This is a genomic window from Arthrobacter sp. CG_A4, from assembly GCF_035985125.1.
GTDB lineage: Bacteria > Actinomycetota > Actinomycetes > Actinomycetales > Micrococcaceae > Arthrobacter.
The window spans coordinates 1-230686 of sequence record NZ_JAXCID010000001.1; the positions used below are offsets into that span (position 1 = coordinate 1).

General features: G+C 65.9%; 187 protein-coding genes, 5 tRNA genes, 1 other RNA gene, 7 pseudogenes and 1 riboswitch (1 of these 201 cut by a window edge). Of the genes and pseudogenes, 74 read left to right on the top strand and 126 right to left on the bottom strand.

All coding sequences use genetic code 11. The annotated features are described in order from the left end of the window. Positions 1 to 237: 237 nt before the first annotated feature. Positions 238 to 631, bottom strand: an RNA gene (gene rnpB, locus RCH07_RS00005) — RNase P RNA component class A. 182 nt (positions 632 to 813) lie between these two features. Here rnpB and RCH07_RS00010 point away from each other — a divergent pair. Then, positions 814 to 1710, top strand: a complete 897-nt coding sequence (locus RCH07_RS00010; RefSeq protein WP_326965418.1) for an alpha/beta hydrolase — start codon at positions 814 to 816, stop codon at positions 1708 to 1710. Between the two features lie 47 nt (positions 1711 to 1757). Continuing rightward, entirely contained in the window at positions 1758 to 2519 is a 762-nt protein-coding gene (locus RCH07_RS00015; RefSeq protein WP_326965419.1) for a YaaA family protein, read from the top strand. Here the strand turns inward: RCH07_RS00015 and RCH07_RS00020 are convergent. Then, positions 2516 to 3253, bottom strand: coding sequence for a zinc ribbon domain-containing protein (locus tag RCH07_RS00020; RefSeq protein WP_326965420.1), 738 nt, complete (start codon positions 3251 to 3253; stop codon positions 2516 to 2518). The two genes, RCH07_RS00015 and RCH07_RS00020, sit on opposite strands and share 4 nt — an antisense overlap. Before the next feature lie 122 nt (positions 3254 to 3375). Continuing rightward, complete coding sequence (locus RCH07_RS00025) at positions 3376 to 4254, bottom strand: Nif3-like dinuclear metal center hexameric protein (protein WP_326965421.1); 879 nt, start codon at positions 4252 to 4254, stop codon at positions 3376 to 3378. Positions 4255 to 4333: 79 nt separating this feature from the next. Here RCH07_RS00025 and msrA point away from each other — a divergent pair, with 79 nt between their 5' ends. The 3 genes from msrA (at position 4334) to epsC (ending at position 6501) form a co-directional block, all read left to right on the top strand. Beyond that, positions 4334 to 4858, top strand: coding sequence for a peptide-methionine (S)-S-oxide reductase MsrA (msrA, locus tag RCH07_RS00030; RefSeq protein ID WP_326965422.1), 525 nt, complete (start codon positions 4334 to 4336; stop codon positions 4856 to 4858). Positions 4859 to 4925: 67 nt separating this feature from the next. After that, entirely contained in the window at positions 4926 to 5861 is a 936-nt protein-coding gene (cysK, locus tag RCH07_RS00035) for a cysteine synthase A (RefSeq protein WP_326965423.1), read from the top strand. 55 nt (positions 5862 to 5916) lie between these two features. Continuing rightward, a complete protein-coding gene (gene epsC, locus RCH07_RS00040) occupies positions 5917 to 6501 on the top strand; it encodes a serine O-acetyltransferase EpsC (RefSeq protein WP_326965424.1) in 585 nt (194 codons plus the stop codon). A 32-nt stretch (positions 6502 to 6533) separates the two neighbouring features. Here epsC and RCH07_RS00045 read toward each other — a convergent pair whose 3' ends face one another. Further along, positions 6534 to 7367 carry an oxidoreductase gene (locus RCH07_RS00045; RefSeq protein ID WP_326965425.1) on the bottom strand — a complete coding sequence of 278 codons (834 nt, stop codon included), beginning with the start codon at positions 7365 to 7367 and terminating at the stop codon, positions 6534 to 6536. Positions 7368 to 7510: 143 nt separating this feature from the next. Then, positions 7511 to 8947 carry an NADP-dependent phosphogluconate dehydrogenase gene (gndA, locus tag RCH07_RS00050; protein WP_326965426.1) on the bottom strand — a complete coding sequence of 479 codons (1437 nt, stop codon included), beginning with the start codon at positions 8945 to 8947 and terminating at the stop codon, positions 7511 to 7513. Between the two features lie 708 nt (positions 8948 to 9655). On the opposite strand from gndA, the gene RCH07_RS00055 reads away from it, so the two are divergent. Together RCH07_RS00055 and RCH07_RS00060 are read left to right on the top strand one after the other, a co-directional pair. Next, positions 9656 to 10384 carry a FadR/GntR family transcriptional regulator gene (locus tag RCH07_RS00055; RefSeq protein WP_326965427.1) on the top strand — a complete coding sequence of 243 codons (729 nt, stop codon included), beginning with the start codon at positions 9656 to 9658 and terminating at the stop codon, positions 10382 to 10384. Between the two features lie 138 nt (positions 10385 to 10522). Then, positions 10523 to 11578 (top strand): D-2-hydroxyacid dehydrogenase, encoded by a 1056-nt coding sequence (locus RCH07_RS00060; RefSeq protein ID WP_326965428.1) that lies wholly within the window; start codon positions 10523 to 10525, stop codon positions 11576 to 11578. Positions 11579 to 11784: 206 nt separating this feature from the next. Here the strand turns inward: RCH07_RS00060 and RCH07_RS00065 are convergent, their stop codons facing one another. Beyond that, on the bottom strand, positions 11785 to 12075 hold the full coding sequence (locus RCH07_RS00065) for a hypothetical protein (protein WP_326965429.1): 291 nt from the start codon (positions 12073 to 12075) through the stop codon (positions 11785 to 11787). A gap of 45 nt (positions 12076 to 12120) precedes the next feature. Next, positions 12121 to 12609, bottom strand: a complete 489-nt coding sequence (locus RCH07_RS00070) for a MarR family winged helix-turn-helix transcriptional regulator (RefSeq protein ID WP_326965430.1) — start codon at positions 12607 to 12609, stop codon at positions 12121 to 12123. Positions 12610 to 12781: 172 nt separating this feature from the next. On the opposite strand from RCH07_RS00070, the gene RCH07_RS00075 reads away from it, so the two are divergent. Beyond that, entirely contained in the window at positions 12782 to 13600 is an 819-nt protein-coding gene (locus RCH07_RS00075) for a bacteriorhodopsin-like (protein WP_326965431.1), read from the top strand. A 133-nt stretch (positions 13601 to 13733) separates the two neighbouring features. Here the strand turns inward: RCH07_RS00075 and RCH07_RS00080 are convergent. The 4 genes from RCH07_RS00080 to RCH07_RS00095 form a co-directional block, all read right to left on the bottom strand. After that, positions 13734 to 13809 (bottom strand) — tRNA-Val (locus RCH07_RS00080). Positions 13810 to 13890: 81 nt separating this feature from the next. Next, positions 13891 to 14811 (bottom strand): NAD-dependent protein deacetylase, encoded by a 921-nt coding sequence (locus tag RCH07_RS00085; protein WP_326965432.1) that lies wholly within the window; start codon positions 14809 to 14811, stop codon positions 13891 to 13893. A gap of 4 nt (positions 14812 to 14815) precedes the next feature. Then, positions 14816 to 15331 carry a peroxiredoxin gene (locus RCH07_RS00090; protein ID WP_442784749.1) on the bottom strand — a complete coding sequence of 172 codons (516 nt, stop codon included), beginning with the start codon at positions 15329 to 15331 and terminating at the stop codon, positions 14816 to 14818. After that, the gene (locus RCH07_RS00095; protein ID WP_326965433.1) at positions 15328 to 15747 is read right to left on the bottom strand and encodes a DUF3052 domain-containing protein; all 420 of its coding nucleotides are present in this window, start codon (positions 15745 to 15747) and stop codon (positions 15328 to 15330) included. The genes RCH07_RS00090 and RCH07_RS00095 overlap by 4 nt, the downstream gene beginning before the upstream one ends. Before the next feature lie 442 nt (positions 15748 to 16189). Here RCH07_RS00095 and aceE point away from each other — a divergent pair, with 442 nt between their 5' ends. The 6 genes from aceE to fabF all read left to right on the top strand — a co-directional run bounded on the left by aceE (position 16190) and on the right by fabF (position 24192). Continuing rightward, on the top strand, positions 16190 to 18940 hold the full coding sequence (gene aceE, locus RCH07_RS00100; protein ID WP_326965434.1) for a pyruvate dehydrogenase (acetyl-transferring), homodimeric type: 2751 nt from the start codon (positions 16190 to 16192) through the stop codon (positions 18938 to 18940). Between the two features lie 166 nt (positions 18941 to 19106). Beyond that, the gene (locus tag RCH07_RS00105) at positions 19107 to 20351 is read left to right on the top strand and encodes a PucR family transcriptional regulator (RefSeq protein WP_326965435.1); all 1245 of its coding nucleotides are present in this window, start codon (positions 19107 to 19109) and stop codon (positions 20349 to 20351) included. A gap of 87 nt (positions 20352 to 20438) precedes the next feature. Further along, entirely contained in the window at positions 20439 to 21368 is a 930-nt protein-coding gene (locus RCH07_RS00110) for an ACP S-malonyltransferase (RefSeq protein ID WP_326965436.1), read from the top strand. Continuing rightward, on the top strand, positions 21365 to 22438 hold the full coding sequence (locus tag RCH07_RS00115) for a beta-ketoacyl-ACP synthase III (RefSeq protein WP_326965437.1): 1074 nt from the start codon (positions 21365 to 21367) through the stop codon (positions 22436 to 22438). Before RCH07_RS00110 ends, RCH07_RS00115 begins: the two co-directional genes overlap by 4 nt. Positions 22439 to 22558: 120 nt before the next feature. Then, positions 22559 to 22804 carry an acyl carrier protein gene (locus RCH07_RS00120; protein WP_326965438.1) on the top strand — a complete coding sequence of 82 codons (246 nt, stop codon included), beginning with the start codon at positions 22559 to 22561 and terminating at the stop codon, positions 22802 to 22804. Between the two features lie 152 nt (positions 22805 to 22956). Next, positions 22957 to 24192, top strand: a complete 1236-nt coding sequence (gene fabF / locus RCH07_RS00125; RefSeq protein WP_326965439.1) for a beta-ketoacyl-ACP synthase II — start codon at positions 22957 to 22959, stop codon at positions 24190 to 24192. Between the two features lie 136 nt (positions 24193 to 24328). On the opposite strand, the gene RCH07_RS00130 is transcribed toward fabF, so the two are convergent. The 17 genes from RCH07_RS00130 to RCH07_RS00210 form a co-directional block, all read right to left on the bottom strand. After that, positions 24329 to 24832 (bottom strand): DUF3145 domain-containing protein, encoded by a 504-nt coding sequence (locus RCH07_RS00130; protein WP_326965440.1) that lies wholly within the window; start codon positions 24830 to 24832, stop codon positions 24329 to 24331. A 302-nt stretch (positions 24833 to 25134) separates the two neighbouring features. Then, the gene (locus RCH07_RS00135; RefSeq protein ID WP_326965441.1) at positions 25135 to 26061 is read right to left on the bottom strand and encodes a tyrosine recombinase XerC; all 927 of its coding nucleotides are present in this window, start codon (positions 26059 to 26061) and stop codon (positions 25135 to 25137) included. 156 nt (positions 26062 to 26217) lie between these two features. Beyond that, positions 26218 to 27405 (bottom strand): DNA-processing protein DprA, encoded by a 1188-nt coding sequence (gene dprA, locus RCH07_RS00140; protein ID WP_326965442.1) that lies wholly within the window; start codon positions 27403 to 27405, stop codon positions 26218 to 26220. 80 nt (positions 27406 to 27485) lie between these two features. Then, positions 27486 to 29027, bottom strand: a complete 1542-nt coding sequence (locus tag RCH07_RS00145) for a YifB family Mg chelatase-like AAA ATPase (protein WP_326965443.1) — start codon at positions 29025 to 29027, stop codon at positions 27486 to 27488. Then, positions 29028 to 29384 carry a YraN family protein gene (locus RCH07_RS00150; RefSeq protein WP_326965444.1) on the bottom strand — a complete coding sequence of 119 codons (357 nt, stop codon included), beginning with the start codon at positions 29382 to 29384 and terminating at the stop codon, positions 29028 to 29030. 122 nt (positions 29385 to 29506) lie between these two features. Then, positions 29507 to 29833 carry a DUF2469 domain-containing protein gene (locus RCH07_RS00155; protein ID WP_326965445.1) on the bottom strand — a complete coding sequence of 109 codons (327 nt, stop codon included), beginning with the start codon at positions 29831 to 29833 and terminating at the stop codon, positions 29507 to 29509. A gap of 106 nt (positions 29834 to 29939) precedes the next feature. Then, complete coding sequence (locus RCH07_RS00160; RefSeq protein WP_326965446.1) at positions 29940 to 30614, bottom strand: ribonuclease HII; 675 nt, start codon at positions 30612 to 30614, stop codon at positions 29940 to 29942. A 13-nt stretch (positions 30615 to 30627) separates the two neighbouring features. Next, complete coding sequence (gene lepB / locus RCH07_RS00165) at positions 30628 to 31494, bottom strand: signal peptidase I (RefSeq protein WP_326965447.1); 867 nt, start codon at positions 31492 to 31494, stop codon at positions 30628 to 30630. Next, positions 31495 to 32178: a signal peptidase I gene (gene lepB / locus RCH07_RS00170; RefSeq protein ID WP_326965448.1), complete on the bottom strand. Its 684-nt coding sequence runs from the start codon at positions 32176 to 32178 to the stop codon at positions 31495 to 31497. A 105-nt stretch (positions 32179 to 32283) separates the two neighbouring features. Continuing rightward, positions 32284 to 32643 (bottom strand): 50S ribosomal protein L19, encoded by a 360-nt coding sequence (rplS, locus tag RCH07_RS00175; RefSeq protein ID WP_307462529.1) that lies wholly within the window; start codon positions 32641 to 32643, stop codon positions 32284 to 32286. 232 nt (positions 32644 to 32875) lie between these two features. Continuing rightward, the gene (gene trmD / locus RCH07_RS00180; RefSeq protein ID WP_326965449.1) at positions 32876 to 33700 is read right to left on the bottom strand and encodes a tRNA (guanosine(37)-N1)-methyltransferase TrmD; all 825 of its coding nucleotides are present in this window, start codon (positions 33698 to 33700) and stop codon (positions 32876 to 32878) included. After that, the gene (rimM, locus tag RCH07_RS00185) at positions 33701 to 34333 is read right to left on the bottom strand and encodes a ribosome maturation factor RimM (protein ID WP_326965450.1); all 633 of its coding nucleotides are present in this window, start codon (positions 34331 to 34333) and stop codon (positions 33701 to 33703) included. A 130-nt stretch (positions 34334 to 34463) separates the two neighbouring features. After that, positions 34464 to 34706 carry an RNA-binding protein gene (locus tag RCH07_RS00190; RefSeq protein WP_326965451.1) on the bottom strand — a complete coding sequence of 81 codons (243 nt, stop codon included), beginning with the start codon at positions 34704 to 34706 and terminating at the stop codon, positions 34464 to 34466. A gap of 1 nt (position 34707) precedes the next feature. Further along, the gene (gene rpsP, locus RCH07_RS00195) at positions 34708 to 35130 is read right to left on the bottom strand and encodes a 30S ribosomal protein S16 (protein ID WP_326965452.1); all 423 of its coding nucleotides are present in this window, start codon (positions 35128 to 35130) and stop codon (positions 34708 to 34710) included. Positions 35131 to 35336: 206 nt separating this feature from the next. Then, positions 35337 to 35774 carry a hypothetical protein gene (locus RCH07_RS00200; RefSeq protein ID WP_326965453.1) on the bottom strand — a complete coding sequence of 146 codons (438 nt, stop codon included), beginning with the start codon at positions 35772 to 35774 and terminating at the stop codon, positions 35337 to 35339. Between the two features lie 250 nt (positions 35775 to 36024). Next, a complete protein-coding gene (locus tag RCH07_RS00205; protein ID WP_326965454.1) occupies positions 36025 to 36900 on the bottom strand; it encodes a VOC family protein in 876 nt (291 codons plus the stop codon). 238 nt (positions 36901 to 37138) lie between these two features. Then, entirely contained in the window at positions 37139 to 37639 is a 501-nt protein-coding gene (locus RCH07_RS00210; protein ID WP_326965455.1) for a GNAT family N-acetyltransferase, read from the bottom strand. Between the two features lie 76 nt (positions 37640 to 37715). Beyond that, positions 37716 to 37823, top strand: a riboswitch (TPP riboswitch). On the opposite strand from RCH07_RS00210, the gene thiC reads away from it, so the two are divergent. Continuing rightward, the gene (gene thiC / locus RCH07_RS00215; RefSeq protein ID WP_326965456.1) at positions 37819 to 39639 is read left to right on the top strand and encodes a phosphomethylpyrimidine synthase ThiC; all 1821 of its coding nucleotides are present in this window, start codon (positions 37819 to 37821) and stop codon (positions 39637 to 39639) included. It overlaps the preceding riboswitch by 5 nt. A gap of 13 nt (positions 39640 to 39652) precedes the next feature. Here thiC and RCH07_RS00220 read toward each other — a convergent pair whose 3' ends face one another. Further along, positions 39653 to 40402, bottom strand: coding sequence for an alpha/beta fold hydrolase (locus RCH07_RS00220; protein ID WP_326965457.1), 750 nt, complete (start codon positions 40400 to 40402; stop codon positions 39653 to 39655). A gap of 58 nt (positions 40403 to 40460) precedes the next feature. Beyond that, positions 40461 to 42047, bottom strand: coding sequence for a signal recognition particle protein (gene ffh, locus RCH07_RS00225; RefSeq protein ID WP_326965458.1), 1587 nt, complete (start codon positions 42045 to 42047; stop codon positions 40461 to 40463). Positions 42048 to 42198: 151 nt separating this feature from the next. Here ffh and RCH07_RS00230 point away from each other — a divergent pair, with 151 nt between their 5' ends. Then, on the top strand, positions 42199 to 43587 hold the full coding sequence (locus RCH07_RS00230) for a glucose-6-phosphate dehydrogenase (RefSeq protein WP_326965459.1): 1389 nt from the start codon (positions 42199 to 42201) through the stop codon (positions 43585 to 43587). 104 nt (positions 43588 to 43691) lie between these two features. On the opposite strand, the gene RCH07_RS00235 is transcribed toward RCH07_RS00230, so the two are convergent. After that, a complete protein-coding gene (locus RCH07_RS00235; protein WP_326965460.1) occupies positions 43692 to 44030 on the bottom strand; it encodes a P-II family nitrogen regulator in 339 nt (112 codons plus the stop codon). Then, the gene (locus RCH07_RS00240) at positions 44027 to 45388 is read right to left on the bottom strand and encodes an ammonium transporter (RefSeq protein WP_326965461.1); all 1362 of its coding nucleotides are present in this window, start codon (positions 45386 to 45388) and stop codon (positions 44027 to 44029) included. Before RCH07_RS00240 ends, RCH07_RS00235 begins: the two co-directional genes overlap by 4 nt. A gap of 250 nt (positions 45389 to 45638) precedes the next feature. Here RCH07_RS00240 and RCH07_RS00245 point away from each other — a divergent pair, with 250 nt between their 5' ends. After that, the gene (locus RCH07_RS00245; protein ID WP_326965462.1) at positions 45639 to 46895 is read left to right on the top strand and encodes an MFS transporter; all 1257 of its coding nucleotides are present in this window, start codon (positions 45639 to 45641) and stop codon (positions 46893 to 46895) included. A 611-nt stretch (positions 46896 to 47506) separates the two neighbouring features. On the opposite strand, the gene RCH07_RS00250 is transcribed toward RCH07_RS00245, so the two are convergent. From RCH07_RS00250 to RCH07_RS00260, 3 genes are all read right to left on the bottom strand, one after another. Beyond that, positions 47507 to 49201, bottom strand: a complete 1695-nt coding sequence (locus tag RCH07_RS00250) for a hypothetical protein (protein WP_326965463.1) — start codon at positions 49199 to 49201, stop codon at positions 47507 to 47509. Between the two features lie 140 nt (positions 49202 to 49341). After that, positions 49342 to 50553 carry a signal recognition particle-docking protein FtsY gene (gene ftsY / locus RCH07_RS00255; RefSeq protein WP_326965464.1) on the bottom strand — a complete coding sequence of 404 codons (1212 nt, stop codon included), beginning with the start codon at positions 50551 to 50553 and terminating at the stop codon, positions 49342 to 49344. A gap of 138 nt (positions 50554 to 50691) precedes the next feature. Then, a complete protein-coding gene (locus RCH07_RS00260) occupies positions 50692 to 54381 on the bottom strand; it encodes a chromosome segregation SMC family protein (RefSeq protein WP_326965652.1) in 3690 nt (1229 codons plus the stop codon). A gap of 271 nt (positions 54382 to 54652) precedes the next feature. Here RCH07_RS00260 and RCH07_RS00265 point away from each other — a divergent pair, with 271 nt between their 5' ends. From RCH07_RS00265 to RCH07_RS00275, 3 genes are read left to right on the top strand one after another with little or no spacing between them, the layout of a single operon-like run. Then, positions 54653 to 55675 carry a 3-oxoacyl-ACP synthase III gene (locus RCH07_RS00265; protein WP_326965465.1) on the top strand — a complete coding sequence of 341 codons (1023 nt, stop codon included), beginning with the start codon at positions 54653 to 54655 and terminating at the stop codon, positions 55673 to 55675. After that, positions 55669 to 58359 (top strand): alpha/beta fold hydrolase, encoded by a 2691-nt coding sequence (locus RCH07_RS00270; protein WP_326965466.1) that lies wholly within the window; start codon positions 55669 to 55671, stop codon positions 58357 to 58359. The genes RCH07_RS00265 and RCH07_RS00270 overlap by 7 nt, the downstream gene beginning before the upstream one ends. Continuing rightward, positions 58356 to 59378 carry an NAD-dependent epimerase/dehydratase family protein gene (locus RCH07_RS00275; protein ID WP_326965467.1) on the top strand — a complete coding sequence of 341 codons (1023 nt, stop codon included), beginning with the start codon at positions 58356 to 58358 and terminating at the stop codon, positions 59376 to 59378. Before RCH07_RS00270 ends, RCH07_RS00275 begins: the two co-directional genes overlap by 4 nt. Here RCH07_RS00275 and mutM read toward each other — a convergent pair. The 5 genes from mutM to coaD form a co-directional block, all read right to left on the bottom strand. Then, entirely contained in the window at positions 59330 to 60295 is a 966-nt protein-coding gene (gene mutM / locus RCH07_RS00280) for a bifunctional DNA-formamidopyrimidine glycosylase/DNA-(apurinic or apyrimidinic site) lyase (protein WP_326965468.1), read from the bottom strand. The two genes, RCH07_RS00275 and mutM, sit on opposite strands and share 49 nt — an antisense overlap. Before the next feature lie 9 nt (positions 60296 to 60304). After that, complete coding sequence (gene rnc / locus RCH07_RS00285; RefSeq protein ID WP_326965469.1) at positions 60305 to 61057, bottom strand: ribonuclease III; 753 nt, start codon at positions 61055 to 61057, stop codon at positions 60305 to 60307. Positions 61058 to 61077: 20 nt separating this feature from the next. Further along, a complete protein-coding gene (rpmF, locus tag RCH07_RS00290) occupies positions 61078 to 61281 on the bottom strand; it encodes a 50S ribosomal protein L32 (protein ID WP_009356569.1) in 204 nt (67 codons plus the stop codon). A gap of 36 nt (positions 61282 to 61317) precedes the next feature. Continuing rightward, entirely contained in the window at positions 61318 to 61842 is a 525-nt protein-coding gene (locus RCH07_RS00295; protein WP_326965653.1) for a YceD family protein, read from the bottom strand. Positions 61843 to 62014: 172 nt separating this feature from the next. Further along, positions 62015 to 62515, bottom strand: coding sequence for a pantetheine-phosphate adenylyltransferase (coaD, locus tag RCH07_RS00300; protein WP_326965470.1), 501 nt, complete (start codon positions 62513 to 62515; stop codon positions 62015 to 62017). A 48-nt stretch (positions 62516 to 62563) separates the two neighbouring features. Here coaD and RCH07_RS00305 point away from each other — a divergent pair, with 48 nt between their 5' ends. The 6 genes from RCH07_RS00305 to RCH07_RS00330 all read left to right on the top strand — a co-directional run bounded on the left by RCH07_RS00305 (position 62564) and on the right by RCH07_RS00330 (position 69649). Beyond that, positions 62564 to 63493, top strand: coding sequence for an SDR family NAD(P)-dependent oxidoreductase (locus RCH07_RS00305; RefSeq protein WP_326965471.1), 930 nt, complete (start codon positions 62564 to 62566; stop codon positions 63491 to 63493). Continuing rightward, positions 63490 to 64698, top strand: coding sequence for an aminotransferase class I/II-fold pyridoxal phosphate-dependent enzyme (locus RCH07_RS00310; RefSeq protein ID WP_326965472.1), 1209 nt, complete (start codon positions 63490 to 63492; stop codon positions 64696 to 64698). The genes RCH07_RS00305 and RCH07_RS00310 overlap by 4 nt, the downstream gene beginning before the upstream one ends. 2 nt (positions 64699 to 64700) lie before the next feature. Next, positions 64701 to 65492 carry a spermidine synthase gene (locus RCH07_RS00315; RefSeq protein ID WP_326965473.1) on the top strand — a complete coding sequence of 264 codons (792 nt, stop codon included), beginning with the start codon at positions 64701 to 64703 and terminating at the stop codon, positions 65490 to 65492. 510 nt (positions 65493 to 66002) lie between these two features. Then, positions 66003 to 67229, top strand: coding sequence for an ATP-binding protein (locus RCH07_RS00320; RefSeq protein ID WP_326965474.1), 1227 nt, complete (start codon positions 66003 to 66005; stop codon positions 67227 to 67229). A gap of 295 nt (positions 67230 to 67524) precedes the next feature. Then, on the top strand, positions 67525 to 67800 hold the full coding sequence (locus tag RCH07_RS00325) for a PhoD-like phosphatase N-terminal domain-containing protein (protein ID WP_326965475.1): 276 nt from the start codon (positions 67525 to 67527) through the stop codon (positions 67798 to 67800). Positions 67801 to 67999: 199 nt separating this feature from the next. Beyond that, a complete protein-coding gene (locus tag RCH07_RS00330; protein ID WP_326965476.1) occupies positions 68000 to 69649 on the top strand; it encodes an HNH endonuclease signature motif containing protein in 1650 nt (549 codons plus the stop codon). Positions 69650 to 69977: 328 nt separating this feature from the next. Here the strand turns inward: RCH07_RS00330 and rsmD are convergent, their stop codons facing one another. The 4 genes from rsmD to RCH07_RS00350 all read right to left on the bottom strand — a co-directional run bounded on the left by rsmD (position 69978) and on the right by RCH07_RS00350 (position 75124). After that, positions 69978 to 70601, bottom strand: a complete 624-nt coding sequence (gene rsmD / locus RCH07_RS00335; RefSeq protein WP_326965477.1) for a 16S rRNA (guanine(966)-N(2))-methyltransferase RsmD — start codon at positions 70599 to 70601, stop codon at positions 69978 to 69980. A 75-nt stretch (positions 70602 to 70676) separates the two neighbouring features. Beyond that, positions 70677 to 73022 carry an ATP-dependent DNA helicase RecG gene (locus tag RCH07_RS00340; protein ID WP_326965478.1) on the bottom strand — a complete coding sequence of 782 codons (2346 nt, stop codon included), beginning with the start codon at positions 73020 to 73022 and terminating at the stop codon, positions 70677 to 70679. Then, positions 73012 to 74052 (bottom strand): DAK2 domain-containing protein, encoded by a 1041-nt coding sequence (locus RCH07_RS00345; protein ID WP_326965654.1) that lies wholly within the window; start codon positions 74050 to 74052, stop codon positions 73012 to 73014. Before RCH07_RS00345 ends, RCH07_RS00340 begins: the two co-directional genes overlap by 11 nt. Positions 74053 to 74074: 22 nt before the next feature. Beyond that, the gene (locus RCH07_RS00350) at positions 74075 to 75124 is read right to left on the bottom strand and encodes a thiamine-phosphate kinase (protein WP_326965479.1); all 1050 of its coding nucleotides are present in this window, start codon (positions 75122 to 75124) and stop codon (positions 74075 to 74077) included. A gap of 175 nt (positions 75125 to 75299) precedes the next feature. On the opposite strand from RCH07_RS00350, the gene RCH07_RS00355 reads away from it, so the two are divergent. After that, positions 75300 to 75827, top strand: a complete 528-nt coding sequence (locus RCH07_RS00355) for a YdcF family protein (RefSeq protein ID WP_326965480.1) — start codon at positions 75300 to 75302, stop codon at positions 75825 to 75827. Positions 75828 to 75860: 33 nt separating this feature from the next. Here RCH07_RS00355 and RCH07_RS00360 read toward each other — a convergent pair whose 3' ends face one another. The 6 genes and pseudogenes from RCH07_RS00360 to RCH07_RS00385 form a co-directional block, all read right to left on the bottom strand. Then, entirely contained in the window at positions 75861 to 77051 is a 1191-nt protein-coding gene (locus tag RCH07_RS00360; protein WP_326965481.1) for a glycosyltransferase family 4 protein, read from the bottom strand. 122 nt (positions 77052 to 77173) lie between these two features. Then, positions 77174 to 78310 carry an LCP family protein gene (locus tag RCH07_RS00365; protein ID WP_326965482.1) on the bottom strand — a complete coding sequence of 379 codons (1137 nt, stop codon included), beginning with the start codon at positions 78308 to 78310 and terminating at the stop codon, positions 77174 to 77176. A 211-nt stretch (positions 78311 to 78521) separates the two neighbouring features. Then, a pseudogene (locus RCH07_RS00370) lies at positions 78522 to 79502 on the bottom strand (transposase); the annotation flags it as partial. Positions 79503 to 79752: 250 nt separating this feature from the next. Next, positions 79753 to 80454, bottom strand: a complete 702-nt coding sequence (locus tag RCH07_RS00375; RefSeq protein ID WP_326965483.1) for an ExeA family protein — start codon at positions 80452 to 80454, stop codon at positions 79753 to 79755. After that, a complete protein-coding gene (locus tag RCH07_RS00380) occupies positions 80451 to 81911 on the bottom strand; it encodes a DDE-type integrase/transposase/recombinase (protein WP_326965484.1) in 1461 nt (486 codons plus the stop codon). Before RCH07_RS00380 ends, RCH07_RS00375 begins: the two co-directional genes overlap by 4 nt. A gap of 882 nt (positions 81912 to 82793) precedes the next feature. Beyond that, positions 82794 to 83180, bottom strand: a pseudogene (locus RCH07_RS00385) (transposase); the annotation flags it as partial. A 920-nt stretch (positions 83181 to 84100) separates the two neighbouring features. On the opposite strand from RCH07_RS00385, the gene wecB reads away from it, so the two are divergent. Further along, entirely contained in the window at positions 84101 to 85243 is a 1143-nt protein-coding gene (gene wecB, locus RCH07_RS00390; protein WP_326965485.1) for a non-hydrolyzing UDP-N-acetylglucosamine 2-epimerase, read from the top strand. Between the two features lie 79 nt (positions 85244 to 85322). Beyond that, a complete protein-coding gene (locus tag RCH07_RS00395; protein ID WP_326965655.1) occupies positions 85323 to 87995 on the top strand; it encodes a heparinase II/III domain-containing protein in 2673 nt (890 codons plus the stop codon). Positions 87996 to 88123: 128 nt separating this feature from the next. On the opposite strand, the gene RCH07_RS00400 is transcribed toward RCH07_RS00395, so the two are convergent. From RCH07_RS00400 to RCH07_RS00430, 7 genes are all read right to left on the bottom strand, one after another. Next, positions 88124 to 92563, bottom strand: coding sequence for a glycosyltransferase (locus RCH07_RS00400; RefSeq protein ID WP_326965486.1), 4440 nt, complete (start codon positions 92561 to 92563; stop codon positions 88124 to 88126). Between the two features lie 29 nt (positions 92564 to 92592). Continuing rightward, entirely contained in the window at positions 92593 to 93840 is a 1248-nt protein-coding gene (gene wecC / locus RCH07_RS00405; protein WP_326965487.1) for a UDP-N-acetyl-D-mannosamine dehydrogenase, read from the bottom strand. A gap of 13 nt (positions 93841 to 93853) precedes the next feature. After that, positions 93854 to 95623, bottom strand: a complete 1770-nt coding sequence (locus tag RCH07_RS00410) for a CgeB family protein (protein WP_326965488.1) — start codon at positions 95621 to 95623, stop codon at positions 93854 to 93856. A gap of 143 nt (positions 95624 to 95766) precedes the next feature. Beyond that, positions 95767 to 96657, bottom strand: a complete 891-nt coding sequence (locus RCH07_RS00415) for an ABC transporter ATP-binding protein (protein ID WP_326965489.1) — start codon at positions 96655 to 96657, stop codon at positions 95767 to 95769. Continuing rightward, positions 96641 to 97537 (bottom strand): ABC transporter permease, encoded by an 897-nt coding sequence (locus tag RCH07_RS00420; RefSeq protein ID WP_326965490.1) that lies wholly within the window; start codon positions 97535 to 97537, stop codon positions 96641 to 96643. The genes RCH07_RS00415 and RCH07_RS00420 overlap by 17 nt, the downstream gene beginning before the upstream one ends. Then, positions 97534 to 99276 (bottom strand): glycosyltransferase family 4 protein, encoded by a 1743-nt coding sequence (locus RCH07_RS00425; RefSeq protein ID WP_326965491.1) that lies wholly within the window; start codon positions 99274 to 99276, stop codon positions 97534 to 97536. Before RCH07_RS00425 ends, RCH07_RS00420 begins: the two co-directional genes overlap by 4 nt. An 83-nt stretch (positions 99277 to 99359) precedes the next feature. Further along, a complete protein-coding gene (locus RCH07_RS00430) occupies positions 99360 to 99545 on the bottom strand; it encodes a hypothetical protein (RefSeq protein ID WP_326965492.1) in 186 nt (61 codons plus the stop codon). 700 nt (positions 99546 to 100245) lie between these two features. Here RCH07_RS00430 and RCH07_RS00435 point away from each other — a divergent pair. Continuing rightward, the gene (locus RCH07_RS00435; protein ID WP_326965493.1) at positions 100246 to 100749 is read left to right on the top strand and encodes a DUF3515 family protein; all 504 of its coding nucleotides are present in this window, start codon (positions 100246 to 100248) and stop codon (positions 100747 to 100749) included. Between the two features lie 3 nt (positions 100750 to 100752). On the opposite strand, the gene RCH07_RS00440 is transcribed toward RCH07_RS00435, so the two are convergent. From RCH07_RS00440 to RCH07_RS00470, 7 genes and pseudogenes are all read right to left on the bottom strand, one after another. Then, a complete protein-coding gene (locus RCH07_RS00440; RefSeq protein ID WP_326965494.1) occupies positions 100753 to 101901 on the bottom strand; it encodes a D-alanine--D-alanine ligase family protein in 1149 nt (382 codons plus the stop codon). A gap of 2 nt (positions 101902 to 101903) precedes the next feature. Beyond that, entirely contained in the window at positions 101904 to 102956 is a 1053-nt protein-coding gene (locus RCH07_RS00445) for an NAD(P)H-dependent glycerol-3-phosphate dehydrogenase (RefSeq protein WP_326965495.1), read from the bottom strand. After that, entirely contained in the window at positions 102953 to 103777 is an 825-nt protein-coding gene (locus RCH07_RS00450) for a lysophospholipid acyltransferase family protein (RefSeq protein WP_326965496.1), read from the bottom strand. Before RCH07_RS00450 ends, RCH07_RS00445 begins: the two co-directional genes overlap by 4 nt. Positions 103778 to 103788: 11 nt before the next feature. Then, the gene (gene murA, locus RCH07_RS00455) at positions 103789 to 105114 is read right to left on the bottom strand and encodes a UDP-N-acetylglucosamine 1-carboxyvinyltransferase (protein WP_326965497.1); all 1326 of its coding nucleotides are present in this window, start codon (positions 105112 to 105114) and stop codon (positions 103789 to 103791) included. A 150-nt stretch (positions 105115 to 105264) separates the two neighbouring features. After that, positions 105265 to 107832: an AMP-binding protein gene (locus RCH07_RS00460; protein ID WP_326965498.1), complete on the bottom strand. Its 2568-nt coding sequence runs from the start codon at positions 107830 to 107832 to the stop codon at positions 105265 to 105267. Between the two features lie 150 nt (positions 107833 to 107982). Beyond that, positions 107983 to 108627 (bottom strand): annotated as a pseudogene (locus RCH07_RS00465) (UDP-N-acetylglucosamine 1-carboxyvinyltransferase); the annotation flags it as partial. Positions 108628 to 108782: 155 nt separating this feature from the next. Then, entirely contained in the window at positions 108783 to 109523 is a 741-nt protein-coding gene (locus RCH07_RS00470; RefSeq protein ID WP_326965499.1) for a DUF6270 domain-containing protein, read from the bottom strand. Between the two features lie 312 nt (positions 109524 to 109835). Here RCH07_RS00470 and RCH07_RS00475 point away from each other — a divergent pair, with 312 nt between their 5' ends. Together RCH07_RS00475 and RCH07_RS00480 are read left to right on the top strand one after the other, a co-directional pair. Then, the gene (locus RCH07_RS00475) at positions 109836 to 110630 is read left to right on the top strand and encodes a hypothetical protein (RefSeq protein WP_326965500.1); all 795 of its coding nucleotides are present in this window, start codon (positions 109836 to 109838) and stop codon (positions 110628 to 110630) included. Positions 110631 to 110791: 161 nt separating this feature from the next. Then, positions 110792 to 112186: an IS1380 family transposase gene (locus RCH07_RS00480; protein ID WP_326965501.1), complete on the top strand. Its 1395-nt coding sequence runs from the start codon at positions 110792 to 110794 to the stop codon at positions 112184 to 112186. A gap of 189 nt (positions 112187 to 112375) precedes the next feature. On the opposite strand, the gene RCH07_RS00485 is transcribed toward RCH07_RS00480, so the two are convergent. Next, positions 112376 to 115213: an outer membrane protein assembly factor BamB family protein gene (locus tag RCH07_RS00485; RefSeq protein ID WP_326965502.1), complete on the bottom strand. Its 2838-nt coding sequence runs from the start codon at positions 115211 to 115213 to the stop codon at positions 112376 to 112378. Between the two features lie 199 nt (positions 115214 to 115412). Beyond that, positions 115413 to 116804 (bottom strand): hypothetical protein, encoded by a 1392-nt coding sequence (locus RCH07_RS00490; protein ID WP_326965503.1) that lies wholly within the window; start codon positions 116802 to 116804, stop codon positions 115413 to 115415. Positions 116805 to 116909: 105 nt separating this feature from the next. Here RCH07_RS00490 and RCH07_RS00495 point away from each other — a divergent pair, with 105 nt between their 5' ends. Continuing rightward, the gene (locus RCH07_RS00495) at positions 116910 to 117083 is read left to right on the top strand and encodes a hypothetical protein (protein ID WP_326965504.1); all 174 of its coding nucleotides are present in this window, start codon (positions 116910 to 116912) and stop codon (positions 117081 to 117083) included. Between the two features lie 255 nt (positions 117084 to 117338). Here RCH07_RS00495 and leuD read toward each other — a convergent pair whose 3' ends face one another. Both leuD and leuC read right to left on the bottom strand, forming a co-directional pair. Beyond that, the gene (gene leuD / locus RCH07_RS00500) at positions 117339 to 117941 is read right to left on the bottom strand and encodes a 3-isopropylmalate dehydratase small subunit (protein ID WP_326965505.1); all 603 of its coding nucleotides are present in this window, start codon (positions 117939 to 117941) and stop codon (positions 117339 to 117341) included. Between the two features lie 12 nt (positions 117942 to 117953). Beyond that, the gene (gene leuC, locus RCH07_RS00505) at positions 117954 to 119408 is read right to left on the bottom strand and encodes a 3-isopropylmalate dehydratase large subunit (RefSeq protein ID WP_326965506.1); all 1455 of its coding nucleotides are present in this window, start codon (positions 119406 to 119408) and stop codon (positions 117954 to 117956) included. Positions 119409 to 119532: 124 nt separating this feature from the next. Between leuC and RCH07_RS00510 the strand changes: the two genes are divergently transcribed. The 3 genes from RCH07_RS00510 to RCH07_RS00520 all read left to right on the top strand — a co-directional run bounded on the left by RCH07_RS00510 (position 119533) and on the right by RCH07_RS00520 (position 122001). Next, the gene (locus RCH07_RS00510; RefSeq protein ID WP_326965507.1) at positions 119533 to 120252 is read left to right on the top strand and encodes an IclR family transcriptional regulator; all 720 of its coding nucleotides are present in this window, start codon (positions 119533 to 119535) and stop codon (positions 120250 to 120252) included. Between the two features lie 113 nt (positions 120253 to 120365). Next, positions 120366 to 121385 carry a serine O-acetyltransferase gene (locus RCH07_RS00515; RefSeq protein ID WP_326965508.1) on the top strand — a complete coding sequence of 340 codons (1020 nt, stop codon included), beginning with the start codon at positions 120366 to 120368 and terminating at the stop codon, positions 121383 to 121385. Between the two features lie 79 nt (positions 121386 to 121464). Beyond that, entirely contained in the window at positions 121465 to 122001 is a 537-nt protein-coding gene (locus RCH07_RS00520) for a DUF1697 domain-containing protein (protein WP_326965509.1), read from the top strand. A gap of 27 nt (positions 122002 to 122028) precedes the next feature. Here the strand turns inward: RCH07_RS00520 and RCH07_RS00525 are convergent, their stop codons facing one another. The 3 genes from RCH07_RS00525 to RCH07_RS19225 all read right to left on the bottom strand — a co-directional run bounded on the left by RCH07_RS00525 (position 122029) and on the right by RCH07_RS19225 (position 125956). Beyond that, the gene (locus RCH07_RS00525; protein WP_326965510.1) at positions 122029 to 124215 is read right to left on the bottom strand and encodes a VCBS repeat-containing protein; all 2187 of its coding nucleotides are present in this window, start codon (positions 124213 to 124215) and stop codon (positions 122029 to 122031) included. An 828-nt stretch (positions 124216 to 125043) separates the two neighbouring features. Further along, on the bottom strand, positions 125044 to 125508 hold the full coding sequence (locus RCH07_RS19220; RefSeq protein WP_442784750.1) for a hypothetical protein: 465 nt from the start codon (positions 125506 to 125508) through the stop codon (positions 125044 to 125046). Further along, positions 125486 to 125956: a hypothetical protein gene (locus RCH07_RS19225; protein ID WP_442784751.1), complete on the bottom strand. Its 471-nt coding sequence runs from the start codon at positions 125954 to 125956 to the stop codon at positions 125486 to 125488. Before RCH07_RS19225 ends, RCH07_RS19220 begins: the two co-directional genes overlap by 23 nt. A 393-nt stretch (positions 125957 to 126349) precedes the next feature. Here RCH07_RS19225 and RCH07_RS00535 point away from each other — a divergent pair. The 4 genes and pseudogenes from RCH07_RS00535 to RCH07_RS00550 form a co-directional block, all read left to right on the top strand. Continuing rightward, positions 126350 to 126559 (top strand): annotated as a pseudogene (locus tag RCH07_RS00535) (IclR family transcriptional regulator domain-containing protein); the annotation flags it as partial. 31 nt (positions 126560 to 126590) lie between these two features. Further along, a pseudogene (locus RCH07_RS00540) lies at positions 126591 to 127132 on the top strand (DUF1697 domain-containing protein). A gap of 68 nt (positions 127133 to 127200) precedes the next feature. Continuing rightward, positions 127201 to 129237 carry a DUF6270 domain-containing protein gene (locus RCH07_RS00545; protein WP_326965511.1) on the top strand — a complete coding sequence of 679 codons (2037 nt, stop codon included), beginning with the start codon at positions 127201 to 127203 and terminating at the stop codon, positions 129235 to 129237. 38 nt (positions 129238 to 129275) lie between these two features. Further along, positions 129276 to 130964 (top strand): heparinase II/III domain-containing protein, encoded by a 1689-nt coding sequence (locus tag RCH07_RS00550; RefSeq protein WP_326965512.1) that lies wholly within the window; start codon positions 129276 to 129278, stop codon positions 130962 to 130964. 261 nt (positions 130965 to 131225) lie between these two features. Here the strand turns inward: RCH07_RS00550 and RCH07_RS00555 are convergent, their stop codons facing one another. The 15 genes and pseudogenes from RCH07_RS00555 to RCH07_RS00620 all read right to left on the bottom strand — a co-directional run bounded on the left by RCH07_RS00555 (position 131226) and on the right by RCH07_RS00620 (position 147232). Beyond that, positions 131226 to 131636, bottom strand: a complete 411-nt coding sequence (locus tag RCH07_RS00555) for a transposase (protein WP_326965513.1) — start codon at positions 131634 to 131636, stop codon at positions 131226 to 131228. A gap of 545 nt (positions 131637 to 132181) precedes the next feature. Next, positions 132182 to 132286: pseudogene (locus tag RCH07_RS19230) on the bottom strand (hypothetical protein); the annotation flags it as partial. Between the two features lie 342 nt (positions 132287 to 132628). Next, complete coding sequence (locus tag RCH07_RS00560) at positions 132629 to 136132, bottom strand: glycosyltransferase (RefSeq protein ID WP_326965514.1); 3504 nt, start codon at positions 136130 to 136132, stop codon at positions 132629 to 132631. After that, on the bottom strand, positions 136129 to 136860 hold the full coding sequence (locus RCH07_RS00565; protein WP_326965515.1) for a hypothetical protein: 732 nt from the start codon (positions 136858 to 136860) through the stop codon (positions 136129 to 136131). The genes RCH07_RS00560 and RCH07_RS00565 overlap by 4 nt, the downstream gene beginning before the upstream one ends. Positions 136861 to 137068: 208 nt before the next feature. Further along, positions 137069 to 138682: a GTPase gene (locus tag RCH07_RS00570; RefSeq protein WP_326965516.1), complete on the bottom strand. Its 1614-nt coding sequence runs from the start codon at positions 138680 to 138682 to the stop codon at positions 137069 to 137071. Beyond that, positions 138679 to 140424: a dynamin family protein gene (locus RCH07_RS00575; protein WP_326965517.1), complete on the bottom strand. Its 1746-nt coding sequence runs from the start codon at positions 140422 to 140424 to the stop codon at positions 138679 to 138681. The genes RCH07_RS00570 and RCH07_RS00575 overlap by 4 nt, the downstream gene beginning before the upstream one ends. Before the next feature lie 124 nt (positions 140425 to 140548). After that, positions 140549 to 140621 (bottom strand) — tRNA-Glu (locus RCH07_RS00580). Between the two features lie 64 nt (positions 140622 to 140685). After that, a tRNA-Gln gene (locus RCH07_RS00585) sits at positions 140686 to 140757 on the bottom strand. Positions 140758 to 141063: 306 nt separating this feature from the next. Continuing rightward, positions 141064 to 141828 carry an HAD family hydrolase gene (locus tag RCH07_RS00590; RefSeq protein ID WP_326965518.1) on the bottom strand — a complete coding sequence of 255 codons (765 nt, stop codon included), beginning with the start codon at positions 141826 to 141828 and terminating at the stop codon, positions 141064 to 141066. Next, positions 141828 to 143372: a glutamate--tRNA ligase gene (gene gltX, locus RCH07_RS00595; RefSeq protein WP_326965519.1), complete on the bottom strand. Its 1545-nt coding sequence runs from the start codon at positions 143370 to 143372 to the stop codon at positions 141828 to 141830. The genes RCH07_RS00590 and gltX overlap by 1 nt, the downstream gene beginning before the upstream one ends. 35 nt (positions 143373 to 143407) lie before the next feature. Then, the gene (locus RCH07_RS00600; protein WP_326965520.1) at positions 143408 to 143641 is read right to left on the bottom strand and encodes a hypothetical protein; all 234 of its coding nucleotides are present in this window, start codon (positions 143639 to 143641) and stop codon (positions 143408 to 143410) included. 22 nt (positions 143642 to 143663) lie between these two features. Then, positions 143664 to 144440 (bottom strand): fumarylacetoacetate hydrolase family protein, encoded by a 777-nt coding sequence (locus RCH07_RS00605; protein ID WP_326965521.1) that lies wholly within the window; start codon positions 144438 to 144440, stop codon positions 143664 to 143666. A gap of 32 nt (positions 144441 to 144472) precedes the next feature. Beyond that, positions 144473 to 145264 carry an MBL fold metallo-hydrolase gene (locus tag RCH07_RS00610; protein WP_326965522.1) on the bottom strand — a complete coding sequence of 264 codons (792 nt, stop codon included), beginning with the start codon at positions 145262 to 145264 and terminating at the stop codon, positions 144473 to 144475. A gap of 63 nt (positions 145265 to 145327) precedes the next feature. Further along, positions 145328 to 146659 (bottom strand): polysaccharide deacetylase family protein, encoded by a 1332-nt coding sequence (locus tag RCH07_RS00615; protein ID WP_326965523.1) that lies wholly within the window; start codon positions 146657 to 146659, stop codon positions 145328 to 145330. A gap of 177 nt (positions 146660 to 146836) precedes the next feature. Then, entirely contained in the window at positions 146837 to 147232 is a 396-nt protein-coding gene (locus RCH07_RS00620) for a MerR family transcriptional regulator (RefSeq protein WP_326965524.1), read from the bottom strand. A 179-nt stretch (positions 147233 to 147411) separates the two neighbouring features. On the opposite strand from RCH07_RS00620, the gene RCH07_RS00625 reads away from it, so the two are divergent. Further along, positions 147412 to 148935, top strand: a complete 1524-nt coding sequence (locus RCH07_RS00625; RefSeq protein WP_326965525.1) for a SulP family inorganic anion transporter — start codon at positions 147412 to 147414, stop codon at positions 148933 to 148935. A gap of 69 nt (positions 148936 to 149004) precedes the next feature. Here the strand turns inward: RCH07_RS00625 and RCH07_RS00630 are convergent, their stop codons facing one another. The 8 genes from RCH07_RS00630 to RCH07_RS00665 form a co-directional block, all read right to left on the bottom strand. Continuing rightward, a complete protein-coding gene (locus tag RCH07_RS00630; protein ID WP_326965526.1) occupies positions 149005 to 150117 on the bottom strand; it encodes a branched-chain amino acid aminotransferase in 1113 nt (370 codons plus the stop codon). Between the two features lie 128 nt (positions 150118 to 150245). After that, complete coding sequence (locus tag RCH07_RS00635) at positions 150246 to 151298, bottom strand: 3-isopropylmalate dehydrogenase (RefSeq protein WP_326965527.1); 1053 nt, start codon at positions 151296 to 151298, stop codon at positions 150246 to 150248. Positions 151299 to 151450: 152 nt separating this feature from the next. Next, positions 151451 to 153010, bottom strand: coding sequence for a methionine--tRNA ligase (gene metG, locus RCH07_RS00640; RefSeq protein WP_326965528.1), 1560 nt, complete (start codon positions 153008 to 153010; stop codon positions 151451 to 151453). Positions 153011 to 153019: 9 nt separating this feature from the next. Continuing rightward, positions 153020 to 153787, bottom strand: coding sequence for an ABC transporter ATP-binding protein (locus RCH07_RS00645; RefSeq protein ID WP_442784752.1), 768 nt, complete (start codon positions 153785 to 153787; stop codon positions 153020 to 153022). Next, on the bottom strand, positions 153784 to 156573 hold the full coding sequence (locus RCH07_RS00650) for an ABC transporter permease (RefSeq protein WP_326965529.1): 2790 nt from the start codon (positions 156571 to 156573) through the stop codon (positions 153784 to 153786). Before RCH07_RS00650 ends, RCH07_RS00645 begins: the two co-directional genes overlap by 4 nt. A 401-nt stretch (positions 156574 to 156974) precedes the next feature. Beyond that, the gene (locus RCH07_RS00655; protein ID WP_326965530.1) at positions 156975 to 157901 is read right to left on the bottom strand and encodes a CPBP family intramembrane glutamic endopeptidase; all 927 of its coding nucleotides are present in this window, start codon (positions 157899 to 157901) and stop codon (positions 156975 to 156977) included. Positions 157902 to 158035: 134 nt separating this feature from the next. Next, a complete protein-coding gene (locus RCH07_RS00660) occupies positions 158036 to 158530 on the bottom strand; it encodes a DUF6326 family protein (protein ID WP_326965531.1) in 495 nt (164 codons plus the stop codon). A 254-nt stretch (positions 158531 to 158784) separates the two neighbouring features. Further along, the gene (locus RCH07_RS00665; RefSeq protein ID WP_326965532.1) at positions 158785 to 159549 is read right to left on the bottom strand and encodes a hypothetical protein; all 765 of its coding nucleotides are present in this window, start codon (positions 159547 to 159549) and stop codon (positions 158785 to 158787) included. A 124-nt stretch (positions 159550 to 159673) separates the two neighbouring features. Here RCH07_RS00665 and RCH07_RS00670 point away from each other — a divergent pair, with 124 nt between their 5' ends. Continuing rightward, on the top strand, positions 159674 to 160348 hold the full coding sequence (locus RCH07_RS00670) for a TetR/AcrR family transcriptional regulator (RefSeq protein ID WP_326965533.1): 675 nt from the start codon (positions 159674 to 159676) through the stop codon (positions 160346 to 160348). On the opposite strand, the pseudogene RCH07_RS00675 reads toward RCH07_RS00670, so the two are convergent. Further along, positions 160349 to 160477 (bottom strand): annotated as a pseudogene (locus RCH07_RS00675) (ATP-binding cassette domain-containing protein); the annotation flags it as partial. Between the two features lie 127 nt (positions 160478 to 160604). On the opposite strand from RCH07_RS00675, the gene RCH07_RS00680 reads away from it, so the two are divergent. Then, positions 160605 to 161588, top strand: coding sequence for an NAD(P)-dependent alcohol dehydrogenase (locus RCH07_RS00680; protein ID WP_326965534.1), 984 nt, complete (start codon positions 160605 to 160607; stop codon positions 161586 to 161588). Between the two features lie 82 nt (positions 161589 to 161670). Here RCH07_RS00680 and serA read toward each other — a convergent pair whose 3' ends face one another. The 4 genes from serA to RCH07_RS00700 form a co-directional block, all read right to left on the bottom strand. Then, the gene (gene serA / locus RCH07_RS00685) at positions 161671 to 163266 is read right to left on the bottom strand and encodes a phosphoglycerate dehydrogenase (RefSeq protein WP_326965535.1); all 1596 of its coding nucleotides are present in this window, start codon (positions 163264 to 163266) and stop codon (positions 161671 to 161673) included. Between the two features lie 142 nt (positions 163267 to 163408). After that, on the bottom strand, positions 163409 to 164434 hold the full coding sequence (gene ilvC, locus RCH07_RS00690) for a ketol-acid reductoisomerase (RefSeq protein WP_326965536.1): 1026 nt from the start codon (positions 164432 to 164434) through the stop codon (positions 163409 to 163411). Between the two features lie 75 nt (positions 164435 to 164509). Further along, a complete protein-coding gene (ilvN, locus tag RCH07_RS00695; RefSeq protein WP_326965537.1) occupies positions 164510 to 165025 on the bottom strand; it encodes an acetolactate synthase small subunit in 516 nt (171 codons plus the stop codon). Between the two features lie 2 nt (positions 165026 to 165027). Then, the gene (locus RCH07_RS00700) at positions 165028 to 166929 is read right to left on the bottom strand and encodes an acetolactate synthase large subunit (protein ID WP_326965538.1); all 1902 of its coding nucleotides are present in this window, start codon (positions 166927 to 166929) and stop codon (positions 165028 to 165030) included. A 14-nt stretch (positions 166930 to 166943) separates the two neighbouring features. On the opposite strand from RCH07_RS00700, the gene RCH07_RS00705 reads away from it, so the two are divergent. Then, positions 166944 to 167195 carry a hypothetical protein gene (locus RCH07_RS00705; protein ID WP_326965539.1) on the top strand — a complete coding sequence of 84 codons (252 nt, stop codon included), beginning with the start codon at positions 166944 to 166946 and terminating at the stop codon, positions 167193 to 167195. 74 nt (positions 167196 to 167269) lie between these two features. Here RCH07_RS00705 and ilvD read toward each other — a convergent pair whose 3' ends face one another. Together ilvD and RCH07_RS00715 are read right to left on the bottom strand one after the other, a co-directional pair. Next, complete coding sequence (gene ilvD / locus RCH07_RS00710) at positions 167270 to 168991, bottom strand: dihydroxy-acid dehydratase (protein ID WP_326965540.1); 1722 nt, start codon at positions 168989 to 168991, stop codon at positions 167270 to 167272. 129 nt (positions 168992 to 169120) lie between these two features. Continuing rightward, complete coding sequence (locus RCH07_RS00715; RefSeq protein WP_326965541.1) at positions 169121 to 170059, bottom strand: LysR family transcriptional regulator; 939 nt, start codon at positions 170057 to 170059, stop codon at positions 169121 to 169123. A gap of 117 nt (positions 170060 to 170176) precedes the next feature. On the opposite strand from RCH07_RS00715, the gene RCH07_RS00720 reads away from it, so the two are divergent. The 3 genes from RCH07_RS00720 (at position 170177) to RCH07_RS00730 (ending at position 172638) form a co-directional block, all read left to right on the top strand. Further along, a complete protein-coding gene (locus RCH07_RS00720) occupies positions 170177 to 171193 on the top strand; it encodes a sunset domain-containing protein (RefSeq protein WP_326965542.1) in 1017 nt (338 codons plus the stop codon). 54 nt (positions 171194 to 171247) lie between these two features. Beyond that, on the top strand, positions 171248 to 172447 hold the full coding sequence (locus tag RCH07_RS00725) for a PQQ-dependent sugar dehydrogenase (RefSeq protein WP_326965543.1): 1200 nt from the start codon (positions 171248 to 171250) through the stop codon (positions 172445 to 172447). Between the two features lie 115 nt (positions 172448 to 172562). Beyond that, positions 172563 to 172638, top strand: a tRNA-Lys gene (locus RCH07_RS00730). A gap of 244 nt (positions 172639 to 172882) precedes the next feature. Here the strand turns inward: RCH07_RS00730 and RCH07_RS00735 are convergent. From RCH07_RS00735 to RCH07_RS00745, 3 genes are all read right to left on the bottom strand, one after another. Next, a complete protein-coding gene (locus tag RCH07_RS00735) occupies positions 172883 to 173083 on the bottom strand; it encodes a hypothetical protein (protein ID WP_326965544.1) in 201 nt (66 codons plus the stop codon). 99 nt (positions 173084 to 173182) lie between these two features. Beyond that, positions 173183 to 173737 (bottom strand): RES family NAD+ phosphorylase, encoded by a 555-nt coding sequence (locus tag RCH07_RS00740; RefSeq protein WP_326965545.1) that lies wholly within the window; start codon positions 173735 to 173737, stop codon positions 173183 to 173185. Continuing rightward, positions 173737 to 174081, bottom strand: a complete 345-nt coding sequence (locus RCH07_RS00745; protein ID WP_326965546.1) for a hypothetical protein — start codon at positions 174079 to 174081, stop codon at positions 173737 to 173739. The genes RCH07_RS00740 and RCH07_RS00745 overlap by 1 nt, the downstream gene beginning before the upstream one ends. A gap of 586 nt (positions 174082 to 174667) precedes the next feature. Here RCH07_RS00745 and RCH07_RS00750 point away from each other — a divergent pair. Next, a complete protein-coding gene (locus RCH07_RS00750) occupies positions 174668 to 174823 on the top strand; it encodes a hypothetical protein (RefSeq protein WP_326965547.1) in 156 nt (51 codons plus the stop codon). A gap of 108 nt (positions 174824 to 174931) precedes the next feature. Here RCH07_RS00750 and RCH07_RS00755 read toward each other — a convergent pair whose 3' ends face one another. Next, positions 174932 to 175864 (bottom strand): EamA family transporter, encoded by a 933-nt coding sequence (locus RCH07_RS00755; RefSeq protein ID WP_326965548.1) that lies wholly within the window; start codon positions 175862 to 175864, stop codon positions 174932 to 174934. Between the two features lie 46 nt (positions 175865 to 175910). Between RCH07_RS00755 and RCH07_RS00760 the strand changes: the two genes are divergently transcribed. Continuing rightward, positions 175911 to 176390 carry a MarR family winged helix-turn-helix transcriptional regulator gene (locus RCH07_RS00760; RefSeq protein ID WP_326965549.1) on the top strand — a complete coding sequence of 160 codons (480 nt, stop codon included), beginning with the start codon at positions 175911 to 175913 and terminating at the stop codon, positions 176388 to 176390. A gap of 548 nt (positions 176391 to 176938) precedes the next feature. Here the strand turns inward: RCH07_RS00760 and RCH07_RS00765 are convergent. From RCH07_RS00765 to RCH07_RS00775, 3 genes are all read right to left on the bottom strand, one after another. Beyond that, the gene (locus RCH07_RS00765) at positions 176939 to 177076 is read right to left on the bottom strand and encodes a hypothetical protein (protein WP_326965550.1); all 138 of its coding nucleotides are present in this window, start codon (positions 177074 to 177076) and stop codon (positions 176939 to 176941) included. A gap of 365 nt (positions 177077 to 177441) precedes the next feature. Then, positions 177442 to 178809, bottom strand: coding sequence for an alpha/beta hydrolase family protein (locus RCH07_RS00770; RefSeq protein ID WP_326965551.1), 1368 nt, complete (start codon positions 178807 to 178809; stop codon positions 177442 to 177444). Positions 178810 to 178991: 182 nt separating this feature from the next. Further along, a complete protein-coding gene (locus tag RCH07_RS00775) occupies positions 178992 to 180662 on the bottom strand; it encodes a phosphodiester glycosidase family protein (RefSeq protein ID WP_326965552.1) in 1671 nt (556 codons plus the stop codon). Between the two features lie 263 nt (positions 180663 to 180925). Between RCH07_RS00775 and RCH07_RS00780 the strand changes: the two genes are divergently transcribed. Further along, positions 180926 to 181603, top strand: a complete 678-nt coding sequence (locus RCH07_RS00780; protein ID WP_326965553.1) for a hypothetical protein — start codon at positions 180926 to 180928, stop codon at positions 181601 to 181603. Between the two features lie 63 nt (positions 181604 to 181666). Here the strand turns inward: RCH07_RS00780 and RCH07_RS00785 are convergent, their stop codons facing one another. Continuing rightward, positions 181667 to 182149 (bottom strand): MarR family winged helix-turn-helix transcriptional regulator, encoded by a 483-nt coding sequence (locus tag RCH07_RS00785; protein ID WP_326965657.1) that lies wholly within the window; start codon positions 182147 to 182149, stop codon positions 181667 to 181669. Between the two features lie 205 nt (positions 182150 to 182354). Here RCH07_RS00785 and RCH07_RS00790 point away from each other — a divergent pair, with 205 nt between their 5' ends. The 9 genes from RCH07_RS00790 to RCH07_RS00830 all read left to right on the top strand — a co-directional run bounded on the left by RCH07_RS00790 (position 182355) and on the right by RCH07_RS00830 (position 195145). Next, positions 182355 to 184577 carry a putative bifunctional diguanylate cyclase/phosphodiesterase gene (locus RCH07_RS00790; protein ID WP_326965554.1) on the top strand — a complete coding sequence of 741 codons (2223 nt, stop codon included), beginning with the start codon at positions 182355 to 182357 and terminating at the stop codon, positions 184575 to 184577. Positions 184578 to 184684: 107 nt separating this feature from the next. Then, positions 184685 to 185158: a thioredoxin-dependent thiol peroxidase gene (gene bcp, locus RCH07_RS00795; protein ID WP_326965555.1), complete on the top strand. Its 474-nt coding sequence runs from the start codon at positions 184685 to 184687 to the stop codon at positions 185156 to 185158. A 62-nt stretch (positions 185159 to 185220) separates the two neighbouring features. Then, a tRNA-Leu gene (locus tag RCH07_RS00800) sits at positions 185221 to 185302 on the top strand. Between the two features lie 292 nt (positions 185303 to 185594). Next, entirely contained in the window at positions 185595 to 186269 is a 675-nt protein-coding gene (locus tag RCH07_RS00805; RefSeq protein WP_326965556.1) for a fasciclin domain-containing protein, read from the top strand. 275 nt (positions 186270 to 186544) lie between these two features. Then, on the top strand, positions 186545 to 188230 hold the full coding sequence (locus RCH07_RS00810) for an ABC transporter substrate-binding protein (RefSeq protein WP_326965557.1): 1686 nt from the start codon (positions 186545 to 186547) through the stop codon (positions 188228 to 188230). 79 nt (positions 188231 to 188309) lie between these two features. Next, positions 188310 to 189815: a malate:quinone oxidoreductase gene (locus RCH07_RS00815; RefSeq protein WP_326965558.1), complete on the top strand. Its 1506-nt coding sequence runs from the start codon at positions 188310 to 188312 to the stop codon at positions 189813 to 189815. Between the two features lie 69 nt (positions 189816 to 189884). Beyond that, on the top strand, positions 189885 to 193184 hold the full coding sequence (locus RCH07_RS00820; RefSeq protein WP_326965559.1) for an efflux RND transporter permease subunit: 3300 nt from the start codon (positions 189885 to 189887) through the stop codon (positions 193182 to 193184). Positions 193185 to 193553: 369 nt separating this feature from the next. After that, complete coding sequence (locus RCH07_RS00825; RefSeq protein WP_326965560.1) at positions 193554 to 194684, top strand: LLM class flavin-dependent oxidoreductase; 1131 nt, start codon at positions 193554 to 193556, stop codon at positions 194682 to 194684. After that, on the top strand, positions 194684 to 195145 hold the full coding sequence (locus RCH07_RS00830; protein WP_326965561.1) for a MarR family winged helix-turn-helix transcriptional regulator: 462 nt from the start codon (positions 194684 to 194686) through the stop codon (positions 195143 to 195145). Before RCH07_RS00825 ends, RCH07_RS00830 begins: the two co-directional genes overlap by 1 nt. Positions 195146 to 195192: 47 nt before the next feature. On the opposite strand, the gene RCH07_RS00835 is transcribed toward RCH07_RS00830, so the two are convergent. Both RCH07_RS00835 and RCH07_RS00840 read right to left on the bottom strand, forming a co-directional pair. After that, positions 195193 to 195999 carry a transglutaminase-like domain-containing protein gene (locus RCH07_RS00835; RefSeq protein ID WP_326965562.1) on the bottom strand — a complete coding sequence of 269 codons (807 nt, stop codon included), beginning with the start codon at positions 195997 to 195999 and terminating at the stop codon, positions 195193 to 195195. 68 nt (positions 196000 to 196067) lie between these two features. Further along, positions 196068 to 196898 carry a hypothetical protein gene (locus tag RCH07_RS00840; protein WP_326965563.1) on the bottom strand — a complete coding sequence of 277 codons (831 nt, stop codon included), beginning with the start codon at positions 196896 to 196898 and terminating at the stop codon, positions 196068 to 196070. Between the two features lie 207 nt (positions 196899 to 197105). Between RCH07_RS00840 and RCH07_RS00845 the strand changes: the two genes are divergently transcribed. Both RCH07_RS00845 and RCH07_RS00850 read left to right on the top strand, forming a co-directional pair. Continuing rightward, positions 197106 to 197759, top strand: a complete 654-nt coding sequence (locus tag RCH07_RS00845) for a DUF1684 domain-containing protein (protein ID WP_326965564.1) — start codon at positions 197106 to 197108, stop codon at positions 197757 to 197759. Between the two features lie 119 nt (positions 197760 to 197878). Further along, the gene (locus tag RCH07_RS00850) at positions 197879 to 198379 is read left to right on the top strand and encodes a GtrA family protein (RefSeq protein ID WP_326965565.1); all 501 of its coding nucleotides are present in this window, start codon (positions 197879 to 197881) and stop codon (positions 198377 to 198379) included. Between the two features lie 79 nt (positions 198380 to 198458). On the opposite strand, the gene RCH07_RS00855 is transcribed toward RCH07_RS00850, so the two are convergent. The 6 genes from RCH07_RS00855 to RCH07_RS00880 form a co-directional block, all read right to left on the bottom strand. Further along, complete coding sequence (locus RCH07_RS00855; protein ID WP_326965566.1) at positions 198459 to 199619, bottom strand: cysteine desulfurase family protein; 1161 nt, start codon at positions 199617 to 199619, stop codon at positions 198459 to 198461. Beyond that, positions 199616 to 200641 (bottom strand): carboxylating nicotinate-nucleotide diphosphorylase, encoded by a 1026-nt coding sequence (gene nadC, locus RCH07_RS00860; protein WP_326965567.1) that lies wholly within the window; start codon positions 200639 to 200641, stop codon positions 199616 to 199618. The genes RCH07_RS00855 and nadC overlap by 4 nt, the downstream gene beginning before the upstream one ends. After that, the gene (gene nadB, locus RCH07_RS00865) at positions 200638 to 202449 is read right to left on the bottom strand and encodes an L-aspartate oxidase (RefSeq protein ID WP_326965568.1); all 1812 of its coding nucleotides are present in this window, start codon (positions 202447 to 202449) and stop codon (positions 200638 to 200640) included. The genes nadC and nadB overlap by 4 nt, the downstream gene beginning before the upstream one ends. Next, positions 202446 to 203759 carry a quinolinate synthase NadA gene (gene nadA, locus RCH07_RS00870; protein ID WP_326965569.1) on the bottom strand — a complete coding sequence of 438 codons (1314 nt, stop codon included), beginning with the start codon at positions 203757 to 203759 and terminating at the stop codon, positions 202446 to 202448. The genes nadB and nadA overlap by 4 nt, the downstream gene beginning before the upstream one ends. Continuing rightward, positions 203756 to 204472, bottom strand: coding sequence for an NUDIX hydrolase (locus RCH07_RS00875; protein ID WP_326965658.1), 717 nt, complete (start codon positions 204470 to 204472; stop codon positions 203756 to 203758). The genes nadA and RCH07_RS00875 overlap by 4 nt, the downstream gene beginning before the upstream one ends. Before the next feature lie 225 nt (positions 204473 to 204697). Continuing rightward, complete coding sequence (locus RCH07_RS00880) at positions 204698 to 205171, bottom strand: Lrp/AsnC family transcriptional regulator (RefSeq protein WP_326965570.1); 474 nt, start codon at positions 205169 to 205171, stop codon at positions 204698 to 204700. Between the two features lie 186 nt (positions 205172 to 205357). On the opposite strand from RCH07_RS00880, the gene RCH07_RS00885 reads away from it, so the two are divergent. The 6 genes from RCH07_RS00885 to RCH07_RS00910 all read left to right on the top strand — a co-directional run bounded on the left by RCH07_RS00885 (position 205358) and on the right by RCH07_RS00910 (position 211007). Next, positions 205358 to 206767 carry an amino acid permease gene (locus tag RCH07_RS00885; protein ID WP_326965571.1) on the top strand — a complete coding sequence of 470 codons (1410 nt, stop codon included), beginning with the start codon at positions 205358 to 205360 and terminating at the stop codon, positions 206765 to 206767. A gap of 121 nt (positions 206768 to 206888) precedes the next feature. Further along, positions 206889 to 207938, top strand: a complete 1050-nt coding sequence (locus tag RCH07_RS00890; protein ID WP_326965572.1) for a thiamine pyrophosphate-dependent enzyme — start codon at positions 206889 to 206891, stop codon at positions 207936 to 207938. Between the two features lie 115 nt (positions 207939 to 208053). Beyond that, positions 208054 to 209037, top strand: coding sequence for an alpha-ketoacid dehydrogenase subunit beta (locus tag RCH07_RS00895; RefSeq protein ID WP_326965659.1), 984 nt, complete (start codon positions 208054 to 208056; stop codon positions 209035 to 209037). Next, positions 209030 to 209359, top strand: coding sequence for a biotin/lipoyl-containing protein (locus tag RCH07_RS00900; protein ID WP_326965573.1), 330 nt, complete (start codon positions 209030 to 209032; stop codon positions 209357 to 209359). Before RCH07_RS00895 ends, RCH07_RS00900 begins: the two co-directional genes overlap by 8 nt. A 17-nt stretch (positions 209360 to 209376) precedes the next feature. Then, complete coding sequence (locus RCH07_RS00905) at positions 209377 to 210204, top strand: alpha/beta fold hydrolase (RefSeq protein ID WP_326965574.1); 828 nt, start codon at positions 209377 to 209379, stop codon at positions 210202 to 210204. Between the two features lie 152 nt (positions 210205 to 210356). After that, positions 210357 to 211007 carry a phosphoribosyltransferase gene (locus RCH07_RS00910; RefSeq protein ID WP_326965660.1) on the top strand — a complete coding sequence of 217 codons (651 nt, stop codon included), beginning with the start codon at positions 210357 to 210359 and terminating at the stop codon, positions 211005 to 211007. Between the two features lie 167 nt (positions 211008 to 211174). Here the strand turns inward: RCH07_RS00910 and RCH07_RS00915 are convergent, their stop codons facing one another. Then, a complete protein-coding gene (locus tag RCH07_RS00915; protein ID WP_326965575.1) occupies positions 211175 to 212530 on the bottom strand; it encodes an MFS transporter in 1356 nt (451 codons plus the stop codon). Positions 212531 to 212829: 299 nt separating this feature from the next. Between RCH07_RS00915 and RCH07_RS00920 the strand changes: the two genes are divergently transcribed. The 6 genes from RCH07_RS00920 (at position 212830) to hpaD (ending at position 219654) form a co-directional block, all read left to right on the top strand. After that, on the top strand, positions 212830 to 213546 hold the full coding sequence (locus RCH07_RS00920) for an IclR family transcriptional regulator (protein ID WP_326965576.1): 717 nt from the start codon (positions 212830 to 212832) through the stop codon (positions 213544 to 213546). Positions 213547 to 213704: 158 nt separating this feature from the next. Beyond that, positions 213705 to 215231, top strand: coding sequence for a fumarylacetoacetate hydrolase family protein (locus RCH07_RS00925; RefSeq protein WP_326965577.1), 1527 nt, complete (start codon positions 213705 to 213707; stop codon positions 215229 to 215231). Continuing rightward, positions 215228 to 215905 carry a GntR family transcriptional regulator gene (locus RCH07_RS00930; protein ID WP_326965578.1) on the top strand — a complete coding sequence of 226 codons (678 nt, stop codon included), beginning with the start codon at positions 215228 to 215230 and terminating at the stop codon, positions 215903 to 215905. Before RCH07_RS00925 ends, RCH07_RS00930 begins: the two co-directional genes overlap by 4 nt. Before the next feature lie 71 nt (positions 215906 to 215976). Then, positions 215977 to 216921 carry a 4-hydroxy-tetrahydrodipicolinate synthase gene (dapA, locus tag RCH07_RS00935; RefSeq protein WP_326965579.1) on the top strand — a complete coding sequence of 315 codons (945 nt, stop codon included), beginning with the start codon at positions 215977 to 215979 and terminating at the stop codon, positions 216919 to 216921. Positions 216922 to 216998: 77 nt separating this feature from the next. After that, entirely contained in the window at positions 216999 to 218504 is a 1506-nt protein-coding gene (hpaE, locus tag RCH07_RS00940) for a 5-carboxymethyl-2-hydroxymuconate semialdehyde dehydrogenase (RefSeq protein ID WP_326965580.1), read from the top strand. Between the two features lie 76 nt (positions 218505 to 218580). Beyond that, positions 218581 to 219654, top strand: coding sequence for a 3,4-dihydroxyphenylacetate 2,3-dioxygenase (hpaD, locus tag RCH07_RS00945; protein WP_326965581.1), 1074 nt, complete (start codon positions 218581 to 218583; stop codon positions 219652 to 219654). An 84-nt stretch (positions 219655 to 219738) separates the two neighbouring features. Here the strand turns inward: hpaD and RCH07_RS00950 are convergent, their stop codons facing one another. From RCH07_RS00950 to RCH07_RS00975, 6 genes are all read right to left on the bottom strand, one after another. Continuing rightward, positions 219739 to 221136, bottom strand: coding sequence for an MFS transporter (locus RCH07_RS00950; protein ID WP_326965582.1), 1398 nt, complete (start codon positions 221134 to 221136; stop codon positions 219739 to 219741). A gap of 110 nt (positions 221137 to 221246) precedes the next feature. Next, positions 221247 to 224357 (bottom strand): SMC family ATPase, encoded by a 3111-nt coding sequence (locus tag RCH07_RS00955; protein WP_326965583.1) that lies wholly within the window; start codon positions 224355 to 224357, stop codon positions 221247 to 221249. After that, entirely contained in the window at positions 224354 to 225553 is a 1200-nt protein-coding gene (locus RCH07_RS00960; RefSeq protein ID WP_326965584.1) for an exonuclease SbcCD subunit D, read from the bottom strand. The genes RCH07_RS00955 and RCH07_RS00960 overlap by 4 nt, the downstream gene beginning before the upstream one ends. Positions 225554 to 225697: 144 nt before the next feature. Next, positions 225698 to 226645, bottom strand: coding sequence for an MIP/aquaporin family protein (locus RCH07_RS00965; RefSeq protein ID WP_326965585.1), 948 nt, complete (start codon positions 226643 to 226645; stop codon positions 225698 to 225700). 801 nt (positions 226646 to 227446) lie between these two features. After that, positions 227447 to 227830, bottom strand: coding sequence for a DUF202 domain-containing protein (locus tag RCH07_RS00970; RefSeq protein WP_326965586.1), 384 nt, complete (start codon positions 227828 to 227830; stop codon positions 227447 to 227449). Continuing rightward, positions 227827 to 228183: a YidH family protein gene (locus tag RCH07_RS00975; RefSeq protein ID WP_326965587.1), complete on the bottom strand. Its 357-nt coding sequence runs from the start codon at positions 228181 to 228183 to the stop codon at positions 227827 to 227829. Before RCH07_RS00975 ends, RCH07_RS00970 begins: the two co-directional genes overlap by 4 nt. Positions 228184 to 228304: 121 nt before the next feature. Here RCH07_RS00975 and RCH07_RS00980 point away from each other — a divergent pair, with 121 nt between their 5' ends. Beyond that, positions 228305 to 229462 (top strand): ADP-ribosylglycohydrolase family protein, encoded by a 1158-nt coding sequence (locus RCH07_RS00980; RefSeq protein ID WP_326965588.1) that lies wholly within the window; start codon positions 228305 to 228307, stop codon positions 229460 to 229462. 24 nt (positions 229463 to 229486) lie between these two features. Here the strand turns inward: RCH07_RS00980 and RCH07_RS00985 are convergent, their stop codons facing one another. After that, entirely contained in the window at positions 229487 to 230053 is a 567-nt protein-coding gene (locus tag RCH07_RS00985; protein WP_326965589.1) for a DUF4395 domain-containing protein, read from the bottom strand. A gap of 102 nt (positions 230054 to 230155) precedes the next feature. Continuing rightward, positions 230156 to 230686, bottom strand: the 3' portion of a protein-coding gene (locus RCH07_RS00990; RefSeq protein ID WP_326965590.1) for an exonuclease domain-containing protein. 489 nt of this gene lie beyond the right edge of the window; the window shows 531 of its 1020 coding nt (coding positions 490-1020); its start codon lies beyond the right edge, outside the window; its stop codon occupies positions 230156 to 230158.

Consider the following 230686-nt stretch of genomic DNA (forward strand, 5'->3'; position numbering starts at 1 on the left):
GTACTCCTTGAAATCAGTGGGGGTGTCCGGTCCCGAGGATGGTTCCTGCCGAGTAGCTCGGACGGGGCCGGTGCTTGTCTGTCAGGAGTACTTCGCCAGCACACCGGCTACGGATGGGTTCCACCGTGTTCGTGACCAATCCGTGACCCCGCGCCCCGGTGCGCGGCCGCATCGCAGAGGGAAGACGGCCTGCCAGGGAGCCATCGGCGCCTCCGTATCTGATGATCTCTGCGTGGATGGATGGGTTGACCGATACGCCGGGTTCTGTGTTCCCGCCCCGTTACCGGTGCGGGAGTAGCGGCCATCCATCTACGAACGCCGTTGCCGACGCCCTCCAGCGGCCTACCCGGACACTCGGGCGAGCAGCCCTCAAACGTGCCCTGTCTGGCCTTGCTCCGGGTGGGGTTTACCTAGCCTTCCCGGTCACCCGGGAAGCTGGTGGTCTCTTACACCACCGTTTCACCCTTACCTGCTCTGCCGCGTGTGCAAGCACCCACGGCATGCAGGCGGTCTATTCTCTGTGGCACTGGCCTGCGGGTTACCCCGAGTGGGCGTTACCCACCACCCTGCCCTGCGGAGCCCGGACGTTCCTCGAGCCACTTGCGTGACGCGCGGCCGCCTGGTCAACCCATCCGCCGTCCATTCTACGGTCCCCCGCAGTCCCGCCCGCACCGCAGAACCCGCTCATCCCGGAACATGGCGCGGACATGGCGCGGACGTGGCGGCGCAGGCATGTGCGCCGGCGTCGGGCGCGCCCATGAAGACGATCCACGTGGCACCGCCGGGGTCCGTGCCGGAGCCTATGATCGTGGCATGGACCAGTCCGCTCTGACCCGGCGCCGCCTGCTGCAGCTGGCAGGTGCAGGCTTGTGCACAGCCGGAACCGCGGCGTGCTCGAACACACCGGCACCCCTCCCCGCCTCGGGACCGCCCACGACGGCGTCTGCCGCACCCCCGGCCCCGGCTCGCCCCGCTGCTCCCCTTTCGGTCACCACCACGACGGGTTCGTTCGTCTCAGCCTTCCGCCCGGGCGTTCCCAGTCACTGGTCGCTGGCCACGCCCGAACTGCCGCCCGGCGGTGTGCAGCCGCGGCTGCCCGTGGCGGTATTCCTGCACGGGCTCGGCGGCAGCCATAGTGATCTGCTGGCGGGCATGGCCGCCGGGGAGGCCCTCCAGCGTCACCTCGACGCCGGCGGCGCGCCGTTCGCCATCGCCGCCGTGGACGGCGGTGACACCTGGTGGCATCCGCGCGCGGACGGAAGCGATGCGCAGTCGATGCTGGTAAAGGAGTTCGTCCCCCTGCTCGGTGGTCAGGGCTTCGACCTCGGCAGGATCGGGCTCTTCGGCTTCTCAATGGGCGGCTTCGGCTCCCTGCTGCTCGCTTCCCAGGGCAGGCTGCCCGGGCTGCGGGCGGTGGCCGCCATGAGCCCTGCAGTCTGGGAACGGTTTGAGGACCGGATCGAGGGCGCCTTCGACAGCGCAGCGGACTTCGCCGCCCACGATGTCTTCGCGCTCCGGCCCAGACTCGCCGCCGTGCCGAAGCGGGTGGACTGCGGCACCGGGGACGAACTCCTCGCTACGGTCCGCGCTTACGTCGGGGGCCTCCCGGGCGACGTCGAGGCCGGCTTCCAGCCCGGCGGCCATGACTATGCCTACTTGCGCTCGATCCTGCCAGCGGTACTGTCCTTCCTGGGCATGCACCTGGCCTGACGCTGCCCCCGAGGATTCGGATTCCGCGCCGCCGGTACCATTGGACAGTGCTGATCCTGCTGCCGCCCTCCGAGGGCAAGACCCCCGCCGTCGGCAGTGACGCCGTCGATTGGGCCACCCTGAGCTTCCCCGGGCTGAACAGCTCCCGGGCGAAAGTGCTGGAGGCGCTCGGTACGGTCAGCGCCCACGAGGACGCCCTGGCGCTGCTGGGCGTCGGCGCCACGCTGCGGGCCGACGTCGAACGCAACACTCGGCTGCACGCTGAACCGGCGGCTCCGGCCCACCAAGTCTATTCCGGGGTGCTCTACGACGCGCTCGACTATAACTCCCTCACCCCGGCGCAGCGGAGGAAAGCGGACGTGTCGGTGCTGGTCGTTTCGGCCCTCTGGGGAGCCATCCGCTTCGCCGACCGGGTGCCTGCCTACCGGCTGTCGATGGCGACGGCGCTGCCCGACGTCGGCCGGCTCGCGGCGTTCTGGAAACCGCAGCTGGACCAGGCCCTCGCGGCCGCCACCGAAGCTGAGCTGCTGGTGGATTGCCGCTCCAGCACCTACGCCGCAGCCTGGACTCCCCCGCCGTCGCAGACCGTCGCCGTGAACGTCTTCACCGAGGTCAACGGTGTGCGCAAGGTGGTCAGCCACTTCGCCAAGCACACCCGCGGGGAACTGGCCCGGCATCTGCTGAGCCGCCGGGGCAAGGCACCGCAGACGCCCACACAACTGCAGAAGGCGGCGGCCGAGAAGTGGACCGCCGAGCTCGTCGAGGGCACACCCAGGAGGCCGCACACCCTCAGCATCATCCTTGCCTAGCCCCACTCGGCGGAGCGGATGAGGATGCAGCCGGAATCCGGGCAGAACACGACGTCGTCCTCGGCCGCGGCCTTGATTTCGGCGAGATCGCCCGGGCTGAGCTGCATGCCGGAGCCTTCGGAGGTTCCGTGGAACAGCCGGGCGGCACCGACGCCGCGCCGCGCCAGGGTCTTTTCGTAGATTGCCAGCAGACCGGCGTCCAGTCCCTCGGCGAACTCGGCACGCTTGCCGCGCACCACCGTAGCCTCCGCGGCGATCTCGGCCAGCTGCTCGTCCAGTTCGGAGCGTATGGAGCCGAAGGAACCTTGGATGTCGTCCACGATCTGCTGCTGCGTGGCCTGGCGTAACCGGAGGGAGTCCAGCCGCTCGAGGACTTCCAGCTCCACATCCTCGAGGTCGGAGCGGCGCTTGTTGAGGGACACGAGGTCGCGCTGCAGGGCGACGAGGTCCTTGGACAGGCCGGTGCCACTGTTGAGCTTTGCCTCGTCACGTTCGATCCGGGAGGCAACCTGCTCGACGTCGGCCTCGGAGCGCTTGAGTTCGAGTTCGGCGTCGTGGACGGCCACCTTCGCGGCACCGAGCTCACCGTTGGCGACACCCAGGGCTGCCTCGAGATCGGTGATCCGGGAGTCACTCTCAAGGCTGCGGCGGCGGTTGGACAGGGATTTGAGCTTGGCATCAAGTCCCTGCAATTCGAGCAACTTCAACTGTTCCGCCGGTGCTGCCTTGGCCACTATTACCTCCGCTTGATCCCTACCGGCCGGAGCCGGACACCTAATCGGCGCTCCCTAGACTCTAGCGCCTAGCGTGCTCCCCAGCCTCGCTGCGCTCACCCGGGGCCCGTCGCACGCCAGGCTTAGCCCGGAGTCAGAATGAAGTCCCACGGATCGCTGTTGGTGTTGCTGACCCGGATCTCGACGTCGTGCCCCTGATCGGCCAGCACATTGCCCAGCGCCCGGGCAGCCGCCGGCAGCCAGAGCCACTCGCTGGCGAAGTGCGACACGTCGATCAGGTACGGCCGGTCATTGACGGCCGCCTCGCGGGCTTCCGACGCCGGATGGTGCCTCAGGTCCGCGGTCAGGTAGACGTCCGCGATGCTGGCCCGGACCGCAGGGAAGAGGGAATCGCCGGCGCCGCCGCACACGGCAACACGCCGCACGAGGCCGTCCCGGTCCCCGGAAACCCGCACGCCCCCGGCAACGGAGGGCAGGATGCCGAAGACTCGGGCGGCGAAGTCGCCCAGGGTGATGACTTCCTCGAGGTCGCCGACCCTTCCGATGCCTTCCTCCGGCAGACCGTTCGCGGCCGGTGTCAGCGGCGCAACGTTCTGCAGGCCCAGCGCATCGGCGAGGACATCCGATACACCGCCGACGGCCGAGTCCCCGTTGGTGTGAACTGTCAGCAGCCCGGTCCCGGACTCGATCAGGCGGTGTACGGCCTTGCCCTTGGCGGTGTTCGCCGCGACCGAGGTGACGCCCCTGAGCAGCAGCGGGTGGTGGGTGATGAGCAGTTCGGCGCCAAACTCGATGGCCTCCTCGATCACCGCCAGGGTCGGATCGACGGCGAAGAGTATCCTGCTCACATCGGCGGAGGGATGGCCCGCCACGAGGCCCACTTCGTCCCATTCCTCGGCCAGGGACTCGGGCCAGAGCTCCTCCACGGCGAGCAGGATCATGCCCAGGGTGGGGGCACCGGACGATTCCCCGGCTGAAACGTCGGTGTTTACAGGTTTCATACCCTCATTTTTACCTTATCGGCCGGCCGGCCCCACCGTCGTCGGGAATCATCGGGGCGTCTTAGACATTGAACAGGGCATGAGAACTTTTGTCCTCGGCGGAGGCTGCTTCTGGTGCCTCGACGCCGTTTACCAGAAAACCAAGGGTGTCAGCTCGGTCGTTTCGGGCTACACCGGCGGCCATGACCGCACCCCCGACTACTACTCCGTGTGCTCCGGAACCACCGGCCATGCCGAGGTGGTGGCGGTGACATTCGACGAGGAGGTTATCCCCGCGGAGGTCATCCTGGACATGTTCTTCGCGCTCCACGACCCCACCACCCTCAACCGGCAGGGCTACGACGTCGGAACTCAGTACCGCTCGTCGATGTTCTACGAGACGACGGAGGAGAAGATCCTTTACGAGGAAGCCATCGGCCGGAACCAGGAGCTGTGGGCGCATCCGATCGTGACCGAGGTGAGCCGGCTGCCGGTATTCCATGAGGCCGAAGAGATCCACCAGGACTTCTATTCCAAGTACCCGGAACAGGGCTACTGTCAGGTGATCATCAACCCCAAACTGGCGAAGGCCCGGAAATATTACTCTCCATGGCTAAACGCTTAGCCAGGGCCTGCGCGCCCTCGTTAGGCTGACCCCAGCAATCCCTCTTGAAAGACAGGCACAGACACACATGGCACGGATCTATGACGATGTTACGCAACTGGTTGGCGGCACTCCGCTGGTCCGGCTCAACCGGCTGACCGAGGGTCTGGATGCCACGGTGGCCGTCAAGCTGGAGTTCTACAACCCGGCCAACAGCGTCAAAGACCGGATCGGCGTCGCCATTGTTGATGCTGCCGAAAAGTCCGGGGCGCTCCAGGCCGGCGGCACCATCGTCGAAGGCACCTCCGGAAACACCGGCATCGCCCTGGCCATGGTCGGCGCGGCGCGCGGCTACAAGGTCATCCTGACCATGCCGGAAACCATGTCCACCGAACGCCGCGTTATGCTCCGCGCCTATGGCGCCGAAATTGTGCTCACCCCCGGCTCCGAAGGCATGCGCGGCGCCGTGGAGAAGGCCCAGGAGATCGTGGCCAACACGGAGAACTCCATCTGGGCCCAGCAGTTCGCCAACGAGGCCAACCCCGAGATCCACCGCCAGACCACAGCTGAGGAAATCTGGTCCGACACGGACGGCAAAGTGGACATCTTCGTCGCCGGCGTGGGCACCGGCGGAACCGTCACCGGCGTCGGGCAGGTCCTGAAGGAGCGCAAGCCGGCCGTCCAGATCATCGCCGTCGAGCCGAAGGACTCCGCCATCCTCAACGGCGGCGCCCCGGGGCCGCACAAAATCCAGGGCCTCGGCGCCAACTTTGTGCCGGAAATTCTGGACACCAACGTCTACGACGAGGTCATTGACGCCACTCTGGAAGACTCGGTCCGCGTGGCCCGCGAGCTGGGCAGCAGGGAAGGCATCCTCGGCGGCATCTCCTCCGGCGCGATCGTCTGGGCTGCCCTCGAGCTCGCCAAGCGCCCGGAGAACGCCGGTAAGCTGATCGTTGCTATTGTGTGCGACTTCGGTGAGCGCTACATCTCCACCGCACTGTTCGACGACATCCGCGGCTGAGTCCGGCCGCCGCCCACAATTCCCCAGACTTCATAGATTTCGTAGAAAGGTCTTTGTGAGCTTCTTCGCAAGACTGAAAGAAGACCTCGACGCCGCCCGGTCGCATGACCCGGCGGCTCGAGGCTCTTTTGAGAACTTCTTTGCCTACTCCGGACTCCACGCAATCTGGTTCCACCGCGTGACGCACCGGCTCTGGCAGAACCCTGCGCTGCGGTTCCCGGCCAGGCTGATCTCGCAGCTGGCCCGGTTCCTCACCGGCATCGAGATCCACCCCGGGGCCACGATCGGCCGCCGCTTCTTCATCGACCACGGCATGGGCGTCGTCATCGGCGAGACCGCCGAGATCGGCGAAGACGTGATGATCTACCACGGAGTCACCCTGGGCGGCCGCTCCCTGGCCAAGGTCAAGCGCCACCCCACCATCGAGGATCGGGTGGTGATCGGCGCCGGCGCCAAGGTCCTGGGCCCCATCACCATTGGCCGGGACAGTGCCATCGGCGCCAATGCCGTCGTGGTCAAGGACGCCCCGGCGGAATCCATCCTCACTGGGGTTCCGGCCACCTGGCGGCACCGCGACGCGCTGCGGGAGACCAAGCCCGCCGTGGACCCCGCCGAATACGAGATCGAATACCGGATCTGACCGGCGCTTCCTGCCGCCGGAACCGGGCCAAGCTAGGCGGGAAACCGCTGGTAGATTTTCCAGATCACGACGTCGAACACGCGGTCCGGCAGCAGGCGCCGCAGCAGCAGGATGGCCCGCGCCCCCTTGCCTACCGGATACCGGGTCTTGGGCTTCGGGGAGGTCGCGGCGTGCACGATCGCGTCGGCAATCACGTCCGGATGGGTGGACATCGCCGAGCCGTCGGTGGAAGCCAGCGCCGCGGCCACGATCTTCGCCTGGTCCATGTAGGGTCCGCGGCCGGACGTGGCCAGCAGGCTTTCCCCGGAGATGGCGCCCCATTCGGTCTGGGTGCCGGCGGGTTCAATGATTGAGACCTCGATGCCGTGCGGCCTGAGCTCCAGCCGCAGGGAATCGCTCAAGCCCTCCACCGCGAATTTCGTGGCGTGGTACCAGGCGCCCAGCGGCTCATACATCTGTCCGCCAATGGAGGACACGTTGATGATCCGCCCCCGGCCCGCCGCCCGCATGGCAGGAAGTGCCAGCTGCGTCATCCGGGCCAGGCCGAACACGTTGACGTCGAACTGGCGCCGGCCTTCGGCCAGTTCCACCTCTTCGAGAGAGCCGTAGGAACCGTAGCCGGCGTTGTTGACCAAGACGTCGATCCGCCCGTGCGCGGCAATGACCGCGCCGACGGCGGCACTCATGGATTCCTCGTCCGTCACATCCAGCGACACGACGTTGACACCATGCGCCTTTAACGGCTCCATCTTGTCGACGCGGCGCGCCCCGGCATAGACCGTGAACCCGTGCGCGGCAAGTTTCTTAGCGGTTTCAAAACCGATCCCGGTGGACGCACCGGTGACGAATGCTACTGGCTGGGACATCGGCTGCACTCCTGGGATGGATTCTCGGGCGGGTTCCGGCACTGGCTCCGGCATGGGGCCCGGCACGGGTCCCGGGATTGGTATACAAACGGCCGGCACTCCCAGCGTAGCGGGGAGCGCCGGCCGGCGTCGTGGGGCTGGAGCTAGTGGGTGTCCACTGCCTCGATCTCGGACTTATCCTCGCCCCAGAGGGTGTGGAAGGTGCCCTCGGCGTCGACACGGCCATAGGTGTGGGCACCGAAGAGGTCACGCTGTCCCTGGATGACTGCCGCGGGCAGGCGCTTGCGGCGCAGGCCGTCGTAGTAGGCCAGCGAGGAGGAGAACACCGGTACCGGAATGCCGAGCTGGACCGCGGTGGAGACCACCCGGCGCCAGGCCGGGAGGACATCGGCGATCGCCTTGGTGAAGGCCGGGGCGAAGAGCAGGTTGGCCGGCTTCTCCGCCGCCGCATAGGCCTTGGTGATCTCCTTGAGCAGCTCGGCGCGGATGATGCAGCCGCCGCGCCACAGCGAGGCGATCTCGTCGAGCTTGAGGTCCCAGCCGTATTCCTTGGCCGCGGAGGTGAGCATGTCCAGTCCCTGGGCGTAGGAGACCAGCTTGGAGGCGTACAGCGCCTGGCGGACGTCCTCGACGAAGCTCTCCGGGATCTCGACGTCGGCCTCGCCGCCGGCCATCAGGTCCTGGGCCAGCTTGCGCTGTTCCGTCTGGGAGGACAGGGCGCGGGCGAAGACCGATTCGGCGATGCCCGACGTCGGGGAACCCAGCTCGAGCGCGGAGATGACCGTCCAGCGGCCGGTGCCCTTCTGCCCGGCGGCATCCACGACGACGTCGACGAACGGCTTGCCGGTCTTCGCGTCCACGTGGCCAAGGACCTCGGCGGAAATCTCGATCAGGAAGGAGGCGAGCTCGCTCTTGTTCCACTCGGTGAAGATCTTCGACTGTTCGGCCGGTTCGATGCCCGCACCGGAGCGCAGCAGGTCGAAGGCTTCGCCGATGACCTGCATGTCGGCGTATTCGATGCCGTTGTGGACCATCTTGACGAAGTGGCCGGCACCGTCGGTGCCGATCCAGGCGCAGCAGGGCTTGCCGTCCACGTGCGCCGCGATCTTTTCCAGCAGCGGTCCGAGGGCGTCGTAGGATTCCCTCGAGCCGCCGGGCATGATCGAGGGGCCGTTGAGTGCACCTTCCTCGCCTCCCGAGACGCCGATGCCGACAAAGTGCAGGTCCTTTTTGGCCAGCGAGGCTTCGCGGCGGCGGGTGTCCTCGTAGTGCGAGTTGCCGGCGTCGATAATGATGTCGCCCGGCTCCAGGAGCGGTTCAAGCTGCTCGATTACGGAGTCGACCGGCTTGCCGGCCTTCACCATGATCAGCACGCGGCGCGGCTTCTCCAGCGAGTCAACGAGTTCCTGGAGTGTTTCCGTGCGGACAAAGTCGCCGTCTTGGCCGTGCTTGGCCAGAAGCGCGTCGGTTTTCTCCACCGACCGGTTGTGCAGGGCAACGGTGAAGCCGTTCCGGGCCAGGTTGCGGGCGAGGTTGGCCCCCATCACCGCAAGGCCGGTGACACCGATGTGTGCTGACATCAAAACTCCAATTCATTTCTGTGCAACGAGTGCAAATCGTCCCGCGCTTTGCTGCGGAACACGCTTCATGGGAACAGTGGCTCTGAATAAACCATATGTATTTCCGCGGGCTACAGGAAAGCGGTGCCCACGCTGCGGAATACGGCCCGTCACAAACAGTCTATGATTCCCGGCACCCTCCCCGCCTGCCAGTGCCGGGTGTGTGGGCCGGTAGGGGCTAGATTCCGGCTGACTTGTGGGCGCGTTTGGCGTTTCCGTCAGCCACCATGTCCCGAAGGATCCGCCGGCCCGCACCCACGAAGCCCCGCCGCGCCGGACGGCAGGCCGGAAACCCTACCTGCGGTGGGACAAAACCAGCGACTACCCCGGGGCCGCATCAACTCGGTGGTCCCGGTCCCCGGGTGCCGACGTTCCAGCCCAATCACTCGCATCCGGAACCGATATTGGCCCCCGGGAACCCCGGAATTGCGCGGGATCCTGCGGGATCCCTGGGGGTGCCGGCTGGCGGGCGTGGAAGTAACTGGGCAGGAGCGTCCTGCCGGAGTCCGGAGCGTCTGCCCCAGCCCGGGACCCCGGCATACCGCGGTGTGGCGCCGTCGTCCGCCGGACCCGCCCTCGACTTCGCATCAGCCCTGCCCCCGTCGGTGTGCCCCGGACCCGGTCCGAAACGGCGGCTCGCTGGATGTCCGCCGCACTATGCTTACGACTATGCCCACCAGCCTCCACCACCGCGCCGTCGAGCACCTCGGCACCCGCATCGTCGCGGGCCAGCTCCCGGCCGGCCACGTCATGCTGGCCGAGCACCTCGAAGTCGAACTTAAAGTCTCCCGCTCGGTGGTCCGCGAGGCAGTACGCGTCCTGCAGTCCCTCGGCCTGGTCGAAACGACCAAGCGGGTGGGCATCCGGGTGCTCCCGGCGAACCGCTGGAACCCCTTTGATTCCCAGGTGATTCGCTGGCGCCTCGCTGGCGAGGGCCGCGGAGCCCAGCTTCGCTCCCTCGCGGAGCTGCGCACCGCCGTCGAGCCCGTGGCCGCCGAACTTGCCGCAGCCAACGCCCCCGAGGAGCTGCGCCGCGAACTGGTTGGGATCTCCCACGCCATGCGTGACGCCGGCCGGGCCGGGGACGTGCCGCTGTTCCTGGAACTGGACATCCACTTCCACTCGTTGCTGCTGACCGGCTCCGGGAACGAAATGTTCGCCAACATGGTGGGACAGATCGCCGAAACACTAACCGGGCGCACCGTGCACGGCCTGATGCCCGACCACCCGCGCGAAACAGCCCTGCAATGGCATGTGGACGTGGCCGAGGCGATTGCCGCCGGGAACGCCGCCGCGGCCCGTGAAGCTTCGGACCGGATCATGCGGGAGACCATCACCGAGATGGAGCCGGAGTGGAAGAACCAACCGAGGGCCTTCGTCGCGGTCCAGCGCCGCTAACTGGTCCAGCACCGTTGGCCGGCCAGCACCGTCAGCCGGTCCGGCGCCGCTGGCCGGACGGCGAACACCAGGCGGGTCGGCACCGCTGGCCGGACGGCGAACACCAGGCGGGTCGGCACCAGTCTCTAGGATGGTTCCATGACCCCAGTTGAGACCGTCGTCGCGATCGCCGTCCCCCTCGAAGCCGAGCACGTTGAGCGTATCCGCGCCGTAGATCCGTCCGTGACGGTGCTCTACGAACCCGGGCTGCTCCCGCCGGAACGCTACCCCGCAGACCATACCGGCGACCCGGCATTCCGCCGCACCCCGGAGCAGGAGGAGCGTTACTGGGAGCTGCTGAACCAGGCGCACGTTCTCTACGGCTTCCCGAACGAGACCCCGGATGGCCTGGCCAGGATCGCCCGCAGCAACCCGCACCTGCGGTGGATCCACGCGATGGCAGCCGGGGCCGGCGGCTCGGTCAAGGCGTCGGGGCTCGACGCCGGAGCCCTCACCGGTCTCAAGATCACCAGCTCCGCGGGCGTGCACGCGCTGCCGCTGGCGGAGTTCTCCGCGCTGGGCATCCTCAACGGCTTCAAGCGAAGCGCCGAACTGGCCCAGGACCAGGCCGCAAAGGTGTGGCCGGAGGTTCGTACGCCCCCGAGGCTTGTCAACGGCTCACATCTGGTCATCACCGGGCTCGGCGAGATCGGGCTCGAGACGGCCCGGATCGCCCGTGCCCTGGGCATGACGGTCAGCGGCACTAAGCGCACGGTGGAGGCGATCGGCGGGATCGAGGCAGTGACGGACAATGCGGGCCTGGCCGGGCTGCTCCCGATGGCGGACGCCGTCGTGAACACCCTGCCCGGGACACCGTCCACGGAAATGCTGTTCAACCGCGAGATCTTCGCAGCGATGAAGCCCGGCACTGTGTTCGTGAACGTTGGCCGCGGCACCGTGGTGGACGAGGAGGCCCTGCTGGAGGCTCTCGGGAACGGCCAGGTGTCCTACGCCTGCCTGGACGTGTTCGCCGTCGAGCCGCTCCCGGCGGACAGCCCGTTGTGGAGCCACCCCAGGGTGATGGTCTCCCCGCACACCTCCGCCCTCAGCACGGAGGAAAACCGCCTCATCGCGGAACGCTTCTGTGGCAACCTTCGGGCCTTCCTCGACGACGACGAACTCCCCCACCTTGTGGACCCGGTCCACTTCTACTAGGACGGCCCGGCCGGGGCCTCCGATTCAGCTATCGATTAGGCCAATTGGCGGCGGCAAACACTCCCCTGAACGTTTCACATTTCCTAACATTCACGGTATATTCATTACAAGCCTTCCACCGCGGCATCCCCCAATAGTCGCGGTGGAAGGCTTTTCCATTGCCTGATTCAGTCCCGGCCGGTATTGCCCGTTCCGGTACGGCCCGGCTACGCCGCGTCGGCTACGGCCTCCCGTAGCCGCCAGCCGCCGCCCAGGCCGTCCCTGATGAGTTCCATGGTGGTCAGGGCCGAGCCCCGGTTCCGCCCCAGCCTCGCCTGGACCTGCCAGACCTCCACATCCACCCGGCTCCGACCCTTGGGCATCCGGCGTTCGGCCTCCCACCAGCTCACCCGCTCAAACCAGCGGACAGGCTCGGCGCCGACCGTCCATTCGCGGCTGCCGCGGACCACCGCCACGGGCCGGCCGTCCGGGTCCGTCCTCACCACCACATGTTCCATGCCCGTCACTGTAGGGCGGGGCTGCGACAGTTTTGATAGAACGGCTCAGCGTATGGCGGGATCAACCTGCACGGCCACAGCTTTAGCCCCTGTGCGCCGCGCCACTTCTTCGGCCACGGTCAGGAGGGCGGCTTCGAACGCTGCTAGTTCTGCCTTTGTGAGGCCCGTGGTGGATGCCGCGATCATCCCGTTGAACTCGGTGTGAATGTCGGCCATCACCGCGTGCCCGTCGACCGTCAACTCAAGGTACAGGCTTCGCCGGTCGTTGGGATGGGCCAGCCGTCCGAGCCACCCGAGATTCACCAGCCGGGTTGAGATCGCCGTGATGGCGCCCGTGGTGAGCTCCATGTGTTCCGCGAGTTGCTTGGGTGTGACGCTGGCGTGCTCGGCAATCCAGAACAGCGCCCGGAGTTCACTGGGCGAGAGGCCGTGGTCGGTGGCGATCTTATCGCGGTTGCGCTCGAGTGCTCGAACGAATCTAGTAGCTGCGTGCGGAAAGCCAACGAGGGCGTGCGTCGTGCGTGGCGTTTCCACTCCTACCGCCCCTCCCGATCGAGGCGCGGTTACCTCGACTGTAAGAGTCTAGTTCAGTTTCCGCTGAGAATTCCCTGAATCATCTAGTAACTTACTCACTAAGTCAACTATACTGCAAGTCCGCCTGAGTTCGTCGAAGACCGCGCTCGGACACCACAACTACGGAGGATCCGTGATTACTGACTCTCTTACACAGGGCCAATACGATACCGTCTACAACTTTCTGTCGCTGGTCATTGCGTCACAGCTGTTCACTGCACTGTTTCTGTTGATCGCATTGCCGCGAATCCTGCCGCGTTACCGGCAGGCGATCACGGTGGCGATCATCGTCTGCGGCATCGCCGCCTACCACTACTTCAGGATCTTCGACTCCTTCCGGGCGTCGTTTGTGACTGACGCCGTGGGCGGCAAGGGTGACTACACGCAGGCAGTCGGCGAATCGTTCAACGAGGGATACCGCTACGTCGACTGGCTGCTGACCGTGCCGCTGCTGCTGTTTGAACTCATTGCAGTCCTTGCGCTTGCGCGATCGGTCCAGAAACGGCTCATCATGCAACTCATCCCCGCTGCCGCGCTCATGATCATCCTCGGCTACCCGGGCGAGATCAGCGGCGACAACGGCATCCGCGGACTCTTCGGATTGCTCTCGACCATCCCGTTCGCGTACATCCTTTACGTGCTGTTCGTGCAGCTCACCAAGTCGCTGGGCATTCAGCCCGTCGCGGTGCGTGGCACCCTCAGCCGGCTGCGCTTCCTGCTCCTCGCGAGTTGGATTGTGTACCCGATCGCTTATCTGCTTCCGCTACTCAACATCGCGGGCTCGGATGCATGGGTGTTCAAGCAGGTCGGCTATTCCGTCGCTGACATTGCGGCGAAGGCGGTCTACGGGCTCATCATCTTCCACGTTGCTCGCATGAAGTCGTTCGAAGACGACCCCGACTTCGCAATGCGCGAAATGTCGAAAGAAGATGCCGTGGCAGTCAGTAAGTAGCCCACGCTCACGGTGGCGTCCCTCTCTCCGGGCTGGGACGCCATCGTTCTATGCCCAGGGTGACAACGTCCCAGGGCAACAACGCAAAACCCCGCCGTGCGGGCCATATGGCCTGCAGCAACGGGGTATTCCTTGGTGGGTCCTACCGGGATCGAACCGATGACATCCACGGTGTAAACGTGGCGCTCTACCAGCTGAGCTAAAGACCCAAACCGCTGTTTCCGCGCCTCCGCGCTTCAACCAACGAACAATGACTGTACCGGATATACCGGGCAGAGCGCCAATCGGGATCAGAGCGAAGGAAGCTCCCCTGCAAGCCAGCTCAGGGATTCGCCGACGCCGGCGTCGAGCTTAATCGTGGCCAGCCCATCCCCGCGGGTCTGGCCCCGGTTGATAATGACCACCGGCTTACCGTGCTTGGCGGCGTGCCGGACGAAGCGCAGGCCGCTCATCACTGTCAGCGAGGACCCCGCGATCAGAAGGGCGTCCGCGTCATCGACCATGGCATAGCAGCGCTCCACCCGGTCCTTGGGGACGTTCTCGCCGAAGTACACGAAGTCCGGTTTGAGGGTACCGCCGCAGGCCGGACATTGGGCCACCACAAAACTCTCGATCAGCCCGGCGTCCTCGACGGTAGCATCGGCGTCCGGAGCGGCCTCGACGGCGCCGGAGGCCAGCGCGCGCTCCAGGAAGCCGGGGTTGAGTTCTTCCAGCACGCCCGCCAGCAGGGTCCTGCTGTAGCGGCGGTGGCAGCCGAGACAGACCACTTGATCGAAGCGGCCGTGCAGATCCACCACGTTGATGCTGCCGGCGTCCTCGTGGAGGCGGTCGACGTTCTGGGTGATGAGTCCGGTGAGCAGGCCGCGGTGTTCCAGCCGCGCGGCGGCGGCATGGCCGCCGTTGGGCTCCGCCCGGCGCAGATGCGACCAGCCGATGTGGTTGCGGGCCCAGTAGCGGCGCCGGTTGTCCGCTTCGCCGATGAACTCCTGATACGTCATGGGCGCCCGGGGTGCGGCACCGGGGCCGCGGTAATCCGGAATGCCGGAGTCCGTGCTGAGGCCGGCGCCGGTGAGCAGGGCAAAGCGCCCGCCGGACAGCACGGCGTGGATGTCCTGCAGTACGCGGAGTTCATCACGGGCTGGCGCGGCGGCCGCGACCGGGGGAAGACTGGCGAAGCCAGTCATGCCGATTCCCGGGCGCCGCTGCCTCATCGGATCAGTTCCCGGCGAGTCCCGCCAGGGCGGCGCGGTATTCGGCGAAATCCCGGGCCCGGCCGCGGGGATTCACCAGCACGAAGCGCACGATGCCCTCGGCGTCGATGATGAACGTCCCCCGCCTGGCCATGCCGCTTTCAGGATCGAACACGCCGTACTGCTCGGCGACCGCGCCGTGCGGCCAGAAGTCGGCGAGGAGGTCGAAGGAGTAGCCTTCCTTCTCCGCATACGCCCGCTGGGCGAACTTGCTGTCCACCGAGATACCCAGCACAGTGGCGCCGGAGTCCTCGAAAAGCGCCAGATTGTCCCGGATCTCACACAGTTCCCCGGTGCAAATGCCGGAAAATGCGAACGGGAAAAACACAAGAACCACGTTGCGGCCCCCGAACTCATAAAGCCTCACGGGCTCGCCGTACTGGTTTACCAGTTCGAAGTCAGGAGCCGGCTCGCCGACGGCGGGCGTGGCGGTGCCGACCGCCTGCTGCACCGCTGTTGCAGCTGCGCCCGCTGGGGTCACTTGTTCTTCCGGGTGACCAGGCGGGTTGCGCTCCAGTCCTTGGAAACGCCCGCAGACGTGGTGTAGTGCAGGCCTGCGGTGGGCGCGGCATCCTGGATGTCCGCCGGAGAAACGTAGCCGACGCGGCCGGATTTCGGCGTCAGCACCCAGACCACACCGCCCTCGGTCAGGGTGGTCAGCGAGTCGACAAGGGTGTCAACCAGATCGCCGTCGCCGGTCCGCCACCAGAGAATGGCGGCGTCGACGACGTCGTGATCATCCTCATCCAGGAGTTCCGAACCCGTGAGATCCTCGATGTCATCACGCAAGTCGAAGTCGACGTCGTCGTCATAACCGAATTCCTGAATCAGATCCCCGGTTTTGAAACCCAGTTTTTCCGCCACATTTACCGAAGTGGCGGCGTCGGCCTCGCTCACGTGTTGCTCCTATGCATAGTGTCTTCAATAGCTCTAGTGATTTCCATTACTCCAAGCCAACACCCTTTGAGCCTGCGCTTCAAGCTGTTGGCTCCGCGATCCGCCATATTCTGCGTCACACAGGTTCTGCGTCACACCGGGCGGCCCGAAGACCGCCGGGCGGTTCTTCCTCACACCACCAGTATGCCCGTGAAATACGACAGTGCCTTCATGCGTCCCGCTACGCATCCTCAAGCTCCCGCGGCTAGAGTGGCAGATGACGACTACGCCCGCCAGGGCGGCCGCCCTGCCGAAACCGGCAGGCATAGTTGTGATTGGACCTTGCCCGGCACACATGACCGGGCTGTTGTAACCGATATGTCGCACACGTCGCGTCCACGCCGGGCAGTTACCCTGCCTGGAGCTGAGGGCGCCGCGGGATGCGCTCAAAGAGAGGTTGGACGTGGCTGCAGGAGATTCCTCCCATATCCTCAGCGGGTTGACTAACCAGCTGCCTGATCGTGATCCGGAAGAGACCGCCGAATGGCTGGAGTCCCTGGATGACCTGATTCAGGAACAGGGCACCGAACGTGCCCAGTACATTATGCGCAGCCTGCTCCAGCGGGCCGGCGCGCAGAGCGTGGGCGTACCGATGGTCACCACCACGGACTACGTCAACACCATCCCCGTGGACCAGGAAGCGCCGTTCCCCGGGGATGAGGACATCGAGCGCAAGTACCGCGCCTGGCTTCGCTGGAACGCTGCCGTTATGGTGCACCGCGCCCAGCGCGCCGATATCGGCGTCGGCGGCCACATCTCCACCTACGCCGGTGCCGCGACCCTCTACGAGGTCGGTTTCAACCACTTCTTCCGCGGCAAGGACCACCCCGGCGGCGGAGACCAGGTCTTCTTCCAGGGCCACGCCTCCCCTGGCATGTACGCCCGCGCGTTCATGGAAGGCCGGCTGTCCGAAGAGGACCTGGACGGTTTCCGGCAGGAGAAGTCCAAGGAGGGCCACGCCCTTTCCTCGTACCCGCACCCGCGCCTGATGCCGGAGTTCTGGGAATTCCCCACCGTCTCGATGGGCATCGGCCCGATGAACGCCATCTACCAGGCGCAGTCCAACCGGTACCTGCACAACCGCAGCATCAAGGACACCAGTGACCAGCAGGTCTGGGCGTTCCTGGGCGACGGCGAAATGGACGAGCCCGAGTCCCGCGGCCTGCTCCAGCTGGCCGCCAATGACAAGCTGGACAACCTCAACTTTGTCATCAACTGCAACCTCCAGCGCCTCGACGGACCTGTCCGCGGCAACGGCAAGATCATGCAGGAACTCGAAGCCTTCTTCCGCGGTGCCGGCTGGAACGTCATCAAGGTGGTCTGGGGCCGGGAGTGGGACAAGCTCCTGGCCAAGGACGAGGACGGTTCGCTGGTCAAGATCATGAACGAGACGGTCGACGGCGACTACCAGACGTACAAGGCCGAGTCCGGCGCGTTCGTCCGCGAGCACTTCTTCGGCCAGACCCCGCAGACCAAGGAAATGGTCCAGGACCTCTCTGATGACGAGATCTGGAACCTCAAGCGCGGCGGCCACGACTACAACAAGGTCTACGCCGCGTACAAGGCCGCCACCGAGTTCAAGGGCAAACCCACGGTCATCCTGGCGCACACGGTCAAGGGCTACGGCCTGGGCACCCACTTCGAGGGCCGCAACGCCACGCACCAGATGAAAAAACTGACCATGGCGGACCTCAAGGCCTTCCGTGACCACCTGCGCATCCCGATCACAGATGAGCAGCTCGACGCCGACCTGTACCGGCCGCCGTACTACCACCCGGGCATGGACTCACCCGAGATCCAGTACCTGATGGGCCGCCGCAAGGAACTCGGCGGCTTCGTCCCCGAGCGCCGCTCCAAGCACAGCGAGATCAGCCTCCCGGATGACAAAGTCTACGAAGTCGCCAACCGGGGCTCCGGCAAGCAGCACGCCGCCACCACCATGGCCTTCGTCCGCCTGCTCAAGGACCTCATGCGGGACAAGGAGTTCGGCCAGCGGATTGTGCCGATCATCCCGGATGAGGCCCGCACCTTCGGGATGGACGCGTTCTTCCCGACCGCGAAGATTTACAACCCCAACGGCCAGAACTACCTCTCCGTGGACCGCGAACTGGTCCTGGCGTACAAGGAGTCCATCTCCGGCCAGATCGTGCATGCCGGCATCAACGAGGCCGGGTCCGTGGCGGCCTTCACCGCCGCGGGAACGTCCTATGCCACCCACGGCGAACCGCTGATCCCGGTCTACGTCTTCTACTCGATGTTCGGGTTCCAGCGCACCGGGGATTCCTTCTGGGCCGCGGCGGACCAGATGACCCGCGGGTTCATCATCGGCGCCACCGCGGGCCGCACCACGCTGACCGGCGAGGGCCTGCAGCACGCGGACGGGCACTCCCCCATCCTGGCCTCCACCAACCCGGCCGTCGTCTCATACGACCCTGCCTACGGCTATGAGATCGGCGTCATCATGCGCGACGGCCTCAACCGGATGTACGGCCCCGGTCCTGCCGACAACGACCCCTCGCGGAACCTGATGTACTACATCACGGTCTACAACGAGCCGATCGTGCAGCCGCCGGCCCCGGCGGAACTCGACGTCGAAGGCATCATCAAGGGCATCTACCTGCTCGCACCGGCCAAGATCGACGGCCCGCGCACGCAGATCCTCGCCTCCGGTGTGTCCGTCCCGTGGGCCCTCGAAGCCCAGCGGGTCCTCGCCGCGGACTGGGGCGTCTCCGCGGACGTCTGGTCCGTGACGTCCTGGACCGAACTGCGCCGCGACGCCATGGCCGCCGAGGAAGACGCCTTCCTCAACCCGGGCCGGCCCGCACGCGTTCCGTTCGTCACCGAACAGCTCGCCGGCGCCACCGGGCCGATCGTGGCCGTCACCGACTACATGAAGGCCGTGCCGGACCAGATCCGCCAGTTCCTCCCGAACGAGTTCGCCTCGCTCGGGGCTGACGGCTTCGGCTTCTCCGACACCCGCGCAGCGGCACGCCGCTTCTTCAAAAACGACATCCACTCAGTGGTGGTCCGTTCCCTGCAGATGCTGGCCCGCCGAGGCGAAGTGGATGCCCAGGCTCCGGCGCAGGCCATCGAGAAGTACCGCCTCCACAACGTCAATGCCGGCACCACCGGCAACGCGGGCGGCGACTCCTAACAGCCCGTCAGTGCAAGAGCGGGCAGTGCAAGAGCGGACGTTCGACGGCGGTCCCCACCGGAGGGTGGGTGCCGCCGTCGGCGTTAACGCGCTGTGATCCCCATCAACCTGCGTTGTAGCCTTTGCACAAATGGGACCTGGACGGCAGGCACCGTATGCTCGATGCATGGCAGAGCCAATCACCACTCCCGCAAAACGCAAGCCCGCCGCGAAGGCCATGTCCCCGGAGAAGACCGATACCCTCAAGAAGCTCCGGGGAAGCGTGGGCCAACTGTCCACCACGACGCTGCGCCAGCTGGAAAAGTCGCTGCCGTGGTACAGCCGGCTGAACTCCGACGAACGCTCCGCGCTGGGCATGGTGGCCCAGAACGGCATCGCGGCCTTCGTCAGCTGGTATGAGCGTCCCAGCTCGCCGTCGTGGATCCTTTCCGACGTCTTCGGCACCGCACCGACCGAACTCACCCGCTCCATCAGCCTGCAGAAAGCCCTCCAGCTCATCCGGATCGTGGTCGAAGTGGTCGAGGACCAGGTGCCCATCATCGCGCCGGAAGCGGACCAGTCCGGCCTGCGCGAAGCGGTGCTGCGCTACTCCCGCGAGGTGGCCTTCGCCGCGGCCGACGTCTACGCACGCGCCGCCGAATCCCGCGGATCCTGGGACACCCGGCTGGAAGCGCTCATTGTAGACGCCATCCTGCGCGGCGAAAACACCGACGCCCTGCGGTCCCGGATCGCCGCCCTGGGCTGGAAGGCACAGGAACGCTTTACCGTGATGGTGGGAAATTCGCCGTCAGAACCGAGTGCCAGCTACGTCAGCGACCTGCGCCGCACAGCCGGGCGCTTCGCCGAGGACGCCCTCGTCGGCATCCAGGGTGACCGGCTCATCCTGATCCTCGGCGGGGTCCATGACCGGGAGACCGCCTACCTCAAGCTGGCCGAACTCTTCGCCCCGGGACCGGTGGTCTACGGCGCTGAGGCCGGCTCCCTGCTGGAGGCCAGCAGTTCCGCCCAGTCAGCCTTCGCGGGTCTGACCGCTGCCCGCGCCTGGCCCGCCGCGCCGCGCCCGGTGGCAGCCGATGACCTCCTGCCCGAACGGGTGATCGCCGGCGACGACGCCGCGCGGCGCTCCCTGGTCAAGAACATCTACCGGCCGCTGCTGGCTGCATCCAACGGACTCGTGGAGACCCTCGGGACCTACCTGGAACTGGGCCATTCGCTCGAGGCAACGGCCAGGGAACTCTTCGTCCACGCGAACACCGTGCGCTACCGGCTCAAGCGGGTCTGCGACGTGACCGGGTGGGATCCGCTCCTGCCCCGGGAGGCCTTCGTCCTTCAGGCAGCCCTGGTGGTGGGCCGGCTCGCTGCCCCGCCGAAGCCTGCCACCGAACGCCAGCCGTCCCGTAACAGCGCCTGATCAGTTGTAGACTTCCTACAAAGTGACCCCGTGAGCTTGGTGCATGAATACACCGATAATCGCGCAGTAATTTGGAAAGCTGGATACGTGCTTGCAATCGTTTGCCCTGGACAGGGCTCCCAGACCCCCGGTTTTCTCGCCCCCTGGCTGGAACTGCCGTCCGTCGCAGGCCACCTGGCCTCCCTCAGCGAAATCGCAGGTATCGACCTCACCGCCCACGGCACCACCTCCGATGAGGAGACCATCAAGGACACGGCCGTTGCGCAGCCCCTGATCGTCGCCGCCGGGCTGATCGCCGCAAGGTCCCTGTTCGACGTCGAACTCGGCACCCTTCCGGTGATCCTCGCCGGCCACTCCGTCGGTGAAGTCACGGCCGCGGCCCTGGCCGGCGTCCTGACCGAAACCGAAGCCATGACGTTCGTCCGCGAACGCGCCAACAGCATGGCCGCCGCGGCTGCGGCCGTCCCCACCGGCATGAGCGCCGTCGTGGGCGGGGACCCGGCCGAGGTCATGGCCGCGATTGAAGCCTGCGGCGCCACCGCGGCGAACGTCAACGGCGCAGGCCAGACCGTCGCCGCCGGAACGCTGGAGCAGCTCAAGGCCCTCACCGAGAACCCGCCGGCGAAGGCCCGGGTGATCCCGCTGAAGGTTGCAGGCGCTTTCCATACCTCACACATGTCCCCCGCTGTCGCGGCGCTGCGGGCCCTCCGGCCCTCGCTGCACCCCCGCACGCCGCAGGTTCCCCTGCTCTCCAACTTCGACGGCGCGGAAGTCACCGACGGTGCCGCCGCCGTCGAGAGCCTGATCGCCCAGGTGTCCCGCCCGGTCCGCTGGGATCTCTGCATGGAAACGCTCGCGAAGCGCGGCGTGGCCGGCCTGATCGAGCTGGCCCCGGCCGGAACGCTGGCCGGCCTGGCCAAGCGCGGCATGCCCGGCGTCAAAACCGTTACCGTCAAGACCCCGGACGACCTGTCCGCCGCCCTGGCCCTATTCGCAGAACTGGAAGGACAGGCATGATCGTGCCCACTTTGAAGCAGTTGCCCCTGCACGAGAACACCCGTGTGATGGGAGTCGGCGCTTACCGGCCCAGCGTGATCGTCACAAATGATGACGTGTGCCAGTGGATCGATTCCTCCGACGAGTGGATCCGCCAGCGCACCGGCATCGTCACCCGGCACCGCGCCCCCGCCGAGGTCAGCGTCATCGACATGGCCGAAGGCGCCGCCCTTGAGGCGCTGCAGAAAGCCGGAATCGAGGCGTCCCAGCTCGGCGCCGTGATCGTCTCCACCGTGACCCACCCCTACGCAACGCCGTCCGCTGCCGCCAGCCTCGCCGACCGCCTCGGCGCGACGCCGGCCCCCGCCTTCGATATCTCCGCCGCCTGCGCCGGCTACTGCTACGGGATCGCCCAGGCCGATTCCCTGGTCCGCTCCGGCGCGGCCAGCTACGTCCTGGTGGTCGGCGCGGAGAAACTCTCCGACGTCATCGACAACACCGAGCGCAGCATCTCCTTCCTGCTCGGCGACGGCGCCGGCGCTGTCGTGATCGGTCCCTCCGACACCCCGGGCATCGGCCCGTCGGTCTGGGGCTCGGACGGCAGCAAGTGGGATGCGATCGGCATGACCAACTCCATGCTGGACCTCCGCGAGCTCGCTACCACCGGCAAGCACGGCGGCGCGCCCGGCGACGACGACGCCGCCGGGACCGGCGCCGCCACCGGCCCCGCCGTCTGGCCGACGCTGCGCCAGGACGGCCAGACCGTGTTCCGCTGGGCCGTCTGGGAGATGGCCAAGGTGGCCCAGCAGGCCCTGGACGTCGCAGGCATCACCGCCGCCGATCTGACGGCCTTCATCCCGCACCAGGCGAACATGCGCATCATCGACGAGATGGCCAAGAAGCTTAAGCTCCCGGAGTCGGTCATCATTGCGCGGGATATCGCTGACGCCGGCAACACCTCCGCCGCTTCCATCCCCCTGGCCACCCACCGCCTGCTGCAGGAAAACCCGCAGCTCAGCGGCGGGCTTGCACTGCAGATCGGCTTCGGGGCCGGACTGGTTTTCGGTGCCCAGGTGATCGTGCTTCCGTAGGCGCCCACCGCTCTCCCGTCTTCACATCCCTTACCAAGCCGAACCCTCGGTTTGCATCATTTCCGCCCGAAGCGGCCGGCACACCGGCAGTCCAGGGCATAACAAGAAAAGGAGCCATCAATGGCTAGCAACGAAGAGATCCTGGCCGGTCTGGCTGAAATCGTCAACGAAGAGACCGGCCTCGCCGCCGAAGCCGTCGAGCTGGACAAGTCCTTCACCGAGGACCTGGACATCGACTCCATCTCGATGATGACGATCGTGGTCAACGCAGAAGAGAAGTTTGGCGTGCGCATCCCGGACGAAGAGGTCAAGAACCTCAAGACCGTCGGCGACGCCGTCAGCTTCATCGCCAGCGCACAGGCCTAGTCTCGGCCCGGGCCGGTCCGGGGCGCAGCTGCACCCCGGACCGCGCCGTTTGCAGGAACCGCACATACAAGACCCCATAGTTTTCCGAACGCAAGCCCCGGCCGCCTTCCCAGGTTTTCGATACGGCGGGCGCACCGACAGAGAGTGATCCCATGACACGCAAAGTAGTCATTACCGGTCTGGGTGCCACCACACCCATTGGCGGCGATGTCCCCACGATGTGGAAAAACGCGCTCAAGGGCGTCTCCGGCGCGCACACCATTGAAGACGACTGGGTGGCCAAGTACGAGCTGCCCGTCCACTTTGCCGCGCGTGCTTCCACTCCGGCCACTGACGTCCTGAGCCGGGTCGAAGCCAAGCGCATGGACCCGTCCACGCAGTTCGCCGTCGTCGCCTCCCGCGAGGCCTGGGCCGACTCCGGCATCACCGACGTCGACCACGACCGGCTGGCCGTGGCGTTCGCAACCGGCATCGGCGGCGTCTGGACCCTCCTGGACGCGTGGGACACCCTGCGCGAGAAGGGCCCCCGCCGGGTCCTGCCCATGACCGTCCCGATGCTGATGCCCAACGGCCCGGCAGCGGCGGTCAGCCTTGACCTGGGCGCCCGCGCGGGCGCCCACACCCCTGTCTCCGCCTGCGCCTCCGGCACCGAGGCGGTCCACGTGGGCCTGGACCTGATCCGCTCCGGCAAGGCCGACGTCGTCGTCTGCGGCGGCGCGGAAGCCGCCATCCACCCGATGCCGATCGCCGCGTTCGCCGCGATGCAGGCGCTCTCGCGCCGTAATGACGATCCGGAGCATGCGTCCAGGCCTTACGACCGTGACCGGGACGGCTTCGTCATGGGTGAAGGCGCCGGCGCCCTCGTCCTTGAAGCCGAGGAACATGCGCTGGCCCGCGGCGCCCGGGTCTACGCCGAGCTGGCCGGCACCTCGGTCACCGCCGACGCCTACCACATCACCGCCCCGGACCCGCAGGGGCTGGGAGCCACCCGCGCGCTGAAGGCTGCCATGTTCGACGGCCGCATCCAGGCCGACGATGTGGTGCACGTCAACGCGCACGCCACCTCGACCCCGGTGGGCGACAAGCCGGAGTACGCGGCCCTCAAGGCTGCCCTGGGCAAGCACGTGGACGACGTGGCAGTCTCGGCCACCAAGTCTCAGATGGGGCACCTGTTGGGCGCCTCCGGTGCGGTGGAAGCCGTGCTGACAGTGCTGGCCGTGTACGAGCGCAAGGCACCGGTCACCATCAACCTGGAGAACCAGGATCCGGAAATCCCGCTCGACGTCGTCACCACCGCCCGCGACCTGCCGTCCGGCAGCATCGTGGCACTGAGCAACTCTTTCGGCTTCGGCGGCCACAACGCCGTCATCGCGGTCCGCAGCAACTAGCTCTCGCGGGGGGCGCGCCTTTGCCGGCGCGCCCCGCCCCGACATGCCAGATGGTCGCAATGTTCCTCCTGAACGTTGCCGCCATCTGGCATCTCTCGTTGCTATGGAGTGTTGTGGCGTTGGACCCGTGCGGCGATTAGCCGACCTGGTGCAGCCAGCGCACTGGGGCGCCTTCCGCTGCGTGCCGGAAAGGCTCGAGTTCCTCGTCCCAGGCTTCGCCGAGGGCAAGTGAAAGCTCGTGGTAAACCGCGGACGGGTCGCCGGCGCCGGACTCGTAGGCGTAGCGGATGCGGTCCTCGGAGACCATGATGTTGCCGTGCACATCCGTGACCGCGTGAAAGATACCAAGCTCCGGCGTGTGGGACCAGCGGCCGCCATCAACGCCCTGGCTGGGCTCTTCAGTGACTTCATAGCGCAGATGCGCCCAGCCGCGGAGTGCGGACGCCAATTGAGCCCCCGTGCCCGGATTTCCGGTCCACGACAACTCGGCCCGGAACATTCCGGGCGCTGCTCGCTGAGCAGTCCACTCAAGATCCGTCCGCTTGTCCACGACAGAACCAATGGCCCACTCAACGTGGGGGCACAGGGCAGTCGGGGCCGAGTGAACGAACAACACACCGCGGGTCAGTGCAACAGACATTCCATCCTCCATAGCTGTAGGTACGTCTTCCCCAACGACCTCTTGCCTGGATGTCTGTCTGTTGCGCGGGTCCGTAGTGATGCGGGTGGTCCTTGCCAGACTATTAAGTTACTGCCCGGTTCCTGGGTGGGACCTGATGCTCAAGAGCTTCAAGCAACACTTGAAAGTTGCCGGACGTAGGTCTTATTCTGCCGTACGCCACCTAATTACGCCAGTGCAATTCGGCGCGTCTTTCCCGGCGCGCCGCGCGGGCTCATGCAGTGGCCCGTTCCGGGCAGCGGGCGCGGCATGAACCGCTGCTTTCAGGCCCTCGGATGGGCCTGCTGGTAGCTTTGGCGGAGCCTGTCAACGGAAACATGCGTGTAGAGCTGGGTGGTGGCCAGGCTGCTGTGGCCGAGGATTTCCTGCACTGCGCGGAGGTCCGCACCGCCGTCGAGCAAGTGCGTGGCGGCGGAGTGCCGCAGCGCGTGCGGCCCGGTGGCGGAGGTATCCCCGAGCGCCGCCAGCAGGCCATAAACCACGCTGCGGACCTGCCGCTGGTCCACGCGTTTCCCGCGGGCCCCGAGGAACAGTGCGGGGCCGGAGCCGTCCGTGGCGAGGGCGGGCCGGCCGCGGCGGAGCCAGTCGTCGACGGCGAGCGCGGCAGGGAGCCCGTAGGGCACGGTCCGTTCCTTGTTGCCCTTGCCGAGAACGCGCAGGGTCCGGCGGTCGGGGTCGAGGTCGTCCACATCCAGACCGGCCAGTTCGCCGACCCGGATGCCGGTGGCGTAGAGAACCTCGACCATGGCCCGGTCACGCAGGGGCAGGGGCCCGCCCCCCGCCGCGGCGGATTCCGCGTCCTCGACGAGCCGACGGATCTGTCCCTGGTGCAGGACTCCGGGCAGGGTCTTTTCCCGCTTCGGCGCCTTCAGCCGCAGAGCGGGGTCAGCGTCGATGAGTTCCTCACGGACGGCCCAGGCCGTGAAGGCCCGGGCGGTGGCGGAGCGGCGGGACAGGGTGGCCCGGGACATGCCCGCTTCACTCTGGGAGCCGAGCCAGCGCCGCAAGGTGCCGAGCTCCAGCCCGGCGAGATCTTCAACACCCTCTGACGCCGCATGGGCCAGCAGGCTGCCGACATCAGAAAGGTAGGCGCGCACGGTATGGGCTGAGCGCCCGCGTTCCGCCTCGAGGTAGCGGCCAAAGCGCTCGGTGGCGGTGGCCAGCGCGGCCGGGATCTTCTGGGTAGACACGCCCCTACTCTCGCAGCAATCGCCCGGCAATCAAGGAGCCCGACGGCGAGCCGCGGGTCTGCCGGCAGCTAGGGCGGCGAGCCCCGGGTCTGCCGGCAGCCGTGGTCCGGCGGAGCCACGGGTCTCAGTCGGCAGCCATGGTCCCGCGGCCGGACCTCAGTCGGCTTTACCGGACCTCTTCCAGGCGCCGCGGTGAGACTCTGCGAGGCCCAGCAATCCGAGCCGGCCAAGGCCGGCCCTGACCGAGTCAGCGCTCAGGCCTGCCACGGCAGTGAGCTTCTCGACGGGGCTGGTGCTCCGCAGTGGAAGGGCATCCAGCAAAATGAGGTCTTCCAGCGTCAGGCCGTCATGGACTTCCACGCGACCAGTCTTGGCCTCAGGCAGCGATTCCCCGCTTGGGGAGGCGAGCTCGGCGATCTCCCCCGCATCGGTGACACAGACCGCTCCGCCGTCGCGGAGCAGGCGATGGCAGCCTGCGGAGTTGGCGCTGTGGACCGACCCCGGCACGGCACCGACGGCCCGGCCCAGAGTTTCGGCGTGGTGGGCCGTGTTGAGCGCACCCGAGCGCCACCGGGCCTCCACGACCACCGTGACGGACGCCAGCGCGGCGATGAGCCTGTTGCGCTGCAGGAACCTGTACCGCGTCGGGGCAGAGCCGGGTGGAACCTCCGCGAGTACGGCTCCCTGGTTCGCGACCGCCCGCAGCAGGTCCTCGTTGCCGGAGGGATAGAACCGGTCCACTCCCCCTGCCATCACAGCGATCGTGGGCACGCCGCCGTTGCCGCCGGCCAGGGCAGCCCGATGCGCATGCGCATCGATTCCATACGCGCCGCCGGAGACGATGGTGAAGCCGCGCTGCGCCAGCGAGTAAGCGAGATCACCGGTCACGGCGGAACCGTAGGAGGTGCTGTCGCGGGAGCCGACCAGGGCAATGGACCTGGCGGCAGGAGGCAGCTCCTGCTCAAGGCCGCGCCACCACAGGCACAGGGGTTCCTGCAGGCCAAGATCCGCCAACTGCCGGGGCCACAGCTCATCCGAGGGGATGATCATGCGCCCGCCGAGCCGTTGCAGGGTGGCCAGGTCCCGTCCTGGCGCCAGATCCGGCACCCGCGGGGCCCAGCGCTTCTGCGCAGTCCCCAGGCCCGTCCAGCCGCCGCCGGAGGTGTTGTCCTCCAGCAGGCGCGACATTTCGCGTTCCAGTTCCGGCCCGGCGGCCAGCTGACCGGTGGCAATTCTCAGCGCATCCTCCGCACCGGCGATCTGCACCAGCGCCAGGCCCGCACTGTCCTGCGGCTCGAAGAGCCGGGATAGAGCCGCCCGCGCGGTCCTTTCGCTCTCTGTCATGATGTGTCCTTTCTTGGGCTGATCGTCCGCAAGGCGTTCGCTCGGCGCAGTTTTTCGGGGATGGTAGGCAACGCCGTCTGCTAGGCGGCCGCGGACGCCTGCCGGAGGTTGAGCGCCTGGCCGACGTCGTCGGCATCGGGCGTGTCCCGCCTGGCCAGGTCCGCAAGCGTCCAGGCCAGCCGCAGTACCCGGTCGTAGCCGCGGGCCGTGAGTACCCCGCGTTCCAATGCGAGATCCAGGATCCGCGTCGTGCGGGCATCGAGCCGCAAGGCACCCCGCAGCAGTCTCCCGGGCACCTGGGAATTCGTCTCCATGCCGAACGGAAGGAGCCGCCCGAGCTGGCGCTCGCGTGCGGACTTGACCCGTCCGGCGATGGTGGCGGTGTCCTCCTCGACGCCGGACTGCCCGAAGTCGGCGAGCGACACGCGCTCCACGTGCAGCTGGATGTCGACCCTGTCCAGCAGCGGTCCGGACAACCGGGCCAAATAGCGGCGCCGCATGGTCGGAGTGCAGATGCAGTCGATGCCCTTTCCCGATGCCTTGCCGCAGGGACAGGGGTTGGCCGCGAGGACCAGCTGGAACCTGGCCGGGTAGGCCGCCGTGCCGGCTGACCGGTGGATAACGAGCTCGCCGCTCTCCAGCGGTTGCCGCAGTGCGTCGAGGACCCGGCGTTCGTACTCGGGAGCCTCATCCAGGAAGAGCACGCCGCGGTGGGCCCGGGAAGCGGCCCCCGGACGTGGCAACCCGGATCCGCCGCCGATGATGGCCGCGGAGGTGGCCGTGTGGTGCGGGTTCTCGTAGGGTGGCCGGCGCAGCAACTGCACGGAGGCCGACGTCAGTGCACAGAGCGAGTGGATCGCGGTCACCTCCATGGCCTCGGTATCGCCGAGATCGGGCAGGAGCCCCGGCAGCCTCTCCGCCAGCATCGTTTTACCCGCTCCCGGCGGCCCCGTCAGCAGGATATGGTGGGCGCCGGCTGCGGCTACTTCCAGGGCCCGCCGGGCATCGGCCTGGCCGGAGACATCACACATATCCGGCGGGCTGAGGGTAACGGCCTGCTCTCCGGTTTCCTCGGGTCCGGGCTCGGGATCGAAGTCGAGCGCCAGCTCCTGCGGATCGGCGCCGAAGTCGAAGGCCAGACGGGCGAGGGTGCTGTAGCCCTGAACCCGTGCGCCGGGCACCAGCCCGGCCTCGGCGGCGTTGGCCTGCGCCACCACCACGTCGGGGAAGCCTGCCCGGACCGCGGCCATGACTGCGGGGAGAATGCCGCGGACCGGGCGGAGCCTGCCGTCCAGACCCAGTTCCGCGATGAAGACCGTGCGCCCGGTGGATCGGACATCGTTAGAGGCCAGCAGCGCAGCCATGGCGATGGCGAGATCAAAGCCGGAGCCACGTTTGGGCAGTGATGCCGGTATGAGGTTGGCCGTGATCTTGCGGCGGCTCAGTGGAATGCCGGAGTTCTGGGCGGCGGAGCGGATCCGTTCCTTGGCCTCGTTGAGCGAGGCGTCCGGCAGGCCCAGGATGATGAATGCCGGGAGGGTCTGGCCGATGTCCGCCTCGACTTCGACGATGTAGCCGTTGAGGCCGACGAGGGCAACGGAGTATGTCCGGCCCAGCGCCACTTATCCCACCCCTTTGAGGTGTTCGACAAAGGGCTCGCCGATGCCGTCGTCGAGCACGGAAATCACGTCAACCCGGCGGAGCGGCATCCGTAACTCGTGGTCGCGGCACCAGGCGGAAGCCAGGCGGTGGAGCCTGGCAAGTTTGTCGACGCCGACAGCCTCGAAGGGGTGTCCGAAGTCGAGGGATTTGCGGGTCTTCACCTCGGCGATGACCAGCGCGTCGCCGTCGAGCGCGACGATGTCTATCTCGCCCTCCCGGCAGCGCCAGTTCCGGTCCACGATCCGCATGCCCTGGGCTTCAAGGTAGCCGGCTGCGAGTTCCTCCCCGCGCCGGCCCAGCACATCCTTAGCTCTCATGGCACCAGCCTGCGGCGCCACGGGAGGGCTGAGAAGAGGATCAGGACGCTATGTGGAAAGCCAACTCAGGGTTGGTGGTGTGGAGGAAGAGTGGGCGGTCCTTCCCCTGCTACCAGCAAGAATCAGTTGCCCAGGTCCTCGACCTTGGGCACAGACAGCTCCTCGCTGCGCGGGAGCTCTTCGACGTTGACGTCTTTGAAGGTGATGACGCGGACGCTCTTGACGAACCGGGCGGAACGGTAGACGTCCCAGACCCAGGCGTCCTGCAGCGTCAGGTCGAAGTACACCTCCCCGTCGGCGCTGCGGGCCTGCAGGTCAACATGGTTGGCCAGGTAGAAACGCCGCTCGGTCTCGACCACGTAGCTGAACAGCCCGACAACGTCCCGGTATTCGCGGTAGAGCTGGAGCTCCATGTCGGTCTCATAGTTTTCAAGGTCCTCGGCACTCATGGTTCCATCTTGCACCATCCGGCGCGGCCTCCGCGCCACCACCGTTCGCGCACGGGCCCTCCGCCCTGCCAGGCCAAGCGGGACCGGGCAGGGATCACGGCGAGACCTAAAGCAGCTGCCAGCTGACCCGGTGGTACGGCGTGGGCCCGGCGGCGCGGAGCGCATCCTTGTGCGCCGCGGTGCCGTAGCCCTTGTTGTCGTCCCAGCCGAAGGCCGGGTATTCGCTATGCAGCCCGCGCATCAGCGCGTCGCGCTCCACCTTCGCCAGCACGGACGCCGCGGCGACACTCAGGCACTGCATGTCCGCCTTGACGAGCGTGTGCACCGGGGCGTCGCAGCCCGCCTCCGCCGGTCCCTCGTGGAACAGCGACGGCTGGGCCTGGGGCGAGAGCCAGTTGTGGCTGCCATCCAGCAGCACCACGTCCGGGGTCACCCCGGCGGCAAGGACGGAGAGCCAGGCACGGGTTCCGGCCAGCCGCAGCGCCCCCACAATCCCCAGTGCATCGATTTCGTTGGCCGAGGCATGCCCTACGGCGGAGGCGACGCTCCAGCTCCGGACCAGCGGCATCAGCCGTTCCCGGTCCGCCACCTTGAGCAGCTTGCTGTCCCGCACATCCGCGAGGAGTTCCTGCCGAGCCAGGTCAATGACGGCGATCCCCACGCTGACCGGACCGGCCAGGGCACCGCGCCCCACCTCGTCGACGCCGGCGAGGAGCCGGGCGCCGCCGCGGAAACGGCGCTCGTAGTCGAGGGTAGGTGCTGCGGACGTCGCGCCGGCCACTACGCGCCGGCCATTACTTGCCGGCCGGGACGGGCACGCCGCGGAAGACGTCCGGGTAGTTGTCCAGCGAGGTGATGCGGTTCAGCGGCCAGGCGATGACGGCGGCCTTGCCTTCGATATCGGCGATATCCACGAAACCGCCATTGCTCTCCATGTGGGCGCGGGAATCGGCGGAGTGGTTCCGGTTGTCCCCCATCACCCAGACCTTGCCGTCGGGTACGACGACGTCGAAGTCGCGTACCTGGGGTACCTCGGCGGGGTTGATGTACTTCTCGGACAGCGGTTCGCCGTTGACCGTGAGCTGGCCACCGCCGTCGCAGCAGGCCACACGGTCGCCGGGCAGCCCGATGACGCGCTTGACGAGGTGCTGCTCCGAGTTGTCCGGCAGCAGGCCGACGAACGTCAGCCCGTTTTGCACCCAGGTGAACGGCCCCACAGGCTTCTCGGCGGCAGGGACCAGCCAGCCCTGCGTGTCACGGAAAACGACGACGTCCCCGTGCTCCAGCGCGAAGGGTTCCGGGACCAGGAGGTTCACGAAGATCCTGTCGTTCACGTCCAGGGTGTTGACCATTGATTCGGACGGGATGTAGAATGCCCGGAACAGAAACGTCTTGATAAGGAAGGACAACACGATGGCGACAATCACCACGGTGGCGATTTCCTTCATCCAGAGGAAGAACGGGCTGTGCCGTTCCCGGGCCTTCGCCCTCCTCGCGCGTCCCGAGGACGCGCCGGCATGCGCCGGCCCGCCGGGCGAGGGCTCCGTCTCTGCCGGGTAGTCAGCTACCCCCGGGTTTTCCGTGGTGGGGATCGCCGAGGAGTTAGCCCGGGGCTGGTCCTGCCCCCGCGGATCGGGAGTCCGGGGTCCGGTCTCGGGCATTTACTGTCCGTTCTTGTTCATCGTTGGAGCGGCGGCCGCGGAGGGCCGCGGCACTGCTGTAAATCTATCAAGCGGCCAGATGATCTGTACCGGACGGCCGATAACCCGGTCCAGCGGAACCATGCCGCCGCCAGGGGCGCCCAGAAGGCTGCGGGAATCGGCCGACATGGAACGGTGGTCACCCATCAGCCAGAGGCGTCCGGCCGGCACAATCACACTGAACTTCAGGTCGCTGGGGTTGTCTCCCCCGTACAGGTACGGTTCCGCCACCTGCTGGCCGTTGACTGTGAGCCGTCCGCCGGCGTCACAACACAGGACGTGGTCGCCGGGGAGCCCGATAACCCGTTTGACGTAGGTGTCCTCACCGCCAGCCAGTCCGAGCCAGTGTCCCAGGCCGGCCAGGGTATCCGGCACGGGCCCCCTGCCGCTGTTCAGCGGGGCGAAGGAACCCCGGCCGTCAAACACGACGATGTCGCCGCGGCGCACCGGCTCAGCCTGGTAGTCAGTGCGGGAAACGAGGATCCTGTCTCCGTCCCGGAAGAGCGGCTCCATCGAGGCGGAGGGGATGAAGTAGACATCCAGCCACAGGGAACGGACCACTCCGCCGATGAGTACGGCCAGCACAACTGCCAGCAACACAAAACGCCAGCCGAGTTTCCTGGGCTGGCGCTTTGTCTGTTCCATGATCCGTATCCCTAGCGCTGTTCTGAACTAAATGGCGCTGTGGCGGAGGCTCCGGCAACGAACCGGCGACGCTCCGTGGACCCGCGGAGGAAGTCCGGAAGGGACTTACTTTTTGGGCTGGAAGTCGCGCTTTTCCTTGATCTTCGCAGCCTTGCCGCGCAGATCACGCATGTAGTACAGCTTGGCGCGGCGCACGTCGCCCTTGGAGACCAGCTCGATCTTGTCGATAATCGGGGAGTGCACCGGGAAGGTACGCTCCACGCCGACGCCGAACGAAACCTTGCGGATGGTGAAGGTCTCACGGAGGCCGTCGCCGTGGCGTCCCAGGACGAAGCCCTGGAAGACCTGGACACGGGAGTTCTTGCCTTCGATGATGTTCACGTGCACCTTGAGGGTGTCACCCGCGCGGAAGACCGGAACATCGGTGCGCAGCGAGGCTGCATCTACGGAATCGAGGATATGCATTGATTCACTCCTGGTGAACGCCACAGGTCCTTCACGTTGGGTCACGGCGGCCAAACCCGGGCGCCTGAAGCAGCCGGAGATTCCCGCCGAAAATTTGTCGATCCGGCTCCCGTCAGGAATTGACGGCGCCGGGGTGCCGGGCTGTTGGTGACGCTCCCCCTGTGGCAGGTTCGCAACCCAGCAGGCACAAGCACCAATTTTGCCACATCCGCGGCCTTCCAGCCAATCCGGGTCAGGCGGATTCCCCGTCAACCTCCGGGCGGCGCCTGAGCCGGCCGTCGACGACGTCGTACCCGAGGTCCGCGAAGGCCGTGCGGTCCGCGCGGGGCAGCGTGCCGGCGTCGAACCCCGCGAGCAGGTCCGGACGGCGCTCGGCGGTGCGCCGGTACTGCTCGTGGCGGCGCCACTGCGCGATCTTGCCATGGTTGCCGCTCAGGAGCACGGCCGGAACGTCGCGGTCCCGCCAGCTGGAGGGTTTGGTGTACACGGGGTACTCCAGCAGCCCGTCCGCATGGGATTCCTCCACGAGGGATTCGGGATTGCCGACGACGCCGGGCAGCAGCCGGCCGATGGCCTCCACCATGGCCAGCACGGCCACTTCGCCGCCGTTGAGGACGTAGTCCCCCAGGCTCACGGGCCGCACGGTGAAGTGGCCGGCGGCCCATTCCAGCACCCGTTCGTCGATGCCCTCGTAACGTCCGCAGGCGAAAACCAGCCGGTCCTCCCCGGCGAGTTCATGGGCCGTGGCCTGGGTGAACCGCTCCCCCGCCGGCGATGGCACAATGAGGACCGGTTTGGCCGCCGCTTTAAGTGTGGCATCGGCCGGCCGGGCTGCGGCCACGGCGGCCAGGGCCTGGGCCCAGGGCTCGGGCTTCATGACCATGCCGGCGCCGCCGCCGTACGGGGTGTCATCCACGCTCCGGTGCCGGTCCGTGGTGAAGTCCCGGAGGTCGTGGACGTTCAGTTCCAGCAGCCCGTCCTGGCGGGCCTTACCGATCAGCGAGAGCGCCAGGGGTGCCAGATAGTCCGGAAAGATGCTGACGACGTCGATCCGCATTTAGGCGGTGTTCCCGGTGCCGGCGCCTTCTTCGGCCGTGCTGCCGTCCGTAGACTTCGCGACGCCCGTTGACTTCGCGGCTCCCGCGGACTTCGCGGCGTCCGCGGACTTGGCGTCGTCGTCGGCGTTGACCTCAAAGAGTCCCGGCGGCGGGGTCACGAGGATGAAGCCTTCTCCGACGTTGACCTCGGGGACGATCTGCTCCACGAAGGGGATCAGGACTTCGGTGCCGTCGTTCCCGGTGACCACGATCAGGTCCTGGACCGGGAGGGTGTTCAGGCCGGAGACCTTGCCCACCACCGTGTCACCGACGCGGACGTCAAGGCCAACGAGTTCGTGCTCGTACCAGCCCTCGTCGTCGTCATCGTCGTCGAGGTCTTCGGTTTCCACAAACAGCTTCGCGCCGCGGACGGTTTCCGCTTCGTTGCGGGTCTCGATCTCCTCGAAGGCGAGCAACAGGATGTCCTTGTTCCAGCGGGCGCTGATGATGGTGAGCGGTCCGGCCGAGGCGGGTTCCACCACGAACCGGGTGCCCGGGACGAAGCGGTCCCCGGGTGCGTCGGTGAGCACCTGGACGGTTACTTCGCCGCGGATGCCGTGGGGCTTGCCGATTCGTGCCACCTGAAGCTGCATCTGTTCCTCTGTTCGGGGTTGGTGATTCCGTGCCGGCCTGTTGCCGGCTGGATGTGCGGGGAAAACAGTCCGGCCCCTTCACCATTATCTGGTGAAGGGGCCGGGCTCAAGACAAGTGGTGCTGGAAGCGTTACCGGCGGCGGTCGGTGTCGACGACGTCGACCCTGACCGGCTCGCCGTCCGCCAGCGCGGCCACCACAGTGCGCAGTGCGCGTGCGGTGCGGCCCTGGCGGCCGATCACCCGTCCGAGGTCGTCCTCATGAACGCGCACCTCGAGGGTGTCCCCGCGGCGGTTGTTCTTTGCACTGACCTTGACATCCTCAGGGCTGTCAACGATCCCGCGGACCAGGTGTTCGAGCGCTTCTGCCAGCAAGTTACTCAGCCTCGGTGGTCTCTGCTGCGGCGTCGGCGGGGGCCTCGGCTGCGTCGTCCTTCTTGGCCTTCTTGGTGATGGCTTCCGGGATGATCACGGAACCCTTTTCCGGGGTAACGAAGGCAGGCTTGGGAGCCTTGGTCTTCAAGGTGCCCTCCTGGCCCGGGAGACCCTTGAACTTCTGCCAGTCACCGGTGATCTTGAGGATCGCGGCAACCTGCTCGGACGGCTGTGCGCCGACGCCGAGCCAGTACTGGGCACGGTCCGCGTCGACCTCGATGTACGAGGGCTCCTCGGTCGGGTGGTACTTGCCGATCTCTTCGATGGCACGGCCGTCACGCTTGGAGCGTGCGTCCATGACGACGATGCGGTAGTACGGTGCGCGCATCTTGCCGAAGCGCTTAAGGCGAATCTTTACGGCCACTTTTGTGGTCACTCCTGTTTCTGAAACGGGGTCGATCCCGGCGTTCTGCACCCGTGGGGCGGGCCATACTAGGGGGTTCTAAAAGGACAAGATCCGGACGCGGAGAGAGGGGCCACGCAGATCAAGTACCCGTCCATTGTGCCAGATCAGCGCGGGGATTTCGACTTGACACCCGCAGCCTCGCCATTTTGCCGCCTTACGGCCTGTCAGGACGTCCAGACATAGAGCCCGGATTTGGTGGCGGGATCGACGCCGGCAGCAAGTTCGGCGAGCTGCCGGACGTAGCGGGCGGCCTGGTCCGCACCGAAGGGCATGTCTTCCTCGGCGGCCCAGCTTTCAGCCACGTCCGCCAGGACGTCACCTTCACCTTCGGTCTCGTAGCTGAGGAGATCGGCGAGGGCCCGGAGCATAGCCGGCGGGACGCCGAGCAGGGAGTCGCTCGCCACATCCACCATCGCGAGCTCGTAGTCGGCACCGGCGGCGTGGACGGCGGTCCCGGCCAGGTCACCCAGCCGCTCGACTTCGAAGTCACTGATGTCCGGGATCCGGACGGACCCCTCCCCGGCGGCACCCCCGCCGTCGAGGGCGGCTGCGCGCTTGAGGGCTTCATCGTGGGTGGCGACAAAGATTTCGGTGAATCCCATGGATCTCGTCCTTATGTTCGGCGGCGCTGGTCCGCTGTTTTCGGCGTCGCTTCAGCCTAGTCGCTCCAGCCCTGCCCCGCCGAGGACTGGACATGCCCAGCGGCGTCGTCGGCGAAAAATGGGCATGTCCTCTCCTCACCCTGAGCAATGGACATACAGCCGCTATGTCCAGTCCCGGCCGCACGCGGTGGACATGTCCCAGAGACAACTGCGGCCGGGGGTAACCGCACTCGGGGTTTCCCGCGGCGGGTCAGCGAACGGCCACGCGGATGCGGTTGCGCCACGGGTCCTCAAAACGCAGTTCGGCGCCGGTGTGGTGGGACTCCACTCCCGCGGTCTTGAGGCGGTCGGCGAGGGCGCCCACATCGTCGCCGGCCGGCACCTCGATCAGCACCTCGCCGAGGCCCAGGGTGTCCCGTCGGGGTCCGGCGCCGCGGCTGTTCCAGACGTTCATGGCCATGTGGTGGTGGTAGCCGCCGGCCGAGACGAACAGCGCCTGCCCATGCCAGCCCGCCGTCTTTTCGAACCCGAGGGTTCCGACGTAGAAGTCCTGGGCTGACTGGACGTCGCCCACCTGCAGGTGGACGTGGCCGATGCCGGCGTCGGCGTTGCGCTGCCCGGCCACGGATTCCTCGGTGAGGAACTCGTCGAGGTAGCGCTGCGGCGGGAGGGCCAGGCTGTCCATGACCACGTTCCTGCCGTCCCAGGACCACGCATCGCGGGGACGGTCCCAGTACAGCTCGATCCCGTTTCCTTCGGGATCGGTGAAATAGAAGGCCTCGCTTACGAGGTGGTCCGCGCTGCCGGTGAAGGACTGGGGCTCGTACTGGGCGGCGGTGGCGACGGTTGCGGCCAGAGAAGGCTGGTCCTCGAACAGCAGCGCAGTGTGGAAGAGGCCGGCTTCGCCGCGGGACGGGACGCTGAGCCCGGGCGCCGGGGCGAGGTGGACCAGCGGCTTCTGCCGGCGTCCGAGGTACAGTCCGCCGTCCTGCTCGGCCACGATGTCCAGGCCGAGGGCGCGCTGGTAGTAGTCCGTCATGAGCAACAGGTCGCCGACCTTGAGCATCACGGTGCCCATGGTGAGTTCGGCGGGAAGAAGATCCCGGGTGCTGGCTGCTGCAGTCATGTGATCGCTCCGGTGCTTAGGCGGCCATCGACCTTCGATGACCTATGACAAGGATAATTACTTGAAGCTTCAATTTATTCCTGGGCCCGCTTCTGTTCCTGGCGGACCGGTTCTCCGCGCAGCACGATGTGCTTGAGCTGGTGCAGCGTGGCCAGGCTACTGCGGGGCCGCCGGCGCGGCGTCCGAGGAGGGTTCCGGCGTTCCGATCCGTGGTGGCCTGCTGGTCATGGCCTAAAGCTTAAAGCCGTATCCGCATCGCGATCCGCCGGCCCAGGGCATCCAGCCCCAGCTTCGCCTCGCGGGTACGCAGTGCCGCCAGCCCCTTCCCTGGCTGGGCAACTTCCTTGAAGCCGCAGCTCGCGTAAAACGGAGCGTTGAACGGAACGTCCGCAAAAGTGCAAAGCGACATCGCCCTATAGCCACGGCCCCTCGCCGCGTCGATGGCCGCCTCAACAAGGGACCGTCCGATCCCGCGCCCGGCAAAGTCGGGATGCACCGAAAGTTGTTCCAAATGCGCCTGGCCGCCGACTTCGTCAACACCGGCGAAACCCACGGGCGGGTTTCCGGCGACCAGCATAAAAAGCGGCTCAATCGGCGTCGCCAGCTCCGGGGCCGGAAGCACGTGGTGCGCTAACTCCGCTGCGAGGAGACGGTCGGCCGCTGCCTCGAGAACCGGCAGCGCCGCGAGGTCTTCCGGCGTCGCCGTCCTGACGCGGGGCAAGGCCCTGGGTTGAGTCACGATGCCACGCTAGCACCGCGGCCTCCCTCGGCGCCGTCACACGCGGCCGGGCGCCGAAGCCCTGTGATAGCTTCGTCTACGACCACACGGGTGCCCTTGCAGGGGCTGAGATCGGGCTGAAGCAGCTTGCGACCGTTGAACCTGTCCGGGTAATGCCGGCGAAGGAAGTGAGTATTTCCGTGAATACGCATTTGACACAGCACAGCCCCGTCCAAAATCAGCCGGGCCAATGTCAGCCCACGGCCCACACCCAGTCGCTGAAATCCCGCTCTCTGGCGTTTACCACGGATGACGGGCACGGCATCCGCGTCCCGGTGACGGAAATCGAGCTGGCGGATTCACCGGGCGGCGTAGCGAATCCGCCGTTCCGGGTGTACCGCACCGCTGGTCCTGGGAGCGATCCGGTCCGGGGGCTGGAGCCGTTTCGCGGCCCCTGGATCGAGGCCAGGGCGGACACCGGACCCTACACCGGCCGGGAACGGACCCTGCTCGACGACGGAAAGTCGGCCGTGCGCCGGGGCGCCGCGTCGGCCGAGTGGCAGGGCACCCGCCCGGTCCCGCGCCGCGCCGTCGACGGCCGGACGGTGACCCAGATGCACTATGCCCGCAACGGCGTCGTCACGCCTGAGATGCGGTTCGTCGCGCTGCGGGAGAACTGCGACGTCGAACTGGTCCGCTCCGAACTGGCGGCGGGGCGCGCCATCATTCCCAGCAACGTCAACCATCCCGAATCCGAGCCGATGATTATCGGCAAAGCCTTCCTGGTGAAGATCAACGCCAACATCGGCAACTCGGCCGTGACCAGCTCCATCGCGGAGGAAGTCGACAAGCTCCAGTGGGCCACGCAGTGGGGTGCGGACACGGTGATGGATCTTTCCACCGGGGACGACATCCACACCACCCGGGAATGGATCATCCGCAACTCTCCCGTGCCCATCGGCACGGTGCCGGTCTACCAGGCGCTGGAGAAGGTCAACGGCGAGGCCAATGCCCTCACGTGGGAGATCTTCCGGGACACCGTGATCGAGCAGTGCGAGCAGGGGGTGGACTACATGACCATCCACGCCGGTGTTTTGCTGCGCTATGTGCCGCTGACGGCCAACCGGGTCACCGGAATTGTCTCCCGCGGCGGCGCGATCATGGCGGGCTGGTGCCTGGCCCACCACCAGGAGAACTTCCTCTACACCCACTTCGGTGAGCTGTGCGAAATCTTTGCCCGCTACGATGTCGCGTTTTCGCTCGGGGACGGGCTGCGGCCGGGGGCGACGGCGGACGCGAACGATGCTGCCCAGTTCGCCGAGCTGGACACCCTGGCCGAGCTCACGCAACGTGCCTGGGAGTATGACGTGCAGGTCATGGTGGAGGGCCCCGGACACGTACCGCTCCACCTCGTCCGGGAAAACGTGGAACGCCAGCAGGCACTCTGCAAGGGCGCCCCCTTCTACACGCTGGGGCCGCTGGTCACCGACATCGCGCCGGGCTACGACCACATCACCTCGGCGATCGGCGCCACGGAGATTGCCCGCTACGGCACCGCGATGCTGTGCTACGTGACACCCAAGGAACACCTCGGACTGCCCAACAAGGACGATGTGAAGACCGGCGTGATCACGTACAAGATCGCGGCCCATGCAGCCGATCTCGCCAAGGGCCACCCCGGCGCCCACGAACGTGACGATGCCCTGTCCAGGGCCCGCTTCGAATTCCGCTGGCGGGACCAGTTCGCGCTGTCGCTGGACCCGGTCACGGCCGAGTCGTTCCACGACGAGACGCTCCCGGCGGAACCGGCCAAGACGGCGCACTTCTGCTCCATGTGCGGGCCGAAGTTCTGTTCGATGCGGATCAGCCAGGACATCCGGGACGAATTCGGCTCAGCGGACTCCCAAGCGGCCCTCGCCGGAATGGCCGCAGGGATGCGGGAGAAGAGCAAAGAGTTCCTGGCCTCCGGCGGCAAGGTCTATTTGCCGGAGCCTTCCGTGGGCGGACCCCCGGCCGTTTAGAACCCCCGGCAGTCTAGGACGCCTGGGCGTGCTGGTGCCGGCTGACCCCGGCGATGAACGCCCGGATGAGCCGGTTTCCCTCTGCAGAGTCCTGGGGCCGGTGCCCGCCCGCCGCGGTGCGGTGCAGGGCACCGGTTTCCCGCAGGTAGCCGGCGATCTCTTCATACAGCGGTTCCCAGCCGCCGGTCAGGACCAGGGTGGGCACGCCGGGGACGATCTGCAGCGGGGCTTCCCAGGGCGGCGCCTGCAGCCGCAGCCGGCGGGCCTCCCGCTGGTCTTCCGGGTCCGGGGAACCAAGCGTTGCCTGCGCCGGAGTGTGGGCCGCGAACACCCGGCGGACGAACTCGCGGTGGAAGTCCTCATCGCTGAGGTGCCGGCGGACCTCGAAAAGCGGCTGCATCAGGGCGCGGTGCGCGGCCGTCGCCGGAAGTTCCGCGGTGAGCGAGAGGCAGGCCGGTTCCACCAGCGTCAATGAGTGCACCAGATCCGGGCGTTCGACGGCGGCCATCATCGCGGAGATGGCACCCTGGGAATGCGCCACCACGTGGCCGCCGGCCTCGCCGCGGCCGTCGTCGGCCAGGGCGCCCAGGACGATGGCGGCGTCGGCGGCGAAGTCCGTTTCCAGCGGCTCGGCGGCGGGGTCATAGCCGTGCCGGCGCAGGAACAGCGCGTCGTAGTTCAGCGCCATTCCATGCTGTTTCGGCCACGCGGCAGCGCCGAAGCTGCCCGCCCCGTGGACGAAGACTACGCGCTGCTTGAACATGGTCCAACCCTATGACACCGGTCCGACGGCGGGCCGCCGACATCTCGGCCGGCAGCGCCTATTTGCTGCCGCCAAGGAACTTGTCAAAGCCCTTCGGAAGGTTCAGCTGGGAGGGATCGAAGTCCGCGCCCTGCTGGCCGAATGCCGCCCCGGTGGGCTGCGCCTTGGGTCCGGCGGCACGCCGGGCCTCGGCATCCTTGGCTTCCTGTGCGGCCTTGGCCGGGTTGCCGGAGCGGGCTTTCTTCTTAGGCGCACTCTTGGCACCCTTGCGGGCGCCGCCGCCGCCCATACCGGGCATCCCCGGCAGACCAGGCATCCCGCCGCCGGCCGCCATCTTCTTCATCATCTTCTGCGCCTGGGCAAAGCGCTCCAGCAGGCCGTTGACCTCGGAGACGTGCACGCCGGAACCGCGGGCAATACGGGCCCTGCGGGAGCCGTTGATGATCTTCGGAGCTACCCGTTCATGCGGCGTCATGGAGCGGACAATGGCCTCGACCCGGTCGATTTCGCGTTCGTCGAACTGTTCGAGCTGCTGCCGGATGTTCTGCGCTCCCGGCATCATCATGAGCATTTTTTTCATGGAGCCCATGTTGCGGATCTGCTGCATCTGGGCGAGGAAATCGTCCAGCGTAAAGTCTTCCTGGTCGGCGAACTTCTGCGCCATCCGGGCCGCTTCGTCCTTGTCCCAGGACTTCTCCGCCTGCTCGATCAGGGTGAGCACGTCACCGAGGTCCAGGATCCGCGAGGCCATGCGGTCCGGGTGGAAGAGCTCAAAGTCGTCCAGGCCCTCGCCGGTGGACGCAAACATCACGGGTTTTCCGGTCACCGACGCGACGGAGAGCGCGGCACCGCCGCGAGCGTCGCCGTCGAGCTTGGAGAGCACGATTCCGGTGAAATTGACGCCTTCATCGAAGGCAAGGGCCGTGTTGACGGCGTCCTGGCCGATCATCGAATCGATCACGAACAGGACCTCGTTCGGGACGATGGCCTGGCGGATCTGGCGGGCCTGCTCCATCATGTCGGCGTCGACGCCGGTACGGCCCGCGGTGTCCACAATCACGACGTCGTGCAGCGTGCGGCGGGCTTCCTCGACACCGGCGCGGGCGACGGACACCGGGTCGCCGGCGGGGTGATCCAGCTCGGTGGAGGTGGCGCCCGGGTGCGGGGCGAACACCGGCACGCCGGCGCGCTGGCCGACGATCTGGAGCTGGGTGACCGCGTTGGGTCGCTGCAGATCGCAGGCGACCAGCATGGGGCTGTGGCCCTGGGCCTTGAGGTATTTCGAGAGCTTGCCGGCGAGGGTGGTCTTACCGGCGCCCTGGAGGCCGGCGAGCATGATGACCGTGGGACCGGTCTTGGCCAGGCGGATCCGGCGGGTTTCACCGCCGAGGATCTCGATGAGTTCCTCGTTGACGATCTTCACGATCTGCTGGCCGGGGTTCAGGGCGGCAGAGACCTCTTCGCCGAGCGCACGCTCGCGCACACGTCCGGTGAATTCGCGGACCACGGGCACGGCAACGTCGGCGTCCAGCAGGGCACGCCGGATCTCGCGGACGGTACCGTCAACGTCCGCCTCGGTCAGGCGGCCCTTGCCACGGAGGTTCTTGAAGGTTGCTGTCAACCGGTCAGAGAGTGAATTGAACACGCGCCGTGCACTTCTTTCAGTGGATCTTCAGATGGCGGCCGGTCCGGCACGCCAGCGTCGCGGCTGATGTTCGCCTGAACGAACCGCCTCGACAACGGGACTCGACTATCTAGGGTACCAAGACGCGCCTTTAAGATGGCATGCTGGCTACGTGACCAGCCAAACACCTGTGAAAACACTGCTCATCCTGGGCGCCTCGGGCGACCTGACCGGCCGGCTGCTGCTCCCCGGGCTGGCCCGGCTCGTGGCCCGCGGGCACACCGAAGGCCTGACGCTGGTCGGCGCCGGATCCGATCCGTGGGCGCCGGAACAGTGGCGGGACCGCGTCGAGGAATCCTTCGCCGACGCCAATTCCCAGGCCGAGGCCTACGGCCGGCGGGAACTGAAGCGGATCCGTGACACCACCAGCTACCACCGGCTGGACGTCACGGCGGACGGGGAGCTGGCAGGGCTGCTGGCGCGGCTTGAGGGTCCCGTGGCGGTCTACTTCGCGCTGCCGCCAAGGATCAGCCAGCTCGCCTGCGAGGCGCTGACGCCGGAGCAGGTCCCGGCGGGGACACGGCTGGTGATGGAGAAACCGTTCGGCTCAGGGGAGGACTCCGCCCGGCACCTCAACACGACCCTGGCCGCGCTGGTCCCGGAGGACCACATCCACCGGGTGGACCACTTCCTGGGCAAGGCGACGGTACTCAATATCCTGGGGCTGCGCTTCGCCAACACCTTCCTGGAAACCGTGTGGAACCGTGAGCACATCGAAAAGGTGGAAATCATCTTCGACGAGGACCTCGCGCTGGAGGGGCGCGCCCGCTACTACGACGGCGCCGGGGCCCTGCGCGACATGATCCAAAGCCACCTGCTGCAGATCATGGCCCTGATGGCGATGGAGCCCCCGGCGTCAGTGGACGAGCGGGATCTACGCGACGCCGTCGCCACCGTGCTGCGGGCCAGCAGCGTCAAGGCGCCCTACGCGAAGAGCACACGCCGTGCCCGCTACACCACCGGATCCAGCGACGGCCGGAAGGTCCCGGACTATGCCAGGGAGGACGGCGTGGACGCGGCCCGGGGCACCGAAACGCTTGCCGAGGTCCAGGTGGGGATCGATAACTGGCGCTGGCAGGGCGTCCCGTTCATCCTGCGCTCCGGCAAGGCGCTGGGCATCAAACGCAAGGAAGCCGTGGTCACCTTCCGGCCGGTGCCGCACCTGCCGCGGGGTTTCACCGGGGTGGACTCCCCCAACCAGCTCAGGATCGGTTTCGGCCCGGACACACTGCAGTTCGACGTCGACGTGAATGGCCCCGGCAACGTCCTGAGCCTGGACCGGGCCACGCTCCAGGCCGAGCTGAGCGCGTCCGAACTGCTGCCGTACGGCGAAGTCCTGGAAGGCGTCCTCACCGGCGATCCGCTGCTCTCCGTCCGGGCCGATACCGCGGAGGACTGCTGGCGGATCCTCGAACCCGTCCTCAAGGCCTGGGCCCTGGGCAGCGTGCCGCTTCAGGAGTACGCTGCCGGGAGCGAGGGGCCGGAGGGCTGGCCGGCCTGACCGCCGTCGTCCTCGCGTCAGGCGGTTGGACGCACAAAAACGGGCCGGTTACCTGTCCAGGTACCCGGCCCGCTTTCTGATCCGGTGCTTGCTCAACGCCTGCGCTAGATGGCGGCCGATCCGCGCTCTCCGGTGCGGACCCGTACCGCCTCGAACACGTCCATCGTCCAGACCTTGCCGTCACCGGCCCGGCCGGTGTTCGAGCAGGAGATGATGACATCCAGGATGTCGTCCGCCTGTTCGTCGGTGGCCAGGACCTCGACCCGGATCTTGGGCAGCAGGTCCACGTTGTACTCGGCGCCGCGGTACACCTCGGTGTAGCCCCGCTGCCGCCCGTAGCCGCTCGCCGCGCTGACAGTGAGGCCCTGCACGCCGTAGGCTTCGAGTCCTTCGCGGATGGCGTCGAGCTTTTCCGGCCGGACGATTGCTGTGATCAGTTTCATGCCCCCACACTTTCCTTGCCTGCTGCTGCGGTCTTCTTGCCGTTGGACGCCGCGTCCACCGGGGCTGCTGCCCCATCGGCGGCGGGCCGACCGGTGATCAGTTCATGCAGCGGCTGGAAGCTTCCGCCATGGCCGCCGACGCCGAACTCGTAGGCCGTCTCAGCGTGCAGGCTGAGGTCCACGCCAACGACTTCCTGCTCCTGGGAGACTCGGAAGCCCATCGTCTTGTGGATGGCCAGGGCGATCACGGCGGTCAGGATTGCCGAGTAGGCGATGGCGATGCCGGCCACTGCGAGCTGGGCCCAGAGCTGGGCGAAGCCACCGCCGTAGAAGAGGCCGCCGCCGGCACCTTCGACCGGGAGGGCGATGAAGCCCAGCGCCACGGTGCCGATGATGCCCGAGACCAGGTGGACACCGACGACGTCGAGCGAGTCATCGAAGCCCCAGCGGAACTTGAGTCCGACGGCGAGTGCGGAGGCTGCGCCTGCGGCGGCTCCGAGGCACAGGGCACCTACCGGGCTGACGTTGGCGCAGGCCGGGGTGATGGCGACGAGGCCGGCAACTACTCCGGAGGCCGCGCCGAGCGAGGTCGGGTGTCCGTCGCGGATGCGTTCGGTGATGAGCCAGCCGAGCATGGCCGCGGCCGGAGCCGCGAGGGTGTTCACCCAGATCAGGCCGCCCTGCTCCGCCGTCGTGGCTGCACCGCCGTTGAAACCGAACCAACCGAACCACAGGATGGCGGCACCCAGCATCACGAACGGGATGTTGTGCGGGCGGTGGTTGGGGTCCTTGCCGAAGCCCTTGCGGTTGCCGATGATCAGCACGAGGATCAGGGCCGCAACACCGGCGTTGATGTGGACTACCGTTCCGCCGGCGAAGTCAATCGCGGGTCCCAGGGCCTTGCCGATGGCACCTTCCGGGCCGAACAGCCCGCCGCCCCAGACCATGTAGGCCAGCGGGCAGTAGACCAGTGTGACCCAGACCGGGACGAACACCGTCCAGGCGCCGAACTTGGCGCGGTCGGCGATCGCGCCGCTGATCAGAGCCACGGTGATGATGGCGAAGGTGGCTGCGTAGCCCACCTTGATGAGTCCGTCGGGGGAGGTGACGCCCTCCAGCCCGAACGTGGCGAAGGGGTTGCCGACAATCTGCATAAAGCCTTCGCCGGAGCTCATCGAGGCGCCCCAGAGCACCCAGACCACACCGACCATGCCGATGGAGATGAAGCTCATCATCATCATGTTCAGTGCTGCCTTGGCGCGTGTCATGCCGCCGTAGAAAAATGCGAGTCCTGGTGTCATGAACAGCACGAGTGCCGCTGCCACCATCAGCCATACATGACCTGCGGTAAGTTCCATGGTGCACGTCCTCACTTGCTTGGATGCGATCCAGATTTGCTCTTGCGGAGTTCTCCGCGTGCCTCTACGCGGTTTGCGTTCTAAGAAGAGTCTGGCTGGGCCGTGTTTCGCCGGCGGAGGATTTAGATTGCCGGGGTGTTACAAGAACCTCCCGGAAGTAAATGGTGCATATCGTCCTTGTTACGGTTATGTTTCACGCTGTTAATCGGGCCGCTTCGCCCAACTCCCCCCACCGCCAGGAAGACCACCCATGAGTAAGACCCCCCAACCCGCCGCCGCCCGGCCCCAGGCGGGCTCCGGTCAACCCGGCAGGGACCGGCTGCCGCGCGACATCAAGGTGATGTTGGTCGCGGCCTTCCTGATCGCCGTCGGGTTCGGCCTGGTGGCGCCGGTGCTCCCCCAGTTCGCCACCACGTTCGGCGTCGGCAATACGGAGGCGGCCATCATCGTGAGCATCTTCGCGTTGATGCGGCTCGTGTTCGCGCCGGCGGGCGGGGCGCTGATCGTGAGGCTCGGGGAACGGCCGGTCTATGTTGCCGGGCTGCTGGTCGTTGCGTTGTCGACGGCGGCCTGCGCCTTCGCGCAGGACTACTGGCAGCTGCTGGTGTTCCGGGGCCTGGGCGGCGCGGGGTCGGTCATGTTTACGGTGGCCTCGATGGCGCTGGTGGTCCGGTTGGCGCCGCCCGAAAGCCGCGGCCGGGTCGCCGGGGCGTACGCCTCGGCTTTCCTGATCGGCAACGTCTGCGGGCCGATTGTGGGCGGGCTGCTCGCGAGCTTCGGCCTGCGCGTGCCGTTCCTGGCCTACGCGGCCGCCCTGGTGCTGGCTGCCATTGTGGTGCAGACCCAGCTCAGCCATGTTCCGGCCGGGTCCCGCCCTGAGGGCGGGACGGCGCCGGCCATGGAACTCCGCGAAGCGCTGCGGGACAGCGCCTACCGCGCGGGACTGTTCTCCAGCTTCGCCAACGGCTGGGCGACGTTCGGGGTGCGGATGGCCACGGTGCCGCTGTTCGCGGTGGCCGCCCTCTCCGCGGGGCCCGAAGCGGCGGGCTATGCGCTGGCCGTGTTCGCCGCGGCGAACGCAGTGGCTCTGACGTTCTCCGGCCGCCTCGCGGACAGGCTGGGCCGGAAGCCGATGATGATTGCCGGCCTGCTGGTGACCGGAACGGCCACGGCGGCCATCGGTTTCACCCACGAACTGCTGTGGTTCCTCGTGGCGACCGCCGTCGCCGGCATCGGCTCCGGCCTGCTCGGACCCGCCCAGCAGGCCGCCATCGCCGACGTGATCGGCAATCAGCGCTCCGGCGGCCGCGTGCTGGCGGTCTTCCAGATGACGGCGGACAGCGGCGCCATTGTGGGGCCGGTGCTGGCCGGGCTGCTGGCGGACCGGCTCGGCTACGGCTGGGCATTCGGCGTCACCGGCGGAATCCTGATCGCGGCGGCCGCGGGCTGGTTCATGGCGCGGGAAACGTTCCAGCGCCCGGCGGTCCACGCGGCTAAGCCCAAGTAGCGGTCATTTTCATTTAGTTCGTCGAGGGGTCAGGCGGCGCCTGGACCTATTCGCGCCGCGGCGGTGTCCTGTCCAGCGGGACATGCCCATTCTTCGCACCCGCGACCGGGCACAATGACACTATGTCCACCCGCTGACCCCGGCGCGGGGCATGTCCCCTCGGGCCGGTATCCAGTCCGCGAGGGACATGCCCATTCTTCGCACCCGGGACTGGGCATATTGACACTATGTCCATCCGCTGGCTCCGGCGCGGTGCATGTCCCGGAGCCCGGCCACCAGTCCGCAGGGGACATGCCCATTCTTCGCACCCGCGACTGGGCACAATGACACTATGTCCACCCGCTGGCCCCGGCGCGGGGCATGTCCCCTCGGGCCGGTATCCAGTCCGCGAGGGACATGCCCATTCTTCGCACCCGCGACTGGGCACAATGACACTATGTCCACCCGCTGGCCCCGGCGCGGGGCATGTCCCAGAGCCCGGCCACCGCGCCCGGACCCCCGACGAACTAACGAAAAGGCCCACCAGCTCGCAGCAGGGGCCGTTCTGAGCGCTCAAAACGGCTCAAAACGGCTCAAAACGGCCACAACTGCGAGTCAGTTCCTTGAGTTGCCTAGTACTTGAAGTTCAGGACGGTGACGGTGCCCGCCGTAAGCTTGAACTTCTGGGTATCCGACCCGTAGGCGAAGCCCGGGACGGTTGCACGCTCGGGGAGGGGGATGGGTTCTGACTTTGCCCCGTCGATTACCGTACTGTCCTCGGCCTTGTAGCTTGGTCCGGAGAGTTGCGTCATGGTTCCGGTCAAGGCCTTTCCTGGGAGCTTGAGACTCACATCGGACTGCGCAGCCTTTTCGGGGTTGTTTTGATTGACGATAGCGACGGTTGTACTACCGTCCGCGTTCTGCAAGGCATAACTGAACGTCAATCCGCCACCTGTGTCATCCAGCTTCAGGTACTTTCCGCCCTCCATCTCGGCGACCATGGAGATGCCGAAGAAGTTTGCCCGGCCGGAAACATTTCCGTCCGGCTTCAGGTACGCCCCGCCGCTGCAGATGGCGGACATGGGGGGCCCGCCCTTGCAGGTCAGCATCGAGCTGTGGAAGCCGATCCGCGTGATCCCCAGCTGCGCGGCATTGAGAGCGTAATCGGCGGTCCAAAGGGCAGAGGCGTGGGTGCGTGACGTTTCATTGGAGCCGGGGCAGGCCGCGATGCCGGTTTCCGGAAGCCAGACTTCCAAGCCCGCATCTTTTCCGGCCTTCAGGGCCGCCTTCTGATAGTCCTCGGCCCGGACGTGCATCAGGGGGTTCATCAGATTCGCCAGGGTCGGGGAGGCCTGGGGGTCCGCTTTTCCGTCGCAACTGTGGAGCGGGTAGTTGTGAAAGGACAGGATCTTCTTCTGCGGGATGTCCGCATCAATGAATGGCTGCCACCACGTCTGGTCGTAAGCGCCGGGGCCCGAGATCGGCACAGCAGGCGCCGCAGCGTTGATTGCTTTCGCGTAGGCCTTGAGCTCCGTGACGTACTGCTCCACGCTGTACCCGCCGGGGCGGACACCGTTGGCGCCGTAGCCGTTGGGCTCGTTGCCGACCGTGATGCTGAGCAGTTTCGCACCGAAGATTTCCGTGGCATGGCGGGCCAGGTCTGCGGCCCGGGCAGCGTCGTAGTGGCCCAGGTCAACGGTGAGGGCAATCTTGGCATCGACGGCGTCCAGCAGCGTGTTCACCCGGGCCAGGTCCGCGGGACCAACGGCCCTGACCGGATGTGCCTTATCTCCCGTGTAGTTGGAAGGGACCGCCTCGTTGGTGGACGTCCAGAAGAAGCGGCGGTCAACGGCGTTGCCTCCGAAGCGGAGCACCGGCTGGTCTGCTTCTTGGAACAGTTTCACCAGGGAGGCGTTGCTGCTGCCGAGGGCCGGATCGGCCAGGTCGGTGGCTTCGAGCGAGATTCCGACCAGGCCCTTGGCCAGAGAGGTGCCCACCAGGTCCTTTGAGACGCTTACCTTGAGTGGCTCAACTGCTTCCAGGGGTGAGCCGGCCGGTGGCCCGGGTTGCTTGTAGTACTGAACTTCCGGCGCGGGAGCTGGCGTCTTCGTCGGCGTGGGTTCAGGCGAAGCCGTGGGGGCGGTCGAGGGAACGCTCGTTGCCTCTGTGGAGCTGCTGGGCCTGAACAGGAACATCAGGGACGCCAACAAGGCGATAGCCGCAATTGCCGAGACGACGACAAGACGCCGCTTGGTTCGCTTCGTTCCCGCGGCTTCCTTGGGCCCTTGTTCGGGGGCGTGTTCGGGTGAGGGGTCTTGGGTGGGCATTCAGTACTTTCTTCAGCTATTGACTGGCATCTTCCCACAGCCTAACCAAGTCCTCAGGAGCCGCAGGACCTGGAGCGCTCAAAACGCCGAACACAACCCCTGCTGCGAGTCAGTGGGGTTGAGGGACTCCCCGCGAGACGTCAGTTCAGCAGCGCGTCGACGAAGCTTTCGGCGTCGAACGGCGCGAGGTCATCCGCGCCCTCGCCGAGGCCGATCAGCTTGACCGGGACGCCGAGGGATTTCTGGATGGCCACCACGATGCCGCCCTTGGCCGTGCCATCCAGCTTGGTCAGGACGATGCCGGTGATGTTCACCACTTCGGCGAAGACACGCGCCTGGTTTAGGCCGTTCTGCCCCGTTGTGGCGTCCAGGACCAGGAGCACCTCGTCCACCTCGGCGAGTTTTTCGATGACCCGCTTGACCTTGCTCAACTCGTCCATCAGGCCCACCTTGTTCTGCAGACGTCCCGCGGTGTCGATCATCACGACGTCGACTTCCTGGTCGATGCCGGCCTGCACCGCTTCATAGGCCACCGACGCCGGGTCCGCACCGTGGACATCGGACTTGACGGTAGGGACACCGACGCGCTGCCCCCAGGTGGCCAGCTGCTCTGCGGCGGCGGCACGGAAAGTGTCGGCGGCACCCAGCAGCACGTCCTTGTCCTCGGCCACCAGCACGCGCGCGAGCTTGCCCACCGTAGTGGTCTTGCCGACGCCGTTAACACCGACCACCAGCACGACGGCGGGCTTGTCACCATGGCGCTCCACCCGCAGGGTGCGGTCCATCGTGGGATCCACGAGCTTGATGAGCTCCTCGCGGAGGAGGGCCTTGACCTGCTCGGGGGAACGCGTGCCCAGGACCTTGACCCGTTCGCGGAGCGCGTCCACAAGCTGCATGGTCGGTTCGGTCCCGAGGTCCGCCAGCAGGAGGGTCTCCTCCACCTCATCCCACACGTTCTCGTCGATGTTGTCCGCGGACAGCAGCGCCAGCAGGCCTTTGCCGAAGATGTTGTTGGATTTTACGAGGCGTTCGCGCAGCCGGGTCAGTCGGCCGGCCACCGGCATCGGAATGTCCACCGGGACGGTTTCGAGGCCTGCGACGTTGTCCGGCACGTCGACGGTTTCGAGCTCGTCCAGCTCGACGCCGGCCGGGGCGTTGCGCCCGGGCGGCGGCGCGGGGCGGTCCTCAACAAGGGTTCCGCCGCCCGCGCCCGGCTGCACCGGATCATTCTCGTCGCGCTTTTCGGGGTAGCTGGTGATGTTCCGCCGGGTCTTCATGAGGACCGGAATAAGCCCGCCGAGGACCACCAGGGCAGCGAGGATGGGCAGGAGAATGGGGAGGATGTCGTTCACTCCCCTAGCTTCTCACAAACGCAGATAACCGGTGCGGGGGCAAAAAAGCCGTGGGCGGCGCGGCCTCAGACCCGGGCGGCGCGGCCTCAGACCCGGGCGGGGCGGCCTCAGACCCGGGCGGCGCGGCCCCAGACCCGCTCAGACCTGGGCGCCGAGCCGCTGGCTGATGACGGTGGAGACGCCGTCGCCGCGCATGGTGACGCCGTAGAGCGCGTCGGCGATCTCCATGGTGCGTTTCTGGTGGGTGATGATAATCAGCTGGCTGGATTCGCGCAGCTCCTCGAAGATGGTGATGAGCCGGCCCAGGTTGGTGTCGTCCAGAGCCGCTTCCACCTCGTCCATGACATAGAACGGGGAGGGCCGGGCCTTGAAGATCGCCACGAGCAGGGCCGCCGCGGTCAGTGAGCGTTCGCCGCCGGAGAGCAGCGAGAGCCGCTTGATTTTCTTGCCGGCGGGCCGGGCCTCGATCTCGATGCCGGTGGTGAGCATGTCGGCGGGGTCCGTCAGGACCAGCCGGCCTTCTCCCCCCGGGAACAACCGGGCAAAAATCCGGACAAACTGGGCGGCGGTGTCCTCGAACGCTTCCGCGAACACCCTCTGCACCCGGTCATCGACTTCCTTGATAATGTCCAGCAGATCTTTCCGGCTGGACTTGAGGTCTTCGAGCTGGGTGCTGAGAAACTGGTGGCGTTCCTCGAGGGCAGCGAATTCCTCAAGTGCCAGGGGATTGACCCGGCCCAGCGCGGACAAATCGCGTTGGGCCCGCTTGAGCCGTTTCTCCTGTTCCTCGCGGACAAAGGGCTTGCCCGCCACGATCTCGCGGCCCTCCTCATCGACCGGGGCGCGCAGGGCGGCCCATTTGTCCGCCGTTTCGCCTGCGGGCAGCGGCACGGTCTGGTCCGGGCCGAAATCGGCGACGAGCTGGTCCGCGGTCAGCCCCAGCTCCTCAACGCTTCTCAGTTCAAGGGCTTCGATCCGCAGTCGCTGCTGTGCGCGGGCAAGCTCGTCGCGGTGCACGGAATCGGTGAGCTCGGCCAGTTCACGGGCGAATGCGTCGTTGCCGCTGCGCACGCCGGCGAGCTCGCGGTCCAGCTGCTCCTTGCGCTCCTCGGCGCCGTCCCGCTCCTGCCGTGCGAGCTCCACGGACACGTCGATGAAGCCGATCACGCGTTCGACGGCGGCAGCGACGGCGGCGGCGCGCCGGCCCTGGAGCCTGCGGCGGCGGGCCCGTTCGGCGGCGTCCTCGCGGGCGCGGCGTTCGGTGGCTGCGGCGCGTTCGAGCGAGGCGGCCCGGTTGCGGGTTGCCGTGAGCTGTTCCTCGGCGCTGCGCAGGGCGAGCCGGGCCTCCATTTCGGCGCCGCGCGCCAGCGAGGCGGCCAGCGCCAGGGCATCGCGGTGCGCGGGGGACGGCTCCTCTTCCGTGGGTGCCTCCTGGGCGGCGGCGAGCCGGGCCGCCACGGCGTCGAGGGATTCCTGTTCGCTGGCGATGTTCGCCTCGGCCCTGGCGAGGGACGCGGCGAGGCGGCCGCTTTCGGCGACGGCGCTGCGCAGCACGGAATTGAGGTGGCCCAGCTGCTCCGCCACGGCGGCCAGCCGGGCGTCCGAATCGTGGAGCTTCTCCAGCGCCGCATCGGCCCGGTCCTGCGCCGCGGCCTTCCGGGCCCGTGCGGCGGACAGGGCGAAGCGGTTGCGCTCCAGCGCGCCGGTCACCGTTCCCAGCTTCCGGGCGGCGTCGTCGACGGCGGCCTGGACTTCCAGGAGCGAGGGCGCCGTCGCGGAACCGCCGCTGACGGTCAGGGCGGTGAACACGTCCCCGGCGCGGGTGACGGCGGTCAGGTCGCGGCGTGCGGAAATCAGCCGCGCCGCGGCGTCCAGATCGTCGACGACGGCGACTCCCGCCAGCAGCCCGGTCAACGGCAGCCCGGCCGTCAGCAGCCCGGTCAACGGCTGCCCGGTCAGCGGCAGCCCGGTCAACGGCAGCCCGCGGGCAGGGCCGCCGGACCCGGAAGGCGTGACCAGGTGCGCGGCCCAGCGGGCGCCGTCCGGAAGTTCACGGCCCGACGCCGGCTGCCCGGACTCACCCGAAGATGCCGTGGCATCGGCCGGCAGCAGCGAGGCGTTAGCCAGCAGCAGCGAGGCGCGGCCGGCGTCGTCGTCCCTCAACCGCCGGACGGCTGCGGCGGCAGCCTCGGCATCGTGGACCACCACGGCGTCAGAGGCGCTGCCGAGGGCAGCGGCGATGGCGGCCTCGAAGCCGGGCTCCACGGTGATCATGGACGCCAGAGAGCCCAGCACGCCCGGGAGCCCGGCAGCGAGCACGTGGCCTGAGCCGTCCTTCCGGTTCAGGCCGAGCTGCAGGGCGTCGCGGCGGGCCACCAGCGCGCCGCGTTCCCGCTCGCCTTCGCGTTCTGACGCCGTCAGGTCATCGATTTCGGCGTTGATCGCGTCGAGGGCAGCGCTGGCGTCCTCGAAGTCTGCGTCGAGGGTTTCCTCGCCGTCCTCGACGCCGGCTACCTGGGCTTCCAGCGCGGTGAACTCGCGTTGGGCCAGCCGCCGGCGCTCCTCCCCTGCTTTCTGCGATTCGCGGAGCCGGCCAATTTCGGCCTGGGCCGACTCGACCCGGGACCGTGCCGCGCCGACCTGCCCGGCAAGCCTGGCCAGGCCTTCGCGCCGGTCCGCGGCAGCGCGGAGCAGGGCAGCGAGCCGCTTGTCCTCGGCGGCGGCGGCGTTTTCGGCGTCCTGCTTCGCGGCCGCCGCCGCGTCCAGGGCAGCTCGGCGGTCCAGGATCTGACGCTCCAGCCCGGCCTGTTCCTCGCGGACCCGGGCGGCCTGCTGGTCGAGCTGATCGGGGTCGCGGCCGGTGTCCGGGGCCGGATCGGCAGCCCCAAGGAGGCGGCGTCGTTCTCCGGCGAGGGAGCCGAGGGACCGCAGCCGCTCGCGCCCCGCTGAGAGCTGATACCAGTTGTCCCTCGCGGCGTTCAGTCTGGGCGTCGCCTCCGCGGCGAGTTGTTCCAGCGCCGCCTGGCGCTGCCGGCCGCCGTCGAGTTCCTGTTCGACGACGGCGCGCCGGGCCTTGAGGCCGGACTCGTCCGCGACGTCCTGCGCCAGGGCCGACTGGAGCAGGACGAGATCGTCGGCGAGGATCCGGGAGCGGGCATCGCGGACCTCGAACTGCACGGTCTGGGCGCGCCGGGCCACCTCTGCCTGCTTGCCCAGCGGGGTCAGCTGCCGCCGGATCTCAGCGGTGAGGTCACCAAGCCGGGCAAGGTTGGCCTGCATGGCTTCAAGTTTGCGGACCGTTTTTTCCTTGCGCCAGCGGTGCTTGAGGATGCCGGCGGCTTCCTCGATAAAGCCGCGCCGGTCCTCGGGAGTGGCGTGCAGGATCTTATCCAGCTGCCCCTGGCCCACAATCACGTGCATTTCGCGGCCCAGGCCGGAGTCGGAAAGGAGTTCCTGGATGTCCAGCAGCCGGCAACTGGCGCCGTTGACCGCGTATTCCGAGCCGCCGGTGCGGAACAGGGTGCGCGCGATGGTAACTTCGCTGTAATCGATCGGCAGGGCGCCGTCGGAATTGTCAATGGTCAGCGAGACATGGGCGCGGCCCAGCGGCGGGCGCCCGGATGTTCCCGCGAAGATGACATCTTCCATTTTGCCGCCGCGGAGGGTCTTGGCCCCCTGCTCGCCCATGACCCAGGCCAGCGCGTCCACCACGTTGGACTTGCCCGACCCGTTGGGGCCCACCACGGCGGTGACGCCGGGCTCGAATTCGAAAGTCGTGGCCGACGCGAACGACTTGAATCCCCGGACGGTCAGGCTCTTGAGGTGCAAAGTGTTTCTGGCCTCCTGCTCGGCGGACTGGGCACACGGTTTCACGGTCGCATAATGTGGACGGACGCGGATGTGGGGGACGGCCCCGGTTACCTATAATCTACTGCGGAGCGGTGACAATTCCGCGCAGAACCCGTGCGGAGCCGTCGCAGCGGCCCCGGCCGGCATGTGCGGGAACAGATCTGCACCGGGCATAGTTAAGCTCTTGGGCTTGTGCTTGACGGTGCGGTCAACCGCCGGAGCACAGTACGGACACGAACAGAGGCTTGACTTGATAGGGAATGCGACATTCCGGCACCGCAACACCGCCTTGCTTTCGGTGAGCAGCGTCGAAGCTCCGAGGATCGTCAGTTCCACGGATTTCGATCACAGGCTGGCTTCGACCCTGCGGCGGCTGAAGTTTCCCCCGAAGCTGCTGGAGCGGGTGGCCGGCGTCACGCACCGGCGCTGGTGGGCCGCCGGGACATCCTTCGACGACGCCGCCATCGAGGCGGGCGCGAAAGCCCTGGCCGACTCCGGCATCGAAGCGTCCCAGGTCGGCTTGCTGATTAACACATCCGTGACGCGGCGCAACCTCGAACCGTCTGTCGCGGTGAAGATCCACCACGGACTCAACCTGCCGTCGTCAGCCATGAACTTTGACGTGGCCAACGCCTGCCTCGGATTCGTCAACGGCATGACCCTGGCGGCCAACATGATCGACTCCGGCCAGATCGAGTACGCGGTGATTGTCAACGGTGAGGATGCCCAGGCAACGCAGGAGGCCACTCTGGCCCGGCTGCAGCGGCCCGAGACCACCCGCGAGGACTTCAACCGCGAGTTCGCCACCCTCACCCTGGGCTCCGGAGCCGCCGCTGCCGTCCTGGGCCCGGCGGACCGGCACCCGGGGGCGCACCGGATCCTCGGCGGGGTGATGCGCGCCGGTACCGAGCACCATGAACTGTGCGTGGGCGGCATCGACGGCATGGCCACCGATACCAAGGGCCTGCTTGACGGCGGCCTGCAGCTGGTGGTGGACGCCTGGCACGAGGCCCAGCCGGAGTGGAACTGGACCTCGATGGACCGCTACGTCACGCACCAGGTGAGTACCACCTACACCCAGGCCATCATCGACGCCATTGATCTGGACCCGGACAAGGTGCCCATCACGTTCCCGCACTGGGGCAATGTGGGCCCGGCCTCCCTCCCCATGACCCTGGCCGCCGAAGCGCAGAGCCTCGGAGCCGGGGACCGCGTGCTGTGCATGGGGGTCGGTTCCGGGCTCAACACCGCCATGGTGGAAATCGTTTGGTAGCCGCGGACTGGCCCGGCGTCGACCCGGAGTGGTCGCGCGAGATAGATGTGGCGTCCACCTCCGCCGCGGATGAGCCCGGAACCGTGCGCCGCTGGCACCTGCTCGACAACGGCGCGCAACTCTCCCGCCGCGGCCTGGCTCCTGCCGGCACCCTGCTGTGCGTGCACGGCAACCCCACCTGGTCCTACCTGTGGCGGACCCTGCTGGCCGCCGGATCCGACCCCGCGCATCCCTGGCGCGTGGTGGCGGTGGACCAGCTGGATATGGGCTTCTCGGAGCGCACCGGCAGATTCCGGCGTCTGGCGGACCGGATCAACGATCTGGGCGACCTCACCGCCGCGCTTGGGCTGGGCGGGCCGGTGGTCACCGTCGGCCACGACTGGGGCGGCGTGATCAGCCTCGGCTGGGCCCTGGCGCATCCGCAGCAGCTGGCCGGAGTGGTGCTGACCAACACCGCCGTCCACCAACCTTCGGGCTCCCGCATCCCGCCGGCGCTGCGGCTTGCCCTGCACCCCGCAGTGCACCGCTGGGGAACGACGACGTCGGACGCCTTCCTGCGCGTGACGCATTCCCTGGCCCACCCTCCGCTGGCCGCGGATGTCCGCAGCGCTTTTATGGCCCCGTACCGGGGCGTCGGCCGCCGCACCGGCGTGGGGAACTTTGTCGCGGACATTCCCGCCGGGGCGTCCCACCCGAGCTTCCCGGCACTGCGCCGCGTCGCCGACGGGCTGCATGGGCTGCGGGTTCCGGCCCTGATGCTCTGGGGACCGCGGGACCCCATCTTTTCGGACCGGTACCTGAAGGACCTCATCAGCCGGCTGCCGTCCGCGGAAGTGCACCGCTTCGAGGGTGCCGGCCACCTGGTCGCGGAAGACCGGGACATCGCCACTCCCGTCTTCGAATGGCTGACCTGGCAGCGCCTGGGCCTGCACCCGGACAGCCGTCCGGCAGGCGCCGCCAACCGCCCGGCCGACGCCCCCGCCCTTTCCGCACCGCCGCTGTGGGCGCCGCTGCCGGAACTCGCGGCAGGGCCCGACTGTGGGGACACCGCCGTCGCCGAAATGGCCGCGGACGGCAGCGTCGCCCGCTCGCTCAGCTGGCAGGAGCTGGAACAGAATATTGCCGCGCTCGCGGCAGGACTGCGGGAAGCCGGCGTCCGGCAGGGCAGCCGGGTGAGCCTGATGGTTCCGCCGGGGGTGGACCTGACCGTGGTCCTCTACGCCTGCCTCCGGCTCGGCGCAGTGGTGGTCGTAGCCGATGCAGGCCTCGGCACCCGCGGCCTGAGCCGCGCTGTCAAGGGCGCCACCCCGGATTTCCTCATCGGCATCGACAAAGCCCTCGCCGCCGCATCGATACTCAACTGGCCCGGACGGCGCATCAGTGTGCGGGACCTGCCGGCCGCCCGCCGCCGGCTCCTCGCCGTCGAGACCTCGCTGGCGGCCCTCGCCGGCCGGGGCGAACTCATCGCGAAGAAATCGCCGCCGCTGCAGGTTCCCGACCCGGACGCCCCCGCCGCCGTGCTTTTCACCTCCGGATCCACCGGCCCCGCCAAGGGCGTGCTCTACACCCACCGGCGGCTGGCAGCGATGAGGGACACCGTGGCCGCGACGCTGGGGATCCGCCCTGGCGCACGCCTGGTGGCGGGTTTCGCGCCCTTCGCCCTGCTGGGACCAGCGCTGGGGGCCGTCTCCGTGACGCCTGCCATGGACGTGACCGCTCCCCGCACCCTGACGGCCCGCGCGCTGGCGGACGCCGCCGCAGCCATCGACGCCACCGTGGTCTTCGCTTCCCCCGCGGCGCTGCGCAACGTCCTCGCGACCCAGGGCGGCCTGAGCCGGGCCGGGCACCAGACCCTGGGGCGGGTGGAGCTGTTGCTCTCCGCTGGCGCGCCCGTCGCCGAAGCCCTCCTCGCAGACGTAGCGCGGCTGCTGCCCCGGGCCGCGCTGCACACCCCGTACGGGATGACCGAGGCGCTGCCAGTCACCGACATCAGCCTCGAACAGATCCGCGCCGCCGGGGCCGACGCCGCCGCCGGAACCATGGCGGGGGCCGGCAATGGCGTGTGCGTGGGCCGGCCGGTGCACGGTGCCCGCGTGGCCGTCATCCCGCTTGCCGCGGACGGCACCGCACCCGGGACCGGCTCGGTCACGGACGCAGTCACGGCGGCGGGAGTGACGGGCGAGATCCTCGTGAGCGCCCCGCACGTGAAGGAAGCCTATGACAGGCTCTGGCTGACCCAGCGCGAGAGCGGCCGCACTGCCGGGTGGCACCGCACCGGCGACGTCGGGCACTTCGACGCCGCCGGGCGGCTCTGGGTGGAAGGACGCCTTGCGCACGTTGTCACCGCGCCAGGCGCTGTGGTGACGCCCGTGGGCGCCGAGCAGGCCATCGAGCGTCTGGACGACGTCGGGCTGGCTGCCGTCGTCGGGGTCGGCCCGTCCGGGACGCAGGCCGTCGTCGCCGTCGTCGAAACCGTACCGCCTGCCCGCCGGGCCGGTCCTGCCCCGGCGCAGCTCGCAGGGCTGGTACGGCACGCGGCCCGGGCGGCAGGCGTCAGCGTCTCCGCCGTGCTGGTTGTCCCCTCCCAGCCCACCGACATCCGCCACAACGCCAAGATCGACCGGACCCGCTTGTCCCGCTGGGCTTCCGCGGTGCTGGCCGGCGGCCGTCCGGGCACGCCGTGAGGGTCCTGGTCACTGGGGCGAGCGGCCTGCTCGGACAGGAGGTGGCGCGGCTGCTGGTGCGCCAAGGCCACGCCGTCACCACCTTCCAGCGCCGTCCCGCGGGCGTGGACGGCGCCGTGGACCTCTGCGGGTCCGTCACGGACCACGACGCCGTCCGTCGCGCCGTGGTGGGCGCCGAGGCCGTCATCCACCTGGCCGCGAAGGTCTCCTTCACCGGGCGCGCCGCGGACTTTCACGAGGTGAACGTCGAAGGCACGCGCCGGCTGCTCCGTGCGGCCCGCGGGGCCGGCGTGCGGGACCTGGTGTTCGTCTCCTCCCCGTCCGTGGCTAACTCCGGGGCCGCCATCGCCGGAGCGGGCGCCGAGCCGGCGGACCCGGCCCGCGCGCACGGCCACTATTCCCGGACCAAGGCCGAGGCCGAACTGCTGGCGCTGGCTGCGGACTCGCCGGAATTCCGGGTCGCGGCGGTGCGCCCGCACATCGTCTGGGGCCCCGGCGACACGCAGCTGGTGGAACGGGTACTGGAACGTGCCGGCCGCGGCCGGCTGCCGCTGCTTGACGCCGGGGCGGCCCTGATCGACACCACCTACGTGGACAACGCCGCCTCGGCTATCGTCGCCGCGCTGCACCGCATGGAGCACATCCACGGCGCGGCGCTCGTCGTCAGCAATGGAGAGCCCCGCCCGGTGGGCGAGCTGCTGGCGGGAATCTGCGCCGCGGGCGGCGTCCCGGCGCCGTCGTGGACGGTGCCGGGCCGGATCGCGCGGGCGGCAGGATCGGTGGTGGAGAGGGTCTGGACCCGGGCCGGCCGGGCAGGGGAACCGCCGATGACCCGATTCCTCGCCGAGCAGCTCTCCACCGCCCACTGGTTCGACCAGCGCGAGACCCGCAGACTCCTCAACTGGGCCCCCGACGTTTCACTTGACCAGGGCCTGGCGAGGCTGGCCGAGCACTACGGGCGCAGGCTCCCCTACCAGCGGCCGTTCCGTGGCCGGGGCTGGCAGACGGGGCAGCTGTAGGAGGAGCGGTTCATGAACTGGTCCCGCCGCAGCGTGCTCACCAGGCCGGCGGCCGCGCACCGCTTGCATTCCTGGCCTTCGCGCCCGTAGGCGTTGAGGGAGCGGTCGAAGTAGCCGGAGGCACCGTTGACGTTGACGTAGAGGGAATCGAAGCTCGTGCCGCCGGCAGCCAGGGCGTCGGTCATGACCTCCCGGGCGGCGTCGAGCACCCGCTCGGCCTCCGCCCTGCGCAGTGTGTCCGTGGGCCGAGCGTAGTGCAGCCGGGCCTTCCAGAGGGCCTCGTCGGCATAGATGTTGCCGATCCCGGAGACCAGCCCCTGGTCCAGCAGGGCCCGTTTGAGCCCGGTCTTCCGGGCGCGGAGCCGGCGGTAGAACCCGTCGAAGGAGAAGTACGGGTCCAGCGGGTCCCGGGCGATGTGCGCGGCTTCCGCGGCGATCAGCGGCAGCGGCGTTTCCGCGAGGCCGCCGGGACCGCCGTCCGCCGTGGGGATCAGGGAGGTCAGGAAAAGTCCGCCGAAGATCCGCTGGTCCACGAACCGGAGCTGTTCCGGCATGCCCTCCGCCGGGCTGAGCCGCAAGCGTACTTTGAGGTGCTTTTCATCCGGAACGCCGGCGTCCTGCATCAGGAGCTGGCCGGACATGCCCAGGTGTGCCATCAGCGCAACGGCGGGCTTCTCCGCTGCCGGTGCGTCGGGATCCCCCGCTTCCGGGTCCGCCAGCGGCAGCCAGAGGAATTTTCCGCGCCGGACCACATCAAGGACACGGGCGCCTTCGAGGTTGCCCGCGAAGTCCTCCGGCCCGAGCGTGTGCCGCCGGACGGAGCGCGGATCCAGCACGTCGACGGCGGTGATGGTCCTGCCCCGTACCCAGCTCACCAGGCCACGGCGGACAACTTCCACCTCGGGCAGTTCGGGCACAGTCCGTGCCTAGCTGCCGGTCTGGGTGGGCAGCGGCCGCGTTTCGGGCGGCTGCGTTCCGGACGGAGCCTTGGCCGCGGCAGCCGGTGCGGAAAGCCTGCGCCAGGCGTCCGCGGCTGCTTCCTGCTCGGCTTCCTTCTTGGAATTTCCCGCGCCGCTGCCGTAGTCGTTGCCGCCGATGCGCAGGATCGCTTCGAACACCCGCGCATGGTCCGGGCCCGAGCCCTCCACGGCGTAGTTGATGGTCCCGAGCTGGCGGCTGGCCGCAAGCTCCTGGATGCTGGTCTTCCAGTCGGTGCCGGCGCCAAGCGCGGCAGCGTCCGCGAGCAGCGGCCCCACCAGCCGCATGACCAGCTGGCGTGCCGTCTCGATGTCGTTGGAAATGTACGTGGCGCCGATCAGCGCCTCCATGGTGTCCGCGAGGATAGAAGCCTTGTTCTTGCCTTCGGTGAGCTTTTCGCCCTGTCCGAGGTAGATGAACTCGCCAAGACCGATGCTGCGGCCGATGCCCGCAAGGGCCCGGGTGCTGACGACGGCGGAGCGGCGCTTCGCCAGATCGCCTTCGGGCAGCATGGGGTTATCCCGGTACAACGCGTCCGTTACGGAAAACCCCAGAATGGAGTCACCCAGGAACTCGAGCCGTTCGTTGGTGGGGATGCCGCCGTTTTCGTAGGCGTACGAACGATGTGTGAGCGCAAGACGAAGCGTCCCGGCGTCAATAGTGACACCGAGACGCTTCAGAAGCTCTTCAGTTGAAGACATCTATTAAGCCAGTTGGCGGATTAGACGTCTGCGACCTTGCGGCCCTTGTATTCAAGGAACAGCGCGGTGCCAGCCGAGTCGGTAACGACCTTTGCCTGGTGCGGCAGGCTGTAGGTAACCTGTCCGTTTTCGACAGTCTTCACCAGGTGGGGGGCAGTTGCCTTCCACTGGGAGCGGCGGGCGCGGGTATTTGAGCGAGACATTTTCCGCTTCGGAACAGCCACGGCTAACTCATTTCTCTCTAGTCCAACACTTACAAATCAGTTTTGCCGGTCAGGCTTAGCCAGGTCGGCTAGGGCAGCCCAGCGAGGATCTACGATCTCGTGGTGATGCCCCGGCTCGTCTTCCAGGCGTACTCCGCATTCGGAGCAAAGGCCCTGGCAGTCTTCCCGGCACACCGGCTGGAACGGCAGCATGGTTACAACTGCGTCCCGCAACACCGGCTCAAGATCGATCAGATCGTGCTCGACTCGACGTTGCTCTTCTTCTTCCTCTTCATCCGAGAACTCAGCGTCCGCGTAGAAGAAAAGTTCTTGCACTTCGACCTCTTGGTCATACGCAAGGGGATCCAGGCATCGGCCGCACTCGCCAGTCACCTGGACGGTTACGGTTCCTGATACCAGAATTCCTTCGTGCACGGCCTCCAGCCGCAGATCCAGCCCAACATCCGAGCCTTCCTGCACGCCGATGAGCGCCACACCCAGATCACGTGGTGCGGGTACATGTTCCGTCAGCGTCCGCATGCTTCCCGGACTGCGTCCGACATCCTTGACGTCGAACGCCAGGGGCGAACTAGCATCTCGTTTAATGAGAACTCCTGTTGAACATGTGACCGACGTATTATCTTAGCCTGAACTTCCGGACGGACCCAAACCAGGACATACCCGCGGTTCACACCGCAAGCAGCCTCAGTTCCTGGCCGTCAACCGGCAGCAGGCCGCCGAGTACCGATCAAGCTTACCCTCTGCCCGGCGGGTCCTGGACCGCCCCGCCCGAACGGAGCCGTTTGAGCACCGACCGGGGAACGAACTCCGAGACATTCCCGCCGAGGGTGAAGACTTCCTTGATCAGCGTGGAGGACAAGTGCAGGTAGTGGCTTTCGGCCGGCAGGAAGACCGTTTCGACGCCGGAAAGCTGGCGGTTCATCGTGGCCATCGGCAGTTCGTAGTCGAAGTCCGAGGAGGAGCGGAGGCCTTTGACGATCGCGGAGACGCCCCGCTTGCGGCAGTACTCCGCCAGCAGTCCCTCCCCCACCGGCTCCACCACGATGCCGCGCAGGGAGGCCAGGGTCTCTCTGGCCATGTCGATCCGTTCCTCGAGGGTGAAACGGTAGTTCTTGGCGTAGTTGGTGGAGACGCCCACGATCACTTCATCGAAGAGGCCCGCAGCCCTGGCGATGACTTCCAGGTGTCCATTGTGGATGGGGTCAAAGGAGCCAGGGCAGATAGCGCGTCTCATGCTCCGAACCTACCGTATCCGCGCCGCCGGCCGGGATAGCATGACTGGATGTCAGCATCGAGCATTCCCTTCACCGTGGCCGGCGGCGTGGTCCTCGTGACCGGCGCCGCCATGGGCATGGGCCGTCTGTACGCCCTCCGCGCGGCCCGCGACGGCGCCGCTACCGTCATTCTCTGGGACGTTGACGCGGCGGGACTGGCGGCGACCGCCGGTGAAGTGACCGCACTGGGGGCGCGCGCCGTCGTCCGCACGGTGGACCTCGCCGACCGCCGGTCCATCGCCGATGCCGCGGCGGAAGCGGCGACGGAGGGTCCGCTGACACTCCTGGTCAACAACGCGGGAATCGTCCGCGGCGCACTGTTCTGGGAGCACAGCCCGGAAAGGGACATCGCCCCGACCATGAATATCAACGCGCTGGCCCCCATGTACGTCACGCATGCGTTCCTGCCGGCCATGATGGCCGACGGCGGCCGGCAGCGCCGGATCCTGAACATCGCGTCCGCCGCGGGCACCGTCTCCAACCCGCGGATGAGCGTCTACGCCGCCTCCAAATGGGCCGTGATCGGCTGGAGCGACTCGCTCCGGCTGGAACTGGAGCAGCAGGGCCAGCATCACCTGAAGGTCACCACGTTCTGCCCCAGCTATATCTCCACCGGCATGTTCGACGGCGCCCGCGGCCCCCTGATGACCCCGCTGATGAGCCCGGATGACGCCGTGGACCGGGCCTGGCGGGCCACAGCCGCCGGGCAGCCCCAACTGATCGCCCCGGCAATGGCGGCCGTCGGCAAGGTCCTGAAGGGAATCCTGCCGGTACGGGCCTGGGACTTCGTGGGCGGAAAGGTGTTCGGCATCTACTCCACCATGGACAAGTTCACGGGGCGCGGTGCCGGCACGGTTGAACCGGGGCGCGGTGCCGGCACAGTTGAACCGGGCCCGGCCACCGGCACGGACACCGCAGATCAGGCGGGCACCCGGTGACCGCTCCGCTCCAGCACCCGTGGCAGCGTGCCGCGACGGGCGCCAACCTGCTCGCCGCGGACGGCAGCCTGGGGGTCACCATCTTCGAGGAAATGACCACCCTCGCGCTGCAATCCGGCGCCATCAACCTCGGCCAGGGCTTCCCGGACGAGGACGGCCCGGCCGAGATCAAGGCGGCCGCGCAGGCCGCCATCGCCGCGGGCCACAACCAGTACGCCCCGGGCAAAGGCATCATTGAACTGCGCGAGGCGATCGCCGTCCACCAGGAGCGGTTCTACGGCCTGACCCCGGACCCGCAGAGCGAAATCATCGTCACCACCGGCGCCACCGAGGCCATCGCCGCTTCGCTGCTGGCCCTCGTGGGCCCCGGCGACGAGGTCCTCACCTTCGAGCCGTTCTACGATTCCTACGGCGCCATCATCGGCCTGTCCGGCGCGCGCCACGTCACCGCGCCGCTGCTGGCACCGGATTTTATGCCCGACCTGGACGCCCTCGAAGCGGCGTTCAGTAACCGCACCAAAGTGGTCCTGGTCAACAACCCGCACAACCCCACCGGAGCGGTGTTCCCCCGGGAGGTACTGGAGCGCGTCGTTGAACTCGCCAACAGGTTCGACGCCGTCATCATCACCGACGAGGTCTACGAGCACCTCATCTTCGGCGTCCGGCACATTCAGATCGCCACCCTGCCCGGAGCGGCCGGGCGGACCCTCACCATCTCCTCGGCCGGAAAAACGTTTTCCTTCACCGGCTGGAAGATCGGCTGGCTCAGCGGCCCGGAGCACCTCGTCGCTGCCGCCCGGACGGTCAAGCAGTTCCTCAGCTACAGTTCGGGCACCCCGTTCCAGGGTGCCATCGCCGTGGGCCTGGGCCTGCCGGACGAGTTCTACGCCGGAATCGCCGGCACGCTCCAGCACAAACGCGACGTCCTCAGCGAGGGCCTCCGCGCGGCCGGACTGGACGTCTTCACGCCGCAGGGTACGTACTTCGTCAACGTCGACACCGCGCCGCTGGGGATCTCGGACTCCGTGGACCTGGCCCGGCGCCTGCCGGCACTGGTGGGCGTCGCGGCAATCCCGGTTCCGGTGTTCTGCCATCCGGAAGGGGCCCAGCGGACCCGCAGCCTGCTGCGCTTCGCGTTCTGCAAGAAGATCGATGTCCTCGAAGAGGCCGCCGAACGGCTCGCGACCCTGCGTGACAGGCTTTAGGGATGCCGGAATCCGCCGCGGCGCCGCGGTTCCTGCGGACCACGGGCCAGCACGCCACGATCGAGCCGGATGAGTTTACCGAGGGCGGCTTTGTGCTCAGCATCGGCGGCGCGGAGCAGTCCCATGTAAACCTCGCGGACCCCTCGGACATCTTTTACGAGTACCTGCGCCGGATCGGCCATGTGGTGGACCTTGCGGCGCCGTGGGGTGAGCCCATCAGTGCCCTCCACCTCGGCGCCGGGGCGCTGACGCTGGCCCGCTACATCCAGGCAACCCGGCCCGGCTCCGTGCAGTACGCCGTGGAACTGGAGCGGGAACTGCTGGACTTTGTGCTGCAGCACCTGCCCCTGCCCGGCGGCACGGAGCTGCGCACGCTGATCGGCGACGCCCGGGAGGCCCTGGCCGGGCTGCCCCCGGAGCTGCGCTTCGACGTCGTAATCCTTGACATCTTTTCCGGCCCGGACGCGCCGGCGCATATTGCCTGCACGGACTTCTACCGCGAGGCCGCGGCGAGGCTGGGTCCGCGCGGGGTGTTGATTGTTAACGTGGGCGACGAACCCGGGCTGACCCTGGTCCGCAGCCAGGTGGCCGCGTTGCGCCGGGCCATGGCGGACGTCGCGGCGTTCGCCGAGTCGGGCATGTTCTCCGGACGGTATCCCGGCAACATCATCCTGACCGGGACGCAGGGGCCGTGGCCAGAGGTGTGGACCGCGGCGCTGACCGCCCGCGGGCCCCACCCGGCCACGGTGCTGTCCGGCGTCGGCCTGGACGTCCTCTCGGACCGGGCAGGCTGAGGACTTATGGTTGCGATTCTCCTGACCGGCATGTCCGGCTCGACGTATTGACGGGCGTGGTCCCTGTCTCTAAGGTGGGCGCAAGAGCGTGGGTCTCGTTCATCGATGATGGGCGACGCTCTGGCAGAAGTGATGCTAACGGTACGTCGCTTGGTTAACGGACGGAATATGCGGCACCTGCCACAGCGTCCACGCAGCTGCCGGCTCGGGGAATCGGCATATCCATCAGTAGCAGCTGTCATCAGCCCGGTGGACTCCGGGAACCCCGCTGACAACCTGGGTAACTGAGTCCCCGTGATACCGGATGTACCTCAAGCTGCGTAGTCCCGACGTCGATTGCGTATCGGTAGCGCTGGCGCCAGCGCCATGAATCTGCGATGTCCCCGGCCAGGCCCGGCACCCCTCTTGAAGGCAGATCTTCGGAGCGGAACGCGGTGCGAGAATCGGGCAACACCGTTAGTAAGTTATGAGCGGTTTATTAAATTTTAATAAACCCCTACTATTCTTGCTATGGACCCTCTCGAAAACCCCTACACCCCAAACGCCGGAGCCAAACCTCCGGTGCTGGTTGGCCGCACCGATGAGCTCGCCTCCTTCAAGCTCCTGCTGGGACGGCTGGCCCGGGGGCGCAGCGAGCAGTCCATGATCATCACAGGGCTCCGCGGTGTCGGGAAGACGGTGCTTCTCGGCGCGTTCCGAAAGGAAGCAATTTCCGCCGAATGGGCTGTGATCGACATTGAGGTCAGCAAGCACAACGACGGGGACTTCAGGCGGCAGCTGGCGGTGGAGTTCCGGAAGGCACTGCTGGAGATTTCACCCCGCGCTAAGTGGACAGACCGCGCCCGGCGGGCAGCCGGTGTCCTGCGGTCTTTCACCGTCTCGGTAGACCCGGAGGGAAAGTTTACGGCCGGCTTTGATGTTGAACCGGTCGAGGGTCAGGCCGACAGCGGCCAGCTAGGCGTTGACCTCACAGATCTGTTCCTGGCCGTGGGCGAGGCGGCGCAGGATCACAAGACCGGACTGGTGCTTCTCTTCGACGAGGTCCAGTTCCTGTCCAAGGTCCAGCTGGAGGCTTTGATCGCGGCGTTGCACAAGACCGTGCAGCGTGAATTGCCGATCACGATGGTCGGGGCTGGTCTGCCACAGATCGTGGAACTGGCAGGAGAGGCAAAGTCCTACTCCGAACGCCTCTTCAAATTCCCGAAGATCGGGATGCTCGACGACGAGGACGCCATCGAGGCCATCACCCGCCCCGCCCTGAACAGCGGCGTGGTGTTCGAAGATGACGCAACCACTCAAGCTGTGCACCTGACCGGCGGCTACCCGTACTTCCTGCAGGAAATGGGGTCCGCCGTGTGGAACCTCGCGGAGGACAACACCATTACCGTCCAGGACGTAATCGATGCTCACCGCTATGTTGAGGAGAAGCTGGACGGCAGCTTCTTCCGGGTCCGGCTTGACCGGACGACGGAGCTGGAGCAGGCATACCTGCGCGCCATGGCCCAGTTGGGGCCAGAACCCCAGCTGGCCAGCGATGTGGCGACCCTCCTGAACCGCACGTCCCAGCAAGTTGGTCCGACGCGGTCGCAGCTGATCGACAAGGGGCTGCTGTACACGCCGAACCACGGATACGCGGCCTTCACCGTGCCGCATTTCGACCGGTTCATGATCCGGGCAGTACCTGAGCTGAGCGTCCCGGAGTTGCGCCAGCGCCGCGGCAGGCACGCAGCGACCTGACGACGGCAAGGTCCATCGCTCCGGGTCTCACGGACTCTAGCCTGATGAGGTACTCCCCAACTGGCCGAATTCCCGGGTGTGACTGTTCGCCGAGGACGGCGGTTAATTTGCAGCTTCTAGTGGCGGTTTGCTGTGCCATTTCGAGACCGGGTTTCTGACCGGTCTGGCCCAGACTTCACGGTCCTCACGGAAGGCTTCGAGGATGCCGTCCTCACGGGATAGCCTGCGGACCAGAGGGGGCCCTGCCAAAGAATCCCGCCAAGGTTCGCAGTGCGTTCACTACGGGTTCACAGTCATGCCCCCGTATAAGGTCCGGGTGAACTGGCAGGTTGCCGCCGACCCGGAATTCCGCACTGTCGTCAAAGCCGGCAGTGAGAGCGCCACCCCCGAGCTGGCCCACTCCGTGCAAGCCGAGGTCGACGGGCTGCCAGAACTCGCCCGCGCGAAAATCGTGCAGGACATCGCGGACGTGGAGCCGCTGTTGCGCGCCGGGTCCACGCACGAGCTGGACACAACCCGGCCGCTCGACCAGACGGTTGGGGCGTTGATCGCCATCGCTGCAAGAAATTGACCGGGCGAATTTAGGGCGCATCTCCGCATGTAGTTCGTGACGGAGTTGGTGTGCTGGAACCATTCCCCAGCACACGCCCAGAAGCCGCTGGCCGCCGCCCGTCAATAGGAGAAAAATCCGGTTCAGGGGCGTTGGTCAGTGCCCGGTTCCTGCCGCAACGCGGCCGCTAATTGTCGGTGCCTCCTTATATTCTGAGTGTATGGATATCAGGACAGCGTGGAGCGCGGAAAGCAGGGAGGCCATGGCGGCCGTCGCGGCGTCCGCCGCTGTGCTTGCCGGCCTCACCGGCGCCGGCGCGGAGCGCTCGGATCCGCCCGCTGCCGGTCCGCGGCGGGACGCTCATCCGCTGCTTGGCGCCGGTGCCCTGCCAGGCGCTGATCCGCTGCGGGATCTGGCCGATAGCTGCCTGGACGGCCTCGCGGAGACGGCCCGGCTGGAAGCCCGGACCGCGGCGCTGAAAGTGCGGCTCGCCGCGGACTACGCCCAGGCCACCCGGGCCCTGGCATCCCCTGCCGCGTCCCCGCAGGAACACACCATGCAGGAGATGGCCCTGACCGCCGAAGTCGCCTGTGTCCTGACTATCAGCGAACGAACCTCTGGTTCGCTCCTGGCCGACTGCCAGGCCCTGACGACGGCGCTGCCGCTGACCCTGGGAGCGTTGCAGGCCGGGACGATCTCCTGGGCCCACGCCCGGATCATCTGCGAGGAAACCAGCACCCTGGACGGGCACGGGGCGGCCGGGCTGGAAGCGCACTTCCTGGACCCCGGCGCCCCAAACCCCGCCCGCGGCTGCCCACCCGGGGAGCTCGTCCCGGGCCGGTTCCGCGCCAAAGCACGCACCTGGCGCGAACGCCACCACCCGGTCAGCATCGAGACCCGCCACAACAAAAGCGCTGCAGACCGGCGGGTCGAATACCTCCCGGACCGGGACGGCATGGCCTGGCTCTCGGCCTACCTCCCCGCCGGCACCGCCGCAGGAATCTGGGACCGGGCCACCGCCGCCGCCCGCGCCCTCCAAAACCCTGACGAGGCCCGCACCCTCACCCAGCTCCGCGCCGACATCACCGCCACCTGGCTCCTCACCAACGGCACCACCTGCGGGGCTACCCTGGGGACGGCCGGCGGCGGCACCGGCACGTGCGGGGGCGTCCCGTCCCCCAGGGCGCAGGTTCTGATCACCGTCCCGTTCCTGTCCCTCCTGGGCGCCACCGACGAACCAGCCGTCCTGGACGGGTACGGGCCGATCCCGCCGTCCATGGCCCGCCGCCTGATCGCCGACGGCGCCGACTCGTTCTACCGGGTCCTGACCGACCCCCGCGACGGCGCACCCCTGGAAATCGGGAGGACCAGCTACCGCCTCACCAAAGCCCAGCGTCAATGGCTCCGGCTCCGCGACGGCAGATGCCTCTTCCCCGGCTGCAACAACCACTCCCTGGACAACGAAGCGGACCACCTCCTGGCCTGGGCCGACGGCGGCACCACCGGGATCGCCAACCTCGGACAAGCATGCCCCCGCCACCACCGCCTCAAACACGGCTCCGCCTGGACACCCACCGGAGCCAGCAAAAACCACCCGCCAGGCTGGACCTCACCCTCAGGACGGGACTACCCCAGCGAACACCAGGACTGGGAACCACCCCACTGGCCCGACCACGCCCTGACAACAAACATGACCACGACCATGACCACGGACACGGGCCCGGACCCGGGAATGCCCCCGGACCCTTTCCCCGACTGGCACCAATTCACGGCCGGGCACCCCTGGGCCGCCGCAGAAACGGACCACCCGGCCTGGCCAGAGCAACTCGAGGACACCTTCCCGGAAGTCCTCATGCTCCAACGTGTCTGATCGACAATTTGCAGGCCGTTCAGGGTCAGTTCAGGCGAATTGGTGGTACGCGAGCACCAGGGTGCGTCACCTAGTTTGGGGGCTGAGTTATTGAAACAGTGCACGGATGCCACCTCGTACCGTTTTGACCGATGATCATTGGATTCTGAGGAACTGATGCCGGACTCGCCCGGCATCAGGGGCGTCCGCACTGCTGGAAGCCAGTTGACCACACGATCGTAAGGTCAAGCGGCGGTCTCGCCACACGCTCGGACGAGCTCGCCCCCACCCGCCGCGGCGTCGTCCTTCGAACCATCACTATCTGGCCCAACGACTGCGGGGACACGCCCTATACGCCGTCGGGATCCTGTGTTTGGTCCGGGTCGGTTTCCGCCGGGCCTTCCTCGACACCCGGCTCGGCGAACCACAGCTTGGTCTCCCCGTACTTCCGTTCCGCAAACCGCTCCATGCCGTCCGGCCAGGACGGTTCGGGGGTCCGGGATGAGCGCTCCACTACGACGACGGCGCCCTCGGCCAGGTGCGGAAGCAGCTTGGCCAGCACCCCGGCCAGCGCTGGTTCGTCCAGGGGGTAAGGCGGGTCGAGGAAGACGAGGTGCCAGCGGATACCCTCCTGGGTCCGCTCTAGGAACGACTCAACCTTGGAGCGGTGCACCGAGACCACCTTGCGGCGGGCCACGGTGTTGACGAGGTCCGCGTTGCGCTGGCAGACCTCGCTGGCCTTGGCATCGAACTCCACGAGGTCCACGGCCATCGCGCCGCGGCTGGCGCTTTCAACGCCGAGGGATCCCGAACCGGCATAGAGATCCAGCACGCGGGCATCGGCAATGACCTCGAAGGCATCAAGCCGGGAGAAGAGCGCCTCCTTGACCCGGTCCGTGGTGGGGCGGGTGAGGGACCCCGGCACGCTGACCAGCGTGGTTCCGCCCGCCGCGCCGGAGATGATACGGCTCACGCGCGGGCCTCCGTCGGTGTGTGGAAAGCCGGTGCGTGGGAAGCCGGTGCGTGGGAAGTCAGTGCGTGGATCCTGCTAGCCGCGTTCAAGGAACGCCTCCTTCTCGGGGTTCAGGTAATCGTCGATCGCCGCGGCGAGTCCGGGGTGGCCCGCCAGCGACGGGTCTGCCGCCACGATCCGCTGGGCGTCCTGCCGGGCGCGGGCAATGATGTCCTCGTGGTCGAGCACCCGCAGGAGCTTCAGCGTGGACCGTCCACCCGACTGCGAGGCACCCAGGATGTCGCCCTCCCGGCGCAGCTTGAGGTCCTCCTGCGAGAGCACAAAGCCATCCGTGGTGGCCGCGACGGCATCGAGCCGGCGTCGGCTGGGATGGCCGGGCTCCAGCGTGGTGACCAGCAGGCAGGTGCCGGGCAGCCCGCCGCGGCCCACCCGGCCGCGGAGCTGGTGGAGCTGCGAGATGCCGAACCGGTCGGCGTCGAGAATCACCATCAGCGTGGCGTTGTGCACGTCCACGCCCACCTCGATCACCGTGGTGGAGACCAGCAGTTTGGTCTGGTTGGCGGTGAACGAGGCCATGGTTCCGGACTTGAGCACCGGGTCCTGCCGGCCGTGCATCGGCGCCACGGGGACCCCGGCCAGAGCGGGTTCGTCCCGTAGCTGTTCGACGACGCTGGTCACCGACGCCAGTTCGCGCGCGGCGTTATCGCCCTCGAGGTCCGCTGCGGACGGCTCGGCCTCGCCGGGGGCGAAGTCGCCGTCGTCGTCGGTGCCGATCTTCGGGCAGACAACGTAGACCTGGTGGCCGGCGTCGATCTCCTCGCGGGAGCGGGTCCAGAGCCGGCCGAGCCAGGCCGGGTGCTCGGCGAGCCCCACCACGTGGGTGGTGATCGGCGCGCGGCCCGCCGGGAGCTCGTCCAGGATGGAGGTTTCGAGGTCGCCGAACACGGTCATGGCCACGGTCCGGGGAATGGGGGTGGCGGTCATGACCAGCAGGTGCGGGGGTTTGCTGGCCTTGGACCGGAGCACATCACGCTGCTCGACGCCGAAGCGGTGCTGTTCGTCGACGACGATCAGGCCCAGGTCGTAGAAGGAGACGTTATCGCTCAGCAGGGCATGCGTGCCGATCACGATTCCGGCCGTCCCGGAAGCAGCGTCAAGCATCGCCTGCTTCCGTGCCGCGGTGGGCATGGAGCCGGTCAGCAGTGTGACCTGGACGGCGTCGGGGCCGAAGCCGCCCAGCATGCCGTCGCGGGAGAGCGGCCCGAGCGTGCGGCGGATCGATTCGTAGTGCTGGGCGGCCAGGACCTCGGTAGGGGCCAGCAGGGCCGCCTGTCCCCCGGCGTCCACCACCTGAAGCATGGCGCGCAGGGCCACGATCGTTTTGCCGGAGCCCACCTCGCCCTGGAGCAGCCGGTTCATGGGCGAGTCCTGGGCGAGTTCTTCGGCGAGGGTCTTGCCGACGGCGGACTGGCCGGCGGTCAGCGTGAACGGCAGCTGCCGGTCGAAAGTCGTCAGCAGGCCGTCCCGCGCCGGGCGGCGGGCCGTGGCCTCCTCGGCCGCGAGCTGGGCGCGCCGCCGGGCGAGGGCGGACTGGAGCACCAGGGCTTCCTGGTAGCGGAAGCGGTCTTGGGCGCACTGCCAGTCCGCGGGGGTCTGCGGGGCGTGGATCAGCCGGTAGGCGTCCGCCACTGGCAGGAACTTCTCCCGGGTGGCGATCGCGGCCGGCAGCGGATCGCCGAGGACCGCCAAGTCCGCGGTTTCCAGGAGGGTGGCGATGACCTTCTGGATGGACCAGCTGGTGAGTTTGGCGGTGGCCGGATAGACCGGGATCGGCATGGCCGCGAGCTTTTCCGGATCCAGCTCCGGGGTCTCGGGGTCCTCGTCGAGGAGCAGGAAGTCGGGGTTTGTCAGCCCCAGCGAGCCGCCGTAGCGCGTGACCTTGCCGGAGAACATGGCGCGCCGGCCGGGCCGGAGTTCTGCTTTGGCCCGGAAGCCGTTGAAGAAGCTCACCTTGAGGGTGCCCGGCAGCCCGGTCCCCGCGGCGCGTGCCGCACCCCCGCTCCCTGTTCCCGGCGCTCCGGCGTCGTCCGAGATGACGACGTCGGTCAGGGAACCGCGGCGGGCGCGCATGGACCGCGTGCTGTTGGAGACCACCCGGGCAATGAGGGTGACCTCCTCATCGAGCGGCACCTCGCTAATGGGGGTCAGCTCCCCGCGGCTGAGGTACCGGCGCGGGAAGTAGTTCAGCAGCCCGCCCACCGTGGTGATGCCGAGGTGCTTCTCGATGACGGCAGCGGAACGCTTGCCGATCCGCCGTTCGAGGCCCAGGCCGAGTTCGGCGTTGGCTAGTTTGGCGTTTTCGAGTTCCGCGTTGTCGAGTTCCGCGTTGTTCACTGCGGCCCTGGGCGGTTCAGCGTTCATGTCCGTCCGGGATCTGGAGTGCAGATTCACGGGCTCTGACGTGGTGGAGCTCGGCGTCCGGCAGGGCGAGCTCGCTTACCGAGATGTCCGAGGGCTCGCCGAGGGAACGGATCAGCGCCACGGCGGGATCGGCGTCGGGTACATGGACGTGGACGCGCCAACGGTAGGCACCTGACTCGTCGACTGCGCGGCCCACCTGGCTCATGATCACCGAGTCGCCCATTTCGTCGAGCCGCTGGCGCATCGTGGCGGCGTCCAGCGGCGAGAGTGTGATGGTGCACATGACTTCCACGCCCTCGTCGCGGGGCATGCCGGCGTGGATGTGCGGGTCCTGGACGTCGTAGCCGTGCAGGCCGTCGAGGAGCTGGTCCTGGAGTTCTTCGCCGAGCACCGCGGAGCGGAGGCAGTCCAGGATCAGCAGCATGCCGACGCCGCCGGCATCCACCACGTGGGCGGCGTGCAGGGCGGCGAGCTGGTCCTCGGTGCGGACCACAGCGTCCAGGGCGGCCTCGACGGCGGCGTCCAGCGCCAGCCCCAGCGTGTGGTTGCTGTCGTCGCCGTCGTGCGCGGAATCGACGGCAGCCGCGGCGCGGGCGGCGGCTTCCATCACCGAGAGCATGGTTCCCGGCACCGGGTCGCTCAGCGCGGACCAGGCCCGGAGCTGGGCCCGGTTCAGCGCGGCGGCCAGCAGCGGCGCGCTCAGCCGGGGGTGGCCGGCGAGCGGCTCGGCGGCGGCGCAGAGGAAGACGGCGAACAGGGTGCCGGAGTTGCCGCGGGCCTGCTCCATCGCCGCCTGGCCGGCGCGCGCCAAAACGGCGCCGACGTCGTTCTTGGCGGCGGTGTCCTGGGGTGCGGTGTCGTGGGCGGCGGAATCCGCGGCTGCGTCGTGGAGGGCGTGGGCCGCGGCGCGGACCGTCAGGTAGAGGTTGGTGCCGGTGTCGCCGTCGGCGACGGGGAAGATGTTGATGGCGTTCAGGCGGTCGCTGTGGTTCCCCAGCGTAATTTCCGCCTTGCCCAACCACCGCTTCATCGCTTGCGCGTTGGCGGCAATCTTAGTCTGCAAAGTGATCCCATCCCCCGGTGTCAGCGGGCCGGCCCGCGATCTTGACGCCCGTGCTGTCCGTTGGCGCAGGGGCTTCTACCGAGCCTAGCGCAGTGAACCCGGGAGGCAGCTGAATGCCTGCGGGGAATGTGGCCAGCAGCCCGTGATCCTCCCCGCCGCCGAGGACCCAGGCCATGGGGTCGGCGCCCAGCAGGTCCGCGGCGGGCAGCAGCGGGACCGCGAGTTCCTTGAGCACCGCGGTGTCCAGGTTGAGCACGGCATGGCTGGCCGCGGCCATCCGGTTGCCGTCCCGGACCAGTCCGTCGGAGATGTCCATCATGGCCGTGGCGCCGGCGTCGCGGGCCTGCGGTCCGGCCGCGAGCGGCGGCTGTGGGCGGCACTGGGTGTCCAGCAGGGCCCGTTGTTCGGTCGTTAGAGCGTGCACGGGGACGGACGACTCCAGCAGGGCCAGGCCGGCGGCGGCGCGGCCGACGGTGCCTGCGAGCGCCAGGGTGTCCCCCGGGCGGGCGCCGGAGCGCAGCACGGGCTCCCTGCCGTCGAGGGTGCCGAGGATGGCCACGCTGACGGCAAGTTCCCGGCCCCGGCCGAGATCCCCGCCGGCTATGGCGCAGTCCGGGGCGCCCAGCTCGCGGATGCCCGCGCTCAGCCCGTCGGCGAAGTCCTCCACCCAGGACACCAGGGTCTGCGGGGGCATGGTCAGGCTCACAACCAGGGAGGTGGCGCGGGCCCCCATGGCGTTGATGTCGCTGAGGTTCTGCGCCGCGGCCTTCCAGCCGACGTCGTAGCCGGACGTCCGGTAGCCGTTGTTCCACGCAAGCCGGAAGTCCTGGTCCTCCACCTGCGTGTCGATGCTGACCACGGTCCGCCCGTCCGGTGCGGCCACAATGGCGGCGTCGTCCCCGGGGCCCAGCAGCAGCGACGGGTTGTGGGCCGCACCGCGGTGCAGGCGCGGGAAAATACGTTCGAGGAGTTCCGACTCGGAGAGCCCGGCAACTGTCGGGGAAGGGGATGTCAGCGGTTCAGGCACAGATTCAAGCACAGCTCTACGCTACCGCGCAGGGCTGACGGCGGCGGGTTGAGGCGCCGGCGACGTCTCGGCCAGCCGCGCGCCGTGCTGGCCATTTTCTCCACGGTGCAGCACCCGTGCGAGACTCATAGGCATGCCCCCGCCGCTGCCCCGCTTGAATCCCTCGGCTGCTCGGATTCTCGCTTGGATGACCGGGGCCGCTGTTCTCTGGCTGATTTTCGCCTTTCAACTCTTTGTCAATGTGGATCCCTTGAGCGTCCACCGGACCGATGCCGTCATCATGCTCGGCGGCGCTGCGGCCGAACGGCTGCCGGTCGCGCAGCGGCTTCAACGTGACTACAACATCCCCGTCCTGGTCCTGTCCCACACGGATACACCCGGGAACATAGCGGCCGATGATGCCTGCAACTCGGCCGCCTTTCCGAGTGCCGAGCTCCTCTGCTTCCGGCCCGATGAGTTCGATACCCGAGGCGAGGCTCGTGCCATCGGCAGAATCGCCGAGGCGAACGGTTGGAAGTCCATCACGGTGGTGACGTCCAGCTATCACGTTTCCAGGGCGCAACGCCTGATGGAGCAATGCACGACGGCGGACGTGCAGATGGTGAACTCCCAGCCCCAGCTGAGCCTGGCGCAGTGGGTGCGGCGTTTTGTGATCGAGACCGGAGGTCTGCTGGACGTGTCCTTCCGGCCGGAATGCGCCGGGAGCGGGCAGTGATGCACCGCAGATCACAAAGGAGCCGAATTACCGCTAGGTGGCCGGCGCTTTGCTCAAGAGTCCTGAAATGAGCGCCATGTATCGCTCTGCCAGCTGCGTGTAGTCAGCGTGTTCCTTGACCCATTGGCGGCTGGTATCGGAACGGACCAGCCGTGAGCGGTCTGCTGCGAGTTCGCGCCAGAGCGCGGCCACGGCCTCCGGCGTGCTGGGCACTATATCGCCGGCGTCCGCATCTTCGATAATGCGCGCGGCCTCACCTTTGACGACGGCCGTGACGTGGCGGCCGACGGCCAGGACCTCATACGTCTTTGACGGAATGGTGGTCTCGAACGACTTCCAGTCATCCCGCAGCGAAACGATGCAAGTGTCCGCCGAGGCATAGCGGTCCATGACGTCCTGGCCGTGCAGCGAAGGATGGAACGTTACGGGAGCTCCAAGCTCAGCTGCCAGTTTTTCCAGAGCAGGGCGCTGGGTGCCATGGCCCACTAGATGCAGGTGCATGGCATCCCCCACCAATGCACTGGCCCGGATTACGACGTCGAGCCGCTGGCTTTCGCCGTGGTTTCCGAGGTAGAGCGCCTCAAACACGTCCCGCTCCGGCTCCGAGGATCCCAGAAACGGAATGGTGTCAACGTGGAGGCCGTTGCTCACGGTTTTGACGTTCTTTAGCCCACGGGCCCGCAGAGTCTCTGCGAAGCCCTCCGTCACCGTGACCACCAGATCCGCACGCTTCTGGACGAACTCGACCGCCATTTCGACCACGCTCTTCACGCGCCCGCGCACCATCCGGGAATCCCGGGCCAGATCCGGCCAGGCATCGCGCATTTCAACGATCAGGGGAACCCCCCGCAGCCGTGCCAGCACATAACCTGCGGCGAGGATCGGCAGGCTGGGGGCCGTGGCGATCACCACGTCCGGCCGGCGCGTCAGGAGACCCAGGGGCACAGACATGGCCGCGGAGAAGCACTGGTCCAGCAGTCTCGCAAGGTGCGAGTTGCCGTGCGGTAGGTACGGTACACGCCGGATCAGCTCGGTGAATTGGCCTTTTTGCCGCCGGAAGGCGCGTCCGGCCAGTTCGGCGGGAAGCTCACGCCGGCCCACGGGGAAATGCGCTACGGGCGTCACCACATCGAATTCCCACCCGGAGGCGCAGAATTCCCTCAGCAGGGCAGTCCACCGGCGCTGGGGCGGGCTGTTTTCCGGCCAGTATGAGTGCGCGAGCAAGGTTACGCGCGTAGCCCGGGCGCATGCCCCATGTGATGATTTCAAATGCTCCCCCAAAGCCAATCCAGTCCGCTACGTCGTAGCGTTCGTCGTCGAACTTTTTACGTAATCGTCGCTAGGGCCTAGCAGCGCCAGCTTGCAATGTTACCTGCTCGTCCACACTCGACGGCCGAACCCTTCCGCGAAGTGCGCTGGCCCGCATCCTGTCCGCACTTGCGCTTATCAGTGAGTCCGGCTCCCTGCAGATAGGAACCGAGGGAATCGTCGGCCAGAGCCTTCCTCAGGCCGTCAATAGCCGCATCGTCGCGAAGGACAATAGACTGGCCATCGTCTGAAGTGCCAATCCCTAGGGTCGGCAGCGTGTAGCTGATCACATCGGCACCCCGGACACCGCGAAGACCGAATGCCAATGCACCGGCTGCAGCGCCGTCCAAAGAACTGTCCACGCTAATGTAGGGCGAGACGGTATCCACAAGGCTGCTGATTTTTCCTGGGTTGGTCAGCGTCTCCGCGGTGAGGAACTTGGTCAAGAGGGCCTTAAGGAAAAGCTGCTGGTTCTTGACGCGCTGATAGTCCCCATCACTGAAGGCCTTGCGTTCACGGACGAAGGCAAGTGCCTCTTCGCCGGTCAGCTGTTGCCTCCCCGCGGGAAATGAGAACTGCTGGGTGTTGAACGCCTGGTGCACGTTGACGTTGACCCCGCCCAGGGCATCGGTCATGGCCTTGAAGCCTTCAAAGTCGACGACGGCCACGTGGTCCAGCCTGGTGCCGAACATCCCCTCCAGGGTCTGTACCACCAACGGAATGCCGCCCAGTGCCATAGCGGTATTCATCTTGGCCTCCCCGTGACCGGGGATCTCCACCCAGGTGTCGCGCATGATGGACATCATGTAGATGTTCTTGTGGTCCGCGGGAATGTGAACCCACATCATGGTGTCCGAGCGCTGGTCTGACGAGCCGCCGGCTTCGGCTGACCCCAACGCTACGGCGCGGCTGTCGCTTCCCAAAAGCAAGATGTTGGTAGCACCCGGCTGCACTTTCGCGGGCCGGCCGGCATCCTCGGGGAACGCCTGTTCAATCTTCTGGGACTTGGAGTTGAAGCTGCTGGCGAGGTTAAAGGCAAAGAAGCCCGCACCGACGGCGACGACGAGAAAGATCGCCACGACGCTGAGGAGCACGTTCCGCGCCGTTCTTCGCTTTTTCGTCCGGGGCCGCTGCGGCTCCTCGTAAGGAGCCAGATTTTCGGCGACGATGACCATGTGCTGAGTTCCCAACGTTTCCCACTAGGTGCGTGGGTCGGTAGCGGTTTGACCGTTCCGCAGGTTTGCGCCGTGACGGCGCGGAGGCCGGGTCTCCTTTCTGGAAGGAGTCCCGGCCTCCTGGCATTTTCGCGAAAGGAAGCCTGGAAGGCCCCTGTGGGGTGTGGTTCGGGTCCTGCAGCTTTGATCGCGGGGCCGCGTCCCCGGGTGTTCAGGCGGTTTGGGTCCGGTAGCTGAAGAGTTTGAGCAGGTTGTGGCAGCCGGCGATCAGGTTCCATTCCCCGGATGCTTTCTCCAGCCCGCGTAAGAGGACATGTTTGCCTTGCCGGGTGTTGATTTGTCCGAAGACCGGTTCGACGATGGCTTTGCGTCGGGCGTAGACGGCCTTGCCCTTCTTGGTTTTCAGTTTCCGGGCCATCCGCTCGGTCGGGGTGGCGTTCGCCGGGATCCTGCCCCTGGGAGATTCCTGGACGGGTTGGTGGTGTTTCATCCGCCGGGTGGAGATGAAGAATTCGGTGCCGCCCCCGGCTTCGAGGTCCCTGATGTGTTCCAGGTTCGCCGCCGAGCAGTACCCGGCATCGGCGCTCCACTTCGAGGGCATGGCCTCCAGTGTGTCCTGCACGTTCTTCACCATCGGGACCAGTTGCTGGACGTCTACCGCGGTGTTGTTCAGTTCGGTGGCAACGATGACCTGGTGATTTTTATCAACGACGGCCTGCCCGTTGTAGCAGTAGTGGTAGGAACCGTCCGCGGTCTTCATGATCCTCGCGTCCGGGTCGGTGAAGTTGCGTTGTGCCGTCGGTTTCGGTACCGCCGCGTCCGCGGCGGCTTCGCCCTTGCCGGAAACATCATCCTCGTCATCGTCCCCGCGGGACCGGGCTTTCTCCTGGGCCTCACGGCGGGCCTTGTCCGCTGCTTCGGCTTCGATGGACGCCCGGGCGGTGGCCATCGCGGCGGCGCGGCGGGCCCGGTTGGCCAGCTCGGCGGGCAGCTCATCCCCGCGTTTGCCCGGCCCGAAGCGGGCATCCTCGTCCGCGTCCACGGTCCTCGCCTCCGCCATCAGGTCACTGACCTCCTCGGCCAGGACCACCTGTTTTTCCGTCAACCGGGCATAGGACATGGCCTTATGCCGGGAGGCGTTGGCCCGGACCTTCGTCCCGTCCAAGGCGACATGGCCCAACGAGACCATGCCCGCGGCCCGGTGTTAGCCGTCGCGTTATTTGACGATGGCGGCGTCGTGGTTGGTGACGATGGGGTGGACGTGGGAACGCCCCGCCGGTGGGTTCCGGCGGGGCGTTGATCGTTATGGTGACGTGGTGGTCGATATCGGTGACGCGGAGTTTATTCGCTGTTCTCGGTGATCGCGGATTGGGCTGCGGAGAGATCGACGATGGCTTTGTTGGCGGCGTAGGTCGCGATCAGGGCGGCGACGGCGAGGTTGTTCACGGCCCTGGGGTAACCTCGGGACGCTTGGTGGATCGCGGCGACGGCGTCGTCGGAAAAGAGGGTGTCGGAGCGGCCAGCGTATTTGAGATGGTGGCGGATGTAGTCGGTGGTGTCTGCTGGGCCGATGCCGGTAATCGCGAATCTGGTGGAAATCCGTTGGTCCAGGGCGGCGAGGACCGCGAGTTTGAGTCGGCGGCGCAGGGTTGGTTGGCCGACGAGCAGCAGTGCGAAGTGGCTGCCGGTGTCCATCTCAGCATCCGCAGGGACTCCAGATCGGTGTTGCCCAGGAGGTGGGCTTCGTCGATCACGACGACGGGGAGGCGGGAGCGTTCGTCCAGTTCCCCGGCGAGCAGGGACGCGGTTTGGTGGGCCAGGACCCCGGAGTAGAACGCTGGCTGCCCGCCGAGGGCTGTGACGATTTGGGACTGGATGCCGCGCATGCCGATCGTGGGGTCCGCGATATAGATGATCTGGTGGCGTGAGGCTTCCAGCTGGGCCAGGGCCGCTCTGACGGCGACGGTCTTGCCGGCACCGACCTCGCCGGTGACCACGCCCATTTGGCGCTGGGCTACGCACCATTGGATCCGTGCGATCGCTTCCCGATGGCTGGGGTGGGGGTGCAGGGCCTGGGCCGGGATGGAACGGCCGAAAGGCATGGTCGTGAAGCCGTAGTGGGATTGCAGGTTCGAGATGCTCATTGGGCTCCTCCAGTCGTTCCGGTCACGCCTGCACTGGCGGCCATTTTCTCGAAGCTGATCGGGGCGCCGGTCAGGGTGGTTTTGTGTCGGGTCTCGATCAGGCGCAGGTAGTCGATGCCGGTGGCTGCGTTCTTCGCCCCGGTGTCTGCGTCCTTAGCGGCGTTGACGGCTTTGGGGTGAACATGGCGGCGGATCTCCTGCAGGACTGCTTCACCGGCAGGGACGCCGTTGGCGGCGGTGACCGCGACGGGGCCGGTGAGATCGAACGGGTCGTAGATCAGCTCGATACGGGTTCCGGCGAGCAGCGGATCGACTTGATAGATGTTGCCCTGCAGTGACACGGTCGCGGTTTTCGTCACTTTCCGGGTAGCGGACCAGCGGAATGCTTCGGCGATTACGTCCGGATCCTGCCGGTCCGGGCGGCGGTGTTCCCAGCCCGCGTCCCACCGGGCCAGTGGCGTCATCCCGGTCGTGGAATGCACTTGCCGGTGGTAGACCATCTGCACCCAGGAGATGAACAACGTGTTCAGCTCTTCCAGCGAGCCGATCGCGCTCCCGGCGGGATCCTCCCCGACGGTTTCTGCCAGGTCGGTGCCCGGGACGGTGAGCTGGACGGGGGTGTCGATGACGGTGATTTCTGTCAGGAACTGGGAAGTGACGGTGTTGAAGAACCGTTCGATCCTGCCCCTGCCCTGGGGCCGGTAAGGTCTGGAATGGATCAGCTTCATGCCCAGCCTCGCGCAGATCCTCGCCAAGGATGCGTCAACAAAAGCGGAGCCGTTATCGACATACACGGATTCGGGAACGCCGTGCGTTTGCAGGGCAGGACGCAGGGCGGCGGAGAGCCTCACGGCGTCTTCGGCGAACGCCCACCGGGCCGCGGTGACCAGGCGTGAATGATCATCGACGAACGCGAACAGGTACGTTTTCCGGCCGCCGATCCGGGGCCCGTGGAGCCCGTCGCCGACCCAGATCTCGTTCGGGTGGGCTGCTTCGAACCGGCCGGTGGCCTGCGGGTTCGTGCCGGTAGGGAGCTCCAAGGTGCGGAAGTGGCGCAGCAGCGTGGTTTCCGAAGGCGCGTCACCGAGGGTTTCCACCATGATCCGACGCACCTGGGCCGCGGTCCGGTTCGGCCGCTCCCGCTTCAGCGTCTCCGCCAGGGCCAGGGTCTGCGCCGGCGTCACGGGACCCATAGCGCGTTCTCTGGGTTTGAGCCCGTCGAAACCGTCCCGTTGCCAGGCCCGGATCCACCGGTCCAGGGTTTCCCTCGAATACCGCACGGGATTCCCGTCCGGGCCCGTGTGTTCCCTCGCGGCCAGGGCCCGGACCAACGGTCCACGCTGTCGGGTCGTCAACGACGGGTCGGCGGACTCACGGACGAGCTGGTAACGGAACAAAGCGGTATTCTCCGCCCGGTCCTTACGGGCCAAGGGCCCGCGCTGCAGTGGCTGCGTCATAACTGGGTCTTCCTTCACAGATCAGGGAGTCATGGCCCCGGCTCTGATCAGCCGGTGCTTCTCCCACCCTGACCGGCCGCCACGACGGGCATAAGGGCCAACTCGTGTTGCTCCCGTCCCTGCCACCACCGGGCGCTAAAGAACCATGGACCGGCCGCATGCCAGTCCACCACGGCGACGGAGAAGCGTTGCGCGAGCACGGATGCGTACGCTGCCACCACGCCCACCGCCCGCCCCGCCAAGGCCGGCACCGGGGCAGGCCATACCCCGGCCGCGTCCGCCCCGTGACAGTGCGCCAAGGCCGTGCATGCCTCAACCACGGCCGCAGCACACGCGGTGAAACCGCGTAACCAGCCACGCACCGTTGACACCGGCCGGCCCAGCAAACCCGCTATCGTGCGGTGACCGGAACCAACAACCTTCGCCTCGATCGCGGCAGCGATCACCGCTGCCGGATCAGCGCGTCGAGCCGCGAATTCCACCCCCAGCAACACATGCGTCCCCGCGCACCCAGTGCAGCGACCACGGCGCGGACGGACCTCCACAACACCCGCTCCAGCGCCGCGACCATGGCGGATCAGCCGCACCCGAGCCCACCCCCACGGAGCCAGCACGCCCGCGCAGCCCGGACACGTCAACCGTCTACCGGCCAGGTCGGACTCGACAGCGGGGGGATCATGACTTACCGTGAGCATCGGCGCGGTCCTAACGCGTCAGAACGGCCCGACGCATGCTTCCAAAAACTGTGCGCCGGGCCGTTCGTCGTATCCAGTCATCGTCAGCTTGACGCCGCCGACGGCACTAAATCAAGACCCGGACCCGGAAACCAGCATCGTCACAGGCAACGACGCCCCCACCGCCAAACAATGCGACGCGCAACACCCGGCACAGTTCCAGGGCCTGAAGGAACACGTTCCCCAGTGCCGCGAGGTGGCGTTCGCGGAACCGTCCGATCGACCGGAAGTCCGGGGCCTGCTGGGCCGACAGCCAACGGAACGCGACCACGTCCGTGCAGGCCCGCTCCAGTTCCCGCGAGGACCGCACCCCCACGCAGTACCCGTACAGCACGATCCGCAGCATCAGCCTCGGATCATACGGCGGCTGGCCCTTCGCCTTGGCATAGGAAGCATAGAACCGGGTCAGATCCAGTTCATCGTCCACAAGCTCGCCAACGAACCGGGCCAGATGGCCCTGGGGCAACCATTCCTCCAGCGACGGCGGGACCAGCATCACCGCATCGGGCTCGAACGCCTTGAAGCGTTTGTTGATCCCGCCGTTGGCATCCATGGGGACATCGGCCGGGAGCTCGACACGCTCCACCAGGGACTCATCGAACAAACCATTCAGGCCAGAAGAACCAGTATCCATACCCCCAATTCTCCCAGCCACCCCTACCAGGCCCCGGCTAATCCTCCGGCGTTTTAAAACCGGCACCCTCATTACTGACCCACGCACCTAGCGGACCAAAATTCCCTGAACAATCATTTCATAGCGGCTTGAATGTCCCGGTTCAAGGCGGCAACTCACGCCGGAGCAGGTCTGGCCGAGCCGTTCAAGACGGCGGCCCTCCAGATGGGTGCATGGCACCCGCGCTGAGCCCCGAGCAGTGACGGCGCCGGTTTCTCGCTAAATCCGGGCGCCAGATTTACATGTGTCTGCGGCTGGAATGCGCGACTCAGGGGCAGTGGTGCAAGAATTGATGCGGACGCCGTGGACGTTCCGACAGCTTGGCTGATGCATGCACAACCGACTTAGCCCGATCAGATGAGGAGGAGCACGTGGTGGACGAATCCCCGAACACCTCCCAGTTGGTCGCCGCTCCGCGCCATCTGCGAAAGCGTATCCTTCATGGCGAGATCCCGGACACTCTACTGGTTCCCGGTGTGGACCCTTTGCCGTTGGAGACGGTCCAAAGTCACGGGGCCAAACGGCCAGTCGGAATCGTATCGGCTCGGGTACAGACGTATGGACGTAAGAGGGCCGTCGCGCTATTGGCCGTGATATTTGTCTCGATCAGCATTCTCGCGCTGGTGATCGCACTGCTTCTCGAGAGTTAGATAGGGCCACGACGCTTTGTTGGAAGTCCTGGTGCACTGAATCGCGTGCCGGGGCCGGCCCCGATTCAGTGATTTGTCGCCTGTTCCCGTAGCATCATTGCCGACGTCCACAAATTTTCGGGAGAAACACCCATGCCCAGCATCATGCCGATATTCGGCACTCGGCCCGAGGCCATCAAGATGGCCCCAATCGTCGCCGCACTGCACGAATCTGAGCTTTTCGACTGTGTCGTGACCGTCACCGGCCAGCACCGAGAGATGCTGGACCAGGTTAATGAGCTTTTCGGAATTGTGCCGGACCACGACCTCAACATCCTGCAGCAGCGGCAGTCGCTATCCGCCATCATGACCCGGACCATCGACGGATTGGACAAGCTTTTCGCCGAGAAGAAACCTGATGCTGTGATCGTGCAGGGTGACACGACGACGTCCACAGCCGGAGCCATTGCTGCTTTTTATCACGGAATCCCGGTGGTACACGTGGAAGCGGGCCTCCGCAGCGGCGATCTCTTCTCTCCGTTCCCCGAAGAGGCCAACCGCAAAATAACGAGCCAAATCGCGAGCCTCCACCTTGCGCCCACGAGTGTCAGCCGTGCCAATCTCCTCGCCGAAGGCATCAATGCAAGCGACATAGTTGTCACCGGCAACTCAGTCATCGATGCTTTGCTGACGACTGTCGGCAAGCAGATCCCCTTCACCGACCCTCAGCTTGAGGAACTCGCAGCCAGCGGCCGGAAAATCCTGCTGGTGACCACTCACCGCCGGGAGAACCAGGGCGATGCCATGCGCGGAGTGGGCCGGGCTCTGGCAAGGATTGCCGACGCCGAACCTAACTTGGTAATCGTCCTACCGGCGCACAAGAACCCCGTGGTACGCGAAGCAGTCTTGCCCGCCCTCGAAGGCAAGCCGAACGTCATCGTCACGGAGCCACTGGCCTATGGTGAATTCACCCGCATGCTCTCGCTGGCCCATATCGTCCTGACGGACTCAGGCGGGGTGCAGGAAGAGGCACCGAGCCTGGGCAAGCCCGTCCTGGTGATGCGGGACAATACCGAACGTCCCGAAGCAGTCGACGCCGGAACCGTGACCCTGATCGGTACTGATGAAGAACGCATTGTGAAGGAAGTCGACCGGCTCCTGCATGACCAGGATCATTTCGATTCGATGGCCAACGCGGTAAATCCCTATGGCGATGGCCGGGCCTCTGAGCGGACGGTCGCCGCAGTTGCGCAGCTGCTAAATGTCGGTAGCAGAATCGACGAGTTCGGGCGCTGACGCACAATACGTCCGGTCAGAACTATGCCTGGCCGGGCATCATGCATCTGGACCCGCGGTAAAGACTGGAGAACTCTTGGTGCCGACTAATTTTGACCTGATGCGGGAAGCCGTGATCCGTCAGCTACCCCGGGCCGCAGATGAAACGGCCCGATCGCGCGCGGAAAAATTCTTCAAGGACGGCAAAATTGTCAGCGCAAGATTCGGAAATCTACCCTTCAACGACGGCGATATTTGGGCGGACGCAACCAAACGCTCCCAGGCGCGCTATGTGCACGGCTTTTTGTTCTTCTCTGACTGGCACGGGACAGTGCTCGGCGATCCCGTCGCGGGCGCCAAGTACGCGGCTTTCGCGCTTCGGGTGGCCCGCAGCTGGGCGGCGAACTACGGTGATGCCAAACGGATCCCCGAGGTGTCGCACCATGATGAGACCACGGCCCAGCGGCTGATCCAGCTGACGTCACTGCTGCTGCGGCTGAAAGATCTCGTTCCCGACGAGGACTACAACTGGCTGGCCGAGCTGGCTTTGGACACCGCGCGCCTGCTCGAATCGGACGATTTTCATGCCACTGGCAACAACCACGGCATGTTCCAGGACCTCTCACTGCTCTATTTTTCGGTTATGTGCGACTACGTCCCGCCCAATGACCGCGAAGGTTTCTTTGCCACCGCGACGGCGCGGTTGTACTCGTATTTTTCGACGTCGTTCACTTCCGACGGTGTCCATGTCGAAAATACCCCGACTTATCACCTTATGGTGTCCAAGCACGTTCACGGTGTCCTGGATATCTTATCCAGGGCGGGGCACCATCACGCTGACTATTACCGGTCGCTGCTGCGGAACGCTGCCGAATACGCGACGCACGCGCTCATGCCGAACGGAATGTACCCGCCGGTCAGCGACACGACGCAGCAGCTGGAGACTAGCGCTGCGCGGCAAAATATCTTCGATAGCAATGAATTTGCATATGCTGCTTCCGCCGGAAAGATTGGCTCGAAGCCCCAACGAAGAACGCTGGTACTGCCAGACTCCGGGTACGCCATCTACCGCAGCTCCTGGGGAAATCCCAACGCCTCGTTTGCATACTTCAGCGCAGCTTACAACGCGAATTACCACAAACACTCCGATGACCTGAGTCTGTTCCTGCGCAGCGACGGCGTCGATCTGCTGTCCGAGGCCGGCGCCTACGGCTACGACTACAAAGATCCTCTGACTAAGTACGGCTACTCGTCCTATGCGCACAATTGCATCGTTGTGGACGGCATCTCCCTGCCTCGTACCGACGAGTCAGCTCACCTCACCACCATGGAGGCCCACGAAGTTCGCGCGGACGGTTACCGGGTCACCGGGCGTACGGGGCGGTTGAGGGACACAACTCATTCCAGAACCGTCGACATCCAAGAGCGGGAAGGCGTTCCCTACCTCGAAGTGTCGGACACTATTGAAAGCCAAGAGGAACATAGCTACGAGCTCCTATGGAATCTCGGGCAGGACGTTGAAGCTGTCGTCCACGGGCAGGGTTTCGAACTGTTCCACGGTGGCCGCAAATTGATGGATCTTCGATTCGATGCGAATGTCCCCACCAAAGTCTCGCTCCATAGGGGCGAGAAACGGCCCAAGCACCTCGGCTGGCGCTTTCCGCGTTTCGGCGAAGCCGTGCCGGCTCCGGTCGTCAAGATCTCGTTCGAAGGCAGTGGCGCTCAGCTCAACACGCAAATCCGATTGTCTGATTTCAGCTACCTCGACCGGGGACTTAAAGTGGAATCGAATGCTTGGCGGCGCAGCAGCGGGAGCGTAGGACTGAACTACCTCTCGGTACCGGCGGGCTCGCACTCAGGCGCGCGAAAACTTGCCGTCGTCTTCACCGCTATTCACCAGCAGGGCGACTTTACTTTCAATTACAAGAAATCCGTTGATACGTCCGGGGTGCACGCCCTGTATATCCTTGACGATTTCGGAGACCAGGGTTCGTATTATTTGTCGGACCACGGCGACAGATCCATCTTCTCCGCGACTCAAGCGCTCATCGGTCAGGAGCTTGACCGACTGGGCCTCACCGCCAAGGATCTCATCACGGCAGGATCGTCCAAAGGCGGGAGCGCAGCCATACTCCATGGCATCGCCGCCGGAGCCGGACGTATCATCGTAGGCGCACCACAAGTCAGAATCGGCTCGTTCCTCCGGGATCCGCACGCCAACATCCTGCGTTTCATGACGGGAGACACCAGCGAGGACTCAGTGAGCGCCCTCGATGAGGTGGTCTTCAATGCCATCGACGACATGCTTGATACAACCCGCCTGTCGATTCTGGTGGGTGAGGCAGACCATCACTACAAGAACCACGTTTTGCCCCTGAAATCCTACGCTGAGACTCAGCTAAAAGACCTGGAACTGACGGTCCTGCCCGGCCTCCCCCATGCTGAAATCGGAGCGGTGTATGGGCAATTCCTGACCGCAAATATCCAGCAGGAGATCTCTGGATCAGGCGAAGAGGCTGTGCCCTACTCCTTCCGGCGTTCCAGCGAGGATCCGGCTGGCCTCTGCCTTGAGGTGCAGTTGCCAGTCGGCTGGGAGCTTGCCTCCCGACTTTTTCGTGGTGTCGAGTCCGTAGCTCGAACACCCTTCGGCAACGACAACAAAGCCAGATGGAGTGCAAAACCTGCCGGCCGGTACCGGGCAAGGGTATTTCTAAGAAACCCCAAAGAGGATGTTGTCCGCTCCTTCACCACGCCGTGGGTGACTCTCCCCTGAGCCCGCCCGACTGGTGGCATCGTTAATTGCAGCCCACGGGCATCAGCAGGCTGAGCTCCGCAGAATTGGCGGCGAGCGGTAGCCATCGCCCCGTACTGCACTAGTGATGTGCAGGACAGGACGCGCAGCTACGCCTCCGGACGTGCAGGGTCGGCCGCGCCTTCACCGAGGATGACACTTGTCAGTGTCGACAGCACATGGCGTGATTCGAACTGGGAGACAACGTAGTCTTGGGCGACCTCCGCAGCATGACCCCATGACGCCTCGTCTAGGGAGCCGACGAATTCGGCCAGTTCGCGCGCATCGGCATGCAACCAACTTGTCGGGTAGATCTGATCCGCGCCCGGCCACGCGAGGCTGGCTGGCAGAGCGCCGGAAGCGGCACCGTCCGGCAGCGTCAAGTGGAAGGATTCAAAGTCGCTGACCGACAGCACCACTCCGATCTTCCGGTACCACGCAGCCATGTCGTCGCCCTGGGCATCAAAGGCAACTGCTCCGACGAGCAGCGGATCAGTTTCGATTCGCCGGTACTGTTCATCGTAGAACAACATTTCTTCGGGGCGATTGGCCATCCACGCGAAATCTTCGGGCCGCTTGCCCTTGATAAACAGACGGTACCGGTCGTCCAGCATCCGGAGCAGCCTCAGTACATCCAAGGCAGTGTCCAAGCGCTTGCGGGCGGGAACGATTCCGACGAACCCAAGATTGAACCTGGCGCCGGCAACCTTGTCCTGCCGCAGTTCCACTGTGGCGACCGAATTTGGGACGACTCGACTTATTTCCCGTGGAACTTTGTGATCGCGAACCGCTACCTCAAGAATGTGCCTTCCGACGAAAACCACTTCATCCACGGCTGCGTACGAAACGTTCTTAACGAAGGGCCGAGAGATTTCCTGGAGGTGAAGTCGTGTCACCAGACGCTGGTGTGAGGATTTGTTCTTCGAGTACCAGACGGCATTGCCGAGCGTCCATTCACAGAAAATGACATCAGCCTGCGCAAGTAGGCGCTGGCTTTCCCCTTCATCGTGTGTGTTGTGATCCGTCCACTTGTCGATCAAGACGCTGTGCCCCAGCGCCTCAAGTTCTGAGATGAGGCCCGTGGCAAATTTTAGGTCGTGCCCGGCAACCAGCACATTCTTGGGCTTGCTAGGGGGCTGCGCCCCCGATGGCTGGTCCATTGGTACAAGTTCCCTGCGAAGACAGAAGTGGTGGTCGGCCTGACAGGCATCGAGGGCTCTTAGCGACGGGCTTCCCGAAACCGCCGAGCCACGACGGCCGAGCCCGACGCCCGGGACGTCCAAGTCATCACTTGATATACCCACCGAACTCCAGGTTCCGAAGCTGGTGGCAGTGAGCATGTCCTCAAATACTGTGCGATCGCAATGTCCCGTTCCCGGGAATCCGATGAACGAGGTCCCCTCCTCTTTCGCCAGCTTGGCTGCGTCGGCGAAATCTGCCACAATCTCCACTGGCAAGTCCCCGGCCCTCCCGCCACTTGTGGAGTAGATCCGAATGGGTTGCACGGTCTGAATCGCGAGTACCGAGGCGATTTCGGGCGTAAGGCTTTCCACAAAAACCGCATAGCCGGGCAGCTCAGGAGCTTCCACGATGAGCCCCGCAGTGCGAAGGACATAAGCCAGACGGTGTCCCGCAGTGTGACCCCTGTGCACATGCCTGTAGGCGAGCCACGCGTCCCTAATGCGCGACGGCTCGTTGTTCATCCATTCGGTGACCAGTAGGTCTATCTCTTCTGACCCCTCGACGACCGGCACAAGGCCATTCATTATGTGTTCAACGCCGATTCCTCTGCCGCTCAGGACTGCCGAGCCGGATGCGGCGACTTCCATGACGCGCCGGGAAAACATCGTGGGCGAGGCTTCTACAGAGTTGACATTTATGTGCACAGGATGGGACTTGTAGGCGTCAACCATTTCAGCGTAGCTCAGCCCTCCCCGCACATATCGGGTCAGGTGGTCTGGGAAGCGGTAGGGGCTCTCCGGATTCAGATGCTGCCTGTCGTAGATAGCCAGGCCGTGGTTCTCTGCAACGTCAAGAACCGTCGCCAATTCCTCGGACCGGACCTTATATCGGTCGCCATAGTAGGAACCGGCGTAGGCGACGGAGTGATCATAGGGGCGGTCGGACGGAACGATGTTATGTAACCGGGGTTGGGCGTAAAAGGGAAGCGAAGCGACCGTTCGCTGCCGGGGACCGGCGTCCGCTTTGTATCTGCGGATACAATCCGAATCTGTCGTGAATACGTGGTCAAAATGAGCGGCCGTTCGGCTGAACCTGTTGAAGTGCACCGGATCTTCCTTATTCCAGAAGATCGTCGGGACACCCACGTTGTTGCAGTGTTCCAGGATGGCTCTCAACGCGGTGAATCGCTCGTCGTCGTAATAGCCGACCTTTTGCTTCCAGGAGCCGTCAATCCCTTCCCAGGCGGACTCCACGAAGAGCGCGTCAAGCGGCTGTGCATCGATTTGCTGTCGCCAAGAATCCGGTCGGAGCTCGACCAGTGACGTTTCGCCGCGCATACCCTCGAGAGTGAATTCGTCGGCGATTATTCCAACGGTCAACTCCGACAGTTTGCGTCCTGCCGCAGGTGCTACGCTGTTGCCCGCCCGGCCGTGCGCTGCGACGGCTTTGCTGCCGGTGGAGCGCCAAGTGCGTTCGTCTATGGCCCAGAGGCGGGCTCGTCTGCCCATCGCGGTTCGCCGCTCGGAGTCCCTGGCCAAAACTGTGATTGCCTCCGCAAGGGAGTTGGGGTTTCCTGCTTCGGAGAGCAAAGCGCGCCCCTGATCGGGTCCTGCAAGGTCGCGCAACGGGGCGAGGTCACTGAGGATCAAGGCCTTGGCGCTGGCCATAGCCTCGAGAGGTTTGAGCGGCGAAACCATCTCAGTAACCGGTAGCCGCCGCCGGGGACAGGGCATGATGTCGAAAAGGCTCACGTAGTTAGGGATTTCTCCAGCCGGGACTCTACCTGTGAACTTCACGTTGTCAGCGATTCCGAGTTCAACGGCCCTCCGTTTCAGCTCGGGCAACTGAACGCCGTCCCCGACAATCACCAAAGTAACGTCCAAGCCCTCGTCCAGGACTAATTTGGCGGCATCCAGGAGATCGTCCAAGCCCTCATAAGCCACAAGGCTACCCGCGTAGCCGACAACGGTTGTGGTCTCCGCCAGTCCAAGCTTCCGACGCAGGGGCTCCAGAGCGGGCATCGGAGAGAACGTATCGGTGTCCACCGAATTAGGCATCAGGCTGATCAAGGATGAGTCGATCCCGCGCCGCACCAATTCGTCCCGCACCTGGCTAGTTATTGCCAGAACGAGATCGGACTCTGTTGCCACCAGGGTTTCGAGTTTGACGGCTAGATTAAAGCGGTCGGTCTCTCGCCAGCCGGGGTTGTTTGACAGCTGCGTGACCTCCCAGAGTCCCCGGACTTCATAGGCAAAGGGGATTCCCAGCCGACGGGCCGCCATGAGTGCCGGCAATGCCGTTACGTAATTCGAGGCAGACTGAATCAGCGACACCCGGTTACGCTGGGCCTCGCGAACGTAGACATCTACGGCCTCGGCCAGATAGTAGTCCAGGCGGTCAACGGTCCAACTTGGTCCAGGGTTGTAGATATGCGTGACACCACTAATTTCACGCTCGAAGCGTTCCTTGGAAGATACTTCAACATCGACCTTCGAATCCCATGGGTACCCCGGGCGTGCCACAACGAGGACGTCTTCGCCGTTGGCATTCAGTCCGGCGACGACACCGCCGGTTCGCGTCGAATAGCCGTTGCTGTTGAAGTGTCCGGTGCTGTGTGCACAGTACATGATCCGGTTGCGCTCCGCAGCGTACCCTGCATTGGGTTGCCGTGGGGAGAGGAACTGCTCCCGGGTCAGCAATTCGCGCTGCCCAAGGATATTTTGCACAAGCGCGAGTTCAGAACCGGCGAGATCCGCGAGGAGTGCAGGGTTCTGCAGAATGAACTCTGCGGGTTCCAGGATCGCTCCCTCGACGAAGTAATCGTGGGAGATCAGCTTCATCGCGGCGGCCTTGGACGGCTGCGCAGCAAACTCACCGAAGAGGTCTTCACGCCTGACAACAGAAACCGTCGAAGCACTGACCGGCTTGACCGCGGCTGACCTGTCCACGGACCCGTCCGACTTCCTGGACGACGATCGTCCCGATCCTGCTCTGGAAGTGGGCTCGGGCGATGCTGGGATGGCCCGGGTCGGCGTCCCCGAGTCTCCAAATGCGCGAGCGAGACTCCGAGCGGGAGCAAGAATTGCCTGCCCTACCCGCAGGCTCTTGGAGGAGCGGAGCGCTTTCAGCGCTGACCTGAGTTTCTTGCGGTCATCGTTCGCCGAGTTCAACTCAGCTTTTGCATTGTCCCGGGCCCTTCGCATGGCGCGGAGATCTTTCTCCAAAACCTCCACCTGACGCCGGCTCCCGGCTTCATGGGACAGAAGTCGCTCATAGTCCTGGATGACACCGTCGATATCCTGCAGATACCTTTTGCGCTTGGCCAATTTGACTGTCGCCACCTGGGCGACTTCATCTGCATACTTCAAGGCTTCACTCCGTGTCCGCGTCGGGCAAATTACTGCCAGATTCCCCGTGTATCGAACACGTGCTTGTCAGCCATGAGCTGCAGGTCCATTTCTCTGAAGTCGTCGTGGTCGACGAGGAGCAGAACGGCGTCGGCCGCAGCCACCGCCGCATCCAGGTCCTGCAGGACTACATTGCTGAGACCTGCAAGCTGCCGCGGGAGCTGATCCACATGCGGTTCCACAACCAGGAGTTCTGCGCCGTCCAGCTTCGCGCTGAGCTTTTCGACAATTGCGACGGCGGGTGACTCGCGGAGGTCATCAATGTTTGCCTTGAACGCCAGCCCCAAGACAGCGATCTTGGGCGCTACTGTCTCCCCCACAGCTTCCTGTACTTTCTTGACGACCCAGTCGGGCTTCGAGTCGTTGGTTTCGCGTGCCTGCCGGATCAGCCTGGCTTCCTCCGGGGCAGCGGCGACAATGAACCAGGGATCGACGGCGATGCAGTGTCCGCCCACGCCGGGGCCCGGCTGCAGGATGTTGACGCGGGGGTGGTGGTTGGCGAGTTTAATGAGTTCCCAGACGTTGATGCCCAGTTTGTCGCTGATGACCGAAAGCTCGTTCGCGAAGGCAATATTGACGTCCCGGTAGGAGTTTTCGACAAGCTTGGCCATCTCCGCTGTGGCTGCATCGGTGACGAGGATCTCGCCCTGGCAGAAGACGGCGTACAAGGCTTTGGCGAGCCGGGCTGCCTCGGGGGTTAGGCCCCCGACGATGCGATCATTGGTGACAAGTTCAATCATGATCCGGCCGGGCAGCACACGCTCCGGGCAGTGAGCTACATGGATGGACGGTTTGCCGTGCGCTCCGTCGAGACTCAAGTCCGGCCGCAGGCTGACGAGGTAGTCACCGAGGAGCTGCGTGGTTCCTGGAGGCGACGTGGACTCAAGAATTACGAGCTCTCCACCCACAAGCTGGGGGGCGATGGCGCGCGCTGCGGCCTTGATGTATGTCACGTCAGCGGTGTGGTCGGTGTTGAAGGGGGTGGGGACGGCCACGATGTATGCCTGCACAGCGGGAGTCTCAGCGGATGCGCTTAGCTTGTGCTGGCTTACGGCGCCGGCTACGTAGGATGCCAGGTCTGGCTCAACAAAGGGAAGTTCACCGCGGTTGACGGACTCGACGGTGTCCGGGTTAACGTCTACACCGATGACGTGGATGCCGTTTCCGGCAAGAATCGCCGCTGTCGGCAGACCGATGTAGCCCAATCCGATGACAGCTACGGTTTCTATAGTATTCAAGGCGAACCCCCACTCAGACAGAGACTTGATCTCTGTAATTTCCAAAAAACTTCAACACACTGCTGGCCATCAACTCGGCACCGCTAATATTCCAGGTGTGGCCTTCAGAGGCACGCTGTTGACAGTAGTTGAACCTATCTGACGCATAAACCACACCGCCGCCAGCACCAACATCACGAAGGAAGCGTGTATCTTCACCGCTGCCCACTGCTGCAAAAGGGCTGCTACGGAAAACGTCCGCGGATCCCATAATTGTGGGTCCCATGACCGTCCGAGTATACCGGTGCTCCCACTCGGAGAAGCGAAGAAGCGTTGCGTTCCGGTCCGCGAGATACATGTAGTGAGCCTGTTTTCCCACGACGTCCGCGGCGGAATACTCCAACGCGTGAAGCTGATCACTGAGGTAGTCCGCGGCGTAGAAGTCGTCGTCGTCCATCTTGGTCAGGACCTGTCCCTCCGCCGCTGACACGCACTTATTCAGGCATTCCCCCAATGAAACGTGAGCTTCCGCTGTCAGCAAGGTCACAGCTGAAACACCGTATTGTTCTTTCAGGTGACTGATCGTTGCGGCGTCCGCTTTGAAGCCATGAGTCAGGAGCACTAACTCTGCGTCCACATCACGCTGGCTTCCGACGGTCTGGAAAACGTGCTCAAGTTGCCAGGGCCGAATCGTTGACACCAGCAGTGATACGGTCGGGCGACGGATTTGATGGGGTAGCTGGGGGGCGACGGCGGCCAGTATTTGGTTGCTGCGAGCCCGGTAAGTATGTTCCCGCCATATCCTCCGCTGGCCCCGGTGCAGTTGGCGCTCGCCCAACTCCGGGTTCCTGTGCAATGCGCGCAAGAGTTGCTCCGCTTCCGTTGCGGTGGTAACGGTGAAGATTTCATCCGGACTGAAGTGCGTTCCGATTGCGGCACTGGGGGTAGTCAGGACGTTCGATCCGGAGGCAATGATCTCGAAAATTCGCCGCGAGCACATGGTGGGCGAATCGACCACCGAATTAACGTTGAGGAACGTCTTGTAAGCCTTGTAGGCCGTGAGCATCTCGGGATAGTCGAGCGAGCCCACAACCCTGTCGGCGAACGGAGGGGGAAACTGGTATCTGGAGTCCCCGCCCATCTGCCGGGAGAAAATTTCCAACCCTGTTTCCATTATGGGCGAAGCGGCCGCGGCGGCCTCTAGCAGGATGTCGAGCTGCTCTCGGCGTTCGGGATATTTCTCGGCGAAGTACATCCCGCCAAAAGCCACGTCCCTCTCGTGCCAGCCGTATTTCGGACGGACCGGGTTATGGATGATTGGTTGGGCAGCAAATGACAGTACGTCCACTCGGTTGTGCCCGAGATCCCTCACATACGCGTCGAGCCGGTTGGCGTCGCTCGTAAACACAAAGTCGAACAACTTGGCCGCAGCGATGAAGTCGTCGTAGTGAGGCGGGTCCTCCTTATTCCAGAAGACCGTCGGAATCCCCTGCTCGCGGCACCAAGACGTCAGTTGAGCCAGTGTTGAGGGAGCAGCGTGTTCCCTGCCGACAATTTTTCCGGTCCACTGCCCCCTGTTTCCATTCCAGGCGGATTCCACGAACAGGAAATCAACCGCACTATCCAACAATTGTTCCAGCCAGGAACCGGGCGACAAAGGCGTACAGGTCCATTCGTTGCCGAAGGCCAGTGCGGAAAAGTCGTCGAGGATTACTGCAGCGCGTGCAGCGGACACGGAGCCGGCGCGGGACGAAGGCACCGCCGATGGCCGGAATGTGAGGCGTTTGTTCTTACCGCGGCCCACCCAGACACCCTCCGCACCCCGTACTGTGTCGAGCTTCCGGTGGCCCGCCTCAAATGCTTCTCGCGCGAGCCAGGTACGGACCTGCCGGGTCCCGCCAGACCTGAAATGCCAAATGAGTCTCCTCAGCGTTGCGACATCCGCCCTCATGCTTTGGACCGCCGAAGTGAGTTGCGGTCACTGACGTCGGCTACTTCGAGGTCGTTAATCATGCGTCGGCGAAGTTTTAGGGCGCCTACCCGATCGCCGTCGGCCAGTCTTTGGGTGAACAACCGGTAGAACTTGACCACATCAGCCGGAGTTCCGTCAGCGAGAAGTTCACCTTGATCGATCCAGATTGCCCTGTTGCACAAGTCAAGAACGGTTGACATGCTGTGGCTCACCAAAAAGACTGTGCCCGCCTGGCCAAGCAGCTCCAGCATGCGTTTGCGCGTTCTGTCCCTAAACTGGGCATCACCGGTGTTCAACGCCTCGTCGATAATGAGTATTTCCGGATCGATCGCTGCGGCGATTGCAAAGCGAAGCCGAGACCCCATGCCCGCGGAGTAGGATTTCATCGGCATATGGATCGCCTCCTCCAAGCCTGACAATTCAACAATCGCAGCATACTTTTCATCGATCTGCTGCCTGGTCATGCCCATGGCCAGGCAACCCAGTATTACGTTCTGGTCGCCGGACAGTCCTGGTATCAAGGCGGCGTTGACGCCAAGCATGACCGGCGTGGACGTCGCATACACTGCGCCCGACGTCGGCGGGATCTGCCCACCTACGACTTTCAGCAAAGTGCTCTTGCCAGAACCATTCCTGCCGATGATGCCCACTGACTCCCCGTGCTCCACGACGAGGGACAACTCTTTCAGGGCGGTGACGCTTACAGCCGTCGTTCTGCCAACGTTCTGCTTGAGTATCTGCCAGGTAGATCCGGCGGGCCCCGCCTCATCCCGGGACCGGGATGTTGTATTATAGGTCATGCTGACTTTGTCGATGACGACTGACGGCGTCCCCTCGACAAATTTCAGCTCAGAGCTCTCGGCCATACGTTTCCTCCCCACGCCAGAACACAATGGTCCCAATGGCCAGGGCCAGGATCGACCAAAGCGCAAGAATCGCCCACGCGCGCCAAGCCCCGGCAGTCCCGTAGAGCAGCGCTTCCCTGGCCAGGTACAGGACGTTGTACAGGGGGTTGTATTCCATGATCGTCTTTGCTATCGGCATGTCATTGAACCTCTCAATTGAGAAGAACAAGCAGGAGGCGTACATCCACAGGCGAAGTGCGTAGGAAATCAGCTGGCTGGCGTCGTTGAAGACCGAGACCACCCTGGCGAGGATCAGTCCGATTCCGAGATTGAAGACGAACTGCAGCATCACCACCGGAATCAACAGCAGCCATCGCCAGGAAATCTCTTCAGAGGGCGGCAAAACGATAACCAGGATGAGCATCGTGATCAAGACCGGGATGTTCGACAGCAGCTCGCGCAGGTTGGCCGCCAGCACAAGGCTCGCGCGGGGAAACTGGAATGCGTGGATAACGTTCTTGTTGGCAGTAACAACGCGGGATGACGACGTGATGGCACGGGTGGACATCTGAAAGAGGAATACGCCGATGATGAGGAAGGCGACGAAGTTCTCAATTCCGCCCCCTGAATTCAGCAGCACCCCCATGATGAGATAGAACATCAGCCCGTTCAGGAGTGGGCCGAGGACGAGCCAGGCCCGGCCCAGCCGGTCTTGCTCGTTGCCAGTCTGCACCCGCGACTGTGCGTCGTAATAGATGAAGTGCCGGTAGTCCCAGAGCGACACCAGGTAGTCGAGAAAAGGCGGCCTGGCACCGACCCGGCGTAGGTCGCGCAGGTTGACTGAAGTGGCGACCGCAGTTGGTATCGGCCCCTGCGGGACTGCCGAAGTATCAGTGCTCAAATTCGAGCCTCCATTAAATGCTCATAGGCGCCAGCCAGGGTTAGCGCGTTCGCTCCCCACGTGCGGCTTTCCAACACGGCCTGTCTCCCTGCCTGGCCCAAGAGGGCTCTTAACTCCTCGGAGTCGAGGAGCCGTTCCAGTTTAGCGGCCAAGTCCCGGGGGTCCTCCGCCGTCGCGATCAGGCCGTTCGCGCCGTCCGTCACAATTTCTTGCAGGGCTGTAAGCCGGCTGGCAACCACGGGCCGCGCGCACGCCAACGCTTCAACCGGTTTGAGTGGTGTTACCGAGCGGGTGACATCAAGGTCCTTGCGCGGGACCACGAAGACATCCAAAGCCTGATGGAAAAGGTGGGCCTTGTCTCGTGGAACGCGCCCCGGAAAGATGATGCGGTCGTCGAACCCGCTTCGCCGGGCCAGTCGCTTCAGGGATGGCAGCGATGCACCATCGCCAACGATCAGCAGACGAAGGTCGGGAATCTTGGGTGCCAAGAATCCGAAGGCGGCGATCAGGTCATCGATTCCCTCGTACGGTACCAGACTGCTGACAGTGCCGATGTAGGTTCCCTGTTCGGGAAGGCCCAGCTCTCGTCTGGCCGTGCGCGCGTCCAGCGGTTCTTCCAGGAACTCCCCGCCAATACCATTCGGCGTGATAATGATTCTGTCCTCTGCAATGCCGGAGGCAACGATGTTCGCCTTCATAGCCTCCCCCAGTGTCACCACGAGGTCCGCCGCAGCCATAACCTCAGCCTCGCGCTGCTGGAACAGTCTGTATTTTTCGCTGTCGCGGGCAGCCTTCCCCCGGGTGGAAGCCCAAGTATCAGCCAACTGGCCACGGACTTCGTAAACCCAGGGGATGTCCAGTGCCTCCGCCACCGCCCGGACCACCATACCGTTGACGAAGTGGGTAGTGGTATGCAGAACGCTCGGCCTGAACTCCAAAGCCACGCTCAGCAGTTCCTCCGCCTGTTGCTGGAGACGAGCATCCAGCGTCGCCGCCAGACGAGCCGGGAGGAGCCGCCGGTAGCGCAGGCCGTCCACAACGTCACTGGAGCCGGCCCGCAGCTTTCCGACCTGCACGGGATAGCCGAGACGCGTGACAGCAAGGATGTCCCACCCAGCCTGCTGCTGGGCCAGCATGATGGAGTGGGAACGCTGAGCGTAGCCACTGGCCGTGTGGGGCAGGGAGTTGGTCAGGAAGTGAAGCACCCTTCCGGGGATGGGAACATATTCGTGCCGGACCAGCGAGGGCGCAGCCCCTTTCAGGACAGCCAGCTCACCCACGAGGCGCGCAAGCTGCCGCCGTCTGTGCCAACGAGAGCCTTCGAGGACGGCCACGGCGCCACTCACGGCGCCGTCGTGCCACTGCCTCCGCGCCTGGGCAGCCTTGAGCCCGCGGGAATGCCGTGCGCCTGCCAAAAGAGCATCCGAAAACTCCGGCAGATTCGCGGCGAGTGCGATGTCGGCGAGCCTCCGCGCCCGTTCGCCGCTGACCTCGTGATCGACGGCGAGCTGGAGCCGGCGGGCCACATCCCGCTCGTCACCGCTCGTGATTGACGCCAGCACTGCCGGAATTGCCGTAGAACTCTCCCCTGCCGCCGCAGAAACAATACGTGCCAGCGGATGGACAAGCGATGCAGGCAAACGTCTGGACAACTGGAGGAACAGCACCATCGGATCGTCGGTGAGGTGCTGCAATGCGGTGTGAGCGGCGAGCCGCACGTTCGTCAGGAATTGGATCATCGAGTGGCTGCAAAACGTATACGACCGTGCCCCGGTTGGCCGGGCATAGCCCAGCCAAGGGCTTCTTCGGGTACCACGATCAGTTACTTTTCTGCCTTTGCGGCCAGGCCGCGGCTCTTCCCGCCAAGAAACCTGAAATACACGAACCCTAGTCCCAGCAGAATCATGACGGTAATAACCTGCACCGACAGCGGACTGCCGGTCACGGAGGCGACGGCGGCATGGATTTCTGCAGTGACAATCGTGGGAGGCGCGGCCGGAGCTGCCACTGCGGCAGGTTCCGTTGTACGTGCCGGTGCTGGGGTCGGAGAAGGTGTCGCCTCGGCTGTTGCGCTTGCCTCTTGGGACGGCTGCTGTGCCGACGGCTGGACGGCCGGAACGACGCCGGGCAGCGGCGCAACCACAGCAGCCGGTACCTGTGGGGCGGGGACAGGCGCACTGGGCACCTCGCCGGCCGGCGGGGATGCGATGAAAGCGGGCGGGATTTCCACCGGAGCCGGGGCGAGCTCGGGGGGCTGTACGGGTGCTGGCTCAACGGGCGGCGGGTCAACCGGCGCGGGATCAACGGGCGCCGGGTCAACCGGCGCGGGATCAACCGGTGTCGGCTCAACTGGAGCCGGAGGCGTTGGAGTAAGGACAACCGTCAAGGGGTCCGGGAGAACAGCGTCGTCAGCGTAGGCTGATGGCGCGGCAACGCCCAGGCTTAGTGCCAGCAGAAGAGCACCCAAGCCAGCGCGTACTGACCTTGTTTTCTGGCTGCACGACTTCATCGACAGACCCTCCCCCACGTACGAGATTGAATAGAATGTGCGCGGTTCTGGCCAAAAGTAACGTTCTCGTCGGCAGCGCCCCAGAGTTGCACGGTTCCGCCAAGTCTACTAGACGGTACAGCGCGGGGTGGCCACAAAAGCATCTGCCGGGGTGGCGGACCCGGCGGTAGGGGCTGTCCGGCGGGGATAGGCTTGACGAATGCACCAGTTCCGCGCCCCGGCTTCCGCACGTCCGCTCCGGCTTCTGGCGGCCGCGGCAGCCGCAGGGCTCGCCCTGAGTGCCTGCGCTCCGGTAGTCGACGTCGCGCCCGCCAAGGACGCGGCGAATGCCGCCTGCGCCCCGATGATGGTGGCCCTGCCGGACGCCATCGGCGAAGCCGGGCTGCGCAAGACCAACAGCCAGGCCACCGCTGCCTGGGGCGAACCGTCCCTTGTGGTGCTGCGCTGCGGCGTGAACGTCCCGGGCCCCACGACGGACCGCTGCGTGAGCGTCAACGGCGTCGACTGGGTCATCAAGGAGGGCAGCCCGGTCTGGACGCTGACCACGTTCGGTCGCGAACCGGCCACCGAGATCCTGATGGACCCGGACAAGATCAGTTCGGCCACCGTGCTGGCCGATCTCGCCGCCGCCGCCGCGAAGGTCCCCGCGACCCGGAACTGCGTGGGCCAGGCGGACCTGCAGAACCTGCCGCCGAGCAAATAGCCCCTAACGCAGGCCGGTCTTGCGGTGCAGCGCCAGGTGGATCAGTTCGTCGATCAGCTCCGCGTAGCCCAGGCCGGAGGCCTTCCACATCTGCGGGTACATGCTCTTGGGCGTGAACCCGGGCATCGTGTTGATCTCGTTGATGATGAGTTCGCCCTCGGGAGTGTAGAAGAAATCGACCCGGCTTAGCCCCTCGGCGCCGACGGCGTCGAACGCGACGGCGGCCAGCTCACGGACCCGGGCGATGGCCTCGTCGGGGAGGTCGGCCGGGCAGCTGAGCGCGGCGGCGTCGTCCTCCACGTATTTGGCGTTAAAGTCGTAGAACTCGTGGCCGCCGCCGGCCACGGAAATCTCCCCCGGCATGGACGTCCGCGGAGCGTCGGTCCCCCGGCCCTCCAGCACGGCGCACTCGATCTCGCGGCCCACAATGCCGGCCTCGATGACCAGCTTCGGATCATGTTCACGGGCCGCCTCGATCGCGGCGTCCAGGTCCAGGAGCGAATCCACCTTGGAGATGCCCATCGAGGAACCAGCCCGGGCCGGCTTGACGAACACCGGGAAGCCGAGCTGGTCCACGCGCTTGCGGACGGTCTCCGGGTCATTGAGCCACTGCCGGTCCGTGACGGCGATGTACGGCCCCACCCGCAGCCCGGCGGACTCAAACACCACCTTCATGAAGTGCTTGTCCATGCCGACGGCGGAGGCCAGCACGCCGGCACCCACGTAACGGGTGTCGGACAGCTCCAGGAAGCCCTGGATGGTGCCGTCCTCGCCGAACGGGCCGTGCAGCAGCGGGAAGACTACGTCCACGGCGCCCAGTTCCTGCGGGACCGCGTTCGGGGAGGCCACGATCAGCTGGTGCTCGCCACCGATTTCGGCCAGCGCCACGGTCTGCGCCGAGGACGCCACCTCGGGCAGCGACGATGCCGAAAGTGACCAGTCGTGGGTGTCGCCGGTGGCCAGCACCCACTGCCCCGTTTTGGCGATCCCGATCGGGATGACCTCGTACTTGGTCTGGTCGATGGCGCCCAGGACGCCGGCCGCTGTCACGCAACTGACGGCGTGTTCGCTGGAGCGGCCGCCGAACAGCACCGCCACGCGGGGCCTTGACTCGCCGGTCCGGCCTGCTGTGGTCACGTTGTCTTCCGCCACGCTCAATAGTCGCCTTCGGGTTTCAGGTTCCGGGACAGCAGCAGCGGCCCCAGTTCGTCGACGGACAGTTTTCCGGCCAGCACCGCGACGACGGCCGCGGTGATGGGCATCTCGACGCCGAGTTTACCGGCAAGTTCGTGGACGGCCTGCGCGGACTTGATGCCCTCGGCCGTCTGCGTCATTTCCGCCGTGACCTGGTCCAGGGTCAGCCCCTTGCCGAGCAGCCGCCCTGCGGTGTGGTTCCGGGACAGCGGGGAGGAACAGGTCGCCACGAGGTCGCCCAGGCCGGCAAGGCCCGCCATCGTCTGGGCCTCGCCGCCGAGGGCGAGCGAAAGTCTTGACGTTTCCGCGAGGCCGCGGGTGATGACCGATGCCTTGGTGTTGTCGCCCATCTGCTTGCCTTCGCAGATGCCGACGGCCAGGGCGATGATGTTCTTCACGATCCCGCCGATTTCGACGCCGACGACGTCCGCGGTGGTGTACGGACGGAAGTACGGGGCGGTGCAGCTGCGCGCAATCCAGCCGGCCGCGGTGGGGTCGGTGCAGGCAACGACGGAAGCGGTGGGCTCTTCGCGGGCGATCTCCATGGCCAAGTTGGGCCCGGAGACCACAGCGACGCGGTTTGCCGGGATGCCCAGCTCTTCGCAGATGACTTCGCTCATCCGCGCGTCGGAATGGAGCTCGAGGCCCTTCATGAGTGAGACGACGAACGCGCCCGGCTCCACCAGGTCCTTCCATTCGCGCAGCTGGGGCCGCAGGGTCTGCGCCGGCACGGCAAGCACCACCAGCTCGGCGCCGGCAAGAACCTCGGCGACGTCTGTGGACGCGGTAATGCTGGGCGGCAGCGGTGTGTCTTTGAGGTACTGCTCGTTGCGGTGCTTGAGGTTGATCTGCTCCACGACTTCGCGGCGGCGGCCCCAGAGTCGGATCTCACGCTCGACGCCGGAAGCGGCGGCGGCGTCGGCGAGGACCTTCGCGAAGGTGGTGCCCCAGGAACCGGCCCCGAGAACGGCCACCCTGGTGGCGGCGTCCGTTCCGCGGATATCCGCCGTCATCTGCCGTCGTCCGCGGGGGTGCCTGTGCCGCCGTCGTCCGCGGAAGTTCCTGAAGATCCGCCAGCGGAACCGCCGGCGGCCCCGCCGCGCTCGATGAAGCGGCCGTGGGGGGACTGTTGGTGTGCCGAGGGGTCCCAGCGCACCAGGGGCGGCTGTCCGCCGCGGAGGGTGGCGAGCAGCTCGGTGATGGCGTCCATGATGACGTTGGTCGCCTCGCCCAGGGTCGCCCCATCCAGCGGCCGTCCCGCGAAGGCGCTGAGGTCCACGGGTTCGCCGACTACCAGGCGCGAGGTCTTTCGCGGGAAGATGTGGAAGCGTTTGGCGTAACGGGGGAAGACCTCGTGGGCTCCCCAGTGGGCGATGGGGACCACCGGGATGCCACTCTCAAGTGCCATCCGGGCGGCGCCGGTGTGGCCCTTCATCGGCCACAGCTCGGGGTCGCGGGTCAGTGTGCCTTCGGGGTAGATGATGATGGCACCGCCCCCGTCCACGACTTCCTTGGCGATCTGCAGCGAGCGGTTCGCCCCCGCCGAGGACCGCTCCACCGGGATCTGCATGGTGTTGCGCAGCACCGTCCCGAGGACCGGAACCTTGAAGAGCCCGGCCTTGGCCAGGAATCGCGGCATCCGCTTCTGGTTGTAGAGCATGTGCGCCACCACCAGCGGGTCGATCTCGGTGCAGTGGTTGGGTGCTGCGATGAAGCCCCCGGCGGGCAGTTTTTCCAGGCCGATCCACTTTTTGGCCATCAGCAAGTTCATGGCGGGCCGGACAATTCCGGCCGCGATGACAAAGGTGATGCGGCTCCTGGCCGTTTCCTTCACTTCGGTCCCCGCTACTTATCTGAGGTGATGTCGAAATCGGCGCCCAGGCCGGCGAGCTTTTCGGTGAAGCGCTCGTAGCCCCGGTTGATGATGTCGATTCCGGTGACCCGAGAAGTTCCGGTGGCGGCCAGGGCCGCGATCAGGTGGCTGAAGCCGCCGCGCAGATCCGGCACGTCGATGTCGGTACCGGTCAGCTGGGTGGGCCCGGAGATCACGGCGGAGTGCAGGAAGTTGCGCTGGCCGAAGCGGCACGGCACGCTGCCGAGGCATTCGCGGTGGACCTGGATGTTGGCGCCCATCCGGAGGAGGGCCTCGGTGAATCCGAAGCGGTTCTCGTAGACGGTCTCGTGGACGATCGATACGCCCTCGGCCTGGGTCAGCGCGACGATCAGCGGCTGCTGCCAGTCGGTCATAAAGCCGGGGTGCACATCCGTTTCGAGGACCAGCGGGTTGAGCTTGCCGCCGCGGTGGTAGAAGCGGATGCCGTCGTCGCCGATGTCCATGCCGCCGCCCACCTTGCGGTAGGTGTTGAGGAAGGTCATCATGTCGCGCTGGGTGGCGCCTTCGACGAAGATGTCGCCGCGGGTGACAAGGGCGGCCGAGGCCCAGGAGGCGGATTCGTTGCGGTCCGAGAGGGCGCGGTGGTTGTAGCCGCCCAGGCTCTGGACGCCTTCGATCCGGATGGTGCGGTCCGTCTGGACGCTGATGATCGCGCCCATCTTCTGCAGCACGGCAATGAGGTCCACGATCTCCGGCTCGGTGGCCGCCCCGGAAAGCTCGGTGATGCCATCGGCGCGGGTGGCGCTCAGCAGGACCTGCTCTGTGGCGCCGACGGACGGGTACGGCAGGGAGATTTTGGCGCCCTTGAGGCCGTGGGGTGCGGAGATGTGAATGCCGCCGGGGCGCTTTTCCACGACGGCGCCGAACTGGCGCAGTACATCCAGGTGGTAGTCGATGGGACGGTCGCCGATCTTACAGCCGCCGAGGTCCGGGATGAAGGCCTCGCCGATCGCATGGATCAAGGGTCCGCACAGCAGGATCGGGATGCGGGAGTCGCCGGCGTGGGCATCGATGGCCGTGTGGGAGGCCGTCTTTGCGTTGCTCGGGTCCAGGGTCAGATCCCCGGTGGCGGGGTCCTTCTCCACAGTGACACCGTGGATCTGGAGCAGGCTGGTGACAACCTCGACGTCCTTGATTTCGGGGACGTTGCGCAGCACGGACGGTTCATTGCCCAGCAGCGCGGCCACCATCGCCTTGGGGACAAGATTCTTGGCCCCCCGCACGGTGACGCGGCCGGTCAGCGGGACGCCTCCGCGGATTGTCAGAACACTACTCATATACCGGTTTCCTCACGACTACTCGCCCCCAAATCCTTACAAAGGCACCTGCTAAGCATAGGAGCTTGCGTTACCGATCTGAAATACGGCGTGCTGACGGCTGGTGTGATCCCCGCCGCCCGCCCCGTCAATCCAAACTGCAACGCGGGGTCACCTACGGCCCATCCCAAGCCGCAGGACGGGCCGTAGGTGACCCCGCGTTGCGGTGGCGGGGCGGGTCCGACGGCGGGTGACCATGCTGATCACGCGCATGCAGACCGCCCAGTATGCCACCCCGGCGGCAAGCGAGGCTGCCACGGCCAGCAGAGGACTGAACGGGGCCAGCAGCGGGTAGACCAGCCAGTGGACCAGGTAAGCGTAGAGGGAGGCGCTGGCCAGCAGTATCGTCACGCGTCGGAGGGCTTTCGGCACGGGAATGCTGGGCAGCCAGATGAGCAGCAGGATTCCGATGAGTAACGTGAATTCACGGTTTGCGTCCTCAAAGAACCCCGGAACGGTCAGGGCCGCGACGGCGGAGACGGCGCAGCGCTGGGCCACGTTCCGGGTCCGTGCAATGGCCCAACCCATCGCGAAGAGCCAAAGCGCCGGCGCCGTGTGCGGCACACCAGGATCGATCACGTCATAGCGTGTCAACAGCCCGGCTCCTGTGAGTGCCAGCGGAAAGAGGAGCGGGAACCGCTTTTCAGCGCGGTCCGCCGAGGGAACCGCGAGCAGGGCAGTCATTCCCACGAGCAGGTAGACAAGTACTTCGACGAACCAGAAGTGCCACTGCGTGGTCACCGTCTCCGGTCCGAGGACGGCGTTCAGGAGCAGGATGTTGGCAGGGCTGTAGTTATCCGTGATCAGATAGGCCACACCGATGAAGGCCACACTGGGCACGACGACTCTGGCCAGGCTGGCCAGCTGCCGCCGAAGGCGCGGGAGCCGCTTCCCGGAAAGCTGGAACCGCGCGAAGTTGTAACCCGCCACCGCCATGAGCACGTGGGCCGCGCCCTGCCACCTGAACAAGCCCACGTGGGTGCTGACGATCAGGATGATGGACACGGCCCTCAACACAATGCCGGTTTCGATCGGAGCGAAGAACCGTCCCAGCCTCCGGACCGGCATTTCCCGCCGGCGAGGTTCCAGGTCGCGGACCGTCGTCACGTGCCAATCCCGCGGGAGATGCCCCAAAACCTGTTCCAGCCTGACGGACGCCGCCACGTAGGACAGGGAGTCCCCGCCGAGCGAGACGAACGTGTCGTCGTCGGCGATGTCAGCGCACTCCAGTGTGTCCGCGAAGATTTTTCGGACATTGTCGGGACCGGCGGCAGTGCCATACCCGGGCGCAGGCTCCGCCGGTTCAGGCCGCGAGAGTGCAAGGACCGCGGGGTAGTCCAGTTTGCCGGTGGCCAGCCTGGGCAGATGTTCGACGGCGTGCACTTCGAGGGCCGCACGCGGCAGCCCGACGCCTTGGGCGAGAACCTTGGCCAGCAGGTGAGGGTCGTGCCCGCCTTCGACGGCGACAACCAGCCCGTCGTCGGTACCGGCGCTGGCCGCGTCCACTCCGAGGTCGGCAAGGAATCTCTCCACCTGCCCGAGGTCAACGCGCAGCCCCACGATCTTGACGAACCTGCTGCGCCGCCCCACCACTTCGAAGACTCCGGCGGGATGCTTCCGGGCGAGGTCACCGGTGCGGAGCTCGCCGATGGTCCGGCCCTTTCCGAGGTCCTCCGGACTCTCTGCGTAGCCGAGCATGACATTTGGGCCGGTGTACACGAGTTCCCCGTGCTCCAGCCCGGGGACCGGGTCGATCCGGAAAGAGCCGCCCGGCACCGCGACGCCGATGGCGCCGGGGACCTCGGCTGCGAGTTCCGGCGGCAGGTAGGCCATCCGGGCGGTGGCCTCCGTCGCGCCATACATAACGAAGAGGTCCCAGCCGCGCCGGCAGCCGAGCTCGGCAAAACGGCGCACCGCGTCGGGGGCGAGCCGGCCCCCGGCCTGGGTCACGTAGCGCAGACCCGGCAGATCCATCTCGGCGAACCCCACCCGCTCCAACAGGTCGAACGTGTACGGGACGGCTGCGAACGACGTCGCACCCGCACGGCGGAACAGGTCCCAGAAACAGGGATCAACAACCGACAGGCCGGTGAGCACCAGCCCTGCCCCGCGGAGCAGGTGACTGTTGATCACGGAAAGCCCGTAACAGTAGGACATCGGCAGGGTGGTGGCCGCGGTGTCGTCCGTGCCTATCCTCAGGTACTGGGCAATGGACTCCGCGTTGGACTGCAGGTTGGCATGCGAGAGGCGCACAAGCTTGGGAGAGCCGGTGGAGCCGGACGTGCTGAGCAGCAGGGCGAGGTCAGGGTGCAGCGCGTGCCGTGTGCCGGGCCTGCGCTCCTCCAGGACGGTCTGACCGTTCACGGACCGTACAAGGACGTCAGGATCGTAGGCCGTTACCAGGGACTCCAAGGCTGCCGGTTTGTCTTCCGGCAGCAGGATCAGCGGGTGCCCGGCTGCCAAGGCCGCCAGGTAGGCGACCAGGGAGTCGACGTCGTTGGCGGCGGTCAGCGCCACGAGACGCCTCCCGGTGCCGAGGCGGAGGGCGAAGGCATCAACGCGATCCGCCAGCTCCCGGTAGGACAGACTGAGGCTCTCGGTGAGAATTGCGGGCCTGTCCCCGTAGCTCGCAAGTTCCGCGGCAAAGGAGACCTGCGCTAAATGAAGGTCCGTGGTCACTCGACCGATGTTATTAGACAAGCCTTACCTAAACAAAATTAGGCTACAGAATGCTTGCGTAATCATTCTGGGTGGGTCTCCTCCCGAACCAGAAGTTTTTGGTGAGTAACCTCCCGAAGAAGAAGGGGTCCCGCCGTCGTCCCGGCTGCAAAGGCTCTGGACGCCTTCGATCCGGATGGTGCGGTCCGTCTGGACGCTGATGATCGCGCCCATCTTCTGCAGCACGGCAATGAGGTCCACGATCTCCGGCTCGGTGGCCGCACCGGAAAGTTCGGTGATGCCATCGGCGCGGGTGGCGCTCAGCAGGACCTGCTCGGTGGCGCCGACGGACGGGTACGGCAGGGAGATTTTGGCGCCCTTGAGGCCGTGGGGTGCGGAGATGTGAATGCCGCCGGGGCGCTTTTCCACGACGGCGCCGAACTGGCGCAGTACATCCAGGTGGTAGTCGATGGGGCGGTCGCCGATCTTGCAGCCGCCGAGGTCCGGGATGAAGGCCTCGCCGATCGCATGGATCAAGGGTCCACACAGCAGGATCGGGATGCGGGAGTCGCCGGCATGTGCATCGATGGCCGTGTGGGAGGCCGTCTTCGCGTTGCTCGGGTCCAGGGTCAGATCCCCGGTGACGGAGTCCTTCTCCACAGTGACACCGTGGATCTGGAGCAGGCTGGTGACAACCTCGACGTCCTTGATTTCGGGGACGTTGCGCAGCACGGACGGTTCATTGCCCAGCAGCGCGGCCACCATCGCTTTGGGGACAAGATTCTTGGCCCCCCGCACGGTGACACGGCCGGTCAGCGGGACGCCTCCGCGGATTGTCAGAACACTACTCGTATACCGGTTTCCTCACGACTACTCGCCCCCAAATCCTTGCAAAGGCACCTGCTAAGCATAGGAGCTTGCGTTACCGATCTGAAATACGGGGCACTCTAGGCCGGGCATACGCGGCGGGCTCAGCCAATGACCGGGGCCCTCGCGGCTTCCCTGACCTGAGCCGCTATCCATTGCCGGGCAGGCTCGCCCAAGTGGTAAGGAGCAACGCCCCAGCGGTGCTGGATCGAGGAATAGGCCAGCTCTTTAGGCATGTCGAGGACCCTGAAACCAAGGCTTCTGATGTGGGCGCAGCATTCACCCAGATAGGCGTTCAATTCAGCTGTCTCCAAGCCTCGGAACCGGTCGACCGGCTCGCCCGCGTCGGTCAGCTCTGCCCAGGGGGTGTTCAGCACGATTGTCTTCTCACGCAGGCCGAGCTCCGTCACAGCGCTGAACAGCCGAGTGGCCGCATTTTCCCAAAGAGTCCAGTGCCGCTCTGAAAGGACATTGATTTGACGCATTCGGCCCTGCACACCGTCCAGCCTCCCGGAACTGACCAGCTCCTGGGAACGCGTCACATAGTTGCCGTCCGGCAGCTGGATCACGCCGAGGCGCTCGTCCGTCAGGTCTATCAGCAGGACATCAATTTCGGCGGCATGCCTGCGCACGAGCTTAAGCATGTTTGACCTGATATCACCGGCGAGCGACCGGTTCTGGAAGGCCGAAGTCAACTCAGCGCCCTCGAGCAGCGTTGTCGGCTTGGAAATGGCACTAATCATGGATTGGCGGGCAACGTAGCTCAGAAGTTTGAAAGCTGAACCAAGGAGGGGAAAGGCATCCCTGGAGACGCAGCTGCCGTAGATCATGAGGTTCTTGTGCATTGTATGAACCTTAACAGAAGCAGTTCCATTTCCCGCCCCCGCAGCCAAGCGCTGGTAATGTCGGCCTCTGGCTTACTGAATACCCTGGGGGAACCTTGAAGTCGTCTTCGCTTTCGCGTAAAACGCTGCGTGGGCTCTTGACCTGCCTTCTCGCTGCCTGCATCACGGCCGGAACAACAGGAGCCAAGAACCACCACTGGAACGCTTCTGCGATGCCCCCGACCCTGTCACCGGGGAGGAGCAGTGCTGGTGGGGCCCGACTTGGGAGCTGAATGACGCCCCTTATCACTACCTTCCCAGATAACCGGCACCATGACAGTCGGATCCACACTCAGCGCCGTCGCGCCCCCGAATGACCTGCGCTGGACGCTCATCACGTACCAATGGCTGCGCAACGGCACGCCTGTCGCGGGGGCCACCTCTGCCACATACCAGCTCACGGATGCCGACATCGGCATGACGATCGGCCTCACGTCCCACGGCGAGGCAGACTTCTACCAGAATGCCAGCGAAACGTTTATGGCCGAAACTCCGGTCAAGGGATACTCTCTGGCTCCAGGCGCTCCCGTGGTGTCCGGTACGGGCCGGGTCGGGTCGGTCCTAACAGTGGCTCCCGGTACTTGGACAAGGGGCACATCGCACTCCTACCGTTGGCTCCGCAACGGCGACGTTATAGCCGGTACCTCCGCGAGCTCCTACAGGCTCACCGAACCGGACCGCGGCCAGCGGATCGCTGTTCGGGTCACAGGAAGCAAGCCCCTGTTCACCTCGTTGACCAAGACAGTTCTGGGTGCCAGATCCGTTGCCCCGTCGTCCGCCAATGTGCACAACCGGACCCTGCCTGCGCTCACCAGCGCTCCGGTCGTTGGTACGGTCCTCCAAGCCACCCCTGGGACATGGTCGCAGCCGGTCCTTAGCTACCGGTATAAGTGGCTACGCGACCGCTCGATTCCGATTTCCGGCGCCACCGGCTCCAGCTACACGGTGACGGCTGCGGATGCGGCTTTCCGCAGCCTGACCGTAAAGGTCTGCGCCGCGAAACGCGGCTGGACTACCGGAACGGGGCTGTCAGCTCCAGTAGGCAGGATGCTGCCCGCCCGCTGGTGACGCCGTCTGGCCGCTGGGTCTCCAGCCTCGGTCACTCTAGCCTCGGCCTTTCATGAGGGTGCGCCGCCAGCCGCGTGTTTAAACGACGAAAAGTGCTCCTGAGCTGGGAAAATGTTGTTACCACACAGCATTTTTTACACAGTTCAAGGAGCACCTTTCTGGTGAACAATATTACCGGCATGTACCCGTCTGTCCGTGTTGATTCCGCCGGGAACGGCGTGGTGTCCCAGGCAGGTGGCCTGTTGCTGGCCCGGACGGTGCGTGTCTCCGGCCTCGGTGCCGGGCTCTCAAAGGCATTGGAGCCGTGGCGCAAGCCCTTCGCCCGCCATGATCCGGCTAAGATCCTCACCGATATCATGCTCTCGCTCGCGACCGGTGGTGACTGTGTCTCCGATATTGACCGGCTTCGCGCCCAGCCGGAGGTGTATGGACCGGTGGCTTCGGATCCGACGATCAGCCGCTTGATCAAGTCGCTCTCCGCGGCCAAACCAGCGAAGGCTTTGGCGGCAATCAACGCCGCCAGAGCAGCTGCCCGGGCGCATGTCTGGGCTGCTGCCGGAGACGATTCGCCCTTGCATGGCATCAGCGCAGAGAAGCCGCTGGTGATCGATTTGGACGCCACCCTCATCGCCTCCCACTCTGAGAAGGAAGAAGCCAGACCTACGTGGAAGAAAGGCTACGGCTTCCATCCGTTGGCCGCGTTCCTTGACCACGGCGCCGAAGGAACCGGAGAGCCCCTCTCCGTGCTGCTTCGCCCGGGCAACGCCGGATCCAACACCGCCGCCGACCACATCCAGGTCGTCAAAGACGCCCTCAAACAGCTGCCCACCGGTTACCGTTCAGGCCGGAGAATCATGATCCGCACCGACTCCGCCGGCGGCACGCACGGCTTCCTGACCTGGCTCACCGCCGGGCGCCGGAACCTGGGCTACACGGTCGGGTTCCCCATCCACGGCGCCATCGAAGCGGCCCTGCCACGGATCCCGAAGAACGCCTGGACCCGCGCCTACAACAGCGACGGCGCCGAACGTGACGGGGCCTGGGTCGCCGACATCACCGGAATGCTGGATCTCTCCTCCTGGCCGGCAGGGATGCGGGTGATCGTGCGGAAGGAAGAACCACACCCCGGCGCGCAGCTGCGCATCACCGACATCGACGGGATGCGCTACACCGCCTTCGCCACGAACCAGGCCACCGGCCAGCTCGCGGACCTTGAAGTCCGACACCGTCTTCGGGCACGGTGTGAGGACAGGATCCGCAACGCCAAGGACACCGGCCTGGCGAACCTTCCCCTGCACTCCTTCGCGGCGAACACGCTGTGGTGTCACCTGGTCATGCTCGCGGCCGAGCTCATGGCCTGGACCCAGATGCTCGCCTTCGCCGGCACCGCGGCCCGGCGGTGGGAACCGAAGAAACTCCGGACCAGGATCTTTGAAATCGCCGCCAAAATCAGCAGGCATGCCCGCAGGATCACCGTCCATCTTGCCGCCAAAGCACCCGAAACCGGGCTGCTGATCAAAGGACTGAACCGTCTCGCCGCGCTCAGCCCGCCATAACCATCAGGCCAACCAATCAACCCCGGAACAGGGAAGCAAGCCCCGCAGCACGTGACGGACGTGGAACCGTAACCGAACCGCCGCCACCGGTCAGCGGCCAAATTGTCATACCCGCCTGCCAAAATCAGACACGTCAGGCAGCCAGTAAGCCCCGACCCTGCCGGAACCCCGCCTCATGAAAGATCGAGGCTAGCTGCTGGCCAACTTGTGACTCTTTATCGGGAAGGCATAGCTCAGGGCACTCCCCACCGAAGCTGGGGCCACGTCGAAATAGCGGATCTGCCCGGCTCCGTCTATTCCAGCTATCCCGTTGTAGCCTTCTTTGTGTCCGGTAATTGGGCTGAAGGCAGTCATCCACGTGTGGGCGCCAGAACTCAACCGGGTCGGCGACGTGGACACTTTCCCGCCGGCCACCCGGGCATACCGGTAGAGCGACCCGCCCTGATTGGTGATGAGGGCGGCAGCTGTCGACCGCGACGGAACTAGCATGACGAATCCTCGATTTCCCCACCCTGAACCGATCGTGGAGGCTTGACCGAGCAACCCCGTGCTGAGTACTGGCCACGATTGGAGCGCCCCGCTGACTTTGTCCGCTGAGATCACGGTGAGCACCCCTCCCCACATTCCAACGGAGAGCGTCTTGGTGTTCCAAACGCTGTTGCCCACGATTGTCGCTGGCTGAAATCCACCGGTGGCCGTGCCTCGGTGCAACTGCAGAGTGCCGTCAGTGCGGTTGGTTAGCACATCGAATATTCCGTCGCCGTTCCAGTCGACGACGTGGCAGGATCGGACACCGACAGCAAACGCGGAATTTGCGCGAAAGGGTTTTCCGTACTTGCCGGACCCGAGGGAGCGTGCAATGTACAGCCAACCGTCAGGTCCCACCGTGACCAAGTCGGCGGCGGAACGGATGGATGCCTTCCGCGTGGCGTCAATCTCGACGATGTTTGTTCCGGCTTCGGCGAAGTAGAGCCGCCCCCTGCTGCTCACCACCATGCTGGAATAGCTACCCTGCAGAATTTCATGGCGGCTTCTGCTGTAAGGGTCCAAGACAGTCACCGTTCCTCCGCAAAGATGGACTATGCAGTTCGTTCGTGGCATCAGGGAGATACTGCTTGTTCTGTAACCCGGCTTGGCCGTGCGGTCCAGAAGCCTGAAACTGGCGACCAGGCTCCCGCTGGCCTTATTCAGCCGGACCACACCGTTGTTTGTGCTCACGTACAGCACGCCCCGTAACAGAAGCGGACTGTTAATTTCGACTTCCCCCGCCACCGGTCGCGTCCAGACGATCCGGTTCCTCCGTACGTCGAAGGCAAAGACGTGGGCAGGTTTCGTGTCGTCTACGGACCCGTACCCGCCTTTGATGCCGGTCGTACCGTAGACAAAGTCGCCTTCACCGATAAGGCCAAGCACGGACTGTCCGGGAATTGGGCTGGGGACCACAACAATGTCCGCGTCGTTTTCCGGGTTGATAATCGCAAGTGATCCCCCGGTCCGGCCAGCAATTGGCACGGTGCCGGCTATGACCCGACCCCCAGCGGCCGCCCAGGCAACAGGACGGTCCTGGGAGTAGGCGTCGGCTAGTTTAACCAGCCTTCTTACGCTGCGGGTAGTTGGGTTGAAGCGGAACAATCCCCCACCGGTGTAGGACCCGACGAAAATAGAGTTTTCGTCGTATTGGAACATGCCCTCGATCTGCTCGATTCCCGTCTGCGTGCCAGAGCGCCACGCTTCGCGGGTTGTCACATCAACAGATCCAATCCCATCCCCCAGATATCCGCCGAAGTACAACAAGGCGCCGTTCAACGAGGCGAGGAGGGTCTGAACCTTAAAGGCCCCAACAGCGAAGTCCATCAGTACACTACGGATGACCTTCAGTTCCGAAACGGACACTCGGACCCATTCGTAACGGCCATCCTCGCCACAGAGAATGTTGACCATAGTGCCCGCGGCGTCGATCTCGACAAGCATCGATCGCGCCGTGTCGGGAACCAGGCAGATGAATTCGGCGGACAGGGTCCTTGAATCGATCCGCATGAGTTTGTGGAGCCCAACGGTGTTCCACACGGCATAGATATCGTTGCTGCCGGGCAAGGACGCTGTCACTCGGCCGGAAGGCATCCAGGTCCAGGGGACCTGCATCCAGCGCGCAGCGTCAGTGTCATAAGCCCCAAACTTTACGCCGCCGTCGGGACCGTCGTAGTAAACGAAAAGTGTGCCGCGGTGAGCGACGATTCGGCGAACAAATCCCACAGCAGCGGCCGCTGGCAGCGCAATCTCCCGGAGCGACGCAGGATTGTCCGTGTGCCACGTCACGATGCGCGGGTGATCAGTCCCAGTGCCTGCGTAGACATTGTCATTGCTGTCTATGGCCAGACTCCGCACATATTGTGCCCCTTGGTGGAGAGAAGCCGTATGAACGACGGAGCCAGTAGTCGGGTCAAATCTCGTGGCAGTTCCTGTGGGATAGTTTCCGCTCCAGATCCTTCCCTTCGAATCCGTTGCGGGGCTATACGAAGCGTTGGTCGTTCCCGGAGAGGCTGTGTAGCCGGTCGTAACGACACCAGTCAAACTAACTCTCTTGATCTCCGCGGAAGCCCCAAACGCCAGGATTGTGTTCCCGAAGGGCTCATAGACGACGCTCCCTGCCCCGCCACCCAATCCCGGGAAGGGGACCGAGGTCGCGTCCCGCCGCCCCGTCGCCGCATCTAGTACTTGGACCTGATCGGAGAGACCGGCAGAACCCGCGGCGATCTTGAGCACGCCAGATTGTGTTCGGAAGAAAAGTGCGTTGGGATCCGGGAGACTGGCGAAAACGTTGCGGTAGCGCCGGAGCAGCGCCGCGGGCTCAGACCCAACCACAGTGAGGTCGGTCTCGATGTCTTTGAGCAGGTCGAGGGAACTCGCAGGAACTTGGGCCGTCGCCGGAGCCGCGCCCGTGCCCGCGCTGAGAGCAGATCCCGCTCCGAGAGCGACGGCAAAAGAGAGAACGGTCCTACGCCTGACTTCCACTGAGGGTTCCTTCATAGTTGCCTTCTCCCACTGGTTGGACCTACAGCATTCATCCGGCTGCCAGGGGTCCCTCAGGACCCGACAATACTGACACCACCTCAATAGTGTGACACAAGTGTCAAATAGCCGCCGAAGGCAATTATTTCCGTTCAGTCAATTACATCTTGTATCCAGATTCGCTCCGCGCAATCCGACAGGGTGATGCCATTCGCAGCTACCCCCGTGCGTACCACAATAACGCCGCATAGAGGTCGCGGGCTGTGCGATAGTAGGCGCGATGTGAAGGCTCGCGGTCGATCAGCAGGGACACTGCGCGTCGGTTGAAAACTGACGCGAACTCGCCACTCGGCAATCCGGTAATGATCTCCTTGAGGCCGTCGCGAATGGCTGGGAACTGGGTTATGAGCCGGGGGGGCATGCGGAGCTTATTGGCCCTCTCGATGTCCGAACGGCTTGGGCGAACACCCTCCACATTGTTCGCATTGTCCGGGCGCATTCTTTCCGCACCGTCAAATGCTGGGCTCCCTGAGCGCTTGAAAGGCCTTCCGTCCGGAGTTCCACGGAGATCGCTATAGGCTCCCGTGAATCTGTCAGTATCGAAGGGCAACAAGGACAGACCCGGATACATTCTTTCAATAAGGTCCATGCCGATGACGTTGGCTTGACGCATTGTGCCATCCACGCGCAAACCGAGTGATGCGCCGGCCAAGGAGTAGAGCGGATCAAATCGAGCAGCAAACGGTGACAGCGACCTTGAAATCTCACCCACGTAATAACGGTTTCGTCGGTTCATGTAAACAAAATCCAAGCGGGCATCCTCACGCACACCACTAGTCGCAGCTGATTCGATAATTGTGGCAAGGCGAGCCTGCGCCTTATGTGAGAACCCGTCCGAGAGAAGCCGCCGGTCCGCTTCGACTCCGAACGCTAGACGACCGAACATGCGCTCGGCGGCGTCCTGCATACTACCGGTATGAGCTGTCCCTTTGTTATAGAACGAGCGAAACAGCTCACCGTATCCACCGCTGGCTACGGCTGTCGCGGTCGGTGCATTACCTGCGTGGACAACACCAGAAATTATTCCTGACGTGTGTTGGAACGGCCAAAGCAACTGATCATCCAGTGTGACCGGAACGGTCTTTGATTCCAATCCACCATGATTGGTCATTGTTAGACCGAACTCGACGGCGAGATTCTGGGCCACGATTTTGTCGGGCTCGGTTGGCCCTCCCGAGCAATAGAAAGCGAATTCAGCTTCTTTACTGCTTGACAAAATAGAAGCCAAAACCAAACGGGAATCGACGCCACCGGTTAGATGGGCGACTTTTCGACTGTGGTTTGATTCGGCGAAAGCCTTGACGTTTGCTGTAATTTCCCCTTGGGTGGCCTGAAGGGAGTCATCATACGATAATGTTGAATTATAGAAGTCGCGTTTCCGTGGATACTCATGAATTGCAACTCCGGCCGGCGAAACCTCGATATAGGAGAATTGGGAAAGCGCAAAGACATCTTCGTAACTGGAGTCGACCAGTCCGCCGCTTCCCGTAGCCACATAGGCTGCGACATACTCCAAAGATTTTTGCGGTCCCGCACCGATTTGTTCCAAAAAGGAAACTAGGGCCGCCAAGTCGGAGGAGATAGCATACCCCTCCGCACCCTTCCACAAAAATACTAAGCCCCCGCCAAGCGGATCGGGGAGAACGCTCAGGCGTTGCGCCTCGAGTTCGAGAACGTAAAGCGTAAGCGAGCCCCTGATGTCCTGGCCCAGCTCCTCGAGGGTAGTTTTATCGTTCCGCTCTACGACGTCTGCGGCGGCCTCAGCATCATCGATAAGGCGACCTCGCAGTACTCCCGCACCATGTGCCGCCACGACGGCGCGGTGTGAGGTCCCAGGCCCGATTTTGGCGCCTACGAGGTAGCTATTGGGAAAGACCTCGCATCCCTCCGTAATCGCCCGGCGCACCGTCGAGTGGAAAATAACTGGGGCTGACTGCAAGAGCTGTCTCGATTCAGGTTCGGGGCGGGACAATCAAACATAACCCAGTACTGAAGTCGTTTTTGCGACCGCCGACAGAGCTCCGACCCAGAGAAACAGGGCACGGTATCCAGCAGCCCTCGTGCCTCGGCAGGATCCTTCTCCTTAGGACAGCCTGGCCGGCAGGGTCTTTGGCATGAACGCAGGCCGGGTGGCCTCGAAGGCGGTGATTTCTTCCTCGTGCTTGAGGGTCAGGCCGATGTCATCCAGGCCCTCCAGCAGGCGCCAGCGGGTGTAGTCGTCGATCTCGAACGGCGCCACGAGGTTGCCGCACTGGACCGTCTTGGAGACGAGGTCCACCGTGACCGCGGTGCCGGGGGCGTTTTCCAGTTCCTTCCAGATGAGTTCGATGTCATCCTGGGCCAGTTCGGCGGCCAGCAGGCCCTGCTTGCCTGAGTTGCCGCGGAAGATGTCGGCGAAGCGGGAGGACAGCACGGTCTTGAAACCGTAATCCTTGAGGGCCCAGACGGCGTGTTCCCGGGAGGAGCCGGTGCCGAAGTCCGGGCCGGCCACCAGCACGGAGCCGGCGTTGAAGGGTTCCTGGTTCAGGATAAACGCCGGATCCTTGCGCCAGCCCGCGAAGAGCGCGTCCTCGAAACCCGTGCGCGTGATGCGCTTGAGGTAGACGGCCGGGATGATCTGGTCCGTGTCGACGTTGCTCTGGCGCAGCGGGACACCGATGCCGGTGTGGGTGGTGAACTTTTCCATGGCGGGATCCTCTTAGGCGGCGTCGGTGCGGATGGCGGCGGACTCCGGAGCGGGGTCCAGGTCCGAGGGCGAGCTCAGGGTGCCGCGCACCGCCGTCGCCGCGGCCACCACCGGGGAGACCAGGTGGGTGCGGCCGCCCTTGCCCTGGCGGCCCTCGAAGTTGCGGTTGGAGGTGGAGGCGCAGCGCTCCCCCGGTTCCAGCTGGTCCGGGTTCATGCCCAGGCACATGGAGCAGCCGGCAAAACGCCACTCGGCCCCGAAGTCCGTGAAGACCCGGTCCAGCCCCTCGGCCTCGGCCTCAAGGCGGACCCGGGCGGAACCGGGCACCACGAGCATCCGGATGTCAGGGTCCTTGGTCCGGCCCCGGATGATGTCGGCGGCGGCGCGGAGGTCCTCCATCCGGGAGTTGGTGCAGGACCCCAGGAAGACCGTGTCCACCCGGATGTCCTTCATCGGGGTGCCGGCTTCCAGCCCCATGTACTGCAGGGCCCGTTCCGCCGCGGCCTTGGCGTTTTCGTCGCCGAAGTCCCCGGGCGAGGGCACCGTCGCGGAGAGGGACACACCCTGGCCGGGGTTGGTCCCCCACGTCACAAACGGTTCCAGGGTGTCGGCGTCGAGGTCCACCTCGACGTCGAACGCCGCGTCGTCGTCGGTGCGCAGCGTGGTCCAGTATTCGACGGCGGCGTCCCAGTCCGCACCCTGCGGCGCGTGCGGGCGGCCGAACATGTAGTCGTACGTGGTCTGGTCCGGGGCGACGAGTCCGGCGCGGGCGCCGGCTTCGATGGACATGTTGCAGATGGTCATCCGGGCTTCCATGGACAGCGCCCGGATCGCGGAGCCGCGGTATTCGAGCACGAAGCCCTGGCCTCCGCCGGTGCCGATCTTAGCGATGACGGCCAGGATGATGTCCTTGGCGGACACACCGGGCCGCAGGGTGCCCTCGACGTTGATGGCCATGGTCTTGAACGGCTTCAGCGACAGCGTCTGGGTGGCCATGACGTGCTCCACCTCGGAGGTGCCGATGCCCATCGCGAGTGCGCCGAAGGCTCCGTGCGTGGAGGTATGCGAGTCGCCGCAGACCACGGTCATGCCGGGCTGGGTGAGACCGAGCTGCGGGCCCACCACGTGCACAATTCCCTGTTCGGCATCACCGAGGGAGTGCAGCCGGACGCCGAATTCCTGGCAGTTGTTGCGCAGGGTCTGGATCTGGGTGCGGCTGGTCAGATCCGCGATTGGCTTGTCGATGTCCAGCGTGGGAGTGTTGTGGTCCTCGGTGGCGATGGTGAGGTCCGGCCGGCGCAGCCTGCGGCCCGCGAGGCGCAGGCCTTCAAACGCCTGCGGGGACGTCACCTCATGCACCAGGTGGAGGTCGATGAAGAGCATGTCCGGTTGGGCGTTGGCTCCTTCGCCGTCGCCCTTGCGCACCACGTGTGCGTCCCAGACTTTCTCGGCCAGTGTCTGTGCCACGGCCTTCTCCCTTCACTGCGGTGTTGATTCCTGCCGGCTGGTTATCTCCACTGAATCAGCACTCCCGCGTAATGCGCCAGCGAGTGGACTTGCATCTCAGATAATGAGACGGCAATATCATTACATGGACAGTTCTAGTGGAGTCGGCGTCATCGATAAAGCGGCCCATGTGCTTGACGCACTTGAGGCCGGCCCTACCACCCTGGCGCAGCTTGTTGCGGCCACGGGACTGGCGCGGCCCACCGTGCACCGGCTGGCGCTGGCGCTGGTCCATCACCGGCTGGTCAGCCGCGACATCCAGGGCCGCTTTGTGCTCGGCAGCCGTCTTGTGGAGCTGGCCTCCGCCGCCGGCGAGGACCGCCTGATTGCCTCGGCGGGGCCCGTCCTTGTCCAGCTGCGCGACGCCACCGGCGAGAGCGCCCAGATTTTCCGCCGGCAGGGTGAGTGGCGCGTCTGCGTCGCCTCCGCCGAACGGCCCATTGGCCTCCGCGACACCATTCCCGTGGGTACCCAGCTGTCCATGAAGGCCGGATCCGCCGCTCAGGTGCTGCTCGCCTGGGAGGACCATGACCGTCTGCTGGAAGGCCTGCACGCCGCCCGCTTCACGCCCACCGTGCTGGCCGGAGTACGACGCCGGGGCTGGGGACAGAGCCTCGGCGAACGCGAGCCCGGGGTCGCCTCCGTGTCGGCCCCCGTCCGCGGTCCGTCCGGCCGGGTGATCGCCGCGGTGTCCATCTCCGGCCCGATCGAACGCCTGACCCGCCAGCCCGGCCGGCTGCACGCCGAAGTGGTCTGCAACGCGGCCCGTGTCCTGACTGAGGCGCTGCGCAAGACCAGCGACTGACCTGCCGCCCCATCCTGACGGCCTGTGTCCCGCTGGTCCTCCCGACGCATCGGAACCTCCGGAGTGCAGTGATAGTGTTCTCACTTTGCAAGCGGCGCCTTTTGGAAGTGGATATGGCTACAACAGACAAGCTCGGCCAGCCTGGGGTGGAGATCGTCAATTCGTATGAATTGCGGGTCACGGTGGCGTCCGGCCCTTTTTACACGGCGCTACACTTGCTTAACGGCCGTGAGACCGTGGAAAAGACGCCATATAGCCGTGGCAAGACGTTCAGTTTCTTCATTCGTGAACCGGGAAACTATCGAGTCAAGACTTTCACCCGCGTGCCGGGAGCCGAAGTGAGTACTTCCGTCACGGACTCGGTGCGTGTCGACGGTCTGCGCGACATTGGTGTACCGAAGGACCCGTGGCCAATCGTGCTGGCGGGAATCAATCGCACCACTGCGGCCGCACTGCACACGGTGAATGACCGTCGGGAAATTGCAGGAATCCTGGATCCGACGGGGCAGCTTGTGGGCAGTAAATTCTTCGGAGCGCCCGTCATCGGGTGGGACGATGTTGCCCCAGGCTGCGCTCTCTGGGTGCCCAAAGGCCTAACAATCGACGCCGGAGCCGCTGAATTTGAGGCTTTCGAACTCGAAACGGGGGCGCGGGATGTGCTTTCTGCGGAGCTCTTCAGAATGGGCGTCATGGACGTCTACAGGAAATCCTGCATGTTGTACGAATTGGATCTCACCAGGGGCGCCACCTATCTTCAGAACTTCATCTTTCACCACTTCAGCTGCCGTCTCCCCTACAAAGTTCAGCTGGGGGAAGGAACACGACTTGGGTACAACGGCCTTGGCACAGTGTTTCACCCTGAATCGATAGTGGGCAGAAATTGCCTGATCTCCCAAAACGTCACGCTGGGGTCCCGCGGCAAGACCGACGACATGCCGAACTTGGGCGATAACGTCTACGTTGGTCCCGGTGCCAAATGTCTGGGTGGAAAGATCGGCAGCAACGTGGTCGTGGGTGCCAACGCTGTCGTCCTTAACTCGGTTCCGGACAATTGCGTGGTAGCTGGGGTGCCCGCGAAGATTATCTCAAGGGATATGGGCAGCTACGCGAGTTACACCGGGGAGCCCGTCTGAAACACCAACGAATCGGGCGGGTCATTAGAAATCCGGAGCCAGGTTGTCCAGTTGAAGATTCAGCCGCAAGAATTGACACATGAAGAGCTATGCAGTGTTCCTGCGCGGGGTTAACGTCGGCGGCATCACCATCAAGATGGCCGAACTGAAGGAAGCCCTGAAGTCCCGGCCGTTTTCGGGAGTCAAGACGCTCCTGGCCAGCGGAAACGTCGTGCTCTCGAGCGGGCTGCCCGCTGCTGGCGTCGAGAAGGAATTCGAGTCGTGCCTCCGGGAGGCCTTCGGTTATGAGGCCTGGGTCGTGGTTCTGGCGGCGGAGCGGGTGGGCGAACTGGTAGCGGCCTGTCCCTATTCCCCGGACGACACCTCCACCCACACCTACATCACACTCGGCTCGGATTCCGATGTGCTAGCCGAGCTATACGATGCCGGCAGCGCCATGGAAGGGGCTGGGCTGATCAGACTGGGGTCCGAGGCTCTGACATGGATTGCTCCCGCCGGCGGCACACTGGACAGTCCCTTCAGCAAGCTGTCCTCGAAGCCCAGATACAAGGCCTACACCACCACCCGCAATCTGCGTACCATGGTCAAGGTCCGCGACGCCGCGGCGACACTGTAGGTCGACCCAAACCGTTGTCCCGGCTCACTACCCGCTGGCGAACCTGTTTGACTTCATCATAAAGGCGTAGCTGATGGGTTTTCCCACCGCGCTGGACGCGACGTCGGTATATCTGACCGCGCCCACGGAATCGATTCCCGCAATGCCGTTATAGCCTGCTTTGTGCCCCACTACGGGAGAGAATGCAGTCATTCCCGAGTAACCACCAACGCTCAAACGTACGGGCGCCGTCGAAATCTTTCCTCCCGCCCCCTTCGCATACCGGTAGAGGGAACCATTGTCATTGACTATCAGGGCGGATGCCAACGTCCTTGACGGCACAAGCATCACCATTTGCTTACCTCTCCACCCTGAGCCGATTGTCGCCGGCTGACCGACTGCCCCCGATGCTAGGACTGGCCACGCAAGCAGTTGCCCGCTGCTGTTGTCCGCTGAGACGATGGTTAGTTCCGCCCCCCAAATGCCTACCGCCAGCTGTCGGTTTTGCCAGCCGCTCGACGCTAACCTGACGGGGGCGGCGAAGCCACCTTCAACTAGGCCTCGGTGAAGTTGAAGCGTCCCGTCACCTTTACTGGTCAGCACATCAAGAACGCCGTCTCCGTTCCAGTCCACCACATGACAGGAGCGGACAAGGGAACCGAATCCTGAGGCGGCACGGAAAGGCTGTGCATATTTCCCGTTCCCGAGTGACCGCGCAACATACAGCCAGCCGTCGGCTCCAACAGTGACGAGATCGGCGGTGGAACGGACGGTTGCCCTCTGAACTGCATCAATCTCGACGACGTTAGTGCCGTCCTCCGCGAAATAGAGCCTGCCCTCACCGGTCGCAACCATATCCGAGTAGTTGCCCCGGAGTATTTCCTTTCGGGTCCGCGACTCCATGTCCAGAACGGTTGCCGTCCCACCGCTGAGGTGCACGATGGAGTTGTGTTGCGGAAGATACGTGATCTCACTCGTCTTGTATCCAGGGTCGGAGCTCCGGTTGAGGAGTTTGAAAGTGAAGACCAGACTTCCGCTCGCCTTGTTGAGCCTAATGACGCCGTTGTTGGTGCTCACGTACAATATGCCGCGAACCAGGAGGGGGCTGTTTATCTCAGTTTCCCCCGGCAGGGGTTGCTTCCAGACCAGCCGATTCTCCCTGACATTCCAAGCAAACACGTGTGCTGGTTTGGTGTCGTCCACTGAACCATAACCGCCCTTGATCCCGGTGGTTCCGTAGACGATGTCGCCCTCCCCGGCAAGGCCGAGGACGGATTGACCCGGAATGGGACCGCTGATCACTTTGATATCTGCATTGTTCAGGGGATTGATTATTTCCAGAGCGCCCGTGTTATGTCCGTACTCGGCGACGGTGCCCGCGACCACTCTGCCTCCGGCTTGGGTCCAGGCAAACGGACGAGACTGCAGATACCCATCGCGGAGTTCGATGAGTTTTGTGACGCTCTTGGTCTGCGGATTGAACCGGAACAGGCGGCCCGCCGTATAAGACCCCACGTAAATAGTGGATTCGTCGTACTGGTACATCCCCTCGATCTGAGCGATTCCGGTGTCAGTAGCGGACCGCCAGGTTTCCCGAGTGACCAGATCCACTGATCCGATCCCGTCGCCCATGTAGCCGCCAAGATACATAGTGGTTCCGGACGCGGTCGCGGTTAGAGCCTGCACTCGAAGCGGGGTGTCGGCCAGACCAAAGTTGACCGACTGGATGATCTTCTTCTCCGCAACTGGGATCCGGACGTATTGATGAAGCTGTCCCATTCCGCACAGGACGTTTATTTGTAATTCTCCATTCGAGGTTTCGATGTTCAGGGCATGCGGTGCGCCTGGAACGGTGCATACCACCTCGGCCACCAGGGTTTTCGAGTCGATTCGTATCAATTCGAAGACGCCGGCTGTGTTCCGGATGGCATAGATATCGCCTCCATTGGGCAACGCCGCGGATGCGCGCATAGAGGGAGACCAAGTCCACGGCAAGGTCTTCCATGTCTCGGCTTCCAGGTCGTATACCCTGAACACTTCATTGCTTCCTTCAGCTTCGTAGTACACGAAGAGAAGGCCTGAGTGGGCTGCCATGGCATATACAAACCCCTCCGCAGCAGCACCTGGCAGCGCGATCTCCCGCATCTCCGTGGGGCTGTTCGTGTGCCACGTCACGATCCGGGGGTTCAGCACGCCGGACCCGGCGTAGACGTTGTCTTGGGCATCAATGGCCAAGCATCGAACATACTGTGCCCCAGGATGCACCTGAGGCGAATGGAGAGTCTGATTCGTGGATGGGTCGAACCGCGTTGCGCATCCCAAGGGGTAATTCCCGCTCCAGATCCTGCCCTTCGAATCGACTGCCGGAATAAAAGCAACACTGGTTGCACCCGGCGCGCCCTTGTAAGCGTCGACTACGGGCCCCGCAAGGCTCACACGCTTAGCCATAGCCGACGGGCCATAGGCAACCACTGCGTCTGAAGACGGCTCATAAACAACCCTGCCAGCACCCCCTCCTGCTCCTGGGAACGGCGTTACGGACAGCTCAAGTTGCCCGGTGGCGGCATCGATTACTTGAACCTGTCCGGAAAGGCCCCGGCAGGCGGCCACGAGTTTGAGGGCGCCAGCTTTGTTTCGGAAAAAATGCGCGGTGGGATTGGGGCTGCTTCTGAAGACGTTTGGATACCGGCGCAAAACCGCAGAAGGCTCAGTTCCGACAATGGATAGGGGAACTTCGGTGCCGCCTATCGCGTCCAGGGAGTTCGTCGGAACGTTCGCGAAGGCGGTGTTGTTTCCGACATATAGTGCCGCGCCTGCCCCCACGCCGACGGCCAGTGATAGAAAGCTGCGTCGCCCTACTTCTCTTACTGGATACATCTCGGCTAGCCGTCCTCGTCAAGGAACTACCGGTTGTTTCCTAATGAAGCTAGCGAGAGGAGCTTGCAAAAACCTTTAGAAATTAATCAGCTGTCCCATCGCTGACATAGATGCAGGGATGCATGGCTGCATGGCCGACGAACTCGGGGACCTGCAGCATCCGCGCCGGACGAAGTGGCATCCGGGCTACTGGGCGCCGGCAGCTTTCAGCGCGGTATTGAACGACGCCAGCCGGCTGACCTCGAGCTCCACAGGCTCCACCACCAGCTTTTCCGCCACGGCAGCGACGGCAGCCTTGAGCCGTTTACGAGCCGCTGCGCCACGCGCCCGGGCCGCGGCGCCCGCGATGAACTTCGCGAGGATGGCCAGGACTATTCCGAGCAGCGTCCCGCCGGCGATCATCACGGTCGGCACCGGCCAGCCCTGCACCAGGGGAACCTCCGGCACGGGGAGCTGCAAATAACCCAGCGCGGCAAGCACCCCGAGCCAGGCGAAGCCGCCAAGGGCGGTCAGCAACGCCAGCCACTGCAGGATGTTGAACGGCGTCCACCACCAGGCTGTAATCCCGGCCTTCAGCTCCGTGGACGCGATGGCTTGGTCCAGCGCATTGGGAAGCTGCTCCTTTCCCTCACGCGCGGCTCCACGGATCACGGCCCCGCCAGGGGCCGGGGGCGCCGTCGGATGCTGCATCGGCGAATTCCCGGACGGCGGCGTCTGTGCGGGCCCGTTCCGGGCCGCCGGCCGGCGGCAGAGAGGTGCGGTACAGCTCCGGGTTGGCGCCCTCCCGGCGCAGGTTCAGCCGCCGCAGCGGATCGGGCCTGAAGCGGACCAGCCAGCGGGTGACGGGCCAGCCCGTGCGGCGGGCCGACTCCAGCTGGCAGGACCGGACGACGGCGTCCACGACGAGCGGGACGTTCGCCGCGACGGCCAGTTCCTCCGCCAGCCGGGACTTCGACGCCGCTTTGACCCCGACCGCCTCGCCCGTTCCAGATGCTTCGGCCAGCCGGGCGGAGGCCCGGGTGACGTCGGCGCCGAGACGCTGGGTCTGGGCCTGCCGCTGCGTGGCCACCTGGCGGATGGCGGCCCGGACTTTGTCCACGCCGGTTCCCACGACGGCGGAGGCGCCAAGGACCTGAACTCCTCGTCGCTGACCGCGTTGAACGGGGACGACTTTCCGCTGCCGGCGGCCCCGAAGAATCCGACGACGGTGTGGTCCGCCGAGAGGGAGCGCCGGGAACCCGCCCGGTCCAGAACCTGAAGCACGCCGTCCAGGACGTCGTCAGGGAGCGCCCCGGCGGCCAGTTTGCGTGCCACGTTCAGGGCGCCGAGCCTGCTGGCGAGCGCCGCTGGGGTGACCCCGCTGGAGATCTCGAGCCGGTCCAGGAAACGCTGCCATTCGTCCTGGAGCAGCTTCTGGCAACGGGTGTGAAGATCCTCGCGGGCAGTTTTGGCGAGCCGGCGCACGGCGCCCTCGCCGATCACCGCTTCCAGCCGGGGCCGGGGCCAAAGCCTCGGCGAACGCGAGCCGGGTGTTGCCTCCGTTTCGGCCCCCGTGCGCGGCCCGTCCGGCCGAGTGAACGCCGCCGTGTCCATCTCCGGCCCGGTTGAACGCCTGACCCGCCAGCCAGGCCGGCTGCTCGCAGAAGTGGTCTGCAACGCCGCTCGCGTGCTGACCGAGGCTCTGCGCAAGACCAACGACTGACGCATAGGCTGTCCGCAGGAACAGCTATGCGGTGTTCCTGCGCGGGTCAATGTCGGCGGCATCACGATCGAAATAGCCGAACTGAAGGAAGCCCTGAAGTCCCGTCCGTTTTCGGCGGAGAAGACGCTGCTGGCCAGCGGAAATGTCGTGCTCGCAACTGAGCGGGCCGCCGTCGACGTCAAGAAGGAATTCGAGGTCAGCCTCCGGGAAACCTTCGGCTACGACGCCTGGGTGGTGGTTCTGGCCGCGGAGCGGGTGACCGAACTGGTCGCGGCCTGCCCCTACCCCGCGGACGACTCATCCGCCCACACGTACCTCACCCTCGGCTCGGACGCCGAGGTCTTTGCTGAACTGCAAGAAGCCGGCACCGACCCGGACGAGACTGAGCTAACACGGCTGGGGCCCGAAGCCCGGGCGTGACTGGCGCCCGCCGGCGGCACCCTGGACAGTCCGTTCAGCAAGCTGTCCTCGAAGCCGAAGTACAAAGCCTCCACCACGACCCGCAACTTGCGCACCATGACCAAGGTCCGCGTCGCCGCCGCCGACCTCAAGCGGATTGACGCTTCAGTTTAGGGAACGCCGCCCGTTGACCTAAAGTCGACAGGTAAGAGGTTGACCAAAGCACTACGAAGGGACATGGTTTGGAGGCTACCAACTATCCTGCCTGGAAGCAGCCGGTTCACAATTGGGAAAGTGTCGGAACGTTCAGTGAACAGAGCGGGTGGGAAGACGGCATCCATGTTGTCGAGCTTTCCAACGGGAACCATCTGGACGTCTTGATGCAATCCGATCCGCTGAGCCGCGGTGAAAGAGATTGCGTTGCCGTGTTCTTCTCGGGGGCACTGACGAACCGCGCAGGAAAGCTTGGGCCGTACTTTTCGGGCGCCCGAGTGGCACAGGCCCTGGGAATTCCGTTCATCGCCTTCTCAGACCCTGCCCTAAACCTCAATGGGGACTTGCCCCTGGGGTGGTACGCGGGAAGTCAAAAAGATCAACTACAGAATTCAATTACCGAGATTTTGAAGCGTTTCACCGAAAAGAGCGGTCGGCAACTTCTTCTCATTGGTGGATCCGGCGGAGGTTTCGCATCGTTGATGTTTGCCCACAAGGTCGGCGCACAAGCCTCGGCATTTGTTTGGAATCCGCAAACGTCCATCCTCGAATATGAGCCGACTGCCGTGATGAAGTATCTGGACACGGCAATACCCGATCATGCGATACGTGACTCACGTGCTCTCTGGAAGGAAGAGGCTAATGCTGCTCTGGAAGAGTCTTCCATTGAACAAAAGCTTCAATTGTCAAACGCTGGTCGAGTATTTTATCTACAGAATTCCACGGACTGGCACGTCACCAAACATCTTCTACCTTATATGTCTGAAAATGAATATAGTCATAAGGGAAATGGGTTTTACTCCAACGAAAAGAATCATGCAGTAGTCATATCTGAATACGGCAACGGACATGCCGCACCGCCCGTCGACGTAATTCATGCTGTAATCCAAAGAATGCTGGCGCCCCACCGCAGCACTCGGTCCATATACAATGAACTCATCAACCAAGGGAAACTTCCAAAGAATTACCACCTTCTCCCCCGCGACATGCGCCAAGAGTGGGCAAACTCTGCGAAGCCAATGTTCGGCATAAAGGTTGTGGAGTCAACCGGAAAGCTTAACTTGTCCGTTGATTGGAACCACTACAAACCAGGGACTGGCGGAGTAACAGCAATACTTCGCACTTACGGCACATCCATGCGCCTGCAGCAGTCGGGACCGCTCCGCGATCCCCACCTGAGTCTCTCGCAAGGGGAAGCGATTAGGGCAGAGGTGGAGTTCGCGGACGGCTTTGGCAATCAGCTAGGAATCGTGACTGTGCCCATTATGCGCAAACGCGAATCAGAATCGGATGCGCCTGAGTTAGCTGCAAGGCCGACAGGAGCCACCGCGGATGACACTGTTGCGAGCGGCGACAACAACAGGTCGGTTCAGATTTTCATTTACGGCAGCTGTGTCTCCCGAGATGCTTTCGAAATGCCAGGGGCACCCAGTCTTGTTGAGTATCGGGCCAGAAGCGGTCTTGGTAGTGCATTCAGTGCAACCACTGGACTCATGACTAAAATTGACTTAGAAATGAACTCCAGTGCCTTCCAGCGCCGAATGGTGGCGAGCGATCTGGCTAAGGATCTCAGCGAATTGCTAATCGCGTCTCATTTTGATTACCTCCTTGTCGATTTCATTGACGAAAGGCTTCAACTCATTCGCTCGCCTCAAGGTTACGACACCTTTTCACCTGAGTTGAGTCGCGCTGGCTTCGATTCACATATCCATGAGCTTGTGCCAATTGGCTCCGAAGAGTACTTTTCTGCATTTGAATCTGGATGGAACAAGCTAATCACGATAGTTCCCGCCGATAAAATCGTTCTAAATAAGGCTTTCTGGGCAACTTCAGACGAGTCGGATCAGGACATCGGCGATTTGGCACTGGCCGTAAAAAACAACGCAATTCTGAGCAGGTTATATGCTCACGTATTGACAGATCCGACTGTTCACTACATCGACTATGACGAAGATGATATTCGAGCAAAATCAGGACATAAATGGGGGCTTTCGCCATTTCACTATGTGGACAGCTTCTATCATAAGACCTTAGGTGCCCTAAACTCCCTCCCTAAGAATACATGAATTCGCTTGGGTCCGCCAAAGAACCCTCAATATTCCCAGTGAAAGCACTCATTATGTCAGAGAATTTAATTACGCCGGGGCCTCATGGTCAGCGGCCAGCCCGGCACGCTAACACCGACATAGCCCAAGCCCTACAGAACGGATTTTTTAAGCTCTATAGATACGACCCTGTCCCATATGCCTTCCCCATCGACTGGGATGCCAATCCATTTGACAATACGTGGAAATGGGCACTGAACAGCTTTCAATTTCTTTATGACGCAGTACATGTAGGAGAGCTTAGGAAAGACTCATCTCTCCAGACACTGAGCGTCAAACTGTTGCAGGATTGGTGGCGAGTCGAGACAGAGAGCGGGCACAGTTCCTACAACTGGAAAGGGCATACCACGGCTCTTCGAGCCCAGGTGATCTCCTATCTCCACCCACTTTGCTCCGAGGATTGGTACGTCGCCATGATGGTTCGACACGGCGAGGAACTAGCACGTGCCGACGTCTATGAGGCGGTCCACAACCACGGGCTAGACCAAGACCTTGGCCTGCTGGCCATAGGCGGAGCCCTCGGGGCGGACGAATGGATCGAACTGGCCAAAGTCCGTTCCGGACAGAGTGCCGCAGCGATGGTAGACAGACAAGGTGTCTCCAGCGAACAAGCTGTGGGCTACACCTACTATGTGTACGCCCTGCTGGGGAAGATCGCCGACGCCTTGGTGCTTTGTGGACACTCGGTTCCGACTTCCATTCTCAATCGAAAGGCGGTTCCGACTTTTCTCGCACACGCAACTCAACCCAACGGCGAATACGTTGTGTTGGGGGACACTCCCATTTGCAAAGCCTACGATCTGGTGGACACCGATGCTGAATACCCCGCCACACAGGGACAAAGGGGCTCGGTCCCTCAGGACGACGTTCGGATGTTTGACAATGGTTGGATCTTTGGTAGAAGTGGCTGGGGAACACAGAGAGATTTTGAGAATGAGAGTTTCTATTCTCTTAGGTTCGGACCGGGAGCTTCTGTACACGGTCATGCCGACGGAACCTCGTTGACCTTTTTCTCGCAACGTCAACCACTAGTCACTGAGGCGGGGTTCGGTGGGTACGGTGATCTCGAGTTCTATCACTATGAAAGATCGGCCTTGGCCCACAACACAGTGGTGGTCGAGGGCTACGGTCCATATCTAACCAACCGGCCAACACTTCTGACATCTAACACGACAGCACCTAAATGGGCCAGGCACCAACTTGTCGGCTGGCCGTATGTCGGTATAAAGAGGGAACGCACTGTCGTTTTCCTTAAGGAGCTGAAAGCTCTAGTTGTTCGTGACCGTATTTGGGCAGCGAACGTCACGCAGTTTTGCCAGCGATGGCACCTCTCGCCGGATATGGAGATAGTGGAGGAGACTCCCCAAATGCTGGCGGCTAGACTCAATAACGTAACCCTTAGCATTACTCAGTTGCTGCCTGTTGATTCTATTCAAACTCAGCGAGGTCAGAAAAATCCATTGTCCGGATGGGTTGCAACGGCTCAGGGCACACGAAAGCCCACGTCGGTCGCTAATTTCGTTTCACATGGTCAAGGCACGGACTTCGTCACGCTCATCACTGCGAACACAAGTGTCGACGTTAGGCCCACCGATCATGGCGCGGGTTGGCGCTTGACCGTCAGCGAAACTTCCAAGTATCTGATTTCCCTCGACGAGATATCCGGGCTCCAAGTGGTCTCTGCATAAGGGTGATGTGGGGGCTCTTGGTGGCTGGTTTCTTTGAGATTGGATTCACGGATGCCATGGAGTTCTACGGGCACGTCCCAACGGACTAGTCGATTTAGAGTTAGCGTTGTCGCGATAGCCACGCGAGCTGCGCTTGATTTGCTTGATGACGGTGTTGTTGGCGCGCCGACGCTCGTGGTGAACTCCCGCTCGTCAGGTTCGTGGGAAAAAGGATTGCCGGCTCTTCAAGGTTCCCGGGGAATGGTCTGCTGAGATAATTGCTCATCCTGCCATCCGGGCTGCACTTCTCAAGAGGATGCGCGATTTGTACTTGTCCGGGTTCCAGTAGCCCCGTGTGGTTCGTTTGATGTGCTTGATTGCAGTCTTGTTGGCCTCTGCCCTGGCCGTTGTGGCGCCGGTGACGATGAGGACTTCGATCTCGGCCCACCAGCGGCACACGGTCCGGTAGTGCGTGTTTGTTTCTGGCAGCGCAGCCCGTTCCACGACGTAGCCCAGAGCGGTCTTCGCCGCGGCGGCGTCTTCGAGGGAGCCGGTGCGATGCAGAGTCCGGAGTTGTTCCTTGACCTGCCAGGCGGCCTTGAGTTTGTCGCTCGGGTCGTCGGTGTCGAAGACGCCGGCCAGGCGGTGCTGCCCGCGTTCTGAGAGGTTTTCATCGGCTTTCAGCAGCAGCATCCGTCAGCCGCATCCGCAGCGCTTTCTTGAACGCCGCGGAGGGATCGATCGCGACGACCTGGACCCCGAATCACCATTGCAGCGGACGGGCGAAGAGCCAGTCGGCGACGCCCTTTTGATCGCGTCCGTCCACGATGCCCAGCACTTGGCCGGTGTACAGGTCCACGATGGTTGTCATCCAGGGCTCGTACCGGGTCCAGGCCTTCGTGCCGGGGTCCTGGAAGAACCGCACGGACCGGTAGCGGTGTTCTCATCGATACCCAGCATGCGCGGCGCAGCAGGTCCACGTCCGGCAGGCGGAGGGCGGCGTCACCGATGGCCTGCTGGACCAGCCACCACGAGATCCCGAACGCCAAGGCGGTCTCGGACACGGCTCGTCCTGAGTCGACCCCCTCCAGTACCGTCTCCCGCAGCCGCCGTGTCGACCGTGGCCGCCGCGGCACCAGCGGCGTCGCCTTGCAGAACGATTTCCGCTCGCACAGGTACTCGTCACAGAACAAGCGCCGTTTGTCCCAGAGCAGCACCACCGCGCCGGCGACCGGAATGTCACGCAGGCGCTGGCATCGGCGTTCCTTTACTCTGGAGGCGATCACCCCGCAGCCCGGGCACCCCGGCGGGAAGAACCACGAGCCCTCTGCTATCTGCAACACGAACCTATTTCCCCGGGAACCATGAAGAGCCGCTAAAACACGGAATCAATTGGCCACGAACCACGACGATTTCCAAACGGGCATTCGAGGTAAATCCTGACTAGCCACCTTCACATCGTCCGTGGGAATTGCAACTAAGCTATCGGCGATCTCCAGGAGCTGGCTGCGTCTCGGGCCGGGTTCGCGGGCCCGTTCCAGTATAGACTCCGTATTGATTCCCCAGCAACCACGAAGAGACAATCATGCTCTCTTACGTCCCCAACCTCCATTCAGACTAAGGCAAGGTCAAAGATCGCTTACAAAATTCTTAAGAGACCTTACCCGGTCAGTGGCTGGCCAAGATCAATTCATCATGTTCAATTCGGCCCCGATCGTCTGTGCATACGCACTTTGACGCCTGACGCGCCTCGCCGCGGCGGCAGACATGTTCACGAAATCAGTCGGGTTCCGTATGATCTCCGCTATCCCTGCTGCCATCCCCGCGGCATCTTCTCCCGCCGCAAGAATTCCACATGACTTGTCAACAAATTCAGGAATCGCGGTAACAGCAGTCGTAACCGGAACGAGCCCCGAGGACATGGCCTCATCTCTAGAGACGCCCTGGGAATCCATTCGCGTGGGAGTGATGAACAGTCCATAATTCTTATGTATGGAAGTAATTTCAGATCTTGACAGGAAACGCTGTTCGATCGTAACGTTTTTGAATTCCCTCAGCGGCTCCAAGGTCTGGTCAAATAGGACTCCATCACCGATAATCTTGATGTCAAGCTTGTCAAAAAAATCCTCGTTACTGAGCAGCAATATTGATTCGACCGTAAGGTCATTCGCGTATTTTCTTGACGCGAAGGGGCGAATGCTCAACAAATTGAATCGGTGTTCTGGCGACTTCTCGACATAGTTAAACAATTCAGTGTCAATGTAATTGTGCACAATTGAGAACCGACTTGCGGGAAGAGTAATTCCCACATCCTCCATAACCTCTTCGGCAAAGTACTGTGAAACGAATACAAAATGGACGTTAGGGTGCACGTCAACAAACACCGTTCGCCACAGCGACATCCGAACTTCACTAGCCGATTTGGCGTCAGAACGTTCAGCTTCGCTGGAGTAATTGAAGTCGCGCCTGTACCACGGCTGGACCTCCGCACCGTGGATCCAGATTGTTACACGACCCGATTTGGAATAATCAGAGACAACCGGCCACATCTCGGCATCCAAGAAGTGAACGAGGACGTGGTCCACTGCCTGCTGGCCCAAGAACCGACGCAAGTCAGCAGCGCTCCCAACGTGCACATCAACACCTTCGAACTCGTACGAGTGAGGGTTGGCCCGGGGGTTTAGACAGAAGACCTCACAATGGACGCCGGCGTCCTCGTAACCCTTGACGCGGCTATGGATGAATCCGTTGCGGTACAAAGCGGAGGCCGAGGGATAGACGTTGGTCAAAATCAATTTCTTGGGCCGAATGAGCTGCGGGGCAGTATGCGCCGGCGCTTCGACTGTCTCTAGCGCAATGCCTCGTAGGGTACAAGTGCCGCTGCCCTGGGCACGGAGTCCGAAGAGGACGCTGGAAGCATCCTCCGGTATCGCCACTTCGTGATTTTGTCCGGGGTTGAGTACAACGTGACTCATGCGATTCGCGGCCGAGTCAAAAAAGACGACAACGACCGACAGTTTAAGGCCCGCTGACGCGATCGGATGGATGGTCAGAGTGCCACCGTCGTCAGGAAGTAGGTCTCGGGGTATCCGCTCCCCGGCGTAGACATACGAATGTTTGGATGCCTGCAAATCAGACCGGATCTGGAGCCCAGCATCCTGGGTCTCCAGTTTCAGATGTTCGCTCCTGGATCTCCCGCTAAACAGCTTTGCCAACTCCTCCCCCAGCAGGCCCTGAGTAGGTGTGCCCTTCTCGCGCGTCGGAACAATCGCCTCCGCAGCGCGTTGGATCGATTTCATAGACCTACCTGCGTCGTAGTGGGAGCCGTCGTCAAAGACTGCTCCACCTGAGGGAGATTCTCGCCGGTAATTGAACCTGTCGATGACCAAGACCTTGTCCCCTGCAAACACAGTACTATCGCAGTCTTCCAGCCATGCCATCAAGCTGATCTTGCCCAAGGCCGCCGTCCTGCAAACGCTGGACCTGATGGGAGTTGAGGTCTTCCATATGTATTCGAGCGTCCGGTCATGCGTGGCTTCGTCAGACTGTTCCGACTTGCCCACGACTTCGGCATCGCTATAAAGAAACGCCAGTGCCAGATCGGTGATGTAGTCAGGACCGTAGGCATCGTCGGCACTTAGAAAAGCGACCGCATCTTCGGTCAACTCATACCCGTGTAAATACTCTGCGTCCGATTCCCGGAGGACGTCGACGCCTTGGCTGGCCAGGATCCCCCGAGTGTCAACATCAGGTCCCACAACTAGCGTTAGGCGCTTGTTCAGCCACGACTGGTTTTGAAAGACTTCTAGGAGTTGCTTCGTAGTCTCGGTGTCGCCCGCGTGACCGACAATTCTTACCCATGGAAGCTGTCGTTTTACCGAGCCGCCCCAAATCTTCTCAGCCACATATTCCAGGCGGTTGGCGGTTGTGTGCTCGGACAACACTTTCCTGAGCGCCAACAGGCGCTTGTACGCCGCTAGGACCGATGTCTTGGAAGCATCAGCAGGGTCCAGTAGTGATCTGACTTGCCGCTGAATCTCGTTGACATCATCGCTAGAAACAACCAGATCTCCAAACATAAGGCGGAGCCCGCGCGAGTAGTTGCTCACGACATGAGTGTTTGAAACCATGAGGTCAAGGGCCCGCCTCGCGTACATGGTTTGCGACTGCTTCACAGAATTCAGGTTGATCCCAAACTCAAAGCCTTTGTATGATTTTTCAACCTCCGAAAAGGGCAGATTGCCCTGAATAAGAGGTCCATATTTTTCAGGGAACACAAAGGCCGGGTCAGTACCCCCGAACCGCCTGTCGAATATTACAGTGTCACCGATCTCACTCGTGGCATCGATGATCGATTCAAAGTTTTGCTGACGTTCTGGGTACCGGGCGTAATACGTACCTGCAAAGCTGAATCCAGGAAGTCTTGGAAGCGTCTGAACCGGGCTGTGAAGTTTCGGTTCACCAAAAAAAGGAAGTACGAAAGCACTATCATGGCCAAATTTGCTTTTATAATTTTCGATACTGTCAAAGTCAGTGGTAAATATAAAATCGAAAATCGAAGCACTACTTACGAATGAATTGAAGTGGACGGGATCTTCCTTGTTCCAAAACACCGTTGGTATGGAACGTTCCTTACACCAGGAAACCAGTTCAATTAGCTCAGGAGACAGATGGTTAATCTTCCCTCGCCAGGCCCCTCCGTTTCCTTCCCACGCTGATTCAACCAGAAGTAGATTCGGACGTGCCGCTGCAATGTCTGCTTTCCAGTTTTCCAAAGACAATGGAAAGAGGCTGCACGCCTTAGTAAAGGCGTGAGTTGTGAACTCGTCCATAATTACTGCTACTCGAAGACTTGAAACGTCCCGGGTTTCGGGCATCCTCCAAGATCTAGCGACAGACCCCACACCGCCTTTGGAGTCTTCGTTTTGGGACTTGTGGGCTAGATCGAGCCGATTCCGCAGGATAGTCAGTGACCTCAGAAGCGCGTCTCTGTCCTCACGGAGGGATGCGAGAGTTCGATCTCGCCCTATCGCGGTCCGCTCCAATAGTTCTTCAACTTCCTCGAGCCTGAACTCAAGGTTACTTTTATCCTGCTGAAGGTCTCGAATATCCATTAGCAGGATGGAATTTCGCTCCGACGCAGCAATCTCTGAGTATGCGTTGTCGGGACCATTTTCTGCCAGACTCATTTTTTCATTTCTCCAGAAATCGTTTGTGTCTCCTGATAGATCATTCTAGGCAGGCGCCACATTAGAGCAAACGCAGAAAGCGGATGCTTCAACGAAGATGTGATCAGTCTGCCAATTCTCATAGAGCTTGACTGCTGCAGGTTCGAGATTTTGGAACGCTCGTTGGCGAGGACCGCCAACGCAGTATCCAGGCGTCGAGCTTTATCGCGCCCAAAGGACTCCTTCCTTACCAGGGTCCTACTGTAAGATGCGGTCTCATTCTTCAGCCGGAGGATTTCCACTTCGAGTCTTCCCTCGGCTGCCTCCAGTTCGGCGACCTTCAGCAACAGCCTCGTGTTGAGAGTGGAATATTCCTCTTGCTGCCGGTCAGAAGTCGCTTTTGCCGTCAGCGAAATGGTCTCAAGATCTAAAATGATCCGCTGGAGATGATCTTGCTCGGCACCGTGGATTGCGAGTTGAATGTTTGAGCGTTTCTCTTCGTCGTCACGGAAAGCTTCAAAAGTATCTTTGATCCTTACGTTGTCAGCCCGAACGTACTGAAGCTCCTTGCGTGCCTTCATTTCTCTGAGCTTGGAGAGCTCTAACTGCGCCAAGAGTGCCCGTTCAGTACCCACTGGTCGAGGCGCGGAATCCACTACAGAGCTTCGGCCGCAGTGTTCAACGCTATTTGGTTCCGCGGCAACCGAATCGGAGTCGAGGTGGTTCTTCATATATTCCTTTTTCAGCATATTCGCCGGTTACCACCAGAGCCGACGACAGCGTCGCACCAGGGACCCAGCCCAGTTACGGAGGAGTATCCATATAACAAGGGGTCGATGACTTCATACAGAGTATCGGAAATCAGCGGCACTGACACCGCCGCAACGTTCCACGAGCCTCTCCTGCAGGTGACTGATGGGCACTGCCCGTGCAGTCTCTATAAGTCTCGGACTTGACCTAGCGCGCCGCCCACAGTGCCTTGTTGAAAGACGCCAGCCGGCTGACCTCGAGCTCCACCGGCTGTACCACCAGCTCCGCCGCCACGGCAGCGACCGCGGACTTGAGGCGTTTCCGGGCCGCCGCTCCCCGAGCCCTGGCCGCCGCGCCCGAGATGAACTTCGCCGCGATCGCCAACACGATGCCCAGCAAGGCTCCCCCGGCGATCATCACGGTCGGAACAGGCCAGCCCTGCACCAGCGGCACCTCCGGGAGGGGTAACTGCAGATACCCGAGGGCTGCCAGCACACCGAGCCAGGCGAATCCGCCGAATGCCGTCAGCAGCGCAAGCCACTGGACGACATTGAACGCCGTCCACCACCAGGACGTCCGGCCGGCCTTCAGCTCCGTGGAGGCGATGGCCTGGTCCAGGGCATCGGGAAGCTGCTCCCGGCCCTCGCGGGCGGCCCCGCGGATGACCGCACGCCACGGCCCCGGGGCGCCGTCGGACGCCGCATCCGCAAACTCCCGGACGGCGGCGTCGGTCCGGGCCCGTTCCGGTGCCCCGGCAGGCGGGAGCGACGTGCGGTTCAGCTCCGGCCGGGCGCCCTCACGGCGCAGGTTCAGGCGCCGCAGAGGATCGGGGCGAAACCGGACCAGCCAGCGCGTGACGGGCCAGCCTGTGCGGCGGGTCGCCTCAAGCCGGTAGGACCGGACGACGGCCTCCACCACGAGCGGGACGTTGGCCGCGACGGCCAGTTCCTCGGCCAGCCGGGCCTTGGGCGCTGCATTGACCCCGGCCGCCTGGCCCGCTCCGGAAGCATCAGCGAGCCGGGCCGAGGCCCGGGTGACATCCGCAGCCAGGCGCTGTGAGAGGGCCTGCCGCTGCAGGGCCACCAGGCGGATGGCGGCCCGGACCTTCTCCACTCCGGTTCCCACGACCGCGGAGGCACCTATGACCTGCACCTTGCCCAGACCGTCCCGCGCCAGGATGCCCTTGAGCGACTCCAGCACCTGGGGAATGTCCCGGTCCGGGAGCCTGTCGATCTGGTTCAGCACCACCAGGGTGACGGCGCCGTGCGACGCCAGCGGGGTGAGGAAGTCGTTGTGCACGGCGGCGTCGGCGTATTTCTGCGGATCGAGCACCCAGACGAGGACGTCGACGAGTCCCACCATCCGTTCCACGACCTCGCGGTTGGCGGCGCGGGTGGAATCGAAGTCGGGAAGGTCCAATAGGATCAGGCCCGTGCCGTCGTCGGCGAAGCCGGGGACCGGCGTGGCGCGGTGCCGGTTCCGGACCTCCAGCCAGTCCAGCAGTCCTTCGCTGCCCTCGGCTCCCCAGATGCCGGCGAGCGGCTCGGACGTCGTCGGGCGGCGGGCCGCCGCCGTCGCGATTTCCTCGCCGCTGACGGCGTTGAAGAGCGAGGACTTCCCGCTGCCGGTGGCCCCGAAGAAGCCGACGACGGTGTGGTCCGCTGAGAGGGACCGCCGGGAACTCGCCCGGTCCAGCACTTGCAGCACCTCCTCCAGCGCCTCTTCCGGCAGCGCACCGGCGGCGAGCTCTCGGGCCTCGTTCAAGGCTTCGAGCCGGCGGTGCAGTTTTGAGGACTCGCCGGCGGCGCCGTGGCGGCTCATGTGGAGGCCGCCAGCCGGTGCAGCGCAGCGGCATGGCCGGCGAGCACTGCCGGCGGCACCCCGCCGGGGATCTCAAGCCGGGCCAGGAAGCGCTGCTGTTCTGACTGGAGCAACCGCTGGCAGCGGGCGTGGAGATCCTTCCGGGCGGTCTGCGCGAGCCGCCGGACGGCATCCTCGCCGAAGACCGCCTCCAGCAGCCGCTGGCCCGCGACGGCGGTGCCGCCTGCAACGCCGATCTCCAGCCCGGTCAGTCCGGCGGTCATGGAGAACACCACGATCATGAGGGCGGCGCCAAGGCCGTTGATGCCGAAGGAAAGCCAGCGGGCCCGGGTGCGCTTGCCCTGGCCCTCGGTACGGATGAGTTCCATCAGGCTCCCCTGCCAGGCCCTGATCTCGGCAGCAGCGTTCCCTCCGAAGCCGTCGGAGGTTCCGGAGAGGTCGTCGCTGCCCAGCAGTTGGCGGCCCGCAGGATCCGAGCGCCACCGCTGGTCCGCATCTTCCGCGGCATTGGCCGCTTCATCGATGATGACGGCCTGCAGCCCGGTTTCAATCGCCGTCTCGACCCTGACCGCGGGGGCCGGTTCGCCGCGGAAAAAGGCACCCGCCCGGTCCCGGAACCGTCCGATGTTCTGTTCCATGGCCCGGAAGAATTCGCCCGTGCCCACGAAGTCCTGCCAGCGGGCCAGCACCTCACCGCGCAGCAGCGCACCGTCGCGGGTGGCTTCCAGGATCCTGTCCACGGCGGACTGATAGGCATCCTGCACGTCTGCGGCGAGGGTCGACGCCGAGCGCTGCTGGGCCGACGCCGCCAGCACCACGGCCTCCACTCTGCTGCCGAGTGCCCTGACGGTGCCGTTAAGGGTCCGCCGGGCGATCCCCGCGCGCCCGGCGGCGTCGGCGGCGAGTTCCTGCAACCACAGCCGCAGCGGCTCCACGGCGGCGGACGGAAGCATCCCCATTCCGTCCAGGGCCACCTCCGGCACCACGAACAGCCGGGCCGCCCCCAGGCCTTCCCGGCTGAGCATGGACTGCAGGTCAGCGCTGACCTCGGCCTCGGCGGCGGGCGGGACCCGGTCCAGCACCACGGCCACCATGATGTCCCGCGACGCTGCGTCCAGCAGCAGCCGCCAGGGGACGGCGTCGGCATAGCGGTTTGCCGTGGTGACGAAGATCCACAGATCGGCTGCGGCAAGGAGCTGTCCCGCGAGTTGGCGGTTGGCTTCGGAGACGGAGTCGACGTCGGGAGCGTCCAGCAGGGCGATTCCCGGTGGCACGGCGGGCTCGGCGGCCAGCACCAGCGAGGAGACCGCGGCGGGATCGGGCGTAGGCCCGGCTTGGCTGGCAGGCAGGGGGTCCCTGAGCACTGTGCCGCGGATCCGGCTCAGGCTTGGGAGGACCCGCTGGTCCTCGAACCAGCGCGCATCGGACGGGTGGTGCAACAGGATGGGCTGGCGCGTGGTGGGCCGGATGGCCCCGGCACGGGTGACGGCGTGGCCCACGAGGCCGTTGACCAGGGTGGATTTTCCGGCGCCGGTTGAGCCTCCCACCACCGCGAGCAGGGGCGCATCAAGACTGCGGTAGCGCGGCAGGATGTAGTCGTCCAGCTGGGCCAGGGCGTTGCGGATGTCCAGCCGAGCCTCGTCCGAGCCGGGCAGGGCGAGGAAAAGGTCGGTTGCTGCGAGGTCGCGGTGGACCGCTTCCAGCAGTGCGACGGCCTGGCGGGAGGTTTCGTCTGAGCTCACAGCATCATCATGCCAGTTCAGCGCACTATGCCTACGACCCTGATCTACTCAATTGTTCCAGTCATGGACCTGCACGGGGCAACGAAAAACGGCCCCGGGCTGATGCCCGGGACCGCTTTAGCTGTGACCCCAGCGGGATTCGAACCCGCGTTACCGCCGTGAGAGGGCAGCGTACTAGGCCGCTATACGATGGGGCCGCGTACTCTCCAGAACAGCATCACTGCCATTCGCGCTGAGTGATTATTTCATATACTCAGCAAGCTGGGATACCAGGACTCGAACCTAGAATGACGGTACCAGAAACCGTAGTGTTGCCAATTACACCATATCCCAAAGGAACTTTCGGACCGGATCCGTAGGTCTAAACCCGCGCTCCCGGCGCCTCAGCACGAGTAATGACTTTACCCGAGAGTTTCCGCTTGCACAAATCGAATCGCTCAGCCCCCGGATGAGCGCGCCCAGTCGCCCGCGGCGGGCCAACGATGCTCTACGGGCTGAAATTCCCCGCGAATCCACCACTGCGGGCCGGTCCTCAGCCGGACAGCGCTGGGTTGACTCCCTCCCCCGCGGCCGAGCCGGCAGTTTTGGGCGCCAATGATTGGCGTTAACTGCATCACAGCCGCGGGGTGCACCCTGCAGTCAGGCCAGCAGCTCCAGCAGCTCCAGCAGCTCCAGCAGGGAGCCGACCTCGCGTCCGGCGAAGTCCTGAGCCGGCTCCCCGCCGCGGTTCAGCCAGACGCCCAGCAGGCCGGCCGCCGTCGAACCTTCAGCATCCAGCAACCGGTTGTCCCCCACATACAGCGTTTCGCCGGCGCCGGTGCCGAGGCGCCGGACGCCCTCAAGGTAGATGGCGGGATCCGGCTTCGCGGCGCCCACGGTGTCCGTGCCCACCAGAACGGCAATGCGTTCCAGGCCAGCCGCGTCCAGCTTGACCCGCTGGTAGTCGTGGACGTTGTTGCTCACGGCACCGAAGGGGATCCCGGCGGAGTCCAGGGCGTCCAGCACCGGGGTGACGTCGTCGAAGGCGCGGATGTAGCCGTGCTGCCGGCTGGCGTAGGAACTCACCCAGTGGTGGGCCTGCTCGCCCTCCTCCAACTCCACACCGAAGTGCCCCAGGGCAGCCCGGCCGCGGAGCAGGCGCTGCTCGTTGAAGCTCAATTCACCGGTGAGGTAGCGGTCGTAGAAGTGCGTGGTCTCGCGGGTGAAGATCCGCCCGAACTTCTCCCACCCGGCCGCATCCAGACCGGGCAGGAGGTGTTCGCTGACGTCACGCAGGGCCGCCGTCATGGCGAATTCGAGGTCCACCAGGGTGTCGTCGATGTCGAACAGGACGCCGCGGATCCCGCCCAGGCTAGTGGCCAGGGCGCTAGTTTGGGTGCCGGTCCGGGTCCGGGGTGTGCTCATCAGCCGCGGAAGCCGCGCAGCCGGGCCAGGGACGAATCCTTGCCCAGGATGACCATGGATTCGAACAACGGCGGGGAGATCCGGCGGCCGGAGATGGCCGTGCGGACCGGGCCGAAGGCCAGCCGAGGCTTCACGCCGAGGCCCTCCACGAGGGCCTCCTTCAAGGCGGCCTGGATGTTCTCCGCGGTCCAGTCCGCAAGGGGTTCCAGCGCCGCGAGGGCGGCGTCGAGGATCTCGGTGAGGTTCTCGGGGAGCCCCTTGCGGGCGTCGGCGGCGACGTCGATCGCGTCGTCGTTCTTAAACAGGAAGGCGAGCATCTCGGGTGCTTCACCCAGCAGCGAGATGCGCTCCTGGATCAGGGGTGCCGCCTCGGCCAGGATCTCGTCCTCCCGCTTGGTGAGGGTCCCCCCCACAAAACCGGCTGTGCGCAGGTACGGGACGAGCCGGGTGCGGAAATCCTCAGCGTCGAGCATCCGGATGTGGGTACCGTTGATCGCCTCGGCCTTCTTGATGTCGAAGCGCGCCGGGTTGGCGAGCACGTCGTTGACATCGAAATTCTCGATCATCTGGTCCACCGTGAAAATGTCCTCGTCGGCGGAGAGGCTCCAGCCCAGCAGCGAGAGGTAGTTCAGCAGTCCTTCGGGGATGAAGCCGCGGTCCCGGAGCAGGAACAGGTTGGACTCGGGATCGCGCTTGGAGAGCTTCTTGTTGCCCTCGCCCATCACGTAGGGCAGGTGGGCGAACACGGGCATGTAGCTGGCGACGCCGATCTCCATCAGAGCGCGGATAAGCACCACCTGGCGCGGGGTAGAGGAGAGCAGGTCCTCGCCGCGGAGCACGTGCGTGATGCCCATCAGGGCGTCGTCCACCGGATTGACCAGGGTGTAGAGCGGGGAGCCGTCGGCGCGGACAATCACGTAGTCCGGGATACTGCCGGCCTTGAAGGTGATCTCGCCGCGGACCATGTCAGTGAAGGTGACGTCCTCGGCGGGCATCCGCACCCGGAGCACCGGCTGGCGGCCCTCGGCCTTGAACGCGGCCAGCTGCTCATCGGACAGCTCGCGGTCGAAGTTGTCGTAGCCGAGCTTGGGGTCCCGGCCCGCGGCGCGGTGACGGGCCTCGACCTCCGCCGGGGAGGAGTAGCACTCGTAGGCGTAGCCGGTCTCCATGAGCTTGGCGACGACATCCTTGTACAGGTCCAGGCGCTGCGACTGCCGGTACGGGGCGTGCGGGCCGCCGACTTCCACGCCCTCTTCCCAGCTGATGCCGAGCCATTTGAGGGCCTCCAGCAGCTGCTGGTAGCTCTCCTCCGAGTCGCGCGCTGCGTCCGTGTCCTCGATGCGGAACACGAAGGTGCCCTTGGTGTGCCGGGCGTGCGCCCAGTTGAAGAGGGCCGTGCGGATCAGGCCGACGTGCGGCGTGCCGGTGGGCGACGGGCAGAACCGGACCCGGACCGGGGTGCCGGCGGTGACTTCGGTGGTCACTTCCCTGGTCGCGCTGGGGGCGGGGCTGGAGACGGCGTCGGGCGCAGAAGGAGTAGTCATAGTGGTACCAACTTTACCGCTTGGTGCCGGGCACTTTACCGCCTGGCGCCGCGCGCGGCCCGCGGGCGGGCCAGCGCCCGCACCAGGTAGTACCCGGCCAGCGCGAGGCCCGCCCCGAGGAAGGCCAGCGCGAGCCAGAGCGGGCCGTCCAGCCAGTGGACGGCGCGTGCGGCCATCGAAAACGTGCCGACGGACCCCAAGGCGAAGAGCAGGAAGGAACGGCTTCGCCGGGAGCCCTGCCGGGGGCCGCGCCACCAGCCGTTGTTCATGTCCCGTTCCCCCGCGTCCGGCCTAGCGGCGCACCACAGGGTTGGAGAGGCGGCCGATGCCCTCGATCTCCACCTCGAAGCGGTCGCCGGCCTGGACCAGGCCCACGCCAGCCGGGGTGCCGGTCATGATGACGTCGCCCGGCAGCAGGGTGAAAGCCTGCGAGACGATGGAGACGAGTTCGCGGACGCCGCGGATCATCTGGCTGGTGCTCCCGTCCTGGCGCAGCTCGCCGTTGAGCCGGCCCTGGATCTGCAGGTCCTCAGTGTCGAGTTCGGTCTCGATCCACGGGCCGAGAGGTGCCGAGGTGTCAAAGCCCTTGGCCCTGGCCCACTGCAGGTCCGTTTTCTGGACGTCGCGGGCGGTGAGGTCGTTGCCGCAGGTGTAGCCGAAGATGACGTCGTCGACCCGCTCTTCGGGGACGTCCTTGCAGATCCGGCCGATCACCACACACAGTTCGGCTTCGAAGGACACTTCCTCGGAGAACTCCGGCAGAACGATTGGATCGTTGGGCCCGATCACGGAGGTGTTGGGCTTCAGGAAGAGCAGCGGCTGCTGGGGAATCTCGTGGCCGAGTTCGCGGGCGTGCTCCGCGAAGTTGCGGCCGACGCCGATGATTTTGCTGCGCGGGATGATCGGAGCAAGCAGGCGCACGTCCTCCAGCTTGTGCCTGACGGCGGTTCGTTCAACGCCGTGGAAGAACGGGTCGCCGTTAATGACAGTGACTTCCTCGCTGCCGGGCTCACCGTCAACAATGCCGTAGAGGGGATCAGAATCGACTACAAACCGGGCGATACGCATGGCCCCAAGCGTACCGCCTCCAGCCCGGCCGCTCAGGCAGGGCCGGAGCGCAGGAACTGGAGCTGCGCGGCCACCGAGAGTTCCGCCGCCGGGCGCACCGCAGGATCGACGGCGGCATAGACGAGGTCGGCCACGTCCACGACGCCGGCGTCCCCGCCAAGATCCGCCAGGGCGGCCCGGACCTGGGTCAGCCGTTCCTGCCGGTGGTCGCGGTAGGCGCGGACGATGCTGTCCAGCGCCGGAAGCATGGGGCCGTGCGCCGGGAGGACGGTCGCGGAGCCCAGTGCCTCCAGCCGGTCCAGCGATGCGAAATAGTGACCCAGGGTGCCGTCGGGGTAATCAAGGACAGTGGTGCCCGCGCCCAGGATGGTGTCCCCGGTGAGGACCGAGCCCCGGGGGCCGTCGTCCGGCAAGTGGAAGCAGACCGAATCCGAGGTGTGGCCCGGCGTCGCGAGGACCCTGATTTCCACCCCGGCGGCATGGATGACTTCGCCGTCCGACAGCGGGCTGCCGCCGTGGCAGTGGGCCGGATCGGCGGCTCGGACGGGGGCGCCGGTCAGTTCAGCGAACCTGGGGGCGGCGGCCGTGTGGTCGGCATGCCGGTGGGTGATGAGGATGAGTTCGACGGCGCCGGACCGGGCCAGGTCCTGCAGGTGCGGTTCATCGAGGGGTCCCGGGTCCACCACAACGGTTCCGGCCGCGCCGGGCGCCGAAATCAGATAGGACCTGGTGCCCTGCAGGCTCATCGGACCCGGGTTCGGCGCAAGGCGGAAGCGCGTCAGCTCCGTGCTTCGCACGACGGCGTGGGATTGTTCCGGGATCACAGGTTCATCTTCGCACCGAACCCGTCCAGATGCAGTGCCGTTCCCTCTGTACCGCACCGAGAACTATGCAGCGAGCAAACGGGGTTCCTGCACGTGGAGCTCCCCGCCGGAGAGGGGGGTTATGCGGACGCGGACCCGCGGAGTTCCAGTGAGCGGCAGGATGACGTACTGATGCGCCTGTTGGAATCCCGCCGCCGGAGACAAGGTGATGGTCTTGGCAGCGCTGAATGATGCCTGGTTGGCCGGGTCAAAAACCTCCACTTTGACCCGCACCCCGGTGGTCGAGCGCATCGAGACGCGAAGCTGCCTGGCCGAGCCAGCGTAGGCGCCGACCGGCACGTCTTTGAACAAGGCCAGGGACTGTGAGCCGCGTCGAGCGTAGGTGACTCCTGAGTCTGTGCGCCGGGCCCAGTTGGCCGCTGCCCCGTTCCACCCGTTCCATCCGAGAACGAAGCTTGTACCGGCGGACATAACGTCGTGGCGCGACGACGTTGAAAAGTTTGCCATCATCAGCCCGGTGGTCGTGAGAATTTCCAACCGATCCGCATCGCGTTCGCGGGCGCACCAGGCGAAGAAGCCGTCGATGGCCTGCAAGTCGGTGTCGTCCACAAGACTGGGGTGGTACATAAAGCACACCCCGCGTCCCTGCTTCCGGGCGGCAGCGATAAAGTCCGGCCCGCGGCGTGCGTAGTCTGCGTTTTCGATGCTGACATGCACGTTTCCCATGCTGTCCAGGGGGTTTCCCGTCATGGGCCAGTAGCCCGGCACGTATCCTGTCGACATTGCGTGTTGTTGGGTAATCAGGCGGCCCGCGAGGTACCTCTGGAACGAATATTGGGTTTTGCCGCCAGCAAACCCGAGGTACTGCGTTCCGCCAACTCCTGGCGGAATGAACAACTCCAGGGGAAGTTTGGGCAATGCTGCCGACAGTGCATTGCGTGAGTACACGATTTCTTCCCGAAGGCGCTGGGGTGTGTCCGCGTCGGTGTGGGTGGCTCCGTGATTTGCGATTTCCAGGCCGTTGGCAAGAGCCAGCGCCTGAAGGCGGGGGAACGAAAGGTTTGTGCTGCCGTTGGTCCCGGTCTCAACCCTGAACATCTGCGACATGGCGGCGATGGTGACCGGAATTCCGTACTTCTGGTGGAGAGGAAGGAGCCGGGATTCAAATTTGTTGAGGTGGTGGTCACAGCGGAAGGCGATGGCCGCTTTGCCGCCGGTCCCGATTGCGCCACCGCGCCGGGCCACAAAGGCATCAACGAGCCCGGTGTTCGGCGTAAACGGATAACTTTCGGTTGCGCCGTTGGCGGCGCTAGTGGGCGCCAGGGTGGCCGCGGCACCGAAAGCACCCGCGTACAGAAAGCTCCGGCGACTTAAGGTCTTCGATTGGATCGACATTTCAATTTCCCCAAGGTTTAGCTCGTTATGCCGGTTCCGCAGTGAATTCATTTAGCATAGATCACTCATGTCCCGCCGGCACCTGATCTGAACCGCACCGTCACACAAGCAGCCAGCACTACCACGCCCACGTTGCAGAACCCCGCTTTTAGAGTCCACATCCCCACAGGGCAGCGACTATGGACTTCCGGCCGGTCCGCCGAGCCTCTGGATGAACTCATCGGCCTGGGCCAGGTTCCGGGCCATCTTGGCCCGCTGCTGGACCGCCTTCTCCAGGAATAGCGCCAGGCTGGCTGATCCCGCAGGGACCGCGTCCCCCGGGGCTGCCGGGGCTGCCAGGGCTGCCAGGATCTCAGCCATTTCCTCCAGCGAAAACCCCAGGGGCTTCATCTGTTTGATGACCATAAGCCGCCCGACGTCGTCCTCCGAATAGACCCGAAAGCCGCCGTCCGTGCGTGCCGTGGCCGGCAGGAGCCCCACGTCGTCATAGTGCCGGATGGTCCGCAGGGACAGCCCCGTGCGTTCCGCCAGTTCACCGATGTGCATGGTGATAGCGTTCGCCTTCGCTGTCATCAGTGGCCTCCGTCCCGTTCTCGATTCAAACCCTACCATCACGTTAGGGTAGAGTTTAGCTTTGTGGTGAGACCTTCAAGGGTAATCCCACACTCTTCCGGCGTGTCGCTGCGCCCCCTCACTCTTCAGCAAAACAAAGACGCCAACGCGCGTCTTTTTGACCACGAACGGAGCCAGCAATGGCCGTCAAAACCGCCGGGGATGCCCCCGCCTTCACGCCTGAACAGCTGCAATCCGTCAGGGGTACCCTGATGTCCCCGCGCCGGCTGAAGACCGAAGTCCTGGCCGGACTCGTCGTCGCCCTGGCCCTGATCCCGGAGGCGATCGCTTTCTCGATCATCGCCGGGGTCGACCCGCGGATCGGGCTCTTCGCCTCCTTCACCATGGCGGTCACCATCGCTTTCGTCGGCGGCCGTCCCGCGATGATTTCGGCGGCCACCGGCGCCATAGCCCTGGTGATCGCGCCGCTGGTGAAGTCCCACGGCGTGGACTACTTCATCGCCGCCGTCATCCTCGCTGGCATCTTCCAGATCGTCCTGGGCCTGGCCGGGGTGGCGAAGCTCATGCGGTTCATTCCGCGGTCAGTCATGGTCGGATTCGTCAACGCCCTGGCCATCCTGATCCTCATGTCCCAGGTCCCGGAACTGCTCGGCGTACCGTGGCTGGTCTACCCGCTGACCGCTCTTGGTTTGCTCATCGTGTTCGGGCTGCCGAAGCTGACCAGGGCCGTCCCGGCCCCGCTGGTCGCCATCGTGGCCCTCACCATGATCACCGTGTTCGCCGCCGTCGCTGTCCCCACCGTGGGCGACAAGGGCGACCTCCCTGATTCGCTGCCGTCGCTGATCATCCCGGACGTACCAATCTGTCTCGAGACCCTGCAGATTATTTTCCCCTTTGCGCTGGCGATGGCTTTTGTAGGGCTGCTTGAATCCCTGATGACCGCAAAGCTCGTCGACGACGTCACGGACACCCGCTCCCACAAAACCCGCGAGGCCTGGGGTCAGGGTGTGGCGAACATCGTCACCGGCTTTTTCGGTGGCATGGGCGGCTGCGCGATGATCGGCCAGACCATGATCAACGTCAAAGCCTCCGGCGCCCGCACACGGATCTCCACGTTCCTGGCCGGCGTCTTCCTGCTGGTCCTCGTCGTGGTCCTGGGCGACATTGTCTCCCTGATCCCGATGGCGGCGCTGGTGGCCGTCATGATCTTCGTCTCCGTGGCCACGTTCGACTGGCACAGCATCCGTCCCCGCACCCTGAAGATGATGCCCAGGAGCGAAACCATGGTCATGATCGCCACCGTGACCGTTACCGTGGCCACCCACAACCTGGCGATCGGCGTCGGCGTCGGCGTCCTCGTCGCGATGGTGATGTTCGCCCGCCGGGTGGCGCACTTCGTGACTGTCGAACGCAGCGTGACCACCATCGGCGGCCACGAAACAGCCACCTACGTCGTGGACGGCGAACTGTTCTTCGCCTCCTCCAACGACCTCTACACCGAGTTTGACTACGCCTTGGACCCGGAGCACGTGGTCATCGACATGCACGCCTCGCACCTCTGGGATGCCTCGACGATCGCCGCACTGGACGCCATCACCGAGAAGTACCACCACCACGGCAAGGACGTGTTGATCGTCGGACTCAACGACGCCAGCCTCCTGATGCGCGAACGCCTCGGCGGCAAACTCGGCGCCGGCCACTGACGCGACGGCGGCCCGCACCGGAAGGTGGGGGCCGCCGTCGAACACTGTCTACTACCGAGCGGCGCCCGCTTAGGCGAGGCGGGTCAGCCAGCCGTGGGTGTCCTCGATGGCTCCGGTCTGGATGCCGAGCAGCTGCGCGCGGATGGCCATGGTGGTCTCCCCTGCCTTGGCGTCCTCGGAGCCGATGAACTCGGTGGCGTCCTTGAGCACGCCAATGGGGGTGATGACGGCGGCGGTGCCGCAGGCGAAGACCTCGGCGATATCCCCGGAGGCCACGCCGTCACGCCATTCGGCCAGGGTGATCTTGCGTTCGGTGACCTCTCGGCCCATGTCCTTCGCCACCTGCATCACGGACATCCGGGTAACGCCTTCCAGGATGGTGCCGGTCAGCGCCGGGGTGGCCAGCGAGCCGTCCTTCATCACGAAGAAGACGTTCATGCCGCCGAGTTCTTCCACGGCGTTGTCATTGAACTGGTCCAGGAAGAGGACCTGCTTGCAGCCGTGCTCCTCCGCTTCCATCTGGGCGATCAGTGAGGCGGCGTAGTTGCCGCCGCATTTGGCGGCGCCGGTTCCGCCGCGGCCGGCGCGGGCGTATTCGCGGGAGATCCAGATGGAGATGGGCTTGAGTTCGCCGCCGAAGTAGTTGCCGGCCGGGGAGGCGATGACGCGGAAGGAGACTTCACGGGCGGCGCGGACGCCCAGGAACGCCTCGGTGGCGATCATAAACGGCCGCAGGTAGAGGGCCTCGCCGTCGCCGGAGGGAACCCATTCCTTGTCCGCGGACACGAGTTCGCGGATAGCAGCCAGGAAATATTCTTCCGGGAGTTCGGGGAGAGCCAGGCGGCGGGCGGACTTGTTCAGCCGGGCGGCATTGGCCTCGGGCCGGAAGGTCCAGATGGAGCCGTCGGCATGGCGGTAGGCCTTGAGGCCCTCGAAGATCTCCTGGCCGTAGTGCAGCACCGCGGCGGACGGATCCAGGGAGATGGGTCCGTAGGCTTCAACGCGGGCGTCGTGCCAGCTGCCTTTGCCTGCGGCGTCGACGCTGCAGTCCACGATCGCCGTGTGGTCGGTGAAATAGTTGCCGAACCCCGGGTTCGCCAGGATGGCAGCACGTTCTTCAGCGGACTTCGGGGTTGCCGAGGGCTGCTGGCTGAATTCGACGCCATGGGCAGTCTGAGTCATGGTTCCTCCACGGTAGGCTGCCGGGCGTGTGGACGTGGTTCATCGTGGGACCACGGCAGCATGTTGGTGATTCGAAACAAGCTTACGCCCGTTGCCGCGGCCGTAGGGCGGGGCCCATGGGGCGGCGCCTACAGGGCCGCGGCGATGGCGTCGCCGATCGCGCTGGTGCTGCGCACCGCAGTGCCGCGGCCCGCGATGTCGGCGACGACGGCAGCCTCGATCTTCCGCGCGGCGCCGGTGTAGCCGAGGTGCTCCAGCAGCAGTGCGGCGGACAGGATGGCGGCCGTGGGATCCGCCTTCTGCTGGCCGGCGATGTCCGGGGCGGAACCGTGGACAGGCTCGAACATGGACGGCGCGGTCCGTTCCATGTTGAGGTTGCCGGATGCGGCGAGGCCGATGCCCCCCGTGACGGCCGCGGCGAGGTCGGTGATGATGTCGCCGAAGAGGTTATCGGTGACGATCACGTCGAAGCGGGCCGGGTCCGTGACCATAAAGATCGTGGCGGCGTCGATGTGCAGGTAGTCGTGGGTGACCCCGGGGAACTCCTGTGCCACGGCCTCGACGGTGCGCTTCCAGAGGTGGCCGGCAAACACCAGCACATTGTGCTTGTGAACGAGGGTCAGCTTCTTGCGCGGCCGGTCGTTGGCGCGGCGGAACGCATCGCGGACGACGCGCTCCACGCCGTGGGCGGTGTTCAGCGAGACCTCGGTGGCGACCTCGTGCGGGGTGCCGGCCCGCAGCGTGCCACCGTTGCCCACATAGGGACCCTCGGTACCCTCGCGGACCACGACGAAATCGATGTTGCCAGGGTTGGCGAGCGGGCTGCTGACTCCCGGGTAGAGGCGGGAAGGCCGCAGGTTAACGGCGTGGTCCAGGCTGAAGCGGAGCTTGAGCAGCAGTTCGCGTTCGATGATGCCGGAAGGGATCCGGGTATCGCCCGGGGCCGCCCCCACCGCGCCGAAGAGGATGGCGTCGCGGGTGCGGAGATCCGCGAGGGTCTCCTCGGGCAGGGTCTCCCCCGTTTCGAGCCAGTGCTGCGCGCCGAGTGTGTAGTGCGTCTGCTGCAGCGCGATGCCTTCCGCCGCGGCCGCCTTCGCCAGGACCTTGAGCGCTTCGGCGGTGACTTCGGGGCCAATGCCGTCGCCGGGGATAACGGCCAGATCAATCGTGGATGCGCTCATGTTTTCAGCGTAGCCAAGTCATCCACATGCTGGTCAAGTCGTCTCACCATTCGAACGCTCCCTTCCCGTTAACTCCGCCGAGGTGAGACTTCGCGCCCATGTTTACGCAGAACATGGGCGCTAAGTCTCACCTCGGCGGAGGGGCAAAGCGGTCAGGCCCCGGCGGGCTCCTCGTACTTCGGGAAAACCGGGGCGGGGGCGGGCAGTGCGGTGCCTGCGGCGATCGGCGTCGGGATTGCCGCGAACGTGCGCGCCGCACCCTCGGGCTGGCCCAGGGTGTCCAGGATGGCCGCCGTCGCCGCCGGCATGACCGGCTGGGTGAGGATCGCCACGATGCGTACCACCTCGAGGGTGACGTACAGCACCGTATTCATGCGTTCGACGTCTGTCTTCCGCAGCACCCAGGGTGCCTGCTCGGCGAAGTACGCGTTGGTGTCCCCCAGCACGCCCCAGATCGCCTCGAGCGCCCGGCTGAATTCCTGCTTTTCGAAGGCAGCACGCGCGGTCTCCAGTAGCCCGCCGGCCTGGCCCAGCAGCGCGGTGTCCTCGGCGCTGAAGGCACCCGGAGCGGGAACCAGACCCGCACAGTTCTTGGCCACCATGGACAGGGACCGCTGCGCCAGGTTGCCGAAGTTGTTGGCGAGGTCCGAGTTCATCCGGCCGACGATCGCCTCGTGGTTGTAATTGCCGTCGGCGCCGAACGGCACCTCCCGGAGCAAGAAGAACCGCACCTGGTCCAGGCCGTACTGGGCCACGAAGTCCGCCGGCGCCACCACGTTGCCCAGTGACTTGGACATTTTGACGCCGTTGTTCTGCAGGAAGCCGTGGATCATCACCCGTTTGGGCAGTTCCAGTCCGGCGCTCATCAGGAAGGCGGGCCAGTAGATGGCATGGAACCGGGAGATGTCCTTGCCGATCACGTGGACGTCGGCCGGCCAGTACTTCTTGAAGGACGCCGATGCCGTATCCGGGTAGCCGACACCGGTGAGGTAGTTCGTCAGCGCGTCCACCCACACGTACATGACGTGATCCGGGTTGCCTGGCACCGGGACACCCCAATCGAAGCTGGTGCGGCTGATGGACAGGTCCTCCAGGCCGCCCCTGACGAAGCTCATGACCTCGTTGAAGCGGTACTGCGGCGCGCCGAAATCCGGGTGGGCCGCATACATGGCCAGCAGTTTGTCCTGGTAGGCCGAAAGCCGGAAGAAGTAGCTCTCCTCCGCAGTCCACGTCACCTCGGTGTCCGATTCGCGGGAGTAGCGGACGCCGTCGTCCTTCACCACGGTCTCGTCCTCGACGTAATACGCTTCGTCCCGGACCGAGTACCAGCCCTCGTACTTGGACAGGTAGATGTCCCCGTTGGCTTCCATCGTCTTCCAGATGGCCTGCGACGCGGCGTAGTGGTCCGCGTCAGTGGTGCGGATGAACCGGTCATAGGAGATCCCCAGGGCTGCGTGGGCTGCCTGGTAGATTTCCGCGTTGCGGTCCACCAGCTCCTGGGGCGTGACGCCCTCCTGCTCGGCCGTCTGCGCAATTTTCATGCCGTGTTCGTCCGTGCCGGTCAGGAAGAAGACGTCGTACCCGTCGAGCCGCTTGAAGCGGGCCATCGCGTCGGTGGCGATGTACTCGTAGGCGTGGCCGATGTGCGGCACGCCGTTGGGGTATGTGATGGCCGTAGTGATGTAAAACGGGATTTTTTCAGAATTTCTCACGTGCTAAACCTAAATGAGTTCGGTCAGGGTATCGCTCTGGCGGACTAGTTCGTGGTCATGTGAAGCCACCAGGACGGCGATGCCGTCCGACGTTGTGTCCTTGAGGATGCTGATGATGCGGTTCGCCGAGGCCCGGTCCAGGCTGGCGGTGGGTTCGTCGACCACCAGCACGCGGGTGCCGAGGATCAGGGCCCGGGCGATCGCCACACGCTGGCGTTCGCCGCCGGAGAGCTGCGCGGGGCGGTGGCGCATGCGCCGGCCCAGGCCCACCAGGTCCAGGAGGTCCTTGGCCATGTCGCGGCGCTGGTCCACCTCGCCGTCGGGCACGGCGGGCAGCAGGACGTTCTCCAGCGCACTCATCCCGTCGATCAGGGCACCGCCCTGGTCAACGTAGCCGATCAGGGCGCGGCGGCGGTCGGCGATCTCGTCGTCGCCCATGGTCTCGAGCGAATCTCCCTCCCAGAACACCCGGCCCGACGTCGGCAGGGTCAGGCCCGCGCCCACGGTCAGGATGCTGGTCTTGCCGGAGCCGGAACGGCCGGCGACGCAGTGCATCTCGCCGGCGTGCAGCGTCAGGTTGAAGTCGTCCACCACGTTGACGGCCTCGGCACCGCCCTTGCCGCCGCCGTAGTGGATGGTGATGTTGCTGAGCTCCAGCGGCGTGGCGTGGTCCGTGGCCTTCACGATCGTGTTGGCGCGGGTCTGGTGGGCTCCCCGGCGGGTGCTCTCCGTCATCCGTTCGTGAGCGTCCCGGTCAAGGTTCAGGTCGTTATTCATCGGACCACTTTCGTTGCAATGGGAATCCAGATAAGTACTGCCACGAGTCCGGCGAGGCCGGCCCAGAGTGCGGCGTAGGGGGCAAGGAGGAGGCCGATGCCGAGGGCGCCGAGGACACCGAGGGGCAGCGCGACCGTCCCCACCATGGCGTTTTCGAAGAAGCGGACCTGGCCCAGCATGTCCGGGTTCCAGCCCATGGCCTGCAGCGTGCCGAGGTACTGGCGCTTGGCCTGCAGCTCGAAGCGGCCGGTGACCATGGTCAGCAGCAGCCCGACGGCGACGCCGGACAGGGCCAGGACGATGCTGGGCAGCGCGATGCTGGCGGCAGCCAGCCCGCTGAGCGCGCTCGCGCCGGCGGTCCGGGGAATGTCGATCAGCAGGGCGATCAGTCCGCCTGCCGCTGCCCCGAAGACGCCGACGGCAACGGCCAGGGAGCCGGTGTTGAACTTGTTCGTGCTCAGCTGCCGGTTGGCGAACGTGAGCGGAGAATCGACGGCGATGAGGCGTTCATCGTGCTGCGGTTCCTGGTCCACCACGTCGCGGTGGCGCAGCTGCTGCGCGGCGAAGTAGGCGGCCCCCACGTACAGGGCCAGGACGGACGCCGAAACAATGGCCGTGGCCGCGTTCCAGCTGATCAGGCTCAGGGCGATGCCGGCGACGGCCAGCAGGGCTGCTCCGACGCCGAATTCCGCAAGCACCCAGGAGCGGATCCGGCGCTGGGTCCACCCCATGGCACGCAGTGTCCCGGCCTCGCTGCGCCGTTTCCGGACGTAGCTGACGGTCGAGGCGCCGGTCAGCAGGGCGGCTCCGCAGAGGGTGAGGAAGAGCAGGGTCAGGTTGGTTCCGGTCAGGGAGCCGGAAACCGCATCCGCGGCGTCCTGGCGGACCCACGCCTGCTGGACGGTGCCCAGCGGCGATTCCTTGCCGGCGTCGTCCTTGGAGTAGCCGGGGACGGCGATGCTGGCGTCCTCGCGGGCGGAACCGGCGACGACGGTGGCCTGCAGGCCCATGCCGCGGATCTCGCCGGCGAGCTTCTCCACCTCCGGCTGCGCCTGCTTCCAGCTGCCGGGCACCTTGGCCCGGACCCGGACGGCGTCGATCGCGGCGGCGTTCTGCTCGTAGCCGCGGGCGGCCGCGAGGCCGTAGTAGTCGGTGATGGCACCGGCGGACTGGCTGGCCAGTCCCGTGGCGCTCAGCGACGGCTTGAGTTCGGTGTTCGGGACGTCCGTGCCGGCTGCGTCCTTCGTCAGGCTGAACGGGGTGGGGTCGTAACCGCCCAGCGGCAGGCGGTTGACGTCGCCGGCAGCCTCTTTGACCTTGCCGGCGTCGAACGTTCCGTAGACCATGGCCAGCGGCGTGGCAAGCTTCTTGCCGGTCTCCAGGTCCCCGCGGTAGGAGCGCTCGTCGACGGGTTTGCGCTGCGTCTGGTCCACGGGGGCTCCGTTGGCGGCCTTCTCCGGCAGCCGGTTCACGGTCACCCAGTCGCCGGGCGTGGCGGTCTTGTCGACGGCGCCGTTGCCGGCGGTGTCGCCGTCCTTGTACGCGGGGGCGGAGGCGAAGTCGGTGCTCCAGGTGGCGGGGTTGTAGAGGCCCTGGCTGAAGCTGCCCATGTCCCCGAGCAACGCGGACAGGTCCTTGGAGCCGGGCCAGGCGAGGGCGAACGGGGACTTGGAGACGAACGGCAGGTAATCCTTGTCCAGCGAACGGGCGGCGGTGCCCACATCCCTGGTGACGTTCCCGGCCGCGTCGATTTCCTCGATCTTGACCGAGTATTTGAGGTCCATCGAGGTGCCGGAACGGACGATCAGCGGGATGGCCTGCGAGTCGGCGGTCAGCGCCCCGGCGCTCTTCGCCTGCTGGTACTGGCTCATCAGCGGGGCCCAGTACTTGAGTTTGACGCCAAGGAAGTCCGGGCCTTCCTTGAGCTGGTCCATGCCGAGGCCTCCCGTGAAGAGGCTTTCGAAGTGGCGTCCGATCACGGCGGCGTTGCGGGCGTCGGCCGGCGGGGCTTTCTCCAGCGGGGCGAGGAAGTCCCCGGCGGTGCCGAGCAGGGCACGCTCGGAAACGGGGTCGACGGCGACGACGGACTCGGTCACCTGCGGTGCAAGCGGCAGCGATACGGCGAGGTTAAACAGGCTGTGCTCAGAGCCGCCGGCCGGGGCGGGGAACTTGATGCCGGTCTCCCCTGCCGGGCCCGCGATGCGGACGTTCTTGCCGCCGGCCACCTGCTCTTCGATGAGCTTGGCCTTGCCGAGGGAGCCTTCGGCCGTGGTCTTGAACAGGGTCTGCTCGGACTGGCCGTCGGAGCTGACGGCGCTGGCGGTGAGCCGGTACTTCCTGGGGGTCTCGGACAGGACCGATTCGGCGGCCGGCCAGTTGCTCGGATCGGTGGCGCCCGGGTCCCCGGCACTGCCGGCGAGTCCGGCCTTGTAGCCGAGGTAGTCGGTGGCTTCAAGCCGGGGGGCTTCGAGGTTCTGGGTGACACGGGAAACCAGGCTGATCGGGGCCGCCACGGACGTGCCGGTGAGCTTGCGGATGGAGTCCAGCTGCTCGAAGCTGATGCCGCCCTGGCCGCTGGCGATCTCAGGCTGCATCAGCCCGCCGGTTTCGTCGGCTTTGGCCTGGACGAGGACGTCGTAGAGCCCCCGGGAGTTCTGGTCCACGGTCCGGTTCAGGGCCGCCTGCGATTGACCCTGGACGAGGACCGAGAGGCACATGGCCACGATCAAAATGGACGCGGTCAGCAGTAGCACTCTGCTTCTGATGAACCTCTGGACGGCGTTCATTGGGCTCCTGAAAGCTGGATTGCGTGCGCACGCCGCAGTTCAATCCGTAGGAAGTGAAGGTTCAATCCGTAGGAAGTGAAGGCGTCCCCTGCCGGGCGTGCTGCCGGGCGTGCAAAAGTAAAGGCCGGACTGCCGGCCGGATCCGAACATTCGGACGTAGCCATTGTACGCAGACCGGTCGCTGGCTCGCGGACGCCGGCGGCGGTCAGGCCGCGGACGGCGTCCGCAAGCCGGACACGGGGCGTCCGGTTGGCGGACACGCGGCGTCCGGGTAGCGGACGGCGAAGCCAGATTCCACCCCGCCGGACCCACCCAACGCCTGACCGGACCCACCCGATGCGACGCGCCGCGACGTTCCTGCCCAGTTACTTCGGCGCCCGGCGCCACCCTTGGTCGGAGGACTACGGGGTCAGGAAGAGCATCAGAACGAGAGCGAAGAGGAACACGCTCTGTGCGCTGTGCGCGATGATCCCGATGAGGGCGCTCTGATACCGGCGAGAGGGTAGCGAGAGGATAAACGTGTCGATGAGGGTGATCGGGATTACCCACGGGACGTGGAGGTGGTAGACGGCGAAGAGAACACCGTTGGCGATCCAGTCCCGCGACCCGAAGACGCCCTTCATACGGGGGAGCAAGTACCCCCGGAAGAGCAGTTCCTCACCCAGCACGGTGTTGAAGACGAAGAAGGCGAGCAGGATGCCCAGCCACAGCCATGAGCCGGAGAGCATCGCCTGCCCGTCGGAGGAGCCCAGGAAGTCACCGAAGTCGCGTCCCGCGGCGGGTGCGATCTCGAACGGAAGGAACTCTTCGAGAGCGAACGCCGCGACGACGATCGGGACAACGAGCCACATGCGCCCCCCGCGGCGGCCCGTCTTGGGGTTGCGGGGAGCCCGCAGCCAGAGCACGTCCCGAACGACTGACCACTTAAGAGTTCGCTGTTCCCTGTAGACGAGCATCAGGACCAGCGCGAACTGCCAGACCATGCCCGCAGTCAAGAGCAGGATGAGGGCCTGCGCGAGGGCGACGGGCGAGTTCCCACCGGAGGCGAGCAGCGGCGCGATCACCCACGCCAGCACGGCCATCGGCACAGCGGCCGCCGCCCAGACTCCGATCACCCCGGCGAGGGTGAGTTGACGGATCGGATTCTCGGCTGCAACGAAGCCCGGGCTGCGACGGGCTGAGTCACGCTGGGTTGGGGATTTCACGGTTGTGCTTCTTTCCGGTGGCACGACGGCACGGCGTGCCCGTCGTGGCGGGTCGGTGAGGCGGACGACGACGTTGCCGCGCTTGGGGTCGGTGTCGACGATGCGGTGGGCCTGTGCGCGCATCCGATGACCTGCCGGTAGAGGCCTTGGAAGGCCCCTACCGGCAGGTCAGTGGCAGTTGGTGTCCCACCGCCAGGAGGCCCACACCGCGGCACCGAGGCAGATGGCTCCGAACAGGACGGGGACTGCTCTTGGGTTCACGCTTGCTGCTGGGCGCGATCGGCCTCACGGCTGGTCGGCATGGTCACCGGCGATGCGACGCGGCGGGGCCAGGTCCAGGCGGAGCGCAGGATGAAGGCCAGGATCAGCACCTCAACTCCGATGGTGAGGGCGTAGTAGAAGGCCCAGTCCCAGGACGCCCCTGCCGCGTTGAACACCATGATGGGGATGTACAGCGATGCCACGACGAGGTTCGTGACGCGGTTCACCCGGGCGGGCAGCGTCATGGAGAGCAGCACCATCAGGGCCGGGATGGCGATGATCACGAAGAAGATGGACATCAACGTCCCGCTGATGTCGAACTCAAAGATGACGCCGCCCCGGATTTCGTCGATTTCGCCGGGCTGGTAGAGGTGGAAGTAGTCGATGTAGATGACGAGGAACATGAGGCTGGTCCAGGCGGCGGCGAGCTTGGCCTGCACGGGGATCGGAGGGTTGTCGAGCAGTTTCGGGGTGTTCGTTCGGATGGTCATCGGTTCTTCTTTCGGGAGGAGTGGTCCGTCCGCCGGAGTGGCGGCAGGTCTGGGCGTGCATACGCTCGGGTTGAGTCGTTCTCGTCGGTCCGGTCGTCAGACGGTGATCACGACCTTCCCTCGGGTGCTGCCGAGACGACGCCCACTACCGCTCCCTCGAGCCCGAGCGCGGCATCGGCGATCGCACCCCCGCCGCACCTCGACGAACGACCCAAGCGTTGCGGCGAACGCGGCTGCCTTGATTTCGGTTCCCATCATTCCTCCTCGTCGTAGGTCGATGCGTTGTCAGGACGGTCGGCTGTTCGAGCGCGCACCAGCCGTACGCCGGTCACAAGCAGCCACACGAGCCAGGCGGCGAGGCCGGCCAGCCCCACCCCCAACGGGAGCGCAGAGCCGTCCGCGATCGCGAGGCTGGCCGCCCCGGCGGCGAGCAGCAGGCCTCCCCCGGCCACGCCGAGCAGACGCTGCCACGGCGGCGTCAGCCGGCTCGTATGCGCCGCCAGCGCAGCGCCGATGAAGGTGGTGCCGAGCGCCGGCAGCGCCAGCGCGTACGCTGCTGCATGCAGCTGCCAGGCGAGCTCGAACGTCGGGCTCGGCTCGGCGAGCTCGCCGGCGGACAGCACGGTTCCGATCCACAGAACGCTGTAGATTGCGAAGACCGCCGAGAGAGCCGCTCCCGCGGCCACCGCGAGGCGCGACCAGTCTGCGCCCGCACCCCCGCGACACCCAACGAGCCCGTGGAGACCGGTCACGAACCCGAGCAGCAGCGGCAGGTGCAGCGCCTCCTGGCCGACCGCGATCGCGACCACGACCCGGTTCTGCTGGTGCCAGGCGAGCACCTCCTCGATCGGGTCCCCGTAGGCGGGAGGTCCGGTCGCGGCGAACATCGCGTTCTGGATCGCCATCGACGCTGCGAGCGCGATCGCCGTCGCACCAACAATCCGCATCGTCGCCGCACCGGCCGGACTCGCCCCCGACACCGGGCGTGCTCCGGCATTAGATCGCTGTTCGATTCCCACAGAAGCCTCCTCACCTCCGAGCTGCGACCCTCGCTGGCCCGTACACCGTACGTCGTACGCTGTACGATAAACTGTGCTCGTACGCTGTACGATTGTCAAGGGGTTCGAGAAAGCGAGGAGACCCATGTCTGCGAGGGAACAACGCCAGGTCGCGTCAGGCGCGGGGCTGAGCAAGCAGCGGGTGGTGGTCGAGGCGGTCCGGCTCGCCGACCGCGAGGGGGTCGACGGGCTGAGCATGCGCCGGCTGGCTGGCGCGCTCGGCGCGGGCGCGATGTCGCTCTACCACTACGTGGCGAGCAAGGAGGAGTTGCTGGACGCCATGATCGACATCGTGTTCGAGGAGATCGAGCTCCCACCCGAAGAGACCGACTGGCAGTCGGCGATGCGACGGCGGGCGGTATCCGCCCGACAGGTTCTCGCACGCCACCCGTGGGCGAACGGCCTGATGGAGTCGCGGACATCGCCGGGGCCCGCGAACCTCCGCCACCACGAAGCAGTCACCGCCTGCCTGCGGAGGGCTGGCTTCCCGGTCTTGATGGCGACGCACGCCAACTGGTTGCTCGACAGCTACGTCTACGGGTTCGCCCTGCAGGAAGCCAGCCTGCCGTTCGACACCGCCGATGAGCTCGCGGACATGGCCGAGAACGTCTTCCTGCCCCAGCTTCCTCTTGACGAGTTCCCCTACCTCAACGAGTCCGCCGCGGCGCTCGTTACTGCCGGCTTCGACCCGGCGGAGCAGTTCATCTTCGGCCTCGACCTCGTCCTAGCCGCCCTCGAGCCCCTGAGAGCCTCCGCATAGCAACAGGGCGCCGACCTCCCGCAGCGGGGAGCGGTGCTGCCCGTAGGGCTTGCCGTTGACCGTGACGGTGCCCGACGTCGGCCGGTCCAGTCCCATGATCAAGCGCATCGTCGTAGACTTGCCGGCACCGAGTTCGATGTCGGTCTCGACCTCATCCTCGATGGCTTTCAACAACGCCTCACGCAAGCCTCTTGAACTCTTACGAGCGTAAGGCTACTCTCGTCGAAGAGCGACTCACAGTCATAGGGGAGGTTCCATGAGAGCAGCATCTATCGAGCGGTACGGCCCGCCGGAGCACGTCGTTGTATCCGACACGCCGACGCCCGAGCTCCGCCGTGGAGAGGTGTTGGTCCGCGTCGAGGCCGCTGCGGTCACCGCGGCCGATGCGCGCCTGCGAGCTGGCCGCTTCCCGAAGGGGTTCGCCCTGCTCGCGCGTCTCGGCGTCGGCATCCGTGGCCCGAGAGCCCGAGTGCTGGGCAGTACGCTCTCGGGCCGCGTCGAGCGGGTCGCGCCGGATGTCACGCGGTTCCTGCCGGGAGACGAGGTCGCTGGAATGACTGGCTTGAGGATGGGTGCGCACGCCGAGTACGTGGCCGTCTCGGCGAGCGCGCTCGTGCGCAAGCCCGTCGAGGTAAAGAACGTGGATGCCGCAGGGGTGCTCTTCGGGGGCACGACGGCGTTGTGGTTCCTCCGCGACCGCGCGGGGGTGAAGGCCGGGATGCGGGTGCTCGTCAACGGAGCGTCCGGCGCGGTCGGGACGAGCGCGGTGCAGCTCGCCAAGCACCTCGGCGCCACAGTGACGGCGGTCACCAGCTCACGGAACCGGGATCTTGTGGTTCGTCTGGGGGCGGACCGGGTGGTCGACTACGCGGAGACCCCCGTTGCGACACTCGACGACCGTTTCGACGTCGTCTTCGACGCGGTCGGGAACGTCTCCCGTGCAGAAGGCTTGCGCCTTTTGGTGCCGACCGGATCGCTCATCCTGGCTGTCGCGGACCTGCTCGACACGGTCCGCGCCCGCGGGCGTGTGCTCGCGGGCCCCGCACCTCAGCGGGGCGAGGACTTTGCGTTCCTCCTCGATCTCGTTGCAAGCGGACACCTAGATCCGGTCACCGAGGTCGTCGGCGGACTGGAATCCGTGCGAGAGGCACATCGACGCATCGACACCGGCCGGAAGGTCGGGAACCTGGTGATCCTCCCGCACAAGGGAGACGACGCCGCGCGGACATTGAACTCTTAGACAAGCTCAATGACCCCAGATAAGGAGCACTTTCATCATCCCGCCACGACGTAACCACCACGCGAAACGTGAATGCCCGAGGCTAGTCCTCGAGATCCACCTCGCGTACCATGTCAGCGCCGATTCCGGCCTTGATGGCGTCCAGGACCTGCTGCGGAACCGAGCTGTCGATGGTCAGCAGGGCGAGCACCTGGCCGCCCTCCGTCTGGCGGGCAACCTGCATGCCGGCGATGTTGATGTTGTTCATGCCGAGGATGTGGCCGATGGTGCCGATCACGCCGGGGCGGTCCGAGTAGGCAACCACAACCAGGTGTTCGCTGATGGGGATCTCCACCTCGAAGCCGTTGATTCCCACCAGCTTCTGGACCTGCTTGGGTCCCGTCAGGGTGCCGGCCACCGAGATCTGGCTGCCGTCGCTGAGGGCGCCGCGCAGGGTCAGGACGTTGCGGTAGGACTCCGTGTCCGGCGTCGTGATCAAGCGGACGTTGATGCCGCGCTGTTCGGCGATCACCGGGGCATTGACGTAGGAGACCTGCTCGGTCACGATGTCGGCGAAGATGCCCTTGAGCGCCGCCAGCTCCAGCACCTTGACGTCGAGGGAGGAGATTTCGCCGGCCACCTCGACGTCGAACTGGGTGAGCGAGGCGTGGGTCATGGCGGTAAAGATCCGGCCCAGCTTCTCCATAAGCGGGATGCCCGGGCGGACGTCCGGGTCGATGACGCCGCCGGCAACGTTGACGGCGTCGGGCACCAGCTCGCCGGCCAAGGCCAGCCGGACGGATTTGGCAACGGAGACGCCAGCCTTTTCCTGCGCCTCGTCGGTGGAGGCGCCCAGGTGCGGGGTCACCACCACGTTATCGAGCTTGAAGAAGGGCAGGTCGGTGCTGGGTTCCGCCACGAAGACGTCGATGCCGGCGCCGGCAATTTCACCGGACTCCAGCGCCGCGTAGAGGGCTTCCTCGTCCACCAGACCGCCGCGGGCGACGTTGACGACGTACGCGGTGCTCTTCATTTTCTTGAAGGATTCCGCGCCGAGCATGCCAACTGTCTCGGGCGTCTTGGGCATGTGGATGGTGATGAAGTCCGACTGTGCGAGGAGCTCGTCGAGGGTCAACAGCTGCACGCCGAGCTGCGCGGCCCGGGCCGAGGTGATGTAAGGATCGTAGGCGAGGATTTTGGTGTCGAAGCCCTTCAGCCGGGCCGCGACGAGGGCGCCGATCCGGCCGAGGCCGATGATGCCGATCTTCTTCTCGAACAGTTCGATGCCGGTGTACTTGGAGCGCTTCCACTCGCCGTCCTTGAGCGCGGCGGACGCCTGCGGGATGTGGCGGGCGAGGCTCAGGATGTGGCCGACCGTGAGTTCTGCGGCGGAGACGATGTTGGAGGTGGGCGCGTTGACCACCATAACGCCGGCCCGGGTGGCGGCTTTGATATCGACGTTGTCGAGGCCGACGCCGGCGCGGGCGATCACCTTGAGGTTTTTCGCGGCGGCAATCGCCTCGGCGTCCAGCCGCGTGGCGGAGCGGACCAGGATCGCGTCGACGTCGGCGATCGCGGAGAGCAGCTGGGAACGGTCGGCGCCGTCGGTCTGGCGGATTTCAAAGTCCGGGCCCAGGGCCTCGATCGTGGCGGGCGAAAGTTCCTCAGCGAGGAGTACTACAGGTTTGGTGCTAGTCACCGGTGACCTCTTTAGCTCTCTTGTATAACAGGCGCGGATTGTTGCGCAGCGTCTGCAGTGCGGGTGGTGCAGAAAAGGTGGTGCAGAAAAGCAGGGAAGCCGGACCCCAGGGTGGGTGTCCGGCTTCCCTGCCGGTCAGTGCCTAGCGGGCTACTGAGCCTTCGGTGTAGTCGTCTTCGTTCTTGATCCAGGAGAACAGCTTGCGCAGTTCGCGGCCGGTCGCCTCGATCGGGTGGTCCTCGCCCTTCTGGCGCAGGGCCTTGAACTCGGGGGCTCCGGCGTCCTGATCGTCGATGAAGCGCTTGGCGAAGGTGCCGTCCTGGATGTCCGCCAGGACCGCCTTCATGTTTTCCTTCACGTCCGGGGTGATGACCCGCGGGCCGGAAACGTAGTCGCCGTATTCTGCGGTATCCGAGACGCTCCAGCGCTGCTTGGCGATGCCGCCTTCAACCATCAGGTCCACGATCAGCTTGAGCTCGTGCAGGACCTCGAAGTAGGCCACCTCGGGCTTGTAGCCGGCTTCGGTGAGGACCTCGAAGCCGTACTGGACCAGCTGCGAGGCGCCGCCGCAGAGGACAGCCTGCTCGCCGAAGAGGTCGGTTTCGGTCTCTTCGGTGAACGTGGTCTCGATAACACCCGCGCGGGTGCCGCCGATGGCCTTGGCGTAGGACAGGGCCAGTTCCCTGGCTTTGCCGGACGGGTTCTGCTCGACGGCGATCAGGTCCGGCACGCCGCGGCCGGCCTCGAACTCGCGGCGGACGATGTGGCCCGGGCCCTTGGGGGCAACAAGGGCGACGTCGACGTCGGCCGGGGCCTTGATGTAGCCGTAGCGGATGTTGAAGCCGTGGCCGAAGAACAGGGCGTCGCCCGGCTGCAGGTTCGGGGCGATGTCCTCGGCGTAGACGTGGCGCTGGACCTGGTCCGGGGTGAGGACCATGATGAGGTCGGCTTCGGCCACGGCCTCGGCGACATTCAGCACGCGCAGGCCCTCGGCCTCGGCCTTGGCGCGGGACGTGGAGCCTTCCTTCAGGCCGACGCGGACGTCAACACCGGAATCGCGCAGGCTGAGGGCGTGGGCGTGGCCCTGGGAGCCGTAACCGATGACGGCGACGGTGCGGCCCTGGATGATCGACAGGTCGGCGTCGTCGTCGTAGAACATTTCAGTCACTGGGGTGTCTCCTTTGAGTGGATTCTTGTGGTGCGTATCGGGAAAAACTGGTGGTGGTGCTGCCTAGGCTGTCCTTTACGCGGAGCGTAAGGCCCTGTCGCTCATGGAGCGGGATCCCCGGCCCACGGCCAGGGTGCCGGACTGCACGATTTCGCGGACGCCGAAAGGCTCCAGCACGGAGAGCAGGGCCGAGAGCTTTTCGGGGTGGCCCGTGGCCTCGATGACCACCGATTCGGTGGAGACGTCCACCACGGCAGCGCGGAACAGGTCTGCAGCCTGGGTAACCTGCAGCCGGTTTGCGGCATCCGCACGGACCTTGACCAGGATGTGGTCGCGCTGTACGGACGATTCGGGGGTGAGCTCGACGATCTTGATCACGTTGACCAGCTTGTTCAGCTGCTTGGTGATCTGTTCGACCAGTACCCCGTCGGCGTCGACGACGACGGTCATCCGGGACATGCCCGGAACTTCCGTCGGGCCCACGGCCAGGGAGTGGATGTTGAAGGCGCGGCGGGCGAAGAGGCTGGCCACGCGGGTCAGCACACCGGGCTTGTCTTCGACCAGCACGGATAGTGTGTGGCGGGTAGTCATGTTCAGTCCTCTTCTTCCCAGTCCGGGGTCATGTTGCGGGCAACCTGGATCTGGTCGTTGCTGACTCCGGCGGGGACCATCGGCCACACCATGGAGTTGGGGCTGACGACGAAATCAACCACCACGGGGCGGTCGTTGATCGCCAGCGCCTTTTGGATGGTGGCGTCGATGTCCTCGTCGCGCTCGCAGCGGAACGACGCGCAGCCGTAGGCGTCCGCCAGCTTGACGAAGTCCGGGATGCGGACGGTGTCGTGGCCGGTGTTGAGGTCGGTGTTGGAGTAGCGGCCCTCGTAGAACAGGGTCTGCCACTGGCGCACCATGCCGAGGGAGGAGTTGTTGATGATGGCCACCTTGATCGGGATCTTGTTGATGGCGCAGGTGGCCAGTTCCTGGTTGGTCATCTGGAAGCAGCCGTCGCCGTCGATCGCCCAGACTACCCGGTCCGGCTCGCCCACCTTGGCGCCCATGGCCGCCGGCACGGCGTAGCCCATGGTGCCGGCCCCGCCGGAGTTCAGCCAGGCGTGCGGGCGTTCGTACTTGATGAACTGCGAGGCCCACATCTGGTGCTGTCCCACGCCGGCGACGTACACGCCCTCGGGGCCGGTGAGGGCTCCGATGCGTTCGATCACCCGCTGCGGTGCCACCAGGCCGTCCTCCGGTTCGGTCCAGCCGAGCGGGTAGGTCTCCTTGAGGTTGTTCAGGAACACCCACCAGTTGCTCAGGTCCGGGGCGCCGGTAGCCGCGAACTGCGCCCGCAGGGCCTCGCTCAGTTCCGGGATGATCTCCTTGACCGAGCCGACGATCGGGACGTCGGCCGTGCGGTTCTTGGAGATTTCCGCCGGGTCGATGTCCGCGTGGATGACCTTGGCGTTGGGGGCGAAGGACTTCAGGATGCCCGTCACCCGGTCATCGAAGCGCGCGCCGAGGGTGATCAGCAGATCGGACTGCTGGAGCGCGGTCACGGCGGACACGGTGCCGTGCATGCCGGGCATGCCGACGTGCTGCGGGTGCGAGTCCGGGAAAACGCCGCGGGCCATCAGGGTGGTGACCACGGGGGCGCCGGAGAGCTCGGCGAGTTCCAGCAGTTCCGCCGAGGCATGGGCCTTGACCACGCCGCCGCCCACGTAGAGCACGGGCTTGCTGGCCGCCGCGATGAGCCGGGCGGCTTCGCGCAGCTGCTTGTTGTGGCCGCGGAGCACGGGGTGGTAGCCGGGCAGATCGATCTTGGGCGGCCAAGAGAAGGTCATCTGGCCCTGCTGGGCGTCCTTGGCGACGTCCACCAGCACGGGGCCCGGCCGGCCTGTCGAGGCGAGGTGGAAGGCCTCGGCCATGACGTGCGGGATCTCGTTCGGGTCCGTGACGAGGAAGGAGTGCTTGGTGATCGGCATGGTGATGCCGACGATGTCCGCTTCCTGGAAGGCATCGGTGCCGATGACGGCGCTGGCGACCTGTCCGGTGATGGCCACCATCGGTACCGAGTCCATGTGGGCATCCATGATGGCGGTCACGAGGTTGGTGGCGCCGGGGCCCGAGGTGGCGATGCAGACGCCAACCCGTCCGGTGACCATGGCGTAGCCTTGCGCGGCGTGGCCGGCGCCCTGTTCGTGACGGACCAGAATGTGGTTCATTCGGGAGGCCATCAGGGGGTCATAGGTGGGCAGGATCGCACCACCTGGCAAACCAAAAATATCGTCCACGCCGAGTTCCTCGAGCGAGCGGACAATTGCTTGTGAGCCGGTCATCGCTGTCGGGGGTACGACGTTGTTCGGCCCGGGGACAAGGGAGACGGCGGCAGCAGTGTCGACGCCGGCGGCAGCCGGACGCTCGGCGCGTTCCGGAGCCTTGGTGGCTCCAGCGGACTTCGTGGCCATCAGCGCGGGGCTGATCGGCGATCCTTTGCTCATCGGACTCTTCCTTTGTGGATCTGGTAATCGTGGAACTGCAGAGGTGGATCTTCAGTGATCTTGGAACTGCGGTGAAGGCGCTGTGCTGGTGCGTAGTGCTGGCTGTGCTGCGGGAAACAAAAAAACCCCTCAGCCTGACGGCTCTTCGAGGGGTTGCGCGTGACGGTTCGTTACCGGCCGGGCTAGTGAGCCACGCGCTTGGTAAGTACGACGACGACGCCGGTGGTAACGAATGCGATCATGCATTCAGTTTTCCCTCTGAGTGAGACGAGTGTCAACGAGCACGGCTCTCGTCTCACTATCTGGACTTCATTGTCCACCTGTTGGTCCCCGAGCTCTGCTAGCCGCAGTAAGCGCCCGTGGAGGCGCTGTGGACCAGCTTGGCGTACTTGGCGAGCACGCCCTTGGTGAACTTCGCCGGCAGGGGCTCCCAGCCTGCCTTGCGACCCTCGAGCTCCGCGTCGTCCACGAGCAGGTCGAAGGTGCGGGCCGCAATATCCACGCGGATCCTGTCGCCGTCCCTGACGAAGGCGATGGGGCCGCCGTCGGCCGCTTCCGGGGCGACGTGGCCGATGCACAGTCCGGTGGTTCCGCCGGAGAAGCGGCCGTCGGTCAGCAGCAGGACATCCTTGCCGAGACCGGCGCCCTTGATGGCACCGGTGATAGCGAGCATTTCGCGCATGCCCGGTCCGCCCTTGGGCCCTTCATAGCGGATGACAACGACGTCGCCGGCCTTGATCTGGCCGTTGTTGAGTGCGTCCAGGGCGCCCTGTTCCCGCTCGAACACGCGGGCGGAACCCTCGAAGACGTCGGCGTCGAAGCCTGCGCTCTTCACGACGGCGCCTTCCGGCGCCATGGAACCGTGCAGGATGGTGATGCCGCCCGTCTTGTGGATCGGGTTGTCCATGGCGCGGAGCACCTTGCCGTCGGGATCCGGCGGGTTGATCGCGGCGAGGTTCTCGGCCACCGTTTTGCCCGTGACGGTGAGGCAGTCGCCGTGGATCAGGCCGGCGTCGAGCAGTGCCTTCATAATGACCGGCACGCCGCCGATCTTGTCCACGTCGGTCATGACGTAACGGCCGAACGGCTTAAGGTCACCCAGGTGCGGGATCCTGTCGCCGATGCGGTTGAAGTCCTCCAGGCTCAGGTCCACTTCTGCCTCGCGCGCGATGGCCAGCAGGTGCAGCACGGCGTTGGTGGAGCCGCCGAAGGCCATGGTGACGGCGATGGCGTTCTCGAAGGCCTTCTTCGTCATGATGTCGCGGGCGGTGATGCCGAGCCGGAGCAGGTTCACCACGGCCTCGCCCGATTTGTGCGCAAAAACGTCGCGGCGGCGGTCGGCGGACGGCGGAGCGGCGGAGCCGGGGAGGGACATGCCCAGTGCTTCGCCGATGCAGGCCATGGTGTTGGCCGTGTACATGCCGCCGCAGGCACCCTCGCCCGGGCAGATGGCCCGCTCGATGCGGTCCAGGTCCCCGCGGCTCATCTTGCCGGCGGCGCAGGCGCCCACGGCTTCGAAGGCGTCGATCAGGGTGACTTCCTTTTCGGAGCCGTCCTCAAGCTTGACCCAGCCGGGCATGATGGACCCGGCGTAGAGGAAGACCGAGGCGAGGTCCAGCCGGGCGGCTGCCATCAGCATGCCGGGCAGGGACTTGTCGCAGCCGGCCAGCAGCACCGAGCCGTCGATCCGCTCGGCCTGCATCACGGTTTCGACCGAATCGGCGATGACTTCGCGGGACACCAGGGAGAAGTGCATGCCCTCGTGGCCCATGGAGATGCCGTCGGAGACGGAGATGGTGCCGAATTGCATGGGGAAGCCGCCGGCGGCGAAGACGCCTTCCTTGGCGCCCTGGGCGAGCCGGTTCAGGGAGAGGTTGCAGGGCGTGATTTCGTTCCAGGAGCTGGCGACACCAATCTGCGGTTTGGCGAAGTCGTCATCCCCCATGCCGACAGCCCGGAGCATTCCGCGCGACGGTGCGGCGTGGATGCCATCGGTGACCACCCGACTGCGGGGCTTGATGTCCGGTTTGGTGCCTGCTGCTGTTCGGGTGTCCTCACTCATGGCCTAAAGTCTAGGGCTCCGCCGTGGACGGGGACGACCCCGAACGGACCATTAAGCGTAATAGCGGGAATATTTCGATCAAATAGTGGACTCTCGTCTCACCTGATGGACTCGGCCGTTTGTTCCGGCTCAGTTCAGGTGCGCCGCGTCACGCAGCTCGGGGGCTTCGGCCACGGCCTGCGCCTCCGCCTTGAGCATCGTGAGGACCTGCTGGATGGTGGTCCGGGCCGCGACGTCGGGGCGCGCCAGGGCGACGATGCTGCGGCGGGCCTTGACCCCCGCAAGCGGCCGGAGGACAAAGCCCCTCCCCTGGTTTTTCAGCGCCGTGTAGCGGGGCAGCAGGCTGAGGCCGTGCCCGGCACTGACCAAGGCCTCAAGGACCCGCAGGTCGGGGAAGAGCTGGGCGCGGACGGCCGGGGAATCGGCCTGAACCTCGATCTGGCGCAGCACGGTGTCGAAGGGGAAACCGTCGGGCACGCCCATCCAGGGGAAGCCGATGACGTCTTCCGCCCGCAGGGTAGCTTTGCCGGCGAGCACATGGCCCTCCGGCATGGCGACGTCGAGCGGCTCATCCAGCAGCGGGACCACTGTGAGACCCAGCCGGGCAAACACTTCAGGGCCGTCCACGCTGTGGGCCAGGACTACGTCGTAGTCGGCAGTGAGGCCTGCGAAGCCCGCCACGTTCGGGTCTTCAAAGTGCGCCTCGAAACGGAGCCCGTCGATGGCCTTGACCCGGTGCAGGAGCCCCGGGAGGAACATTTCGGCGGCGCTGGGAAAGAAGGCCGCTTTGACGTGCGTCTGCCAGCCGAGCCGGTACGTGTCGATGGTGGCCTCCGCTCGCGCCATGGCGGTGGCCACCTCGGCGGCGGCTCCCGCCATCGCAAAACCGGCCTCGGTGAGCCGCACTCCCCGGCCGGATTTCTCCACCAGGACCACCCCGAGTTCCTCCTGCAGGGTCTTGAGCTGTTGTGAGACCGCGGAGGGCGTCACCTTCATGGCCTCGGCGGTGGCGCCGACCGTGCCGCGGTCCGCCAACTCCCGGAGTATCCGCAGTCGCTTGAAATCCATGATGTGAGGCTACAGGGCATGTCCGTCACTGCTGGACAGCCGGCTCGGCCCAGACGTACCGTCGAGCAACGGCAACCTTGCCTTATGGAACTGCCCTCTGGACAGAAAGGCCTTGCTATGGACTGGATTATCTGGCTCGTCGTCATCGTGGCGATTGTCGCCGTCGTCTGGTGGCTGCTGAACCGCAACAACTCCCGCGGCGGCAGCGACTCATCGGCCGGAGGCGGCACAACCGCTTCCGCGCAAGCCTCCAAACCCGCTTCGATTCCTGATACCGGACACGGCGGCGCCCTCTCCGGTGGAGGTGCCGCGGCGTCCGCAACCGCAGCCGCCACCACCGGGATACCCACGGCTGCCGGCTTCAGCCAGGCCGAACCCGAGCCGCCCACCACGGCAGAAGACACGGCGGCGGCAGAGCCGCCAGCGGAGGCGCCGTATCCGGACCCGGCAGCGGCGGCGGCCGCTCCAACGGTTCCGGATGCGGGCGAGCCCCCGGCGCCGGCGAGCACCGAGTGGGAGACCCAATGGTCGGAGACACCAGCGGCCGAGCCGCAGGCGGCGGTCCGCCATGAGCCGGTTCACGGCGGATCCACGGCACACGTCGACACGGTGGCGGGAGGGGGCGCGGCTGCCGGGCCGCAGGCGGAAGAGCCGACGGCGGCTGCCATCCCGGTACATCACCCCGAGTACACCGAGCCCCATGCGCCCACTTTGCCCGGCGCGGAGTCAGCCGCGGCCGAGGCTGCCTTTGCGCCGGGTGCAGAGGCGGAACCTGCCGCGGAACCCGTCGCCGCCGGGACAGCAGGGCCAGTGGCAGCAGAGCCGGCGCCCCTTGCCGTGACCGAAACCCGACAGACGGCGGCGTCCTCCGCCGCCGCCGAAACTGCTGCGAGCCACACCGCCGAGCCGGCCGGCCATCTCGCCCTGGACCAGCCCTACGGCGACGGATCGGCGTCACCCGCGGCCGACGGCAGCGGCCCAGAAGGGTTCACCGTCAAAGGCAACGCCTCCTCGATGATCTACCACGAAGACACCAGCCCCGCTTTCGAGGAAACCACCGCCGAGGTCTGGTTCCTGTCTTCTGCCCATGCCGAAGCCGCCGGCTTCCGGCCACCCCGCCGGTCACGGCAGTAGTCGTCGGCACGGCTGACGGCCGCAGAGAAGAGCCGCACCGCAATGGGAGCGCGGATGACGACAAGGACGGGGCGCAGGCCATCAGCTGCGCCCCGGACTGCGATGCGGGCCGGCGTCCGTGCCCTGGTGATGGCCGCCGCCTCGATTCTGCTGGTGGCCTGCACGGGCAGCGGCAGTCCCCCGGTTTTGCCGGCAGGCAGCGGCGGCCCTGCGGCCAGCAGCCCCGCATCGGGTGTTCCGCAGAATACGGCCCCGCCGACGGTAGCCGGCCGGATCGATGCGGAGTTGCGCGTCCCGTGGTCGACGGTTTTCCTGCCCGACGGCACCGCCATCATTTCCGAACGCGACAGCGCCCTGCTCCGGTCGATCAGCAGCGGACCGGGCGGCGTCGGCTCAGTGAGCGGCGGCTCGGTGAGCGGCGGGCGGGCCGGCATCGTTGGCCGGGTGCCCGACGTCGTGCCCGGCGGCGAAGGCGGACTGCTGGGGTTGGCGCTCTCCCCGGATTTCGCGTCGGACCGGTACCTGTACGCCTATTTCACGGCGGCGGCTGACAACAGAGTCGCCCGAATGCGCCTCGAGGACGACGGCGGGCAGTTGCGGCTGGGGCCGGCGGAAGTCATCTTTGCCGGAATCCCGAAGGCGTCCACGCACAACGGCGGACGGATCCGGTTCGGGCCGGACGGGTACCTGTACGTCGGCACGGGCGATTCGCAGCGCCGCGAACAGCCACAGAACACGGGTGCCCTGGGCGGCAAAATCCTTCGGCTCACGCCCGAGGGCCGTCCCGCTCCGGGAAATCCGTTCGGGGACAACCCGGTGTACAGCCTCGGCCATCGCAACGTCCAGGGGCTCGCGTGGGACAGCGCCGGCCGGCTGTGGGCCAGCGAATTCGGTCCCGACGTGAACGACGAGTTGAACCTGATTGTGCCCGGCGGCAACTACGGCTGGCCGGACGTGACCGGCGCCCCGCACCGCAGCGGCTTCCTTGACGCGAAGCTCGTGTGGCCGTCGACGGCGGAGTCCTCCCCCAGCGGACTCGAAATAGTCGGCGATACGGCCTACCTGGGCGCCCTCCGCGGCCAACGAATCTGGGCTGTCCCCCTCGGCGGGGAATTTGCGGGCGAAGCTGTGAGCTATTTCACCCGTCAGTACGGCAGGATTCGGAACGTTTCAGTGTCACCCGACGGCCGCCTCTGGGTGCTCACCAACAACCAGAACCCCGACTTTGTGCTGGTTCTGAACCTCCCCGGATAGGCACCCCCACCCCTGCCCACGTCGATTTCACACGGCATCGAATCTCGTGTAGAGTTTCATGTCGTTGCGGAGAACAACCGGGGAAACGAAAAGCCCGGTAAACGAAACAACAGATGCACCTCTAGCTCAATTGGCAGAGCAATTGACTCTTAATCAATGGGTTCCGGGTTCGAGTCCCGGGGGGTGCACCACAAAAACCCCGTCTTTACTGGCCTTAGGCCATGAAGGCGGGGTTTTGTTTTGCCTGCAAATCCTACGAAGGGCTATTTACGGGCTACTTATTCCGACCGCACCGGCTGAGGTGCTTAGGTCGAAGAACCGCAAATCTGGCCCGGGCCGACCTGCGAATGTCCGTTAGTTTCCGACTCAACGCCCTCCCGCAACATTGCTGTCGCGCTCGTTGACCAGCAGACTGTGACAGCGCAGGCAGCGTACCTAGCCCAGGAAGTCGGTTGCTTCACGGTTGGAGCCGATCACGGTTTCGCAGTGACGGCCCCAGCCGGAGGTCGAGGACTCCATGGTGGCCGTCTTGCCCTGGCCGGGCTCACCGATAACACCGGTCGGGACGTTGGCCCGGACGCCAGCGGCAAGTGCGCGCTGGAACGGGGAGCCGGGGAATTCGTGGATCGAGGCCATGATGTTCTCCTAAGAGGTAGATGGGCGGTTGCCCGTTTGCTTACCTCTCATGTGTGCGAAGTCAGGAAACCCTCTCACCGGCCCTCGGGTCTTGCCGGGTCAGCTGATCACCCGTCGGATCAGGGCCGCCGCGTCCTGCACTGCAGGGTGGCTGAGGGTGAGCGCCTCCGGGGCACCGGCCACACTGAGCCCTGAAACGTCCCACAGTCCGTAGCTTGCCCAGCGCGGCTCGTAGAAGGACCACCAGGACAGGCCGGCGTAGTCGCCGGTGTCGTACATGGACCGCGCCCACTGCTGGGTGGAGGCCCGGTCTTTGGAGACAACGCTGCTGGGCCGCAGCGACCAGTCCTGCAGCGCCTGCGGATCATCAAGATCCAGGATGGACGGGTCCCCCTCGTACTTCACAAGGGCTTTTACCGTCCCGGCAGGCGTCCCCGGCGACGGATCCAGGACTTCCGGCTTCCAGACCGAGTAGTCGCCGAGGGCTTCAGCAATGGCACCCTCCGGAGAATCGCCGACATAGAGCACCAGATAGTCCCGGTCAGGGTCATCGACCCGCCCGGAACCCTGTCTGGGCCAGATGTAGAGGGGATGCCCGTTCGCGGAGGTGTCAGCGGCCGCCGGGTGATAGTTCAGCACGCGCCAGAATTCCACTAGGCGAAGGCTCCCTGCTCGTGGGCGCGGATCGCCTCGATCACCGGTGCTGCACCTTCGAGCCGGTAGACATCGATGGGCCGGGCACCGAGGTGGGAGTTGTGGCCCTCCAGCCACAAGATGGCCTGGGCCGGGGTGAATGCGCTGTGGAGATGGCCCACCAGGGCGTCCAGGTCGGCCAGCTGGGCACGGTTCTCATCGTTCGGTGCATCTTTGCCGGACGCCCACCGGCTCGGACGATCCTTGTTGACGCCCAGGAGTGCGGCAACGGTGTTGTTCCCGAGGGCGTTGACGAGTCGCTGCGTCATGGCGCCCGGTCCGTAGTCCGGAGCGTCCTTTTTCAAACCGCCCAGGTTGATTGTGATCGTCTCTACCGGCGCCTTCGCGCGCGCTTTGGAACTCGCCGGTCGGCGCGTGTGCACCTGGGCCAGGCCTTTGGGAATCAGCCCGACCCCGTTCCGGACCTTGACTGTAAACTCCCGGCCGCCGCTTTTCAGGATGACCGTCTGTTCAGTGGTAGTCCTTTTCGTCTCCATGAACCAACACTATCTGTTGGGCACCGAAGTCGGAAGAGATGCGGCCTAGCGGTGCACGGTCCAGGTGTAGGAGAGCCACGTTGTAGACCACATCGACCCACGCAGGCGGGAAGCAGTCGGTCAGGTCCTCTCCCGCGGCCAGGCCCCCTGGCCACGCCCCGCTGAATCGGTCGTTGATAGGTTTGCGGCGGGAAACGGTTCCGCCGGCGGGTTCGCGTCCATGAATCGAGCCTATGTGCCGCCGCCGGCCGGACGCCGGGCAGCTTACCCGGGCCCAGGCCGCGGTGCACCCGCGCCGTCGAAGGCCCCGGCCGCCGTCGTGCAGGCCATACAGCCAGGTATCCCGTCCAGGGGGTAGAGTCGGCTCAAATCATCCGAAGGGGAATGGGAACCGATGAGACTCGAAGGATGGCACGTCATGGTGCTCCTGGCGATTATGGTGATGGTGATGGTGATGGTCGTCATCGTCGCAACGCTCATCGTCCGCCGGACGCTGCGCTGGGCCCGGCGGAACGACAGCGGAAGCGGTTCGGGACCAGCATCGCCGTAGTGGCCAGGCATAGAGACTAACTCGGCACCCTGGACGCCGTCGATCAGGAGCTCGCCAACGTTGCCGGATACTGGGCCAGTTCATTCGTCAGCGGCAGCTGCGGGATATTCAACTTCGGATATATGGGAACCGGCGCCGTCCGGTTGCGGTGGCCCGGAGCGCGGATGGCTCGGGCCGGTTCTTTCCCGTCCCGAAGCTTGCCCCGGTGGTGATGAGCGTGGCGAGGATGATGGCTGCTCCGACGAGCTGCCCGGGGGTAAGGGTTTCATGGAGGACGATCCATCCGCACAGTGTCGCGACCAGCGGGCTGAGGAGGCCGAGGAATGCAGTAGTGGATGCCGGCATGAGATGGATCCCGCGGAACCAAAGCGTGTAGGCGACAGCCGTGCCGATGATGCCCAGGTACAGGTAGCCGGAGACGTTCGCAGCGGTGAAGGATTCCGGTGGCGGCCCTTCGATGATCAGAGCCAGGGGTGTCAGGACGATGCCACCGCCGATGAGCTGCCATGACGTGGTGGTTAGGAGAGTGCCGGGCCGTCCCCATTTCTTGCTCAACACCACACCGGCAGCCATCGCCAGCGCACCGCCCAGTGCAGCGGCAACTCCTACGGTGTCCAGCCGCGCCTGAGCCTGCAGGACCAGGAGAGCGACCCCCGCCACTCCGACAAGGCCCAGGACGATTTTCTTCGTCGTGAGTTTTTCGCCGATCCACCGGGAGGCGCATACTGTCACCAGCAGTGGCTGCACGGCACCGATCGTGGCCGCCACCCCACCCGGCAGCCGGTACGCCGCAATAAACAGCAACGCAAAGAAGACCCCGATGTTCAAGGCACCCAATAGCAGCGCCTTCCACCACCAGCTCCCCCGGGGCAGTCGCCGGACCACCACAAGCAGCACCAGTCCAGCAGGGAGCGAACGCAGCAGTGCCGCCAGGAGAGGCCGGCCAGGAGGCAGAAGCTCCGCGGTCACTACATACGTCGTCCCCCACACACAGGGCGCGAGAGCGGTCACAAGAAGGACCATCCATTTATTGCTAAGCACTTAGCTAAGATAGCTCAGCACTTAGCTAATTGCTAGTGTGGATCCTATGACCGATCAGGTGGATTTGATCCTCGAACAATGGGACCGAGAACGGCCGGATCTCGATGTGTCCCCCATGGCAGTCGTGGGGCGCCTGTCCCGCGTTGCCCGGCGTTTCGAGGAGCGATTGGCACACACCTTCGCCGAACACGGTCTGGACGCGGCCGGTTTCGATGTCCTGGCGACGTTGCGCCGCACGGGATCCCCGTTTGTCCTGACACCGAAAGACCTGGCCGCGAGTTCAATGGTTACCTCGAGTGCCACCGCCCAGCGGCTGAACAGGCTGGAAAGCCAGGGCCTCGTCTCCCGCACCCCCAGCACCGTCGACGGGCGGGGAAAACAAGTCCTGCTCACCGACCGCGGCAAGGACATCGTCGACGGCGCCCTGTCCGCCCACGTGCAAACGGAACACGAACTGCTGCAAGGCCTTGACAGCACGGAACGTCAGATTCTTGCATCACTTTTGACCAAACTCGACAACAGCTGAGGGGACCTCACGGCAGCACTCATTTGCTCGCGGCAGGACCGGCGCGTCAACCGGATTACCGGGCGGTTCGCAGTCGAGGCCGTGCTCGTCTCCCGTTGGCCGAACCTTGATGCCGCACCCCGAATTTTGTAAAGAAACCCGGTACGGGCGCCACCAGAGGCTTGGCCAGCTGCTGTGAGAGCCAGCGAAATTTCGGCTGGGTTGCCCAGTAGGCACGCGGGGAGGTTGACCGGGAGCGTCTGTGCGGCAGAAATCAGTGAATCTGCTGTTAGTCCCCGAACCTTGGTGCTTATTCTGCTGCGGATACCGCAACTTCAGTGGACGGGTCCAGATGAGGGTCGCAGCCTCCACAAAACAGATCTTCCGCAATGTCACCGCAACACTGACAGCGATGATCCAAGGCCGCGGCTTCAACGATGTAGGTGGTCATAGGCCTATGTTCCTCTGACGGCCGCCGTTCCGAACACCGTAGCCGCTACCCGTTTCCAGCGCACGACTACTCGCCAGCCTGCCGTCCGGAGGCGTTGGGCCCGGGACGCGCCAGGGTCTCAGGACACGCGCCGGACTGCCGCCAACTGGAACTTGATCGGTAGCGGCAGCTGGACTGGGCAGGCTCCGACTGGTTCGTCGAGCAGTTCGTTAATCGAGGTCTGCCCTTCCAGCTCCGCCAGCGGGTTCGCGTCCATCAATTGAGCCTATGTGCCGCCGTCGGCCGGGCAGGTGAGGGACACGGACCCGATGAGGGTGCCGCCGTCGTCGAACCAGAAAGACTCCGGGGGCCGTCACTATCAGGGACCGGCAGATACAACGTCCCCTAATTCCACTTTGACGGGGCACCCAACGGCTTCGGAATATTTGCACTCCAGTGTTGTGACGTCGGATGTGGCCCTGGCGGACTCCAGGGCAAGACGAAGACTTGACCCATCTGGCGGTACCGACACGATGTTGACGGCAGGCCGCCCCGTTGGCCTGAGGCCTTAACGCCGGTTGTTGGTGTGCTGCAGGCGGTCAGGAAGTTATTGAATGCCGGTGCAGTCAATTAACTGCGCACTCAATACACGGTGCACTCGACCTCGGGAAATCGGGTGTTGTCTGGCAGCGGAACCCCGATGCCCCGCAAGGTCGCGTCGAAGAAGGCGAGCGTGAATGCGTTGACGATCGTGCGGGCTCGCCGTACGCCGATCGATCCCGATGGGCCCATTCTGGCGAGGAGCGGCGCCCATGAGGGGGCGTCGGTGAAGTCGATGTGTGACATTCCCGAGATCGCGATGTGGAACCCGGTGCCCTGCGGCTGTTTCGCCAGCGTCTGCGCTGTGCTGGTGATCGTCTCTTCGATGACGTCGTCGTCCCACCCGCCCGAGCGTCGGTGCTCCCGCCGCATATCGGCGACCGGACGGGTCAACCACATGGCAGGCGCGCGCAGCCCGGAGGCGACCACGCTCGCGGGCATCGCTGCGTCGTACATCAGACACGCGCCGATGCGCTCGTTCCGCCGGCACGCCTCGGCCGCGATCTTCCCCCCGAGCGAGATTCCGAACACGCCGACGCGTCGCAGGTCGACGTTGAGCGCCACCTCGTCCTGTCCGGCCCCGTGCAGGTCATCGAGTCTCGCGAGCACGAGATCGACATCCGGAGCCAAGTGCGCGATGACCACGCCGGGATCGTGGCGGGCATACAGTCGCGTGCGCGGAAGCATCGGGATGCGACGGCCGCCTGACGTGGCGGCCGCGCTGGCCGAGATATACGGCTGGTCGATACCGACGACGACGTAGCCGTGTGAGGCGAGTTCCTCGACCTGCACCGTGTTGGAAGTGCGAAAGCCACCAAGGCCCGACAGGTACACAACCACCGGGTATGGGGTCTCTTCGGGCGCGATACTGGCTTCGAGGATCGCGTTTGTGGCTGTGTGGCCGAGATGCCCGAGCAGCCACGCGGGCAGGGCAGTCCGACCGCCCGTCACGTCTTTGAGCGCCGCGAGCAGGGAGCTGAAGACGGCGCCCGCATCTTCCATGTACCGGGACCGCGGCCCCGACGTGGCACGATAGGGATACCAGATCTGCGCAACAATCTCGCGGATCTCATCCGGGTCCTCGGAGAGAATCTCGGGACGGCCCGGGTCGCTCCATCGATGGACAACCGTGCCGACGCCGTACGGTCCTGTCGGGCGCGGAAACCGTACCGGCGGGACGAGCCCCCGGACGACGACGATCACGCCCGCCACGAAGACAAGGGCTACCGTAGCGGCACTGGCTCCGGGCGTGGGCAGCGCCAGCAGCGAAGCCAAGAGGGCGACCAGCGGGACGTAGCGGAGATGGAGACTCCCTCGCAGCGCAGGCACCAGCAAACACGCGGCACTCACCGCGACCCCTGCGGCAGCAGCCACTGGCAGCGCTGCGCCCAGGAAACTTGTCAGTTGCATTTGTAGGATCCGTGGCGAGCGGGACGGGCGGTCACGTCACCATCCTCGCGCAGCATGCGCCGGGTCTCGTCCACGCCGCAATTCCCGGGGGTACCCGGCGTCGTGCTCTTGAACGGCACCGTCATCGCCTACCCGGCCTTCAAGTCGGTGGCCGCCGCTCCGCAGCCGCGGCACCTGTCCCATCAGTCCCTGCGGCGCGGGAGGACCAGCAGCGCGTCGCCCACCGGACGCTGACCTGCCGCATCGGAGGGCGAGTTGACCACCTGGCCGTCTGCGACCATGGTGGTGGAGCCTCCGCCGTCGAGGTTGATGGCGTCCACCATCCCCAGGGACCGGGCGACGTCGGCTGCTTCTTTGATGCTGAGCCCTAGCGATGTGGTTTGGCGTCCGTCGGCCGTGGCCAGGAGGGTGCGCCCCCGGGCGTCGACGCCAGCGATGGTCCGGGGGTTGCGCTTGTGGACCCAGCCGTAATAGAAGCTGTTGCTGTCTCCGGAATGGACCATGCCGTCGCGTCGGGCCGTGATGTTCTCGGCGCCGCCGGACACGAGCATCGGCCCGCCGTTGACGACCGATGTGTCCCCGCCCGTCTTCTCTTCCTTGCCGGCTTCATTGGTCAGCCCGGACTCGACATTGAGGTGTTTGCCGAGGGTTGCGACGTCCTTGAGCTTGGGCGCGTCCGCTCCGGTGGCCTGCAGGGTCCTTCCGCCGGACGGAACGGCTGTACCCCGGGCGGCGTTGATGGCTGTCACCGTGCCGTGTTGGTCCAGGAGGACTTCCAGTCCTGGACCGGACGGCGTGGCGGGACCGAACTCGCCGCTAAAGGCGACGGTCTCGTCAGGGTCCGTGCAGGTGGCGTCGTGGCGCGGCAGATTGGTGGGGAGATCACCGGTACCTCCGCAGTTGCGGATCAGCCCCGGTACCCGGTTGAGGCCGTCCAGGGCCACAGACGTGCCGTGGCCGGGAGAGGAGATACGTCCGGTCCATGTCAGCCGTTTGATTGAAGATTCGTTCTTCTTGCCATTGATGACGAGAGATGGCCGGTCGCCCACCGGTTCGCTGAGCAGTTTGCCATCGACGACGGCGGTCCCGGCCGGGTCGCCCGGCGCCCCGGCCTTCGGGTCCAGGACGAAGTATCCGCCGTTCACCGCCGCCAGGGCATCTTCGGCCGTCGCGAGCTGGCTTGTGGTTTCCCGGTCCTGCAGGTCCGGGCCGAAACCGGAAGTGAGCGCTCCCCGGAACAGCTTCGGATCGAGGGTGAGGACTTCGAGCTTCCATGGACCGCGGGTTGTGCCTGTGGTCCCGGCGTCGCCGTCCCAGCCGGTGTACACGGCGGAGGCGTTATAGCCTGCTGCCCTGGTCTGGCTGATCGTGGCTGTGCCGTCGGCCCTGGATTGAAACGCTCCGGCCCGGACGCGGTAGCCAAGGTCTCCGCCGGCGTCGGCGAGTTGGGGGGACTGGACGTGCTCAACCCGGACCTGGACTCCGGCGGCCCGGAGTTTGCGCGCTACCGCCTGGGCCGTTGCTTCATCGGACAGTGCAGAGGCCGGGGCGTCAGGATCGGCAGATGTGGACGGGATGGCCACTTCGGCGGTCCAGAACAGGGAGGCATCCGGAGCGCCGCGGGTGATGGAGGTCCGTGTCAGTCCAGGGGCCAACGTGGTGACGGTGCGCGTCTCGGGAAGATCCGGGGCGCCAAGCTCCAGCTTCCGGCCGTCCTGCTGTCCGTCCTCCTGGGATGCCGGCGCTGCGGCGTCTGCGAAGGACACGCCTGTTGGGGTAAGGAAGGCGGCAGGAAGTCCAAGGGCAACGGCGGCGATCGCAGCCCTGCCCCATCGCAATGAGGGAGATGTCATGGTTCGAAACTACCTTCCCCGCACCGGCTCCGGCCACGCATGCGCCCCAGTTCGGCAGGCCTTCGCCGACTGTTCACACCGCGTTTCACGGCCCGAACGGGCAGCCAGGCAAGGGGCTCAGCGGGGCCGTTCACTGTTGTTTACCGGCCCTCCACCACGCGGATTCTCCCTGTTGGTGCGGATCGGGGAACCTGATTGAGGCATCGGCGCGTCCGATCCGCCGAGTTGAACCACACCCGCTCAACCGCACCAAGGAGAATCGCGTGTTTGCAAGAAGTGCTGCCGCCGCGCTCGTGGCCCTGGCATCCCTGACCGGAATCGCGGTTCCTTCGTCTGCTGCCCCCGCATCCCGGGATGTTGTGCTGGGCCAGCCGCTGCTGAGCCTTTACCTGGATCCATTGGACGACGTCGTCCGGCGGAATGGCCACAGTGTCTATCCGGGCTGGGACGGCAGCCTGCAGCTGCTGATCGACATCAAGAGCGACGGCGAAAGCACCTACGCCGCGATCGAGCAGGAACTGCGCAAGCACCCGGCCCTGATGACCAACTACAGCAAGGGAAAAGTCCACACCGGCCCGGTGACCGCCGTGGTCAGCGGCAACAGACCACTGACCACCATGCAGGCAGAGGACAAACGCTACGGGTTTTTCGACGGACGCTCCTCCGACCTTGCCCCCGGGATCCCCGCAACGCTCATGCCGCTGATCAGTGACAACTGGACAAAGCTGTTCAGCTGGCAGGGTGCTGGCCCGATGCCCGAGGCGGAACGCGCCAAACTGCACGCCTACGTCGCGGATGCCCACACCAAGGGCTACCGGGTCCGCTTCTGGGCGACCCCGGACCAGCCGGGCGCGGCACGCGATGCTGTCTGGACCGAACTCCACGGGCAGGTGTTGACCACATTAACACCGACGACCTCGCAGCACTGGAGCAGTTCCTGAAAGCCCAGCAGGGATAACACCCGCGAGTTGAACTTGCCGCAGCGGTCAGGGTCGGGGCTGACCTTAGTTCAGGGTATTCGCCTCGACGGCCAGGCCGGGCTCGGCGTCCGTGACGATGGCCTTGACCTCGGAGGACGAAATGCGGGTGGCCAGCTCCGTGACGACGGCCTGGAGTTCCTGCCGCAGCACGTCGGGATCGATGGACGCCGCGGCGAGCACTGAGCGCTCCATGTCGGCGGCTTCGACCACAGCCTGGCGGCCACGGTCGGTCAGGGACACGACGTGGCTGCGGCGGTCCGAGGTGCTGCGCTGCCGGGAAATGTGGCCGTGCACTTCCAGACGGCTCAGGGTTTTCCCCATGGTCTGCGCCTGGACCCGCACCAGAAAGGCCAGTTGCGCCTGCGTCATGGGCCCGTTAGCCGAGAGCACTTCCATGGCGATGACCCCGGCATGGGTCAGCCCAATGGCACCCAGCTTCTCGTTCCAGGAGTGTTCAACAAGGCGGGCTGCCGTGGACAAGAGGCGCCCAGTGGGCCAGCGATCCATATCAGGCATACCAACAAGTATAGCGAGCGTAGGGTTCGCCGCCCGCACCGTTGCTCAATAGCTCAGGTACACCCACCCCTGAAGGGGGCCAACTGGCCGACGGGACACCCGGTTGACCGGGCGCCCGGGAACAGGGCTGGTAAGATCTTCGCGGACCTCGGGGGTATCTGTGAAGCGATATGCAAAAGGGCAGCCTGCCCGCGCGGTGTTCCGCACAATCGGCCTGCCCGTCCTTGCGATGGCGATGGCACTTTTTACGTATGTCGTGGCCCGGCTGCTGCACGGCGAGGGGTACCACGCCGCCGTCGATGGCTGGATGTCCATGGTCACCGAAGCTGTTACGGTGGCCGTCTGTTGGCTGGCCCTGCGACGCTCCGCAGCGGTACCGGGCGAGCTTGTTCTGGCTGCGCTTGCGGTGACGGCAACTGCCCTGGGCGATGCCTACTACATGCTGGCCCGGGAGCCGTCAGGCACCGTCCCCGCGCCTTCTCCAGCCGACGTCGGCTATATCCTCTTTTATGCCTTGATGCTGCTCGCTCTGGCTATGGTTGTGGTCAAACGGCTGCGAACGGCTGCATGGCCGGTCCTCCTGGACAGCGCCGTGGCCGCCTGCGGCGCCGCTGCGGTCCTGGCGGTTCTCCTCGAACCCGTCCTGGACTCCGCCGGTGGCACGCCCATCTCGGCCGGCACCGTCATCGCTGTCGCGTATCCGCTTTTCGACCTGATGCTTATTGCCGTGATTGCGGCCATCATCGCGTCGCAGCGCGCATCCGATAAGCACTGGGCCTATCTCGTCGCCGGACTGCTTTTATTCGCCGCCGCCGATGTCGTATTCGCGCTCGGCGAAGCATCCGGGGCCTATTCCGTTGGCTCGGTCCTGGACCTGGTGTGGGCCACCGGGCTGGCGCTCATTGCGCTGTGGATTGACCGTGCCTCGCGTCCGGAGGGCCAGGGCCGGCGCCGGGGCAGAGCGCATCAGGCACTGGTTGTGCCAGGCCTCGCGACGGCGGCCGCTTTGGGAGTTCTGCTCCTGGGCAGCCAGCAGCACCTGCCGCCGTACGCCCTGGTGCTGGCCAGCATAACTCTGGTCCTTGCGGCCGTTCCGATGGCCTTCCGTCACCGTCTGCTCCGCCGGTTGACCCGCACGGATGACCTGACCGGGCTGCTGAACCGGCGGGCCTTCAATGATGACTGCACCGAACGCCTTGCGGCCGCCGGGAAGCGCAATGGCGCGCTGCTGCTCCTTGACCTGGACCGTTTCAAGGAAATTAACGACAGCCTGGGCCACGAGGCCGGCGACCGCCTGCTGGTCCAGGTGGGAGCGCGGTTAGCGCGTTCGCTTCGCCCCGATGACCTGCTGGCCCGGCTCGGCGGCGATGAATTCGCGGTGCTCCTGGCCGACGGCGACGAAGACGAAGCGGCGGCCGTCGCCAAAAAGCTCCGGAATGCCCTGGCGGAGTCATTCACGTCTGGAGGCATAGCGCTACGGACCAGCGTCAGCATCGGCGTCGCGCTTTTCCCGGTGCACGGGAAAAACGTCAACACGTTGCTGCGCAAGGCCGACATGGCGATGTACCGCGCCAAAACGGCTCGCAGTGGACACCACATCTATCATCACGACGACGACCGGCAGGGTGAGTTGCGGCTGCGGACTGTTCAGGAACTGCGGACCGCACTGGCCTCGGATCAGCTGATTCTGCACTATCAGCCCCAAGTCGACCTTGCTACGGACGAGATCCACGGCGTCGAAGCCCTGGTCCGTTGGGACCACCCCACCCGCGGCGTGCTCGCGCCGGCCGAGTTCCTTGGCCTTGCCGAGGAATGCGGTCTGATGCACGACCTCACCGCCGTGGTGCTGGCGAAAGCACTGGATCAGGCGGCCCGGTGGCATGCGAAACACGAGCCACTGACGGTCGCGGTGAACATCTCCGCCAGTTCCCTGGTGGACATCGGGCTGCCGCGGAGGGTCGGTTCCATGCTGCGCGAGCGCAAGCTGCCGGCAAGTGCCCTGGTCCTGGAAATCACCGAGGACTTCCTCATGGCGGACCGTGATCGAGCGCGGGAAATCCTGACCCAGCTCAGGGAGAGCGGTGTGCAGATCGCCGTTGATGACTTCGGCACGGGCTATAGTTCACTCGCATACCTTCGTGAACTGCCCATCGACGAACTCAAGCTCGACCGGTCCTTCGTGCAGCCGATGGACACGGATCCCCGGGCCTCGGCGCTTGTTGCCTCCACCATTGCCCTGGCGCACAGCCTGGGGTTGCGGATTGTGGCGGAAGGTGTGGAGAGCCAGGAAACGAAGGACGAGCTGAAAGCGCTCGGCTGCGACAACGCACAGGGATACTTTGTCTCGAGGCCCGTCGGTGCGGCGGAGCTGGACCGCTGGCTCGCCGCCCGCCCGCTGGAACCCGTCCGGCAGGTCTAAGACAAGTCGAAGCGGAGCTGGCCAGCCGCAGCATCGGGGACAAACGAGCCCGCGGACGCCCACGTTGGCAAACCCGATCCAGCCTCAAACACCGTAAGGAGATTATCTTGCCTGAACGACTCATTCCCGGAGCCCCGGCACCGGAATTCACGCTGAAGGATGCTGACGGGAAGGACGTCTCGCTAAAAGATTTCCGTGGCCGCAGCGCTGTTGTCTACTTCTATCCTGCAGCGTCCACCCCGGGATGCACCAAGGAGGCCTGCGACTTCCGCGATTCCCTCGCATCGATGCAGCACGCAGGCTACGACGTCGTCGGCATCTCCCCCGACCCTGTGGACAAACTCGCCAAGTTCGCGGCCGCGGAAGGCCTGACCTTCCCGCTGCTCTCCGACGAGGACCACGCCGTCGCGGAGTCCTACGGGGCCTGGGGCGAGAAGAAGAACTACGGCCGGACGTACGAGGGACTCATCCGTTCCACCGTCGTCGTCGACTCTGAAGGCAAGGTCGCCGCAGCCCAGTACAACGTCCGGGCCACCGGGCATGTCGCAAAGCTCCGCCGCGACCTCAGGCTGGACGGCTAGCCGGGTACAATGGAGCGTGGCATTCGCCGTTGACGGGCCCTTGACCTGACAGACGGCGCCGCGCGCGAGTGGTGAAATTGGCAGACACGCAGGATTTAGGTTCCTGTGCCTTCGGGCGTGGGGGTTCAAATCCCCCCTTGCGCACAGTGAAAGAACCCCGGTCGCTGACCGGGGTTCTTTCCTTTTAAGATGACGGTGTGCTGTTCTGCGGCTACGGTTCACCCCGCCGCGCGGAACCTGGCCTACCCGCGGAGGCCCAGCTCCCCAAAAAAAGATCAAAACCGCACCCATCCGACTCCCCGCACCCGACGAATCCCCAGCGAGACACCCCCCAGCGAGACACCAAGGTAAGGGTCGGTGCCCACCAGATCGGACATGGGCCGGAGCGGCAAAGGTCGCCACAGGTAACGATCGGCATAACTAAGGAGAAACCGAAATGCAGACCATCAAGCGCAACACCCTCGCCGTTGCAGGTATCGCCGCTGCAGCCATGCTCAGCCTCAGTGCCTGCGGCGGATCCAGCACCACCGCATCCACTTCCTCGGCTCCTGCGTCCACGCCGTCGGCCTCCAGCATGGCGCCGTCGCCGTCCAAGAGCTCCTCGGCTGCCATGGATCCGGCAGCCAACCTCGTCGGTGCGGGCTGCGCCGGTTACGCCGCGAAGGTGCCCAGTGGTGCCGGTTCCGTCTCCGGGATGGCCCTCGACCCGGTAGCTGTCGCCGCCTCGAACAACCCGATCCTCACCACGCTGACCGCGGCCGTTTCCGGCAAGCTCAACCCCAAGGTGGACCTGGTGGACACCCTGAACGGCAGCGAATTCACGGTCTTCGCCCCGACCGATGACGCTTTCGCCAAGATCGACGCCGCGACGATCGAGACGCTCAAGACCGATGACGCCCTCCTGAGCAAGATCCTGACCTACCACGTGGTCCCCGGCAAGATCAGCCCGGACAAGATCGTGGGCACCCACAAGACCGTTCAGGGCGGTTCCGTCACCGTCACCGGCAGCAAGGACGCCCTCAAGGTCGACGACGCCGGTGTTGTCTGCGGTGGCGTCATGACGGCCAACGCCACTGTTTACATGGTGGACTCCGTCCTGATGCCCAAGTAAGCAGCCCCCAATCACTCCTGCTCCGGTCTCAGCCTGACTCCCTGGACCGACCTGGAGAACGGACGGCCCGCACCCACTGGTGCGGGCCTTCTGTTTGAGGGCCGCAAGATTTTGTGAACCTGGGCGGTCCGCCGTCCGGGCGGGCCAACCGCCGTCGGCCGGGCCGGTCAACTAGACTGGGGGCTGTTCCGCAGCCGGCGGTCCGCCCAGTCCCCAGAGGTGATTCCCGAGTGCCCAGCAGTACAGTGCGCCCCATTACAGTGCGCCCGAGGACAGTGCGCCCCAGTACCGTCCGCCGCATCGCGGCCGGCCTCGGTGCCATACTCCTGCTGCTGCCGCTCGCCGCGTGCACCGGATCCCCCACTCCCGCCCCCAGCTCCCCGACTGCTTCCGCCGGCGCTTCTGCCGGCGCTAACGACGGCGGCCCCAGCGCCGTGTTCACGTTCGGCACCGCCTCCGAGCCCCTGGGCCTGGACCCGGCCCTCGTCTCGGACATCGAGTCCTACCGTGTTACCCGCCAGGTTTTGGAGGGGCTTGTGGGCGTGGACCAGACCACCGGGCAGCCGACGCCGTTGCTCGCCACCGAGTGGAATACCGGTGACGAGGGCCGCAGCTACGACTTCAAGCTCCGCGAGAAGGTGAACTTCCAGGACGGTGCGGCGTTCGATGCCGCGTCCGTCTGCAGCAACTTCAACCGCTGGTTCAACTTCCCGGAGGCGCTGCGGAAGCAGGCCGCGGGAACCACCTTCAAGGGCGTCTTCAAGGCCCACGCCGATCAGGCGTCCCTCTCCATCTATAAGGGCTGCACCGCCGTCGCCCCGGACAACGTGAAGATCGAACTCACGCAGCCTTTCACCGGGTTCCTGCAGGCCCTGGCACTCCCCGCCTTCGCCCTGTCCTCGCCGCAGGCCCTGGCGGCCCGGAACGCGGATGTGCTCAACCAGAGCCGCGACGGGCAGCCCGTCTCCGCCTACGGCCTGCACCCGGTGGGAACCGGCCCCTATGTCCTCGACTCCTGGGACAAGGGCAACATCACCCTTGCCGGCAATAAAAGCTACTGGGGGGACAAGGGCCAGATCGGGACGATCAACTTTGTCACCTACGATCACACCCAGACCAGGATGCAGGCCCTGCTGGACGGCAAGATCGACGCCTATGACGCCGTCACGGTGGAGAACTTTGACCAGCTCGTCAAACGCGGCAAGCAGATCATCCAGCGGGACCCGTTCTCCGTCATGTACCTCGGCATGAACCAGGAAGTCCCGATCCTGCAGAACATCAAGGTCCGCCAGGCCATCGAGATGGCCCTGGACAAAGAGACCCTGATCCGACGGTTCTTCATTGACAACACGGCCCAGGCTTCCCAGTTCGTCCCGCCGAAGCTCAGCGGATTCAACAACAATGCCCCGTCGCTGGGGCACAACCCGGCCAAGGCAAAGGAACTGCTCAGCGAGGCCGGCTACAACGGCGAGGAACTGAAGTTCTACTACCCGCTCAACGTCACCCGGCCCTACCTCCCGACGCCGGAGAAGGTCTATGCGGAGATCAGCAAGCAACTGACCGCCGTCGGGCTTAACATCAAGCCGGTACCGGTTGACTGGTCCGAAGGCTACCTGCAGAAGGTCACGTCCGCCGGTGACCACGGCCTCCATCTGCTGGGCTGGAACGGCTCCTATTCGGATCCGGACAACTTCGTCGGCCCGCTCTTTGGCGAGAACACCGGGGAATTCGGTTATCAGGACCCGCAGGTCTTCTCCAAGATTGCCCGGGCCCGCGGATTGCCGGACGGCAAGGAGCGTACAGAGCAGTACCAGACGATCAATGCCCAGATCGCCGCCACCGTGCCCGCCGTTCCCATCGCCTTCCCGATTTCCGCCCTGGCCCTGTCCGACCGTGTGCTGAAGTACCCGGCGTCGCCCGTCCTGAACGAAGCTTTCACGAAGATTGAGCTAAAGCCTTGACGGACTGACCCAATTTCAGTTAGAGCGCACCGCGGGGATATTCTGTGACAGCCAGACCCGCTGCTATCGGAGACTGATTGTGACTTTCATTTCCAAGACCCAACATGCCGACGTCGTCCTGATTGGCGGCGGCATCATGAGCGCCACGCTCGGCGCTTTCCTCAAGCAGCTCGAGCCGAACTGGACAATTTCCCTGTTCGAGAAGCTTGATGAGCCCGGCCTGGAAAGCTCCGGTCCCTGGAACAACGCCGGCACCGGCCACGCCGCCCTGTGTGAGCTTAATTACTCCCCCGCCGCCAAAGACGGTTCCGTGGACCCTGCCAAGGCCTTGCTCATCAACGAGCAGTTCCAGCTCTCCCGCCAGTTCTGGTCCCACCTGACCACCAACGGGATGATCGGCTCGCCTAAGGGCTTCATCAACACGGTGCCGCACATGAGTTTCGTGATCGGCGAGGACAACGCCAGGTTCCTGCGCAGCCGTTATGAGGCCCTCAAGCCGAACCCGCTGTTCCGCTCGATGGAGTACTCCGAGGACCATGCCCAGATCGCCAAGTGGGCCCCGCTGATCGTCAAGGGCCGCGACCCGAAGCAGCGCATTGCGGCAACCCGCGCAGCGGAAGGGACCGACGTCGACTTCGGCGCCCTGACCCGCGAACTGACCGGCTACCTGGGCAGTAACGGCGTGGAAATCAACTACGGCCACGACGTCTCCGGCATCAAGCGCGCGTCCGGCGGCGGCTGGGACCTCTCACTCAAGCACCCGCAGTCCGGCGAGCACGGCTCGATCCACGCGAAGTTCGTCTTCGTGGGGGCCGGCGGCGGCGCGCTGCACCTGCTGCAGGCCTCAGGCATCCCGGAAAGCAAGGGCTACGGCGGCTTCCCGGTCTCGGGCCAGTTCTTCCGCTGCACCGACGAGGCCCTCGCCGCCCAGCACAGTGCCAAGGTCTACGGCCAGGCATCGGTCGGCGCACCGCCCATGTCGGTGCCGCACCTGGATACCCGCTTCGTCCACGGCAAGCGCTCGCTGCTGTTCGGCCCCTACGCCGGTTTCTCCACCAACTTCCTCAAGACCGGTTCCTACCTGGATCTGCCGCTGTCCATCCGGCCCTCCAACATCATCCCGATGCTGGCCGTCGCCAAGGACAACATGGACCTCACCGCCTACCTGGTCAAGGAAGTCGCCAAGCGCCACGGCGCCAAAGTGGAGGCCCTGCGCGAGTACTACCCGGAAGCGCAGGATGCCGACTGGGAACTCATCACGGCCGGCCAGCGTGTTCAGATCATCAAGAAAGATCCGAAGAAGGGCGGCGTGCTGCAGTTCGGCACCGAAGTCATCGCTGGCCGCGACGGCTCCATCGGCGCCCTGCTCGGCGCGTCCCCGGGCGCGTCAACCGCCGTGCCGATCATGATTGAACTGCTCCAGAAGTCCTTCCCGAAGAACTTCAAGGGCTGGCAGTCCAAGTTCAAGGACATGATGCCCGGCTACGGCATCAGGCTTAACGACAACCCGGAACTCGCCGCCCGACTGGAAGCCGAGACGGCCAAGGCACTGCAGCTGGAACCGGTCAACGCTCCCCGTACCTGACGCCCGCTCCGGGTTGCGGGCGCTTCACTTCTTTGATGTACGACCCTCGACCTTCCAGGAGTCCATGAGATGTTCCGGCTCGCAACACTTTCGCTGGCAAACCGGGCGCTGATTGCGCTGGTCACCGTGTTCGCGTCCGTCTTCGGCGTGATCACAATGTCCTCGCTGAAGCAGGAGCTCATCCCGTCCATCGAGTTCCCGCAGATCACGGTCATCACCTCGATGCCCGGGGCCTCGCCGGAAGTCGTGGACAAGCAGGTCAGCGGCCCGCTGGAGACGGCGCTCAACGGCGTCGAAGGCCTGGAGTCCACGTCCTCCACCTCGCGCAACGGCGTCTCGCAGATCTCCCTGGTGTTCACCTACGGTTCGAACCTGGACCGTGCCCGGAACCAGATCGACCGCGCCATCTCCAACGCCAAGCGGTCCCTGCCGGCCGATGTCCAGCCGCAGGCGATCGCCGGCAGCATCAGCGATTTCCCGATCGTCTTCCTCGCGGTCTCCTCGGACAAGCCGCTCAGTGAGCTGAACTCCGATCTGGCCCGGCTCAGCGTGCCGCGGCTGCAGAAGCTCGACGGCGTCCGCGGCGCCGATCTGACCGGCGGCGCCACCCAGCACATCAAGATCCTGCCGCGCCCCGAGGCGATGGCGGCGTCCGGCGCGAGCATCCAGTCCATCAGCAATGCGCTGAAGAACAACGGCGCCCTGATTCCGGCCGGCACCATCGAGGAACAGGGCAAGACCCTCTCGCTGCAGATCGGCAGCCCGGTGGATTCGCTCGACGCGATCAAGGCTCTCCCGCTCGGCGGCGCCAGGGATGCCGCCACGATCGGCAGCGTCGCGGAGGTGAGCATCGCCGAGGACGCCCGCACCTCGATCACCCGGACCAACGGCGAGGAAACCCTGGCCCTGTCCGTCACCAAAAAGCCCGAGGGCGACACGGTCGCCATTTCCCGCGCGGTAAAGGAGTCCATCCCCCAGCTGGAGGCCGAACTCGGCTCCAATGCCAGGTTCACCCCGATCTTCGATCAGGCGCCGTTCATCGAGAAGTCCATCAAGGACCTCACCACCGAGGGTCTGCTGGGACTGGGCTTCGCCGTCGCCGTGATCCTGGTGTTCCTGATGTCCGCACGCGCCACCCTGGTGACGGCCGTGTCCATCCCGCTGTCCCTGCTGATCACGTTCATCGGGCTGTCTGCCACCGGCTACTCGCTGAACATCCTGACCCTCGGCGCGCTCACCATCGCGATCGGCCGTGTGGTGGACGACTCGATCGTGGTGATCGAGAACATCAAGCGCCACCTGAGCTACGGCGAGGCGAAGATCACCGCGATCCTGACCTCCATCCGCGAGGTCGCCGGCGCCATCACCGCCTCCACCCTGACCACCGTGGCCGTCTTCCTGCCGATCGCTTTTGTGGCCGGCCTGGCCGGCGAACTGTTCCGGCCGTTCGCGATGACAGTCACCATCGCGCTGCTTTCCTCGCTCCTGGTGTCATTGACCATCGTGCCGGTGCTGGCGTACTGGTTCCTGCGCAATCCTGCCGACAAGGCCGGCGCCCCGGAAGGCTCAGCCCGGGAGATCGCGGCCAGGGCCCACGAGGCAGAGCAGCGCACAGTGCTGCAGCGCGGTTACATGCCGATCCTGGCCAAAACCCAGAAGCACCCGGCCGTGACCCTGATCGCGGCCGTCCTGGTGCTCGGCGGCACCGCCGCCATGACCCCGCTGCTGGCCACCGATCTGCTGGGCAGCTCGGGCGAAAACAGCATGACCGTCCGGCAGAGCCTCCCCGCCGGCACCAGCCTGGCCGAGGCCGGCGCTGCCGCCATCAAGGTGGAGGAGGTGTTGCGGGAGATCGACGGCGTCAAGGACGTCCAGGTCACCACCGGCAACGCCCGGACCGGCTTCTCCGCGCTGCTGTCGGCCGGTGCCTCAAATTCCAGCTTCACTGTGGTCACGGAGGAGAAGGCCAACCAGGGCAAACTCAAAGACACCGTCCGCGGCGAGCTCGCCAGGATTCCTGATGCCGGCAAGATCACCGTGGGCTCGCAGCAGGGCGGCTTCGGCACGACGTCGACCGTGGACATCACTCTCAAGGCCGCCACCACCGCGGACCTCCGCGCTGCGAGCGAGGCCATGGTCACGGCCATGGACGGCGTCCCCGGCTCCTCCGAGGTGGCCACCAACCTGGCAGCCAGCCAACCGGTGGTCCAGGTCAAGGTGGATCGGGCCAAGGCCGTCGCCGCAGGCCTGAACGAGGAGCAGGTGGCCGGTGTGCTGGCCGCCACCATCAGCCCGATTCCGGCCGGAACCGTGCGCATCGAGACCAACGACTTCCCGGTCCGGATCGGCGAAGGCACCCGCTTCAGCAGCATCGGCGCCGTCCGGGACATACCGCTCCCGACGGCGCGTGGCCCCGTCCCGCTAGGCAGCATCGCCGCCGTGGAGCAGGTGGACGTGCCCGTCTCGATCACTGCGAGCAACGGCCAGCGGACCGCGCGCGTGTCCGTCACGCCGTCGGGCGCCAACCTCGGCGCGGTGAGCACCGAAGTGCAGGCGCGGCTCAAGACAGTCCAGCTGCCGCCGGGCGTCACGGCTGAGATCGGTGGCGCCACAACGCAGCAGGCCGAGTCCTTCGCCCAGCTGGGCCTGGCCCTGCTGGCAGCCATCGCGATCGTCTACGTGATCATGGTCGCCGCGTTCAAGTCGCTCATCCAGCCGCTGATCCTGCTCGTCTCCGTCCCGTTCGCTGCTACAGGCGCTATCGGGCTGCTGCTGGTGACCGGGGTGCCGCTGGGCCTGCCCTCGCTGATCGGCATGCTGATGCTGGTGGGGATTGTGGTGACCAATGCGATTGTGCTGATCGACCTCATCAACCAGTACCGCCGGCCGCGGAACGGCGAGCCCGGGATGAGCGTGGCGGACGCAATCACACACGGCGCCCGCCAGCGGCTCCGGCCGATTCTGATGACGGCCCTGGCCACTGTGTTCGCGCTGACGCCGATGGCCCTGGGCCTGACCGGCGGAGGCGGCTTCATCTCGCAGCCGCTCGCCATCGTGGTGATCGGCGGCCTGATCTCCTCCACCGCGCTGACCCTGGTCCTGGTACCGGTGCTGTACCGGCTGGTCGAGGGCCGGCGCGAACGGAAGGCGCTGGCGACGGCGGACGCAACGCCGCCGCGTGGTCGCCGCGCCGCCGCAGGCCGCGCCGACGTCGTGAGCGGTACCGGCGTTGTGAGCAGCACCGGCGTTGAGGGAAGTACCGGCGGCGAGGGCAGGCAGGGCGTCGTGAGCGGCCCGGCCGGTCACGAGGACGGCCAGCTCCCCGGCCAGCTTTCAGGGACCGACGAGGCCCCGGCCCTGCGCAACTAGAGGTCATGTTCGCGGAGTCGTCGGTGGGTTGGACGCACCTGGACCTGTTCATGCCGCGCGGGACATGCCCATTCTTCGCACCCGGGACTGGGCATAATGACACTATGTCCACCCGCCGGCCCCGGCGCGGGGCATGTCCCCTTTAGGCCGGTGTCCAGTCCGGGGGACATGCCCATTCTTCGCACCCGGGACTGGACACAATGACACTATGTCCACCCGCCGGCCCCGGCGCGGGGCATGTCCCTCTGGGCCCGGCCAACGGGAATATTCGCCAGGGGAGGCGTTATACCGGTCGATAGATGCAAATGCATGTATCGCGGCTATAGTAGAAGCAGCTCCCGGAAGACTCCGGCCACGGAAAGGCCCACCATGCAGATCGGCGTATTCAGCGTCAGCGACATCACCACCGACCCCACCACGGGCCGTATGCCTACGGAGCACGAGCGCATCAAGGCGTCCGTGGCGATCGCCAAAAAGGTCGAGGACATTGGCATGGATGTCTATGCCATCGGCGAGCACCACAACCGGCCGTTCTTCTCCTCCTCCCCCACCACCACCCTCGCCTACATCGCGGCCCAGACCGAGCGGATCATCCTGTCCACGGCGACGACGCTGATCACCACCAATGACCCGGTGAAGATCGCCGAGGACTTCGCCATGCTGCAGCACCTGTCCGACGGCCGCGTGGACCTGGTCCTGGGCCGCGGCAACACCGCCCCGGTCTACCCCTGGTTCGGCAAGAACATCCAGGACGGGATCGAACTCGCGATCGAGAACTACGCCCTGCTGCGCCGCCTCTGGGACGAGGACACCGTGAACTGGTCCGGCAAGTTCCGCACCCCGCTGCAAAACTTCACGTCCACCCCGCGCCCGCTCGACGGCGTGGCACCCTTCGTGTGGCACGGCTCCATCCGCACCCCGCAGATCGCCGAAGTGGCTGCCTACTACGGCGACGGCTTCTTCGCGAACAACATCTTCTGGCCCAAGGAGCACTACCAGCAGCTGATCAGCCTCTACCGCGAACGCTACGAGCACTACGGCCATGGCAAGGCAGACCAGGCGATCGTGGGCCTCGGCGGACAATTCTTCATGCGGAAGAACTCCCAGGACGCCGTCAAGGAGTTCCGCCCCTACTTCGACAACGCCCCGGTCTACGGACACGGCCCCTCGCTGGAGGACTTCACCTCACAGACTCCGCTGACCGTGGGCAGCCCGCAGGAAGTCATCGAAAAGACCCTGACCTTCCGTGAGTACTTCGGCGACTACCAGCGCCAGCTGTTCCTGATCGACCACGCCGGCCTGCCGCTGAAAACGGTCCTCGAACAGCTGGACCTGTTCGGCGAAGAGGTGCTGCCGGTGCTCCGCAAGGAATACGCCGCCCTCACCCCGGCACATCTTCCGGAGCCGCCCACCCACGCCGGACGGGTGGCTGCCTCCCTGGCCGCAGCCGGTCAGCCCTCCGGCCAAACCACCAGCCCCGCCGGCAACAAAAGCGCGTGATGGCCGCCCAGACAGCCGGGTCACCCGTACGCCTGGCCGCGGAAACTTGGGAATCACTGTTCCGCGCCCAGGTGGCAGTGATGCGCAAGCTGCAGGCAGCACCCGCCTTCAAGACGCTGCCGCTCAATGAATACGACGTGCTCTTTACGCTCTCCCGGTGTCCGTCCGGGTGGCTCCGCCAGAACGAGCTCAACGATCACATCCTGCTCAGCCAGTCCAGCCTGAGCCGGCTGGTGGAACGGCTGGAAAAGCGCGGACTCGTGGAGCGGAAGCCCGTTCCCGAGGACGGCCGCGGGGTACAGATCAAGCTCACCGAGGCCGGCTGGGAGCTCCAACGGCAGATCGGCCGGGAGCACGTCCGCGACATCGTGACCCTGGTCGGCCCCGCGCTCACGGCCGCCGAACAGCAGGAGCTGCTGCGCCTGACGGAGAAGCTGCGGGCATCGGTGACGGCACGCTGAATGTGCGCTGACGACGCCGGCCCGGCGGACCGGGTCTCCGGCGACCGTTAGCGGAGCACGACGAGCTTCGACGGATCCTCGTCCGGCAGTTCGCCGTTGACGATCGCGGTGACCCTGAGTTCGTTCAGCACCAGGCTCCCGCCCACCGTGGACAGGAACGCGGTATCCGAGGAATCGCGGCCCGCGGTGATCCGCAGCATACTTTCGCGCGGCGCCAGGCCGGTCGGATCGATCACGTGCCAAGCCCCGTTGATGTGGGCCTCGGCCACCGCGTGGAAGTCCATTGGACTCAGCCCGGGGGCGTACACGGCGGCCAGCCGGGCCGGTACGTTTTTGGAGCGCAGGAGCGAGATCGCCAGATGGGCGAAGTCGCGGCAGACACCGCGGCGGTGCAGGAGGGTCTCGACGGCGCCGTCGGTCCCCCGCGACGATCCGCTGAGGTACCGCAGCTCGCTGAAGACCCAGTTGCGGACGGCCTGCAGGAGCTCCACGCCCTGAAAGCCGCCGAATTCCGCATAGGCGGTGGGCAGCATCCGATCGGACTCGGCATAGCGGCTGGGACGCACGTAGCGGATGAGTTCCATCAGCCCCGGTTCTTCCGGCAGCGCGAAGCCTGTGATGGTGGCGGTGTACTCCACGAGGACCTCGGCGGGTTCCGCGAACTCCATGTAGTGGAAGCGGCCGCCGTGGTGGTCCGAGAGCTCGGTCACCGGGATGTCCTCGCCGCCGGATGTCACGGAAAGCGACTCCTCGAAGCTGGTGTAGCCGGCGTTGCGTGCCACCGCCACCGCCAGGGCCACCTTGGTATCCGCCACGGTCTGGAAAGCCAGGCGGACGGCTGCGGTGCGTTCCATGTTTCTCCGTGGTGTGGGGTAACAACAGGTGGAGTCACCGCTCCCGGCCACGGGCGGGCGGGGCAGGACTAGTTCTTGATCTTCAGAGACATTAGCATCCGCTGGACGTTGGCGAATTCCGGGCCCTCGTTGACGTATTTGGCCGCCTGGTCCAGGGTGTCGAAGGACTTCGCCGGGGCCACTTTCTGATCGGGGGCGGGCGGCTTCAGGACCGTCAGGTCACCGAAGGAGTAGTCGCCCGCGCCCTCGGGACCGCGAACCATGTTCTGCAGCGCACAGGATTTTCCGCCGGCACCGCCCACGATGTTGGTGATGCCATATGAGCCGAAGTACTTGTAACCCTGGATGACCCGGAACACAACATGCGGGTCAATGGTCCCGTTGCCGGCCCGGTGCGGCAGCTCCACCGGAACGCTGCTCACGACGACGTACGGCTTGGCGGCGTCATCCGCACAGGCCGGGGCGGACTGCGGTGCCAGACCGGTCTGCAGGGTGGCCAGGTAACCGCCCTTGGCGTCCTTGACCTCGATCTTGAGCGCGCCCGGCCTGGTTCCCGGCTCGGGTGTCACGGATTGGGCAATCCATTCCTGCGGGAGCTCGAAGCTGACGTTTTTCGCCGGATCGGCGAAGACTTTCCAGGCCGACGCCGTCGAGCCCGGTGCCGCTGACCCGGAGACCGTGGCGCCGGGCGAGCCGCCCGGCGTGGCGCCGCCCGCGGACGGGTCCGCCGACGTCGTACTCCCGCCCGAACTGCCGCCCGGTCCGGAACCCGCCGTCCAGGCCGGTGTCCCTTTATCCTCGGTGCTGCAGCCGGAAAGCACGACGGCGATGACCGCCAGCGCCGCGGCGATCCGGACCCCGCGGGCCCCCGTGCCCCGAAAAATATCCGTCCCAGTCATGGTGCCAGCGTAGCCCTGGCCGGACCCGTTCAGGGTGTCCGGACCAGCGTTTCGCAGAAGCCGCGGCGGCCCACGGCGTCCCGAGCGGAACCTTCGCACCCACGGCGTGCATGAAGCCGCGCGCCCGGACGTCGACGTCCGGGCGGGTACTGGAAGAGGCAATCCGCGGTAAAAAATGCCGCCGGGAAAGCGGGATACGCTGGGAACATGGCGGATCACGAATTTGGGGAAAGTGTGGCGGACATCTCCGCTGTCGACATCGCGGACTGGCGGCTCCGGACCTTTGCGCTCTATGCCACCGTGCGGAAGCTCGCAGCCGAGGACCCGGCCGAGGCCCACACCTACTGGCGCCACGAGCGGGACCGGATGTTCGGCGCCCACCCCGCCTCGCCGCTCACGGCCGCAGCGAAGTCGAGCTTCGACGGGCTCAAGACGGCGGACTACGATCCGATCTACCGCTTCCACATCCCGCTGACCAGCGAGGGTGCCGGGCGGGAGATGAATGTGGAGACGGGAACGGACGGCCTGGTCCGGTTCGTCCGGCTCGGCACCCTGGATCTGCCGGAGCTGGGCCAGCTCGCGGTCTGGAAACTCAACGGTTACGGCGGCGGCATCTTCGTGCCCTTCCGTGACGCCACGGCCGGGCAGCCCGGAGGCAGCTACGGCGCCGGCCGCTACCTGCTGGACACCATCAAGGGCGCCTACCACGGCACCCACGGCACCGGCCCGGCGGCCGAGTTCGTGGTGGACTTCAACTTCGCCTACAGCCCGTCCTGTGCCTACAACGAAGCCTGGGCATGCCCCCTTGCCGGACCGTCCAACCGGCTCGCCGTGGAGATCCCGGTCGGCGAACTGTACTGACCCGCTGTACTGACCTGCGGGCCGCCGTCGCGACCGGTTCAGCGTGGCATTCGGCTCTGCCGGCCTGGCCCCACGACTCCGTTGCCGGAAAACAGGCCCTGGTGTGACAGGCTTGAGGGATGGAATCTGCCGCGCCCGCCACTGAGCTCGAGCAGCCGCCATCTCCCCCACAGGCCCCGTTCAGACCGAAGTCCCGCCGCCACCGCGGCATTCTCCGGTATCCGGCTTTCCGGCAGCTGATCCGGTTCACCGGCGTCGGGATCATCTGCACGGTGACGTCCCTGGCCCTCTACGCCCTGTTCCGCCCCTGGTTCGGCTCCCAGCCGGCCAACGCGGCGGCCCTCATCCTCACTTCGATTATGAACACGGCGCTGAACCGGAGGCTGACGTTCAAGATCACCGAGCGGCACCGGATGAAACGCGACCACCTCAACGGGTTGATCGTCATCTCCGTGGCACTGCTGATTACCGGCGGAAGCCTGGCGGTGCTGCACTGGATTAACCCGGCTGCGACGATGGCCGACGAACTCTGGACCACAACGCTGTCCGGCTTCGTGGCCACCGCCGTGCGCTTCACCCTGCTGCGGCACTGGATCTTCCGACGCGCCCGGCACCGCTAAACCCGGTTTGAGCTATCACTTAATGTTGCTCTGAACGCCGGATAACGACCGGTACTGATAGCTCAACGGGTGTCGGGTGTCAGGTGGCCTGGCCGAGCGACTTGACGCTCCCGACGGCGGATCGCACAGCGGCCGCCGCCTCCCGCAGTTCAGCCGCCGTAATCGTTGAATCGAAGCTGAACCGCACCGCCGTCTGCGCGACTTCGGCGTCGATCCCCATGGCCCGCAGCACCGGGGACGGCTGGTCCGAACCCGCGGCGCAGGCGGAGCCGCTGGAGCAGACGACGCCCTGGCGCTCAAGTTCCAGCAGCACGGACTCCCCGCTGGTTCCGGGGAAGCAGAACGACGCCACGGAGGGCAGCCGCTCGGTCGGGTGGCCGGTGAGGAACGCGCCGGGGACACCGGCCAGTACCATCCGGATGAAGTCATCGCGCAGGGCGGCAATAGGCGCCGCGAGCTCATGCTGTGACCCCCGGGCCAGGGTAAGCGCTGTCGCCAGCGCCACGGCGCCGGCAACGTTCTCGGTGCCCGAGCGGCGGCCGCGTTCCTGACCCCCGCCATGAATCACGGGCTCCAGCCGGGTCCGGCTGCGCACGAACAGGGCACCATTTCCCTTGGGTGCCCCGAGCTTATGTCCGGACAGGCTGAGCGCGTCGATGCCCAGTGCGGCGGTGTCCAGCGGCAGCCAGCCGGCGGCCTGCACAGCGTCGGTATGGAACGGAATGCCCTGCGCGCGGGCAAGCTCGGCGAGCATTGCCACGGGCTGCACCGTGCCCACCTCGTTGTTGGCATACATGATGCTGACCACGGCGGTTTCGGGCCTGAGGACCGCGGCGAGGGCCTCCCCGGTGACGCGGCCGTAGCAGTCCACCGGCACCACGTCGACGGCGAAGCCGTGCACCCGTTCGAGGTAGCGGGCTGATTCCTCCACGGCGGGATGCTCGACGGCGCTGATCACCACGCGGTCCAGCCGCGGGTCCGCGGCGCGGCGGGCCAGGGCAAGGCCCTTGACCGCGAGGTTGTCCGCTTCCGTGCCGCCGGAGGTGAAAATGACCTCGCCCGGGCGGCAGCCCAGCGCCTCGGCCGTCGCAGACCGCGCCCCGGCCAGCGCTCTGGCGGCGGCATCACCGAGGGAATGGTGGCTCGAGGGGTTACCGAACTCCCCCGTGAGGTACGGCCACATGGCCTCAAGCACCTCTCGGCGGACCGGGGTGGTGGCCGCAGCGTCCAGGAAAATCATGGCGCCCGTCGGCCTGCCGACGGCTCGGTGCCGGGCTCGGTGCCGGCTTCAAGGGCCAGTTCAATATCGAGCCCGAGGTCCAGGGCGGCGACACTGTGGGTGAGCCCTCCGATCGAGATGACATCCACCCCGGTCGCGGCGATGCCGGCCACCGTGGCCAGGTTGACGTTGCCGCTGGCCTCCACCCGAGCCCGTCCCCCGATCAGCGCCACCCCGGCGGCCAGTTCGGCCGGAGTGAAGTTGTCCAGCATGATGGTGTCCACCCCGGCGGCCAGCACCGGTTCGATCTGCTCCATGGCGTCCACTTCCACCTCGAAGTGCACGGTGTGCCCCAGCCGTGCCTTGGCCTCAAGCAGCACCGCCGCGAGCTTCGACGCGTCTCCCCCGGTGAGGACGGCCAGGTGGTTGTCCTTGGCCAGAACGGCGTCGGACAGGCTGAAGCGGTGGTTCGTGCCGCCACCGCAGCGGACGGCGTAGCGTTCGAGCACGCGCAACCCCGGCGTCGTCTTCCGGGTATCGGTGATCCGGGCCCCGGTACCGTCGACCAGCGCAACGAACTCCGCGGTCTTCGTGGCGATGGCACTCATCCGTTGGACCAGGTTCAGGGCCACGCGCTCTGCCAGCAGCACCGCACGGGCGTTCCCTGTGACCCTCGCGAGCGGCGTGCCGGCGACAAAGGCCGTGCCGTCCGCGACCAGGAGAACGACGGCGGCGTCGGCGTCGGTCAGCTTCATCGCGGCGGCGAACACCTCGCCACCGCTGAGTATGCCGGGCACGCGGGCGGCCAGGACCGCCGTCGCCCGGGCAGCGGCGGGGATGAGCATCTGCGAGGTGATGTCCCCGTACGGGGCGTCTTCCAGCAGGGCAGCCCGCAGTACGGCGTCGACGGCGGTGGCGGGCAGCGTTCCGGCGAGCGCCGGCGGCGTCGACGGCGTTGATGGAGTCGACGGCGTTGATGGCGCGGTGGGGCGCGCCGCTGTTCCGGTGCGTGCAGTGGTTGCAGCAGTAGCGGGTGCTGTCATGACGAGATCCTTTGCTTGGAACGGGACTCGGCGGTGTGCCGGTGGCCGGATCGGCCGGCCGGCGGGTCTGGGCGGGCCGGGGCAGCGGGTTCCGCGGGGCGCGCGCTACTGGGATCGGCGTCGGCGCGGTAGTGGGCGCCGACGGAACCGGTCCGCTGCCGTGCCGCTGCCACGAGCAGCTGAGCGGCCAGCAGCAGGTTCCGCTCCTCGTGGCCGGACTTGTCGAGGCGGGTCCGGTGATCCACATTCGGAGTGGCTGCTGCCCACTCGGCGAGCCGGGCCGCGGCGGCGTCGAGTTCGGCGCCGGTGCGCAACACACCGGCGGCGCCGGTCATCAGGCGACGCAGGGCGTCCCGGCTGAAGGGAGTGGTTACCGACCCGGGGACGCGGAACTCGGGCAGTTCGGGCCGCGTACTGGCGGCTGACGGCATACCGGCGGTGAACGGGGCAGGGGCCGAATCGACGGCGTCCTGCCCGGCGGCGGCCGAGCCCAGGAATGCTTCGACAGCCCGCCGGCCGAAGACGAGTCCTTCCAGCAGCGAATTGCTGGCCAGCCGGTTGGCTCCGTGCACCCCCGTGCATGCCACTTCGCCGGCGGCATACAGGCCCGGGACGGAGGTGCGTCCCCGGAGATCGGTGGACACACCGCCCATCCAGTAGTGAGCCGCCGGCGACACCGGAAGCGGTTCCGCGGTCCAGTCGTAGCCCGCGGCGCGGGTAGCCGCACTGATGCTGGGGAACCGCCGGGCCAGGAACCCCGGACCGCGCGCGGCCTCGATCCCCCGGGCGTCCAGGTACACCGGGCTGTCCGCGGCCGCCCCTGTGGCGGCCAGGTGCAGCGCGATGCTGCGGGAGACGACGTCGCGCGGGGCCAGTTCCGCGTCAAGATGGTAGTCCGGCATAAAGCGGTAACCGGCGGCGTCCAGCAGGACTGCCCCCTCGCCGCGGACCGCCTCGGAGACCAGCAGCGCCGGCGGGCCGCCGGCGAGCTCCTCGGCGGCCAGCGTGGTGGGGTGGAACTGGAAGAACTCGAGGTCCCGCACTGCCGCGCCTGCACGCCAGGCCAGGGCGAGGCCGTCGGCGGTTGCCACGGACGGGTTGCTGGTCCGGGCGAAGAGCCTGCCGGCGCCGCCCGTGGCGAGCAGCACCGCATCGGCGGCCAGCCGCCTGGGCCGTCCGTTGGCGAGGTAAGCAACCCCTGTAACGCGCGCCGCCGCCGTCGGGCTCCCTGCGCCGGTCAGGAGTTCGGTCACGAAGGCGCCCGTCTCGATTCGGAGCCGGCCCTGGACTGCACGGTCGAGGACCGCGGCCACAAGGGCGCGGGTGATCCGGGCACCGGTTGCGTCGCCGCCGGCATGCAGGATGCGGGCGGCGAAGTGTGCGGCCTCGAGGCCCAGCGCCGGCCCGCCCGCGGGTCCGGCGTCGAAGCGCACGCCGAAACGCCGGAGCCCGGCGATGTCCCGGACGGCCTCGGTGCAGAGGATCCGCACGGCTTCGGGATCGTTGAGGCCGGCGCCGGCGGCGAGCGTGTCGGCGATGTGGGCCGCGACGGAGTCGCCCGGCGCCGCCTCCCCCGGCGGCAGCACGGCAGCGACGCCGCCCTGGGCATAGAAGGTGTTGCTTTGTTCCAGGGTCCCCTTGCTCAGCAGCACCACCTCGGCAGCGCCGGGCAACCCGCCCTGCGCGGACACAGCGCCGGGCCTCCCGCCCTGCGCGGACACGGCCTCGGAGGACACGGCGTCGGAGGCGAGCAGCGCGGCGTAGAGTCCGGCGATCCCGCTGCCCACCACCACCAGGCGCCTGGTCACGGCCGCGCCGCCAGCATGCGCTCCAGGGCGATCCGCGCCGGGGCCGCGACAGTGTCCTCCACGGTGATGCGGTTGAGCACCTCACCCCGGACCAGCGCCTCCAGGACCCAGGCGAGATAGCCGGGATGGATCCGGTACATCGTGGAGCAGGGGCAGATCACCGGGTCCAGGCAGAAGATGGTGTGCTGCGGGTATTCCGCGGCCAGCCGGTTGACCAGGTTGACCTCGGTGCCGACGGCGAAGGTGGTCGGTTCTGTGGCGGCCGCGATGGCCTTGCGGATGAAGTCCGTGGAGCCGGCGGAATCGGCCGCATCCACCACCTCCATCGGGCATTCCGGGTGCACGATCACCTTGACCCCCGGGAACTCGGCGCGGGCCTTCTCGATCTGACCCACGTTGAAGCGCTTGTGGACGGAGCAGAAACCGTGCCAGAGGATCACGCGGGAATCGAGCAGGGCCTGCTCACCGTTGCCGCCGAGGTCCTTGCGTGGGTTCCACAGCGGCATCTGCTCCAGCGGCACGCCCATGGCCTTGGCGGTGTTGCGGCCCAGGTGCTGGTCCGGGAAGAACAGCACACGCTGGCCGCGCTCGAACGCCCACTCCAGCACGGTGGCGGCGTTGGATGAGGTGCAGACGATCCCGCCGTGCTCGCCGCAGAAGCCCTTGAGGGCAGCGGAGGAGTTCATGTAGGTGACGGGGATGACCGGGACCCGGCCGTCGGCGTCGGGCTCCGTGCCGAAGAGCTCCTCAAGCTGTTCCCAGCATTCGGTCACGGAGTCGATGTCCGCCATGTCCGCCATGGAGCAGCCCGCGGCAAGGTTGGGCAGGATCACGGCCTGGTCCGGCCGGGACAGGATGTCCGCGGTCTCGGCCATGAAGTGCACGCCGCAGAAGATGATGGCCTCCGCATCCGGCCGGATCAGGGCGGCGTTGGCGAGTTGGAAGGAGTCGCCCACGAAGTCGGCGTATGCCACCACCTCGTCGCGCTGGTAGAAGTGGCCCAGGACGACGGCGCGGTCCCCCAGCGCCGCTTTGGCGGCGCGGATCCGGACGTCAAGTTCGGCGTCGCCGGCGAGCTTGTATTCCTCGGGGAGCTGGCCCTGCCGCGGCGTCGACGCCGGGGCCGCGTCGGCTGTGGAGGCGCCGGGGCCGTAGGAGGGCACACCGGCGAGCGCCTCCGCGAGGTCGAAGTCCCAGGGGCCGCGGGCGAGCGCCGGGCTGCAGGTCGAGGCTGTTGCCCGACCATTGGCGCTGCTGCCGGCGGCCTGTTCGCGCGTGATCAGCTGGATAGCCGTGTTGACGCTGCTCATGGTGTGCTCCTGTTGTCCGGGTCAAGGCCTGGGCGGCCGGTATAGCGGTAAAGGCGGGGCGGCCGGTGTTTGCCGCCCTGCAGGTATTCGCCGGTTTCTGCGATCTCCGGCGTGGCTTTGATCTGCCGGCGGAAGTTCGCCGGATCCAGTTCGCGGTCCAGGACGGCCTCGTAGACCTCCCGGATCTGGGCGAGGGTGAAGTACTCGCCAAGTAGGTGGTAGGCAATGGACCCGTAGGCCATCTTGTTGCGCAGCCGCCCGAGCGCGTAGTCGATGATGGCGTTGTGATCGAAGGCCAGTTCCCCCAGGCGGTCGGCGCGGAACCAGCGGACGTTCTCCGACTCGTCGGCGAGCGCGGCCTCGGTCGGCTGGACCAGGGCCCAGTACACGATCGACACAATGCGCTGCGCCGGCGAGCGGTGCAGCCCGCCGAAGGCGTAGAGCTGCTCGAGGTAGCGGGGGTCCAGCCCGGTGGTGTCGCGCAGGTTCCGGGACGCGGCATCCTGGAGGGACTCCGCGGGGGTGAGCGGGCCGCCGGGGAGCGCCCACAGGCCTTTGAACGGTTCGCGGATCCGGCGCACCAGCGGAATCCAGAGGGCGGGGCGTCCCGAACTTTCGCTCGGCCGAAGCGCGAAGATCACGGTAGAGATAGCCAAAGACGGCGGCGCGAACTGACGCTCGGCAACGTTGGCGGCACTTGTGTAGACGATGATTCACCCCGCATCCTGAGGCTCCGGACCGGCCCCTTCGGACTGCCCGGACAGATCCGGCCCGACCGCCGGAATAGTTATAGTCAGATTGACTAGAACTAAGTCTACGACGTTAGGGGCCGGGCGCAAAATGTTTCAGGTCACCTTCGGCTGCTGCTGCGCACCGGGCGGGCTGGCCGAGCCGTCCGGGCGGGCCTGCCCGGCGGGCCTGCCGGGCGGGCCGCCTGTTCACCCTCCCTCGGCGGCGGCCTCCAGCAGCGGCAGGGTGCGGCCCTGGAAATGCGTGTTGAGCACGATCACCGAGGAGGACCGCAGCACCGTCCTCGTGGCGATCATGGCATCGAGGACCCGCTGCAGGTCAGGGTTGGAGCGGGCCGCGATGCGCGCCATCAGATCCGAACTGCCGGAAACGGTGTGGATCTCGATGAGTTCCGGAATCCGCGCCAGGGCTTCGACGACGGCGTCGTGCCCCAGGTCCTGGTTGATCGTCAGGGAGCAGAACGCCACCACCGGAAAGCCGAAATGGGCCGGATCCGGCTGCGGCACCCAGGACCCGATGACGCCGCTGCCCTGCATCCGGTCCAGCCGTGCCTGCACGGTGGCGCGGGCAACCCTGAGCACCCGGGAGGCCTCCAGCACCGAGGCCCGGGGCGAATCGGTGAAGAACCGGACAATTTTCGCATCCAGCGGATCAACGTCCATCGAGAATTCCTCTCATCGGGGCAGCGGCCGTGACAAATCGCTGTCGATATACCGTTTCAGTTAGCAAACTGCCACCATGTTCCCACGCCGCCGGAACGCGGACGGCCGATCCTTCGCGTCAAAGGCGGTAAATTCAAGAGGTCCCACAAAGACCCCCAGTTCCACACCACACGAAGGTTCGCCAGCATGACAATGAAGTCCACCGCGGAGCGCCCCGGCCTGACACTGGGCCACAGCATGAAGCCACGCCAGCTCACCATGATGGGACTCGGCAGCGCCATCGGCGCCGGCCTGTTCCTGGGCTCCGGAGCCGGGGTCCAGGCCGCCGGGCCTGCCGTCCTGGTTTCCTACCTGGTCGCGGGAACCCTGATCATCCTCGTGATGTGGGCCCTCGGCGAGATGGCGGCCGCCAATCCCAACAGCGGCGCGTTCTCCGTCTACGCAGCAAAGGCCATGGGCAGGACCGCGGGAGCCACCGTGGGCTGGCTCTGGTGGCTGCAGCTCGTCGTCGTGATCGCCGCCGAAGCCCTCGGCGCCGCCGGGCTGCTGTTCACGGTGTGGCCGGTAATCCCGGTCTGGGCCCTGTCGCTCCTGTTTATGGTCCTGTTCACGGCCATCAACCTCGCCGGGGTGAAGAACTTCGGCGAGTTTGAGTTCTGGTTCGCCATTCTCAAGGTTGCCGCCATCCTGCTGTTCCTGGGGATCGGCACCGCCTTGCTGCTGGGCTGGCTGCCGGACGTCACCTCCCCGGGTCTGGGCAACATCACCACCAACTTCGCCCCAGAGGGCCTCGGCGGGATCGCGAGCGCGCTTTTCGTGGTGATCTTCGCCTTCGGCGGCACCGAGATCGTCAGTGTGGCCGCCGCCGAGACCGAGAACCCCCAGCACAGCGTGGGCCAGGCGATCCGCACGGTCGTGTGGCGGATCCTTGTCTTCTACATCGGCTCCGTCTTCGTGATCGCCGCAGTCCTTCCGTACACCTCGGAGGCGCTGAAGTCCCCGTTCGCGGGCGTCCTGGACCTGGCCGGCATCCCCGGTGCCGGTGCCGCCATCACCCTGGTGGCCGTCGTCGCGCTCCTCTCGGCCCTGAACGCGAACCTGTACGGCGCCTCCCGGATGGTCTTCTCACTCTCCGAACGCGGCGAGGCCCCCGCGTTTCTTTCGAAGATCAACACGGCGCACGTGCCGATGGTCGCCGTCGGCGTCTCGGTGGCGTTCGGCTTCCTGGCCGCGGTGCTGGAGCTGCTCTTCCCGGAGCAGATCCTGCCGGCACTGTTCCAGCTGGTCGGTTCGACGTGCCTGATCGTCTGGGGCTCCGCCCTGGTGTCCCAGCTGATCCTCCGCCGCCGGGCAGACCGTGAGGGCACCACCCTGCCGCTGCGGATGCGGGGCTTCCCGGGCCTGACGATCTTCGGGCTTGTACTCCTGGCCCTGATCTTCGCCGTCGGCTTCAGCAGCCCGGACAGCAGCAGGCAGCTCGTCAGCACCATCGCCCTGGTGGCCGGCATTGCCGCGGCCTGCTGGACCGGCGCCCGGCTGGCCCGCAGCCGCCACGCCGGGCCCGCCGAGCCCGCCGAGCCCGCCGACACGAAGTAACCCGGCATGACCTGTACAAATTGCCACGCTCGCCGGCGTGGAAGCATGCAGTTCTTGACAGTCTGGCCAGCGATTCCCTAGCGGATTGCCCAGCGAGCCCGCGGTGACTAGGGTCACAGCCATGGACACACTTCCTCCGGCGGTTTCCGGCGACGCTGCCGAGTCGCCCAGCCCTGCCCAGCTCCGCAGGCTCTACTCGCTCATGGTGGCGGTCCGCCATCTCGACACCTCGGCCATCGCCTGGCAGCGGCAGGGCATTATCCCCGGCTACGCGCCGGAGCTCGGCCAGGAAGCGGCCCAGGTGGGCAGCGGCTACGCCGTGGATACCACCCGGGACTTCGTCTTCCCCACCTACCGCGAGATGGGCGTCGCCCGGACCATGGGCGTGGACATGGTGTCCTATATGTCCACCCACAAGGCCACCTGGCACGGTGGGCTCTACAATCCGATGGAGTCCCGCCTGGCCCCGATCCAGGCCGTCGTGGCCGGATCCGTGCTGCACGCCGTCGGCTGGGCGCATGGCCAGACGCTGGAACAAAAGGACGGCGGCACCCTCGGCGTCGCCCTGACCTACTTCGGCGACGGTGCCTCCTCGCAGGGCGATGTCCACGAGGCCATGAACTTCGCCGCCGTGATGAAGGCCCCCGTGGTGTTCTTCGTCCAGAACAACGGGTGGGCCATCTCGGTCCCCACCGAACGCCAGGTGGCCGGCGGTTCGGTCGCCGCCCGCGCGGCCGGCTACGGCATGCCGGCGCTGCAGATCGACGGCGACGACGTCGTCGCGGTCCTCGAGGCCAGCCGGCGCGCCTTCGCGCACGCACGCTCCGGCAACGGTCCCGTGCTCATCGAGGCCATGACCTACCGCCGTGGCCCGCACTCGACCTCCGATGACCCCGGCCGCTACCGCTCCCTTGACGAGGAGCGCGACGACGCGGGCGTGGACCCGCTGGAACGCTTCCGGCAGCGGCTGCTCGCCGAGGGGATCGCGGACGGGGCATTCTTCGCCGAGGCCCTCGCGGCTGCGAAGACCGAAGTGGAGCAGACCCGGGCCGGCATCCAGGCCCTCGGCTCCCGCCCCGGCACCGAAATGTTTGACCTGGTCTTCCAGGAAACCACCCCTGCCCTGCAGGCCCAGGCCGCCAGCTGGCGCGAGGAGTCCGAACATGTCTAACTCGACGATCGACGGCGGGACCGCCGGACTTCGACAGGCCCAATCACCGTCCCAGGCACAGGCCCAATCCCAGCCCCAATCCCCGGCGCCTGCACCGGAAAGTGCCGGCACCGTGATGTCCATGCAGCAGGCGCTCAACCGGGCCCTCGACGAGGTGCTTGCGGAGAACCCCAAGGCCGTCATTTTTGGCGAGGACTGCGGCCGGCTCGGCGGCGTCTTCCGCATCACGGACGGGCTGCAGGCCAAACACGGCGAACAGCGGGTCTTCGACACTCCGCTGGCGGAATCCGGCATCCTCGGCATGTCCGTGGGCCTGGCGATGGCCGGCTTCCACCCGATCCCCGAGGTCCAGTTCGACGGCTTCGCCTACCCCGCCATCAACCAGATCGTCTGCCAGATCGCGCGGATGAACTACCGCAGCCGGGGCACCCTGCCGATGCCGATCACCCTGCGCGTGCCCAGCTTCGGCGGTATCCGCGCCCCCGAGCACCACGGCGAAAGCCTCGAGGCGCTCTTCGCCCATGTGCCCGGGCTCAAGGTGGTTTCGCCGTCGAACCCGCACGAGGCCTACCACCTGCTCAAGTACGCCGCCACCCGCCCGGACCCGGTGATCTTCATGGAGCCGAAGTCCCGCTACTGGCAGAAGGGCGAGGTGGACGCCGCCACGCACGATGCAGCCGGAGGCTCCCCCACCGGCGCCAAGGTTATGCGCGAGGGCCGCCACCTCACCCTTGTCGCGTGGGGCGCCATGGTGGCCCGCTGCCTGCAGGTGGCCGAGCTCGCCGCCGAGGACGGGATCGACGTCGAGGTCCTGGACCTGCGCTGGCTCAAGCCGATCGACGCCGGGGCGCTGGCCGCGTCCGTGCGGAAGACGCGCCGCGCCGTCGTCGTCCACGAAGCGCCGCTGACCTCCGGGCTGGGCGCCGAGGTGGCGCAGCTGATCACGCATAACTGCTTCGACACCCTCAGGGCCCCGGTGGAGCGGGTCACCGGCTTCGACGTCCCATATCCTTCGGGGGACCTGGAAGACGAATACATCCCGAACATTGACCGGATCCTCTTCGGTATCCAGCGAGTATTGGAGTACAAACGTGGCTGAAATTTCCTTCCCGCTGCCCGACCTCGGCGAGGGCCTGATCGAGGCCACGGTGCTGGAATGGCTGGTTTCCCCGGGCGAGCAGGTGGAGCGCAACCAGCCGCTCGTCGAGGTCGAAACCACCAAGTCGGCCGTTGAATTGCCCAGCCCGCAGGCAGGTAAGGTGGTGCGTATCCACGGCGGGCCCGGTGACACGATCAATGTCGGCGAGCCACTGATTGTGTTTGAGGTGCCGGACAATACCGCCGGCATCGTGGGCACGGTCCCGAAGGAAGAGGCACCGAAGCGCCGGGTCCGCCTGAGCGCCGTACTTGACGAGGACTGACAGCGAGGACTGACACCATGAGCGGCAGACACACCGGCGAACTGCATTCCCACACGGTGGAGGGCACCGACCCGCAGCTGTACATCGCGGTCCACGAACCGCAGGACGACGCCGGGCTGCGCCCCGTGCTGCTGCTGCACGGCTTCTCCTCCTCCGCCAAGCTCAACTGGGAAGATACCGGCTGGATCACCGCCCTGCTCGGGGCCGGCCGCCGCGTCATCACCGTGGACCTGCCCGGCCACGGCCGCAGCGGCGCCCCCGAGGACATGGATTCCTACGCGCCGAGCCGGATCCGCGCGGATCTGCTCCAGATTGCCGTGGACGCCGGCGTCCGGCCCGTGCGCGACGGCGACCCGGCCAGCGGCCTGGATCTGATCGGGTATTCCCTCGGCTCGCGGCTTGCCTGGGAGTTCGGGGCGACCCAGCATGAGCTGGTCCACCGGCTGGTCCTGGGCGGGCCGAACGTGGCGGATCCGCTCGCGGACTTCGACCTCGTCGCGGCCCAGCGCTACCTCGCCGACGGCACCCCGATTGCGGATGAATCGACCGCCGGGCTGCTGAAGATGGCCCAGCTGCTGCCGAGCAACAACATCTTCTCGCTGCTGTCCCTCGTGGAAGCGGTCAAGAGCGAGCCGTTCGATCCCGCCGAGGCTGTCCCGCACATGCCGATGCTGCTGGTGGCCGGCGAGAAGGACCACCGTGCCGCCTCCATGCCGGAGCTCGCCGCACTCGGCGCCACGGCCGGCGCTATGGTGGAACAGCTGATCCTGCCGGGCCGGAACCATACCAACGCCATCACCAGCCGCGCGTTTAAGCAGGGGGCCGTCAGCTTCCTGGGTGTCTAGGGCGCCTGCCGTCTTAAAGCAACGAGGGGTCACCTACGGCCCATCCGAGCGACGTGGATGGGCCGTAGGTGACCCCGCGTTGTTCCGGCACGTCGGATGGATGGAACTGGCCGCAGCAAAGTGGCCGGAACCGGAGGAGGGACCCCGTGGGCATGCGCTTCACAGACCGCGACGAGGCCGGCCGGTTGTTGGCGGCCGCCCTCCCCCAGTTCCGGGGACGGCCGGGCACGCTGGTGCTGGGTCTGGCCCGCGGCGGCGTGCCGGTGGCGGCCGCCGCCGCCGAGGCCCTCCGGCTTCCCTTTGATGTACTCCTGGTCCGCAAACTGGGGATTCCCGGCCACGAGGAAACAGCCTTCGGCGCGCTTGCCTGGTCAGCCGGCCGGGTGGTGCGTGTGCTCAACCGGCCCCTTGTGGCCAGGCTTCTGGAAGTCGGCGTCCGGCAGTCCGAGCTGGACCGGGTGGAAAGTATCGAGCGGGCCGAGCTGGAATGCCGCGCTGCGGCATATCCGGGACCCCGGCCGGTGCTCGCGGGCAGCACCGTCATCCTGGTCGACGACGGGCTGGCCACGGGAGCAACCATGCGGGCCGGGCTCGAGGCGGTGCGGGCGGCGGGCGCCGCAACCGTCGTCGTCGGGGTCCCCGTGGCCTCGCTGGAAGCTGGGACGGCGCTGGAGGAGCTGGCCGACGCCGTCTTCTTCCTGCACCTTCCCGGCCAGTTCCGCGCCGTCGGCAGCTATTACCGGACCTTCGCGCAGATTCAGGACCACGACGTCGTCCGGCTCCTCGGTGCCCGCCCCGCCTGAACAGCAACGCGGGGTCAGATACGGCCCGTGCGGCGGCCTTGGATGGGCGCGACGTGACCCCGCGTTGCTTCTAAACGCGTTGCTTGAAAGCGAGTGGCACGGACCTTTCGGTCCGCGCCCCTCGCTATGTGGCTAGTTCTATGTGGCTGGTTCCGTGTTACTGATTCTTAGTGCTTTGCCTTCTCGGCCGGCGCGTGGTGGCTGACACCGAGCGGGCGGCCCCTGGTTTCCCCGGCCAGGATAACGCCGACTGCCGAGATGACGCAGAGGATCATGATGTAGATACCGATAGATCCGGTCCACTTGGTGCCCTGCAGCAGGGCCTCCGCAATGGTCGCCGCGAACGCGCCGCCGAGGATGGCGCCGAATGCGTAACCGATCGAGATGCCCGAGTAGCGCACGTTCGCCGGGAACATTTCGGCGTACATTGCGGACATCGGGCCATAGGACAGGCCCAGGCCGATGGTCAGGACGAACAGCGCGACGCCGTAGAGAACGATGTTTTTAGTATCAATGAGCGCGAACATCGGGATCATCCAGGCGAAGACGATGCCGTAGCCGATCAGGAAGGTCTTGACCCGGCCGATCTTGTCCGACAGCCAGCCGCCCACCAGGGTGAAGATCAGCCAGCCGAAGGAGGCCAGTGTGGTGGCGAGCAGGATCTGCGGGGTGGGCATCTTCAGGGTTTTGGTCGCGTAGGAGATGAAGAACGCGATCAGCAGGTAGCCGGCGGCGTTGTTGCCGATGAAGATCATCGTCGAGTAGAGGACGGCCTTTTTGTGCTTCCGGAAGAGCTCCCCGAGCGGCGCTTTGCTTTCTTCCTTGCGGTCCTGCATCTCCTTGAAGACGGGGCTCTCGGCGACCGCGCGGCGGATCAGGTAGCCGACCACGATCAGTGCGATGGAGAGCAGGAACGGTACACGCCAGCCCCACGAAGCGAAGTCCTCCTTGGACATGCCTGTGTTCAGGAAGTACAGCAGTCCGGTGGCGAGGATCATGCCCACCGGAACACCGATCTGCGGGTAGGCGCCGAACAGGCCGCGCTTGCTCTTGGGGGCGTGCTCCACGGCCATCAGGGCGGCGCCGCCCCATTCACCGCCGGCGGAGAAGCCCTGGACGATACGGAGGAGGATCAGCAGGATCGGAGCCCAGACGCCGATCTGGGCGTAGGTGGGCAGCATACCGATCAGGGCCGTCGCGGCACCCATCATGATGAGTGTGAAGACCAGCATGGCCTTGCGTCCGAGGCGGTCACCGAGGTGGCCGGCAACGACGGCGCCGAGCGGGCGGAACAGGAAGCTGATGCCGATGAGGGCGAAGGACAGGATCTGCGCCAGGCCCGGATTCGAATTCTGCAGCGGGGTGAGGAACAGCGGCGACAGCAGCGTTGCTGTCAGCTGGGCGAAGATGAAGAAGTCGTACCACTCGATCGTGGTTCCGACCAGCGTCCCGGCGAGGACCTTGCGTTCCTCATGCTTGCTGCTGGGGCCCGCCTCTGAATCGACGAATGAAGTTGCGGTCATTGAAACTCCGTTGCTGGGGGCAGGTGAACTGCCCGGGGTGGGTGCCTCGTGATTTACTGATCGAACGGTCAGTTAGTTGGTAAGAAGTACCTTACTACGAAAATGTGATAAGGCGCACACAATTCTTGAAATTTCACGCCATGGCCGATACATGACAGTGCGGACCCCGGGCTCCGGACCAGGCCTGCCGGGTCAGCAGCTCACGGTCGGGGCCCGGAGGGACTCATGAGGCTCCTGCCCGCCAGCCGGTCCCGCGCCGGGCCCGCGCCGGGCCCGGCCACTGGACCTAGGATGGACAAATGACAGCGAACGCCGCCGGCAACCAGGCTTCCCCCTCGCAGACGCTCTCCCGCGGCATCCGCGCATTGGAAATCCTCGCCGAGGCCCAAGAGCCGCTGAGCATTGCCGAACTCGCCGGCGCCATGGGGGTCCACCGCTCCGTGGCCTACCGGATCCTGCGCACCCTGGAGGATCACTCCCTGCTGGTGCGCGACGACGGCGGGCGGGTCCAGCCGGGCCCCGGCCTCGCCGTACTGGCCCGCGGAGTGGCCCGGAATCTGCAGACCGCCGCCCTGCCCGAGCTGACCCAACTCGCAAACACCCTGACAATGAGCGCCTTCGTGGCGGTCTGGGACCACGAGGACTGCGTCACCCTGGTCAGCGTTGACCCTCGGCATACCGGCGCCGCGGTGGTCCAGCATCCTGGCTCCCGGCACCCGATCAGCGCCGGTGCCCCCGGTATCGCCATCCAGTCGGCCCACTCCGAACAGGAGTGGAATGTCCTCGCCCCCGGGATCCCCTACCGGCCCGAGGCTACCGAGGCCAGACGCCGGGGATACGCGGCCAGCCATGACGAGGTCATCGCAGGAGTCTCCTCACTCGCCGTCCCGGTCCGGGTTCCGGGCGGGCGTCCGGCGGCCATCGCCGTCGTCTACATCCGTGCCGCCCAGGACCCTGCGGAGGTGGCCGCTGCCCTGGCCGCGAGCGCCGGACGGATCGAGAGCCAGCTGGGCTGACGCCGGAGGGGTACTCGCCGGTCCGCGCCTGCGCCCCCGACGAACTAACGAAAATGCCCACCAGCACCCCGGGGCCAGCTGCCGCAAGATGCTTGACAAGCGGCTCCGTCTCGGGCAGGTTGTATCGTATACGATTTCATACTCAATGAGGAGATGCGATGGAGCAGCTTTCGCAGGATGACCTTGCCGCCGCCGGCAAGGTCATCGCGGTACACATCAACTACCCCAGCCGTGCAGCCCAGCGGGGCCGCACCCCGGAGCAGCCCTCCTATTTCCTGAAGCCGTCCTCCTCCCTCAGCCGCAGCGGCGGAACCGTGGAGCGCCCGGACGGCTGCGAGCTGCTGGCCTTCGAGGGCGAGGTGGCGCTCGTGATCGGCACGCGGGCGCGGCGAGTATCCCCCGCGGACGCCTGGGCCCACGTTGGCTCCATTACCGCCGCCAACGACCTCGGCGTCTATGACCTCCGCTACGCGGACAAGGGTTCCAACCTCCGTTCCAAGGGCGGCGACGGCTTCACGCCCGTGGGTCCGGCCCTGCTCTCCGCCCGGGACGTCGACCCCGCCGGGCTCCGCATCCGCACCTGGCTCAACGGAAAACCGGTCCAGGATGACACCACGGACACGCTGCTGTTCCCGTTCGCCAGGCTTGTGGCGGATTTGTCCCAGCTGCTGACTCTGGAGCCGGGCGACATCATCCTGACGGGAACGCCCGCGGGAGCCTCCGTCGCCCAGCCCGGTGACGTTATGGAAGTCGAAGTGGACGCCCCCGCTTCCGGCCTCAGCACCGGGAAGCTCTCCACCACCGTGGTCCAGGGCACGGTCCCACTGGCCAACTACGGTGCCGGGCCGCGCACCGATGAAACGCAGCGCGCCGAGGCGTACGGCACACCGGCCCCGGAGGAGACCGCCACCGCCCCTGCGCCCGTGCTGGCCACTGTGCCAGTGCTGACGCCGGGGCTGAAAGCCAAGCTGGAGTCCGTCGGGACCGCCACCCTGAGCTCCCAGCTCCGCAAGCGCGGGCTCAACAACGTCAGCATCGACGGCCTGCAGTCCACCCGGCCGGACCGCAAGGTGGTGGGCGTCGCCCGGACGCTGCGCTACGTGCCCAACCGCGAGGACCTGTTCAAGGCCCACGGCGGCGGCTTCAACGCCCAGAAGCGCGCCATCGACTCGCTGCGGGACGGCGAGATCCTGGTCATGGAGGCCCGCGGAGAGAAAGGCACCGGAACGGTGGGAGACATTCTCGCCCTCCGCGCCGAGGTCAACGGCGCCGTGGCCATCATCACCGACGGCGGCGTCCGGGACGTCACCGCCGTCGGCGCCCTGGCGATGCCCACGTACTTCGCCAACGCGCACCCCGCCGTCCTCGGCCGGCGCCACATCCCCTGGGACGTTGACCTCACCATCTCGTGCGGCGGCGCCACCGTGCAGCCGGGCGACATCATCGTCGGCGACGCCGACGGCCTCCTGGTGATCCCGCCGGCACTCGCCGAAGAACTGGCCGACGACTCGCTCGTGCAGGAAGCCGAGGAGTCGTACATAGCGGAGATGGTGGCCGCCGGCCACAGCGTGGACGGGCTTTACCCGATGAACGCGCAGTGGCAGGAAAAATTCCGCAGATGGTCCGCCGCCCACGCCGCCGCCCATACCCAGGAAGCACCTGCCCGGAAAGCACCCGCCCAATGAGTGTGCCGGCCGCCGCCAGTAAATCGGAACAGGCCTACGCCGCCATCAAGGCCAGCATCCTGGGCGGCGAATACTCCCCCGGCTACCGTTTGGTGCTGGCCAAGATTGCCGAGGACCTGGGCGTCAGCGTGGTGCCGGTCCGCGAAGCCATCCGCAGGCTCGAGGCGGAGCGCTTTGTGGTGTTCGAACGCAACGTCGGCGCCACTGTGGCCGGAATCGACCCCACCGAATACCTCTACACCATGCAAACGCTGAGCATCGTGGAGGGTGCGGCCACCGCCCTCGCAGCCCCGCTGGTCTCCGCCGCGGACATTGAACGCGCCCGGGCCATCAACGCCCTGATGCGAGAGTGCCTGGACCACTTCGATCCGGTCCGTTTCACGAGCCTGAACCAGGACTTCCACGGCGTCCTGTTCGAGTACTGCCCCAACCCGCACATCCTGGATCTCGTGCACCGCGGCTGGAACCGGCTGCAGGCGCTGCGGTCTTCCACCTTCAGCTACGTCCCCGGCCGGGCGCGCGAGTCCGTGGCCGAACACGAAGCGCTGCTGGTGCTGCTCGAGACGGGCGCTTCGGCGGACGACGTCGAACGCGCTGCCCGGGCCCACCGCGCCGCCACCCTTGACGCCTACTTAGCCCGCAGCCGTTCCGACGCGGCACCCACGCTCTCCTAGCACCTGTTTTCTGCCACCTGACCCACGTCCGGCCCCGAAGCCGGATCCCCCCGAAACGACAAGGAATAACAATGAAGTTCCGTTCCGATCCGCAGCAGCATCTCAAAGGCTCCCTCGCCGCAATGTTCACCCCGTTCACCGAGACCGGGGACGTTGACCACGTGAGCCTGCGCAACATGGTTGAGTGGCAGATCGCCAGCGGCTCCGCCGGCATCACGATCGGCGGCTCCACCGGCGAACCCAGCGCCCAGTCCGTGGAGGAGCGCGCCGACGCCATCCGGGTCACCGCCGCCGTAATCGGCGACCGTGTCCCGTTTATGGCCGGCACCGGCACCGCGAAACTGGCCGAGACGCTGGAACTCACGCAGGCCGCCGTCGACGCCGGTGCCGACGCTTCGATGATCATCACGCCCTACTACTCGCGGCCCACACAGGAGGCGCTGTACCGCTGGTACGCCACAATTGCCACCGAGTTCCCGCAGATGCCGTTCGTGATCTACAACGTGCCCTCGCGCACCGCGGTGGACATGGCCCCGGAGACGGTGGCCCGGCTGTTCCGCGACTTCGACAACATCGTCGGCATCAAAGAAACCACCAAGGACTTCGAGCACTTCTCCCGCGTTATGCACCTCGCCGGCAAGGACCTGCTGGTCTGGTCAGGCATCGAACTTCTTTGCCTGCCGCTCATGGCGATCGGCGGCGTCGGCTTCATCTCCGCCCTGGCCAACATCGCGCCGAAGGCCTCCGCGGACATGTACCAGGCCTGGGTCGACGGCGACTTCGAGACCGCCCGGGAGATCCACTACGGCGTGCACCCGCTGGTGGACCTGCTGTTCGTCGAGACCAACCCGGCGCCCGGCAAATGGCTGATGGCGCAGGCCGGGCTGATCTCCTCCGACTATGTGCGGCCCCCGCTCATCACGCCCACCGAACCCGGGCTGAAGCAGATCACCGAACTGATGGAAGCGGGCCGGGACTACCTCACCCCCGTCGACGGCTTCCGGATCACCCGGTAAACCCCACCGCGCATAAGAATTTCGCCTAAGAGAATTTCACCCGGAAGAATTTCACGCAGAAGCAAAGGATCATTCCCATGGCTGAGCACTACATTCCAGACGACCTCCCCACGCACATCCGCCACTACATCGACGGCGAATTCGTCGATTCCGTCAACGGGGCGACCTTCGATGTCCTGGACCCGGTGTCCAACGAGTCCTACGCCACCGCCGCCGCCGGGCAGAAGGAAGACGTCGACCTCGCCGTCGCCGCCGCCCGCAAGGCCTTCACCAATGGCCCGTGGCCGCGGATGAAGCCCCGCGAACGCGCCCGGGTCCTGCACCGGATCGCCGATGCCGTCGAGGCCCAGGAGACGCGGCTGGCCCAGCTGGAAACCTTCGATACCGGGCTGCCCATCACCCAGGCCAAGGGCCAGGCGCTGCGGGCGGCCGAGAATTTCCGCTTTTTCGCCGACCTTATCGTGGCGCAGTTCGACGACGCGATGAAGGTCCCCGGCGCGCAGATCAACTACGTCAACCGCAAGCCGATCGGCGTCGCCGGCCTCATCACTCCCTGGAACACGCCGTTTATGCTGGAATCCTGGAAGCTGGCCCCGGCGCTGGCCACCGGCAACACCGTGGTGCTCAAACCGGCCGAGTTCACGCCGCTGTCCGCGTCCCTCTGGGCGAAGATTTTCAAGGACGCGGGGCTGCCCGACGGCGTCTTCAACCTGGTCAACGGCCTCGGCGAGGAAGCCGGCGACGCGCTCGTGAAGCACCCGGACGTCCCGCTGATCTCCTTCACCGGTGAGACCACCACCGGCAAGACGATTTTTCGCAACGCCGCGGAGAACCTCAAGGGCCTCTCCATGGAACTCGGCGGCAAGAGCCCGGCGATTATCTTCGCCGACGCCGACCTCGACGCCGCCATCGATTCCACCCTGTTCGGTGTCTTCTCGCTCAACGGCGAGCGCTGCACGGCCGGCTCGCGGATCCTGGTGCACCGGCATATTTACGAGGCGTTCTGCGAACAGTACGCGGCGCGGGCCAGGAACATCGTAGTGGGCGACCCGCATGACCCGAAGACCGAGGTGGGCGCGCTGGTGCACCCCGAGCACTACGACAAGGTCGCCAGGTACGTCGAAATCGGCAAGACTGAGGGCCGGCTGCTTGCCGGCGGCGGGCGGCCCGAGGGGCTTCCGGGAGGAAACTACATCGCCCCCACCGTCTTCGCCGACGTCCGGCCGGACGCCAGGATCTTCCAGGAGGAAATCTTCGGCCCCGTCGTCACCATCACCCCGTTCGACGACGACGCCGAGGCACTGGCGCTGGCGAACAACACCCGGTACGGCCTCGCGGCCTATGTCTGGACCAACGACCTGACCCGGGCGCACAACTTCTCCCAGAGTCTGGAGGCCGGCATGGTCTGGCTCAACAGCCACAATGTCCGGGACCTCCGCACCCCGTTCGGCGGCGTCAAGGCCTCCGGCCTGGGCCACGAGGGCGGCTACCGCTCCATCGACTTCTACACGGACCAGCAGGCCGTCCACATCACGCTGGGCGCCGTCCACACCCCCAAATTCGGCGCATCGGCGTCGCAGTAGCACAATCGGCTGCCTGCCCGGCCGGCTGCCTGCCCGGCCGCCAACATACCGCCACCACCCAATGAGGAGCCCTGACATGGCAAACGACATCATCACCCCCGCGGTCCCCGCGCCGGACATCGTCCGCTGCGCTTACATGGACCTGGTAGTCACCGACCTGGAAAAGTCACGTGCCTTCTACGTGGACCTGCTGGGCCTGCACGTCACCTACGAGGACGACGAGGCCATCTACCTGCGCTCCTTCGAAGAGTTCATCCACCACAACCTGGTCCTGCGCAAGGGCCCCGTGGCCGCCGCGGCCGCCCTCGCCTACCGGGTGAAGTCCCCCGCCGAGGTGGACGCCGCCGAGGCCTACTACAAGGAACTGGGCTGCCGCACCGAGCGCCGCACGGAGGGATTTGTCCGGGGCATCGGCGATTCCGTCCGGGTGGAGGACCCGCTCGGCTTCCCCTACGAGTTCTTCTACGAGGTGGAGCATGTGGAGCGCCTCACCCAGCGCTACGACCTCTACGGCGCCGGCGAACTCGTCCGGCTGGACCACTTCAACCAGGTCACCCCGGACGTGCCGCGCGGCCGGAAGTACCTCGAGGACCTGGGCTTCCGGGTGTCCGAGGACATCAAGGACTCCGACGGCGTCACCTACGCCGCCTGGATGCACCGCAAGCAGACCGTGCATGACACCGCCCTGACCGGCGGCGACGGCCCCCGGATGCACCACATCGCGTTCTCCACCCACGAGAAGCACAACATCATCCAGATCTGCGACAAGATGGGCGCCCTGCGCATCTCCGACCGGATCGAACGCGGTCCCGGCCGGCACGGCGTCTCGAATGCCTTCTACCTGTACATCCTGGATCCCGACGGGCACCGGATCGAGATCTACACCCAGGACTACTACACCGGAGACCCGGACAACCCCACCATCACCTGGGACGTGCACGACAACCAGCGCCGCGACTGGTGGGGCAACGCAGTGGTCCCGTCCTGGTACACCGAGGCCTCCCTGGTGCTGGACCTCGACGGCAACCCCCAGCCGCTCGTCATCCGCACCGACAGCAGCGAGATGGCCGTGACCGTCGGCGCCGACGGCTTCGCCTACACCCGCGAGCCGGGCGAGGAGCGCGGCTTCAAGCTCGGCACCCAGCTCTAACCCCCTTCCCCACCCGTTGCGCTATCACTTGATGTCCCTCTGGCGCCCTCTGAGCCGCCACAAGTGATAGCGCATCCGGGGAGGTCAGGTGCGGGGGTGGGGCGCCGTCGTCGTCGGCTTCTTCCGGTGGAGGACGACGGCGGCTGCCGCGCCCAGCAGGAACAGCGCCGCGGCGGCGCAAACGGGAACGATGAAGGCCGTGGAGTAGCCGCTGTGCTGCGCCAGCGCTCCGGCGATCGAGGAGCCCAGCGCGGTGCCGGCGACAATGCCGCTGGCCAGCGCCGTCATGACCGTGCCGAGTTTGCCGGCCGGCGCGACGACGCCGCCAATGGCGAATACCGTGACCATCAGCGGACCCACCGGCAGGCCCAGGACCAGAAGCACCAGGACCATGGGCAGCGCCGTGGAAGGCAGGAGCAGCAGCACCGAGAGCACGGCCATCAGCCCCGCACAGGCCAGCCAGCGGGCATTGGCCGAGAAGCGCTGCGGCCAGTAGGCCACCGAGAGCGCTGCTGCGGCCGAGCTCAAGCCCATCACCGCGTACAACAGTCCGGCCAGTTCGGACGTCGCAAAGCTGGCGGCGAAGGAACTCAGGGACGTCTGCGTCGAGCCGAAGAACGTTCCCATGCAGACCATGGCCAGCACCGGAAGGGCGACGGCGGCGAAGGAGGCGAGACGCTGCCCGGCAGGCATAGCCTTCCGGCGTTCCTTCTCGGCTGCCGCGCCGGCCGCGGTCCGCGCCGGGGTGCGGAGTACCGCGTGGTGCGTGGGGTGAACGGCGAAGGCGGGGACGAGGGTGATGGTCAGTACGGCTGCGAGCGCCAGCGGCAACCAGGGCGCAATCAGGCTGGCGAGGATGCCCACCAGCGCCGGACCCAGGACAAAGGTCAGTTCGTCGGCGGTGCTTTCGTAGGACAGGGCCGTGTCAAGGTCCTCGCTGTTGGCATCTGGTCCGCCCCGGGAGGTCAGCGCCATCCAGCGGACCCGGGCGAGCGGGCCCACCTGCGGGCAGCTCGCACCGGCCACGAATGCGGCGGCAAGAACTGGGACGGCCGTGGCGATGTCCTGCCCGCCCGGGATCAGGTAGGCGGCGATGATCAGGGCGACGACGGCGACCGTGTTGAAGATCGCGGCGAAAACCAGCACCGGGCGCTGGCCCAGCCGGTCCGCCAACGCTCCGAGAACGGGGGCGCCGAGCGCTGAACCGATGCCGACGGCCCCGGCCGACACGCCGCCCACCGCGTAGGAGCCGGTAACGGCGGTGACCAGGGTCAACGCACCGACGGTCAGCATGGCGAGCGGAAGCCTGGCGAAAAGTCCCAGCGGAATGAACGTCCTGCCGGCCAGCAGCGGAAGCCGGGCGTAGCGGCCGCCAGTGCTGGGTGTGGGATCAGGCGCGCGGGAAAGGTCCGCCTCGAAATCGGGCGGCGGGGAAATTGACGCTGGAGAAACTCGCGCTGTGGAAGGCGTTGAGGGGTTCATAATTCCGGGTTCGTTCAATGGTGCGCATCGTCCCTCCTCCCGATGCGCGCGACCCGGTAACGGCTTAAGTGTAGCCGCAACTTGGTTCTTTGCCGGGCCCGGCTGCGGCATCAGACCCGGGCGTCGTCGGAAATGTGCAGAGTGGACCCGTGGCGTTCCTTGACCACCTGAAGCTGGGTGCTGATGCGCTGCTTCATTTCCGCCACGTGACTCACAAGCCCCACCACCCGGCCGCCGTCGCGGAGTCCTTCGAGTGCGTCCATGACCTGTTCCAGGGCCTGTTCATCAAGGCTTCCGAAGCCCTCATCCACGAAGAGGGTCTCGATATCCACGCCGCCGGATTCCTGCTGCACCACGTCCGCGAGCCCGAGGGCCAGCGCCAGCGAGGCCATAAAGGACTCGCCGCCGGACAGCGTCGCAGTATCACGGCGCTGGCCGGTCCACTGGTCCAGGACTTCCAGGCCGAGCCCGGATTTCTGCCCGCGTGCTGCCCTGGCGTCAGTGTGCTGCAGCGTGTATCGGCCATCGCTCATGCCGATCAGCCGTTCCGAGGCGGCGACGGCCACCTGTTCCAGCCGGGCCGCGAGCACGTAGCTGTTCAGGCTCATGCGGTAGGTGTTGTCTCCCGCGCCGCGGGCGGCGTCTGCGACGGCGGTCAGCAGCGCCGCCCGTTCGCGGGGCTCCCGGCTGGCAGCGGCACGTTCGGCAAAGTCGCCCGCGATGCGGCCCAGCGTCCGCACTGACTTCTCCGCGAGGCCCGAGGCGAGACCGGCCTGCCGTGCGGCGAGCTCCGCCGCGGCCACCCCGGCGCGGAGCTGTTCCAGGTCCCCGTCCGCGAGAGGGGCCCCGGTTTCCAGTTCACGGACAGCGAGGGCCAGCTCCTCACCGGCGAAGAGTTCCTCGATCCGGGCGGCCTCGTCCTGACCGGACCGGATGGCGGCTTCAAGGCCGGCGGCATCGCCGGCCGGGAGGAGCACAGCCCTGGCTTCCGCTGCGGAGTCGAAACCGGACGCCGGCAGTGCCAGCCCCAGCTGCGTCCCGGCATCCGCGGTGCGGGACTGGGCCTGTTCCAGCCGGGCCCGTGCCGCCTCTGCCCGTTCCAGGACGGCGGTGGTTCCGTTGAGGGCGGCAATCCGCTCCGCCAGGGTAGGGTGCCCGGCGCGCAGTTTCCCGAGGGCCAGTTCCAGGGCGCCCGCCTGGTCCTGGACTTCGGCGATGGTCGATTCCGTCTGGGCAATCTTCGATCCGGCAGCCGCCTGGACCAGTCCGGCGGCTGTAATTTCCTCGACGAGCTCCACTTGCCGGGCGCGGCTCGCCTCCAGCTCCCGGGCAGCGCGGCCGGCCTCGGCCGCGCGTTCTGCTGCCAGCTCCGCCTCGAGGCGGGCGTCCCCGGGCGCGGTGCTGCCGCCCTGGGCCGCCAGCACGGCAATCTCCTGCTGGGCATCGGCAAGATCGCGTTCACGCTCGGCCAGAGCCATTTCGGCGTCCTCGCTTGCGAGCTGCGCTGCCTGCTCCGCCTCGGCGACGGCCAGGGCGGAAGCAGCCGCCGGGGCGGGGGCCGGGTGTTCGGGGCTGCCGCACACCGGGCACGGCAGGCCGGGCCGCAGCTGGGACGCGAGCTCGGCGGCGGCGTTGGCAAGCCGTTCCTCGCGGAGATCCAGCCAGCGCTGGCGCCGGCCCTGGTGCTGGTCCCGGGCGAGGCTGTGGCGCTCCGTGGCGGCGGCGCAGGCAATTGTTGCTGCGGCGTACCGCCCGACCATGGCCACGAGTTCCGTGGCGGCGTCGGCTTCCTTTTTGCGCAGCTGGATGTCGGCTGCAAGTTCCTCGAGCGGACGCAGGCCGCCGAGCAGTGCCTCCGATTCAGCCTTCAGCGCCTCCAGTGCAGTTGTCCCCGTGCGGCGTCCCGCGGCCAGCTTCTCAAGCGTCCCGCGGAGCTGCGTGGCGCGGGCCAGCAGTCCGGAAAGCCTGCCTTCGTCCGGCAGCCGTTCCCCCAGCACAGCCCGGACGGACCGCAGTCCCCCCAGTGCGGCCCGCAGGGCAGCACCATCGATGAGTCCGCCGTCGGGAGCACCGGCGGCAGTGCCTCCGGGAGTGCCTCCGGTGAGGGAATCCGCAGGACGTTCCGGGGATCCGCCCCGGAGCGACAGGAGCTCGGGGTCTGTGAGCGCCGCGGCACGCAGTTCTTCCGTCGCACCGGTCAGGGCCACCGTTGCCAGCATTTGGGCCGCTTCGGCGCTTTCCACTGCCTGCAGCAGTCCGCCAAGTACTTCCGCCCTGCGGTGCAGGCCCAGCTTGTCGATCCTGGCCGCCAGAACCGGCCTGGCGGCCTCGGCCTCGGCCCGGCGCCTTTCGGCGGCGGCGAGTTTGGCTTGGCGGGCGGCCCGGGCCGTGGCGGCGTCGAGTTCGGCCATATGGTCGGCGCGTAGCCGCTCGGCCCCGGCAGCGGCAACTTGGCGTCCGGCTGCGGCGGCGGCGGCGCCGGCACCGAGCCAGGCCAGGAGCGAGCCGGGATCGGCGCGGTCCGGGGCTTCCGAGGTGTCGAGCTCGAGGGCCGCTGTTTCGGCCTCGGCCTGGGCAAGCAGCAACTCCAGCTGGCTGGTGAGGCCGGCCACCTCGGTGCCGGCGGCCTTCGCTTTCCGTGCGAGTTCCTGTTCCACGGCCTCGAAGCGCTGGGTGCCGAACAGGCTTTGGAGCAGTTCCATTCGGTCCGTGGGTTTGGACCGAAGGAACGCGGCGAAGTCGCCCTGCGGCAGCATCACCACCCGGGTGAACTGTTCGCGGTTCATGCCCAGGACATCGGCGATCTCGGCCCCGGCCTCGTCGTTGCGGCCGGACTTTTCCAGCCATTCGCCGTCGACGCGTTCGCGCAGCAGGGTGTTGGCCTGCTGGACGGTGAACCCGTTTTTGCCCCGGGCGCTCGGCTTGTCCCACGCGGGCGAGCGGGAAACCTCGAAGTGCCGGCCGCGCGCGGAGAACTCGCAGGTGACGCGGGGCTCGGCGGCGGCCCCGGCGTGGTCGCTGCGCAGCCGTTTTCCGTCCTGCCGGGCCCCCGGGACCGAGCCGTAGAGCGCGAAGCAGATGGCGTCCAGGACGCTCGTCTTGCCGGCTCCGGTGGGGCCGTTCAACAGAAACAGCCCGTGGGTACTCAGGCGGTCGAAATCGATGTGTTCGGAACCGGCGAAAGGGCCGAAGGCGGAGATTTCGAGACGGTGGATCCTCACAGGGAACTTCCTTCCAGGCGCACGGCTTCGAGGGCTTCTGCCAGGACGACGGATTCGGCGTCGTCCGTGCTGCGTCCGCGGACGTGTTCCAGGAAGCCGCAGCAGATGGACAGGTCGTCGTCGGCTTCGGCCAGCCGGCTGCTGTAGCTGATTCTGGTGCCAGCGGCGGCACCTTCGGGGTCGAAGCCGAGGACGAGAGTGTCGGGAAACCTTGAACGCAGCCTGTCCATGGCCTGCGCCGGACGCTGGGCGTCGGTCAGGGTGATCTGGCAGTAGGCGCCTTCGGCCCAGCCGAATTCCTCGGCGGAGAGCAGCTCATCCAGCCTGCCGCGCAGCACGGCCAGCGCCCGTGGCGCCTCCCAAAGCACCTCGCGGACCCCGCCGATGCCGGCGGCATCCACTTCGACGAGCCAGCTGCCCTTTTTGTGCTTCGCCTCCGAAAACGAGTACGCGAGCGGAGAACCGGAGTAGCGCACGGCGGCTGAGAGCCGCTGCCGGCCATGAAGGTGGCCAAGCGCCGTATAGCCGAAGCCGTCGAAGAGATCCAGCGGAACAGCGCCGACGCCGCCGATACTTAGGTCACGCTCGCTGTCCGAGCTGATCCCTCCGCTGGCAAAGGTGTGCGCCAGGACCACGGATTGAACCGTCCGCGTCCGGGCCCGGGCGGCAAGATCGTCCCGGATCCGTGCGGTGGCGGCCCGGGTGACCTCGAAGTGGCTGGCGGTCTGGACCCCCAGCTGTTCGGCCACGAGCCGTGGTTCCAGCCAGGGGATGCCGTAGATGGCCAGTACCGGGCTGGTGTCCGGATCCGTCTCGGCCGCCGTGCCGTCACCGCCGTCGAGCGGGAAAAGTACAGGCTTGTCCAGCTCGGCCAGCCGCGTGCGCAGGTGCACTCCCCCGCGTTCGAGCAACCGGGAGGCGAAGCCGAGCCGGATGGCGGAATCGTGGTTGCCGCTGGTCAGCACCACCTGAGCGCCGGCGCCGGTGAGGCGCACGAGGGCGTCGTCGAGCAGGCCGACGACGTCGACTCCGGGCAGGGCACGGTCATAGACGTCGCCGGCGATGAGGACTACGTCCACCGACTCATCGCGGACGAACGTGACGAGCTGGTCCACAAAGGCGCGCTGGGCCTCGAGCATGCCAACGCCGTGGAACGACCGGCCCAGATGCCAGTCCGAAGTGTGCAGTAACAACATGCTCCTACGGTATCGGCTGGCACTGACAGTGGTGCGCCACCGCTCCCGAACAGCAACGCGGGGTCACTTCCGGCCCGTCCCGCTGCCTGGCATGGGCCGGATGTGACCCCGCGTTGTAGTGTGCGGCACGACTCGGCGCGCGGACTACTCCCCGCGCTTGTCGAAGAAGTCGCGCGCCTCGTCGCTTCGCGGGCGGGACTGCGCGGCCCGGTCGTTGCGGACCGCGGGTGCGGCGGAAGCGCCGTCGTCGTCAGCAACATCCGACTCAAGCGCCGGCTCAAGAGCCGTCTCCGATTCAAGCGCCGGCTCAGGCGTCGCAACACCGCCGGCAACCGAGAGTGCAAAGCCCCGGAAGACCAGTCCGGCCAGTGCCGCGCCGACCAGCGGAGCGACCCAGAAGAGCCACAGCTGGCCGAGTGAGTCCGGGCTGCTGAAGAGTGCCGAAGCCGTGGCGCGGGCCGGGTTGAAGGGGGTGTTACCGATCGTCTGCCCGAGCTGCAGCAGCACGGCCATGGTCAGGCCGACGGCGAACGGGGCCGCCGACCTGGCGGGGTTCCGGGCTGAGGCCACGCCAAGGTAAACGGCCACCAGAAGCGCGCCGCCCAGGACCTCCACGAGGAGCACCCCTGCCAGCGGGGCCTGGATGATGGAGTTCTGGCCGAAGCCGGCCGTGACGGTGTCGAAGGCGGCCCGGGTGTCGCTGATTTTGGGGATGGTGCGCAGGATGCCAAAAAGTGTGACCGCGCCGAGCAGCGCGCCGGCAAGCTGGGCGCCGAGGTAGGCCGCGGCGTCCGCCAGCCTGATGCGGCCGGCGATGGCGTTGCCCACCGTGACGGCGGGGTTGAAGTGCCCGCCGGAGAGGTAGCCGAACGCCAGCATGGCGGCCGTGAGAGCCAGTCCCCCAGCCAGGGAAGCGGGCAGCGGATTTGTCTGGGGAATGGTGAACACGGGCACGCCCAGGCCTATGACCACCACAAAAAGCGTCCCCATCGCCTCGGCGGACAGCCGGGCGGGGAGTCCGGCCCGCTGCGCCTCGTCGATGCTGGCGGGCGGGAGCGTGCCCGTCTCGGGGGTTGGCACAGGCGTAGTCATGGTATCGAAGTCCTTTTGCTTGGGGTATGCGGCTGCGGCGGGAATCAGGCAGAGGGCTCTCCGGCCCGGCATGCGCGATGACGCCGCCCGGCAGGCGGTCCGCGAGCAGTCTTCCAGCGGAATCTGGACGTTGGCTGGGTCCGGGCCTAACGGACCTTGTCGTTGGTTCGTCGGGTGGCTTGGCCCGGGGGCTGGGAGGGCACCGCTCAGGGACATGCCCCGCGCCGGCGTGCGCGGATGGATATAGCGTCACTATGCCCAGTTCCGGGTGCGAAGAATGGACATGTCCCGCTGGACTGGACACCGGCCTGAAGGGGACATGCCCCGCGCCGGAGTGGGCGGATGGACATAGTGTCATTCTGCCCAGTTCCGGGTGCGAAGAATGAGCATGTCCCCCGCGGCGCGAAAGGTCCAGGTTCCACGCCGCCGGACCAGCCCAACGCCTGACCGGACCAGTCCAACGCGTCGGGCCGCGACGTTCCTGCCCAGTTACTTCGGCGCCGGGCGCCACAAGCCCGCGGGAATCCGGGCCTTTCCCGGGCCGATAGGAGGTGTGGCGGCAGGTAGCCGGGAAGGAGCGCCGCCAACGAATCCTGCGCCCGGCCAGGTCAACGAAAATGCCCGCCGGGCGCGGCGTACCCAACGGGCATGCCCCACCGGACCGGACATGCCCCGCGCCCGGGCCGGCGGGTGGGCATAGTGTCATTGTGCCCAGTTTCCGGTGCGAAGAATGGGCATGTCCCCCGGAGCGAAAAGGTCCTGGCGCTGCCTGAACCCCCAACGAACCCAGGAAAATGCCCGCTAACGGCCCAGTGCAAGCGCGGTGACCGTGCTGCCGGCCAGCGCGACGACGGCAGCCGCCGCGCTGAGCAGCAGCGGGGCCGGCGCAGCGGCGTTGGAGCGCCGGAGCTGCCGGGAGCGCAGCTGCACACAGATGAACAGGACGGCGGTGGAAGCCAGCGCCGTCCCGGCGGACAGCCCCAGGTAATCGAAGCCGCTGCTGTCCGGCAGCCGGCCGCCGCTCTCCGGCCCCGGCCCCAGCTCCGGCCCGGACAGCGCCCAGCTGCGCCAGATGAACAAGTCAGCGACGACGAGGGACAGCAAGGTCCGGCCCCAGGACAGGGTGGTGCGCTCGGGCTGCAGTCCGGGATCCCGGAACCCTGGCCCGGACGGTGGCAGGGTCACCGCGCCACGAGGATCAGAACGGCGACAGTGAGGGCGGCCACCGCGATGCCTGCGGTCATGATCAGCATCACCCCGGAATAGGGGAGTTCCTGGTTATTGCGCATGGCAGCTTCCATCCGTGTCCACCGCCGGTAGGACAGGGAAGCCAGCCAGGCTCCGAGGACCGCCAGCACCACGCACAAGGCGATCCGGACAGGGGCCGGGGCAATGTCCGGGGCCAGCTGGTCAATGGCGAGGGCTCCTGCGATCAGCGCCAGCGAAGTCCTGATCCACGCCAGGAAGGTCCGCTCGTTGGCCAGGGAGAAGCGATAGTCAGGGGTGCTGCCGGTCTTTCGCCACACTGGTTCCCGCATTCGTTTCCCTGCTGTTCCTGTGCTGGGTTCCCCTGGGGGCACCGTGCGCTTCGCTCCACCGCGCCGGCCGGCGTCGGACTGTCCTCAACAGAACCCTACCGGGCGGGTAAAATTGGAGGCCATGAGCAATGAGCACTCCACCTCCCCCACGGCAGACGCCACCGCAGACGCCACAGCAGATGCCACCGCGTCCCCGTCCCACGTGTCCCGCATCCACGGCTGCCTGCTGGGCGGCGCCCTCGGTGATTCGCTGGGGTACGCCGTCGAATCCGACCACATCTCCACCATCCGGGCGAAGTTCGGCCCGGAAGGACTGCAGGACTTTTCGGCGCTCGACGGCGGCAGTCACTTCTCCGCCGACACCCAGCTCACGCTCTACACCGTGGACGGGTTGCTGGAGGCGCTCGAGTGGGCGAACTCGGGCGTCGGCGCGGACACGAATGCATGCCTGTGGCTCGCCTACCTGCGATGGCTCGGCACCCAGGGCGTCGCGGTTCCGGAGACGGCACCGTTCCAGCCGCCCCGCTGGATCGATTCGCACGACGTCCTCAGGCACCGCCGCGCCGCCGGGAACTCCTGCCTGAGCGGCCTGGCCACCGGCGAGATGGGAACGTTCTACCGGCCGGTCAACCCGGAGTCAAAGGGCTGCGGGACCGTGATGCGCTCGGCACCCTTCGGCCTGATCCCCTACATCGCCGCCGGGGCCGTCTACAAGCTCAGTGCCGACGCAGCCTCGCTGACCCACGGGCACCCTGCGGCCCGGCAGAGCGCCGGCGTCTTCAGCCTCGTCATCCACGCCCTGACGGCCGGACAGGGCCTGCGGGAAGCCGCCGACTTCGCGTTGGGACAACTCGGCGCGGGCCACCTGCGCAAGGACGAAGTGCCGGATTCTGATCTCATCGCACGGCTCGAAACGGCGTTGCGCCTGGGCGGCGCCGGGGAGCCGCTGGATCCGGAGGAACTGGTCCGGGAGCTCGGAGCGGGCCGTATGGCGGAGGAGGCACTCGCCGTCGCGCTCTACGCGGTACTCGTCACGGAACCGGGCGCGACGGCGGCTGCCGGGCTGCCGGCCGGGCGGCCGGAGGCCCACTTCCGGGCGGCGATCACCCTCGCGGTAAACCACAGCGGGCACAGCGGTTCCACGGCATCGATGGCCGGGAACATCCTGGGCACGTTCTACGGCGAGGACTGCCTGCCGGCGGGGTGGCTCGACGCGCTGGAAGCCCCGGAGGTCATCCGGGGCATGGCATCGCGGCTGGCGGCCATTACCGGGGCCTGATTCCCTTGTGGTCGCCGGCGGCGGCTAATCGCGCCGGAGCACGATGTTGTTGCAGGCCTCACACACGTCCTCGGGGATGAATCCGCGGCGTTGCAGGATGCCAAAGACGACGCAGCCGAGGCAGAAGCCGAGAACTGATTCGAGGGACGCGGCCACTATCAGGACCGCGAGCAGGATCCAGGCAGCCGGGGCGAGGCCGGCGGCCAGCAGGATGGCCGCCGCGGTGGACATGGCGGCACCGATTCCCTGGGCAAAGCGCTTCGGCGGTCCGGGAACCAGCCTCGTCTTCCCCAGCAGCGGCGTCAGCACCCTGACGGACAGCCGGGCCAGTGGCGAGATCCGCGGGCCGAACAGCAGCCGCAGCCAGAACCCGACGGCGATCACCGCCAGGCCCCAGCCGAAGCCGGTCAGCAGCGTCACGACGGACAGCAGCACCACGAGTCCGGCGGTGATGCGGGCCGCATACTCGTTCACCGGGTTGGGAAACGTAAAGACTTGTCGCCAGTCGATTCCGCCCGGCCGGGCGGGTGCGGGTGCCTGAGTCGGTGCGGGTGCCTGGGCCGCGGCGGGTGACGACGTCAGTTTGCTCATCGTCCAAGGCTAGGAGTCGAACTGCCCCGGGCGACACGTTTGTTGCGCCGTATGACCGCCGAGGCGCCGTACGACCGCGGACGCTACGGACCCGCGGGGGCGTCAGGCGATCGCGGCGGGGGCCAGGTGGCCGCCCACCATCTGCAGGAATTCACCTTCCGAGAGGACCTCGATCCGCTGGCCCCGCTCGTGCAGGTCAAGGACGCGCCGGGCCTTGCCGGTGAGCCGTCCGGAGCGCAGGTCCGCCGCCACGAACCCGTCCCCCACCACCAGGACGGTGGTGCGGGCCGTAACCCGGCTTTCGGGCCTGGCCCCCAGTTCGGCGGAGCGGATTTTCGCCTCGGGCCGGGGAATCACCAGCTCCCCGGTGAACACCACGGTCTGGCCGAACAGCGGGTGTCCCGGTTCGGCCAGCGCATTCGGCAACGGATTGGCGCCCTCTTCCGGCCAGCCCGGCTGGAACGCGCGTACCGCGGCGGCAGTGTCCGCTCCCGCGGCCAGTGCCCCGATGGCCGACTGGCTGGGTTTGGACAAGGGATCACGCAGCGGATCGAAGGCAGCCTGCCGGGACACCAACAACCCCAGCGACAAATACAGTTCCGCGATGCTGCCGGCACCGTTGCGGGCGGCTAT

Coding starts and splice junctions, on each gene's coding strand:
- wecB (WP_326965485.1), top strand. CDS start 84,101: ATGCCCAGCATCATGCCGATATTCGGCACTCGGCCCGAGGCCATCAAG.
- RCH07_RS00555 (WP_326965513.1), bottom strand. CDS start 131,636: ATGCTGCTGCTGAAAGCCGATGAAAACCTCTCAGAACGCGGGCAGCAC.
- RCH07_RS00245 (WP_326965462.1), top strand. CDS start 45,639: ATGAGTAAGACCCCCCAACCCGCCGCCGCCCGGCCCCAGGCGGGCTCC.
- RCH07_RS00920 (WP_326965576.1), top strand. CDS start 212,830: ATGACAGCGAACGCCGCCGGCAACCAGGCTTCCCCCTCGCAGACGCTC.
- fabF (WP_326965439.1), top strand. CDS start 22,957: ATGACACGCAAAGTAGTCATTACCGGTCTGGGTGCCACCACACCCATT.
- RCH07_RS00625 (WP_326965525.1), top strand. CDS start 147,412: ATGGCCGTCAAAACCGCCGGGGATGCCCCCGCCTTCACGCCTGAACAG.
- dapA (WP_326965579.1), top strand. CDS start 215,977: ATGAAGTTCCGTTCCGATCCGCAGCAGCATCTCAAAGGCTCCCTCGCC.
- RCH07_RS00930 (WP_326965578.1), top strand. CDS start 215,228: ATGAGTGTGCCGGCCGCCGCCAGTAAATCGGAACAGGCCTACGCCGCC.
- RCH07_RS00895 (WP_326965659.1), top strand. CDS start 208,054: ATGTCCATGCAGCAGGCGCTCAACCGGGCCCTCGACGAGGTGCTTGCG.
- nadC (WP_326965567.1), bottom strand. CDS start 200,641: ATGACAGCACCCGCTACTGCTGCAACCACTGCACGCACCGGAACAGCG.
- RCH07_RS00880 (WP_326965570.1), bottom strand. CDS start 205,171: ATGGACGTTGATCCGCTGGATGCGAAAATTGTCCGGTTCTTCACCGAT.
- RCH07_RS00355 (WP_326965480.1), top strand. CDS start 75,300: ATGACCGGGGCCGCTGTTCTCTGGCTGATTTTCGCCTTTCAACTCTTT.
- RCH07_RS00700 (WP_326965538.1), bottom strand. CDS start 166,929: ATGAGCAAAGGATCGCCGATCAGCCCCGCGCTGATGGCCACGAAGTCC.
- RCH07_RS00010 (WP_326965418.1), top strand. CDS start 814: ATGGACCAGTCCGCTCTGACCCGGCGCCGCCTGCTGCAGCTGGCAGGT.
- RCH07_RS00130 (WP_326965440.1), bottom strand. CDS start 24,832: ATGTCTGTTGCACTGACCCGCGGTGTGTTGTTCGTTCACTCGGCCCCG.
- RCH07_RS00235 (WP_326965460.1), bottom strand. CDS start 44,030: ATGAAACTGATCACAGCAATCGTCCGGCCGGAAAAGCTCGACGCCATC.
- RCH07_RS00985 (WP_326965589.1), bottom strand. CDS start 230,053: ATGAGCAAACTGACGTCGTCACCCGCCGCGGCCCAGGCACCCGCACCG.
- RCH07_RS00645 (WP_442784752.1), bottom strand. CDS start 153,787: ATGAATAACGACCTGAACCTTGACCGGGACGCTCACGAACGGATGACG.
- RCH07_RS00470 (WP_326965499.1), bottom strand. CDS start 109,523: ATGCACAAGAACCTCATGATCTACGGCAGCTGCGTCTCCAGGGATGCC.
- RCH07_RS00380 (WP_326965484.1), bottom strand. CDS start 81,911: ATGACGCAGCCACTGCAGCGCGGGCCCTTGGCCCGTAAGGACCGGGCG.
- RCH07_RS00890 (WP_326965572.1), top strand. CDS start 206,889: ATGGACACACTTCCTCCGGCGGTTTCCGGCGACGCTGCCGAGTCGCCC.
- rimM (WP_326965450.1), bottom strand. CDS start 34,333: ATGCAGCTTCAGGTGGCACGAATCGGCAAGCCCCACGGCATCCGCGGC.
- msrA (WP_326965422.1), top strand. CDS start 4,334: ATGAGAACTTTTGTCCTCGGCGGAGGCTGCTTCTGGTGCCTCGACGCC.
- lepB (WP_326965447.1), bottom strand. CDS start 31,494: ATGCCCGAGACCGGACCCCGGACTCCCGATCCGCGGGGGCAGGACCAG.
- RCH07_RS00415 (WP_326965489.1), bottom strand. CDS start 96,657: ATGGCCGAGAGCTCTGAGCTGAAATTTGTCGAGGGGACGCCGTCAGTC.
- lepB (WP_326965448.1), bottom strand. CDS start 32,178: ATGGAACAGACAAAGCGCCAGCCCAGGAAACTCGGCTGGCGTTTTGTG.
- RCH07_RS00620 (WP_326965524.1), bottom strand. CDS start 147,232: ATGACAGCGAAGGCGAACGCTATCACCATGCACATCGGTGAACTGGCG.
- RCH07_RS00085 (WP_326965432.1), bottom strand. CDS start 14,811: ATGAGGCAGCGGCGCCCGGGAATCGGCATGACTGGCTTCGCCAGTCTT.
- RCH07_RS00855 (WP_326965566.1), bottom strand. CDS start 199,619: ATGATTTTCCTGGACGCTGCGGCCACCACCCCGGTCCGCCGAGAGGTG.
- trmD (WP_326965449.1), bottom strand. CDS start 33,700: ATGCGGATCGACGTCGTCAGCATCTTTCCGGACTATCTGGCACCCCTG.
- RCH07_RS00910 (WP_326965660.1), top strand. CDS start 210,357: ATGCGCTTCACAGACCGCGACGAGGCCGGCCGGTTGTTGGCGGCCGCC.
- rplS (WP_307462529.1), bottom strand. CDS start 32,643: ATGCATATCCTCGATTCCGTAGATGCAGCCTCGCTGCGCACCGATGTT.
- RCH07_RS00025 (WP_326965421.1), bottom strand. CDS start 4,254: ATGAAACCTGTAAACACCGACGTTTCAGCCGGGGAATCGTCCGGTGCC.
- ilvD (WP_326965540.1), bottom strand. CDS start 168,991: ATGAGTGAGGACACCCGAACAGCAGCAGGCACCAAACCGGACATCAAG.
- leuD (WP_326965505.1), bottom strand. CDS start 117,941: ATGGAAAAGTTCACCACCCACACCGGCATCGGTGTCCCGCTGCGCCAG.
- RCH07_RS00840 (WP_326965563.1), bottom strand. CDS start 196,898: ATGACTGGGACGGATATTTTTCGGGGCACGGGGGCCCGCGGGGTCCGG.
- RCH07_RS00850 (WP_326965565.1), top strand. CDS start 197,879: ATGGAATCTGCCGCGCCCGCCACTGAGCTCGAGCAGCCGCCATCTCCC.
- hpaD (WP_326965581.1), top strand. CDS start 218,581: ATGGCAAACGACATCATCACCCCCGCGGTCCCCGCGCCGGACATCGTC.
- RCH07_RS00725 (WP_326965543.1), top strand. CDS start 171,248: ATGACGACAAGGACGGGGCGCAGGCCATCAGCTGCGCCCCGGACTGCG.
- RCH07_RS00600 (WP_326965520.1), bottom strand. CDS start 143,641: ATGAACAACGGCTGGTGGCGCGGCCCCCGGCAGGGCTCCCGGCGAAGC.
- RCH07_RS00805 (WP_326965556.1), top strand. CDS start 185,595: ATGCAGACCATCAAGCGCAACACCCTCGCCGTTGCAGGTATCGCCGCT.
- RCH07_RS00065 (WP_326965429.1), bottom strand. CDS start 12,075: ATGGAACATGTGGTGGTGAGGACGGACCCGGACGGCCGGCCCGTGGCG.
- RCH07_RS00975 (WP_326965587.1), bottom strand. CDS start 228,183: ATGCGGGAACCAGTGTGGCGAAAGACCGGCAGCACCCCTGACTATCGC.
- RCH07_RS00520 (WP_326965509.1), top strand. CDS start 121,465: ATGAAGAGCTATGCAGTGTTCCTGCGCGGGGTTAACGTCGGCGGCATC.
- RCH07_RS00325 (WP_326965475.1), top strand. CDS start 67,525: ATGCCCCCGTATAAGGTCCGGGTGAACTGGCAGGTTGCCGCCGACCCG.
- cysK (WP_326965423.1), top strand. CDS start 4,926: ATGGCACGGATCTATGACGATGTTACGCAACTGGTTGGCGGCACTCCG.
- ilvN (WP_326965537.1), bottom strand. CDS start 165,025: ATGACTACCCGCCACACACTATCCGTGCTGGTCGAAGACAAGCCCGGT.
- murA (WP_326965497.1), bottom strand. CDS start 105,114: ATGAGTAGTGTTCTGACAATCCGCGGAGGCGTCCCGCTGACCGGCCGC.
- RCH07_RS00830 (WP_326965561.1), top strand. CDS start 194,684: ATGGCCGCCCAGACAGCCGGGTCACCCGTACGCCTGGCCGCGGAAACT.
- RCH07_RS00510 (WP_326965507.1), top strand. CDS start 119,533: ATGGACAGTTCTAGTGGAGTCGGCGTCATCGATAAAGCGGCCCATGTG.
- gndA (WP_326965426.1), bottom strand. CDS start 8,947: ATGTCAGCACACATCGGTGTCACCGGCCTTGCGGTGATGGGGGCCAAC.
- RCH07_RS00670 (WP_326965533.1), top strand. CDS start 159,674: ATGTCTGCGAGGGAACAACGCCAGGTCGCGTCAGGCGCGGGGCTGAGC.
- RCH07_RS00650 (WP_326965529.1), bottom strand. CDS start 156,573: ATGAACGCCGTCCAGAGGTTCATCAGAAGCAGAGTGCTACTGCTGACC.
- RCH07_RS00565 (WP_326965515.1), bottom strand. CDS start 136,860: ATGCTGAAAAAGGAATATATGAAGAACCACCTCGACTCCGATTCGGTT.
- RCH07_RS00345 (WP_326965654.1), bottom strand. CDS start 74,052: ATGAAGCGGTGGTTGGGCAAGGCGGAAATTACGCTGGGGAACCACAGC.
- RCH07_RS00720 (WP_326965542.1), top strand. CDS start 170,177: ATGGACTGGATTATCTGGCTCGTCGTCATCGTGGCGATTGTCGCCGTC.
- RCH07_RS00320 (WP_326965474.1), top strand. CDS start 66,003: ATGGACCCTCTCGAAAACCCCTACACCCCAAACGCCGGAGCCAAACCT.
- RCH07_RS00205 (WP_326965454.1), bottom strand. CDS start 36,900: ATGACTGCAGCAGCCAGCACCCGGGATCTTCTTCCCGCCGAACTCACC.
- RCH07_RS00425 (WP_326965491.1), bottom strand. CDS start 99,276: ATGATCCAATTCCTGACGAACGTGCGGCTCGCCGCTCACACCGCATTG.
- nadA (WP_326965569.1), bottom strand. CDS start 203,759: ATGAGCAGCGTCAACACGGCTATCCAGCTGATCACGCGCGAACAGGCC.
- RCH07_RS00820 (WP_326965559.1), top strand. CDS start 189,885: ATGTTCCGGCTCGCAACACTTTCGCTGGCAAACCGGGCGCTGATTGCG.
- RCH07_RS00305 (WP_326965471.1), top strand. CDS start 62,564: ATGTCAGCATCGAGCATTCCCTTCACCGTGGCCGGCGGCGTGGTCCTC.
- RCH07_RS00615 (WP_326965523.1), bottom strand. CDS start 146,659: ATGTCGATCCAATCGAAGACCTTAAGTCGCCGGAGCTTTCTGTACGCG.
- RCH07_RS00120 (WP_326965438.1), top strand. CDS start 22,559: ATGGCTAGCAACGAAGAGATCCTGGCCGGTCTGGCTGAAATCGTCAAC.
- gltX (WP_326965519.1), bottom strand. CDS start 143,372: ATGACTACTCCTTCTGCGCCCGACGCCGTCTCCAGCCCCGCCCCCAGC.
- RCH07_RS00965 (WP_326965585.1), bottom strand. CDS start 226,645: ATGACTACGCCTGTGCCAACCCCCGAGACGGGCACGCTCCCGCCCGCC.
- RCH07_RS00250 (WP_326965463.1), bottom strand. CDS start 49,201: ATGCCCACCCAAGACCCCTCACCCGAACACGCCCCCGAACAAGGGCCC.
- RCH07_RS00825 (WP_326965560.1), top strand. CDS start 193,554: ATGCAGATCGGCGTATTCAGCGTCAGCGACATCACCACCGACCCCACC.
- RCH07_RS00715 (WP_326965541.1), bottom strand. CDS start 170,059: ATGGATTTCAAGCGACTGCGGATACTCCGGGAGTTGGCGGACCGCGGC.
- hpaE (WP_326965580.1), top strand. CDS start 216,999: ATGGCTGAGCACTACATTCCAGACGACCTCCCCACGCACATCCGCCAC.
- RCH07_RS00785 (WP_326965657.1), bottom strand. CDS start 182,149: ATGGATCGCTGGCCCACTGGGCGCCTCTTGTCCACGGCAGCCCGCCTT.
- dprA (WP_326965442.1), bottom strand. CDS start 27,405: ATGACAGAGAGCGAAAGGACCGCGCGGGCGGCTCTATCCCGGCTCTTC.
- RCH07_RS00315 (WP_326965473.1), top strand. CDS start 64,701: ATGCCGGAATCCGCCGCGGCGCCGCGGTTCCTGCGGACCACGGGCCAG.
- RCH07_RS00055 (WP_326965427.1), top strand. CDS start 9,656: ATGCCCACCAGCCTCCACCACCGCGCCGTCGAGCACCTCGGCACCCGC.
- RCH07_RS00515 (WP_326965508.1), top strand. CDS start 120,366: ATGGCTACAACAGACAAGCTCGGCCAGCCTGGGGTGGAGATCGTCAAT.
- RCH07_RS00635 (WP_326965527.1), bottom strand. CDS start 151,298: ATGAGCGCATCCACGATTGATCTGGCCGTTATCCCCGGCGACGGCATT.
- RCH07_RS00570 (WP_326965516.1), bottom strand. CDS start 138,682: ATGAGCCGCCACGGCGCCGCCGGCGAGTCCTCAAAACTGCACCGCCGG.
- RCH07_RS00960 (WP_326965584.1), bottom strand. CDS start 225,553: ATGTTGTTACTGCACACTTCGGACTGGCATCTGGGCCGGTCGTTCCAC.
- RCH07_RS00485 (WP_326965502.1), bottom strand. CDS start 115,213: ATGAAGGAACCCTCAGTGGAAGTCAGGCGTAGGACCGTTCTCTCTTTT.
- RCH07_RS00340 (WP_326965478.1), bottom strand. CDS start 73,022: ATGAACGCTGAACCGCCCAGGGCCGCAGTGAACAACGCGGAACTCGAC.
- RCH07_RS00760 (WP_326965549.1), top strand. CDS start 175,911: ATGACCGATCAGGTGGATTTGATCCTCGAACAATGGGACCGAGAACGG.
- RCH07_RS00155 (WP_326965445.1), bottom strand. CDS start 29,833: ATGAGTGCCGAGGACCTTGAAAACTATGAGACCGACATGGAGCTCCAG.
- RCH07_RS00045 (WP_326965425.1), bottom strand. CDS start 7,367: ATGTCCCAGCCAGTAGCATTCGTCACCGGTGCGTCCACCGGGATCGGT.
- coaD (WP_326965470.1), bottom strand. CDS start 62,515: ATGAGACGCGCTATCTGCCCTGGCTCCTTTGACCCCATCCACAATGGA.
- RCH07_RS00630 (WP_326965526.1), bottom strand. CDS start 150,117: ATGACTCAGACTGCCCATGGCGTCGAATTCAGCCAGCAGCCCTCGGCA.
- RCH07_RS00765 (WP_326965550.1), bottom strand. CDS start 177,076: ATGGACGCGAACCCGCTGGCGGAGCTGGAAGGGCAGACCTCGATTAAC.
- rnc (WP_326965469.1), bottom strand. CDS start 61,057: ATGTCTTCAACTGAAGAGCTTCTGAAGCGTCTCGGTGTCACTATTGAC.
- RCH07_RS00770 (WP_326965551.1), bottom strand. CDS start 178,809: ATGCAACTGACAAGTTTCCTGGGCGCAGCGCTGCCAGTGGCTGCTGCC.
- RCH07_RS00590 (WP_326965518.1), bottom strand. CDS start 141,828: ATGAGCACACCCCGGACCCGGACCGGCACCCAAACTAGCGCCCTGGCC.
- RCH07_RS00200 (WP_326965453.1), bottom strand. CDS start 35,774: ATGGGATTCACCGAAATCTTTGTCGCCACCCACGATGAAGCCCTCAAG.
- RCH07_RS00220 (WP_326965457.1), bottom strand. CDS start 40,402: ATGTTCAAGCAGCGCGTAGTCTTCGTCCACGGGGCGGGCAGCTTCGGC.
- RCH07_RS00445 (WP_326965495.1), bottom strand. CDS start 102,956: ATGACGGCGGATATCCGCGGAACGGACGCCGCCACCAGGGTGGCCGTT.
- RCH07_RS00560 (WP_326965514.1), bottom strand. CDS start 136,132: ATGAGTCTGGCAGAAAATGGTCCCGACAACGCATACTCAGAGATTGCT.
- RCH07_RS00435 (WP_326965493.1), top strand. CDS start 100,246: ATGCACCAGTTCCGCGCCCCGGCTTCCGCACGTCCGCTCCGGCTTCTG.
- RCH07_RS00240 (WP_326965461.1), bottom strand. CDS start 45,388: ATGGAACTTACCGCAGGTCATGTATGGCTGATGGTGGCAGCGGCACTC.
- RCH07_RS00605 (WP_326965521.1), bottom strand. CDS start 144,440: ATGCGTATCGCCCGGTTTGTAGTCGATTCTGATCCCCTCTACGGCATT.
- RCH07_RS00750 (WP_326965547.1), top strand. CDS start 174,668: ATGAGACTCGAAGGATGGCACGTCATGGTGCTCCTGGCGATTATGGTG.
- RCH07_RS00115 (WP_326965437.1), top strand. CDS start 21,365: ATGATCGTGCCCACTTTGAAGCAGTTGCCCCTGCACGAGAACACCCGT.
- RCH07_RS00150 (WP_326965444.1), bottom strand. CDS start 29,384: ATGAGAGCTAAGGATGTGCTGGGCCGGCGCGGGGAGGAACTCGCAGCC.
- RCH07_RS00475 (WP_326965500.1), top strand. CDS start 109,836: ATGACAGTCGGATCCACACTCAGCGCCGTCGCGCCCCCGAATGACCTG.
- RCH07_RS00775 (WP_326965552.1), bottom strand. CDS start 180,662: ATGACATCTCCCTCATTGCGATGGGGCAGGGCTGCGATCGCCGCCGTT.
- RCH07_RS00845 (WP_326965564.1), top strand. CDS start 197,106: ATGGCGGATCACGAATTTGGGGAAAGTGTGGCGGACATCTCCGCTGTC.
- RCH07_RS00330 (WP_326965476.1), top strand. CDS start 68,000: ATGGATATCAGGACAGCGTGGAGCGCGGAAAGCAGGGAGGCCATGGCG.
- RCH07_RS00905 (WP_326965574.1), top strand. CDS start 209,377: ATGAGCGGCAGACACACCGGCGAACTGCATTCCCACACGGTGGAGGGC.
- RCH07_RS00735 (WP_326965544.1), bottom strand. CDS start 173,083: ATGGCCTCGATCCACGAATTCCCCGGCTCCCCGTTCCAGCGCGCACTT.
- RCH07_RS00375 (WP_326965483.1), bottom strand. CDS start 80,454: ATGAGCATCTCGAACCTGCAATCCCACTACGGCTTCACGACCATGCCT.
- RCH07_RS00660 (WP_326965531.1), bottom strand. CDS start 158,530: ATGACCATCCGAACGAACACCCCGAAACTGCTCGACAACCCTCCGATC.
- RCH07_RS00365 (WP_326965482.1), bottom strand. CDS start 78,310: ATGGTCATCGTCGCCGAAAATCTGGCTCCTTACGAGGAGCCGCAGCGG.
- RCH07_RS00925 (WP_326965577.1), top strand. CDS start 213,705: ATGGAGCAGCTTTCGCAGGATGACCTTGCCGCCGCCGGCAAGGTCATC.
- RCH07_RS00885 (WP_326965571.1), top strand. CDS start 205,358: ATGACAATGAAGTCCACCGCGGAGCGCCCCGGCCTGACACTGGGCCAC.
- RCH07_RS00950 (WP_326965582.1), bottom strand. CDS start 221,136: ATGAACCCCTCAACGCCTTCCACAGCGCGAGTTTCTCCAGCGTCAATT.
- RCH07_RS00915 (WP_326965575.1), bottom strand. CDS start 212,530: ATGACCGCAACTTCATTCGTCGATTCAGAGGCGGGCCCCAGCAGCAAG.
- RCH07_RS00105 (WP_326965435.1), top strand. CDS start 19,107: ATGGCAGAGCCAATCACCACTCCCGCAAAACGCAAGCCCGCCGCGAAG.
- RCH07_RS00060 (WP_326965428.1), top strand. CDS start 10,523: ATGACCCCAGTTGAGACCGTCGTCGCGATCGCCGTCCCCCTCGAAGCC.
- RCH07_RS00680 (WP_326965534.1), top strand. CDS start 160,605: ATGAGAGCAGCATCTATCGAGCGGTACGGCCCGCCGGAGCACGTCGTT.
- RCH07_RS00980 (WP_326965588.1), top strand. CDS start 228,305: ATGAGCAATGAGCACTCCACCTCCCCCACGGCAGACGCCACCGCAGAC.
- RCH07_RS00655 (WP_326965530.1), bottom strand. CDS start 157,901: ATGCGCGCACAGGCCCACCGCATCGTCGACACCGACCCCAAGCGCGGC.
- RCH07_RS00835 (WP_326965562.1), bottom strand. CDS start 195,999: ATGGAACGCACCGCAGCCGTCCGCCTGGCTTTCCAGACCGTGGCGGAT.